At 38.5% G+C, this 230,686-nt stretch carries 214 protein-coding genes, 1 tRNA gene, 13 pseudogenes and 1 other annotated feature (1 of these 229 running past the window's edge); of the genes and pseudogenes, 109 read left to right on the top strand and 119 right to left on the bottom strand.

Annotation, left to right across the window (positions count from 1 at the left end; all coding sequences use genetic code 11):
- Nucleotides 1-174 precede the first annotated feature (174 nt).
- The 13 genes from paaA (at nt 175) to F985_RS15255 (ending at nt 11,543) form a co-directional block, all read left to right on the top strand.
- Entirely contained in the window at nt 175-1,113 is a 939-nt protein-coding gene (gene paaA, locus F985_RS15315; protein WP_004702421.1) for a 1,2-phenylacetyl-CoA epoxidase subunit PaaA, read from the top strand.
- Between the two features lie 32 nt (nt 1,114-1,145).
- Nucleotides 1,146-1,436 (top strand): 1,2-phenylacetyl-CoA epoxidase subunit PaaB, encoded by a 291-nt coding sequence (paaB, locus tag F985_RS15310; protein WP_000389648.1) that lies wholly within the window; start codon nt 1,146-1,148, stop codon nt 1,434-1,436.
- A 12-nt stretch (nt 1,437-1,448) separates the two neighbouring features.
- The gene (paaC, locus tag F985_RS15305; protein WP_004702419.1) at nt 1,449-2,204 is read left to right on the top strand and encodes a 1,2-phenylacetyl-CoA epoxidase subunit PaaC; all 756 of its coding nucleotides are present in this window, start codon (nt 1,449-1,451) and stop codon (nt 2,202-2,204) included.
- 16 nt (nt 2,205-2,220) lie between these two features.
- Complete coding sequence (gene paaD / locus F985_RS15300) at nt 2,221-2,721, top strand: 1,2-phenylacetyl-CoA epoxidase subunit PaaD (RefSeq protein ID WP_004702418.1); 501 nt, start codon at nt 2,221-2,223, stop codon at nt 2,719-2,721.
- Nucleotides 2,722-2,744: 23 nt separating this feature from the next.
- Nucleotides 2,745-3,806 carry a 1,2-phenylacetyl-CoA epoxidase subunit PaaE gene (paaE, locus tag F985_RS15295; protein WP_004702417.1) on the top strand — a complete coding sequence of 354 codons (1,062 nt, stop codon included), beginning with the start codon at nt 2,745-2,747 and terminating at the stop codon, nt 3,804-3,806.
- A gap of 8 nt (nt 3,807-3,814) precedes the next feature.
- Nucleotides 3,815-4,588, top strand: a complete 774-nt coding sequence (locus F985_RS15290) for an enoyl-CoA hydratase-related protein (protein WP_004702416.1) — start codon at nt 3,815-3,817, stop codon at nt 4,586-4,588.
- The gene (gene paaG, locus F985_RS15285) at nt 4,588-5,379 is read left to right on the top strand and encodes a 2-(1,2-epoxy-1,2-dihydrophenyl)acetyl-CoA isomerase PaaG (RefSeq protein ID WP_004702414.1); all 792 of its coding nucleotides are present in this window, start codon (nt 4,588-4,590) and stop codon (nt 5,377-5,379) included. The genes F985_RS15290 and paaG overlap by 1 nt, the downstream gene beginning before the upstream one ends.
- 2 nt (nt 5,380-5,381) lie before the next feature.
- Nucleotides 5,382-6,920 carry a 3-hydroxyacyl-CoA dehydrogenase gene (locus F985_RS15280; RefSeq protein WP_004702412.1) on the top strand — a complete coding sequence of 513 codons (1,539 nt, stop codon included), beginning with the start codon at nt 5,382-5,384 and terminating at the stop codon, nt 6,918-6,920.
- Nucleotides 6,921-6,932: 12 nt separating this feature from the next.
- The gene (gene pcaF / locus F985_RS15275) at nt 6,933-8,141 is read left to right on the top strand and encodes a 3-oxoadipyl-CoA thiolase (RefSeq protein WP_004702410.1); all 1,209 of its coding nucleotides are present in this window, start codon (nt 6,933-6,935) and stop codon (nt 8,139-8,141) included.
- 40 nt (nt 8,142-8,181) lie between these two features.
- Nucleotides 8,182-9,471: a phenylacetate--CoA ligase PaaK gene (gene paaK / locus F985_RS15270; protein WP_004702409.1), complete on the top strand. Its 1,290-nt coding sequence runs from the start codon at nt 8,182-8,184 to the stop codon at nt 9,469-9,471.
- A gap of 53 nt (nt 9,472-9,524) precedes the next feature.
- On the top strand, nt 9,525-10,490 hold the full coding sequence (gene paaX / locus F985_RS15265; protein ID WP_000062822.1) for a phenylacetic acid degradation operon negative regulatory protein PaaX: 966 nt from the start codon (nt 9,525-9,527) through the stop codon (nt 10,488-10,490).
- Nucleotides 10,477-11,082 (top strand): DapH/DapD/GlmU-related protein, encoded by a 606-nt coding sequence (locus F985_RS15260; protein WP_004702406.1) that lies wholly within the window; start codon nt 10,477-10,479, stop codon nt 11,080-11,082. Before paaX ends, F985_RS15260 begins: the two co-directional genes overlap by 14 nt.
- A 77-nt stretch (nt 11,083-11,159) precedes the next feature.
- Nucleotides 11,160-11,543, top strand: a complete 384-nt coding sequence (locus tag F985_RS15255) for a PaaI family thioesterase (RefSeq protein WP_002156372.1) — start codon at nt 11,160-11,162, stop codon at nt 11,541-11,543.
- 118 nt (nt 11,544-11,661) lie between these two features.
- Here F985_RS15255 and F985_RS15250 read toward each other — a convergent pair whose 3' ends face one another.
- The 5 genes from F985_RS15250 to F985_RS15230 form a co-directional block, all read right to left on the bottom strand.
- Nucleotides 11,662-12,243 (bottom strand): histidine phosphatase family protein, encoded by a 582-nt coding sequence (locus tag F985_RS15250; protein ID WP_004702403.1) that lies wholly within the window; start codon nt 12,241-12,243, stop codon nt 11,662-11,664.
- Between the two features lies 1 nt (nt 12,244).
- On the bottom strand, nt 12,245-12,685 hold the full coding sequence (locus F985_RS26285) for a hypothetical protein (protein WP_004702402.1): 441 nt from the start codon (nt 12,683-12,685) through the stop codon (nt 12,245-12,247).
- A 69-nt stretch (nt 12,686-12,754) separates the two neighbouring features.
- Nucleotides 12,755-13,228 carry a hypothetical protein gene (locus tag F985_RS15240; RefSeq protein WP_004702400.1) on the bottom strand — a complete coding sequence of 158 codons (474 nt, stop codon included), beginning with the start codon at nt 13,226-13,228 and terminating at the stop codon, nt 12,755-12,757.
- Between the two features lie 94 nt (nt 13,229-13,322).
- Nucleotides 13,323-13,649: a hypothetical protein gene (locus tag F985_RS15235; RefSeq protein WP_004702398.1), complete on the bottom strand. Its 327-nt coding sequence runs from the start codon at nt 13,647-13,649 to the stop codon at nt 13,323-13,325.
- Between the two features lie 16 nt (nt 13,650-13,665).
- Nucleotides 13,666-14,589, bottom strand: a complete 924-nt coding sequence (locus tag F985_RS15230; protein ID WP_004702396.1) for a hypothetical protein — start codon at nt 14,587-14,589, stop codon at nt 13,666-13,668.
- A gap of 746 nt (nt 14,590-15,335) precedes the next feature.
- Between F985_RS15230 and F985_RS15225 the strand changes: the two genes are divergently transcribed.
- Both F985_RS15225 and F985_RS15220 read left to right on the top strand, forming a co-directional pair.
- Nucleotides 15,336-15,920: a TetR/AcrR family transcriptional regulator gene (locus F985_RS15225; RefSeq protein ID WP_004702392.1), complete on the top strand. Its 585-nt coding sequence runs from the start codon at nt 15,336-15,338 to the stop codon at nt 15,918-15,920.
- A gap of 235 nt (nt 15,921-16,155) precedes the next feature.
- A complete protein-coding gene (locus tag F985_RS15220; protein ID WP_004702391.1) occupies nt 16,156-17,496 on the top strand; it encodes an aspartate aminotransferase family protein in 1,341 nt (446 codons plus the stop codon).
- Nucleotides 17,497-17,644: 148 nt separating this feature from the next.
- Here F985_RS15220 and qhpR read toward each other — a convergent pair whose 3' ends face one another.
- From qhpR to F985_RS15205, 3 genes are all read right to left on the bottom strand, one after another.
- Nucleotides 17,645-18,679, bottom strand: a complete 1,035-nt coding sequence (gene qhpR / locus F985_RS15215; protein WP_031944505.1) for an AraC-like transcriptional regulator QhpR — start codon at nt 18,677-18,679, stop codon at nt 17,645-17,647.
- 308 nt (nt 18,680-18,987) lie between these two features.
- Nucleotides 18,988-20,313: an HAD family hydrolase gene (locus F985_RS15210; RefSeq protein ID WP_004702388.1), complete on the bottom strand. Its 1,326-nt coding sequence runs from the start codon at nt 20,311-20,313 to the stop codon at nt 18,988-18,990.
- Between the two features lie 74 nt (nt 20,314-20,387).
- The gene (locus F985_RS15205) at nt 20,388-21,389 is read right to left on the bottom strand and encodes a phosphotransferase enzyme family protein (protein WP_004702387.1); all 1,002 of its coding nucleotides are present in this window, start codon (nt 21,387-21,389) and stop codon (nt 20,388-20,390) included.
- A gap of 181 nt (nt 21,390-21,570) precedes the next feature.
- On the opposite strand from F985_RS15205, the gene eat reads away from it, so the two are divergent.
- From eat to F985_RS15190, 3 genes are all read left to right on the top strand, one after another.
- Complete coding sequence (gene eat / locus F985_RS15200) at nt 21,571-22,986, top strand: ethanolamine permease (RefSeq protein WP_004702385.1); 1,416 nt, start codon at nt 21,571-21,573, stop codon at nt 22,984-22,986.
- Nucleotides 22,987-23,376: 390 nt separating this feature from the next.
- Nucleotides 23,377-24,441, top strand: coding sequence for a catalase family peroxidase (locus tag F985_RS15195; protein ID WP_004702384.1), 1,065 nt, complete (start codon nt 23,377-23,379; stop codon nt 24,439-24,441).
- Nucleotides 24,442-24,453: 12 nt separating this feature from the next.
- Nucleotides 24,454-25,026, top strand: coding sequence for a cytochrome b (locus F985_RS15190; protein WP_004702382.1), 573 nt, complete (start codon nt 24,454-24,456; stop codon nt 25,024-25,026).
- 244 nt (nt 25,027-25,270) lie between these two features.
- Here the strand turns inward: F985_RS15190 and F985_RS15185 are convergent, their stop codons facing one another.
- The 3 genes from F985_RS15185 to F985_RS15175 all read right to left on the bottom strand — a co-directional run bounded on the left by F985_RS15185 (nt 25,271) and on the right by F985_RS15175 (nt 27,098).
- Nucleotides 25,271-25,624, bottom strand: coding sequence for a hypothetical protein (locus F985_RS15185; RefSeq protein ID WP_004702381.1), 354 nt, complete (start codon nt 25,622-25,624; stop codon nt 25,271-25,273).
- The gene (locus tag F985_RS15180) at nt 25,621-25,971 is read right to left on the bottom strand and encodes a hypothetical protein (protein ID WP_004702380.1); all 351 of its coding nucleotides are present in this window, start codon (nt 25,969-25,971) and stop codon (nt 25,621-25,623) included. The genes F985_RS15185 and F985_RS15180 overlap by 4 nt, the downstream gene beginning before the upstream one ends.
- Before the next feature lie 221 nt (nt 25,972-26,192).
- Nucleotides 26,193-27,098 carry a LysR family transcriptional regulator gene (locus F985_RS15175; protein WP_004702376.1) on the bottom strand — a complete coding sequence of 302 codons (906 nt, stop codon included), beginning with the start codon at nt 27,096-27,098 and terminating at the stop codon, nt 26,193-26,195.
- A gap of 98 nt (nt 27,099-27,196) precedes the next feature.
- Here F985_RS15175 and F985_RS15170 point away from each other — a divergent pair, with 98 nt between their 5' ends.
- Nucleotides 27,197-27,793 carry an NAD(P)H-dependent oxidoreductase gene (locus tag F985_RS15170; RefSeq protein ID WP_004702375.1) on the top strand — a complete coding sequence of 199 codons (597 nt, stop codon included), beginning with the start codon at nt 27,197-27,199 and terminating at the stop codon, nt 27,791-27,793.
- A 55-nt stretch (nt 27,794-27,848) separates the two neighbouring features.
- On the opposite strand, the gene pobR is transcribed toward F985_RS15170, so the two are convergent.
- Nucleotides 27,849-28,664 (bottom strand): IclR family transcriptional regulator PobR, encoded by an 816-nt coding sequence (pobR, locus tag F985_RS15165; RefSeq protein WP_004702372.1) that lies wholly within the window; start codon nt 28,662-28,664, stop codon nt 27,849-27,851.
- 141 nt (nt 28,665-28,805) lie between these two features.
- Between pobR and pobA the strand changes: the two genes are divergently transcribed.
- A complete protein-coding gene (pobA, locus tag F985_RS15160; RefSeq protein WP_004702370.1) occupies nt 28,806-30,020 on the top strand; it encodes a 4-hydroxybenzoate 3-monooxygenase in 1,215 nt (404 codons plus the stop codon).
- Nucleotides 30,021-30,178: 158 nt separating this feature from the next.
- Here the strand turns inward: pobA and alr are convergent, their stop codons facing one another.
- Nucleotides 30,179-31,471, bottom strand: a complete 1,293-nt coding sequence (gene alr / locus F985_RS15155) for an alanine racemase (protein ID WP_004702368.1) — start codon at nt 31,469-31,471, stop codon at nt 30,179-30,181.
- 1,245 nt (nt 31,472-32,716) lie between these two features.
- Between alr and F985_RS15150 the strand changes: the two genes are divergently transcribed.
- From F985_RS15150 to F985_RS15130, 5 genes and pseudogenes are all read left to right on the top strand, one after another.
- Entirely contained in the window at nt 32,717-33,439 is a 723-nt protein-coding gene (locus F985_RS15150; protein ID WP_004702366.1) for a UTRA domain-containing protein, read from the top strand.
- Between the two features lie 91 nt (nt 33,440-33,530).
- A complete protein-coding gene (locus F985_RS15145) occupies nt 33,531-34,568 on the top strand; it encodes a putative 2-aminoethylphosphonate ABC transporter substrate-binding protein (protein WP_004702364.1) in 1,038 nt (345 codons plus the stop codon).
- A gap of 22 nt (nt 34,569-34,590) precedes the next feature.
- The gene (locus F985_RS15140; protein ID WP_004702363.1) at nt 34,591-35,793 is read left to right on the top strand and encodes an ABC transporter ATP-binding protein; all 1,203 of its coding nucleotides are present in this window, start codon (nt 34,591-34,593) and stop codon (nt 35,791-35,793) included.
- The gene (locus F985_RS15135; RefSeq protein ID WP_004702361.1) at nt 35,787-37,496 is read left to right on the top strand and encodes a putative 2-aminoethylphosphonate ABC transporter permease subunit; all 1,710 of its coding nucleotides are present in this window, start codon (nt 35,787-35,789) and stop codon (nt 37,494-37,496) included. The genes F985_RS15140 and F985_RS15135 overlap by 7 nt, the downstream gene beginning before the upstream one ends.
- 101 nt (nt 37,497-37,597) lie before the next feature.
- A pseudogene (locus F985_RS15130) lies at nt 37,598-38,203 on the top strand (NAD(P)/FAD-dependent oxidoreductase); the annotation flags it as partial.
- A 27-nt stretch (nt 38,204-38,230) separates the two neighbouring features.
- Here the strand turns inward: F985_RS15130 and F985_RS15125 are convergent.
- Nucleotides 38,231-38,932 carry an IS1-like element ISPa14 family transposase gene (locus F985_RS15125; protein WP_001223318.1) on the bottom strand — a complete coding sequence of 234 codons (702 nt, stop codon included), beginning with the start codon at nt 38,930-38,932 and terminating at the stop codon, nt 38,231-38,233.
- Between the two features lie 58 nt (nt 38,933-38,990).
- Here F985_RS15125 and F985_RS15120 point away from each other — a divergent pair.
- From F985_RS15120 to F985_RS15105, 4 genes and pseudogenes are all read left to right on the top strand, one after another.
- Nucleotides 38,991-39,548: pseudogene (locus tag F985_RS15120) on the top strand (FAD-dependent oxidoreductase); the annotation flags it as partial.
- 26 nt (nt 39,549-39,574) lie between these two features.
- The gene (phnW, locus tag F985_RS15115) at nt 39,575-40,762 is read left to right on the top strand and encodes a 2-aminoethylphosphonate--pyruvate transaminase (protein ID WP_025469158.1); all 1,188 of its coding nucleotides are present in this window, start codon (nt 39,575-39,577) and stop codon (nt 40,760-40,762) included.
- A gap of 36 nt (nt 40,763-40,798) precedes the next feature.
- Nucleotides 40,799-41,614, top strand: coding sequence for a phosphonoacetaldehyde hydrolase (gene phnX / locus F985_RS15110; protein WP_004702351.1), 816 nt, complete (start codon nt 40,799-40,801; stop codon nt 41,612-41,614).
- A gap of 248 nt (nt 41,615-41,862) precedes the next feature.
- Nucleotides 41,863-42,666: a thioesterase family protein gene (locus F985_RS15105; protein WP_004702350.1), complete on the top strand. Its 804-nt coding sequence runs from the start codon at nt 41,863-41,865 to the stop codon at nt 42,664-42,666.
- A 73-nt stretch (nt 42,667-42,739) separates the two neighbouring features.
- Here F985_RS15105 and F985_RS15100 read toward each other — a convergent pair whose 3' ends face one another.
- On the bottom strand, nt 42,740-46,222 hold the full coding sequence (locus F985_RS15100) for an indolepyruvate ferredoxin oxidoreductase family protein (protein WP_004702349.1): 3,483 nt from the start codon (nt 46,220-46,222) through the stop codon (nt 42,740-42,742).
- Between the two features lie 204 nt (nt 46,223-46,426).
- On the opposite strand from F985_RS15100, the gene F985_RS15095 reads away from it, so the two are divergent.
- Entirely contained in the window at nt 46,427-47,368 is a 942-nt protein-coding gene (locus tag F985_RS15095; protein ID WP_004702347.1) for a LysR family transcriptional regulator, read from the top strand.
- Between the two features lie 252 nt (nt 47,369-47,620).
- On the opposite strand, the gene F985_RS15090 is transcribed toward F985_RS15095, so the two are convergent.
- From F985_RS15090 to F985_RS15075, 4 genes and pseudogenes are all read right to left on the bottom strand, one after another.
- The gene (locus F985_RS15090) at nt 47,621-48,523 is read right to left on the bottom strand and encodes a hydroxymethylglutaryl-CoA lyase (RefSeq protein ID WP_004702346.1); all 903 of its coding nucleotides are present in this window, start codon (nt 48,521-48,523) and stop codon (nt 47,621-47,623) included.
- Entirely contained in the window at nt 48,520-50,511 is a 1,992-nt protein-coding gene (locus F985_RS15085) for an acetyl/propionyl/methylcrotonyl-CoA carboxylase subunit alpha (RefSeq protein WP_004702345.1), read from the bottom strand. Before F985_RS15085 ends, F985_RS15090 begins: the two co-directional genes overlap by 4 nt.
- A gap of 11 nt (nt 50,512-50,522) precedes the next feature.
- Entirely contained in the window at nt 50,523-51,326 is an 804-nt protein-coding gene (locus tag F985_RS15080) for an enoyl-CoA hydratase/isomerase family protein (RefSeq protein WP_004702344.1), read from the bottom strand.
- A gap of 9 nt (nt 51,327-51,335) precedes the next feature.
- Nucleotides 51,336-52,805: pseudogene (locus F985_RS15075) on the bottom strand (carboxyl transferase domain-containing protein); the annotation flags it as partial.
- Between F985_RS15075 and F985_RS25770 the strand changes: the two are divergent.
- Nucleotides 52,798-52,920: pseudogene (locus F985_RS25770) on the top strand (LysR family transcriptional regulator); the annotation flags it as partial. The pseudogenes F985_RS15075 and F985_RS25770 overlap by 8 nt on opposite strands.
- 4 nt (nt 52,921-52,924) lie before the next feature.
- On the opposite strand, the gene F985_RS15070 reads toward F985_RS25770, so the two are convergent.
- Nucleotides 52,925-53,212 (bottom strand): hypothetical protein, encoded by a 288-nt coding sequence (locus F985_RS15070; RefSeq protein WP_025469156.1) that lies wholly within the window; start codon nt 53,210-53,212, stop codon nt 52,925-52,927.
- A gap of 964 nt (nt 53,213-54,176) precedes the next feature.
- Between F985_RS15070 and F985_RS25910 the strand changes: the two genes are divergently transcribed.
- Nucleotides 54,177-54,323, top strand: coding sequence for a hypothetical protein (locus F985_RS25910; protein ID WP_004702338.1), 147 nt, complete (start codon nt 54,177-54,179; stop codon nt 54,321-54,323).
- Between the two features lie 266 nt (nt 54,324-54,589).
- The gene (locus tag F985_RS15060) at nt 54,590-55,018 is read left to right on the top strand and encodes a hypothetical protein (RefSeq protein ID WP_004702333.1); all 429 of its coding nucleotides are present in this window, start codon (nt 54,590-54,592) and stop codon (nt 55,016-55,018) included.
- 233 nt (nt 55,019-55,251) lie between these two features.
- Here F985_RS15060 and surA1 read toward each other — a convergent pair whose 3' ends face one another.
- The 3 genes and pseudogenes from surA1 to F985_RS15045 all read right to left on the bottom strand — a co-directional run bounded on the left by surA1 (nt 55,252) and on the right by F985_RS15045 (nt 56,654).
- A complete protein-coding gene (surA1, locus tag F985_RS15055; RefSeq protein WP_004702331.1) occupies nt 55,252-55,569 on the bottom strand; it encodes a surface antigen protein 1 in 318 nt (105 codons plus the stop codon).
- Between the two features lie 104 nt (nt 55,570-55,673).
- The gene (locus F985_RS15050; RefSeq protein ID WP_004702330.1) at nt 55,674-55,889 is read right to left on the bottom strand and encodes a hypothetical protein; all 216 of its coding nucleotides are present in this window, start codon (nt 55,887-55,889) and stop codon (nt 55,674-55,676) included.
- A gap of 285 nt (nt 55,890-56,174) precedes the next feature.
- A pseudogene (locus F985_RS15045) lies at nt 56,175-56,654 on the bottom strand (CinA family protein).
- 313 nt (nt 56,655-56,967) lie between these two features.
- Between F985_RS15045 and F985_RS15040 the strand changes: the two are divergent.
- Entirely contained in the window at nt 56,968-58,377 is a 1,410-nt protein-coding gene (locus F985_RS15040; RefSeq protein ID WP_004702327.1) for an iron-containing redox enzyme family protein, read from the top strand.
- Between the two features lie 53 nt (nt 58,378-58,430).
- Complete coding sequence (katE, locus tag F985_RS15035; RefSeq protein ID WP_081401304.1) at nt 58,431-60,575, top strand: catalase HPII; 2,145 nt, start codon at nt 58,431-58,433, stop codon at nt 60,573-60,575.
- Between the two features lie 172 nt (nt 60,576-60,747).
- Here katE and F985_RS15030 read toward each other — a convergent pair whose 3' ends face one another.
- A complete protein-coding gene (locus F985_RS15030; protein ID WP_004702323.1) occupies nt 60,748-60,984 on the bottom strand; it encodes a hypothetical protein in 237 nt (78 codons plus the stop codon).
- A 283-nt stretch (nt 60,985-61,267) separates the two neighbouring features.
- Here F985_RS15030 and F985_RS15025 point away from each other — a divergent pair, with 283 nt between their 5' ends.
- On the top strand, nt 61,268-61,879 hold the full coding sequence (locus tag F985_RS15025; protein ID WP_004702322.1) for a LexA family protein: 612 nt from the start codon (nt 61,268-61,270) through the stop codon (nt 61,877-61,879).
- A gap of 71 nt (nt 61,880-61,950) precedes the next feature.
- On the opposite strand, the gene F985_RS15020 is transcribed toward F985_RS15025, so the two are convergent.
- Nucleotides 61,951-62,562, bottom strand: coding sequence for a LysE family translocator (locus F985_RS15020; RefSeq protein ID WP_004702320.1), 612 nt, complete (start codon nt 62,560-62,562; stop codon nt 61,951-61,953).
- A 156-nt stretch (nt 62,563-62,718) separates the two neighbouring features.
- On the opposite strand from F985_RS15020, the gene F985_RS15015 reads away from it, so the two are divergent.
- Nucleotides 62,719-63,174, top strand: a complete 456-nt coding sequence (locus tag F985_RS15015) for an Lrp/AsnC family transcriptional regulator (protein WP_000376211.1) — start codon at nt 62,719-62,721, stop codon at nt 63,172-63,174.
- 57 nt (nt 63,175-63,231) lie between these two features.
- Here the strand turns inward: F985_RS15015 and F985_RS15010 are convergent, their stop codons facing one another.
- Entirely contained in the window at nt 63,232-64,848 is a 1,617-nt protein-coding gene (locus F985_RS15010) for a purine-cytosine permease family protein (RefSeq protein ID WP_004702319.1), read from the bottom strand.
- 195 nt (nt 64,849-65,043) lie between these two features.
- On the opposite strand from F985_RS15010, the gene F985_RS15005 reads away from it, so the two are divergent.
- Complete coding sequence (locus tag F985_RS15005) at nt 65,044-68,508, top strand: hybrid sensor histidine kinase/response regulator (RefSeq protein ID WP_004702318.1); 3,465 nt, start codon at nt 65,044-65,046, stop codon at nt 68,506-68,508.
- Entirely contained in the window at nt 68,505-69,464 is a 960-nt protein-coding gene (locus F985_RS15000; protein ID WP_004702317.1) for a response regulator transcription factor, read from the top strand. Before F985_RS15005 ends, F985_RS15000 begins: the two co-directional genes overlap by 4 nt.
- Nucleotides 69,465-69,509: 45 nt before the next feature.
- Here the strand turns inward: F985_RS15000 and F985_RS14995 are convergent, their stop codons facing one another.
- Both F985_RS14995 and F985_RS14990 read right to left on the bottom strand, forming a co-directional pair.
- Nucleotides 69,510-70,580, bottom strand: a complete 1,071-nt coding sequence (locus tag F985_RS14995; protein WP_004702316.1) for an alpha/beta hydrolase — start codon at nt 70,578-70,580, stop codon at nt 69,510-69,512.
- Nucleotides 70,581-70,625: 45 nt separating this feature from the next.
- The gene (locus F985_RS14990; protein ID WP_004702315.1) at nt 70,626-71,102 is read right to left on the bottom strand and encodes a cyclophilin-like fold protein; all 477 of its coding nucleotides are present in this window, start codon (nt 71,100-71,102) and stop codon (nt 70,626-70,628) included.
- Nucleotides 71,103-71,387: 285 nt separating this feature from the next.
- On the opposite strand from F985_RS14990, the gene F985_RS14985 reads away from it, so the two are divergent.
- The gene (locus tag F985_RS14985; protein ID WP_004702314.1) at nt 71,388-72,278 is read left to right on the top strand and encodes a LysR family transcriptional regulator; all 891 of its coding nucleotides are present in this window, start codon (nt 71,388-71,390) and stop codon (nt 72,276-72,278) included.
- Here the strand turns inward: F985_RS14985 and F985_RS14980 are convergent.
- Nucleotides 72,256-73,461, bottom strand: a complete 1,206-nt coding sequence (locus tag F985_RS14980) for an MFS transporter (RefSeq protein WP_004702313.1) — start codon at nt 73,459-73,461, stop codon at nt 72,256-72,258. The two genes, F985_RS14985 and F985_RS14980, sit on opposite strands and share 23 nt — an antisense overlap.
- 263 nt (nt 73,462-73,724) lie before the next feature.
- Here F985_RS14980 and F985_RS14975 point away from each other — a divergent pair, with 263 nt between their 5' ends.
- Nucleotides 73,725-74,009 (top strand): GNAT family N-acetyltransferase, encoded by a 285-nt coding sequence (locus tag F985_RS14975; RefSeq protein ID WP_001025680.1) that lies wholly within the window; start codon nt 73,725-73,727, stop codon nt 74,007-74,009.
- Between the two features lie 106 nt (nt 74,010-74,115).
- On the opposite strand, the gene F985_RS25260 is transcribed toward F985_RS14975, so the two are convergent.
- Entirely contained in the window at nt 74,116-74,229 is a 114-nt protein-coding gene (locus F985_RS25260; RefSeq protein ID WP_081401303.1) for a hypothetical protein, read from the bottom strand.
- Between the two features lie 64 nt (nt 74,230-74,293).
- On the opposite strand from F985_RS25260, the gene F985_RS14970 reads away from it, so the two are divergent.
- From F985_RS14970 to F985_RS14950, 5 genes are all read left to right on the top strand, one after another.
- Complete coding sequence (locus F985_RS14970) at nt 74,294-74,953, top strand: amino acid ABC transporter permease (RefSeq protein ID WP_004702311.1); 660 nt, start codon at nt 74,294-74,296, stop codon at nt 74,951-74,953.
- Nucleotides 74,943-75,608: an amino acid ABC transporter permease gene (locus F985_RS14965; protein WP_004702309.1), complete on the top strand. Its 666-nt coding sequence runs from the start codon at nt 74,943-74,945 to the stop codon at nt 75,606-75,608. Before F985_RS14970 ends, F985_RS14965 begins: the two co-directional genes overlap by 11 nt.
- A gap of 2 nt (nt 75,609-75,610) precedes the next feature.
- Nucleotides 75,611-76,342 (top strand): amino acid ABC transporter ATP-binding protein, encoded by a 732-nt coding sequence (locus F985_RS14960; protein ID WP_001130360.1) that lies wholly within the window; start codon nt 75,611-75,613, stop codon nt 76,340-76,342.
- A 30-nt stretch (nt 76,343-76,372) separates the two neighbouring features.
- Complete coding sequence (locus tag F985_RS14955; protein WP_004702307.1) at nt 76,373-77,233, top strand: transporter substrate-binding domain-containing protein; 861 nt, start codon at nt 76,373-76,375, stop codon at nt 77,231-77,233.
- An 83-nt stretch (nt 77,234-77,316) separates the two neighbouring features.
- The gene (locus F985_RS14950) at nt 77,317-78,183 is read left to right on the top strand and encodes a cysteine ABC transporter substrate-binding protein (protein ID WP_004702305.1); all 867 of its coding nucleotides are present in this window, start codon (nt 77,317-77,319) and stop codon (nt 78,181-78,183) included.
- A 248-nt stretch (nt 78,184-78,431) separates the two neighbouring features.
- Here F985_RS14950 and F985_RS14945 read toward each other — a convergent pair whose 3' ends face one another.
- The gene (locus F985_RS14945) at nt 78,432-79,367 is read right to left on the bottom strand and encodes a LysR family transcriptional regulator (RefSeq protein ID WP_004702303.1); all 936 of its coding nucleotides are present in this window, start codon (nt 79,365-79,367) and stop codon (nt 78,432-78,434) included.
- A gap of 91 nt (nt 79,368-79,458) precedes the next feature.
- On the opposite strand from F985_RS14945, the gene F985_RS14940 reads away from it, so the two are divergent.
- Nucleotides 79,459-80,097 carry a LysE family translocator gene (locus F985_RS14940; RefSeq protein ID WP_004702301.1) on the top strand — a complete coding sequence of 213 codons (639 nt, stop codon included), beginning with the start codon at nt 79,459-79,461 and terminating at the stop codon, nt 80,095-80,097.
- A 376-nt stretch (nt 80,098-80,473) separates the two neighbouring features.
- Here F985_RS14940 and F985_RS14935 read toward each other — a convergent pair whose 3' ends face one another.
- From F985_RS14935 to F985_RS14915, 5 genes are all read right to left on the bottom strand, one after another.
- Nucleotides 80,474-82,435 carry a family 2A encapsulin nanocompartment cargo protein cysteine desulfurase gene (locus tag F985_RS14935; protein ID WP_004702299.1) on the bottom strand — a complete coding sequence of 654 codons (1,962 nt, stop codon included), beginning with the start codon at nt 82,433-82,435 and terminating at the stop codon, nt 80,474-80,476.
- The gene (locus tag F985_RS14930; RefSeq protein WP_001107594.1) at nt 82,410-83,342 is read right to left on the bottom strand and encodes a family 2A encapsulin nanocompartment shell protein; all 933 of its coding nucleotides are present in this window, start codon (nt 83,340-83,342) and stop codon (nt 82,410-82,412) included. The genes F985_RS14935 and F985_RS14930 overlap by 26 nt, the downstream gene beginning before the upstream one ends.
- 236 nt (nt 83,343-83,578) lie before the next feature.
- Entirely contained in the window at nt 83,579-84,520 is a 942-nt protein-coding gene (gene epsC / locus F985_RS14925; protein WP_081401300.1) for a serine O-acetyltransferase EpsC, read from the bottom strand.
- An 18-nt stretch (nt 84,521-84,538) separates the two neighbouring features.
- The gene (locus F985_RS14920; RefSeq protein WP_000992242.1) at nt 84,539-85,048 is read right to left on the bottom strand and encodes a rhodanese-like domain-containing protein; all 510 of its coding nucleotides are present in this window, start codon (nt 85,046-85,048) and stop codon (nt 84,539-84,541) included.
- A gap of 237 nt (nt 85,049-85,285) precedes the next feature.
- Nucleotides 85,286-86,023: an SDR family oxidoreductase gene (locus F985_RS14915; protein ID WP_004702295.1), complete on the bottom strand. Its 738-nt coding sequence runs from the start codon at nt 86,021-86,023 to the stop codon at nt 85,286-85,288.
- Between the two features lie 125 nt (nt 86,024-86,148).
- Between F985_RS14915 and F985_RS14910 the strand changes: the two genes are divergently transcribed.
- A complete protein-coding gene (locus F985_RS14910; protein ID WP_004702294.1) occupies nt 86,149-87,069 on the top strand; it encodes a LysR family transcriptional regulator in 921 nt (306 codons plus the stop codon).
- A gap of 37 nt (nt 87,070-87,106) precedes the next feature.
- Here F985_RS14910 and yghU read toward each other — a convergent pair whose 3' ends face one another.
- The 3 genes from yghU to F985_RS14895 form a co-directional block, all read right to left on the bottom strand.
- Complete coding sequence (gene yghU / locus F985_RS14905; protein ID WP_004702291.1) at nt 87,107-87,967, bottom strand: glutathione-dependent disulfide-bond oxidoreductase; 861 nt, start codon at nt 87,965-87,967, stop codon at nt 87,107-87,109.
- A gap of 33 nt (nt 87,968-88,000) precedes the next feature.
- Nucleotides 88,001-88,627 carry a glutathione transferase gene (gene yfcF, locus F985_RS14900; protein WP_004702289.1) on the bottom strand — a complete coding sequence of 209 codons (627 nt, stop codon included), beginning with the start codon at nt 88,625-88,627 and terminating at the stop codon, nt 88,001-88,003.
- Between the two features lie 120 nt (nt 88,628-88,747).
- Nucleotides 88,748-89,653, bottom strand: coding sequence for a LysR family transcriptional regulator (locus F985_RS14895; RefSeq protein ID WP_004702287.1), 906 nt, complete (start codon nt 89,651-89,653; stop codon nt 88,748-88,750).
- A 110-nt stretch (nt 89,654-89,763) separates the two neighbouring features.
- Here F985_RS14895 and F985_RS14890 point away from each other — a divergent pair, with 110 nt between their 5' ends.
- Both F985_RS14890 and F985_RS14885 read left to right on the top strand, forming a co-directional pair.
- Complete coding sequence (locus tag F985_RS14890) at nt 89,764-90,195, top strand: CidA/LrgA family protein (protein WP_004702285.1); 432 nt, start codon at nt 89,764-89,766, stop codon at nt 90,193-90,195.
- 13 nt (nt 90,196-90,208) lie between these two features.
- Nucleotides 90,209-90,898, top strand: coding sequence for an LrgB family protein (locus F985_RS14885; protein WP_004702283.1), 690 nt, complete (start codon nt 90,209-90,211; stop codon nt 90,896-90,898).
- A gap of 7 nt (nt 90,899-90,905) precedes the next feature.
- Here the strand turns inward: F985_RS14885 and pdxR are convergent, their stop codons facing one another.
- A complete protein-coding gene (gene pdxR, locus F985_RS14880; RefSeq protein WP_004702281.1) occupies nt 90,906-92,399 on the bottom strand; it encodes a MocR-like pyridoxine biosynthesis transcription factor PdxR in 1,494 nt (497 codons plus the stop codon).
- Between the two features lie 115 nt (nt 92,400-92,514).
- Between pdxR and F985_RS14875 the strand changes: the two genes are divergently transcribed.
- The 11 genes from F985_RS14875 (at nt 92,515) to madM (ending at nt 101,292) form a co-directional block, all read left to right on the top strand.
- Nucleotides 92,515-93,150 (top strand): FMN-binding negative transcriptional regulator, encoded by a 636-nt coding sequence (locus F985_RS14875; protein WP_004702279.1) that lies wholly within the window; start codon nt 92,515-92,517, stop codon nt 93,148-93,150.
- Nucleotides 93,151-93,192: 42 nt separating this feature from the next.
- The gene (locus F985_RS14870) at nt 93,193-93,786 is read left to right on the top strand and encodes a GNAT family N-acetyltransferase (protein ID WP_004702277.1); all 594 of its coding nucleotides are present in this window, start codon (nt 93,193-93,195) and stop codon (nt 93,784-93,786) included.
- Nucleotides 93,787-93,952: 166 nt separating this feature from the next.
- Nucleotides 93,953-95,632, top strand: a complete 1,680-nt coding sequence (gene mdcA / locus F985_RS14865; protein WP_004702275.1) for a malonate decarboxylase subunit alpha — start codon at nt 93,953-93,955, stop codon at nt 95,630-95,632.
- A complete protein-coding gene (locus F985_RS14860; RefSeq protein ID WP_004702273.1) occupies nt 95,632-96,516 on the top strand; it encodes a triphosphoribosyl-dephospho-CoA synthase in 885 nt (294 codons plus the stop codon). Before mdcA ends, F985_RS14860 begins: the two co-directional genes overlap by 1 nt.
- 2 nt (nt 96,517-96,518) lie before the next feature.
- Nucleotides 96,519-96,818, top strand: coding sequence for a malonate decarboxylase subunit delta (locus F985_RS14855; protein ID WP_004702271.1), 300 nt, complete (start codon nt 96,519-96,521; stop codon nt 96,816-96,818).
- Nucleotides 96,811-97,662: a biotin-independent malonate decarboxylase subunit beta gene (locus F985_RS14850; protein WP_004702269.1), complete on the top strand. Its 852-nt coding sequence runs from the start codon at nt 96,811-96,813 to the stop codon at nt 97,660-97,662. Before F985_RS14855 ends, F985_RS14850 begins: the two co-directional genes overlap by 8 nt.
- The gene (gene mdcE / locus F985_RS14845; RefSeq protein WP_004702268.1) at nt 97,659-98,486 is read left to right on the top strand and encodes a biotin-independent malonate decarboxylase subunit gamma; all 828 of its coding nucleotides are present in this window, start codon (nt 97,659-97,661) and stop codon (nt 98,484-98,486) included. The genes F985_RS14850 and mdcE overlap by 4 nt, the downstream gene beginning before the upstream one ends.
- Nucleotides 98,477-99,085: a malonate decarboxylase holo-ACP synthase gene (locus tag F985_RS14840; protein WP_081401299.1), complete on the top strand. Its 609-nt coding sequence runs from the start codon at nt 98,477-98,479 to the stop codon at nt 99,083-99,085. Before mdcE ends, F985_RS14840 begins: the two co-directional genes overlap by 10 nt.
- A 12-nt stretch (nt 99,086-99,097) precedes the next feature.
- Nucleotides 99,098-100,030 carry a malonate decarboxylase subunit epsilon gene (gene mdcH / locus F985_RS14835; RefSeq protein WP_004702264.1) on the top strand — a complete coding sequence of 311 codons (933 nt, stop codon included), beginning with the start codon at nt 99,098-99,100 and terminating at the stop codon, nt 100,028-100,030.
- A 53-nt stretch (nt 100,031-100,083) separates the two neighbouring features.
- Complete coding sequence (gene madL, locus F985_RS14830) at nt 100,084-100,485, top strand: malonate transporter subunit MadL (protein ID WP_004702262.1); 402 nt, start codon at nt 100,084-100,086, stop codon at nt 100,483-100,485.
- 45 nt (nt 100,486-100,530) lie between these two features.
- The gene (gene madM / locus F985_RS14825; protein ID WP_031944499.1) at nt 100,531-101,292 is read left to right on the top strand and encodes a malonate transporter subunit MadM; all 762 of its coding nucleotides are present in this window, start codon (nt 100,531-100,533) and stop codon (nt 101,290-101,292) included.
- 53 nt (nt 101,293-101,345) lie between these two features.
- Here madM and F985_RS14820 read toward each other — a convergent pair whose 3' ends face one another.
- From F985_RS14820 to F985_RS14800, 5 genes are all read right to left on the bottom strand, one after another.
- Nucleotides 101,346-102,263, bottom strand: a complete 918-nt coding sequence (locus F985_RS14820; RefSeq protein WP_004702257.1) for a LysR family transcriptional regulator — start codon at nt 102,261-102,263, stop codon at nt 101,346-101,348.
- Nucleotides 102,264-102,363: 100 nt separating this feature from the next.
- The gene (locus tag F985_RS14815; protein ID WP_004702255.1) at nt 102,364-103,782 is read right to left on the bottom strand and encodes an aminotransferase-like domain-containing protein; all 1,419 of its coding nucleotides are present in this window, start codon (nt 103,780-103,782) and stop codon (nt 102,364-102,366) included.
- 93 nt (nt 103,783-103,875) lie between these two features.
- On the bottom strand, nt 103,876-104,010 hold the full coding sequence (locus F985_RS14810) for a hypothetical protein (RefSeq protein ID WP_000749813.1): 135 nt from the start codon (nt 104,008-104,010) through the stop codon (nt 103,876-103,878).
- Between the two features lie 14 nt (nt 104,011-104,024).
- A complete protein-coding gene (gene cydB, locus F985_RS14805; RefSeq protein ID WP_004702253.1) occupies nt 104,025-105,032 on the bottom strand; it encodes a cytochrome d ubiquinol oxidase subunit II in 1,008 nt (335 codons plus the stop codon).
- A complete protein-coding gene (locus F985_RS14800) occupies nt 105,025-106,470 on the bottom strand; it encodes a cytochrome ubiquinol oxidase subunit I (protein WP_004702251.1) in 1,446 nt (481 codons plus the stop codon). The genes cydB and F985_RS14800 overlap by 8 nt, the downstream gene beginning before the upstream one ends.
- Nucleotides 106,471-107,124: 654 nt before the next feature.
- On the opposite strand from F985_RS14800, the gene F985_RS14795 reads away from it, so the two are divergent.
- The 4 genes from F985_RS14795 to F985_RS14780 all read left to right on the top strand — a co-directional run bounded on the left by F985_RS14795 (nt 107,125) and on the right by F985_RS14780 (nt 112,589).
- Nucleotides 107,125-107,943, top strand: a complete 819-nt coding sequence (locus tag F985_RS14795; RefSeq protein ID WP_004702249.1) for a hypothetical protein — start codon at nt 107,125-107,127, stop codon at nt 107,941-107,943.
- 118 nt (nt 107,944-108,061) lie between these two features.
- Entirely contained in the window at nt 108,062-109,357 is a 1,296-nt protein-coding gene (locus tag F985_RS14790) for an acyl-CoA dehydrogenase family protein (RefSeq protein WP_004702247.1), read from the top strand.
- Nucleotides 109,358-109,535: 178 nt separating this feature from the next.
- Complete coding sequence (locus F985_RS14785; RefSeq protein WP_004702245.1) at nt 109,536-110,927, top strand: LLM class flavin-dependent oxidoreductase; 1,392 nt, start codon at nt 109,536-109,538, stop codon at nt 110,925-110,927.
- A gap of 195 nt (nt 110,928-111,122) precedes the next feature.
- Nucleotides 111,123-112,589 (top strand): MFS transporter, encoded by a 1,467-nt coding sequence (locus F985_RS14780; RefSeq protein WP_004702244.1) that lies wholly within the window; start codon nt 111,123-111,125, stop codon nt 112,587-112,589.
- 61 nt (nt 112,590-112,650) lie between these two features.
- Here the strand turns inward: F985_RS14780 and F985_RS14775 are convergent, their stop codons facing one another.
- Nucleotides 112,651-113,835: a hypothetical protein gene (locus F985_RS14775; RefSeq protein ID WP_004702242.1), complete on the bottom strand. Its 1,185-nt coding sequence runs from the start codon at nt 113,833-113,835 to the stop codon at nt 112,651-112,653.
- 443 nt (nt 113,836-114,278) lie between these two features.
- On the opposite strand from F985_RS14775, the gene tauA reads away from it, so the two are divergent.
- Genes tauA through tauD form a run of 4 tightly spaced genes read left to right on the top strand, consistent with a single transcriptional unit; the run spans nt 114,279 to nt 117,879 of the window.
- Entirely contained in the window at nt 114,279-115,319 is a 1,041-nt protein-coding gene (gene tauA / locus F985_RS14770) for a taurine ABC transporter substrate-binding protein (RefSeq protein WP_004702240.1), read from the top strand.
- A gap of 9 nt (nt 115,320-115,328) precedes the next feature.
- Entirely contained in the window at nt 115,329-116,123 is a 795-nt protein-coding gene (locus F985_RS14765; RefSeq protein ID WP_004702238.1) for a taurine ABC transporter ATP-binding protein, read from the top strand.
- The gene (gene tauC, locus F985_RS14760) at nt 116,120-116,989 is read left to right on the top strand and encodes a taurine ABC transporter permease TauC (protein ID WP_004702236.1); all 870 of its coding nucleotides are present in this window, start codon (nt 116,120-116,122) and stop codon (nt 116,987-116,989) included. Before F985_RS14765 ends, tauC begins: the two co-directional genes overlap by 4 nt.
- A gap of 8 nt (nt 116,990-116,997) precedes the next feature.
- Nucleotides 116,998-117,879 carry a taurine dioxygenase gene (gene tauD / locus F985_RS14755; protein ID WP_004702234.1) on the top strand — a complete coding sequence of 294 codons (882 nt, stop codon included), beginning with the start codon at nt 116,998-117,000 and terminating at the stop codon, nt 117,877-117,879.
- 69 nt (nt 117,880-117,948) lie between these two features.
- Here the strand turns inward: tauD and F985_RS14750 are convergent, their stop codons facing one another.
- Together F985_RS14750 and F985_RS14745 are read right to left on the bottom strand one after the other, a co-directional pair.
- Complete coding sequence (locus F985_RS14750; RefSeq protein WP_004702232.1) at nt 117,949-118,683, bottom strand: aspartate/glutamate racemase family protein; 735 nt, start codon at nt 118,681-118,683, stop codon at nt 117,949-117,951.
- On the bottom strand, nt 118,680-120,149 hold the full coding sequence (locus tag F985_RS14745; RefSeq protein ID WP_004702230.1) for an NCS1 family nucleobase:cation symporter-1: 1,470 nt from the start codon (nt 120,147-120,149) through the stop codon (nt 118,680-118,682). Before F985_RS14745 ends, F985_RS14750 begins: the two co-directional genes overlap by 4 nt.
- A 396-nt stretch (nt 120,150-120,545) precedes the next feature.
- Here F985_RS14745 and F985_RS14740 point away from each other — a divergent pair, with 396 nt between their 5' ends.
- The gene (locus tag F985_RS14740) at nt 120,546-121,286 is read left to right on the top strand and encodes a GntR family transcriptional regulator (protein ID WP_081401298.1); all 741 of its coding nucleotides are present in this window, start codon (nt 120,546-120,548) and stop codon (nt 121,284-121,286) included.
- Nucleotides 121,287-121,335: 49 nt separating this feature from the next.
- Here the strand turns inward: F985_RS14740 and F985_RS14735 are convergent, their stop codons facing one another.
- Nucleotides 121,336-122,226 (bottom strand): LysR family transcriptional regulator, encoded by an 891-nt coding sequence (locus tag F985_RS14735; protein WP_004702226.1) that lies wholly within the window; start codon nt 122,224-122,226, stop codon nt 121,336-121,338.
- Nucleotides 122,227-122,426: 200 nt separating this feature from the next.
- On the opposite strand from F985_RS14735, the gene F985_RS14730 reads away from it, so the two are divergent.
- From F985_RS14730 to F985_RS14720, 3 genes are all read left to right on the top strand, one after another.
- Nucleotides 122,427-123,113, top strand: a complete 687-nt coding sequence (locus F985_RS14730) for a hydrolase (RefSeq protein WP_003651277.1) — start codon at nt 122,427-122,429, stop codon at nt 123,111-123,113.
- Between the two features lie 109 nt (nt 123,114-123,222).
- Nucleotides 123,223-125,097, top strand: a complete 1,875-nt coding sequence (locus F985_RS14725; protein ID WP_004702221.1) for an amidohydrolase — start codon at nt 123,223-123,225, stop codon at nt 125,095-125,097.
- 56 nt (nt 125,098-125,153) lie between these two features.
- Entirely contained in the window at nt 125,154-125,315 is a 162-nt protein-coding gene (locus F985_RS14720) for a DUF1427 family protein (RefSeq protein ID WP_000784879.1), read from the top strand.
- 68 nt (nt 125,316-125,383) lie between these two features.
- Here F985_RS14720 and arsC read toward each other — a convergent pair whose 3' ends face one another.
- Complete coding sequence (gene arsC, locus F985_RS14715) at nt 125,384-125,812, bottom strand: arsenate reductase (glutaredoxin) (protein WP_004702219.1); 429 nt, start codon at nt 125,810-125,812, stop codon at nt 125,384-125,386.
- Between the two features lie 84 nt (nt 125,813-125,896).
- On the opposite strand from arsC, the gene F985_RS14710 reads away from it, so the two are divergent.
- The 3 genes from F985_RS14710 to arsH all read left to right on the top strand — a co-directional run bounded on the left by F985_RS14710 (nt 125,897) and on the right by arsH (nt 128,073).
- Nucleotides 125,897-126,226 carry an ArsR/SmtB family transcription factor gene (locus F985_RS14710; protein WP_004702217.1) on the top strand — a complete coding sequence of 110 codons (330 nt, stop codon included), beginning with the start codon at nt 125,897-125,899 and terminating at the stop codon, nt 126,224-126,226.
- A gap of 100 nt (nt 126,227-126,326) precedes the next feature.
- Nucleotides 126,327-127,373 (top strand): ACR3 family arsenite efflux transporter, encoded by a 1,047-nt coding sequence (arsB, locus tag F985_RS14705; protein WP_004702214.1) that lies wholly within the window; start codon nt 126,327-126,329, stop codon nt 127,371-127,373.
- Complete coding sequence (gene arsH / locus F985_RS14700) at nt 127,360-128,073, top strand: arsenical resistance protein ArsH (RefSeq protein ID WP_004702212.1); 714 nt, start codon at nt 127,360-127,362, stop codon at nt 128,071-128,073. The genes arsB and arsH overlap by 14 nt, the downstream gene beginning before the upstream one ends.
- Before the next feature lie 57 nt (nt 128,074-128,130).
- Here the strand turns inward: arsH and F985_RS14695 are convergent, their stop codons facing one another.
- Complete coding sequence (locus tag F985_RS14695; RefSeq protein WP_004702210.1) at nt 128,131-129,033, bottom strand: LysR family transcriptional regulator; 903 nt, start codon at nt 129,031-129,033, stop codon at nt 128,131-128,133.
- A gap of 101 nt (nt 129,034-129,134) precedes the next feature.
- Here F985_RS14695 and F985_RS14690 point away from each other — a divergent pair, with 101 nt between their 5' ends.
- From F985_RS14690 to ahpF, 3 genes are all read left to right on the top strand, one after another.
- Nucleotides 129,135-129,695, top strand: coding sequence for a chromate transporter (locus F985_RS14690; protein WP_004702209.1), 561 nt, complete (start codon nt 129,135-129,137; stop codon nt 129,693-129,695).
- Entirely contained in the window at nt 129,695-130,216 is a 522-nt protein-coding gene (locus F985_RS14685; protein ID WP_004702206.1) for a chromate transporter, read from the top strand. The genes F985_RS14690 and F985_RS14685 overlap by 1 nt, the downstream gene beginning before the upstream one ends.
- 174 nt (nt 130,217-130,390) lie before the next feature.
- Nucleotides 130,391-131,956, top strand: coding sequence for an alkyl hydroperoxide reductase subunit F (ahpF, locus tag F985_RS14680; protein WP_004702204.1), 1,566 nt, complete (start codon nt 130,391-130,393; stop codon nt 131,954-131,956).
- A gap of 54 nt (nt 131,957-132,010) precedes the next feature.
- On the opposite strand, the gene F985_RS14675 is transcribed toward ahpF, so the two are convergent.
- The 6 genes and pseudogenes from F985_RS14675 to F985_RS14650 all read right to left on the bottom strand — a co-directional run.
- Nucleotides 132,011-134,017: an esterase/lipase family protein gene (locus tag F985_RS14675; protein ID WP_004702202.1), complete on the bottom strand. Its 2,007-nt coding sequence runs from the start codon at nt 134,015-134,017 to the stop codon at nt 132,011-132,013.
- Between the two features lie 113 nt (nt 134,018-134,130).
- A complete protein-coding gene (locus tag F985_RS14670) occupies nt 134,131-135,072 on the bottom strand; it encodes an ABUW_2363 family tetratricopeptide repeat lipoprotein (RefSeq protein WP_004702201.1) in 942 nt (313 codons plus the stop codon).
- A 105-nt stretch (nt 135,073-135,177) separates the two neighbouring features.
- Nucleotides 135,178-135,993 (bottom strand): serine O-acetyltransferase, encoded by an 816-nt coding sequence (gene cysE, locus F985_RS14665; RefSeq protein ID WP_004702199.1) that lies wholly within the window; start codon nt 135,991-135,993, stop codon nt 135,178-135,180.
- Nucleotides 135,986-136,825 (bottom strand): RNA methyltransferase, encoded by an 840-nt coding sequence (locus F985_RS14660; RefSeq protein WP_004702197.1) that lies wholly within the window; start codon nt 136,823-136,825, stop codon nt 135,986-135,988. The genes cysE and F985_RS14660 overlap by 8 nt, the downstream gene beginning before the upstream one ends.
- A 14-nt stretch (nt 136,826-136,839) precedes the next feature.
- Complete coding sequence (gene dnaE / locus F985_RS14655; protein WP_004702195.1) at nt 136,840-140,403, bottom strand: DNA polymerase III subunit alpha; 3,564 nt, start codon at nt 140,401-140,403, stop codon at nt 136,840-136,842.
- Nucleotides 140,404-140,616: 213 nt separating this feature from the next.
- Nucleotides 140,617-141,003: pseudogene (locus tag F985_RS14650) on the bottom strand (L-asparaginase); the annotation flags it as partial.
- Nucleotides 141,004-141,064: 61 nt separating this feature from the next.
- Between F985_RS14650 and F985_RS14645 the strand changes: the two are divergent.
- On the top strand, nt 141,065-141,766 hold the full coding sequence (locus F985_RS14645) for an IS1-like element ISPa14 family transposase (RefSeq protein ID WP_001223318.1): 702 nt from the start codon (nt 141,065-141,067) through the stop codon (nt 141,764-141,766).
- A 27-nt stretch (nt 141,767-141,793) separates the two neighbouring features.
- Here the strand turns inward: F985_RS14645 and F985_RS14640 are convergent.
- The 3 genes and pseudogenes from F985_RS14640 to F985_RS14630 form a co-directional block, all read right to left on the bottom strand.
- Nucleotides 141,794-142,480 (bottom strand): annotated as a pseudogene (locus F985_RS14640) (L-asparaginase); the annotation flags it as partial.
- A 684-nt stretch (nt 142,481-143,164) separates the two neighbouring features.
- Nucleotides 143,165-144,472, bottom strand: coding sequence for a dicarboxylate/amino acid:cation symporter (locus F985_RS14635; RefSeq protein WP_004702190.1), 1,308 nt, complete (start codon nt 144,470-144,472; stop codon nt 143,165-143,167).
- A 466-nt stretch (nt 144,473-144,938) separates the two neighbouring features.
- Complete coding sequence (locus tag F985_RS14630; RefSeq protein ID WP_004702188.1) at nt 144,939-146,369, bottom strand: pyridoxal phosphate-dependent aminotransferase; 1,431 nt, start codon at nt 146,367-146,369, stop codon at nt 144,939-144,941.
- Between the two features lie 240 nt (nt 146,370-146,609).
- On the opposite strand from F985_RS14630, the gene msrB reads away from it, so the two are divergent.
- From msrB to F985_RS14610, 4 genes are all read left to right on the top strand, one after another.
- The gene (msrB, locus tag F985_RS14625) at nt 146,610-147,029 is read left to right on the top strand and encodes a peptide-methionine (R)-S-oxide reductase MsrB (RefSeq protein ID WP_004702186.1); all 420 of its coding nucleotides are present in this window, start codon (nt 146,610-146,612) and stop codon (nt 147,027-147,029) included.
- Nucleotides 147,026-147,511 carry a glutathione peroxidase gene (locus F985_RS14620; RefSeq protein WP_004702185.1) on the top strand — a complete coding sequence of 162 codons (486 nt, stop codon included), beginning with the start codon at nt 147,026-147,028 and terminating at the stop codon, nt 147,509-147,511. Before msrB ends, F985_RS14620 begins: the two co-directional genes overlap by 4 nt.
- Nucleotides 147,511-148,356: an AraC family transcriptional regulator gene (locus tag F985_RS14615; RefSeq protein WP_025469152.1), complete on the top strand. Its 846-nt coding sequence runs from the start codon at nt 147,511-147,513 to the stop codon at nt 148,354-148,356. The genes F985_RS14620 and F985_RS14615 overlap by 1 nt, the downstream gene beginning before the upstream one ends.
- Before the next feature lie 64 nt (nt 148,357-148,420).
- Nucleotides 148,421-149,053 (top strand): LysE family translocator, encoded by a 633-nt coding sequence (locus F985_RS14610; RefSeq protein WP_004702181.1) that lies wholly within the window; start codon nt 148,421-148,423, stop codon nt 149,051-149,053.
- 57 nt (nt 149,054-149,110) lie between these two features.
- On the opposite strand, the gene dapC is transcribed toward F985_RS14610, so the two are convergent.
- From dapC to F985_RS14565, 9 genes are all read right to left on the bottom strand, one after another.
- Nucleotides 149,111-150,280, bottom strand: a complete 1,170-nt coding sequence (dapC, locus tag F985_RS14605; protein WP_025469151.1) for a succinyldiaminopimelate transaminase — start codon at nt 150,278-150,280, stop codon at nt 149,111-149,113.
- Between the two features lie 25 nt (nt 150,281-150,305).
- Complete coding sequence (glnD, locus tag F985_RS14600; protein ID WP_004702176.1) at nt 150,306-152,969, bottom strand: [protein-PII] uridylyltransferase; 2,664 nt, start codon at nt 152,967-152,969, stop codon at nt 150,306-150,308.
- A 27-nt stretch (nt 152,970-152,996) separates the two neighbouring features.
- Complete coding sequence (purT, locus tag F985_RS14595) at nt 152,997-154,214, bottom strand: formate-dependent phosphoribosylglycinamide formyltransferase (RefSeq protein ID WP_077168466.1); 1,218 nt, start codon at nt 154,212-154,214, stop codon at nt 152,997-152,999.
- Between the two features lie 102 nt (nt 154,215-154,316).
- Nucleotides 154,317-154,706, bottom strand: a complete 390-nt coding sequence (locus F985_RS14590; RefSeq protein ID WP_004702172.1) for a tautomerase family protein — start codon at nt 154,704-154,706, stop codon at nt 154,317-154,319.
- A gap of 130 nt (nt 154,707-154,836) precedes the next feature.
- Nucleotides 154,837-155,178: an L-valine transporter subunit YgaH gene (gene ygaH / locus F985_RS14585; RefSeq protein ID WP_004702171.1), complete on the bottom strand. Its 342-nt coding sequence runs from the start codon at nt 155,176-155,178 to the stop codon at nt 154,837-154,839.
- A gap of 77 nt (nt 155,179-155,255) precedes the next feature.
- A complete protein-coding gene (locus tag F985_RS0104460) occupies nt 155,256-156,251 on the bottom strand; it encodes an ISL3 family transposase (protein ID WP_409360313.1) in 996 nt (331 codons plus the stop codon).
- A 5-nt stretch (nt 156,252-156,256) separates the two neighbouring features.
- Nucleotides 156,257-157,476 (bottom strand): IS3 family transposase gene (locus F985_RS14580; protein WP_085945696.1). Its coding sequence is split into 2 segments (ribosomal slippage): nt 156,257-157,200 and nt 157,200-157,476, totalling 1,221 coding nucleotides; the frame shifts between segments, so codons are not numbered across the junction.
- Nucleotides 157,085-157,201 (bottom strand) — a sequence feature (AL1L pseudoknot). (Overlaps the previous gene by 117 nt.)
- A gap of 12 nt (nt 157,477-157,488) precedes the next feature.
- Complete coding sequence (locus tag F985_RS14570) at nt 157,489-157,989, bottom strand: transposase family protein (protein ID WP_004702164.1); 501 nt, start codon at nt 157,987-157,989, stop codon at nt 157,489-157,491.
- Nucleotides 157,990-157,997: 8 nt separating this feature from the next.
- Nucleotides 157,998-158,234 carry a hypothetical protein gene (locus tag F985_RS14565; protein ID WP_004702163.1) on the bottom strand — a complete coding sequence of 79 codons (237 nt, stop codon included), beginning with the start codon at nt 158,232-158,234 and terminating at the stop codon, nt 157,998-158,000.
- Between the two features lie 207 nt (nt 158,235-158,441).
- Here F985_RS14565 and F985_RS14560 point away from each other — a divergent pair, with 207 nt between their 5' ends.
- Nucleotides 158,442-159,230, top strand: a complete 789-nt coding sequence (locus tag F985_RS14560) for a BRO family protein (RefSeq protein ID WP_004702161.1) — start codon at nt 158,442-158,444, stop codon at nt 159,228-159,230.
- A gap of 84 nt (nt 159,231-159,314) precedes the next feature.
- On the opposite strand, the gene F985_RS14555 is transcribed toward F985_RS14560, so the two are convergent.
- Nucleotides 159,315-160,028 (bottom strand): AzlC family ABC transporter permease, encoded by a 714-nt coding sequence (locus F985_RS14555; RefSeq protein ID WP_081401297.1) that lies wholly within the window; start codon nt 160,026-160,028, stop codon nt 159,315-159,317.
- 119 nt (nt 160,029-160,147) lie between these two features.
- On the opposite strand from F985_RS14555, the gene F985_RS14550 reads away from it, so the two are divergent.
- The gene (locus F985_RS14550) at nt 160,148-160,615 is read left to right on the top strand and encodes a hypothetical protein (RefSeq protein WP_004702159.1); all 468 of its coding nucleotides are present in this window, start codon (nt 160,148-160,150) and stop codon (nt 160,613-160,615) included.
- A gap of 61 nt (nt 160,616-160,676) precedes the next feature.
- On the opposite strand, the gene F985_RS14545 is transcribed toward F985_RS14550, so the two are convergent.
- Together F985_RS14545 and F985_RS14540 are read right to left on the bottom strand one after the other, a co-directional pair.
- A complete protein-coding gene (locus tag F985_RS14545; protein WP_004702158.1) occupies nt 160,677-160,973 on the bottom strand; it encodes a hypothetical protein in 297 nt (98 codons plus the stop codon).
- A 171-nt stretch (nt 160,974-161,144) separates the two neighbouring features.
- Nucleotides 161,145-161,852 carry a Crp/Fnr family transcriptional regulator gene (locus F985_RS14540; protein ID WP_004702157.1) on the bottom strand — a complete coding sequence of 236 codons (708 nt, stop codon included), beginning with the start codon at nt 161,850-161,852 and terminating at the stop codon, nt 161,145-161,147.
- A gap of 91 nt (nt 161,853-161,943) precedes the next feature.
- Between F985_RS14540 and F985_RS14535 the strand changes: the two genes are divergently transcribed.
- Complete coding sequence (locus F985_RS14535) at nt 161,944-162,465, top strand: Mpo1 family 2-hydroxy fatty acid dioxygenase (protein WP_004702156.1); 522 nt, start codon at nt 161,944-161,946, stop codon at nt 162,463-162,465.
- A 43-nt stretch (nt 162,466-162,508) separates the two neighbouring features.
- Here the strand turns inward: F985_RS14535 and ychF are convergent, their stop codons facing one another.
- The 8 genes from ychF to F985_RS14495 form a co-directional block, all read right to left on the bottom strand.
- Entirely contained in the window at nt 162,509-163,600 is a 1,092-nt protein-coding gene (ychF, locus tag F985_RS14530; RefSeq protein ID WP_004642544.1) for a redox-regulated ATPase YchF, read from the bottom strand.
- Nucleotides 163,601-163,693: 93 nt separating this feature from the next.
- The gene (locus F985_RS14525; protein ID WP_004702153.1) at nt 163,694-164,353 is read right to left on the bottom strand and encodes a methionine ABC transporter permease; all 660 of its coding nucleotides are present in this window, start codon (nt 164,351-164,353) and stop codon (nt 163,694-163,696) included.
- Nucleotides 164,334-165,410 (bottom strand): methionine ABC transporter ATP-binding protein, encoded by a 1,077-nt coding sequence (locus F985_RS14520; RefSeq protein ID WP_081401296.1) that lies wholly within the window; start codon nt 165,408-165,410, stop codon nt 164,334-164,336. Before F985_RS14520 ends, F985_RS14525 begins: the two co-directional genes overlap by 20 nt.
- Before the next feature lie 5 nt (nt 165,411-165,415).
- The gene (locus tag F985_RS14515; protein WP_004702150.1) at nt 165,416-166,249 is read right to left on the bottom strand and encodes a MetQ/NlpA family ABC transporter substrate-binding protein; all 834 of its coding nucleotides are present in this window, start codon (nt 166,247-166,249) and stop codon (nt 165,416-165,418) included.
- A 13-nt stretch (nt 166,250-166,262) separates the two neighbouring features.
- Nucleotides 166,263-167,093, bottom strand: coding sequence for a MetQ/NlpA family ABC transporter substrate-binding protein (locus tag F985_RS14510; RefSeq protein ID WP_004702148.1), 831 nt, complete (start codon nt 167,091-167,093; stop codon nt 166,263-166,265).
- Between the two features lie 14 nt (nt 167,094-167,107).
- Complete coding sequence (locus tag F985_RS14505; protein ID WP_004702147.1) at nt 167,108-168,520, bottom strand: LLM class flavin-dependent oxidoreductase; 1,413 nt, start codon at nt 168,518-168,520, stop codon at nt 167,108-167,110.
- Entirely contained in the window at nt 168,520-169,743 is a 1,224-nt protein-coding gene (locus F985_RS14500) for an SfnB family sulfur acquisition oxidoreductase (protein ID WP_004702145.1), read from the bottom strand. Before F985_RS14500 ends, F985_RS14505 begins: the two co-directional genes overlap by 1 nt.
- A gap of 12 nt (nt 169,744-169,755) precedes the next feature.
- The gene (locus tag F985_RS14495; protein ID WP_081401295.1) at nt 169,756-170,991 is read right to left on the bottom strand and encodes an SfnB family sulfur acquisition oxidoreductase; all 1,236 of its coding nucleotides are present in this window, start codon (nt 170,989-170,991) and stop codon (nt 169,756-169,758) included.
- Between the two features lie 345 nt (nt 170,992-171,336).
- Between F985_RS14495 and F985_RS14490 the strand changes: the two genes are divergently transcribed.
- The 5 genes from F985_RS14490 (at nt 171,337) to F985_RS14470 (ending at nt 175,907) form a co-directional block, all read left to right on the top strand.
- Nucleotides 171,337-172,101: a glutathione S-transferase family protein gene (locus F985_RS14490; protein ID WP_004702140.1), complete on the top strand. Its 765-nt coding sequence runs from the start codon at nt 171,337-171,339 to the stop codon at nt 172,099-172,101.
- 539 nt (nt 172,102-172,640) lie between these two features.
- A complete protein-coding gene (locus F985_RS14485) occupies nt 172,641-173,534 on the top strand; it encodes an amino acid ABC transporter substrate-binding protein (RefSeq protein WP_004702139.1) in 894 nt (297 codons plus the stop codon).
- A 93-nt stretch (nt 173,535-173,627) separates the two neighbouring features.
- Nucleotides 173,628-174,470, top strand: coding sequence for an amino acid ABC transporter permease (locus F985_RS14480; protein ID WP_004702137.1), 843 nt, complete (start codon nt 173,628-173,630; stop codon nt 174,468-174,470).
- 2 nt (nt 174,471-174,472) lie between these two features.
- On the top strand, nt 174,473-175,150 hold the full coding sequence (locus F985_RS14475; RefSeq protein WP_004702135.1) for an amino acid ABC transporter permease: 678 nt from the start codon (nt 174,473-174,475) through the stop codon (nt 175,148-175,150).
- Between the two features lie 13 nt (nt 175,151-175,163).
- A complete protein-coding gene (locus tag F985_RS14470) occupies nt 175,164-175,907 on the top strand; it encodes an amino acid ABC transporter ATP-binding protein (protein WP_004702133.1) in 744 nt (247 codons plus the stop codon).
- 52 nt (nt 175,908-175,959) lie between these two features.
- Here F985_RS14470 and F985_RS14465 read toward each other — a convergent pair whose 3' ends face one another.
- On the bottom strand, nt 175,960-177,276 hold the full coding sequence (locus F985_RS14465) for a DcaP family trimeric outer membrane transporter (protein WP_212749718.1): 1,317 nt from the start codon (nt 177,274-177,276) through the stop codon (nt 175,960-175,962).
- A gap of 439 nt (nt 177,277-177,715) precedes the next feature.
- Between F985_RS14465 and F985_RS14460 the strand changes: the two genes are divergently transcribed.
- A complete protein-coding gene (locus tag F985_RS14460) occupies nt 177,716-178,186 on the top strand; it encodes an Lrp/AsnC family transcriptional regulator (protein WP_002050132.1) in 471 nt (156 codons plus the stop codon).
- 43 nt (nt 178,187-178,229) lie between these two features.
- On the opposite strand, the gene F985_RS14455 is transcribed toward F985_RS14460, so the two are convergent.
- The 5 genes and pseudogenes from F985_RS14455 to F985_RS14435 all read right to left on the bottom strand — a co-directional run.
- A complete protein-coding gene (locus F985_RS14455) occupies nt 178,230-178,979 on the bottom strand; it encodes a YebC/PmpR family DNA-binding transcriptional regulator (protein WP_004702129.1) in 750 nt (249 codons plus the stop codon).
- A 162-nt stretch (nt 178,980-179,141) separates the two neighbouring features.
- Nucleotides 179,142-179,687, bottom strand: coding sequence for a 1-acyl-sn-glycerol-3-phosphate acyltransferase (locus F985_RS14450; RefSeq protein ID WP_004702127.1), 546 nt, complete (start codon nt 179,685-179,687; stop codon nt 179,142-179,144).
- Nucleotides 179,688-179,879: 192 nt separating this feature from the next.
- Nucleotides 179,880-180,047, bottom strand: a pseudogene (locus F985_RS25610) (TetR/AcrR family transcriptional regulator); the annotation flags it as partial.
- A gap of 8 nt (nt 180,048-180,055) precedes the next feature.
- Nucleotides 180,056-181,081, bottom strand: coding sequence for an IS30-like element ISAba125 family transposase (locus tag F985_RS14440; RefSeq protein WP_001988464.1), 1,026 nt, complete (start codon nt 181,079-181,081; stop codon nt 180,056-180,058).
- Nucleotides 181,082-181,137: 56 nt separating this feature from the next.
- Nucleotides 181,138-181,533, bottom strand: a pseudogene (locus F985_RS14435) (TetR/AcrR family transcriptional regulator); the annotation flags it as partial.
- 276 nt (nt 181,534-181,809) lie between these two features.
- Here F985_RS14435 and F985_RS14430 point away from each other — a divergent pair.
- Nucleotides 181,810-182,673 carry a heme oxygenase-like domain-containing protein gene (locus F985_RS14430; protein WP_004702120.1) on the top strand — a complete coding sequence of 288 codons (864 nt, stop codon included), beginning with the start codon at nt 181,810-181,812 and terminating at the stop codon, nt 182,671-182,673.
- A 506-nt stretch (nt 182,674-183,179) separates the two neighbouring features.
- Here F985_RS14430 and F985_RS14425 read toward each other — a convergent pair.
- The 3 genes from F985_RS14425 to F985_RS14415 form a co-directional block, all read right to left on the bottom strand.
- Nucleotides 183,180-183,896 carry a LuxR family transcriptional regulator gene (locus tag F985_RS14425; protein WP_004702118.1) on the bottom strand — a complete coding sequence of 239 codons (717 nt, stop codon included), beginning with the start codon at nt 183,894-183,896 and terminating at the stop codon, nt 183,180-183,182.
- 418 nt (nt 183,897-184,314) lie between these two features.
- Nucleotides 184,315-184,722: a hypothetical protein gene (locus F985_RS14420; RefSeq protein ID WP_031944489.1), complete on the bottom strand. Its 408-nt coding sequence runs from the start codon at nt 184,720-184,722 to the stop codon at nt 184,315-184,317.
- An 867-nt stretch (nt 184,723-185,589) separates the two neighbouring features.
- Nucleotides 185,590-185,666 (bottom strand) — tRNA-Ile (locus F985_RS14415).
- A 160-nt stretch (nt 185,667-185,826) separates the two neighbouring features.
- On the opposite strand from F985_RS14415, the gene F985_RS14410 reads away from it, so the two are divergent.
- Nucleotides 185,827-187,053: an integrase family protein gene (locus F985_RS14410; RefSeq protein WP_004702115.1), complete on the top strand. Its 1,227-nt coding sequence runs from the start codon at nt 185,827-185,829 to the stop codon at nt 187,051-187,053.
- 253 nt (nt 187,054-187,306) lie between these two features.
- Here F985_RS14410 and F985_RS14405 read toward each other — a convergent pair whose 3' ends face one another.
- Complete coding sequence (locus F985_RS14405) at nt 187,307-188,206, bottom strand: LysR family transcriptional regulator (protein WP_004702113.1); 900 nt, start codon at nt 188,204-188,206, stop codon at nt 187,307-187,309.
- A gap of 89 nt (nt 188,207-188,295) precedes the next feature.
- Between F985_RS14405 and F985_RS14400 the strand changes: the two genes are divergently transcribed.
- Nucleotides 188,296-188,733 carry a PACE efflux transporter gene (locus tag F985_RS14400; protein WP_004702112.1) on the top strand — a complete coding sequence of 146 codons (438 nt, stop codon included), beginning with the start codon at nt 188,296-188,298 and terminating at the stop codon, nt 188,731-188,733.
- A gap of 59 nt (nt 188,734-188,792) precedes the next feature.
- Here the strand turns inward: F985_RS14400 and F985_RS14395 are convergent, their stop codons facing one another.
- From F985_RS14395 to F985_RS14385, 3 genes are all read right to left on the bottom strand, one after another.
- Nucleotides 188,793-190,208 (bottom strand): purine-cytosine permease family protein, encoded by a 1,416-nt coding sequence (locus F985_RS14395; protein ID WP_004702109.1) that lies wholly within the window; start codon nt 190,206-190,208, stop codon nt 188,793-188,795.
- Nucleotides 190,209-190,460: 252 nt separating this feature from the next.
- Nucleotides 190,461-190,925, bottom strand: a complete 465-nt coding sequence (locus F985_RS14390) for a hypothetical protein (RefSeq protein ID WP_004702108.1) — start codon at nt 190,923-190,925, stop codon at nt 190,461-190,463.
- A gap of 114 nt (nt 190,926-191,039) precedes the next feature.
- Nucleotides 191,040-191,969, bottom strand: a complete 930-nt coding sequence (locus F985_RS14385; RefSeq protein WP_004702105.1) for a DMT family transporter — start codon at nt 191,967-191,969, stop codon at nt 191,040-191,042.
- 94 nt (nt 191,970-192,063) lie between these two features.
- On the opposite strand from F985_RS14385, the gene F985_RS14380 reads away from it, so the two are divergent.
- Nucleotides 192,064-192,915, top strand: coding sequence for a LysR family transcriptional regulator (locus tag F985_RS14380; protein WP_004702104.1), 852 nt, complete (start codon nt 192,064-192,066; stop codon nt 192,913-192,915).
- 953 nt (nt 192,916-193,868) lie between these two features.
- On the opposite strand, the pseudogene F985_RS25705 reads toward F985_RS14380, so the two are convergent.
- The 6 genes and pseudogenes from F985_RS25705 to F985_RS14345 all read right to left on the bottom strand — a co-directional run bounded on the left by F985_RS25705 (nt 193,869) and on the right by F985_RS14345 (nt 200,066).
- A pseudogene (locus F985_RS25705) lies at nt 193,869-194,887 on the bottom strand (fimbrial protein).
- Nucleotides 194,884-195,657, bottom strand: a pseudogene (locus tag F985_RS14370) (fimbria/pilus outer membrane usher protein); the annotation flags it as partial. The pseudogenes F985_RS14370 and F985_RS25705, both read right to left, overlap by 4 nt.
- A gap of 3 nt (nt 195,658-195,660) precedes the next feature.
- Nucleotides 195,661-196,820, bottom strand: a protein-coding gene (locus F985_RS14365; RefSeq protein ID WP_085945698.1) for an IS3 family transposase whose coding sequence is annotated in 2 segments (ribosomal slippage) — nt 195,661-196,586 and nt 196,586-196,820 — 1,161 coding nt in all. Because the reading frame shifts where the segments join, the coding sequence is not laid out codon by codon here.
- A gap of 53 nt (nt 196,821-196,873) precedes the next feature.
- A pseudogene (locus tag F985_RS14355) lies at nt 196,874-198,661 on the bottom strand (fimbria/pilus outer membrane usher protein); the annotation flags it as partial.
- Between the two features lie 54 nt (nt 198,662-198,715).
- A complete protein-coding gene (locus tag F985_RS14350; RefSeq protein WP_004702091.1) occupies nt 198,716-199,456 on the bottom strand; it encodes a fimbrial biogenesis chaperone in 741 nt (246 codons plus the stop codon).
- 73 nt (nt 199,457-199,529) lie between these two features.
- Entirely contained in the window at nt 199,530-200,066 is a 537-nt protein-coding gene (locus F985_RS14345; RefSeq protein WP_004702089.1) for a fimbrial protein, read from the bottom strand.
- Nucleotides 200,067-200,510: 444 nt separating this feature from the next.
- On the opposite strand from F985_RS14345, the gene F985_RS14340 reads away from it, so the two are divergent.
- Together F985_RS14340 and F985_RS14335 are read left to right on the top strand one after the other, a co-directional pair.
- Nucleotides 200,511-200,861, top strand: coding sequence for a hypothetical protein (locus F985_RS14340; RefSeq protein WP_004702088.1), 351 nt, complete (start codon nt 200,511-200,513; stop codon nt 200,859-200,861).
- 64 nt (nt 200,862-200,925) lie between these two features.
- A complete protein-coding gene (locus tag F985_RS14335) occupies nt 200,926-201,138 on the top strand; it encodes a hypothetical protein (RefSeq protein WP_004702086.1) in 213 nt (70 codons plus the stop codon).
- A gap of 42 nt (nt 201,139-201,180) precedes the next feature.
- Here F985_RS14335 and bioB read toward each other — a convergent pair whose 3' ends face one another.
- A complete protein-coding gene (gene bioB, locus F985_RS14330; protein ID WP_004702085.1) occupies nt 201,181-202,170 on the bottom strand; it encodes a biotin synthase BioB in 990 nt (329 codons plus the stop codon).
- 87 nt (nt 202,171-202,257) lie between these two features.
- Complete coding sequence (gene queG, locus F985_RS14325) at nt 202,258-203,358, bottom strand: tRNA epoxyqueuosine(34) reductase QueG (protein ID WP_004702082.1); 1,101 nt, start codon at nt 203,356-203,358, stop codon at nt 202,258-202,260.
- Between the two features lie 26 nt (nt 203,359-203,384).
- On the opposite strand from queG, the gene F985_RS14320 reads away from it, so the two are divergent.
- Nucleotides 203,385-204,845: a bifunctional ADP-dependent NAD(P)H-hydrate dehydratase/NAD(P)H-hydrate epimerase gene (locus F985_RS14320; protein ID WP_004702081.1), complete on the top strand. Its 1,461-nt coding sequence runs from the start codon at nt 203,385-203,387 to the stop codon at nt 204,843-204,845.
- A 4-nt stretch (nt 204,846-204,849) separates the two neighbouring features.
- Here the strand turns inward: F985_RS14320 and ruvC are convergent, their stop codons facing one another.
- Nucleotides 204,850-205,395, bottom strand: a complete 546-nt coding sequence (gene ruvC / locus F985_RS14315; protein WP_002121356.1) for a crossover junction endodeoxyribonuclease RuvC — start codon at nt 205,393-205,395, stop codon at nt 204,850-204,852.
- 227 nt (nt 205,396-205,622) lie between these two features.
- Between ruvC and F985_RS14310 the strand changes: the two genes are divergently transcribed.
- The 3 genes from F985_RS14310 (at nt 205,623) to F985_RS14300 (ending at nt 207,747) form a co-directional block, all read left to right on the top strand.
- The gene (locus tag F985_RS14310) at nt 205,623-206,216 is read left to right on the top strand and encodes a helix-turn-helix domain-containing protein (protein ID WP_004702079.1); all 594 of its coding nucleotides are present in this window, start codon (nt 205,623-205,625) and stop codon (nt 206,214-206,216) included.
- Nucleotides 206,213-206,758 (top strand): GNAT family N-acetyltransferase, encoded by a 546-nt coding sequence (locus F985_RS14305; protein WP_004702076.1) that lies wholly within the window; start codon nt 206,213-206,215, stop codon nt 206,756-206,758. The genes F985_RS14310 and F985_RS14305 overlap by 4 nt, the downstream gene beginning before the upstream one ends.
- Before the next feature lie 428 nt (nt 206,759-207,186).
- Nucleotides 207,187-207,747, top strand: coding sequence for an FxsA family protein (locus F985_RS14300; RefSeq protein WP_004702075.1), 561 nt, complete (start codon nt 207,187-207,189; stop codon nt 207,745-207,747).
- A gap of 68 nt (nt 207,748-207,815) precedes the next feature.
- Here the strand turns inward: F985_RS14300 and F985_RS14295 are convergent, their stop codons facing one another.
- On the bottom strand, nt 207,816-208,007 hold the full coding sequence (locus F985_RS14295) for a hypothetical protein (protein WP_004702073.1): 192 nt from the start codon (nt 208,005-208,007) through the stop codon (nt 207,816-207,818).
- Between the two features lie 258 nt (nt 208,008-208,265).
- On the opposite strand from F985_RS14295, the gene F985_RS26005 reads away from it, so the two are divergent.
- Complete coding sequence (locus F985_RS26005; RefSeq protein WP_004702072.1) at nt 208,266-208,514, top strand: hypothetical protein; 249 nt, start codon at nt 208,266-208,268, stop codon at nt 208,512-208,514.
- Between the two features lie 123 nt (nt 208,515-208,637).
- Here the strand turns inward: F985_RS26005 and metK are convergent, their stop codons facing one another.
- Nucleotides 208,638-209,804: a methionine adenosyltransferase gene (gene metK, locus F985_RS14285; protein ID WP_004702069.1), complete on the bottom strand. Its 1,167-nt coding sequence runs from the start codon at nt 209,802-209,804 to the stop codon at nt 208,638-208,640.
- 525 nt (nt 209,805-210,329) lie between these two features.
- Between metK and tkt the strand changes: the two genes are divergently transcribed.
- Entirely contained in the window at nt 210,330-212,318 is a 1,989-nt protein-coding gene (tkt, locus tag F985_RS14280) for a transketolase (RefSeq protein WP_004702068.1), read from the top strand.
- Between the two features lie 101 nt (nt 212,319-212,419).
- The gene (locus tag F985_RS14275) at nt 212,420-212,920 is read left to right on the top strand and encodes a hypothetical protein (protein WP_004702066.1); all 501 of its coding nucleotides are present in this window, start codon (nt 212,420-212,422) and stop codon (nt 212,918-212,920) included.
- A gap of 16 nt (nt 212,921-212,936) precedes the next feature.
- Here the strand turns inward: F985_RS14275 and F985_RS14270 are convergent, their stop codons facing one another.
- Nucleotides 212,937-213,347 (bottom strand): OsmC family protein, encoded by a 411-nt coding sequence (locus F985_RS14270; protein ID WP_004702064.1) that lies wholly within the window; start codon nt 213,345-213,347, stop codon nt 212,937-212,939.
- Between the two features lie 213 nt (nt 213,348-213,560).
- Here F985_RS14270 and F985_RS14265 point away from each other — a divergent pair, with 213 nt between their 5' ends.
- Nucleotides 213,561-214,142, top strand: a complete 582-nt coding sequence (locus tag F985_RS14265) for a YceI family protein (RefSeq protein WP_004702063.1) — start codon at nt 213,561-213,563, stop codon at nt 214,140-214,142.
- A 45-nt stretch (nt 214,143-214,187) separates the two neighbouring features.
- Here F985_RS14265 and F985_RS14260 read toward each other — a convergent pair whose 3' ends face one another.
- The gene (locus F985_RS14260) at nt 214,188-214,778 is read right to left on the bottom strand and encodes a lecithin retinol acyltransferase family protein (protein ID WP_004702061.1); all 591 of its coding nucleotides are present in this window, start codon (nt 214,776-214,778) and stop codon (nt 214,188-214,190) included.
- 189 nt (nt 214,779-214,967) lie between these two features.
- On the opposite strand from F985_RS14260, the gene F985_RS14255 reads away from it, so the two are divergent.
- Nucleotides 214,968-215,714 (top strand): phosphodiester glycosidase family protein, encoded by a 747-nt coding sequence (locus tag F985_RS14255; RefSeq protein WP_004702059.1) that lies wholly within the window; start codon nt 214,968-214,970, stop codon nt 215,712-215,714.
- A gap of 35 nt (nt 215,715-215,749) precedes the next feature.
- On the opposite strand, the gene F985_RS14250 is transcribed toward F985_RS14255, so the two are convergent.
- The 4 genes from F985_RS14250 to putA all read right to left on the bottom strand — a co-directional run bounded on the left by F985_RS14250 (nt 215,750) and on the right by putA (nt 221,752).
- A complete protein-coding gene (locus tag F985_RS14250; protein WP_002050077.1) occupies nt 215,750-215,980 on the bottom strand; it encodes a hypothetical protein in 231 nt (76 codons plus the stop codon).
- A 248-nt stretch (nt 215,981-216,228) separates the two neighbouring features.
- Nucleotides 216,229-217,314 carry a tRNA (uridine(54)-C5)-methyltransferase TrmA gene (trmA, locus tag F985_RS14245; protein WP_004702056.1) on the bottom strand — a complete coding sequence of 362 codons (1,086 nt, stop codon included), beginning with the start codon at nt 217,312-217,314 and terminating at the stop codon, nt 216,229-216,231.
- Between the two features lie 106 nt (nt 217,315-217,420).
- The gene (locus F985_RS14240) at nt 217,421-217,894 is read right to left on the bottom strand and encodes a GrpB family protein (protein WP_004702054.1); all 474 of its coding nucleotides are present in this window, start codon (nt 217,892-217,894) and stop codon (nt 217,421-217,423) included.
- A 105-nt stretch (nt 217,895-217,999) separates the two neighbouring features.
- A complete protein-coding gene (putA, locus tag F985_RS14235) occupies nt 218,000-221,752 on the bottom strand; it encodes a trifunctional transcriptional regulator/proline dehydrogenase/L-glutamate gamma-semialdehyde dehydrogenase (protein ID WP_004702052.1) in 3,753 nt (1,250 codons plus the stop codon).
- Nucleotides 221,753-221,876: 124 nt separating this feature from the next.
- Between putA and F985_RS14230 the strand changes: the two genes are divergently transcribed.
- On the top strand, nt 221,877-222,365 hold the full coding sequence (locus tag F985_RS14230; RefSeq protein WP_004702048.1) for an AsnC family transcriptional regulator: 489 nt from the start codon (nt 221,877-221,879) through the stop codon (nt 222,363-222,365).
- Between the two features lie 35 nt (nt 222,366-222,400).
- On the opposite strand, the gene putP is transcribed toward F985_RS14230, so the two are convergent.
- The 9 genes and pseudogenes from putP to sstT form a co-directional block, all read right to left on the bottom strand.
- Entirely contained in the window at nt 222,401-223,891 is a 1,491-nt protein-coding gene (gene putP, locus F985_RS14225; protein ID WP_004702046.1) for a sodium/proline symporter PutP, read from the bottom strand.
- A gap of 409 nt (nt 223,892-224,300) precedes the next feature.
- Nucleotides 224,301-224,999, bottom strand: a complete 699-nt coding sequence (locus F985_RS14220) for an SIR2 family NAD-dependent protein deacylase (RefSeq protein ID WP_004702044.1) — start codon at nt 224,997-224,999, stop codon at nt 224,301-224,303.
- Nucleotides 225,000-225,105: 106 nt separating this feature from the next.
- Nucleotides 225,106-225,480: a glycine cleavage system protein GcvH gene (gcvH, locus tag F985_RS14215; protein WP_004702042.1), complete on the bottom strand. Its 375-nt coding sequence runs from the start codon at nt 225,478-225,480 to the stop codon at nt 225,106-225,108.
- A 38-nt stretch (nt 225,481-225,518) separates the two neighbouring features.
- Nucleotides 225,519-226,544, bottom strand: coding sequence for an AraC family transcriptional regulator (locus F985_RS14210; RefSeq protein WP_004702040.1), 1,026 nt, complete (start codon nt 226,542-226,544; stop codon nt 225,519-225,521).
- A gap of 108 nt (nt 226,545-226,652) precedes the next feature.
- The gene (locus tag F985_RS14205) at nt 226,653-227,093 is read right to left on the bottom strand and encodes a MaoC family dehydratase (protein ID WP_004702038.1); all 441 of its coding nucleotides are present in this window, start codon (nt 227,091-227,093) and stop codon (nt 226,653-226,655) included.
- A complete protein-coding gene (locus tag F985_RS14200) occupies nt 227,093-228,940 on the bottom strand; it encodes an ABC transporter ATP-binding protein (protein ID WP_004702035.1) in 1,848 nt (615 codons plus the stop codon). The genes F985_RS14205 and F985_RS14200 overlap by 1 nt, the downstream gene beginning before the upstream one ends.
- A 374-nt stretch (nt 228,941-229,314) precedes the next feature.
- A complete protein-coding gene (locus tag F985_RS14195; protein ID WP_004702033.1) occupies nt 229,315-229,851 on the bottom strand; it encodes a DUF2058 domain-containing protein in 537 nt (178 codons plus the stop codon).
- A 3-nt stretch (nt 229,852-229,854) separates the two neighbouring features.
- A pseudogene (locus tag F985_RS0104450) lies at nt 229,855-230,533 on the bottom strand (YoaK family protein).
- Between the two features lie 5 nt (nt 230,534-230,538).
- A protein-coding gene (sstT, locus tag F985_RS14190) for a serine/threonine transporter SstT (protein WP_004702029.1) crosses the window boundary here: on the bottom strand, nt 230,539-230,686 show its 3' portion. Its footprint extends 1,055 nt past the window's final position; the window shows 148 of its 1,203 coding nt (coding positions 1,056-1,203); the start codon falls outside the window, past its right edge; its stop codon occupies nt 230,539-230,541.

Raw genomic sequence — 230,686 nt, 5'->3', positions numbered from 1 at the left:
TATTTTGATTTATAAAAGTAAAAAGGTTTTTTATAATTAGTTTAAAATTAATAATTTCAATGATTTGATGTATTTTATTGTGGTAGATTTAATTTGATACTAAAAAAGTGATTGACTTTGTTTTTGGTGTATCGAAAAATAGATTTAAGGGTAATACCTACAGGGAATGAGAGAATGGAAAACAACTACCAGAAATTTGAACAAAATATTGCCAATGAAATTACGATCGAGGCTAAGGATCAAATGCCCGATGCCTACCGCAAAACATTGATTCGTCAAATCGGGCAGCATGGCCATTCTGAAATTGTAGGTATGTTGCCTGAAGGGAACTGGATTACGCGTGCGCCGACTTTAAAACGTAAAGCGGTTTTGCTCGCGAAAGTACAAGATGAAGCAGGTCATGGTTTATATCTGTATAGCGCAGCAGAAACCTTAGGTGCTGACCGTGATGACATGATGGAAAAGTTGATTAATGGGAAAATGAAATACTCATCAATCTTTAACTATCCAACTTTGACTTGGGCAGATGTCGCTGCAATTGGTTGGCTTGTCGATGGGGCAGCCATTGTGAACCAAGTTGCGCTTTGCCGTACCTCTTACGGACCATATGCACGTGCAATGGTACGTATTTGTAAAGAAGAAAGTTTCCACCAGCGCCAAGGTTTTGAAGCCATGATGGCTTTGGCAGGCGGTACACCAGAACAAAAACAGATGGCGCAAGATGCGGTAAATCGTTATTGGTGGCCAGCACTCATGATGTTTGGTCCAAGTGATGAACACTCTCCAAACAGCGCACAAAGCATGGCGTGGAAAATCAAACGCTTTAGTAACGATGAATTACGTCAAAAGTTTGTCGATAACACCGTACCACAAGTGTTGCAACTTGGCTTGGAAGTACCAGACCCAGATTTAAAGTTCAATGAAGAAACAGGTCACTACGAGTTTGGCGAGATTGACTGGCATGAATTTAATGAAGTGATTGCTGGACGTGGACCATGTAATCACGAGCGTATCGAAGCACGCCGTAAAGCATGGGAAAACGGCAAATGGGTTCGTGATGCAGCAGTGGTCTACGCGAAAAAACAGCAGCTTGAAGCGAACAAAGTGGCTTAACAAGATTTATGGAAAAATTTGAGGAAATCAAAATGGAAGATAAAAACAACTGGTCGCTCTACGAAGTATTTGTACGTAGTAAACAAGGCTTAAGCCACCGTCACGTAGGCAGCTTAAGAGCACCTGATGATGAAATCGCACTGCAACATGCGCGTGATGTTTATACACGCCGCAATGAAGGAATTAGCATTTGGGTGGTTCGTTCAGAACTGATTAAGTCATCACAGCCAGATGAAAAAGCTGAATTTTTCGATCCTTCTTTAGACAAGGTTTATCGTCACCCGACTTTTTACCATATCCCAGACGGCATTGAGCACATGTAAGGGAGATGACACATGAATCATTCAGTTTTATCTAAATTCTTATTACATATTGGCGACAGTCAACTGGTTTTATCTCAGCGTTTGGCTGAATGGTGCGGGCATGCACCTGAGCTAGAAATTGATATTGCTTTGGCGAATATCGGTTTGGACTTGTTAGGTCAGGCAAGAAACTTTCTGACTTTGGCTGGTCAATATGATGAAGCTAAGCGTGATGAAGACCAACTTGCGTATTTCCGTACAGAACGTGAGTTTTTAAACCTCTTGTTGTGCGAACAACCTAATGGTGACTTTGCACAAACGATTGTACGCCAGTGGTTGATGGACCATTACCATCTCCATTTATTTACTACTTTAGCGCAAAGCTCACTTCCTGAACTAAGCGCGCTTGCCGTGAAATCTTTAAAAGAAGTGAAGTATCACATCCGTTTTTCAACAAGCTGGATGGAACGTTTAAGTTTAAGTACAGATGAAGCGCATCAACGTGTGCAAGATGGATTAAATAATTTATGGCGTTTTACCGCTGAATTATTTGAACTAAATGCAGATGAACAAGCATTAGTCGCACAAGGCGTAATTCCAGATTTTTCAAATAAAAAAGAACAATGGAACCAAACCATTGCAGATGAGCTTAAGCGCTTTGAATTAAATGTTGCTGTGAACGGTGCTTATCGCCGTGGTGCAAAACAAGGATTGCATACTGAGCATTTAGGTTATTTGTTGGCTGAAATGCAATGTATTCAAAGAACTTATCCGGGAATGACCTGGTAAGACAAGGAGGTGAGCCATGCAAATGATTCGTCATTGCATCGACCAATGTTGGGATGTTCTACAAACGGTCAGTGACCCTGAAATTCCGGTTTTATCGGTTGTCGATTTAGGCATGATTCGTGGTGTAGAAATTAACGATCATCAAGAAATTATTGTTCGTCTAACTCCGACATATAGCGGATGCCCAGCAACAGATATGTTGAAAGCGCAAATTGCTGAAGCCTTTACCGCAGAAGCTTTGACACCGGTCAAAGTCATGGTTGATTTGTCAGAAGCATGGACCACGGACTGGATGTCTGAAGCGGGTAAAAAGAAACTGCAAGTTTATGGCATTGCACCACCTGAAGGGTTGGCGCATCAGTGTGGTACTCACGTTCATTTAAATGATGGTGTTGAGTGCCCACGTTGCAAAAGCCGACATACCCGACTGTTAACAGAGTTTAGTTCTACCGCCTGTAAAGCACTTTATAAATGTCAGGACTGTCTTGAGCCTTTTGATTACTTCAAATGTATTTAAGTCTTTAGATAAGGAAATCAGCCATGAGCCAATTTGTACCATTAAAAGTAAAAAGTATTACGCCTCAAACCGATCAGGCAATTTGCATTGCATTTGACGTTGTACCTGAACAACAAGAACAATTCCAATTTCAACCGGGTCAACATTTAACCATTCGCCACTTAACTGAAGCTGGTGAAATCCGCCGTTGTTACTCAATTTGTAGCTATGCGGGCAAAGAAGACATCAGTATTGCGGTTAAAAAAATTGATCAGGGTCAATTTTCAAACTGGGCAAATGACCATTTGAAAGTAGGCGATGTGCTGGAAGTGATGCCACCACAAGGTGTGTTTTTTCAAAAAGCAGCCAAGATCGGCGGTCAAAATTATTTAGGCGTTGCTGCGGGCAGTGGTATTACCCCAATTTTATCCATTGTTAAGCAAGTTTTGTTTGAACAACCTGAAGCTAAATTTACCTTGCTCTATGGCAACCGCTCATGGAAACAAACCATGTTTGCCGAGCAAATTATGGATTTGAAAGATCAGTTTAAAGAACGCTTTCAACTCATCAATATCTTTTCTCGTGAGTTCAACGATAGTGAACTGATGAACGGTCGTATTGATGAAGAAAAGCTTAAACAACTTTTTGATTTTGATGTGCTTGAAACGAGTTTTGACCATGTGTTTGCCTGCGGCCCAGACGAAATGATGAATGCCGTAGAAAGTACTTTGCCAAACTATGGTATTGCAAAAGAAAAAATTCACACCGAACGTTTCCATACGGGGCAGGCTCGTAAACGTAGCGCTGAAGCGGATGCGAACCGTAAAGAAGAAAAAGTAAACATCATTTTAGATGGTCGTGAACTGATTGTTTCTGTGGCTCAAGATGATGAAAGTATTCTTGATGCGGCTTTACGTGCGGGTGCTGACTTGCCGTATGCCTGTAAAGGTGGGGTGTGTGCGACTTGCCGTTGTAAAGTTGTTTCTGGTGAAGTTGATATGTTCCTTAACTATAGCCTTGAACAAGACGAAGTTGAAAAGGGCTATGTACTGAGCTGTCAAACCTTACCGAAAGGCCCAAATGTACGTTTGAGTTTTGATGAGTAGAGGCTGTCATGCAAGAGTTGATCAAAGCCAGTACAGCTGCTGACGGTGTTTTGTTATTAACCCTAAACCGTCCAGAAAAAAGAAATGCTTTAAACAATGCAACATTGCAGTGTTTGTGCGAGTTGCTCGAAGAAGCTGAACATAATGCTCAAGTTAAAGCAGTGGTTTTAACGGGTAACTCACAATGTTTTGCTGCTGGAGCAGATCTTAGCGAGCTGGCTGCAATGGATGCCGTGTCTTTGCAACTCGATATTCGCCCGAAGCCTTGGCAAAAAATTGATGCATTTAGTAAGCCACTGATTAGTGCAGTCAATGGTTATGCCTTAGGCGCTGGGTTTGAGCTGGTTTTACATTCAGATATGGTGATTTGCGGTGAAAATGCCCGTTTTGCTTTACCTGAAATTGGCCTTGGAATGTTGCCGGGTGCAGGTGGAACACAGCGTTTAGCGCGCTTGGTGGGGCAACAACTCACTATGCGCTGGGCCATGACGGGTGAGATGATTTCGGCAAAACAGGCAGAGCAACATGGCATTTGCAGTCAAGTGGTGCCGACTGAATTAACCGTTGAATATGCGGTTCAACTTGCTGCCAAAATTGCCAAACAAGCGCCTTTAGCGATTCGCGTGATTAAACAATCAATTAAAAGTATTCATGAAACGACTTTAAGTCAGGGACTCAAGTTTGAACGTCAAAACTTTGTCTGGCTGGCGGCTACAAAAGATCGAAACGAAGGGATTAATGCTTTCTTTGAGAAAAGAAAGCCAGTGTTTAGAGGTGAGTGATGGACTATCAAAATATTATTGCTGAAGAAAAAAATGGTGTTGGCTACCTAACATTTAACCGCCCAAAAGCACTGAATAGCTTTAACGTTGATATGCACCGTGAAGTGGCTGAGGTGTTAAACCTATGGACTAAAAATCCGGATGTTCGTTGTGTTGTGATTAGTGGCGAAGGCCGAGGCTTTTGTGCAGGACAAGATTTAGGCGACCGTGTAGTAGACCCAAACGCTGAAGCTCCAGATTTAGGATATTCGATTGAAACTTACTATAACCCACTCATTAAAACGATTGTAAATATGCCAAAGCCTGTCATTTGCGCGGTAAATGGTGTGGCAGCAGGTGCAGGGGCAAATATTGCACTGGCATGTGATTTGGTGATTGCAGCTAAATCGGCAAACTTCGTACAAGCATTTTGTCGCTTAGGTTTGGTTCCAGACTCGGCGGGTACATGGTTTTTACTACGTGCTGTAGGCCATGCGCGTGCGATGGGCTTAACTTTGTTAGGTGACAAGCTCCCAGCAGAAACCGCAAAAGAATGGGGCATGATTTGGGATGTCGTTGAAGACGCAGAGCTTAAAACAAAAGTCACTGAACTCGCGGAACGTTTAGCGAAACAGCCTACTTTTGGTTTATCTCTCATTAAAAAAGCCATTCATCAATCAAGCAATAACACCTTTGAAGAGCAAATGCTGTTAGAGCGTGACTTACAACGTATTGCGGGTCGTTCAGAAGATTATCGTGAAGGTGTACAAGCCTTTATGAATAAACGTGAACCAAATTTTAAAGGGCGCTAAGCATGACAGATTTAGACTTATCTCGTGCCCGAATTGCCGTTATTGGTTCTGGCACCATGGGCATCGGCATTGCCCAGTTAGCGATCGTCAATGGGCACTCGACCGTTTTATATGATCTGGACGCTCAAAAAGCGCAACAAGCCGTTCACGGCTTAGGGCAGACATTTAAAAAGCTGGTTGAAAAGAGCAAGCTTACCCAACAGCAAGCGGATGAAGCCTTAGCGCGTTTAACGGTAGTGAATCAAGTTGATGCACTACGTGATGCTGACTTGGTCATTGAAGCAGTTGTTGAGAAAAAAGAAGTTAAACAGTCTTTATTTAAGCAACTCGCTGAAATTTGTAGTGCGCAAACTATTTTTGCAAGTAACACATCTTCAATTTCAGTGACTGCAATTTCGGCGGGCATTGCTCACCCTGAGCGTGTGGTGGGTTTACACTTCTTTAACCCTGCGCCAGTCATGAAACTGGTTGAAATTGTACAAGGCTTAAAAACACCAAACAGCTTATGTTTGGCTTTAAAAAACTTAATGCTTGGCTGGAAAAAAATTCCTGTACTCACCAAGTCGACTCCTGGTTTTATTGTTAACCGAATTGCACGTCCGTTTTATGCAGAGGGCTTTAGAACACTGCAAGAACAAGTTACCAGCTATGACCAGCTAGACTATGCCTTAAAGCAATGCGGCGGTTTTGCGATGGGGCCGTGTGAACTTACCGACCTCATTGGGCAAGATGTTAACTTTTCGGTAACCCAAAGTGTTTACCAAGAGTTCTTTTACGAACCACGCTACCGTCCAAGCCTCATTCAAAAAGAATTGGTCGATGCGGGAGCTTGGGGCCGCAAGTCAAAACAGGGCTTTTATCGCTATAACGAAAAAAATCAATACGAGACATTTCAGCCTCAAGTTGTAATTGCCAAGCCAGTTGATGCTCATATTCAGCTAAAAGGGACTTGGTCTCAGCTACCTGCATTTTTAACGCGGTTAGGTTTAAAAAGCGGATCTGCGAGCGACGACAATATCCTCCAAATTGATGATATCGACTTGCGTTTAAGCCAAGGTGAGTCAGCCAATATTCATTACCTGAGCCGTAAAGTGGTTTTAATGGATTGGCACCATGATTTTGAGCAGGCGGAAGCTTTAGTACTCAGTCATAACGAGCTTTGTGAAGCAAGTGACCTCGCTAAAGTTGAGGCTTACTTTGCGCAGTTTGGTATGAGCGTGATGTGGATTAAAGACCATCCGGCACTATTAACCTTACGCACTATCGCTTTACTCATTAATGAAGCCTGTGAAGCAAGTTTACATGGTGTTGCGAGTCTGGAAGATATTGATAATGCCATGAAATATGGAGTGAATTATCCTAAGGGGCCTTATCAGTGGTTGACACAAATGGGCGGTGCTTATGTGCTCCAAACCTTAAATAACTTATATGCACTGTATGGAGAGGAAAAATATCGCGCGAGTATCTACCTCAAGCAATACGTAGCGAAAACTCAAAACATTGCTACTCAATATTCACGTGATATGACCGAATTTGCATAATCAGGAGTCAACATGGAAGACGTTTTAATTTGCGATTTTATTCGTACCCCAATTGGACGATATGCAGGTGCCTTAAGTGCTGTACGTGCAGATGATTTAGCTGCATTGCCCATCAAATATTTAAAAGATAAACACCCGAACTTACCGTGGAATACGGTAGACGAAGTGTTTTTAGGGTGTGCTAACCAAGCAGGTGAAGACAACCGTAACGTTGCACGTATGGCAACACTCTTGGCAGGCTTACCTGATACAGTACCAGCGATGACCGTCAATCGTTTGTGTGCTTCTGGTTTAGACGCAGTAGGACTTGCTGCACGCTCAATTAAAGCAGGTGAAGCACAATTCGTTTTGGCAGGTGGTGTTGAGTCAATGAGCCGAGCGCCATTTGTACAAGCTAAACCAACCGAAGCGTTTAGCCGTACACCTGAAATTTATGACACCACCATTGGCTGGCGCTTTGTAAACAAGCAGCTTAAAGCGCAATACGGCACCGACAGCATGCCGGAAACTGCCGAAAATGTAGCTGAAAAATATCAGATCAGTCGTGAAGACCAAGATGCGTTTGCATTGCGTAGTCAACAAAAAACGGCTGCTGCTCAACAAAACGGTTTTTTTACCGACGAGATTTTGCCTGTCGAGATTGTAGATCGTAAGAAAAACGTGAACGTTGTTAATCGCGATGAACATCCGCGTGAAACAACACTTGAAGCACTCGCAAAACTAAAAGCGCCATTTAAAAAAGAAGGTGGTTCGGTGACTGCTGGAAATGCCTCTGGTGTAAATGATGGTGCCGCGTGTGTGTTAATTACCAACCGTGAATTTGCAGATACACATGGTTTAAAACCTTTAGCACGTGTGATTGGCATTGCAAGTGCAGGGGTTGAACCCAAATATATGGGTATAGGTCCTGTTCCGGCTGTACAGAAAATTTTAAAGCAAACAGGTTTAACGCTAGATCAGATGGACGTGATTGAACTGAATGAAGCATTCGCAGCCCAATCTTTGGCTTGTATGCGTGAACTTGGTCTAAAAGATGACGATGAACGCGTGAACCCAAATGGTGGTGCGATTGCATTAGGCCATCCGCTAGGTATGAGCGGTACACGTTTAGTGATTACGGCAACACGTGAGCTTAAAAAACGCGGTGGACGTTATGCACTTTGCACGATGTGTGTGGGTGTTGGGCAAGGTGTTGCACTGATTTTGGAAAACTTAAATTAATTCAGACGGTTTTAAAAATTACATAATGAGGAGATAGGCGATGGACAGCCTTACAACGGATAATGTTGAACAATTAACACTTGCAGAGCTTAGAGAGCTGCAAACTAAACGGTTAAAACAAACCCTGACTTTTGTATATGAAAATAGTCCGGTCTATAAGAAAAAGTTCGATGAAGCAGGTGTACATCCTGATGACTTCGTGACTTTAGACGATCTGGCAAAGTTTCCATTTACCACCAAACAGGATTTAAGAGACAACTATCCGTTTGGAATGTTTGCTGTACCGCAAGAGCAAATTGTGCGTTTACATGCATCATCGGGCACAACGGGTAAACCGACCGTGGTGGGTTATACCCAAAAAGATATTAATACTTGGTCGGACATTGTTGCACGTTGCTTACGCATGGCAGGTTTAACCGCGAAAGATATGGTTCAGGTTGCTTATGGCTATGGACTATTTACAGGTGGTCTAGGTGCACATTATGGTGCCGAGCGCTTAGGTGCAACGGTTATTCCAATGTCTGGCGGCCAAACTGAAAAGCAAGTTCAGCTTATTCAAGACTTTAAGCCTACTGCAATTATGGTTACGCCATCGTATTGCGTGAGCATTATTGAAAAGCTCGAGCAACAATTTGGTACTGCGCGTAATACGTCTTTAAAAGTGGGTATTTTTGGTGCTGAGCCATGGACCAACGAACTGCGCCGTGAAATTGAAGAGCGCCTAAATATTAAAGCACTCGATATTTATGGTTTGTCTGAAGTAATGGGGCCGGGCGTTGCGATGCAGTGCCTAGGTGAGGGTGAAGGACTAACTATTTGGGAAGATCATTTCTACCCAGAAATTATTAACCCTGAAACAGGTGAAGTTTGTAAAGATGGTGAACTTGGCGAGCTAGTCTTTACCACCATTACCAAAGAAGGCTTACCAATTATTCGTTACCGTACCCGTGATTTAACCCGTTTACTCGCTGGAGAAAATCTGGCAATGCGTAAAATGGATAAAATTGTGGGCCGTAGTGACGACATGCTGATTATTCGCGGCGTGAACGTTTTCCCGACTCAAATTGAAGAGCAAATTTTGCAAGTTCCACATTTAGTTCCAAATTATGAAATTTTGGTGACTAAAAAAGGCCATATGGATACTTTGCATATTCGTACAGAGATGTGTCATAACTGTAATATACAGGCCAATCAACTTGCTCAGGAGTTGATGAAACGCATTAAAACCATGATTGGGATTAGCGTTACTGTAGAAGTTGTTACAGAAGCGACCTTACCTCGTTCGGAAGGAAAGGCAAAGCGGGTAATCGATATGCGTCAGATTGCTTAACATCAAGATCATTCAGGGTATAGAATCTATACCCTGAAACTAAACGCCAAGACATGAGTATGAGTGCAAAAATACAGCAAATAATTGATTCTGTTGTAAAGAATGAAACCTTAAGTGGAACTTCGCTTATTTCGACAATTTTTGGAGATTCAGTACTTCATCGGGGTGGAAACATTAGTCTTGCAAGCCTGATTCAGTTATTAGAGCTATTTGGTTTTAATGACCGTGCTGTAAGAACCTCTGTTTTTCGTTTAGTTAAAAATGATTGGTTATGTTCGGACAAAATTGGCAGAACCAGTTTTTATCGAATTACCGATTCAAGCCGTTCGACTTATTTGCAGGCCGAGCAACGTATTTATAACGACCAGATGAAAGAGTGGGACCATTATTGGGATCTTATTCTGATGTCTAGCCTCGATACTGAAAATAAAGCGTTGTTAAAGAAAGAACTCGAATGGTTAGGGTTTGCCAATATTTCGACAAACTTAATGGCTTATCCGGGTTGTAACCGTATTGAACTGCAACGGTTGTTGGTTGACTTAAATATGAGTGAGCAAGTGGTGGTGTTTAAAGCCGAAACCTTGCAGCTCTTTAATAATTCGGTCGATACCATTGGTCGTATGCTCAGAACCAACTGGCCAATTGATGAATTACGCCAAAGATATTTACAGTTTCTCGATATTTTTAGAGAAATTGGCGTGTTGCTGATGCAGGAAAACGAACAACTCGAACCTGTTCAGGCCTTTCAAATTCGAACTTTGCTCATTCATTATTATCGACGGATTTTATTGAAAGACCCTGCATTGCCGCTTGAGTTATTGCCAACTGACTGGCCTGCGATTAGTGCACGAACTTTATCAATGAATATTTATAAAAAAGTATTTGAACCTGCGGATGAATACTTCTTGTCTGTTGCCGCAACAGCAGAAGGACCAATGCCAAATGCCACAGCACATTATTGGCGCCGTTTCGGAGGTTTGGTGGCGACAAATGAGAGGTTAAATCATGCCTTGTTATAGTATTGACGGTGTTATTCCAGTGGTTAGCCCAGAAGCTTTTGTACACCCAACTGCTGTTTTAATTGGTGATGTGATTATTGAAGCGGGTGTATATGTAGGGCCATTTGCCTCATTGCGTGCCGATTTTGGTCGTATTCATATTAAGCAAAATGCCAATATACAAGATAGCTGCACCGTACATGGTTTTCCGCAAAGCGTGACTTTAGTTGAGGAAATGGGGCACATTGGGCATGGCACAACTTTACATGGTTGCCGTATTGGAAAAAATGTTTTGGTCGGCATGAACAGTGTAATTTTGGACTATGCCGAAATTGGTGAAAACACCATTATTGGCGCAAATAGCCTGGTTAAAACCAAAGATATTATTCCGGCAAATGTATTGGCAATGGGTAGTCCTGCCAAGGTTGCACGTGATTTATCAGAACAAGAAAAAAAATGGAAAACCAGAGGCACACAAGAATACATTGAGCTTGCACAGCGCTGCTTAAATTCAATGCAAGAAGTTCAGCCTTTAAGCTCAGAGTCAGATGACCGCCTGACCTATAAGGACTTTAACTCTTCAAATTATCAGATTAAACAAGATAGCGTTTAACGGCTTTTAAACAGTCGATTTCAATACACATGAGTTCATAACACTTAAGGAATACTCGCACGAGTAGGGAGACGTTTGTGCAAAATATGGAAACTACCGCGGTTGATCAATTCGCAGAGCTATTGGGTGTTCAAGTGCTGCATCGCAGTTTTGATGAAGCGCGTTGCAAGCTTAATGTAAAAGACGAACACATGAATGCCTTGGGCGGTGTGCATGGTGGTGTCATATTTTCTTTAGCCGATATCGCTTTTGCGATGGCTTGTAATGCAGGGGATGCGCCATATACTGGCCTACAGGCGGATATTCGCTATATGAGTGGAGCGAAAGATAAGGTGTTATTTGCAACGGCAACCAAGGTTGGCAGTAGTAAAAAATTTGCGCACTATGAAGTTGTGATAACAGACGGTTTGAATAATAGAGTCGCTTTATTTACATCTACTTGTTATAGACTTGCGCCGTGATAGGCGTTAGATCTAGGGCAAAACTTATCAGGTACTAAAATTATAACCAAAATGATTAAGGCATAGGTTAATTCCGTTAAGTGAGTAGTCCGTATAGGCTTTATGAATGCGCTTTAGTTCAATAAGTAAAAACCTGAGTGTTTCTAATTGGCTGATAAACCAGATTGTATCTAAATTGCCGCATTAAATCTTTTGAAATTGGTTGAGGTTGTTGTATTTGCATCATCAAAAGTTGTAAAAACTGTCCGTGACTAAACACAGCCAAATTCTTTTGGACATAACTATCAGTCAATGCCTTTAACTTCTCATGGAAAGCTTGAACCCGCATATATAGATCTTCAAAAGATTCTGCATCATCGGCATCTTTATGCTGATAATCCATTTTCTCCCAATATGCATTTACCCAAGCTTTACGGTCATCCATATTGGTATTTGCACATTTACGCTCAGACAAATAGCTAAACTCATGCAAATGCTCATCTACTTCAAAATTGAGATTATATTTTTCTAATAGTGGGGCGGCGGTTTGATGTGTACGCAAATATTGAGACACAATCACATGATCAATTTTAGGCAGTTTTGAACATAGTGCTTGAGCTTGTTTATGCCCATTTTCACTTAAAGCAATTGAAGCATGTGACAGGGTTTTTCCATTAATGTTGGCTTCACTTTCAGCATGTCGGATCAGAAAAATACTCATGTTAATTCCGTTTTGATAAAACCAATTTCCGACTTTCATTGTAAAAAGTTAAGGTATAGCTTTTTAAAGTTTTCCCATTCGAACTTATACAAAACTTTCCTGAGACTGGTACTTTCCATTCTGAACCAACATTGCTTGCCAAGCCAATCCACGCGTGTCCATTGAAAGTAAATACTCGTTCATTTTCTATATGAAAGTCTTCGAAATAAATGGCATCACACCAAAATTTGTCAGTGTTATCAAAGTCCTTTTTAGAGAATTTCCAACAACTTAAAATTGAAAAATTACTTTCAAACCATTCATCCTTGTAGTTGAGGTGAATATAGTTATGAATAGCCTCGGCCGTAAGTTTCTCTAATTGTAGAACTCTTCGCTGAATGCGTCTTTTACTCGAATAAATGAACTTTGTGTGTTTTTCTTCTTGGTATTCATTTCTTTCCATAGTTGTAAATATTACTTAGTCGTTTGTCTAAAGTTAGTTAGCGTATTCATAAAATTTGAATAGAGGCTGTTAGGGGAGTGTTGCTATATATTTCATTAATTCACTTAGAGCCGATTCAACTGAATTAATTGGAACATGTTCAGCATATATCATTTCTTCTCTTAAGTTTGGATATATAAAAAATGGATTTCTATGTAGCTTAAATAAGAAAAAAATTGATTCTTGGTTTCGAACGCCAATTTTTGAAAAATCGTCAAAAGTTTCTTCTAAGGTTAATCTGTAATGCTCAATCAGCTCTTGATTTATGCAGAGATTTTCTAAAAAGTTTTCAATAGTTAAATTATAGTTTTTATGGAAGGGTCCTTGCACTAATGCTTTTAAATCTCCAATAAAGCTAGGCATGTATGTTGGTGAATCTAATGTACCAAATGAAAGTCCATTAATATTGATTGTAAGAGGTAAAAGATTCTTTTGAGGATTGATATTCAGAATAGTAAAAGAAAATTCTTTCGTACCAATTTCAATGTAATTTGATTCTATCATTTCATCATTAAGTTTTTTAAATAAATATTATACGCATTAAAAAAATGGGAGCAATCAGCTCCCATTTTTTAATTTTTGTTCATGGTCTTTGATATTAGCTGTAATTTCCCCAATCTCTCGGAAGATGCCAAGAGTTTGGTTTGAAATTCCAGTTAATAATATTTGAAGGTTCAAACTTTTCATCCAATATTTTTATATCAATAACTTGTTCATCGACAAGAGGTAATGTATGTGAACCAGTGTCGCTATCATAATCCCAAAGGTGATAACGATCTGTTTTATCTTTAAATCTATTGCTAGGACCTATATCAAAAGGAGCACATAAGCGAGTTAAAGACGTATTATCCTCTTTAGAAAAGAAGGTAACTTGTATTTTGCTTTTAGTATTAATAGCTTGAGTAAATATTTCTTTAAATTTCATTATATAAGCCCTTTGTTTATCTTAAAAGATTATCTATTTTTTGATCCCAATCAGGATCGTGAATAATTCTCTTGATTGCTAGATTATTGTTAATAATTTCAGTCTTAGTTTTTTTAGATAGTTGTTCCCAGTCAGAGTGATTAAATACATACGTAGCATTATTAGGGCTATCAGACTCTAAAACAGAGATACTTTTTTGGGGGAAGTGATAAATAACATATCCTTTATATCCACCTACTCCAATAACAATACCGCTGTGTTGATAAGATCCTATTTTATCTAATCTTTTTTCAATTACTGGTTTGACTGTTTTACTTAATTTAGGTGATATCGTTTGTTTAACTTTATCTTTTAATTCTTCTTGGCTATATGAGCCTGCTGGAAGAATTAACCAATTTACGATGTTGAATGTTTGAGGTAATGCTACGAAACCATCTTTAGCAGCTACGTGAAACTCCAAATCCGAGCCAAAAATTTCTAAAGCTAAGTTAAGCTTATGTAAGAATAAAGCTGGATCTTCTTGGCTATCACATTCTATTAATAAAAATTTCTCATTTTGGCTTTCAATGCAATTAACATGAATATTTTGAGCAGGAATAGTTTCTCTAGGATAGCGTTGATATGTTCTCCATGCTGTATCTTCAATTTCAACTCTATTATCTCTTCCATGAAACTCATAGCGAGTGTAGTAAAATGCTCTCGTAATAGTTTCTTTAGGTTGGTCTCTCCTAACAATTTCTTTGCCATCTGCATTTATTCTGGAAAATTTTCCGATTTTATTTGGAAGAAATGAATCCCCATCTTCCCATGTATCTTTATCAGATATTTTTTTTAGATGATCTGAAGTTAAATCTGATAATTTTTTACCAAGTAAAAATTTCCCTGGGATATTAGCTAAAGAATCAGGAATCTTTCTGAAGGATTTTTGTTTAAATCTCATTTTTTGCTCATATAAAGTTGATATCTAACTTATTTATAGGTGAATTTTTTTTATTCAATGGTTAGATCAAAATTTTATTAATTATTTAAAAATTAATTTTATATTGTTTATCTAATCTTTAAAAATAGCTCAATTTGACTGTTTTTTTATCACTTCTTTATAACCCCCACTTAACAATAACTCCTTCATTATTTAGCCTTACTTTTCTAATGATTTAATTTAAAACAAATGGCATGTTGCGTGCTTGACTGTAAAAGGGTTGGGCACTATTCTTTGCCTGCTGGCCTACATTGCCAGTCGATCGTCGCGGATCGTCCCTTAAGAGCATTAAAGGTTTTATACTTTTAGTGTGTACACCCTCGTGCCCCCTCTGCGGCGGAACGGGAGGGGGACACCTTTGGGTGTGCTGGAATCTTAAGGCCAGTCCGCGAACCCCCTTTCGTTCTGCCACCATAATTTCTATTCATGTCGGCAGAACTCCCAATAAAAAAGGAGTTGGCTTTGCACATCCATTATTTCTTGGCTCTCAATGCCAAAAGCTATAACGACACAGCTTAAAAATTAAAGCAGCTTGAACGCCTCAAGGTTTTCAGGCTTAAAGTCATTTTTACTTAAAACTTAGTAACAACAAAACTTGAGATGTGCCAAGCACAGTCTTTACGGCTTTGCTGTGCCTTTTTTTCTCCCAAAAAGGCACAGGCTTTTTATCTCATTTAGAAACAACAAGAATTTATAACGGAAAAATTATGCGAAATTTAGAAATCTCTTCCAAAAAACTACAGGTTGTTCAAACCGCAATTCAACTCTTTACCACCCGTGGCTTTCACACCGTAGGTGTAGACCTGATTGCTAAACAATCCCAAATCACCAAATCTACGTTTTATAAATATTTTGGCTCAAAAGAACGCTTAGTTGAAATGTGCATCGCCTTTCAAAAAAGCCTGCTCAGAGAGAAAGTGCTCGCTATTATTTACTCAAGCTGTTATTACGCGTCAAAAGATAAACTCAAAGAAATTATTATCTTACATACCAATTTAAACAGCCTCTATAACCTTTTACTAAAAGCTATTTTTGAAATAAAACTACTTCACCCGCAGGCTTACCGAATGGCAGTTGAATATCGAAAGTGGCTGCGCCATGAAATTTTTGATCTGATTTTTAGCGGAGAAATCCGTGAGCCACAATTCGATGCCAACATGGTGGTAAACCTGATAGATGGTTTACTACTACAGGTTTTAGGCTCGCAAGGTTTGGAGGAAAGAGATGTAGTGTTGGATTATTTTCTAAATTCTTTTGTTAGAAACTTTAGCCCACGATTAGGGGAAGTATAAGCCCTAATGATAAATAGCGATTAGATGAGCTTTGAGCATTGCAATAACAGAGCAATAAGTTGACTTCAAATTGTGGCTTAAGTGGTCTGAGGTCAAGTTTTTTTAAAGATACTTAAGCAATATGGTTTGCGTAACTTCAATCAAATACTGAAATATTTCGAATCAGCGTATGAGTTGCCTACGTCAGTCATCGTCTCGTGCAAAAGTATGCTGAATATAAATAGAGGAGTCATTCATGGGTACGCGTTCAACCATTATGGATACCAATAGCTTTCGTCCAGAACATGCTGCTGAGCTGGACCATGCTACCCGCAAACTGACCGATAAAAGAAATAAAATTTTAGGTGAATCCTATCGCTTGTTTTATCGTAATCCTGTGCATCTGGTGAAAGGACAGGGACAATATTTATGGGATGCAGCAGGTCATCAATATCTAGATGTTTACAACAATGTTGCCAGCATTGGTCATTGTCATCCTGCGGTGATTGAAGCGGTAAATGAGCAAATGAAAATGCTCAATACCCATACCCGTTATTTACATGAAAATATTTTGGATTATACCGAAGAACTTTTACAAACCACTCCCGATGAAATTGACCGTGCCATGTATATGTGTACGGGTTCAGAAGCGAATGATTTAGCGATTCGTATTGCCCGTGAATATAGCGGCGGTACAGGAATTATTGTGTCTCAAGAGTCGTATCATGGAACCAGTAGCTTAACATCAGGATGCTCTCCAGCGCTTGGAACTGAGCAGCCTTTAGATGCTACAACTCGTCTAGTTCCGGCACCTGATTATTATCGAATTCAAACTGATGATTTAGGCACATGGTTCGCGCAGCAAATCCAGCAACAAATTGATGATATGAATGCAAAAGGTATTAAGTTTGCAGGTTTTTTAGCGGACTCAATATTTTCTTCTGACGGTGTGATGCCTAATCCTGTTGGGTTCTTACAAAAAGCGGTTGATGTTGTACATGCCAATGGCGGTATCTTTATTGCTGATGAAGTACAACCGGGTTTCGCGCGCACTGGCGATTCGTTCTGGGGCTTTGGTCGTCACAATGTTGTGCCTGATATCATTACCACAGGTAAACCAATGGGTAATGGCGTGCCAGTGTCAGGGCTTTTAGCCAAGAGTGACGTTCTTGCTGCTTTTAGCGATAAAATTCCATATTTTAATACCTTTGGTGGTAATCCTGTTTCTATGGCAGCGGCACAGGCTGTACTTAAAGTCATTCAGGAAGAAGAATTGCAAACCCATAGCAAATATGTGGGAGGGCTACTTCTTAAGGAACTCACTAAACTTATGGATAAACATGAGATGGTGGGTGACGTACGTGGCGCTGGTCTGTTTATAGGGTTTGAACTGGTTAAAGATAGAGCGACAAAAGAGCCGAATAAAGCATTGGCTTTGAACCTTATTGAAGAACTCAGAAATACTCATCGAGTTTTAACCTCAGTTGCAGGTCCTTATGGCAATGTATTGAAATTGCGCCCACCTTTGGCTTTCCAAATAAAAGATATCGATTGGTTAGTTGGTGCTTTGGATCAAGCATTAACAAAATTAAAGTAAGACCTTCTATAAAAATACCCTTCAAGTTGGATGTTAAATCTAATTTGAGGGGTATTTTGTTGTTCAATTATCTTATGTGTCTTTAGAATTTATCTCGATTACTTAAATAATAAAAAGGCCTTTATTCAAGGCCTGTATTTGCAATGCTTTAGTGTCTTAATTGACGTGGTGTAACACCAAACCAGCGTTTAAATGCACGCGATAAAGCACTTACTTCTGAGTAACCTAATAAGAATGCCATTTCTGAAATGGGAATATTTTTCTGCTTAATATAATGTTCGGCCAACTCACAACGAACCTGATCGACTAAATGGGTAAAGGTGAGTCCTTCATTTTTTAAACGGCGGGTAAGGGTGCAACTCGTTAAACCAATATCATGAGCGATTTTTTCAAGGTTGGGTTCACCTTCACTCAGTTCAAGTTGAATGTGGGAACGCACCTGATCTGCAAGACTTTGACTTGGTGAAGCACGATTGAGTAGGTGCAACGTATCTAGAATCACTGTTAGCAAAATAGAATCACGGCCCGGCATAGTATGCTGGACGTCTTTTTTTGAAATGATGATGGAGTTAAAAGGTTGATCAAAATAAACAGGCGCGTTAAATAATTTACTGTGTTCTTGCCAAAATTCAGGTCGAGTATGCTCAAAGTGAATCGCACGTGGTGAATAATGAGGGCCCATCACTTCACGAATCACATTCATAAACATGCCCATGGTCAGTTCTGCATCTTGGCGGCGTGTTAAAATCGCACCATGTTGAACTTGATAATCTATACGCCAGCTATCTCCCAAATCGACCATTCGATTGAGGGTATCTTTCTGATGCAAATAAAAATTATTGGTCATGTTCATGAGTGCAGACTCTAGTGTATTTGAGCAAAGACCAATGTAACCAATGAGCCCTAATGATTTCGGTTGAAACTGTTGACCATAATGCAGACCAAAATTATCACAACCAGAAACCAGTGCTGCCTGTTCTAGTACTTTGCAATAATTGGGGAGTTGTAAGCTCAACGTTGGGCTAATTAAAAGTTCAGGATTAATACCACTAATACCTAAAACGCGATCAACATCTGCACCTTTTTGACGAATAAACTCGCTTAATCCAGAGGCAGCTGCAGACAATACACCTTGATTACACATATTTGAGTCGACAAGATGAGCTGGGTTGAGATGTAACATGTCAAGTCTCATGATATTTATTCCTAACTATTCTTATATTAAGCAAAAGCCATACCAGTTTTTGCTTACATCCTTGATTTTGTGTTGTTAAAAGTTTTTATAAAATAATGACTTATGTGTTGATGTTTTAAGTTTCAGGCTCTCTTCTTTAAGAAGAGATCAAGAGTTGCATTTAACGTTGGGTTGCGAACTAAAAGAAGGCAGAAAATGCATTAGAGATAGGCAAAAAGGGCAGAACTAAAACAAGAAATTAAGCGGCTTCTCATGCATACAACATGTATTGTAGGCATGAGAAAATAAGTGAAATACTAATTTTTTGTAGTTTTCGCCGTTTGCGCACCATAACTTAAACTAGCCATTGAGGGTCTAAATTGACCTGTATTGGCATCGCGCCCCTGTAGTAAGAACTTAGTATTGGCTTGACCATAGCTCTGCACAGCCTGCTGAGAAAACTTTCCAATATCAGAACTCGGACTGCGCAATCGGTTGATAATTAAAACTTTCTGAGTCGCCGCAAAATCTTGCATCATATTTTGATCGCCTTCACTGTCACCCGCGATAAAAATTGGCCCGTAACCATATTTAGAGACTAAAAAACGCTGGATGGTTGCGGTTTTGCCTTTACCTTGAGTTTGCGCATAGCCATGACGAAACTCAGGTAAAATTCGATTTTGTGCATCTCGTTCTAACTCCATGGCGTAGGCATTTTTTTCATTAATGTTATAGCCGATCTCTGGATTAGAAATAATTTCCTTAATCACATCAATAAAAGATGCCGAGCATACATAGACATCAATGCCATTGTCTTGAAAGGCCTTAAATAGATTTTGCATTTCACGGTATGGTCTTAAACCATTTTCCCAAGTGGTTTTCACAACGCCTGCTTGGCCTGAAAGCGCTGCGGGGGAAGTCCATGTCACGGGTCCAATCGGTTGCTGCATTTGCCAAGCCACCGTTGCTTTCACCAAATTACGGACCTCTTGTTCGGTAAGCCCAGTAAATAAATAAGTGACCCACGGATATGCAACTTCATGATCAAACGTGTCTCCAATTGCCGCATATAGATATCTCATTTTAGTAATGAAATCGAGATAATGCGGATCTTGTTTAATTTGATCCAGACTTTGCTTGCCTTTTAGACCGCTATAGTGGTGATAAAGCCATGTGTAGCTAGCAATAATATCTGGAGCGATTTTATCTATATTGACGGCTTGGCCTTGCTGGTTATTGTAGGCCGCTTCAAAGTTTTGCGAGCTAATTCCTTTACGAATAATCTGATTAAGCTGCTCAGGCGTGACATTAAACGCTAAGTGTTCAAGTTGATATATTAAAGTTGCTTCTTCGATGTCTAAAAATACCGAGGTATTGTCAAAGTCAGTGACAATATACGGGCGCTTTTCAGGGTTATAGTTCGGGCTATCTTTTCCATAAGTAGCAATCAATTGATTAAGTTGGTCAAAGTTAAAAGCATCCCATTGACCTTTTTGGATATATTCCTTTTTTTGAATAGTAACTGGGGGAGATGTGTTTTGTACAGGGTTGTAGTTACATGCGCTTAGGGCAATCATGCTTGCCAGACTACTGATGAGTAATAGTGCTTTGGCAACTTTGCTCAGTTGATGGGTAGCTTGCATAAACCCTTCCTTTAAATTCTATAAAAATTAAAAACTAAAAAGTGAAAATGAAGAAAAGCGATCTAAATCACTTTTCAAATTCCGACAGGCATTTGTCCGTTTAGATATTTTTTACAGAGACGCACAGTTTCATTGGACCATTGGTCTCCAAGACTTTGAGCCATTTCTGTTTGTGCGTGAGAACCATTCCAAGCCATCATTTGAATGCGGCGTTGCATGATAAAAGTCGGGATCATTTCATATTCTTCAGACTGAATATGACCTACGCGCTCGTAGCCTTTTAACCAGTAATCAACCCATTGTGGTGCATTTGCATAATGTTCATTGAAGCTAATTGCAGCAGCGAGGTCATGCATAAACCAGCTCATGCCGCAGTCATCAAAATCGATCACGCCGATACGTTCTTGTTGTAGTAAGAGATTAGTTAAACGCAAATCAGCATGAATCAGGCCATAGCGTTCTTGGGTTTTGCCAAAGAAATTTAAATCTTTCGAAATCTGTGCAATGGCTTCTTCAATTACGCCGTGATCTTGTGGTCTTAAATGAGGTGCATTTTTCCAATTTCCCCAGTGTCCATCTGCACCGACCATGGTTTCATGGTTCCACACAATACGTTGGAAGTTTTCAGGTGCTTGCCATGTCTTACTATGTACGTGCAACTTTGCGGTAATTTGCCCTAATTGTTCAAATGCAGTGGGGTCGACTTCAACAGTCGGCATGTCGCCCTCAACCCAGTTAAAAAGAACTGCATACCGATAAATATCATTCGATAGTTTCAAGGTAATGACGCGTTCACCCGATTGATCTGCAATCGCAACAGGAACTTGAATACCGCTGGCATTTAAAGCATCTAACCATTCAAGCTCACTTTGTATATCGAGTTTGCTGTGATAGTTCGGACGGTGAATTCGAAGTGCATATCGGGCAGATCCAGTCGAAACTTGATAGGTTGCATTTTCAGACTGACACAGTAGTTTGACCTGTCCTTGATAGTCTGATGGATATTGCTTAATTGCTTGTTCTGCCAGTATTTGTAATTGAACTTGGCTTAAAAATTCATTTTGTTCTACAGACATAACCCATCTCCTCAATTTAATTTTTAAACACGTTTCGTGTTGAGATGCCGTCGATCTTATAAAAGAAAAAATGAATCAACTTGACTTCAAGTGGTCGGGGAGATGTTTTGCTGTCAAGTTTTATGAATATCTTTTGCGCAACTATTGGTGGTGTAAATTTGGTCGATAAGGCAATACGACAATGAAAGAGTCTGAATTAAGCGTAGATGTTGGTGCTTTACAACAGGACGCAGAGTATTTTGCAAAACGTCAGTTAAAAAAGGGGGCAGTAGGTTGGTTACTTTTAGTGGGGTTGGGTGTCTCTTACGTCATTTCGGGTGACTTTGCGGGTTGGAATTTTGGGCTGGCACAAGGTGGCTGGGGAGGACTCTTTATTGCAACAGTCATCGTCGCGTTTATGTATCTCTGCATGAGCTTTGTAATGTCTGAGATGTCAACCATGTTACCTACCGCTGGCGGTGGCTATAGTTTTGCCCGTGTTGCATTTGGTCCTTTTGGCGGATACCTCACAGGGACTGCGATTTTAATTGAATACGCAATTGCACCTGCCGCCATTGCCGTATTTATCGGTTCATATTGCCAATCACTCTTTGGCATTGGCGGCTGGGCTGTTTATTTAATTTGCTATTTAGTTTTTATGGGCATTCATCTCAAAGGTGCAGGTGAAGCGCTTAAAATCATGTTTGGAATTACCGCCGTTGCTTGTATTGCACTGGTCGTATTTATTGTCGCGATGCTTCCACATTTTGACAGCGCACGTTTGTTTGATATTCCAGTCAGCGCTCATGCAGGTGCAAGTCAATTTTTACCATTTGGCTATATGGGAATATGGGCCGCAGTACCTTATGCCATCTGGTTTTTCCTTGCCGTTGAAGGGGTGCCACTGGCAGCCGAAGAAGCAAAAGATCCAGTACGTTCTTTACCACGTGGCTTGATTGGTTCAATGTTGATATTGGCATCGTTTGCACTTTTAATTTTATTTTTGGGAGCAGGCGCAGCGGGTTCAAATGCTTTAAAAAATTCAGGGGCACCTTTAGTTGATGCGCTTATTGCGGTGTATGGTCAGCACACATGGTTGGCAAGTTTTGTTAACTTTGTAGGTCTTGCTGGGCTTGTCGCAAGTTTCTTCTCAATTATTTATGCCTATTCACGCCAGATTTTTGCATTGTCACGTGCAGGATATTTACCAAAAAACTTATCGCTCACCAATGAAAATAAAGCGCCATATTGGGCCATTATCATTCCGGGCATTATCGGCTTCTTACTCTCTTTAACAGGTGAGGGGGACTTACTCATTTTAATGGCAGTATTCGGTGCAACCATTTCTTATGTGTTGATGATGCTTTCACATATTAAGTTGCGTTTGTCTCGCCCCGAATTATCACGCCCTTATAAAACCCCTGGTGGAATGTGGACGTCTTGCATTGCTTTAATTCTTGCTGCTGTTGCTGTAGTGGCAGGGTTAATGGTAAATCCAAAAGTTTGGTTATTAGCCGCACTCATTTATGTCGGATTTATACTCTATTACTTGTTATATAGCCGTCATCATTTGGTGAAAGGTACGCCTGAGCAAGAGTTCGCCATGATTGATGACTGATTTTGAGTGCAGTAAAAATAAAGAGGCTTCGGCCTCTTTTTTAGCGCTTATAAGTTATATCTGGCTCATGGAATGAAATATTTTCGCCAGTAAAAAAAGATCACCTCTTCGGACTCTCTCTGTCAATGTGGGAACTTTTACATTTTTTGTTCCCATGCTTTATTTATATGCATTCAAATGTTAATAAACTTAATACTAACCTCACGGTACGTAACTTATATGGCCCAGAAATAAATATTATATTAAGGCTTATCACTATTAGATCCAGAAATTCTGGGATTTTATTTACTCAGCTAATTTTGAACATAATTTCATCAAATCAAGTAATGCTCTTTTTATAGGATCAAACTTTTTTATAAATGCAGCTATATAATTTACACAGGATGAAGAATGAATAATTTGAATTTTAAAACTCTAAAGAAGTACTGGCTGCGATTCGTGGGTATTGCTGTAATCGCAGTTTTTTTAGTATTGGCATTTGCTTGGACTGCTGGTCTATTTGGACATCGAACAACATCCAAAACTTTTTTGGGTGACACATTAAAAAACTTTGATCCCGGATATCGACGTGCACATGGTAAAGGTATCTGTTTTGATGGTACTTACCACAGTAATGGTGCAGCAGCAGCACTCTCGAAAGGCACTGTATTTGCCAAGTCTGATATACCGGCAATTGGCCGATTTTCTATTGGAAGCGGTAACCCGCATGCGGCAGATAATTCTACCGCAACAGTGAGTATGGCTTTATTACTTTCTCCAGCCGATCATTCGCAGTGGCGTATGAAATTAAACAACTTTCCTTATTTCCCGACGCGAAATGCTGAAGGTTTTTTGGCGCAGCAAAAAGCATTTAAACCGGTTCCGTCTACTGGTAAACCTGATCCAGCCCTTGTTGAGGCTTTCTTAAAAGAATATCCCGAAGCGCGTAAGTCTATTGAGCAAAAGGCAAAAATGCCATTAACTGGTAGTTTTAGCGGCGCAGAATTTTATGTCGTAAATGCCTTTATATTGCGGGCAGCCAATGGACAAGAACAGCCAGTCCGTTGGTCTATGCGTCCTCATTCAAAATTTACTAGTCTGACCAAAGAACAACGTGATCAAGCTAACCATGATTTCTTATTTAAAGACATCAAAAAGCGTTTGGCTGAAGGGCCGCTCTATTGGGACTTAGTTTTGCAACTTGCCGAGCCAGGAGACCCAGTGAATGACCCATCTCAGCCTTGGCCAAAAGACCGTAAAGAAGTTATAGCCGGAACATTAGAAGTCAAAAATGTGACTGATCAGGTAAATGGCGCATGTCGTGATATTAACTTTGACCCAACTTTGGTGCCACCCGGAATTGAGTTATCAGATGATCCCGTACTCGCAGCACGAGCGGCGATCTATTCACAGTCTTACAATGCTCGATTACGTGAAATTGGATTTGGCAAAGCAACCGATGCCGTGGGCAAATAGGAGAGCTGAACAATGCAAAATAAATCTAACGTTAATGCTCCACGTCATTTTAATTTGACTGCTCGAATACTGCATTGGCTTATGGCGGCAGCAATTCTGGCTATGCTATTTATTGGGGTAGGAATGACCACCTCAATTACGTGGCGTCCGTGGTTAATTGATATTCACCGTCCTTTAGGAATCGCAATCTTACTATTGGTCTTCATCAGATTAATAAATCGACTTTATTACCCAATTCCACCATTGCCACCGACTCTACCGCGTTGGCAGGCGTTTATTGCTCATGCATCACATTGGCTGCTTTATATTTTGATGTTTAGTTTGCCATTGCTCGGATGGGCAATGCTATCGGCAGGTAATTGGCCTGTCACTTTATTTCCGGGTTGGGACCTTCCGCCTATAGCCCCCACCAACTCGACACTTTACGCTTGGTTCCGTACATTACATGGAATTTTGGCTTGGCTATTATTTGCTGTCGTTATTGGTCATCTTTCTGCTGCGTTATTACATGCATGGATTTATCGCGATGGCGTATTTTCGAGTATGGCTTTGGGGCCTTCTTCTAAAAAAGAGGACGCTGACTAGTTTGCTTGAAAGTTTTTGATTGAACGATGAGTTAATACTGAGGTTTTTATAGAGTTTATTTAAAACATATAAATAAGCTCCCCGATATAACAACTTAAAATAGAATTGATTTCTTAAGTTGAGAAATCAATTCAGCTATTTAGATACCTTCAAAAAAATTCATCATGACATCACAGCAGTCTTAGCGTTTACTTTTACCAATCCGACAGATCGTGAGGAGAGGGCTGAGAAGATGATAGAGGGCTTAAGGGTTGATCTTTCCACGCCGTGCATCGACGACATAGTTACCATCCACACAATTAATTGATATCAGATTACCACTCTCATCAACATAGTCAGCATTCAAAACCGAACTACATGGATGTTGTTGCAGTCTCAGCGCACTAGCCACAGCCTCTAATATTTCGGTCTGAGTTGCAGCACGCTCGGTTGTCATCTTTGGCATTTCAGCTATTTGATTAGCATTAAAATAAACATTTTGCGTAAAACCGAGTAATTGACCAAGTAAGGCTTGAGACAATTCTTGTTGTGTTTGTGCATTCACATTGCTAATCAGCATTGCTGAAATAAACCCAAATAGGCAAATGCGCGATTTCATTTACCTTTAACCTCACCTGTTAGAGGCAACACTTGATAGCTTTCCCCACCAGCACACTTCACTGATATTTTTGAACCATTGGCATCTAGTGCACGAGCATCAACCACACTATTGCAGTTTTTACCACGAACTCGAACACCCGCGGCCACACCATTATAAAGTTCAGCTTTCGTCAACGGATGCCCTTTAGGAAATTGAGGCATATCCTCTGTTCTTTTTATACCTACAAATGCATTGTATACAAAAGCTCTCAAGCCCAAGTGAGTTGCATCCATAGGGGCTTCCTCGGCGTGAGCAGTAGAGACCAATAACAAACCTGTAAGCAATGCGATAACGTTATATTTCATATAAGTAATTCTTGTAAAGTTAGTCTGGCTAATGCTCACATAAACGCTTTTTATAGTCAAGAAAGTTGACCGTCGCTTTATTATTTTTCTTCTAATAAAATAATAACTTAAGGGGTGTTTTGAGCGCGGCGCGCAGTGTGAATATAGAGTAGAGAAGTTAATTGGCGGCTAGGGATTGTTAAAGCTTGATTCCCCATGTTCAGGCCTTATGTATTTAAAGCTTATGTGTTTAGTTTAGACGGTAAATGCTGCGCTAAATAATCAATCGCAAGACGGGTTTTCAGCGGCATAAACGGCAGCGCAGGCCATACCAAATGAATCGGAAAGGCAGTGCTCGACATGTTTTCTAACACTTGCATAAGCTTTCCTTCACGTAATTCATTCTGAATGAGCCAATCGGGCAACCACGCAATACCAGCATCGGCAAGCGCGGCATCTTTAATAGCTTGTAAGTCATTTAAAAGAAGTTTTGCTTTGGGTTTAAAAAATACAGGCTCGCTGTTTTCCTCTTGAAGTTGCCATTTTTTTATTTGACCAAAATGCGGATCGGCAATCGTGGCGTGATGGTCTAAGTCTTCAATATTTTCTACGGAACCTGCTTCATTTAAATAGTCGGGTGAGGCACAAAGTAGCATTCGATGCTCACCAATCGGTTTGGCAACGAGCTGAGTGGTATCAGGCAATGCCCCGATTCTTATACATAAATCAAAACCTTCTTCGACCAAGTCTACAGTCCGATCATTAAATGAAATTTCTAACTGTAAGTCCGCATGCTGTTGAGCAAATTTAACCATAAACGGGGCAGCAAAAACTTGTCCGAACAGCACTGGCACAGACATTCGTAAACGACCTGTTGCGTTGATTTTTCTTTGGTCTAATAGAGCCGCTGCGTTTTGTATTTCACTTAACGCTCGGCGGCTATGTTCATAAAACAAAGCACCTTCGTCAGTCATACTGAGTGTACGTGTTGTTCTTTTAAATAGAACCACACCAAGCTGCTCTTCAAGTCGAGCAATATTTTTACTTATGGCTGAGCGAGTTAAATGCAATTGCTCGGCAGCTTTTACAAAACTTCCAGCTTCAACTACCGTCACAAATATAGAAATCGCACTTAGCTCATGTTGCATGATTGTTGCCTAAAAGGAACCAATGATAAGAAATAATATCACCACTGTTGAATTTATTGTGGAGTTAATATGGCTTGATCAAAAACGTGGAGATGGTCATGGCTAAAATATTGGTATTAAAATCCAGTATTATGGGTGAGGGTTCACAAACCAATCGCTTAATTGATGTAATGCTTGAACACCGTAAAGATCAAGGTTTGCAAGATGACATTACCATATGCAATTTAGCTGAAATGAACCTGCCTGTATTAGATCTGGAAATTTTTCAGGCGCTTCGTGGGGCTGAAAATATAAATCAAGACATTCAACGAATCGTTGCTTTATCTGATGAATTGATTGCTGAGTTAAAAAGTGCTGATTTACTCGTGATTGGCGCACCCATGTACAATTTAAATGTACCGACTCAACTCAAAAACTGGTTTGATTTAGTGGCACGCGCAAGACAAACATTCCGCTATACCGAAACTTACCCTCAAGGTTTGGTTGAGGGAGTAAAAGCGGTAGTGGTAAGTAGTCGGGGTGGTATTCATGTTGGCCAAGAAACTGAGGCAGTCACGCCTTATCTCAAAGCTGTGTTAGGGCTAATGGGCATTCATGAGGTTGATTTTATTTATGCAGAAGGCTTAGACATGCAGGCCTATCGAAGTAAAGCATTAGATCTGGCAAGCCAGCAAGTCAAAGAATTCGCTATTTAAATTATGGGTTGAAACTCTTGTAGCTCTAATTGATCACAAGAGTTTCTAAGTTTATTTAAATCACATTTCTAAGTTCATTTGCCGTGTTGCGTAGCAATGGCAAAATTTGTTGAACCAAATAGTCTTCTTGTACACGATTGGTTTGAGACATGCAGTTAAGCGCTGCTATGGCTTGACCTTGTGCATTAAATACGGGCACTGCAATCGCAATTACGCCAAGCTCATGTTCTTCTTTAGAAAGACAATAATCTGATAACGAAATACCCTTAAGTACTTCAAAAAACTTTGACTCATCTACAATGGTAAAAGGGGTTAAGCGCTTTAAACCATAAGTTTTTACCCACGTATGTTGTGCTTCTTCGGATAGTGCTGCCAGCAATACTTTACCTGTGGAAGTGGCATGGGCAGGGAGTCGGTTTCCTAAATGCATGCCATAAGGACTAACGCGTAAGTTATCTTGCTGCGGTAAATAACTACGAGTAATCGGCACCACTTCGTTATCGTCTAACACCACAATTGAAAAAGTAAGTGATGTCTGCGCACACAAAAGATTTAAAAATGATTGAGCAACTTTAGGCAGGTGGGCCGAGCTTAGATAAGAACTCGAAAAGCGCAGTACGCGATGAGTGAGCCAAAAGTAATGTTCATCTGTTTCTAAATAGCCTAAGTATTTTAAAGTCTTCAGATAACGCCTTGCCGCTGTACGACTAATGCCGGTTCGCTCAGCCACTTGAGTAACATTGAGCCGTTGTCGGTCTGTTCCAAAAGCTTCGAGTAAAGCTAAGCCTTTTGCTAACCCTGCAATGTAGTCATCTTGACGAATTTTCTCATGCGAGTTCGGGTGCTCTAGAAAAGCATCGAGAGAAGGCATCCTTTCATTCCTGTTATTTTGATTGTTTCTGTCCGCTATTCGGACAAACTAAATGATAAACGGTTATTTTCGTCTTGCATACATAGTGAACAAAACTTAAAGCCAGTAATTTAAAAGTCAGGATGAAACAAGGATGAAGTTATGGATATTTTAAAGACACAGGTTGCAATTATTGGTTCTGGACCAGCAGGGTTATTGCTTGGGCAGCTTCTATATAAAGCTGGCATTGATCATATTATTGTTGAGCAACGTAGTGCTGAATATGTGGCTTCACGGATTCGTGCAGGAATTTTAGAGCAAGTTTCAGTCGACTTACTGAAACAAGCAGGCGTTGACCAAAACTTAAAAGAAAAAGGATTACCACATTCGGGCATCGAAATCTTAACCAATGGTGAGTTACATCGGGTTGATCTGGCCGCACTAACAGGTGGTAAACAAGTGACCGTATATGGTCAGACCGAAGTCACCAAAGATTTAATGACTGCGCGTGAAGCAGAGCAGCTCACTTCATTTTATGAAGCTCAAAATGTACAAGTAAAAGATTTCTACACTGCACCAAAAGTTGAGTTTGAGTACCAAGGTAAAGCCTTTCAAATTCAGTGTGACTTTATAGCAGGGTGTGATGGTTACCACGGTGTCTGCCGTGCCAGCGTACCAGAAGACAAAATTAAAACCTTTGAAAAAGTTTATCCGTTTGGCTGGTTAGGGGTGTTGGCAGATGTCCCACCTGTAGCCGATGAACTCATTTACGTACAATCAGAACGTGGATTTGCTTTATGCAGTATGCGTTCAGAGACACGTAGCCGTTATTATTTACAAGTCCCTTTAACAGATCACGTCGAAGATTGGTCAGATGAAAAGTTCTGGGATGAGTTAAAAAACCGCCTAGACCCTGAAAGCCGTGAAAAGTTAGTAACAGGACCTTCTATTGAAAAAAGTATCGCGCCGTTACGTAGCTTTGTGACTGAACCAATGCGTTTCGGAAAACTATTTTTAGCAGGTGATGCTGCGCATATTGTTCCACCGACTGGAGCAAAAGGCTTAAATCTCGCGGCTTCTGATATTGCTTATTTATCAAGTGCACTCATTGAATATTATGCCGAAGGTTCAGAGCAAGGTATAAATCAATACTCTGAAAAATGCCTGCAACGTGTATGGAAAGCAGAGCGTTTTTCTTGGTGGATGACTCATTTGTTGCATCGCTTTGAAACTGAGAGCGAGTTTGATCATAAGATTAAACAGGCCGAGTTAAGTTATGTACTTGGCTCGATTGCGGGTAAAACCACATTGGCTGAAAACTATGTCGGTTTACCTTATGAGATTAAGCAAATTGATAGTTTTAAGCATGCAAGCTAAAGGCTAGATAAAAATAAAAAGGGCATGAAAATGCTCTTTTTTTATATAAAAAACTGGATAGGACAAAATAGTTTAAGAGATATGGTCATACTAAAAGTAGCCCCGATATTTTGAAAATTATTCTAAATAAAGGAGCTACTTATCAATTCACCTAAAGTTTACTCAGCGGTTGCTGCAACTTGATGATTACTGATTTGCGTTGATTGCTGAGATTGAATAGGTTTAATCACTTGTGGATTAGAGTTACTCCATGGAGTATAGGCCTCTGTCAAAATATGGCCTGTAAGACTCGTTAAATCACTAGATTGAACCTCAGCATTGCCTTGACGTCCAAATAATACAACTTCATCGCCCGCTTTGGCTTCTGGAATATCTGTTACATCAACCATAACAGTATTCATGGATACTCGACCAACCACTGGCGCTTTTTGTCCATTGACTAAGACAAAAGCTTTATTACTAAAACTACGACGGTAGCCATCCGAATAACCTACAGGCAAATTTGCAAGTTTGGAGTCACGTGTCAACGTATAAGTTTGGTCATAACCTACAGTTGAACCTTTAAGGTAATTATTAACTGCAGCAATTTGTGTTTTAAATGCCATCATGCGTTTAAATTCAGGGTGATTAGGAAAATCTCCATAAATAATTGCGCCTGCACGGACCATATCTAAATGTGATTCAGGAACATTTACAGTAGCAAATGAATTTGCTGTATGTAATGTTAATTCTTTACGATTCAGTTTGGCTTTTTTAATCAACCATGCTGTTTGTTCATTAAATTGAGCTAGGCGCTCACGAACATATTTTTCATCTTCTACAGCATAATGGGTCATAATACCGTCAATTTTAAGATTTGGAAGCTTAGTGATTGCAACAGCTTGTTCTTTACCTTGAGCTGTAGACATTTCAAGTCCATTACGATCCATACCACCCGAATTTAAAGCCAAGCTATAATGAACAGTTGTATTGTTCGCTTCTGCCCATTTAGAGATACGGGCAGCCTGATCATAATTACCCAAAAGCTCTTCAATATTTAACGCATGTGCATTGATGATTTCACTATTAGTTGCTGTACGTAAACGTGTAATTTTGCCTTTATAGCCATGCTTACGCACCATCGCTGCTTCTGCATTACTGGTGATGCCAATACAAGACACATTTAATTTCATAACACTCGGCATAAGTAGGTCAATACTATGCCCATATGCATTTGCTTTCATGACTACACAAAGTTGTGTTTTGCCATTAAGTAATTGATTTGTCTTTTTAATATTATCTTCAAAAGCTTGAGTATCAACTTCAATCCATGCATTTGCTGTAGGTGCAGGGCTGACTTCATTTGTGATATGAGACGTGAGTAAAGGTGCAGCATGGGCAAATTGTATGGAACCGAATAATACCAATGCACAGCTATAAGCGAGATGCGAAAAATTTGTTTTAAGTTTCATGAGTTTTTTAATCTTTCCTGGCTGAATATGATTTAACGCTGGGTGGATTTTTATGGTTAAGTACAGAGATATAATTAATTTAAAATGTCACACGATTTGATCAAAATAATACTTTCTCCTTAAAATATTATAGTCAGTGTTAAGTAAAATTTAATTTTGCTTAAACTGTGTTCATAAAATAAAAATGTGATTTTAAATAATCTTAATTAAATCTAAATATACATTTGTGAAAAAACAAGAAGAAAAATCATTATATTTTTTTGAACGTTATTTTTTTAATCTAATTATTGGTGATATTTTTAATAACAAATTTTAAAATATAACATTTGGTAAATAATTAACTTTATTATTAAAAGAGGTTTTTTTATTTTTATCATTTATTGATTGTGATTTTTTATCATTCGGTAAAATATAAAAAATATATGGAGGTAAACATCCGAAACTTTGTTTTATGGCATGTGAAATATTAAAATTATGATACTTATCATATGTTTGTATTTTTTATTAAAATTATTTAGAAATTTTTGGTTATACCGTGACAAATTTTTAAGCATCAAATGTCATATTTAATAGTTTTTAATTAATTAATTTAAATTTTATAAATGAAATATTAATTAGATTGAATAAATAGTTGAGTGGTATTTAACCTTGGAGGTGTAGCTATGGTTTTGTATAATAAATCGACGAATTGGCCTTATCTTGTTTTTTTAATTAAATTTGTTGTTTGAAATTTTGATTAAATTAAAATTTTATGTTTATTTTTAAATCAGGAAATTTTCTTAATATTTTAGTTTGATTAAATGGGTGGTTTTATATTGAGAGTTTTTAAATATAAGATGATGGGTTTATTTTTTAAATTACTCAAGAAGTTTTGGGGTTTTATTGACCATACTATTCTAATTCTACAAGGCAGTAATATAGGAGAGTGGATATTGAGTGTTAGGGCAAATCCTCAATTCCTGTGTAAGAGTCAGTACAAAATATGAATTTTTATCTTAAATAAGTGTCTCAATAAATATGATGTAATGATTAAGCTATGCCGTTTTCCTTGATAAACAGATGAGTCAAGGAAAGTTTTCCGAAGCCAGAGTATGCGTGCACACACGATTTTTTATGGAAAAGTTGAATTGAAAAAAGCGGGGAATAGGACGCGTTTTGCTTAAAAGATCAGCATTAATAAAAGCTTTTGTCACATTTTTTCAGTATATTGCTATTAATTTCTTTATTTATAAATTCTAAGTTTGTATGGAACAGGACCAAGCACGCATACCTAAATATATTCCTATCCGCGATGCAATTGCCCATGATATTGAATCTGGCGTATTAGAAGCCCACGCAAAACTCCCATCAGAAAGAGTGCTGTCTGAACAGTTCCAAACCACTCGTGTGGCTGCACGTGAAGCTTTACTGGCTTTGGAAACCGATGGTTTGATTTATCGATTAGATCGCCGTGGTTGGTATGTTCGTTCTCCTCGTATTATTTATCATCCGCAATCGACAAAAAACTTTAATCAGTTTGTGATTGAACAAGGCTATGAACCTTCTACAGAAGTAATTTCGAGTGAACTTACGCAAGCTACTTCTTGGGATGCCAAGCATTTAAAAGTTGAAAAAGGGCATCCGATTTATTCAGTTTGGCGACGTCGTTGTATTAATGGACGACCTGTTTTGGTTGAACATTTACGTGTGAACGCCGAGCTTTTTCCTGAGTTTTTAACTCATGATCTCAAGCAATCCATTACTTTACTGATGGCAAATCAATATAACTGCCATATCACCAGAGCCGACATTAACCTCTATCCAACAGCTTTATCGGAACAACAGGCCAAAGCGCTTCATGTCAATGTTGGCGCGCTCGGTTTATATATTTGCCGTAGTAACAGAAATGAAAAGGGCGTGATTACCGATGTTGACCAAGAATATTGGCTACACGATGTCTTAGATTTACATTTCGAAGCACGAGCATAAAAATACAATCTGGTTTAAACCAGATTAATCAAACTGTCATATAAACCTGTTGAAATAAGATCATCAAATAATTGCATTCGATGGTTTGCAGATGAAACAGTATGTTCAACAGACAATTAAACTTGGCACTGCATCAGTTTTAGGTGTAGTGGTCGCTTTTCAAATGGGATGTTCATCAGCAACATCAAAAAACTCAGAAGAAATTACAGTCTATACGGCAGTGGAAGCCGACCAGCTTAAACAATACCAAGAAGAATTACACAAAGCCTATCCAGAACTCAAAGTAAAATGGGTACGTGATTCAACAGGTGTAATCACCGCTAAACTTTTGGCAGAGCAGAAAAACCCACAAGCGGATGTGGTTTTTGGTGTGGCTTTAACCAGTTTGCTGGTCATGGAAAAGAAAGACATGCTTGAGCCTTTTAAACCAGAAGGCATCCAAAATTTAAAACCAGAATTTGTCAGCCAAAAACCTGTACCGACTTGGACGGGTATGGATGCATGGGAATCTGCAATTTGTGTCAATAAAGTCGAATTAGAAAAACGTAAGCTACCGATTCCAAAAACTTGGAAAGATTTAACCAACCCGATTTATAAAAACTTAATTGTGATGCCAAATCCAGCCTCAAGTGGTACAGGTTATTTAGATGTCACAGCTTGGATGCAAATTTGGGGTGAAAAGCAGGCATGGGACTATATGCAGGCTTTGGATAAAAACATTTCACAATATCCTCACTCGGGTTCAAAACCTTGCAAGATGGCAGCGCAAGGTGAAATCCCAATTGGTGTTTCTTTCGGTTATCCGGCATTTAAATTAAAAGCAGAGGGTGCACCTTTAGAAGTGGTTTATCCAACAGAAGGTTTAGGCTGGGAAATGGAAGCCTTAGCAATTGTGAAAGGAACCAAGAAATTAAGTAGCGCACAAAAATTTATAAATTGGTCGGTAAGCAAAGCGGCAAACGAAGCTTATGCACATAACTTTTCAATGGTGGCTTATAAAGGCATTGAAAATACCACTATGGACTTCCCGAAAAATCTTCCTCAAATGCTCGTAAAAAATGATTTTTATTGGGCGGCCGAGCAGCGTGAACGTATTTTGGCTGAATGGTCAAAGCGTTTTGAAAAGTGATCTTTTGGATAAGGGCCTCATTATGCAAATTCCTTCGTCATTGCAATCATCGCTGCTAGGTCAAAACCAGAAGGGTGAGTTAGCAGGGCATTTATTGTCAACATTAACGACTTATAAATATCCTGAACATGGCCCTTCGGTTTTAGAAGTGGTGGATATCCAAAAAAAGTTCCAACTCTTTCAGGCTCTAACACATATTAATTTAGACCTTAAAGCAGGTGAGTTCGTAAGCTTTTTGGGACCTTCTGGATGCGGTAAAACCACTTTACTACGCATCATTGCGGGTCTAGAAAAACCTGATTATGGAAAGGTTATAAAAAAGGGCGCGGACATTACGTTGCTCAGTGCTGAAAAGCGTCACTGCGGTATTGTGTTTCAGAACTATGCATTATTTCCAAACTTAAACGTTGAAGAAAATATTGCTTTCGGCTTAGACAAAAAAAAGTGGGATAAGGCACAACGTAGCCAACGGGTTCAACAGTTATTAGAACTAATTGAGTTACCTGATATTGCAAAAAAGTATCCCAACCAATTATCAGGCGGGCAGCAGCAACGTGTTGCGCTTGCTCGGGCAATTGCACCGAATCCAGATATTTTACTGTTGGATGAACCATTGTCTGCACTCGATGCACAAGTGCGTCTAAACCTAAGACAAAAGATCCGTTCGATTCAAACGCAGCTTAATTTACCAACCATTATGGTCACACACGATCAAGAAGAAGCTTTAAGCATTTCTGACCGTGTGGTTGTCATGAATCATGGCGTTATTGAACAAATTGATACGCCGCACAATATTTACTACAAGCCACAAACCCAATTCGTTGCAAAGTTTATTGGCACCATGAACTTTTTGATAGCCACTTGTTCAGGCGCCAATCAGCTCGAAGTTTTAGGTTTTATTCCTTTAAATTTGGAGCAACAAAAACTTAAAGCAGGGCAAAGCTACAGGATTGGTTTTAGACCCGAAGCTGTCGAGTTAGTTGATGATTTTGGTAGTGATAAAGAATCTTTGTATTTGCCAGTTAAAGTATTAAGCACCGAATTTTTAGGCGCAAAACGTCGTTTGTTTTGCACTATTCATATCGATGGAATTGAGCAGGCAAAACACCTGTTGCAAATTGAAATTGAAAATACCAAGTTCAAAACTTTGCAAGAACTCATGTTTATAAAAGTGCCTAATCAGCTCATTCATATCTTTGACGAACAAGGGTATGCACTATGTTAAATGAAACTGCTTCAGCGGTTTTAAAAACACAGCCGCGTCAAAAAACTGAATACTCATTAAGATCGAACATCGCTTTGTTTGTTGTGGCGATTGCTTTGACCTTAGCCATTGTCGCACCATTAATTATGTTGTTTGAAAGTGCATTTTTTGATGAAAATCAAAATTTTGTTGGCCTTGATAACTTCTATAATTACTTTGGTAGTCCAGCTTTACTCAGCTCCGTATTTAACTCTGTGTGGATCGCTTGTACTGCTACTGTCATTACGGTATTTCTTGCCAGTATTTATGCGTTTGCGCTGACCAATGTCAATATTAAAGGAAAAGGCTTCTTTAAATTGGTGGCTTTTTTACCGATCTTGGCACCGTCACTTTTGCCTTCTTTGGCATTGGTTTATTTGTTTGGCAAGCAAGGTGTATTCAAGTCTTTATTGGGTGATGTACAGATTTATGGCCCAATCGGTATTTTAATCAGTTATTGCTTTTGGTTATTTCCGGCCATTTTGATGTTAATGATGGTCTCTTTTAGAAGTGTTGATCAGCGTTTAATTGAAGCATCTTTATCACTCGGAAAAAATGTTTGGAAGACACATTATCATGTGACTTTACCTGCAATTCGTTATGGACTGATCAGTGCAAGTCTGGTGGCTTTTATTTATGTCCTAACAGATTTTGGTATTCCGAAAGTCATTGGTGGTTCATTTAACATGATGGCGCTTGATGTCTATAAGCAGATTATTGGTCAGCAAAATATGAACATGGGTGCGGTCATTTCCATCTTGTTATTGTTACCGGCTGTGTTTGTATTCATTTTTGATCGTATACAAAGCAAACGCCATGCACGCTTTCAAGCCTTTCAGACTAAACCTTATATTTCTGCGCGGAATAAAAAGCTTGAAACGGTTTTGACTCTATTTTGTGGCTTGGTTTCGGGTTCGATTTTACTGATTATCTTTACGGCTGTGCTGGCGTCATTTATCCAGTCTTGGCCTTATGATTTGTCTTTGACCCTAGTACATTACAGTTTTGAATATGTCGATGGCGGTGGTTGGTCAGCATATTTTAATTCGATTCGAATGGCACTCTTTAGTACAGTTTTTGGAACAGCACTTATTTTTATGGTGGCGCTATTAACCGAACGTTTTAAGGCACATTCACTCATTAAAAATTATGTGCAAGCTTTGGTTTTATTACCACTTGCGGTGCCGGGGCTGGTTCTAGGTATTGCCTACATTTTGTTTTTTAACCAGCAAAGCAACCCGTTAAATGTGCTGTATGGAACCATGACCATTTTGGTGATTTCAACCATCGTGCATTATTACACCGTGCCACATCTTACTTTAACCAATGCCATTAAACAGATTCCGCTACAACTCGATCAGGCAGCACAAACACTAGGAACATCGAAGTGGAAAACTTTTTGGAAAGTGTATTTGCCTATGTGCTTTCCAGCGCTATGCGATGTGTCGGTCTATGTTTTTGTCAATGCCATGACCACTGTATCGGCTGCCATTTTCCTCTATTCACCAGACACAAGTTTAGCTGCGGTGGCGGTTTTAAATATGGATGATGCGGGAGACACGGTTGCTGCTGTTGCCATGAGTATTTTGATTTTGACCACTTCATGTGTTGTAAAACTCATTCATTGGTTATTTACCCGAAAAATTATGGCAAGAAGTCAGCAATGGCGTGAAAGTTCTCATTAAGTTTTAGCTAAACACAATTTTTATTTAACCGACTGAAACGAAATGCTTTGTTCAACAAGGCAAGGGTTTGTTCATCCTAAATTTCGCAAATTGGAAGTCTTATGAATAACGCACAGTTTGATTTAATTGTTGTCGGTGCCGGTATTTTAGGTTTGTCCGCTGCCATACAAGCGCAAGAACAAGGCTTAAAAGTTTGTATCTTCGAGAAAAATGCTCAACCAGTGGGGGCAACTAGTCGTAATTTCGGCATGGTTGGAACATCAACCTTAACCCATCCTGAACAGCAGTGGCGAAAATACGCTCTTGAAACGCGTTCTTTTTATCAGCGTATTCAGGCTGAAACCGATATTTCGTTTGCTCAACGCCAAGGTATTTATCTCGCAAACACTGCACTTGAATGGCAGGTTTTAAAAGAGTTTGCCGAGCGTGCAAATCATTACCAAATTCCAGTTCATTTGCTAAAGCATGATGAACTGGTCACCCAATTTTCTTATTTAAATCCCGAACAGCAGTTTCAAGGCGGCTTGGTTTTTGAAGAAGATTATTCGGTCGAACCACATGTGATTGGGAAGCGACTGTTGGCATATGCCGAAAGTAAAGGCGTAAAGATTTATACCAATGCTTGTGTTGTTCAAACTCAATATCAACATAGAAGCTGTCACGTTCGTTTAGCAAATGGCGAGGTATATCAGGCAAATAAAGTTTTGGGTGGTGTTTCAAAAAGTATGCTGACATTAAATGAAGCCATTATTGATGTAAAAAAAGGTTAAGTCGAAAGCTTTAAAATGGTTTTCAATCTTTTTTGAAAAATTACAACTCCTTCTAAAACCACGCCTAATTCGATGCCTTATTTTGCAATTATTACCTTCAATACCTACAGTAAAAAATTTACCAATACTTTGCTTGCAGTTTTTAAAAGCAGTTATGAAACTGTCCCAATGATCACTTGCAATTCGGGTGTAGTGAATACCTAATTGTTTAAGCTTTGTTTTCAATCGTTGAACTGTAGCTAAGTCTCTTTTACCCCAAACATAAGCAACAATCTCACCTGTTTCTCGATGGTAGGCGTAAATAAGCCATTGTTTATTATTTTTATTTCCCACAAAAGTCCAAAACTCATCAACTTCAAGAGACTCATAATGACTTTGTTTAGGCTGAATTTGGTAGGTCGATTCGGTTAAAGTACGTAAAACTTTACCGATACTGATTCGCTCAACTTCAGCGATATCTCGTATACCACTACCTCTGACCATCAACTGTAATATTTTTCGAGTAATGCCTGAATTACATCCTAGATAGCTCAGAGCATGGTCACCAATAAACTGACGTTTACAGTCTTTGCACTGATAGTTTTGTTTCCCATCTACTTTGATGCCATTTTTCTTTATACTGTCACTGAGGCAGGTTGGACATTTGATTTCTAGAGTTATTCGCATTTCTCTATTTTATCAAAATTCAACCTGCTTTGTTTCAGCATACTTTTTGAAACACCACCAAGTTTTGATCTGTCACGGTGAAGTGATTGATGTTTTATATCCAGAGTTGCTGCAAAGTTTGAACCTGAAACGTTGTGGTTTACAAATGGCACTGACTCAACCATTTCAACAAAAATTAAATGCTTCTCTTTATTCAGGCTTATCTATCTCACGTTACCCAGCCTTTGAAATTTGTCCGAGTCATCATGAGCTGGTCCAAGCATCTCAGCAGGGGCTGATCAAAGAATTTGGTATTCATATTTTAATTAAACAAAACGAATTTGGTGAACTCATCGTAGGTGATAGTCACGAATACCATCCGCTTGATGAAGCACCTCAGTTTGAGCAACGCGAAGATATTAATGAGTTTATTCAAGCGTACTGCCATGAAAAATTAGGGCTGACTTTACCTCCGATTCAAAAACGTTGGAATGGTTATTACCTAACCCATGAACACGAGCTGGCCTGTGTCACTGAAGCGGAGAAAAACATCTTTTTGGTGAGTGCGATTGCGGGTAAAGGCATGACCACAGGCGCGGGTTTTATCAAAGAAGTGTTAGAACAAAATATTTTTTAGTTTGTCATCTGGTTTAAACCAGTTTGTTGTATATTGAAATTAACGTGAACGAAATGAGCAATCTTATGAACATGCAACCACAAATCGATATGGATTTAGAAAACAAATATCTGCTTTTGACACCAGGTCCATTATCAACTTCTGCAACGGTCCGCCGTGCCATGCAAAAAGACTGGTGTACTTGGGACCAAGAATATAATTCGCTTGTACAAGATATCCGCTCTCGATTGGTCAATTTGGCAACCAATCAACCTGAAAAATATACGGCTGTGTTAATGCAAGGCAGTGGTAGTTTTGCGGTGGAGTCTGTGCTTGGTTCAGCTATTGCGCGTGATGGCAAAATCTTGATTATCAATAATGGCGCTTATGGTGCACGTATGGTGCAAATGGCACGTTGCTTAAATATTGAAGTTGTAGAGCTGAACTATTTAGAAACTCAAACACCAGATTTACAAGAGATTGAGCGCGTTTTACAAGATAAAACCATTAGCCATGTTGCGTGTGTACACTGTGAAACCACCACAGGAATTTTAAACCCGATTCAAGACATTGGCCGTTTGGTGAAAGCAGCAGGAAAAATCTGGATTGTGGACGCCATGAGTTCATTTGGCGGTGTGCCAATGGATATGGCTGAACTTGAAATTGATTTTCTAATTTCAAGTGCGAATAAATGTATTCAAGGTGTTCCGGGTTTTGGCTTTATTTTGGCTAAGCGTGATTGCCTAGAAGCATGTAAAGGCTTGGCACGTTCGGTCAGCCTCGATTTGTTTGATCAGTGGCATACGATGGAGCAGCATAACGGTAAATGGCGTTTTACCTCGCCAACCCATGTGGTGCGTGCTTTTTATCAAGCATTACTTGAGCTTGAGGCAGAGGGCGGTGTTGCTGCACGTTATCAACGTTATTTACAAAACCAACAAACCTTATCTAAAGGTATGCAACAACTGGGTTTTGAGTTGGTACTCGGTAAAGAGTGCCCACAATCGCCCATCATTACCACTTTTCTTTGCCCAACAGCCGAGACAATTAGCTTCCAATCATTTTATGAAACGCTAAAAAAATCAGGCTATGTAATTTATCCGGGCAAAGTTACCGATCTTAACTGTTTCCGTATTGGCAATATTGGCGAAGTTTATGTTCATGACATTGAAGGGCTTCTTGCTGCAATTGCCAGCTATTGCAAAAGCCATCTAAATCAAGCTGTAACAGCATAATTTTTATTAAATTATTTAAATTAAAGGAAATACACCATGACGACCAACAATACACAAATTCAGGCTGTTGTTTTTGACTGGGCTGGCACAACAGTAGATTTTGGCTCACGCGCACCAATTTTGGCTTTTATGGCTTTATTTAAAGACAACAAAGTTGAAATTACGGTTGAAGAAGCGCGTGTGCCAATGGGTTTAGAAAAACGTGATCATATTGCTGCTGTTTTAAAAATGCCACGAGTAGCAGCTGCATGGCAGGAAGTTTATGGTCAAGCGGCAACAGAAGCAGATATTGATCGTTTATATAAGGACTTTATTCCTTATCAATTAGATTCGATTCCGACATGCTCGGCTTTAATACCGGGTGCATTGGCGACTTTTGAAAATATTAAAAATCGCGGTGCAAAAATTGGTAGTAACACGGGCTATGCATCCATGATGATTGGAGAATTGGTCAAAGATGCTGCCAATCAGGGCTACCATCCAGACTGTATCGTTACTGCTAGCGACGTGAAATATGGCCGTCCATATCCTGAAATGCTATGGAAGAACTTAATTCAACTCGATGTATCTGACATCAAAACAGTTGTAAAAGTGGATGATACCGTGGTGGGGATTGATGAAGGTTTAAATGCCGGATGTTGGACAGTAGGACTTGCGATTAGTGGTAACGAAGTCGGTTTAAGCTATGAAGAGTGGAGTGCGCTATCGGCAGATGAACAAATTGTGCTAAAAAATAAGGCCTATCAAAAAATGAATGCATCGGGTGCTCACTATGTGATTGATAGTGTCGCGGATTTGCCAAATGTACTAAATGATATTGAACGCCGTTTGGGGCAGGGTGAACGACCTTAAACAAATAGTTGCGTAAAAAGAACCTGCTATAAAGCGGGTTTTTTATAAGTAAAAATTACTTTTGGTTTTAATATTTTATTCATATTTAACAATAAAAAAATTTTTGTTCAGTGAATTTGTAATTTTAGACTCATCAGTTTTTGGTAGGAAAAACCAGTTGAGCTAAAGAAATAGAGGGTTAACATAAGCACTAAAACGTGAATTTTCATCAAATATTGATGTTAGATAAGGATTACGGAAAGAAAATCATGAATGCTTATTATCAATTACTGAATAGAACAATCGGTCCTCAAGGTGAAGTCATTGCTCATTATTGCTCAACTGTCCATACACAAGGGGCTTGGAACCCTCATGAACAGCACATGGCACCTGCAAGTGGTGTCATCGCAGCAGAGTTAGAGCAATTTTCACCACGACAAGATATGCGAATTGGTCGAATTAGTTTTGATATTTTTGGATTGATTGCATTTGGTGAATTTACGATTAAGACACATGTGATTCGTGCTGGTAAAACCATTGAATTGATTGAAGCTGAAATGCAAGCGCAAGGTAAAACCTGCATTGTGGCTAGAGCGTGGCGAATGTGCACTCAAGACAGTTCCGATATTGCTGGGCTTGAAGATCAACCCGTTCATCATCCAGATACCTTTACAGAATGGACGGGTATGAAAAGATGGCCGGGTGGCTTTATTCAAACGCTAGTCACTAAAACAGATGATCAGCACCGTGCCGGCAAAGGTATTGTTTGGCTCAATAATGATAAAGAAATGGTTGAAGGGCAGCCGACCACAGATTTTGCACATTTGATTGGTATGATCGATACTGCAAACGGAATAGTACCAAGACAAGAGGGCGAATTTACGTGGGGCTTTCCAAATCTAGATTTGCAAATTCACATGCACCGTTATCCGAAAGGTAAATGGTTGGGGCTAGAAACCGTTCAGCAATATGGCTCGGATGGTATTGGCTTAACCAGCGCGGTTTTACATGATGTGTATGGCCCATTTGGACGCAGCGAGCAGATTTTGACGTTACGTAAAATGGCTAAATAAATATTTGAGCCAATAAAAAAGTCATCCCTAAGGATGACTTTTTTATTTTGAGATTTAAATTCTAAGCAATTTCTTAGCTACGAACTTTAACAAGTGTTGGGGTAAGTTCGTCCCAACGCTGTTTTGCACTATCCATTGCTTTCATTTTAATATGCCCATAACCACGCACTTCTGCTGGTAATTTCGCAATTTGTTCAGCGACAGCCAAGTTATGATTGTCTGGCGCTTCAACGAGTGCTTCAACAAATGCGATGTAACGGTCACGCCATGCTTGTTCGTGTTGACGTTCTTCTTGACGTGCAAATGGGTCAAGGAAAGTTTCACGAAGCCATTGTAAGCGAGCAAGCATCATCATTGGGAAGCGCATCCAGTAACCGAACGCACGTTTACGGACATTTTTCAGACCACCGAGTAAAGCTGGAGGAGCAAGATGATATGTTAAACGTAAGCCTTTACCGAACTGGGTCTCAATCGATTCTTTGAAGCTCTTACCTGTTAAAAGACGTGCAACTTCATATTCATCTTTATAAGCCATGACTCTATAAAGCTGAGTTGCAATCGTACCTGTTAACTCTTCTGGTAACTTTTTAGCTGCCAGTTCTACAAGCGTACGGTATTTAGCTGCATAAGCTTCATTCCAATAGTCTGTTAGACGAGCAGAACGGTCTTCAACAAGTTCAGCCAAAGTTTGCGGAGTTTTAGTTTTTGGCATTGCCGCAACTAGACGTGCAGCTAAAGTTGAGTCGCTTGCAAGATGACAACCCACGCGGAAAGCTTCAAGGTTCTTTTCAACAGCAGTACCATTTAAGCGAATTGCTTTTTCAATGCTTTCACGCAGTAATGGAATACGACCAGATTGCCAAGCCATACCGAGTAATAACTGGTTGGTATAAATTGAATCACCTAACAGTTGTGTTGCAATTCGAGCTGCTGGCAGAGAAACAAGTTGACCTTGACGAACACGACCACGGAGGCGATCAATTAAATCGCTAATAGGCGCATACCAGTCACGAGATTTAATAAACTCAGAAGTAGGGGTACTGTCTTCATTCACAATAACCAAAGCATCATCTTTTAAGCGAGAGAGAGCAGCGCTACCACCAGCCACTACAGCATCTGCACCAATGAGTAATTCACATTGACCTGCCGGAATTTTGGTAGAAGAAATTTGCTCATCAGTTGCTGCAAGTTGAACGTATGAATAAACCGTACCACCTTTTTGAGCAAGACCAGCCATGTCCATAACACGTGTTGCTTTACCTTCGAGGTGAGCTGCCATACCAAGAAGTGCACCAATAGTCACAACACCTGTACCGCCAATACCACCAACCATAATACGACTTGGAACATCATATAACTGAGGAATAACTGGTGATGTTGGCCAACCTGCGCTAATTCCTTCAAATTTAGCCGGACGTTTCATATCACGGGTATGAACAGTCACAAAACTAGGGCAGAACCCTTCTGCACAAGTGAAGTCTTTATTACAGCTACTTTGGTTAATTTGACGTTTAGTCCCTAAAGCTGTTTCTACAGGTTCAATAGATAGGCAGTTTGATTTTTTCGAACAGTCGCCACAGCCTTCGCAAATATCACTGTTAATGTATAAACGCTCAGCTGGGTCAGGGTAGACATCACGTTTACGGCGACGGCGTTTTTCACTGGCACAAGTTTGTACATAAATTAAAGCGGTTACGCCTGAAACTTCACGAAGCTCACGTTGAACTGTATCGAGTTCATTACGGTGACGAATTTCTACGCCCGGTGCAATGCCGTCTTCTTCATTTAATAGTTTAACTTCATCAGTGACAATAACTTGTTTTTTAATACCTTCTGCAGCAAGCTGACGAGTTAATTGAGCAACGCTCAAATGACCATCTACATGTTGCCCACCTGTCATAGCGACGGCATCGTTATAGAGGATTTTGTAGGTAATATTAATTTTTGCAGCGATAGACTGACGAATTGCTAAGTAACCTGAGTGGAAATAGGTTCCATCACCAAGGTTAGCAAAAATGTGTTTTTCATTGGTAAATGGTGATGCACCAACCCAGCTTACACCTTCACCGCCCATTTGAGAGAACGTTTCGGTACCACGGTCCAGTGAAACAGCAATATAGTGACAACCGATACCGCCTAATGCACGGCTACCTTCAGGAACGACTGTTGATGAGTTATGTGGGCAACCACTACAGAAATACGGTTTACGTTCTGCAAGATCAATAACACGTTTTGATTCTTGCTCTGCTTTTAGCAGTAAGTCGATTCTGCTTTGGATTTGTGTTTTTAGGCTTTCTGGAATATCGAGTTTTAAGAAGCGAGCAGCCAGCATTTTTGCAATCGGTTCAGGCTGGTACTCATAGTGACCGATAAGCGGTGCTTCTTCAATAGAGGTACTCCATTCACCTTTGCCATCAGTTGCTTTACCAATCACATGTGGACGTTTGCCATCAGGAAGTGAATACAGCTCATCTTTAATTTGTGTTTCAATAATTGGACGTTTTTCTTCAATAACGATCAGTTCTTGTAAACCTTCGGCAAATTCACGAACACCTTGAGGTTCTAAAGGCCAAATCAATCCAACTTGATAAACACGTAGCCCAAGCTGCTGAGCAGTTTCATCTTCAATACCTAAAATGCGTAGGGCTTCAATGGTATCTAAATAACCTTTACCACTTGCGGCAATACCAATACGGGCATTTTCACAAGGCCATGTTACAGTATTGATTTTGTTGGCGCGGGCATAAGCCAAAACAGCAGGTAAGCGATATTTATAAAGACGTTCTTCTTGCTGAATGCCGTGATCTGGCCAACGAATGTTAACGCCGCCCTGTGGGAAATTCACATCTTCCGGTATAACCGGAGTAACACGGTCTAGATCGACATGAACAGAAGCAGAAGTTTCTACAATTTCACTAACCAGCTTCATTGAAGACCACAGGCCAGAAAAACGTGAAACAGCAATGGCGTGAACACCAAAGTCTAAAATCTGTTGAACGGATGTTGGGTAGAAAATTGGAATACCGCAACCAATCATGACATGTTCAGATTGGTGAGGGATTGTAGAAGATTTACATGAGTGGTCATCACCAAATAAAGCAACGACACCACCACGTTCAGAGGTACCAGCTAAATTCGCATGGCGGAGTACGTCGCCTGAACGGTCAACACCCGGGCCTTTACCATACCACCATGAAGACACTCCATCATATTTGCCTTGGCCTGAAAGATTAACTTGTTGAGTACCCCAAATTGCGGTAGCAGCCAAGTCTTCATTTACGCCAGGTTGAAATACAACATTATGGGATTTAAGTAATCCTTGAACTTGCCAAAGGAAACTATCATAGTTACCAACAGGAGAACCGCGATAACCAGAAATAAAACCAGCAGTATGATAACCATTGATCGCGTCACGGCGAGTTTGGGCAAGAGGCAACCGAACAAGTGCCTGAATGCCGGTCATATATGCTGTACCGTTATCACTTACATATTTATCTTCAAGTGACACATCCTTTGTTGCAATAATATTTGGAGTGACTTTTGTAGCTATATTCATTTATATCTCCTTAGAATTTTTAGTAGCTCGGACTACTTTCTTTTTTCAACATCCAGTTGAATATTTGGAGCAAGTGACATACGAAATAAAAAAAGATCGGTTCCTCTTCTTAAAAAGAATTAGTGCCAATGTATGTACATTTAGTCATTGTGGTTGAACTAAACTGGTGCAACAATCCGTAATTTAGGAAAACATATTTACGTTATGCGCAAAAATCTCGATGGTGGACTATTGCATGCAATGCATGCATTCCTGAAAGTGATTGATAGCGGGAGTTTCACAGCAGCAGCTGAGCAGATGGATCTGACCACAGCACAGGTTTCACGTCTTATCAGCGAGCTAGAAACACGCTTAGGTACAAAATTAATACAACGCTCCACGCGCCAGCAGGCACTGACCGATATTGGTGCGACTTATGCAGAGCGCTGTCGCCAAGTCATTTCAATGGTAGATGAAGCAGAATCAGAAGTCACAGGAACGGCATCTAAACCCAAAGGCCGTTTACGTGTATTAAGCATGGGAAGCTTTGGGCATCATTATGTTTTTCCAGTAATGGCCGAATTTTGTAAGCATTATCCCGAATTAACTGTGGAATATACGACCTCACAGTACGTTCCAGACTTGTTGGCAAAAGGGGTGGATGTCAGTCTTTATCTCACTGAATCATTAACAGATTCTCGGTTTGTTGCACGCAGAATTGGCACTATTTTTTCTGTTTTATGTGCTTCACCTGCATATTTAGAAAAACATGGGGTACCTGAGTCCCCAGAAGACTTAAAAAAACATGCCTGTTTACGCTTGGTAAACCCATCTATTACACCAGATTGGCATTTATTAAATGCAAAGGGTGAGTCTTACCAAATTGATACTGGCGGGCAACTCATTGCAGATAACCCTGAGTTATTGTTAGATGTAGTGCAACAAGATATGGGCATCGCATTATTGCCGATGTTTTCAGCTTTAGATGCGGTTCAAAATGGAAGATTATGTCATATCTTGCCAGAGTGGCGTTCTCCAGATATAGGGGTGTATACCTTATTGCCTTCACGTCATTTTATTGATGCCAAAACACGTGCATGGTTAGATTGGGTAGAAGAATATATTTCGCCAAGAATTGAAATGGATGCATCTTATTTTTATAAATAATCAGATAAATTTTTTAAGGACTACAATTGAAAAAGGATGAAGAATAATACGGATTTAGAACAAAAATAGGGTAGAGAATGCTTCTGTTGAGAGAGGCATTTAATACAAAGATAAATAATAGATTTTAAAAAAATTGCATGAGGAATTCAGTCCCAATTCCTGAACGAAATGAGATAAAGATGAGATAGGATGATCTGGTACTCCGCCTAATATTAAGCTTTATACCAGATGCTGAGCTATTTTAATTTATGATTAGGCACACTTGGTTTGCCAATAAGCATTTGCATAATTCGACAAGCTTTTTCGGTTTAATACATTGCTAATATTTTGACTGGCTTGCATTAGCTTTTCTAAATCAATACCAGTTTCAAACCCCATATGTGACAGCAAATAAAACAGATCTTCGGTCGATACATTACCCGAAGCTCCTTTGGCATAAGGGCAACCACCGAGTCCTGCAAGGGAAGAATCAAAAACACGAATGCCTTGTTGTAAAGACTGATAAATATTGGCAATCGCCATGCCATAGGTGTTATGGAAATGCCCAGCCAAAACCTTGCTGTCGAGTTCAGCGAGGCATGCTTGCCAAACCTTTTGAACCCGATCTGGTGTCGCCGTGCCAATGGTTTCACCTAAAGACACTTCATAGCAGCCCATGTCATAGAGTCGTTTAACAACTTTTACCACTTGTTCAGGAGCAATTGCACCTTCATAAGGGCAATCGACAATACAAGAGACATAACCGCGCACACGGATGTTATGTGCTTTTGCTGCGCTCAGGACATCACTAAATTTTTCAAAGCTCTCGTCGATTGAGCAGTTGATATTTTTACGAGTAAAACTCTCAGAAGCTGCGGTAAACACCGCAACTTCTTTGCACCCTACCGCTTGAGCAGTCTCAAAACCTTTGATATTGGGGGTGAGCAAGCTAAATTGCACATCGGCTGTTTGGGGTAATTGCTTAAATAGCTCGTTACTTTGAGCCATTTGCGGTACCCATTTTGCCGAAACGCATGAACCGACTTCAATCGATTTCAGACCTGCATTAATCAGGTCATTAATAAAGTTTAAGCGTTGTTCGACGGTTAAAGCCTGTTTTTCGTTTTGGAGGCCATCTCTGGGACCGACCTCCACGATTTTGACAAACTCACTCATGCAACTTCCTCCTGCGCAGGCTGAAATTCCACAAGCTCGTCGCCAGCTTTGACTTGATCACCGACTTGGAAATAGGAGTCTACAATTAAGCCGTCTTTAGGGGCACGAATGGTATATTCCATTTTCATCGCTTCAAGCGTCATTAAAATATCGTCTTTCTTCACGCTATGATTTGCACTTACTAGCACTTGTGTGACCACACCTGGCATTGGTGCTTTTAGGTGGCCTTCATCGGCTTGGCTATCTGCTTGATTAAAGTCTTGGCGAATATAAGCAAACTTATAGCTTTGTCCATTTTGGAATAAGGTAATGCCTTGCTGACTTTGGTTAAAAGACAGTTTTTGCTTAGTCCCAGCAATTTGAACAGAGGCCGTATGCGCATCAATCAATTGTCCAGAAATCGGGTAGCTTTGACCGTTATATTCTGCAGTGAAACCATCTTCATTTGAGGCAAATTTAATTTGGATATCTTGGTTTAAATAGTTCAGTTTAATGCTGTGCTGATAAGCAATATTTAAACGCCAAAGTGGTTGAGCCTGCCAAAGCTGTTTTTGGCTTGAGCTGTTGTTATTAAGTTTACTGAGGAACTCAATAAATGCCGCTGCCACCACAAGTTCAGGTTTGATCTCTTCAGGACTAAACAAGAAGTTTTGTTCACGTTGAATCAGGTTGGTATCAAGCTTGGCTTTTTTAAACGATTCGCTACGAACAATTTTTTCAAGGAAAGCAATGTTGTTGCCTAAACCATCAACATGGAATTGGCTTAAAGCGTGTTGCATTTGAATGAGCGCAGCTTCACGGTTTTTACCCCATACAATCAGTTTGGCTATCATTGGATCGTAATAGGTCGTGATTTCATCGCCTTCAACAATACCGCTATCTACACGCACATATTGGTTTTGCGTTGGGTAATGCAGATAGTCAATTTTTCCGATTGCAGGTAAAAAGCCTTTTTCTGGTTCTTCGGCGTAAATACGTGCTTCGAGCGCATGCCCGTGAATTTGCAATTCGTTCTGTAGTTTAGGTAAAGGTTCGCCATAAGCGACACGAAGTTGCCATTCAACCAAGTCTTCACCTGTAATCATTTCGGTGACAGGGTGCTCGACTTGTAAACGGGTATTCATTTCCATGAAATACGCTGTACCGTCTTGTTCCACAATAAACTCAACCGTACCTGCGCCAACGTAATTTACCGCACGTGCAGCATCAATTGCAGCTTGGCGCATTGCATCGAGCTTCTCGCTTGGCATTTGTGGAGCAGGGGCTTCTTCTAGTACTTTTTGATGACGGCGTTGTACAGAACAGTCGCGTTCAAACAAATGTACATAGTTGCCATGTGTATCGCCAAACACTTGAACTTCAATATGGCGTGGTTGAATCACATAACGTTCAATTAAGACGTCATCATTGCCAAAGCTTGATTTTGCTTCACGTTTACAAGAGGCTAAGGCATGCAGAAAATCTTCACTGCGTTCAACCAGACTCATGCCTTTACCACCGCCGCCCGCACTGGCTTTAATTAAAACAGGATAGCCAATTCGGTCTGCCTGTTGTTTTAAAAAGTCGGCATCTTGGTTGGTTCCGTGATAACCCGGTGTTAAAGGGACACCAGCTTTTTCCATTAAAGCTTTCGAGGTCGCTTTTAAGCCCATCGTTAAAATGGCATCCACTGGTGGGCCAATAAAGCAAATGTTGTGTTGTTGGCAAGCGAGTGCAAACTGGTCATTTTCAGAAAGGAAGCCGTAGCCTGGGTGAACCGCTTGGCTGCCTGTATCAATCGCTGCTTGAATAATACGATCAACCTGTAAATAACTTTGCGTTGCAGGGGACTGACCAATATAAACCGCTTCATCTGCAAGTTTGACATGTTGTGCATTTGCGTCTGCATCTGAGTAAACGGCAACCGTTGCAATACCTAATTTTTTAGCTGTACGAATCACACGGCAGGCAATTTCGCCACGGTTCGCAATTAAAATCTTTTCAAACATGATGATCGTCCTTAATTGTTGTTATTCGAGTTAGAAACCCAAGCAGGCTGCTGTTTATTTAAAAAGGCACTCAGACCTTCTTTTGCTTCACTGCCTTGACGAACTTGAGCAATATGATGTGCTGTCTGTTGCAGCAAGTCATTGCTTATGGTCTGGTTGCTCACCATTTGAATGAGTTGTTTTGATGCCGCTTGAGCATGCGGGCCACCGAGTAAGAGCGCATCAATGATTTCTTGAACTTTTCTGTCTAAGTCTTCTGCATCTGCCACTTCGTGTGCCAAGCCAATATGTTTAGCATCACGTGCTGAAATTCGCTCGGCAGTTAAGAAGTAACGAGAGGCTTGTCTTGCGCCAATTGCACGAATCACGTAGGGACTAATGGTAGATGGAGCAAGTCCTAAACGAACCTCGGATGTCGCAAACTTGGCATCAGTGCTGGCAATGCAAATATCACATGCCGATGCCAAACCCATACCACCACCGAAAGCAATACCATGTACACGGGCAATGGTCGGTTGTTTAAGGGTTGCAAGTGCATCTAACATTTGCGCAAGCTTTAGAGCATCTGCTTCATTTTCTGCTGAAGATGCCTGACCTGCCTGTTTCATCCAGTTGAGGTCGGCACCTGCTGAAAAGCTTTTGCCGCGACCCGCTAGAACTACTACACGAATATCATCACGTGTATTGATTTGCTTAAAACAGGTATGCAATTCTTCAATGACGGTGGTATTAAAAGCATTGTGTAGTTCAGGGCGGTTCAGCCAAACATAGGCAACCTGACCTTGTTGTTCGAGTTGTAAAAATTGATAGCTCATATACACCTCTTACATGCGGAACACGCCAAATTTGGTTGGCTGGATTGGAGCATTCATAGCAGCAGCAAGACTTAAACCAAGTACCTGACGAGTTTGAGCTGGGTCGATTACGCCGTCATCCCAAAGACGAGCAGAAGCATAGTACGGATGGCCTTGACGCTCATATTGTTCTCGAATTGGTTGTTTAAATTCGTCTTCTTCTTGCGCTGACCACTCGGCACCTTTTTGCTCAATCTGGTCACGTTTTAAAGTCGAAAGTACGCTTGCAGCTTGTTCGCCGCCCATCACTGAAATACGAGAGTTCGGCCAAGTCCATAAAAAGCGTGGTGAATAAGCACGGCCGCACATACCGTAGTTACCTGCACCAAACGAACCACCAATAATCAGGGTCAGTTTTGGTACATTTGCGGTTGCAACTGCCATAACCAATTTTGCGCCATTTTTTGCAATTCCTTCATTTTCATACTGGCGGCCAACCATAAAGCCCGTAATGTTTTGTAGGAATAACAATGGAATATTGCGCTGAGTACATAGCTCAATAAAGTGCGCACCTTTTTGTGCAGACTCTGAAAATAAAATCCCGTTATTGGCAATAATCCCAACTGGCATACCGTAAAGTGAAGCGAAACCCGTAATTAGGGTTGAGCCAAAGCGTGCTTTAAACTCATCAAAACGCGAGCCATCTACAATACGAGCAATCACTTCACGGACATCAAAAGGTTTACGTGCATCACTTGGCACTACGCCATAGAGCTCAGATGCATCAAATAGTGGTTCATCAACTTGTTTATTTAAGTCGTTTGGTTTTTTATTTAAATTCGCAACAATGTTCCGTGCAATCGCAATGGCATGTTCATCATTTTCAGCTAAATGATCAGCTACACCCGAAAGACGTGTGTGTACATCACCGCCACCTAAATCTTCACTACTCACCACTTCACCAGTTGCAGCTTTTACAAGAGGAGGGCCACCTAAGAAAATCGTACCTTGGTTACGTACAATAATGGTTTCATCAGACATGGCAGGTACATAAGCACCACCTGCGGTACAGCTACCCATCACCACAGCAATTTGAGCAATACCTAGGCTCGACATACGTGCCTGATTATAGAAAATACGCCCGAAGTGATCGCGGTCTGGGAAAACCTCATCTTGCATTGGTAAATAGGCACCGCCTGAATCTACTAAATAAATACAAGGCAGGTGATTTTGTTCGGCAATTTCTTGTGCGCGTAAATGCTTTTTAACCGTAAGGGGATAATACGTACCGCCTTTAACCGTTGCATCGTTGGCAACGATCATGCAAGTGATGCCGTTGACTTGACCAATACCTGCAATCACGCCCGCAGCAGGAACATCATCTTGATAAACGTTGTGCGCTGCCAACTGACCAATTTCTAAAAATGCCGTGCCGACATCAATCAGTTGATCAATACGTTCACGGGGTAAAAGTTTACCTCGAGCCAAATGTGAAGACTGGAATATCAAAGCTTTTGAAGAGTTTCATGCTGTTTGGATTGGTCATGATAAATATGTTCCTAAACGTGTACGTGTATTTTTAGATTTTCTGGTAGAACATGCCCTTATAAGGTAGATAGCTATTTTCTAGCACTAAATTGGCACTGTTGCATTGTTGTATTCATGGTGTCTACAAAGTTCATTTTGGCATCAATATTCTGCAAACTCATTTTTGGTAAGTTTTCAACAAATTGTGGTGAATAGTGTTGTTCTAAAGAGTTATAAATACAATTACACTGTGAAAGGTCATGTCCTGCCCAAACACAATGTGCATTAAATTCTTTTTTGCTCAATGGTCTGCATCCTATTAAATTTAAAACACTTATCGCAAGCAGGCTCACCAGAACAAAACGACGGAGAAAAAACATTATTGTTACTCTGCATAGGTTGTTGTTATCGCTAAGTGATGTTGATAGAAGTTCTTATCTTTATGCGGTTTTTTTGAATACATAAAACTCTTACCTAAACTTATATAGATGGGTAGGTAAAAGGATTAAATAAACAATTTTTGAACTCTATATAAGGTTTTTATTTTAGAGAGAGGTGAGGGGCGATCTCTAAAAAATGTCTGAATAAGTAAAAGATGTCGAATATAAATATCATTAATAAAAGAATTTAAAAAATATAAAATAATAGTCATGAGTGACTCCTTGATTAAAGAAGTTACGCCCATTCATTGCTAATCATTATGGTGGTGAAACGAAAGAGGGTTAGCAGACTGATACCTAAGAAACCAGCACACCCGAAGGTGTCCCACTCTCGTTCCTCCATCAAAGGCACGAGGGGCTTCACACCAAAAAACGTGTTTTTAGTGCACTTAGGTAGACGGTCTGCTAAAACCGACTGACAAAATTGGTCAGCGCGAGCATCATAAGCTGAGCATTAGAGTGGGTCAATTGCAAAAATAAAAGATTGATTTATATAATTTCATATAAATATTTGCCTGTTTTTATTTAGAAAATAGAAAAACTAAAACGCATAACATTAATGTAACTCATTTTTATTTTACGTGAGGTGTTATTTTTTAATCATATATATCAATTATTTATTAATTGTTTATTTATATAGTATATGAGTGTCATTAATTGGATGTATCGTTTTGCTAAACTATTTAATAATTCTATTTTTATAAGTTGGACTAAGGAGTGTATACACTGCATGCCAAAAAATAATCAGAATTTCAATTGCAATAAATATAATTTTACTCATCATATTTTAGGTTTTTACATAAGCTTGCATAATCTACAAAAGTTAAGAGAACCACAGCAGTAGGCCAACATAAGATAATGCTATTCATAAACCTACATTTTAATATTTATAAAGGTGATTTAAATGGTTAGAATCTTTTGTGCAGTGAGTATGGTACTTGTAATAGCTATGGGCGTGAGCGCATGCCAAGACCGCAATTCAAGAAATGATGGAATGCATGGAGCAAGTGATCCAGTAGCACCTCATGATATGAATAGAAATTCACAATAATTAGTTTTACTTAACAAAGCCTACTCATTAAGTGGGCTTTTTTTATTGTTATTTTATCTAAAAAATATAGCATAATAAAAATTAAATATATTAAAATATAATATTTATCAATTGTTTATTATCTTTTTACTGCTTGGGAATCTAAGTGTTACTGAATTGTTGTAAAATGAATATATCTTTTCAAAAAGTTAATAAAACAAACACAATAGCTTACTTATATTCATCCAAAATTCATTTTAGTAATAATGAACTATAAAGGTAAGGATATGCCCCAATATTTAAAAATAGCTGAGAAAATATATCAAAATGTCAAAGAAAAAAAAGGGTTTACGGATGAGCCGATGGAAGATCTTAACAACTTGATGATCGAACTCAGACATGAAATAAAAGGGACACAGCTAAAGCTTTTATATAATTATATTGATTTCGCTGAGCTGCTAATTAAGCCTTTGCAAGAGTCAAAAATTAAATTGGATTTAAGTCTTATTCCTAAAAGTAAAAATACACAGGAGTTTGTACTCTGGCTTGCTGGTTTTATTGAGCGGATTACTACGGGTGGACAAGAGAAATTACCTCCAATTCGGGCCAAAATTACATTACCAGCTTATGCATATGAGGAAACTTATCCTTCACAGAAAAAGCCGGTAAATAATGGCGAAGAAATAATTGAATATTTTAAGAAAAATCAAAATTGATTTTTAGCGAAAACCTGACTTGATTATCTAAGTCAGGTTTTTATTTTGATAAGCCATTAATTATAGATATTGAAGATGACATGTATGTTTGTACATTTTACAGAAGGAACTTGCATTAGCGATTCGGAAATTTATGGTGTAAAAGCAAAAAGTGAGTAAAACAAAACAATAAAAAAGCCTATTTCCCAGGGCCAATGGGAAATAAGCTTATAGCTTTGGACCGTTTGAGGATGTTAAATATCATCCCATGCATCTTTAATGGCTTGTTTCGCATGTTCCCATTTTAAGCGAGACTCAGCTTTGAGTTCTTCCCATTTCTTCTGCAAACTACTTTCCATATCTTCAAACTGAGTTCCTTCCTTAGATTCAGAACGAGCCCGATGACCAAGTTCATAAGCTGTAGAAAAGTCACGATCATAATCTAGATCTGGTGTTGTTAATTGCGCTTCTTGGTAATAAGGTCGGGTAAGATAGCTTTCACGCCAGCGCGAGTCAGAATAGTTATGATCGCCAGCTACTAGTTGAGCATGATCTGTATTTTGATCTGTCATTAGAATTCCCTCATATTTTATTAAATTTTATGCTTATATTAAATTTAGGAAGGTGAGTTCACCTTCCTAAATGATTGACCGAATCAAAGAACAACTACAAAGACTTAACGTTGTTGGTTGTTATTTGAATTTTGTTGGCCAGAATCTTTTTGGTTAGATCCTTGTTGTTGGCCGCGGTTATCATTTTGCTGTTGCTGCTGATTATTGCGTTGTTGATCGTTTTGCTGTTGGTTACCATGTTGTTGATTGCGGTTGTCATTTTGCTGTTGTTGCTGTTGCTGATTATTGCGTTGATTTGCTTGATTATTAGTAGTGCTCATTTTTTAATACCTCATATCAATTATGACGATGTGTTTTATCTGAGAGCTTCAGATAGGGTTATTAAAACATGTAGCTTTTAAATGTGTAGGGTAGGGGTGTTACCCCATATTTAAATGTAAATTTAAAAGTTATCAATTTTAAATAACTTGCTGATTTTTAGTGAATGTGATTTTTAGTCATAAACATTATTAATATGAATGTTTAAAAAATTACATTTCAGCACATAATATTTAAGAAAGATAATAAATATTTCCAAATGTATATTTGTTAACTTTTTATATAACTTAAGAGGCTTTTTCATCTAATATAATAAGTTTTATATCTTGAGTAATATAGTGCGTCAAATTTCTAAGTTTTAAAAAGGCTGGTCCTTTTAAAACACGTCTAAAATTATAAAAATTATTTTTATAATATATTGAATAAAAGAACGTTCCTACAGGTTTTTCCTCTGTTTCAGAACCCCCTTTTTTTAAGAGACCTGTGCAGGCAACATACAGGTCAGCATGCAAAAGTTCCTTTCCTTTATTAATCATTTCAACAGTCACTTGCATTGATTCGGCAGTATATTTTTCAATAAGTTGCTCTGAAATATGCAGGGTGTTTTCCTTTACTCGAAGATCATAACTTACCAGACTACCTATAAGGATATCTCCTGAATAAGGACTCAAAGAAAAACGATAAGCAAGATAGCCAGCAGAAGCGCTTTCAAAAAAAGCAATTTTGATTTTCTTATCTGCTAATAATTAACAACATGAATTAAACATTCTAATTCTCCCTTTAATTATTTTTTTAAATGTTATAGAACTATTTGAAATTTTGATTCGTTATTTTTTAACGTTTTACTTTTGATGGTTAAATTAATGTAAATTTAGATTAATTTTTGCAAATTTTATATAAAAACAGTGGCTTAAATAATTCTAAAAGTTTAAATGTAATCTTACGTTAATTTGTATATCTTTGAATTTTTTGATTTATGTGGTTTATCTTAATTTTTAATAACGCAAAATAACAAACTTAATACTTGATTATAATTCGGGTGACGTATGGTAATTGATATCTCACAAACGGAGAATGAAAATGCCTGTTGTAGTGAAAGAAAGATTATTAGACTTATTACAAGATAATCAAAAAAATTATTATGAATTGTTTGTTTTTTTTCTTGATCCTGATGTTTCAAGTTTTGAGAAAGAGAAAAAGGCAAGAGATTTTCTGATTAAAGAGATTGAAAAATTAGAGATAGAGGAAATAGATTTTCCTTCAGATATCAATTCGATTAAAACATGGTGTGAGAACGATAATAAAAAAAATTGTCAGGAATTTCAGGCATATTTAAACCGTAGACAAGCTGGTCAAGATAGAGAGTATTTTCAGAATGTTGCTCAGGCGTTTGAATTTCTCATAAAAGTATCGCCGACTAAAAAGGTCGATGGTGCATGGTTATATAGCTCAGTGCATTATTGGAATGATCCAGTCTTTCATGAGCTCATTATTACTTATTTGGAAGAACTTGGTTTAGGTGAACCGAAAGCGAACCATGTCTGTATTTATGATGACCTTTTACGCAGTCTCGGACTCGACAGCTTCGATTTGCTTTTAGAAGACGAATACTATCATCAAGCAGTCGTTCAGCTAGCACTAGGGTATGCACCGCCTGAGTTTATTCCAGAGATGGTCGGTTTTAATTTAGGATATGAACAGCTTCCACTGCATCTTTTAATTTCAAATTATGAGCTTGCTGAATTAGGCATTGATTCTAAATATTTTAATCTACATATCACCATTGATAACATTGACAATGGCCATGCCCATAAAGCCATTAAAGTTATTGAAGATATTTACAACAAATACAGAGATAAAGAGCTTTTCTTTACCAAGTTAAAACAGGGTTTTGCCTTGAATAGCAGTGGTGAATCTTCCTCAAATATTATCAAGAATTTAAGTCTTGAAGACTTTGTTCATAAAATTTTGAAAAGAAAGGCACTTGTCGGGCAGCTCATTCATAACGAAACCAGACAGTTTGGCTGTAAAACCATTAATCAATGGTTATCAAACCCTGATGATATTGCAGGTTTAATCACTCATTTAACTGAACAGAAATGGATTAAGTTTAATACCGGCCCTGAACAGAGCGTGTTCTGGCGGATGATTAATGAAGAAAATGGAAAAATGTTTGGGGTGTTTAACCCTGTAGAGCGCCAAATTATTCATGACTGGATTGCTGGTAGTGATCATTCTTCTAACTTCTTGGCATACAGCAGAGAACTAAAAAATAGCCAGCGTATTCAGGACTATTTATTTAGCTATATCTCTGATGGTGAGCTTGATGCACTGCAAGAGCGCGTGCTGCAATCAAGCGATCTTGCAATAAAAATATGCAAACTTACCCCATTTCTAGCCCCCGATTCTCATCATAAAAGTATTGGTCTTTGGAGTACTCGTAAATACGTAGAACTTCTTTTTCCTTATTTAGGTACGTTTAAAAACTAGTTTGATAAACGTTTTCAACTTCAACCCCAAGTTTAACTTTCAAAACATAGGTAATGGACATGAACGACAAAACTAAATTAACTAATAAAACAAGTGAAATGGCTGGCCCCGATGCAGCAAATAAAGCCAATACTACCCAGAAAACTGAACAGTTAGACACCGTAAGAGATGATGCAACCAATGAGGCATTAACCACCAATCAGGGGGTTAAAATAGCGGATAACCAAAATAGCTTAAGAGCGGGTATTCGTGGCTCAACTTTATTGGAAGATTTCATTTTAAGAGAAAAAATCACCCACTTTGACCATGAGCGTATACCTGAGCGTATTGTGCATGCACGTGGTGTAGGGGCACATGGTTATTTTCAGGCATATGAAGGAAATGAACGTTTGACCAAAGCTGGGTTCTTAACAGACCCAACCATTCAGACGCCTATTTTTGTACGCTTTTCAACAGTGCAAGGGCCGCGTGGTTCAGCTGACACTGTCCGTGATATTCGCGGTTTTGCCATTAAGTTTTATACCCAAGAAGGTAACTTTGACTTAGTGGGTAATAACGCACCTGTCTTTTTTGTGCAAGATGGTATTAAGTTTCCGGACTTTGTCCATGCAGTAAAACCTGAACCCGATACAGAAATGCCAACAGGGGCAACTGCGCATGATACTTTCTGGGATTTTGTGTCCTTGGTTCCTGAGTCAGCACATGCGGTAATTTGGGCAATGTCAGACCGTGCGATTCCACGTAATTTACGTTCAATTCAAGGGTTTGGTGTGCATACCTTCCGTCTAATTAATGCCGAAGGTAAATCACATTTCGTGAAATTTCACTGGACACCAAAACAAGGTTTGAGTGCATTGGTATGGGATGAAGCTCAGAAACTTGCGGGTAAAGACCCTGATTTCCACCGTCGTGATCTTTATGAAGCAATTGAGCAAGGTTTTTATCCAGAATGGGAACTCGGCGTGCAGATTGTTGAAGAAGATGATGAAATGAACTTTGACTTCGATTTATTGGACCCAACCAAAATTATTCCTGAAGAATTAGTTCCTGTTACGCCAATTGGCCGATTTGTTTTAAATAGAAATGTCGATAACTTCTTTGCTGAAACAGAGCAGGTGGCTTTCTGTCCGGGCCATGTAGTACCTGGTATCGATTTTACGGATGACCCACTTTTACAAGCACGTTTATTTTCATATACAGATACCCAATTAAGCCGTTTAGGTGGACCAAACTTCCACCAAATTCCGATTAATAAACCAGTGTGCCCATTCCATAACAATCAACGTGATGGCATTCATCAACATACCATCCATAAAGGCCAAGCCTCATATCAACCAAACTCAATTGATGGAAATTGGCCAGTTGAGACACCGCCAGCAGCATCAAATGGTGGTTTTGAAAGTTATCCTGAAAAAATTAGTGGACATAAACTTCGTCAAAGAAGTGAGACATTCTCTGACTATTTTTCACAGCCTCGACTTTATTACAAAAGCCTTGCACCGCATGAGCAAAAACACGTGGTCGATGCCTATACTTTTGAGTTAAGTAAAGTTCAAAGAAAGTATATTCGTGAGCGCCAAGTTCAACAAATTTTGGCAAATATTGACCTCGATTTGGCACGTCAAGTCGGTGCGAACCTAGGTATTGAAGTGCCTGACTTAACCTTAGATTATAAGAAAACAGCAATTGAAAAATCCGCCAAGTTATCTCTTTTAGCTTTCCCACCTGAGGATATTCAAGGTAGAAAAGTTGCTGTACTTATTCATAATCTTGTGAAGTCAGATACACTTGAAGCTATTAAAAATTGGGCAATTAAAGAAGGTGTGGTTGTTCATTTACTAGCGCCGAGTTTGGCTCCGGTAAAAGACCATAAAGATAACGTTATTGTGGCTGATGGCATGCAAATGGCTGAACCTTCAATTGCTTATGATGCGGTGATTGTTCCAGATGGCGATAATTTAAATGCAGTGATGCAAGATGGGGTAGCACGCCATTATGTACTCGAAGCTTATAAGCATTTAAAACCAATTGCATTTTTAGGTAATAAATCTGATTTGCTTGAGCCACTTGGTTTAGTTGCAGATGAAGGAACTTTAATAGAAGATGAATTCCAGCATATTGCTGAAAAATTTAAAAATCTGATTAAAGCTCATCGTGTTTGGTCACGAGAACAAATAGCCGCACACGTACCGGCTTAAATAAAAAAGCCCTGAAAGTTAATTTTTTAACTAAATGAAATTGCGGCCTTAACTACGACAATAATGTGGTAATCAAAAACGCGATGCCTCTGGACGTTTTACGTCTTAAGCAGATAGTTTTTGAGAATAGAGGAGGCATTATGCCTCCTCTATTTTTATAATTTTTATAAACTTATGAGTGAGTAAGAGGGTGTAGGCCTTTTACAATATCTGTAAATTCTGAGCCATTTAACCAAAAAGATTTCTTTAAAAATAGTGTCGTCATAATACTTTCGGCTGCTTCACTTTCCGGATTTTCACAGAAAATTCCATAGCTTTCACCTAATACCGCATCATTTTCAATAAGACGGATAAAGTAAGCATGTTGCTCATTTGCATAACCTAAAACTGCATCACGTTGATTTTTCATTTCGCATGTCTCCATACCAAAAACTGAATCTAACTCATATTTAAGTATCCAGAATTTCATTTGATAAAAATCAAAACAGTCAGTAATAAGGACTATTTCACAATAGGTTTTGATTTTCTTCAAATTGCCATTTTCGTTTTAGCATCCCTGTTAAAAGAAAAATGGATTAAAATCTGATCATGAGATTTATTGTTATGCAAAAAAAATATTTCGTCAACTTGAAAATGTAACTTTTTCAAGTTACATTGTTTGTGTAGGATTTGAACGGTGAGATGGAGGCGGTATGCCAAAGAAAAAAGAATTCGAGCATGGCGGTGCACGGGAAAATGCTGGTCGTAAAGCACAGTTCAATGAACCCACCAAAGTGATTCGTGTTCCTGAATCTCAAGTCAACTTTATCAAAAATTGGTTACTGAATAATGTCAAAACTGATAACCAGACAGATTTTAGTTCAAAACTAAAAATACAACAGGTTCATCCAAACAACGATAGAATTTATCAGATTCCTTTGGCAACAGAGCGTGTTGCTGCGGGTTTCCCATCACCAGCACAAGATGATATTGAGCAAGCGCTCGATTTAAATGAATATTTAATTAGAAATGAAAATGCCACCTTTATTGTCAAAGCCAATTCGTTGTCTATGTTAGATGCTGGAATTGATATTAATGATCCGCTTATTGTGGACCGTAGTATTCCTGCTAAATCGGGTGATATTGTGATTGCACTCATCGACAATGATTTCACCGTTAAGCGCTTAATGATTGATAGTCAATTTAAGCCGCCTAAAGTTTGGCTAAAAGCAGAAAACCCTGATTATCAAAATATTTATATTGAAGAGGGGCAAGAACTGGTTATTTGGGGAGTGGTGACTTATAACCTCAAACGAATGAGATAAATTTTTCTTATATTTTACTATTCAAGTTGCTGACCCGAAAAGTGAGTCAGTAACTTTTCGTTGAATGACTTTTAAATTTGCCCGATCAATAAGCACGTTGCGATAACGACCATCAAACCACCTGAAAAACGGCCGACTAACTGTGCTGCCTGTGGTCTGGTTTTCAAAATAGCTTCTGAACCATAACCTACCATTAAGTAAATAATCGCGCAGCTAATCATGTGGACAACACCAAAGGCAAGAATTTGTGTTGTCACTGACCATGAAGCAGTAGTGTCAATAAATTGAGGAAGCAGCGCTAAAAAAAGTAAAAAAACTTTCGGGTTTAAGCCACTCACATAAACGCCTTTGGTAGCCCAGCTCAACCATGACTGAGCCTTTTCAGAACCAGACTGATTTGGAGTAGGAGGGGTAAGTAATAAGTTTATTCCCATCCATAACAAATAAGCAGAACCTGCAATTGTTAGGATCATGAGTGCAGTTGGATTATTTGCTACAAGCAGCCCAACACCAGCCGCTACTAATAAAATTGTAATAAAGTGCCCAAATAGCATACCTGCAACAGCTGGTACAACGACTTTACCTTTAATGCCTGCCGAAATGGCATAGGCCCAGTCTGCCCCTGGCGTAATAATAAAAAGAATGGAGACACTCCAAAATGCAATAAAAATGTTAAAAGCCATATGCTTATCTCGGCAAACTATTTTCCAAAGGTTTCGCTCGTGGTTTAGAAAAAATCCCTATTTATTCGAGCTTGTTGAAAATAATATGCTCATGTATTTAGAATGTGCTTTTAAATGTTTGCTCATATCACACTCATTTGGGGTAAATTTTTCTAAATGGATCGCACAGATAAAAAGATTCTTGCTGAATTGCAATTAAATGGCCGATTATCTATCACCGAATTGGCAGAAAAAGTCGGTTTGAGCATTTCACCTTGTCACAGACGAGTGAAGGCTTTAGAGGAGTCGGGAGCTATTAAAGGCTATCGGGCAGAGCTCGATCCGAATTTAGTCGGTTTTGAATTTTCAGCGATTGTTTTTATTACGCTTAAAGAAGGCGATAAACAGGCCGTCGAGAAGTTTGAAAATGCTGTGATAGACATCCCGCAAATTATTCAGGCTCAGCGTTTGTTTGGTGAGCCAGATTACTTGTTGCATGTGGTGGCTAAAGATTTACCGGCTTTTCAGCGTTTGTACGATGAAAAATTATCAGCTATTCCAAGTGTGCAACGACTCATCTCAACCATTGTGATGAAAGATGTAGTACCTGAACGTTTATTTCCGATTGGCTAAGAATCATCAGATATAAAAAAAGAAGCTTTAAAGCTTCTTTTTTAGTTTCGAGAGTATTTAAGCATCGAGTGTTTTACACAAAGAACAGATCGTGCCGTTATGTTTGTGAGAGAACATAATATCTGGACGCTCATAACCTTGCTCACATACACGGCAGTGATAAACAGTTGCTACAGGTGTACCTTCAGCATCGTAACGTGGTTCTTTAATGCCGTCATCGTGTGACTTGATGTAGTATTTTCCTTTGGTTAATAAGCCCATGATTGGTGTTAATACAAAGGCAAGTACAAGTGCGATAAGCGGTGAGTAAGGCGCCAAGAAACTACCAAGCAAGCCAAAGAATGCTGCAATTGATAGGCCAGCTGATACAAGGAACGCAACCATACCGACAGGGTTTACGTTGTAGAGCATGTCACGGCGATATTCTGGTTCTTTCGGTGAAAGTTTTAAAACATATTTGTTGATTGAAATGTCTGTTGCAACAACTACAACCCATGCAATCGCAAAGTTTGAATAGAACCCTAAGATTTTACCTAGTACCGCAAACATGTTGCCTTCCATTAAAGCAAGCGCAATTGCTAAGTTCACCATCACAAAGACAATACGACCCGGATAATGTTTGCTAATACGTGTGTAGGCACTTGTCCATGCAAGGGAACCAGAGTAAGCATTGGTCACATTAATTTTAATTTGAGAAATAACCACCAAAATCACTGCAAGTGTTAAAGCAGCCCAACCCGGAAGCATGTCATGAAACGCTGCATTAAACTGTTGAACAGGTTCAGTGCTGTTTACGCCCGGTATTTTAGTAAGTAAATAGAATCCTAAAAATGCCCCAATAATTTGTTTGATTGCCCCTAAAATTACCCAACCCGGACCTGCTGAAATAACGGCTGCCCACCATGCTTTGCTGTTTTCTTTTGTTTTTGCAGGCATGAAACGTAAGTAATCAATTTGTTCACCAATTTGCATGATTAACGATAAACAAATACCAGCACCTAACATGATTGCTGCCATGTCTACAGTTGCAAAACCTTCTTTACCTGTAAAAGTAGCAAATTGGCTAACTAAGGTTGGTTCTTGATAAATCAAGTAGGCCACAGGACCAATCATCAGAATGAGCCAAAGTGGGGTAGTCCAAACTTGTAATTTACTCAAGGCTTTCATGCCGTAAATCACCAGTGGAATCACCATAATGGTTGAGATGAGGTAACCAGCCCAAAGCGGAATGCCTAAACCGAGCAATAACCCTTGCGCCATGATTGAACCTTCAAGGGCAAAGAAAATAAATGTGAAACTGGCAAAAATGATACTAGTAAGAACTGATCCGATATAACCAAAACCTGCACCGCGGGTAATCAAGTCAAGGTCGATGTTATAGCGTGCTGCGTAGTAGGCTAAAGGAATGCCGGTTAAGAAGATAATAATCGCTGCAAATAAAATGGAGAAAACAGCATTGGTTGTTCCGTAAGACATACCAATACTGGCGCCAATAGAAAAGTCAGCAAGATAGGCAATACCACCAAGTGCAGTAATAGCGACAACTTTGGGGCTCCAGCGCCGAAAGCTGTGTGGAGCATAACGTAAAGTATAATCTTCTAAGGTTTCATTCACGGCTTTTTGTGAATCTGTACCTTGCACAGTGTCCAGATTTGGATGTTCAGATACACTCATAACATCAATCTCCCAATCATTTTCGGTCAATCAACACAAATATTGATCATTGTTTTTTGATGGTTTTGAGTGTGTGATTTTTGGGAAAAATTGAAAATACGTTATTTTGCGTATATGTGCGTATTCGAGAAAATCGCCATGATAAATAACTTTTGGCATAAGGATTGCTGGATTTAATGCAGCCCCATCCAAAACATGAGTGTTATGCCAGATTCTTCACGCCCCCAACAAGCGCCACAACGTGTGATCAAAACACGCCGTGAATATAATATTTGGGTGGCAGATGAAAGTATCGAAGATTATGCGCTCCGCTATGCACCTACCTCAGTAAGAAAATGGTCACCTTGGACGGTTACCAACACCGCAATTTCGACCGTTAGCTTTTTGGCTATGGAAGCCATTGGGGCGACCATGCTTTGGCAGTATGGCTTTAGCAATGCAGTATGGGCAGCAATTGTCGTATGTACCATCATATTCTTAACCAGTTGGCCGATTAGTTACTACGCCGCAAAATATAATGTAGACGTCGATTTGCTTACTCGTGGTGCAGGTTTTGGCTACATTGGCTCGACCATTACATCTCTAATTTATGCCAGCTTTACCTTTATTTTGCTTGCGTTTGAAGCTGCCATTATGGCGATGGCACTTGAGCTTGCTTTAGGTATCCCGCAAGTTATCGGGTACTTAATTTCTGCCTTAGTCATTTTACCTTTGGTGGTCAAAGGCATTGGTTTTATTAATAAAGTTCAGGCAATCACTCAGCCAATCTGGCTCTTATTGCTGTTATTACCGTGGTTTTTTGTACTTTGGAAACAACCACAAATTTTAAGTAGTAGCCTGCATTTTGTTGGTGCGGTTTCAAACTCAACCGATTTCAATCTGTATTACTTTGGTGCGGCGTGCACTCTTATTTTTTCATTTGTGATCCAAATTGGTGAGCAAGCCGACTATTTACGTTTCTTACCCCAACAAGAAAAGAACAGAACCGCATGGCGTTTTGCCGTTTTTTTAGGTGGTCCATCTTGGATTATTTTTGGATTTCTAAAAGTTTTGATGGGCATGCTGCTGATGGTGTTGGCTTTTCAGCTGTTTATTCCTGTCTCTGAACTAGACAATCCAACTTATCTGTATTGGGCTGCCTATCAACAATTTATTCCAAACCCTCAGCTAGCGTTAATATTGACTCTAGCACTGGTTTGCTTGGCGCAAATTAAAATTAATATGACCAATGCCTATGCTGGCTCATTGGCATGGTCCAATTTTTTTGCCCGTTTAACTCATAGCCATCCGGGGCGAATTGTCTGGCTTCTTTTTAACGTGTTTATTGCTATTGTTTTGATGGAAATGGGCATTAGCCATGCGGTTGAACGCATTTTGGGACTATATAGCAATATCGCTTTGGCATGGATTGGCGCCGTTGTTGCCGATTTAATTATCTGTAAGCCTTTAGGCCTAAGCCCAAAGGGAATTGAATTTCGCCGTGCTTATTTATATGACATTAACCCCGTAGGTGTGGGTGCTTTACTGATTGCCTCAGTGTTATCGATGCTTAGCTATTTGGGCTTTTTTGGACTCATGGCGAAAGGTTTAGCAAGTTTCATTGCTTTGGGGAGTGCGGTGTTATGTGTGCCTGTTATTGCTTACTTAACCAAAGGCAAATATTACATTGCACGCCAACCTGAAAAAATTCAGGCGACTTCGGTTGCTAACTGTGTCGTGTGCGAACGGGACTATGAACTTGCCGATATGGCGGGTTGTCCAGCCTATAACGGTACGATTTGCTCTCTATGCTGTTCACTTGAAGCACGCTGCCACGATTTATGTAAACCTGATGCACGCTGGTCAGTACAACTCAAAAAAGCCATTTGGCAGTATTTACCTGAACGTTGGGCGAGTCGTTTAAATAGCAGGGTCAGTTTGTATCTATTGCTGACTCTGGGGCTGTCTATTGTTTTGGCGGTGAGTTTAAGTCTGGTTTATATCCAAGAAAAAACGTATTTAGAAACAATTAATGCGGCAGGCGTTCCTCAGTTATTTACGCTGTTTGTGAAAATTTATACCATTTTATTTTTATTGATGAGTGTTGCTGCATGGTGGTTAGTACTAAACGATGAAAGTCGTCGTAATGCTGAAATTGAAACACGCCAACAAACAGCATTATTGATTGATGAAATTGCTGCCCATGAAGTCACTTCAAAAGACCTGCAAGATGCCAGAATTTCAGCAGAGCGAGCAAATGATGCAAAAAGCCGTTATGTCATTGGCATTAGCCACGAACTAAGAACACCTCTAAATAGTATTTTGGGCTATAGCCAATTACTTCAAAAACAAGAGCAGCTTTCAGAACAAGGCAAAATGGCGCTCGGGGTGATTAGCCGTAGTGGGCAGCATTTGACTTCACTGATTGATGGTTTATTAGATTTAGCACGAATTGAAACAGGTAAAATTTCTTTAAATGTAGTGGACGTTCATTTCCCGAATTTTATAGAACAGATTATTCAAATGTTTCAGCCACAGTTTGAACAGAAGAATTTACAGTTTGTTTATGAAATTGGGGAGAACCTACCGCACTATGTTCGTACTGACAAAAAACGCTTAGAGCAAGTACTCATCAATTTACTGGGTAATGCTTTAAAATTTACGACGAACGGCACAATTACCTTGAAGGTCGAGTATCGTTTTCAAACGGCTTATTTTGAAATTAGAGATACGGGCTGTGGTATTGCCGAGGCAGATTTAGAGCGAATCTTTAACCCGTTTGAACGGGGCAGTAATGTGGTTCAAGGCGGCTTTACCGGAACAGGACTAGGCCTACCTATTGTCAAATTGTTGGTCGATTTACTCGGCGGCCAACTATCTGTGACTAGTCAGCTCAATCAGGGTTCACAGTTTAAGATTAAGTTTTATTTACCTTCAAAAGAAGTAGTTCATCCAATTTCTAATGTTTACTCCAACCAAATCACAGGCTATCAAGGCGAACGAAAACGAATTTTGGTTGTCGATAATGAAGCGGTGGACCGAGGCTTAGTTGCTAATTTTCTCAAACCTTTGGGATTTATGATTGAAGAAGCAGAGTCGGGCATTGACTGTTTAAGACGTGTACCTATTTTTCAGCCTAATCTGATTTTGATGGATTTAAATATGCCTTTGATGGGTGGATGGGAAACAGCGCGATTATTACGTCAGAATAATATTACCAATGTGCCGATCTTAATTATTTCAGCCAATGCAGGCGAGCGTGAAGTCAATCCACAAGATGCAGTCTTAAGTGAAGACTTTATGCTAAAACCAATCGATCTTAATTTGTTGCTGAGTAAAATTGGAGACAAGTTAGGTTTGATATGGATCGATTCCAAATCAGATGCAAACCTTGAAAATAATGAAGTTCAAGCACTTGATGTAAAGGTGTTTAAGCAAGAGCAAGCTACTGTTCATACATCAATTACACAACCTGAAAATAATGATCTGCTTGATTTACCGCAAAGCTTGCAGCAATTAAATGATTTAATTGGACAAGGCTACATTCGTGGAATTCAACAGACTTTAACGCAATGTCGTCAAAATTTTCCAGAGCATGATGAGTTATGGGAACAGCTTGAACAGGCTATTCAAAAGTTTGATTTAAAACACGCGCAACGATTGATTCAGGATAAGCAATGAGTACGCAACATGTTTCTTTTCAGCAAGCTTCGCCAAACGAGCAGGCTGTTATTCTGATTGTGGATGATGTGCCAGAAAATTTAGGCTTGCTACATGAAAGTCTGGATCAGGCCGGTTATCGCGTACTTGTCACAACCGATGGGTTAAGTGCAATTGAAATAGCTCATCGATGCTTACCAGATATGATTTTGCTCGATGGCAATATGCCACATATGGACGGTTTTGAAAGTTGCATACAGCTTAAAGCAAGTCCAATTACGCAGTTTATTCCCGTCATTTTTATGACAGGTTTGTCTGAGACAGAGCATATTGTGCGTGGTTTTCAAGTTGGAGGAGTGGACTATGTAACCAAGCCTCTGAATATTGAAGAAGTATTAGCAAGGGTAAAAACACATTTGGCACATGCCAAACTATTGCAGCAACAAAAACAGGTGATTGATGCAACGGAAACAGCCATTCTTGCGCTAGATGTTCAAGGTAAAATTGTGTGGAAAACTCAAAAAGCCAGTGATTTACTGAATCAATATTTACCTGAGTTAGAGGGCTTTGAAGCAGGCTTAAAAGCTTGGTTTTCAGACTTAGAGCAAGAAAAAGACCCCAAAAAATTAACCAGCTGTTCTTATTCAACGCCATCTCAGCAATTACAGCTTTTATTACTTACGCCGTGGGAGACCGAGCCAAGTGTGGCTAAAAATTATCTTATTCAGATCAAGACATCTACGCCAGCTTTGGAAATGAATGATATTTTGAAATATTGTCCGCAGTTGACTCAGCGTGAAGCAGAAGTCATGCACTGGTTGTTGTTAGGGAAAACCAATAAAGATATTGCAGAAATCTTGGAGCTTAGTCCACGGACGGTAAACAAGCATTTAGAGCATGTTTTTGAAAAACTTTGTGTTGAAAATCGAACTGCTGCCGTAGCGCATATTAATAGTCTGGTACAAGAGTTTCATTAAGTTCATTTAAAAATAGAGGCCCGTGTTGAGCCTCTATCATCTGTATTACTTCAAGTTTTGATTAAAGAAACTGGTTAATTTATTAAATGGAATGAGATCGCCCCGATCATATAAATCAACATGTCCAGCACCTTTAACGTAGTAAAGTTCTTTAGGTTGGCCTGCGAGTTTATAAGCTTCTTCACTAAACTCCTTTGAATGAGCCTGATCACCTGTAATAAACAACATCGGACGTGGTGAAATCGTTTCAATATCGTTAAATGGATAGAAGTTTAAAAATTTGATATTACTTGTGAGCGTTGGGTGAGTTGTAAGCTCTCTCGATGAGCCTTTAGGCGTGTATTCTCCACGTGGAGTACGATAAAAGTCGTAAAATTCACGTTGAATAGGGTGTGTATCTGCTGTTAGCTCATGCGTAGTTCCGCTGGTATATTTGGTTTCACCACCTTTAAACTCAACATAACGCTGTGCAGCGGCTTCTGCAATAATTTGCTTTCTCTGCTCTAGGGTTTGTGAGTGACGTAAGCCATTGCGGTTTGCTGCGCCCATATCATACATGCTGACAGTTGCTATCGCTTTCATACGCGGATCAATTTTTGCTGCACTAATGACAAAACTCCCACTTCCACAAATACCTAATACACCAATATTATTAGGATCAATGAAAGATTGTGTTCCCAAATAATCTACAGCGGCACTAAACGCTTCTGCATAAATGTCTGGTGCCACCACATTTCTTGGTTGGCCCGCGCTTTCACCCCAAAATGATTGATCAATTGCTAAGGTCACAAAACCTTGTTCAGCCAGTTTTTGTGCATAAAGCATAGAGCTTTGTTCTTTTACAGCCCCCATAGGGTGGCCAATTATAATTGCAGAGGCTTTGGTCTTTTTATTCAAATTTTTGGGAATAACTAGATTGCCAACAATATCCATATTGTATTGATTTTTAAAAGTCACTTTTTGAATAGTCACTTGCTGACTTTGATAAAAGTTATTTGCACCATTAGACATATCGGCCGCCATAGCTGAAGTTGAAGAAAATAGACCAATAGTTACTGCACAAATTGCAGCCGCCGTATGGGTTTTAAGCTTTTTAAATAAGGGAGATGTACTCATAAATACCTCAATTTAAACAATGTGAATAGGTGAGTAGGTGCATGCTTATTTGATTTGTGAAATTGAAATTTTGATCTGTTGTTTTTGCTTGAATGCTTGGGGAATAGCATCTAGTTTTCCGAGAAAAATGAGGCCATTGGCATAACCAACATGAGAATCTTTATAGAAAAAAGCCAGATTACCCCAAGGAGCATAATAGGTAAGATCACCCGCGTTTCCGGTATATCCATGAGGCGCGTTTTGTGTAGTTAGCTTGGTGGGTAGATCAGCTATTTTTTCAGTAGAGTCATAATCTTTAAGCATTAATGTCAGTGGAAGCTGCTTGGCAAAATCTTCAACAGTAGGTGACATGGCTAATGTGGCAAATAGCGGTTGCTGTGTTCCATCAATATCAATACGGATTTTCATCATCGATCCCCTTTGTTGATTCTTACCTTGAGGCTTTATTGCATAAGAAGCGGAAGTTACTGAGAACAAAACATATAGGCTGACTAAGCCTTTGAAAAACTTATAACTAGCCACATCAATTCACCTCGCTTCTTTAAGAAAAAGCACATAAAAGCAATGAAGCTATTTATTCTTTAACGTAAAGATATGAGTGGAATTTATTAATTTTTTACAATAATAAAATGACTCATAATAATCGCCTCAGTTTATTTAAATCTTCAGATTTACTGCTTGATATGGATTTTAACGAATCTTCTTTTTAATAATTAGTCTAAAAAACAAACATGGACTTATGAGTAATATTCATGAATAGTTTTATCCTTTATAATGAGGTTGACTCCCCAATAAGAGATAAAGCAGATGATAAATAAAGAAAACTATAATGATCTTTATGCTTTTTTAATGGTGGCAAGGGAGGGTAGTTTTACTAAGGCTGCTGGGAAAATGGGAATTTCACAATCTGCGCTAAGCCATACGATTCGGGGTTTAGAAGAACGTTTGGGAATGTTGCTCCTGACCAGAACCACACGTAGTGTTTCACCTACAGCAGCAGGCGAAAGGTTGAAACAAACAATTAGTGCTAGCTTCGATCAGATTGATAATGAATTATCCCTTTTAACTTCATTTCGAGACCAACCCGCTGGTACAGTTCGGATTAATGCTAGCAGCCATGCGATACGGGAAGTGCTGATTCCAAAACTTAAAAAGATTGCTGGTGATTACCCAGATGTACAAGTTGAACTAACTGCCAATAGTGGGATGGTCGATATTGTGGCAGAGCGCTTTGATGCTGGCGTTCGTTTCGGAAGCCGCGTAGCTGATGGCATGATTGCAGTACGTATTAGTCCAGATGTCAAAATGGCGGTAATAGCAACACCAGCATATTTTGAACAATATGGAATTCCTAATACCCCTAAAGATTTAATCAATCATCAATGTATTGGCTATCGTTTAACGACCCAAGGCAGCGTGTATGCGTGGGAATTTGTGAAAGATGGTCAAGAAACAAAAGTTAAAATTCAGGGGCAATGGATATTTAATGAAAGCTACGATATCGTCGATGCGGTTAGAGCTGGATTTGGACTGGCTTATATTCCCGAAGATTTGATTCGAGAAGATTTAAAAGAGGGGAAGCTGATTCAAGTTTTAGCAGAGTACAGTATCCAGTTTCCTGGATACCATTTGTACTATCCACATCGCAGACAACTTTCACCTGCATTACGGTTGGTTATTGATGTGTTACGTGAGTAGCATTCCGCCATGTGAGAAAAGCAGTAATCGCGCCTAATAGCAAAATAGTTGCACTCATATAGAACGTGGCGCTATAGCCATGTGAGTCATATAACAATCCACCTAAAGTTGCGCCTAGAGTAATTGCAAATTGAATAATCGCGACCATCAAACCACCACCAATTTCGGCATCTTGATGTAGTGTTTGGGCAAGCCACGTGTTCCATGCAACTGGTGCCGACGTTCCAATAAAGCCCCATAAACCCATCAATATAGCAACAAACCATAAATGCTCACCACCAAATATAAAAGCTCCAGCAATCACTGCCATGATGAATGGAATAAGAATCAGATAACGATAAACATGTTGGTGGAGGATTAAACTAATTACAAATGTACCCACTAAACCTGCTAAACCCAATATTAATAATAAAATGGATAGCATTGTCGCATCGACATGAGTAACAGTTTCTAGAAATGGGCGTAGATAGGTAAATAGCGCAAATTGACCCATAAAGAGTAATAAAATTCCTATCATTCCATAAAGTACAATTGGGCGTTTTAGTAAACCAAATGGATTTTTAGATTTCTCGGCCGACAATATTGCAGGAAGAAAAGGCATACTTTTAAATTGCCAAATAAGTGCAACAATCGCGATGGGGACAATACAGAAAAAAGCACCACGCCAGCCAATAATTGAACCCAAAAAACTTCCTAATGGTGCTGCAATTGTGGTGGCTAGAGCATTTCCGCCATTTAATAAACCGAGTGCTTTAGGTACTGAAAGCGGAGGAACGAGTCGCATGACAATTGATGTCGACATTGCCCAAAAACCACCAATCACTACGCCTAAGATTGCACGGCCCAACATAAACAAAGCCGCAGAATGGGCAAATGTAATGATTATGCCCGAGGCAATCATCAGTAGGGTGAGTAATAAAATGATATGACGTCGGTCCCATGCCTTAAATACACGACTAATAGACAGGCTGGTCATCACAGCAAAAATACCAGAAATTGCGATTGCTTGACCCACTTGACCTTCACTCATATTTAAATCTGAAGAGATGGGGGTGAGTAAACTTACGGGCATGAACTCAGATGCAATTAATACTGCGCAGCAGAGCGACATTACAAAGACGCCACCCCAAGCAGGTGTTGAATGTTCATATGTGCTTTGCTCAATTTGATGAAAAGAAGACATAAAAGTTCCAATCTCAAAACCATTGAATTTTCATAAATGAAATGAATAAAATCTGGTCGCAGAGCTTAACAGTAACGATTTGAGAGGATTAGACACTGAATTACGAATAGAATTATGAGTTTTATGCATGAATTGTATTTAAAAAACATACAGACTCGCTGCTAAAAACAGGCTATTTTTTTACACTTAGATTTGTTCTTATAGATAAAGATTATACAAAGTCATTTCTAAATAAATATGAGTCGTAATACGAGGAATTCATTGTGAATATTCAACAAAAAGATGATACAAAACACGGCAGCTTTAGCTTACTTGATGGTGAAACCGTTGCAGGTGAAATGACTTATACATGGGCAGGCGAAAGCATGCTAATTATTGATGCCACAGATGTGAACGAAAATTATCGCGGACAAGGCGTAGGCCGCCAATTACTTGATGCTTTGGTGGCTTTTGTTCGTGAAAAAGACGTAAAAGTAATTCCGCTTTGCCCATATGCTAAATCGGTTTTTGATAAAGACCCAAGCATTGGTGATGTACTTAGAAAGTAAAAAATAAATTGAAGATTATTTAATAGAAATCGGGCCTTGGTGTCCGATTTTTTATTGGCTATATCATTCATATTTATTTGAGTGAATATGTTTTGAGCGGTTGTATTCAACTGATTCGAAGGTTTCCGATTGTCAGATCGAATTTATCAAACTTATAGAAAAGCTTATCTAATAAAAATAGTTTTAGACCAATTGGGAAAAAAATAAACTCGTTGCACAAATATTTAATAGCTGACGAAAGCTAAATATTTATAACGTTTTAATATTATTTTTTGGAATTTTCCTTGAACTGGCAGTATATCCATAGTGTGTTGCCGCAATTTTTCTCTGCAATTTTGACCACGCTGAAGATTTCAATTATCAGCATTATTTTGGCAATTATTGTAGGGCTAATTTGCAGCATTCTAATCACATATCGCGTGCGGGTGCTAAATAGAATTGCCCAGTTCTATATTGAGTTATCTCGAAATACCCCTTTATTAATTCAACTGTTCTTTTTGTATTACGGTTTGCCAAAGCTTGGCATCAAAATCGATGGTTTCACTTGCGGTGTGATCGGACTGACCTTTTTAGGCGGAAGCTATATGGCCGAAGCCTTCCGAGCAGGCTTGCAGTCTGTGGCAAAAGGGCAGATTGACTCTGCAAAAAGTATTGGTCTACAACCGATTCAAATTTTTAGATATGTCATTTTTCCTCAAGCACTAGCTATTTCAATTCCGGCAATAGGGGCAAATTGCCTATTTCTAATTAAAGAAAGTTCTGTGGTTAGTGCCATTGCTGTCGTTGAACTGCTTTTTGTCACTAAAGACTTAATTGGCATGGACTATAAAACTACCGAAGCTTTATTTTTGCTCATCATGGCTTATCTAATCATTTTATTGCCCGTGTCTATTTTAACCAGCTATCTGGAGCACAGAAGTCGGAAGGTGAGTCATGGAACTTGATTATCTATTTCAAGCAAGTCACCTCGAACGTTTAATGTGGGGACTTTGGGTAACTGCAAAAATTGCATTTATTTCAGTGTTTTTCTCTGCAATTCTCGGCACAGTTTTCGGCGTCATTATGACCTCTAAAAACATAGTCGTTAAAGCGCTATGCCGTCTGTATTTAGAAGCCATTCGAATCATTCCGATTTTAGTTTTGCTATTCGTGTTTTATTTCGGCTTTGCGACATGGTTTAACTGGCAGTTTTCAGCAATGTGGGTGTGCGTTGTTGTGTTTGTTTTATGGGGTACTGCTGAAATGGGCGATTTGGTTCGTGCTGCTATTACTTCAATTGATCAGCATCAACGCGATTCGGCCTATGCGCTCGGACTTACCCATGTTCAAGCCTTGGTCTATGTCATTTTTCCGCAAAGTCTAAAACGAGTAACACCAGGCGCGATTAATTTATTTACCCGAATGGTGAAAACCAGCTCTTTGGCAGTCCTGATTGGAGTGGTTGAGGTCATTAAAGTCGGCCAGCAAATTATTGAAAATTCGCTGTTGACCGTGCCGAGCGCTTCTCTTTGGATTTATGGCTTTATTTTTATTTTGTACTTTCTGATTTGCTATCCCTTATCTCGTTTGGCGGCACATTTAGAAAAGGTCTGGGAGTAATTATGCCTTTGTTATCGATACAACAATTACAGAAATCATTTGCACAAAGTCATATTTTACAGGGTATTGATCTGGATGTAGAACAAGGAGAGGTAGTTGTTATTTTAGGTCCATCGGGCTGCGGTAAAAGTACTTTATTGCGCTGTATTAACGGCTTAGAACCCATTCAGGGTGGTGAGATTCGTTTAACCGGTTCAGGCGTGCTCGGTAAAGATGTGGACTGGACTAATGCTCGTCAAAAAATTGGCATGGTTTTTCAGAACTATGAGCTGTTTGGGCATATGAACGTCATTGACAACATCTTGCTTGGACCACTCAAAGTACAAAAACGTCACCGTGATGAAGCTGAACAAGTAGCAGATGAATTGTTAAAGCGAGTGGGGCTTTTTGAGCGAAAACTCGATTATCCACGACAACTTTCTGGTGGACAAAAACAACGTATAGCCATTGTTCGTTCACTGGTCATGCAACCTAAAGTTATTTTGCTTGATGAAATTACCGCTGCACTTGATCCGGAAATGGTTAGGGAAGTACTCGATGTGGTACTCAAGTTAGCGAATGAAGGAATGACGATGCTGATTGTGACACATGAGATGTCCTTTGCACGCAAGGTTGCCGACCGCATTATTTTTATGGATAAAGGCAAAATTATTGAACAGGCTTCACCAGAAGAATTTTTTGAACAGCCGAAAACAGAACGAGCCAAAGCCTTTTTAAATATTTTGTCGTACTAAATTTTTATTATTCGAATCATGAGGAAGTGAATGTTTAAACGTAATTCAATAAAAATATTAAGCAGTCTTGCTGTTGCTGGAGTGTTGTTATCTGCATGTAGTAAAACGCCATCAACTGAACAGGCAAGTAATGCTCAAGCAGACCATTCTTTAGAGCAAATCAAAAAAAATGGGGTGCTACGAGTTGCCGTTTTTGCAGATGATCCGCCGTTTGGTTTTGTAGACAGTGCTGGCAATAATCAGGGCTTTGATGTTGCTTTAGCAAAAAGGGTGACTAAAGACTTGCTTGGTGATGAAAAGAAAGTTGAATTTATTGTGACTGAAGCTTCAAATCGGGTGGAGTTTTTAAAATCAAATCGAGCTGATGTTGTATTCGCGACATTTACAGTAACGCCTGAACGTAAAGAGGTTGTCGATTTTGCCGAGCCCTATCTAAAAGGTGCTTTTGGCATTGTCTCACCTAAAGCGAAGCCTATTACCGACATTGCTCAATTAGAAGGTAAAACTTTAATTGTCAATAAAGGCACAAGTTCAGATACCTACTTTACCAAGCATTATCCAAAAGTAAATTTACTTAAGTTTGAAAGAAATTCGGATGCCTTTAAAGCCTTAACCGACGGTCGTGGTGACGCGATTTCACAAGATAGTACTTATGCATTAGCGTGGGCCGCGAAGAACCCAAGTTATGTGGCTGGTATTCAGTCTATTGGTGATCAAGAGTTTATTGCACCAGCAGTTAAAAAGGGCAATACCCAATTATTGAATTGGCTCAATACTGAAATCAAACAGCTCAGAACAAGTGGTGAAATTAAGAAAATTTATGATGAAACCTTGAAACCAATTTACGGTGACTCGGTCAATCCGAATGTGTTTTTAGATGTAGGCCAATAATTTTTAATATCGCTAGAGCAGTGTCTGTAAGTAGGCGCTGCTATTTTTAAATAAGACTTTTACAAGAACGATAGGGTGAAATAATGACAACATTAACATTTCAAAACGTGAAGCATATTTTGGCGGCATCTTTACTAAGCTTAGGTTTAGTTGCTTGTGATAAAGGAAGTCAGTCTACTGAAAAAACGGCTGATACCACGCAAAAGGCGTCAAGTATTGAACAGATCAAAAAGAATGGCGTGGTACGAATTGGTGTATTTAGTGATAAACCGCCGTTTGGATATTTAGATGCTCAAGGTAAAAATCAGGGCTTCGATGTAGAGATTGCCAAGCATGTTGCTAAAGATCTGCTCGGTGATGAAAACAAAGTTGAGTTTGTTTTAACTGAAGCGGCTAACCGTGTCGAATACTTAAAAGCCAATAAAGTGGATATTATTTTTGCCAACTTTACCGTTACACCAGAACGCAAAGAAGTGGTCGATTTTGCTAAGCCTTACCTAAAAGTGGCACTAGGTGTGGTTTCTCCTAAAAGTCATCCGATTACTGATGTGGCTCAACTTAAAGATAAAACTTTGTTGGTGAATAAGGGTACAACGGCTGATTCATTCTTCACCAAGACTCATCCTGAAATTAAACTACAAAAGTATGAGCAAAACACAGAAACTTTTGATGCTTTAAAAGATGGTCGTGGCGCTGCGCTAGCACATGATAACTTGCTGGTTTTAGCTTGGGCTAAAGAAAATCCAAATTACACTGTTGGCATTACCAATTTAGGTGAGCAGGACTTAATTGCACCAGCAGTGAAAAAAGGTGATAAAGAGTTGCTGGACTGGTTGAACCAAGATTTAGAGAAACTGGCTAAGGAAGGCGTGATTCATCAGGCTTATGAAAAAACCTTAAAACCAGTCTATGGCGATACCATTAATCCAAAAGATCTATTGGTTGAATAATCATACTCATAACTTCTAAAGATTAAGAACCTTCTAAATAGTATTTGCTCGAGCAAGGGTCATCTACAGCCTGTCCATAATTTATAAAGATAATGTTTTTGCAATATTTTTTATAGATGTAAACAGTGGTCAGGTTCTGTAGATGAGAAAGTTTTTTGGTTACTTTTTCCAAAAAAAGTAACAGAATTAGCTGGTGGCTTTAGAGGTTAAAAGGTAGGATTCCATCGTGCTAATTCTTTGACTTTATATTACTTTAACTTAAATAAAGTCGGCTCTGCTGCTAATTTATCAGCTAAATATTGAATAAACACACTCAATTTAGGCGGGACATGCCGTGTTGGTGGATAAAGTAACCACAGTCCGCCACTATAATAGGTTTTAAAATACCAATCTGGTAGAACCTGAACTAAAGTACCTTGTTGTAGAGCATGGTGTGCAACGAAGTACGGCAAGCTCGCAATACCTAAATGCTGTAATGCAGCACTCAAACGCACACCCGTATGATTTGCAGCATAACGCCCACGCACAGCCACACTTATCGATTTATTTCCTTGTTGAAATTTCCATTTTGAGTCGCTGGCTTGTTCGCCCAAGTAAATACATTCATGCTGTTTTAAATCATGAGGATGGTTCGGTGTACCATGCTTGGCCAAATATTCAGGTGTGGCACAAACCAAGTGATCAATATCAATCAGCTTTCGACCCATCAGCCCACCCGGTGGTTGCTCTGTAATTCGAAGTGCTAGATCAACTCCATCATCAATGAGGTCTACATAACGATCTTCTAAAAGCATTTGAATATCAATTTTTGGGTAGCGCTCTAAAAATTCGGGTAAATGCGGATGAATCATAAAATGCCCTACAGCTTTCGGAACACTCATACGAATAATACCTTCTGGCTCGACATGAAATTGGCCTGAACTTTCCATGACTGCTTGAGCAGCATTCACCATATCTAAACAACGTTGATAGACCTGTTGTCCACTTTCACTTAAACGAAGTTTCCGTGTAGTCCGATAGAGTAAGCGGGTACCTAAAGCACGTTCTAAACGGGCAATCGCACGGCTCACAGCAGAAGGTGTTGTACCAAGCTGGCGTGCAGTTTCAGAAAAGCTTTCCGACTCGACAACCTTAACGAAAGTCGCCATTTCATTTAATAGAACCAGACTTTGATTTGTGCTCATGAGGCAAAAGTTATTTGGATTTTGATTGGATTATCGCGTCTAAAAAATCGCAATACAATCTTTTAGGTGATTTTCAGGAAACTAAATTGTTATGTGGCAGTTGTATGGACATGAGTTTTTAACGCTAGCTCTTATTCACTTTATGGCGGTGATTTTACCGGGGCCTGATTTTGTGATTACGGTCAGACAAAGTGTGCGTTATGGCTATTTGATTGGATGTTTAACCGCGATTGGTATTGGTGTTGGGATTTCAGTACATGTTTTTTATACCTTGGTTGGTATTGGTTTTTTGATTCAACAAAGCGAATGGCTCATGTCACTTATCAGAACAGCGGGAGCAGCTTATTTGATTTATTTAGGATGGCAGTGTTTACGTAGCCAGCCGAATACCAATATTGAGATTAATGGCCAAGCAGACAGTGACACGCCGAGTTTAGTTAAAGCGTTTACAATGGGTTTTCTTACTAATGCATTGAACCCAAAAGCTACCATCTTTTTTCTAGCAATTTTTACGACGATTGTAAGTACTGCCACACCAATGAAAGTTCAGGTTTTTTATGGGGTCTGGATGTGTATGGTTAATGCCATCTGGTTTATGGTGGTGAGTATACTGTTTGCTCAGCCTATTGTACGTAAACGATTTTTGGAGTTTGGGGTTTATTTTGAGCGGGTAATGGGAGTTTTATTAATTGGAATTGCATTGAGATTGATTTGGGGATTGTTTGTTTAAGTTAGTTTTCTTTATAAGTGGATGGACTGTCGCGACGGAGTCTTACTGTTTATACATAGGAAGAAAGTAGCTAATTCTGTTACTTTTTTTGGAAAAAGTAACCAAAAAAACTTTGTCATCTACAAAATCTGTTCACTGTTTCCATCTATCAGAAAATGTTGCAAAAACATTATTTTTATAAATTATGGGCAGGCTGTAGATGACTCTTAGCTCGAGCCGAAGGCTAACCTAGAAATCGAATTTTAAATAATAAGACTCCGCCGTGATAACTGCTTTGACTTGTTACTTCTAGATATAACTTTTGAGCTCAAGTAGTTAATAAATAATCCATAAAAAAGACCGCCCAAAAGCAGTCTTTTCTAGTCTAGAAATAGATTTAATTGCTACGTCTATTACGCGTTAGTTGATGTAACACCGAAACCAATAAATCAATTTCTTCCGTTGTATTATAAAAAGCCAAAGACGGACGCACGGTTTGTTCTACACCAAAACGACGTAAAATTGGCTGTGCACAGTGATGGCCAGAACGTACAGCAATACCATGTTGATTTAAAGCTTTACCGACTTGTTCAGTTGAATAGCCTTGTAAGGTAAAGGACATAACACTGGCTTTGTGATGTGCCGTTCCGATCAAGCGTAAACCAGACACACTGCTCAGTGCATTTTGACCATATTCGAGTAGATCATGTTCATAGCGAGCAATGTTATGAATGCCTAGACTTTCGACATATTCAAGCGCAGCACCTAAACCAACAGCATCGGCAATGTTTCCAGTTCCAGCTTCAAACTTGTTTGGTGCAGGTTGGTAAACCACTTGTTCGAAGGTCACATCCTGAATCATATTGCCGCCGCCTTCCCAAACAGGCATGCTTTCTAGCAATTCTGGTTTTGCATAGACCGCACCAATACCCGTTGGCCCAAACACTTTATGTCCAGAAAACACAAAAAAGTCTGCATCGAGAGCTTGTACATCGGTAGGGATGTGCGAAACAGATTGAGCACCATCAACTAAAACACGTACACCTTTGGCATGCGCAATTTTAATGACTTCAGCAACAGGTGTGACTGTTCCTAAAGCATTCGAAACTTGAGTAATCGACAGCAGTTTAGTGCGCTCATTAATCAGTTTTGGCAATTCTTCTAAAATAATCTGGCCCGTGTCATCCACAGGAATGACTCGTAATTTCGCTCCAGTTTTTTTAGTGAGTTGATACCAAGGCACAATATTGGCATGGTGTTCTAAGTGAGAAACGATGATTTCATCACCTTCGCCAATATTTTGTTCACCCCATGTTTTTGCAATCAGGTTAATGCCTTCGGTTGTTCCTCGAACAAAGATAATTTCTTTAGAAGAGGGTGCACCAATGAATCGGGCAACTACATTTCTTGCATGCTCATAGGCATCGGTTGCACGAGCCGCTAACTCATGTGCAGCACGGTGAATGTTCGAGTTTTCATGCTGATAAAAATAAGCAATCCGGTCAATCACACGCTGCGGTTTTTGTGTGGTCGCTGCATTATCAAACCAGACCAAAGGTCGACCATTGACGCGTTCCTGTAAAATTGGGAAATCACGACGTATGGCATGTACATCAAGTGGTTGAGAACTACTTGCTACAAAAGTGGGTTGTGATGGTTGATAGTGACTATAACTTTGTCCAGTTTGAGGCAAGTCTAAAAAATAAAATGCAGAGCTTGCAGAACTTTGGGTTGGCGTATTCGTTGCAAAACGATCTTCCATCAGCAATGATTTCAGCTGGTCACCATGTGGTAACTGAAAAGACTGCGCAATTGAATAATTATCTTCAACACCTTTAACAGACGGTTCTGCTGTATTGGGAGCAGAAAAATCATTTAAAAAATAATAAGGTGATTCACCTGCACCAGTGGGTAAGTTTGGTTCAATGCGTGGCACATTGGGTTCACTATGAGCAGCTTGTGGTAAATGTGGCTCAAATGGTGGGCGCGGCAAATTAGCTCCACCAACTACAGGCGCAGACGCTACAATTCGACGTTCAGGGTAGTCTGGCAAATTTGGAATATGTTCAGGATATTCCGGATTGAGACTTTTCTGAAAGGCGATATTGGGCGCACGACCACTGAGAGCAGAGAATGGTTCACCCGGTTGCGGTGGGTGAGGTGGCGCTCCGACAGGTAAGTCCAAGTTAAGGCCCGATGGAGAAGCTGAACTGCTTGAGCTTGGTAATGCTGAAAAAAACTCATTAGCAAGTCGAGCAATGGTGGACTCATCAGGGAAGTTAGCTGGTGGGTTAACACCAGTCACATCAGGCCCTGTTGGACTACCTTGCAGATTACTTGTAGTTAACTGGGTAGTCATGATATTTGTCCACCTCCACATCATCTAATACTGCCAACGCATCATCAGTGAGTACTGCAAGTGAGCAATATAACGAGATTAGATATGACGCAATCGCGTTACGGTTAATTCCCATAAAGCGTACTGAAAGCCCCGGTGACTGTTCACCCGCAAGACCCGGTTGGAACAAACCAACAATCCCTTGACGCTTTTCACCAACACGAAGCAGCAAGATTTTAGTTTTACCATCTTCTACAGGAATTTTATTTGATGGAATAAGTGGAATTCCGCGCCATGTAATAAACTGCGAACCAAATAAGCTAACCGTTGGAGGTGGTACACCACGGCGTGTACATTCACGGCCAAATGCTGCAATCGCATCCGGGTGTGCTAGGAAAAATCCCGGTTCTTTCCAGACTTTACGTAATAAGTCATCAAGATCATCGGGGGTAGGTGGGCCATTTAAGGTCGAAATACGTTGGTCATCTGTCACACTAGCCAATAAACCGTATTCAGGGTTATTGATCAGCTCACTTTCTTGACGTTCTTTAATAGTTTCAATAGTTAAACGAAGCTGTTCTTTAATTTGGTCATGTGGGCTGCTGTAAAGGTCAGCAACGCGTGTATGCACATCTAAAACAGTAGATACACCATTTAAAAAGTATTCACGTGGTTCTGGATCATAATCGACGAAAGTTTGAGGTAAAGTTGCTTCATCACGTTGTGTGCAAGCTACTTGAATATCATCGGTATTATTGACACGGTTTAGGCGATAAATACCTGCTTCAACAGGAATCCATTGAAGTAAGTGAGTCAGCCAGCGGGGAGTAATTGTAGAAAGCTGGGGAGCTGTCTTGGTTGCATTGGCCAGTTGACGGGCCGCATGGTCCCCAAGTGCAAGTTGGGCTTTGTCTGTATTTTTCGCCATGAATCATTTTTCCTTATTACATTGGCTTTTTGAAAATAAAAATTCTAGGATGCATATAAACTAGAATTAGTTCTGGTTTTAAAATTAAAATAGCGTTGTAATTTAAATACTGAGCTTATTAATGAGTTATCTATTTTCTAAATAAAAATATATTTAAACTAGAAATAAGCATTTTATTAATCTGCACGTTCTTTGTTTATTTATCTCCTTATCTATTTATTTCACATCTATAGTTTTTAACCGGCAATATGATTTTTTTGATAAGACTCATTCGGTGACTGTAAAATCTGGCTACCTGCAGCAACACTATGGGTTAGCCAAACATTCCCCCCAATAATTGAACCTCGACCAATGGTAATACGGCCTAAAATAGTGGCACCTGCATAAATCACGACATCATCTTCAACAATCGGATGGCGTATATAATCTTTTTTCAAACCACCATCATCATTGGTTTCAAAGCGTTTTGCTCCAAGGGTCACGGCCTGATAAATACGAACGCGTTCCCCAATCACACAAGTCTCGCCAATCACCACACCCGTACCATGATCAATGAAAAATCCTTTGCCGATTTGCGCACCCGGATGAATATCAATACCCGTAGCAGAGTGAGCTAACTCGGAAATAATGCGAGACAATAAAGACACTTGAGCATAGAGCTGATGCGCAATTCGGTGATAAATAATCGCAAATATGCCCGGATAGCAGAGTAATACCTCATCTACACTATGTGCTGCTGGATCACCTTCATAAGCCGCCCGTACATCACCATCTAAAAGGCGCCGTATAGAGGGCAAAGTGTTGGCAAAATCCTGCACAATAGTTTGGGCAAGTTCTTGTGGTTGCTGGTCTGGGCTTGAATGGCCCAAATGACGTTTTGCTTCATAATTTAAAGCCAGTTGTACTTGCGCATGTAAGGCTGTGAGTACCCGATTTAAAGTATAGGCAATATAAGAATCTTCAGTTTCTTGGCGTAAGTCAGCCGGGCCTAAACGCATTGGAAATAAAATGCCGCACAGGTCATCTAAAATGGCCTTTAAAGCTTCTTTAGATGGAAGTTCGCGGCCCCCAAATTCTTTTGTTCTGTGCTGTTGCTGACGCCAGTCATGCCTTGCTTGTTGTAAACCTTGTACAACCGCATTAATGTTCCATTGAGTCACAGGCTTTCCTTGATTCACTGAAAATTGATTGAAGTATTAGTCTTGTTGCCAAGGAAGTTGGTGGATGCGCCAGCCATTTTTCTGGTTACGCTGTTGCTGATCATTTAGATCACCTTCGAAGCCTTCAAGAACGTTATAAATGTGCTCAAAACCTGCATTAAATGCGGCTTCGGCAGCTTGTGCTGAACGGTTGCCACTACGACATAACAAAAGAATGGTTTTGTCTTTGCCAACTTTTGATTCAAGTTCTTTTAAAAAGCGTGGATTACGGTTAAACGATGTGCCTGTTGCCCATGCAACATGGATACTTTCAGGGACATAACCCACAAATTTGCGTTCTTCATTGGTACGCACATCAACTAAAACCGCTTCTCCTTGTTGTACGAGTTGCCATGCATCAACAGGTGATAAACTGCCACTAAAATTTAGTTCGTGTTCTTGTGCATATTGCTGTGCTTTAGCAAGAATATCTTCGGCCGAAAAGGATGTATTTGAACCATTTGAGATAAAACTTTGTGGAGTTTCAGTATTTAATTTAGCGTTCATTGAATATATCCTTATCTTTGATTCAGATTGTTAAGGATCAATTTACGCGGTTTTAAATATAAGCAAAAATAAGGAATATCTATTTATATATATTATTTTGATAAATAAGAGCGGTGAGTATTTTATATAAAACAGTATTAGTTAATCTTATAAAGTTATTAAAGTAAAATAGATTTAATAAATTTTATTATTTAGTAAAAACCGTGCAGATTAAAATAATCCGCACAGTTTTTAAAATTAAGCAAATCCACCATTTACTCGAATGACTTGTGAGTTTACCCAACGTCCATCTGGACCAGCTAGCATGGCAACTACGCTAGCAATTTCGTCAGGTGTTCCGATTCGTTCCAATGGAGCAAGTTTTGCAATAGCCGCCACTTGCTCTTCAGTTTTTCCATTATAAAAAAGGTCAGTGCCTGTCGGGCCGGGAGCAACGGCGTTTACAGTGATATTGCGCCCACGTAACTCATTTGCTAACACATGTACTAAACCTTCGACACCAGCTTTTGAAGCAATATAAGGACCATAGGCCGGAAAAGATTTGGCAATTACACTGGTTGAAAGCGTAATAATCCGGCCACCATCTGGCACTGTTTCGGCTGCATGCGCCAATATTAAAAATGCACCACGTAAATTGGTATGAATTACTTTATCGAAATCTGGCAGACCTTCAGGTGTAATTTTTGCCATAGGCATAATACCGGCACTATGAACTACCACATCTAATTGACCGTTAATGGCCTTTGCCTCTTGAAACAAACGGCTCACTTCATGTTCATTTGCAACGTCCGCTTGAATAGCTGAAGCTTGACCACCTTGCTCAATAATGTGTTCTACAGTGGCTTGGGCATGCACCTTATTGCCTGCATAGTTAATAATCACATAAAAGCCATCTTGAGCTAAACGTTCTGCAATAGCACGGCCAATACCACGTGATGCGCCAGTAACCAGAGCTGTTTTTCTTGAAATATTCATTTTTAGATTGCCTGTTTGAGTAAGTATGGCTTATTTTAATAATATAGAAATATGGGATAAATCGTTAGAATTGGATAAGATAATTCCATATGCATTAATAATGGATAGGGTTAAAAGATAGCATTATGGATAAATTTGACACTTTGCAACTTTTTACCCGCATCGTAGAGCTGGGGAGCTTTAGTCAGGCAGCCGATCAACTGAATATCCCACGCGCTACAGCAAGTAATGCCATTAAAGAGTTAGAGAATAACTTACAGTGTCGTTTGCTAGAGCGGACGACTCGGCATGTAAGACCATCACTTGATGGACAAGCATTTTATGAACGCTGTACACAAATATTATCGGAACTCGATGATGCCGAATCATCTTTACGCAATGTAATTGCTCAGCCCCGTGGTTTATTACGTGTCGATTTATCAGGCGCACATGCAACTAAAATTGTTTTACCCAATATCGACCAATTTCACGAGTTGTACCCCGACATTGAACTGGTAATTAGTACGGCTGATCGCTTGGTTGATCTGATTCGGGAAGGGATAGACTGTGTGGTGAGAGCGGGCCGTTTAGATGATTCCACTTTAATTGCTAGACATTTGGTGGATATGCCACAAGTGATTTGTGCGAGTCCTGACTATTTAAATAAACATGGAATGCCAGAGCAACCAGAAGAGTTGTTATCACATTATTGTGTCAATTTCTTTTCGACATCAGGCGGGCGGAATTATCCATTTGAATTGATAGTGAATGGCAAAAAACAAGATTATTTTTTGAAAAGCTGGATCGCGGTAAATGATGCTGAAAACTATGTATTATCTGCCTTACAAGGGGCTGGCTTAATTCAAGTACCGCGCTACCATGTGGCAAATGAATTAAAAAATGGGCGACTGGTTCAGGTTTTATCTGAGTGGGAAATCCCGAAGATGTCAGTTTCTGCTTTATATCCGCAGCATCGGCAGCTCTCGCCACGCGTACGAGTTTTTGTCGCTTGGCTGAGTGAGTTATATACGAGTTATTTTGCCAACTTTGAATACCCGCAAAAATGAAATATCTTGCGGGTGAGTCAAAAACTGAATGATATTTTTAAGACTGATTCTGCAATTTATCTTGAGTCTTGGTCTCAAAATCACTTACATCATGGCGTTCATGCAACTGCGTAGCTAAATCACCAAAGGTACGGTTGACCATACGGCCACGTTGAACCGCAGGGCGCGCTAAAATCGCATCTGCCCAACGCTGAACATTTTTATATTGATCGACTCCTAAAAACTCCGCGCCGTTATACACCCAGTTTTTAACAAGACCGCCATACCAAGGGAACGCCGCAATATCAGCGATGCTATATTCAGAACCAGCCAAATATTCATGCTTTGCTAGATGCTGATCTAATACATCAAGTAAGCGTTTTGTTTCCAAGGCAAAGCGGTTAATTGCATATTCAACTTTAACGGGTGCATAAGCATAAAAATGTCCAAAACCACCACCTAAGTAAGGTGCACTGCCCATTTGCCAGAATAACCAATTAAGACATTCAGTACGTGCAGCAATATCAGTTGGAATGAAAGCTTTAAATTTTTCAGCCAAGTAAAGCAAAATTGAGCCAGATTCAAACACTCTTAATGGCGGGTTTTGGCTATGGTCAACCAATGCTGGAATTTTAGAGTTTGGATTAACTTCGACAAAGCCACTGCCAAATTGCTGACCTTCACCGATTTTAATCAGCCAAGCATCATATTCAGCATCTTGATTTCCTAATGCTAAAAGTTCTTCTAGCAAAATAGTGACTTTTTGACCATTAGGCGTTGCTAAAGAATAGAGCTGGAGCGGATGTTTCCCTACTGGAAGTGTATGCTCGTAACGCGCACCTGAGGTAGGTTGGTTTAAATCGGTTTTTTCTCCAGTCCATTGCCAAACTTGTGGAGGAATATAGTTTGAATCACTCATTTTTTATCTCGTGTTTGGTGTAAATATAAGCGTTTAGTTATGTCGCAAGGCAAGCCATTTTTGTAAGGTCGGTCGTTGCCATTGCTGTAATGCATAGTTTTTTAAAGGTTCTGGTACAGCATCATCATTTTGAATAAGGCGTTGCAACATTAGAGCAAGTTCAGCATCCACAATGCTCCATGAACCAAAAAGAAATTCGGCATCAGACGCTAGAAGTTTTTCTGCAACAAAGAAAAGTTTCTCGGCTGCTTTTTTGCCTTCTTCTGAAAGTGGAGTGGACGTGGGCTGAATAAAAACAACATCGGTTGGACGTTCAGTTCTTAGTGCTACTAAGTCTGATCTGAGCCATGCCTGAATTTGTCTTGCTCTTGTGCGTGCTTGAATATCTTTTGGATAAATAGATGTGTTTGGATAAAGTTCTTCAAGATATTCCAAAATGGCAGAAGATTCTGATAAGGCAAAATCGTTATGCTCAAGTACAGGCACTTTGGCAGTTAATGACTTTGCTACATAAGATTTTTCAAACTGGCCTTGCTGCCCTAAGTTGATGGTCGCTATTTCAAATGGAATTTGTTTTTCATGTAGCCCTACAAAAACTGTAAACGCATAGGGGCTTAGAAATTGTGAATCTGTGTATAGCTTAAAATGTTCATTATTCATTGTTATTGTCCATGTCATAAAACAATCGGATCTAGTCTAAGTGAGCTGATCCAAGATTGGGTAGCTTTTTTGTGGAAAAGCTTTATCGGTTTTTGAATTAAGCCATTTCAGTGTTCAACGTTAGGGCTTAATGTGCTGAAAATGCTGACGAACAATACTAAGCCATGCCTGTACCGCTGGTGAGACAGGAAGATTCTTTTTCCAAGCCATCACTAAGTGCCACTGAATATTTGGTTTTTCAAGTGGTACTGCTGCAAATAAACTAGGGTCAAGCATGTCAGTATAATACTTCGGGAGAAGCGCGATTCCCATACGTTGTAGCACCATGTCTGCCAAGAGATGCCATTGGCTGGTCCGGCAAGCAATGGTCGGGTAGAAACCATGCTGCTTACAGGCATCGAGAATAATACTGTTTAAAGAGAAATTTTCTGGAAACATCAAAAATGATTGGTGTTGTAGCTCTTCTAGATTTATTTTTTTGCGGGTTGCCCAACTCGCATCCCGACGTAAAAGAACCATTAAAGGGTAGTTGCATAGCTCAATGCTATTAAAGATTTGCTTATCAAAAGGCTGCAATAAAACGCCAACGTCTAGTTCATTGTTAAGCAAAGCTTGTTCAATACCACGTGAACCCACTTCCATAAAAGCTAATTCAATATCTGGCAATTGCTGATGATAATCAAACAGGGCAGTCGTTAAGAGCTGTGAACCTAAGGGGGGAACGCCAAGTTTTAAAGTCCCAGTTTTTAATTGTTGGTAGTTTTCAATTTCAAGAAAAATGTTTTGTTCTGCCTGAAGAAGCTCGATCGCATGTTCATAAATACGTTCTCCAATTTCAGTCAACTCGATTTGCCTTTTACGGCCGTGATCGGGTTTAACCAAAAGTTGTACCTGAAGCTGCTCTTCAAGCTGCTGTAATATTTTACTAATGGTGGGTTGGGTCAGATACAGCTCTTCAGCGGTACGAGTAAAGCTTTTAGTTTTAACTAGTGTAACGAAGCATTGTAAGGATTTTAGAGAAAGCATAATAAAGAATAGATTATTCCATTTTGGAATAATATTAACATGAATAATTCATATTTAGCAGGTTTAACCAAGATAGCATAATGGTGTAGTTAACCATCTAATTTCGCAAAATGAGTACTGAATCTGCTTCTGGAACACCCACACAACCTTCACTTTTAGTTTTAGTTAAACAAATTTTGATTTTGGCTGGATTTTGGTGGGTCGGATATCTCTTACATCAAAAACTCGGCGTGCCTGTCTCGGCAGGTATTTTAGGTATGTTTTTATTGCTTTTATGCCTGTTTTTTAAAGTGATCAAAATGGATCAGGTGGCAATGGGAGCAACTGTGGTTTTAGGTGAGCTGTTGCTGTTTTTCGTGCCAGTGGTGGTTGCTGTAGTTCAGTATAAAATCTTGTTTATGACCGAAGGCTGGCAAATTGTTTTGAGCATTGCGGTTGGGACCATTTCGGTCATGCTCAGTACGTGTCTGACCATTCATTATTACAATCGTTTGAAAGCTTATTTACAGGCTCGAAAGCGTCTTCAACATAAGCATATTTAAAGAGCAAAACGACATGAATATTTGGTCAATCCTTTGTCTCATCTGGACTTTGGCAGCTTATGTTGTGGCAAAGCGGATCTATCAGAAAAATCCAAAACTTTGGCTATCACCTGCGATTAGTGTGCCAGTACTCACCATTATTTTGATGACGATTTTTGGAATTTCATATCAAACTTATGCAGAAGATACCCAGTGGATTGTGAATTTGTTAGGTCCTGCAACGGTTGCTTTCGCTGTACCAATTTATCGCTATCGGGAAACGATTCGTAAAAATCTCGGGGTTCTTTCGATTGCGATTATTGTCGGCATGAGTGTAGGTGTGATGTCTGCCTATGAAATGGCGCAGTGGTTCCACTTTAGTCCTGAAGTGACCAACAGTTTGATGGCACGTTCTATTTCGACACCATTTGCCATGATTTTAGCGCAAGATATTCACGGGTCGGCAGCATTGGTTTCTCTATTTACTGTCATTACGGGTTTGGTCGGTATGATTTGTGGCGATGCGATTTTAGCGATTACTAAAATCCGTTCTAATGTGGCAAATGGGGCAGCCTTTGGCAATGCTGCCCACGGTTTTGGTACAGTCAGAGCCCAACAACGCAATAGCGAAGAAGGTGTGATTGCCAGTTTAACCATGGTTATTGCCGGTATTTTAATGGTTCTTGTTGGACCATTTGCCATTCATTTATGGTTGCTGTTGTAAGTTTTGCCTATATTGACTTGGCGTGTTGTTGAATAATTATTGATAGCTTTTTTATAGCTTGTTGCAGAAGTTCGGGTTCAAAATCGCTTAACCCAACAATTAAACCCGAACGTTGTCGTTCTTTTGAAAATGTAGGTGAAATGGCTTTAATTGCAATACCTGCATTGATTGCAGTGCTTGCAACTTCAATGTCATTTATTTGAGGCGCAAGCCATAATACCATGTGCATGCCTTGATCACCCGGCTGTAACCAAGCCAGCTCTTGAGGGATGTATTTTTCAATTAAATCAATAATGTGTTCTCGGACTTCGGCGTAAACATTTCGAATACGTCGAATATGTCTCTCTAAATAACCCTCTTGAATAAAAGCAGCCAAAACATGCTGATCGGCAGCGGGTGGGTGCCGATCAATTAAGACTCTAAGCCCACAAAAAGGTGCTACGAGTTCTTTAGGCAATACGGCATAACCCAGTCTTAGTGACGGGAATAAGACTTTGCTAAACGTACCGAGATAAATCACTTGATCGGGTGCCATACCTTGTAAAGATGGGAAGGGCTGGCCGTTATAACGAAGTTCACTGTCATAATCATCTTCAATGATCCACGCGTTTTGCTGTTTTGCCCAAGCCAATAAACTCGTACGTCTTGCTAGACTCATCGGCATGCCAAGTGGATATTGGTGGGATGGTGTTACAAAAGCCGCGCGGGCATGTTTAGAAAGTTTAATACCAGCTTCAACTTGAATACCTTCTTCATCGACAGGAACACGAACCATATGAATGTTTTGTACAGCATGTTCAAAAATCGCTGTGGTCCCTCGATATGCTGGATCTTCAACCCAGACTTCATCTTTTGCTTCAAATAAAATTTGGCTGCAAATATAGAGCGCTTGTTGAATTCCAGGGGTAATCATAATTTGATCAGGTTCACAGTGTACAGAGCGTGATCGGCGTACATAGTCTGCTATAGCAACTCTCAGTGACAACACACCTTGAGGTTCTCCATAGCCTGAAGGAGAGCCTGCTCCTCGAGATCTAAATTTATTGCCAAACTTACGCCACACATCACTTGGTTTGGCTCGCCCAACGGGTACAGATACGGCAAATGGAACATGAGGAAGCGGTTTAAATTCTTCGAGCACTTTGGCATAAGAATGTGCAGATTTGGTCAAAGATATAGCGGGAGGAATATCAGAATCTTTTTTGGTACTTTGTTTAGGACTCGGTTTAACTAAAGCATGAGATACATAAGTTCCAGTCCGTGCTTGAGAGTCAAAAACACCTTCGGCCAGAAGCTGATCATAAGCGTCAATAATGGTTCCGCGAGCGACTCCAAGTGTTTGGGCCAGTTCTCGAGAAGAAGGCAATGGATCTCCTGACTGCAAATCGCCATTTTGTACGGCTTCGCGTAAGGCTTGAGTCAATTGAGCACTAATCTTTCCTTGTCTTTTATCAATCTTTGCAATAGACGGAAGTTCAACAACTTTTGCCATTCTTGCCATAATTCTGGTCTACTTAAAAAAACACAAAGTGGTTCTTTTTAATAATCCACATAAACCAGAAAATTTACAACACAAAATATAAATAACCCTGATATTTACAGTGAGGTTTTTAGCCATGTATATCCCCGACGATTTTGCAGAAAACCGATTAGAGGAATTACATGCTCTTATTCAAGAGTATCCGTTTGCTGTGCTTTTTACTCATGGAAGCAATGGTTTAGATGCAAATCATCTTCCATTTGAGTTACAGGCAAATGAAGGGGAGTTCGGTGTGTTGCATGCGCATGTGTCTAGAAGTAACCCTGTTTGGCAGGACATTAAAAATGGAGATGAGGTGCTGGTCGTGTTTCAAGCTGGCGATGCTTATATCTCACCAAATTGGTACCCATCCAAACATGAACAGCACAAACAAGTACCGACATGGAACTATAGGGTTGTGCATGCTTATGGCAAAGTGATGATTCGAGATGATGAACGCTATGTTCGTGGTGTAGTAGCTCGATTAACCCGTACTCATGAAGCATCTCAGCCTGAACCATGGAAAATGTCAGATGCTCCAAAAGACTATCTTGAACCGATGTTAAAAGCCATTGTAGGTATTGAGATTGAAATTACCAAGCTGCAAGGCAAATCAAAACTTGGGCAAAACAAAGAACATCGAGACATTTTAGGTGCGGCAGATAGTCTATCGAAATCCGGTCATCAAACCATAGCAGACGCTATGTACAGTGTGGCTGAGTTAAATAAATAATTTTGAAAATATAAAAGTTTAGTACTTATTGAGGAGATTAAGATGTCTTTGACTACACCTGTTGAGTTGGTTGGCGAACACGTTATTTTAAAGCCACTAAGTTTAACTCAGGCTGAAGCGCTTAAAGAGGCTGTTTGTGATGGGGAACTTTATAATCTTTGGTATACCCGTGTGCCAAGACCTGAACAAATGACTGCGGAAATTGAAAGACGTCTAGGTTTGCAACATGCTGGTTCTATGTTGCCATTTTATATTGAAGACCGAAAAACGGGGCGGGCGTTGGGCATGACGACTCTCATGCATATTGAAGAAGCTCATCGCCGTGTAGAAATTGGCTCAACTTGGTATCGCAAGTCTGCACAGCGAACCCCAGTTAATACTGAATGTAAAAAGCTATTGTTGGCCCATGCATTTGAGACTTTAAACTGTATTGCAGTTGAGTTACGTACTTCTTCTTTAAATGTTCAAAGCCAAACTGCAATTGTACGTTTAGGTGCAAAGCTTGATGGTGTACTAAGAAGCCATCAAATTGTGAAAGATGATATTTTACGGGACACTCATGTTTATAGCATTTTGAAACATGAGTGGCCTGCGGTACGCCAGAATCTGGAATGGATGTTGAATAAACCGCGTTAAAAAGAATTTAAACAAACTGCTTTTCTCTTTTTTGGCTTAGCCAGAAAAGAGAGGCTGCTGCAATCGTTAACCTGAGGTTAATAACGACTCATCTAGGTTGATTGATCGAAAGTCCATAAAGCGTTTTTATAGATTCAGAACAAAACTGCGATCTATAGGTAAACACATGGAAGGCTCAGTTCAGAATAAAGAACGGTTATGGATAAAGCGGCGTCATGCCAAACAACTAAAACTAGAGATGGCAAACCAATATACCGATGGTGTGGTGATTCCAACTCAAGACATTATTAAAGTTTTAGAAACCCTGATTACACCGGGTGACCGAGTTGTACTCGAAGGGAATAACCAAAAGCAGGCAGATTTTTTATCGCGCTCTTTGGCTCAAACCAATCCTGATATTTTGCATGATTTACATATGATCATGCCGAGCGTGGGACGTTCGGAACATCTCGATCTATTTGAAAAAGGCATTGCGCGTAAGCTCGATTTTTCTTTTGCTGGACCACAAAGTTTACGCATTAGCCAGTTAATTGAAGATGGACTGCTAGAGATTGGTGCGATTCATACCTATATCGAGTTGTATTCGCGTTTAGTAGTCGACCTTATTCCAAATGTGGTGCTTTCGGCGGGCTTTATGGCAGACCGCCAAGGCAATATTTATACAGGCCCAAGTACCGAAGATTCTCCTGCACTTATTGAACCAGCGGCTTTTAGTGACGGTATTGTGATTGTTCAGGTCAATGAACTGGTCGATGACGTCTCTGATTTACCACGTGTCGATATCCCCGCATCTTGGGTGGATTATGTGGTTGTAGCAGACCAACCTTTTTATATCGAACCGTTATTTACCCGTGACCCAAAACATATCAAGCCTGTGCATATACTTATGGCGATGATGGCAATTCGCGGCATCTATGAAAAACATAATGTGCAATCGTTAAACCATGGTATTGGTTTTAACACCGCAGCAATTGAACTGATTTTACCGACCTATGGTGAGTCTTTAGGGTTAAAAGGCAAAATCTGCCGAAACTGGACACTGAATCCGCATCCAACCTTAATTCCTGCCATTGAAACGGGTTGGGTAGAAAGCGTGCATTGCTTTGGTACCGAACTCGGTATGGAAAAATATGTCGCTGCTCGTCCTGATGTTTTCTTTACAGGTCGTGATGGTGCACTACGTTCTAACCGCATGATGTGTCAGCTTGCAGGTCAATATGCCGTTGATTTATTTATTGGCGCAACTTTGCAAGTGGATGGCATGGGGCATTCTTCGACTGTCACCAAAGGACGTTTGGCAGGTTTTGGTGGTGCGCCGAACATGGGGCATGATCCGCGCGGACGTCGTCACGATACACCTGCATGGCTTGATATGCGTTTGCAAGGTGCCAATGAAACAGAAACCTATTTGGCACGTGGTAAAAAACTGGTTGTACAAATGGTGGAAACCTTCCAAGAGGGAGGCAAGCCAACTTTTGTGGATCGTCTCGATGCGATTGATGTAGCTAAAACAGCAGGTCTACCTTTAGCACCGATCATGATTTATGGCGATGATGTTACCCATTTGCTCACCGAAGAAGGCATTGCTTATTTATATAAAGCAAGGAGCCAAGAAGAGCGTCAAGCTATGATTGCTGCGGTGGCAGGTGTAACCAGTATTGGTTTAAGCCAAGATCCAAAAACAACAGCACGTTTAAGAAGTGAAGGTTTAGTCGTATTCCCAGAAGATTTAGGCATTCGCCGTACCGACGCAACACGTGAACTTTTAGCTGCAAAAAATATTGCTGATTTGGTGACATGGTCAGATGGCCTATATCAACCCCCTGCAAAATTCAGGAGTTGGTAATGATGGCACAAGTTCAATATCAAACGCTTAGCGATAGTCAGCTTTTGGCAGATTTGGCGGTAGAGGCTTTGATTGATGAAGTTAATCTGACGCCAAAGCCAGCTTTAGTTGATCGCCGTGGCAGTGGTGCGCATGATGACCTGACTTTGGAATTAATGGAGCGCTCTGCGAAAAGTTTAGGCCCAATGTTTGAAGCAATGGCCCAAGCAGCCATGCATCATGGTGAAGTTTGTTTGGCCTTGCGTGAAGACATTGGTGAAATTGGTCGCCAAGGTGAAAAGGTCATGATGTTGGCGACAGATGGTGTCAACACACACCGTGGCGCAATTTGGGCATTAGGATTAATGGTTACGGCAGCAGCATTGGCACGTACAAATCAACAATATTTATCGGCTGTTGAGCTATGCCAGTTAGCAGGTCAGATTGCTCAGCTTGAAGATCGCTTTATTCCAATGCAGGCTTTAAGTCATGGTCAGCAGGTACAGAAAAAATTAGGTGTCTTAGGAGCAAAAGAACAAGCTCAGCAAGGTTTTCCAACCATCGTAAATTTTGGCTTAAAGCAGCTTTATCAAAGTCGTAGTAAACCTATGAAAGAAGAGTTTGCTCGTTTAGATGCTTTACTTGCCATGATGACTGATCTGACAGATACCTGTGTGCTTTATCGTTCAGGAACATCGGGTTTAAAGCGTATGCAACAAGGTGCTCAGCAAGTACTCGATTTAGGGGGCAGCTCAAGCTTGGAAGGTCGTCGTGCATTGCATCTTTTAGAGATTGATTTACTTCGGATGAAAGCCTCTGCTGGTGGCGCCGCAGATTTGTTGGCAGCAACATTGTTTATAGATCGTGTTGAGCAGTCATCTTTAAAAAATAAAGAGGGATTTTGATTATGGAAACACTTCATTTTGAATTTGTGGCGACAGAGCCGCCTGTAAAAAAAGCGTTGGTGGGGTGTGTTGGCTCGGGTGATCTCGAAATTTTGATGGAACCTGGCGAAATGGGGAAAACCTCTATTCAGGTGGTGACTTCGGTAGATGGTAGTGCTGCACGTTGGAAAAATCTATTTGAGCGAATTTTTACTGCGCAAATACCGCCAGCCGTCAATATTGATATTCATGACTTTGGTGCAACCCCTGGTGTTGTTCGCTTACGTCTGGAACAAGCTTTAGAGGAGATCGCTCATGACTGATATCGAGAGCTTGTTAAATAAACAAGATTTTATTGAGCTCAGCGCAAGAGAGCGTGCCAAAGCGTTATTAGATGTAGGGACTTTTCGAGAGTTACTTGACCCATTTGTCCGTGTTATGTCGCCTTGGCTCGTTAAGCAAAATATTGTGCCGCAAGCAGATGACGGTGTTGTGATTGCCAAAGGGTCTATTCAAGAACGCCCAGTAGTTCTAATTTCAATTGAAGGTTTATTTCAAGGTGGAAGCTTAGGTGAGGTGGGTGGTGCCAAAATCGCAGGTGCATTAGAGCTTGCGGTTGAAGACAACCTTAATGGTATTCCAACTGCTGCAATTTTATTGCTAGAGACAGGTGGCGTTCGTTTACAAGAAGCAAATCTGGGTTTGGCTGCCATTGCTGAGATTCAGGCCGCAATTGTGAATTTGCGTCAGTATCAACCCGTGATTGCCGTAGTTGCAGGCAGTGTAGGTTGCTTCGGTGGTATGTCAATTGCGGCTGGTTTGTGTAGCTATATTGTAATGACACAAGAGGGCCGTTTAGGCTTAAATGGCCCACAAGTGATCGAACAAGAAGCTGGCGTAGAAGAATATAACGCCAAAGATCGTCCATTTATATGGAGTATTACTGGCGGGAACCAACGTTTTGCTAGTGGTTTGGCAGATGCTTATGTAGAAGATGATCGTCAGAAAGTTCGTCAGCAAGTGATCGATTATTTAGTACAGGGTGTACCTGATCAGCATCGTAGTTCAAATTACTCATTCTATTTAGGACAGCTACAACACGTCGATACTGCTGAGCAGATTACCTCAGCACAGGTTCAGGCTTTGTATCAAGGAGAGCAAGCATGAATATCGCCGTTGATACATTAAAAGCATCTACTCGTGGTGCACAGTGGTTTAAAGCGCTCACGCAGGGATTTAAGGCAGTTGAAGGTTTTCCAGCTTCGGTTTGGGTAGCTGATGGTCAGATTGATCAGCAAACTGTGCGTGTGATTGCAGTTGTTCAAGACAGTAATAATCTGTTCCCTCGGGCAAGACAGGGTGAAGTTGGATTGTTAGAAGGCTGGAACTTGGCAAAAGCAGTTGATGAAGTGATTCAGGCCGATGCACAGACTGAAAATAAACGTGGCATTTTATGCTTGGTTGATGTGCCAAGTCAGGCCTATGGGCGTCGTGAAGAATTATTAGGCATTCACCAAGCTTTAGCGGGTGCAGTAGATAGCTATGCTAGAGCCAGATTGGCAGACCATCCTATTGTCAGTTTATTGGTTGGTAAGTCAATGTCGGGGGCTTTCTTGGCGCATGGATACCAAGCCAATCGTATTATTGCCTTAAAAGATTCAGGTGTTATGGTGCATGCAATGGGTAAGGAATCTGCTGCACGGGTTACCTTACGGTCGGTTGATGAGTTAGAGCAATTGGCTTCTAGCATTCCGCCAATGGCTTATGACATTGAAAGTTATGCAACGCTTGGTTTGTTATCTGAACTGTTATCTGTTGAAAACCCTGAACAACCGACAAACGATGATCTTTTGTTAGCGAAGCAGACAATTGCTCAAGCATTTAAAGAAATTAATGCTGATCAATCGAGAGGATTAGAACAAAGACTTCACGGCCAAAACCGTCAGATGTCTAAAAGGGTCCGTGAATTATTGCGTGAGCAATGGTCATGAAACTTAAGCTCGAAGCCCATGATTTACTGTGGGGCATGACGGTCGACTGCTTAGCCGATGATGCTCCGCATTGGGTGAAAGAGGTGTTACTACGAGGCGATCCTGTTGTGGTTCGACGGGCAATTACTCCTGAAGATCAGGTGGCGGTAGGTGTAAGGGGGCAATTTCGCTATCAACGATATGCAGCTCAAATGCCAAGAAATGCTATTAACAGACAGCTTAAACCCGAAGCACTGACTTATGTAGATATGCAGCAGTTTGCACATTTGGCAGAACGTTTACAGACCATTTCCAGCATTATGAAAAACTTTTCGGGATGTTGGGGATATACAGGAAGTTTCGGGTTTGAACTGGCAACCAGCATTAAAACAGTTACTCAGCAAAGTGACATAGATTTGTTGATTCGAGCTGAACAACCTTTTGCCAAAAAGCAGGCGATTGAGCTACTCGAAAATTTTCAGCACGCAGGCCTCAATGTGGATATACAGCTTCAACTTCCACAAGGTGGTTTGGCTTTAAAAGAATGGGCTGGGAACAGTGGAAAAGTTCTATTAAAACGTGCTGATGGTGCTGTTTTAGTAGAAAACCCATGGAATTAGGGAATAGATATCATGGCTTCAATTTGGGTATATCCGGGACAAGGTGTGCAACGAAGCAATATGTTGCACGACTTACCTCAAATCGCTCTAGTTAAAGAGTACCTTGAGCGGGCATCAGATGCACTCAAAGAAGATGTCTTGATGTTAGATAGTCCGGCTGCATTGCAATCGACACGTGCAGTACAGCTTTGTTTACTGATTTCAGGTGTGGTGAGTTCAGCTTTATTAACAGCGGAAAACTTAACACCAGATTATGTTGCGGGTTTATCAATTGGCGCATGGTCGGCTGCGGTTGTAGCAGGAGTTCTAAACTATGAAGATGCTATTCGTTTAGTTGCCTATCGAGGTGAACTCATGCAAAACGCTTATCCCACTGGATATGGCATGACGGCACTAATTGGTACAGATCGTGCAGCTGTCGAAACATGGGTCAAACAAATTTATGAAATAACGCCAGAGGTGTTTGTTGCAAATATTAATGCACATAACCAGATCGTTATTTCAGGAAGTTTTGAAGCCATGAACCAAGTTGCTGTTTTGGCAAGGCAACAAGGCGTGGTGGCAAAAAAATTAGATGTATCGGTGCCATCGCACTGTGAATTATTAAGTCAGCAAGCAACGCAACTTGCAGCGTCTATGGAGGGAGTGACTTTAAAGCAGCCTAAAATACGTTATTTAAGTGGTACAACGGCTCGTACGCTTGGCAGGCCAGAACAGATTGGTGATGACTTGGCTTTTAATATGAGTCGAACTGTAGATTGGGAAAGTACCATCCAAGCTGCATGGGAGCGAGGTGTGAGGTTGCAGATTGAAGCTTTACCGGGAACGGTACTTACTACACTTGCACGTCGAACATTTAAAGATGGAACTGTATTGTCATTTCAAGGAACACGTTTAGACAGCATTCAGTTGGCAATGCAAAACGGAAATAATGCTTCTTTGTAATTGCAATACAAATTAAAAACTGAGTAATAACTCAAGGATATGAGGGATTTACAATGATTATTTATGGAACGGCAATATTAGCGATTTGTCATTTATTAGGCGATTATTTTGGTAATACGCTAGGAATGTTATTGGGCGTAAAAGCAAATGTTGGTGGCGTAGCTATTTCAATGATTCTATTGATTTTGACTAAAGAATTGCTTGCGCGAAAAGGTTACTTACCACAAGTTACCCAATTTGGAGTTTTGTACTGGTCAGGAATGTATATTCCGATTGTTGTAGCGATGTCTGCTGGACAAAACGTAGTAGCGGCTTTATCGGGTGGCATGTTAGGTCTGATTGTCTCTATTGCATCGTTAATTGGTACGGTTTTAGTCATCCGCTATTTAAATAGAATTAGTGGCGATTATGAAACATATGAATGGACGATAGAAACAAAACAAAAAGTAGCTTAAGCACTCATAAACTATAAAAAAGTTCAATCAAAAAGGATTTAAATGATGGACGCTATAATTGCTGTGTTATCTAAAAATGCATTCGTCACTGCACTCGCAGTAACGGGTTTAATGATGTTCGTTTCCCATCTACTCTCAAAATATTTGACGAAGGGAAAATTACAAAGCTCTGCAATTGCGATCACCCTAGGTTTGGTCGTTGCATATTTTGCAGGAGTTTATACGCAAGGAACTAAGGGCATTTCTGATATCGCTATTTTTTCTGGTTTTGCGCTGTTGGGCGGAGCCATGATTCGTGATTTAGCGATTGCTTCAACTGCATTTGAAGTTGATGTGAAAGAGGTGAAGAAAGCAGGAAAAATTGGTCTAATTGCATTAATGCTTGGTTGTGTTGTGCCTTTTGCAATTGGGGTTATGGTTGCATGGGTCATGGGGTATAGAGATCCCATTTCTATGACAACGATTGGTGCAGGCGCAATGACTTATATTGTTGGTCCGATTACAGGAACCGCAATTGGCGCAAGCTCTGATGTCATCGCACTTTCTATTGCAATTGGTTTAATCAAGTCAGTTTTCTTTATGGTCGGTACGCCGCTACTTGCGAAATTTATGTATCTAAAAAGTCCACGCTCTGCCATGGTATTTGGTGGTTTAGCAGGAACAACTAGCGGCACTGCTGCAGGCCTAGCTGGCACGGATGTACGATTGGTACCTTATGGAGCTTTGGTTGCAACCTTCTATACAGGACTTGGTTGTTTACTTGGACCTTCTGTATTTTTCTTAACGGTTAATGCAATTTTTGGATAAATTTTGAAAAACGCACAACGGCAACTCATTATTCTTTAATAAGTTGCCGATATTTATCTTTTAAAATTAGAGGCAAACATTCGACATTCAGCAATCAGAGCAAGTAAGTTTGGGTCTCGTTCCTTACTTTTTAAAAAGACCAGACCGATTTCTTGTTGCATATGATATTGCTGTTTTAGCGGAATAAGTTTTACTGAACTTTCATAAACTGCAGAAATACGGCCGGGTAGTAGAGCAAAACCGACACCTGAGCTGACCATACTAATTAAGGTAAAAATATCATTGACCTGTAAAGCAACTTTAGGTGAAAAACCTGCTTTTTTAAAAATAATGTCGCTGTCGTTATGAGTTGCAAAACCCTTAGTTAAGGTTAAAAAAGTTTCTTCTTTTAAAAGGCTTAAATCAATGTCTTTAAAATCGGCATATTTTGAATCTTTATTGACTGCGAGAAAAATGTCATCTGAAAACATCGGCAAAATTTCAAAGTCATCATCTTGAGTGGTTTCATTTAAAGCTACGATAGTGGCATCAAGCTCTGTCGCTTTAAGCTTTTTCACCAAATCCTGATTTGAACTGAGTAATAATTGAATATCAAGCTCACTACGTCTGAGTTTAAGACCGCTAATCACATTTGGAATCGTATTTACCGTCAAAGAATAAAGAGACCCCAAATGTAAAACCTTGGCTGCGAAACCTGCGGCTTCTCTGGTTTTATTTACGGTGATAAAAATGTCTTGTACGATTTTTTGCGCCCGTTCTTCAAAGACATAAGCACTTTTTAAAGGGATGAGATTACGGCCTTCATTTTTAAAAAGAGGACAACGTAAAGCGCTTTCTAAGGAGTGCAGTGCTTTGTGAACACTGACATTACTCAGCTGCATTTCTGTGGCTGTTTTAGATAAATTTCCACAGCGCATGAAAGCTAAAAAAATCTGTATTTTTTTTAGGGTGAGTTCTTCATCAATTTCCATATTAATTCCTTGAACCTGTTTCCCTTAAAACTATAGATTTGAACTATCAAGTTACCACAAAATAAAGTCTATAAAATTGTGCTTAGGTCGAAGCATGTCTTTAGAGATTTGCTTCAACTCTTTGTTGAATGGTTTTGATAACCTGATCTAATGCATTTTGAATTTTAGTGTTCCATTCAAAAGAACAGTTAATTCTCAAATAATGCTGCTGTGCAGGTAAAACACTAAAGAGAGGGCTTGGCGCAACGCCAATATCTTGCTGAATCAACGCTTCATAAACTTGCATACTGTCTAGCGTACTAGGAAGTTTGACCCATAGAAAATAGCCACTTGGGTAATAATACACTTCGCAAGAGCTCGGTAAATGCTGCTTTAAGTAGTGATAAAACTGTTTTTTATAACGCTCAAGTGAAAGTCTAAGTGTACGCAAGTGCTTTTCATAATGATGATGAGATAAAAACTCAACCAATGCATTTTGAATGAGTGCATTTACTGAAATAGTACTCATAAGCTGTAAATGTTGAATATGGTCTGAAAACTTACCCGCATAGACCCAACCAACCCGAAAACCAGCACCTAATGTTTTAGAAAAAGACGAGCAGTGAAGCACCAGATTTTGTTGGTCAAAATACTTCATTGAAAGTGGTTTTTGGCCGCCATAAAAAAGCTCTTCATAGACATCATCTTCAATCAAATAAATTTGGTGTTCATGAAGCAATTTGGCAATTTTATATTTAATGTCATCACTAACAGTAAAACCAATCGGGTTCTGGGCATTCAGCATGAGCCAACATACCTTGATAGGATATGTTTGAATAACGTGTTCAAAAGCTTCTAGGTCAAAACCATGTTGAGGATGTTCAGGAATGGTAATGACTTTAAGTCCTAAGCGCTCTGCAGCTTGCCAAGCGCCGTAAAATACGGTTTGTTGCAATAGAATATAGTCGCCAGGTTGAGCAACAGCTTGTAGGGAAAGGTTCAGTGCATCTAAACCTCCTGATGTAATGACAATGTCATCTGGGTCAGTTTGTATCCCTTGCATACAATAGCGCTGAGCAATCAGTTTTCTTAAGGCTAAATTACCGGGAGGTAGACTTGCTGTTTGATCATAGCTTTGTCTTTGACGCGCAAGTTGCCCCATAATTTGAATGAGTTTGGGTGCTGTTAAAAGCTGACTGTCCGGAAAAGCTGAACCAAAAGGTACGACAGACTCATGTTGAATTGACTTAAGATATTTAAAAACTAAGGAATTAATTTCAATTTTAGAATTGAGCGAAACAACTGAATATTGCTCGAGTGGCTTTAGTGCAATTTGCTCGGCAACAAAGTATCCAGACTTTTCTTTTGAATAGATCAGACCTTGTGATTCAAGCTCCTGATAAGCATTCATTACGGTCATTAAACTAAAGCCAGAGCGTTGTACCTGATCTCTTAATGAAGGTAATTTTTCATGCGCACTTAAAGTACCGCTCTCAATGAGTTGGCGAATGCTATGAGCGAGTTGTTCTGATTTATACATGTAGGGGCTGCACGAAATAAAAAAAGATGCACTGAATCAATAATAAATGCCGTTTGCAGAATCTACAAACGGCATTTGTTTAGAAAGCTGGAATTACTTTAAGTAAGGGGCTGCATAAATCAATATCACTTTAAACAATCCAGCAATCACAGCTAAGGCTAAAAAACCACCGAGCCATAGCAGAATAAACCATTGGGTTTGATTGAGTTTAACGGATGACTTTTTCATAAAACCCTCCCAACTTAATGATAGCCTTCATCACCTACACGGACTTTGTCTCTAAATACCCAGTAAGACACAATGGTGTAAGCAATAATGATTGGAATCAAAATAAGTGCGCCGACCAAAGCAAACATTTGGCTTGAATGTGGTGCTGCGGCCTGCCAAATTGTGACTGATGGCGGAATAATATATGGCCATAAACTAATCACGAATCCAGTAAATGCAAGGAAAACGAGGGCCAATGTATATGCAAATGGTTTGAGGTCATGATCCTGTTTTTTACATGCCGATAAAATCAGGCCAACAAACAATAAGACCAAAATAGGCACAGGGCTAAAATAGAACAGATTTGGTAAAGAGAACCAGCGATCTGCAATTTCAGGATGAGTCAGAGGTGTATATAAACTTACGCCACCAAAAATAATGAGCAACGCAATAATCAGCTTTGGCATAAGCTCATACATACGTTGCTGTAAGCCTTTTTCAGTTTTTAAGATAAGCCAGCCACAACCCAAAGTTGCATACATCGCAACTACGCCAATACCTGTAAAGATCGTAAATGGAGATAACCAGTCAAATGGACCACCCGCATAAATACCATTTTCGGTTTTAATCCCTTGAATATAAGCACCTAAAATAATCCCTTGGAGAAAACTGGTTAAAATTGAACCCCAGATAAAGGCTAAATCCCACAGATGCTTAGTTCGATGGGCCTTAAAACGGAATTCAAACGCCACGCCACGGAAAATCAGGGCAATCACCATAAAAATAATAGGTAGGTATAGTGCTGATAAAACTGTTGAATAGACCAGTGGAAATGCTGCATATAGACCAGCGCCGCCGAGCACCATCCACGTTTCATTACCATCCCAGACAGGAGCCACGGTATTCATCATCACGTCACGTTCTTGGCTGTTCTTAATGAAGGGGAACATAATCCCGATTCCTAAGTCGAAGCCATCCATGACCACATAAATCATGACACCTAAACCGATAATACCGACCCATATTAAAGAAAGATCAATCATGACGGTTCTCCCCAGAGTTTTGTTTGCTGTCAATATTTTCATCGACTGCACTAAGTGGACGCATTGGTGTTTTAAAGTGTCCTACGCCACCAGTTTCAACATTTGGTGAATCAATGAATGATGGACCTTTGTTAATTAGTTTTAAGGTGTAGTAGATACCACTACCAAAAACGATGGTATAGACCACCACAAAAATAAACAGGCTCAGTCCGACCTGATCTGCGGAAACCGTATGTGAAAGTCCATCTTTAGTTCGCATAATGCCGTATACAACCCACGGCTGACGGCCAACCTCAGTAGTTACCCAACCTGCAAGCATAGCGACATAACCAGATGGTCCCATCACCAATGCAAATTTATGGAACCACGAAGTTTCATAGAGTTTTCCACGCTTACGTAACCAAAGTGCAATGAGTGACAAAGTGACCATGAGTACACCAAGACCCACCATCACACGGAAGCTCCAGAAAACAATCGTTGAATTTGGACGATCTTCAGGTGCGAAATCTTTTAAGCCTGTCACTTGGCCATCTAAGCTATGCGTTAAAATTAAGCTACCCAAATAAGGAACGCCCACTTCGAAGTGGTTACGTTCTTCTTTCATATCTGGAATTGCAAATAGCAGTAATGGCATTGGTTCGTTATGATTGGTTTCCCAGTGACCTTCCATTGCGGCAAGTTTGGCAGGTTGATGTTCACGAGTGTTTAAACCATGGTTATCACCAATCACCACTTGTAAACATGAAGTTACAAGTACCATCCAAAGACCCATCGAGAATGATTTTTTCACCAGTTCATCACGACGGCCTTTTACTAAATGCCATGCAGATGTTCCTACGACCAATAAAGATGAAACCAAGAAGGCAGCAGCACCCATATGGGCAAAACGGTAAGGGAACGATGGGTTAAAAACGATAGCTAGCCAGTCTTTAGGCACAATAATGCCATTTTCGATCGCAAAACCTTGCGGGGTTTGCATCCAACTATTGGAAGATAAAATCCAGAACATGGAAATACATGTTCCGATAGCAACCATAAGCGTCGCAAAGAAATGGGCTCGAGGGCCAACACGTCCCCAGCCAAACAACATAATGCCTAAGAAACCTGCTTCTAAGAAGAAGGCACTTAACACTTCATAGGTAAGTAAAGGACCAGTAATACTTCCGGCGACTCGTGAAAATTCACTCCAGTTGGTACCAAACTGGTAGCTCATTACGACACCGGAAACAACTCCCATACCAAACGCAACGGCGAAGATCTTAATCCAGTATTTAAATAGATCTTTATAAATTGGATTTTGCGTTCTTAACCATTTCCATTCTAAAACTGCCAAAAAGCAGGCAAGTCCGATGGATGTGGCCGGAAAAATAATATGGAAGGATACTGTGAAAGCAAATTGTATTCGCGCTAATTCTAGAGCGGTTAGACCGAGGCTCATAAACTTTCCCCCTGTGAACTAGCTGATGATGATTGAATGAGTTAAATACTTATTTTCAGGCAAAAAAGTACTCTGGCGATTAAACTTACTTCTGTGATAAATGTTCTTAGCAAGTAAAATGCCAACAGGGTAAAGCAATATAATTGCTTGATATTTCAATAGAATAGTGCGATTGATTGTTTTCAATCTGTTAGCAAAGTTTATGCTTGATGTTGCATTTGTAAAAATGCATGTTGCATTGAAACATTGATGAAATATCTGGCGATATGCAATAGATCGTCTCATGAAAACTACCTACCTTAAGAAGTTTTCTTAATCATGCACTCGCTCTATTTGTATATGTAGATACAGAAATTTTTTATAAAACTATAACAGTTCAGTGTTGTTTCGAGGGGGTGCTATAGTTTTTTTTCGATCATCTGTAGCTATATATTCAGTCCTCTAAAGTTCACAATAAAAATGAACAGGATTTACCGTCGACCTAAACCAACCTTCAAGACTCAATGTGAACGCTGCTTTAGATTTTTTTTAAGCACATGATTATGTTCTTCTTTTCTATTTCCATTGTTGTTTTGTGTAGGGTCCGGTTGCTGCGTGTTTCTTAAAGACCTGAGTATAAGTGTAGCGCTTCTAAAATAGCTTGGATGTTAAAAAATGTTTATTACTTCTCAACTCAATGTTCTACATAAAATTATTAAAAATCAGTCTATTTCTACCTTGGTAATAGATCAGTTAGAACAGACTTATGTGAACCTTGAAGCAACTTTACTTAGAGCGAAAGTACTCAGAGACTTTTCTAAAACTCAAACGGTTTATTTAATTCAGTCGCATATTGAGCCACAGCAAAGTAGTTTAGCTTATCTATTCTCACCATTTATTTTTGCGAACTTAAACAAAGCTGCTATTTATACAACACCTGCAACACCACCTGTGCTTACTATCCTGAATAAATACTATCAAGCTGACAAGAAGGTTGTGTTTAAGGTAGATGAGGTTTTAGAGAGCCTAAAAATATATCTAGATTTAGAATTAATAGAGATGGGAGAAGCTGACTTTATTTATTTAAAATTAATCAAAGCATTGTGTAGAAGTGATATCTCTACAATTTTTTTGATCACCCATTTAGAGCTTGATTTAGAAGCTTTAAAACAACTTGAACAGTTCTTAAAAATAAAAATTCATTGGGTCAAAGTCGTAAAAGATGAAAGTCTAAAAGGCTTAGATCAGCTAGATATGCGTAAATTATTATTTAAAAATAAAGATGAAGCATATGTACAGTTATGTGCTCATTTTGCGCAAATGAATGCAGCACTGGTCGGGTTATGCGATACGTTTACTGCTAGTCAAATGACGCATTTAATTGATGATATGTTTTATTCAGAGCATATTTTTGAAAAGTTATCTGTCTATTCAGAATATATGCAAACCTTATTGCAAAGTCAGCATAGTCTTACCAAGAAAGAGATCGCTTAGGGCGGTCAGGCTTTTGATTGGTGTTATATCAAGATTGAATACTGTTATAAAAAAATAATCGTTTTCATGTGAAATAAATATTTTATGGTAAAAGCAAAGCAATATTGGTTTTACTTACATGACAAATTTAAATTTTGAGCATCATCTCGGTTCCTTAACACACGCTGCACTAAGCCAGGCCTCAATTATTTCTCGCGTGTGGGGTGAAGGGCCAACTGAGCGTTATGATGAATTGGCAAAAAATTTCAGACCAACTTTTGCCCGTATTAAAGAAGGGGCTTTAATCCGTGAGCAACAGCATATTTTGCCTTATGAACAACTTCAGTGGCTCAAAGATATTGGTTTTACACGGCTAAGACTTCCCAAAGCTCATGGTGGCTTTGATGCAACCATTCCTGAATTATTTGCATTGCTCATTGAACTTGCAGAAGCTGATTCAAACTTACCCCAAGCTTTACGTGTGCATTTTGGTTTTACTGAAGATGTCTTGGTAAGTAAAGATAAGTCGTTTCAACAGCGCTGGCTAAGCCGAATTGCAAATGGGGAAACAATCGGTAGTGCATGGTCTGAAGGCGGGAAAGAGTCAATTGATCAGTTTGAAACACACTTATATCGAGATAGTGACGGAAAAATTCGCATTAAAGGCAAAAAATACTACACCACAGGGAGCCTATATGCAGATTGGGTTGATGTTGGTGTAACAGATTTAAAAGGAGAGTCTGGCTCAGTTGTTGTTCGCCGTGAAGATGAAGGTGTCGAAATTGTCGATGACTGGAATGGCTTTGGACAGCAGCTTACTGCAAGTGGTACGGCATATTTCCATGACGTATTGGTCGATGAAGCTGAAATTTTACCTGATGATGACCGTTTTAAGTATTCTGCGGCTTATTATCAACTGGTCCAACTGGCAATCATTACAGGTCTAGGGCGTGCTGCAAGCTATGATGTTTCTCAAGCTGTCGCAAAACGTACCCGAAACTACACGCATGCAAATGCTCCATTTGTAAAACAGGATCCGCAAATTTTACAAGTAGTAGGTCAAATCCGTGGTGCAGCTTACAGTGCAGGGGCGATTGTTGAAAAAGTCGCACAAAGCTTACAACGTGCTTACTTAGCTGCATTTCAAAATAATGAGCAGCTTGAAGAGGAGCAAAATGCACTTGCCGAGCTTGAAAGTGCACAGTCTCAAACGGTCATTACCGATCTAATTTTAAATGCTTCTACGATTTTATTTGATGCTTTAGGTGCTTCCGCAACAGACAAAGATTTAGGCCTAGATCGATACTGGCGTAATGTACGAACTTTATCTTCACATAACCCGAGAGTATTTAAAAATCGTATTATCGGTGATTTTAGTGTAAACGGCACATTACCTCCGTATCAATGGCGAATAGGGAATGTTGATAAACAATAAATTATAGTTTTAGATATTAAGCTGCTATTCTTAGCGGCTTAATATTATTTATGTTTTTTAGAAATAAATTATATAAACCTATTAGAATAAAATCATATTTTGTTTGGGGTTTATATTATAAAGAAAACCTAAAAATTGCTTTAGTATAAAAAATAAATAAAATGCTGGCGAATATTTTATGACTAAGAAAATTAGTTTTAATGCTTTTGAAATGAATTGTATTGCCCACCAATCTCCTGGATTATGGCGACATCCTCAAGATCGATCTATTGAATATAAAGATTTAGAATATTGGACAGATTTAGCACAAATTCTTGAGCGTGGTTTTTTTGACGGTATTTTTATTGCAGATGTGCTTGGTATTTATGACGTTTATCATCAAAGTGCTGAACATGCCTTAACAGGTGCAGTACAAGTTCCAGTCAATGATCCGCTACAGATTGTGCCAGCAATGGCAGCAGTCACAAAGCACTTGGGTTTTGGTGTCACAACTTCTATTTCCTTTGAACACCCTTATCCTTTTGCTAGACGTATTAGCACGTTAGACCATTTAACCAAAGGGCGAGTTGGATGGAATATCGTGACGTCTTATTTGGAAAGTGGTTCGAAAAACTTGGGTCTAAAAACTCAGGTTAATCATGACAATCGTTATGATATTGCTGATGAATATTTAGAAGTCCTTTACAAACTTTGGGAAGGGTCTTGGGAAGAAGGTTCGGTACTTCGTGATCGTGAAAGCGGTATCTTTGCTGACCATAAAAAAGTGCATCCAATTCAGCACGAAGGTAAATACTTTACAGTACCGGGCATCCATATTTGTGAACCATCACCGCAACGAACGCCAGTACTCTACCAAGCAGGCGCATCTTCACGCGGGCAGAAGTTTGCTAGTCAAAATGCCGAGTGTGTATTCATAGCAGCGCCGTCTAAAATTGCCACTAAAAAAGTGGTACAAGGTATTCGCCAAAAATTGGCTCAAGAAGGCCGCGACCCGTACTCTGTCAAAATTTATGCACTTTTGTCGATTGTCACTGATGAAACCGATGCAAAAGCACAGGCTAAGTTTAAAGAATATCAAAGCTATGGAAGCTATGACGGCGCTTTAACCTTGCTATCTGGCTGGTCTGGTGTCGATTTTTCACAATATCAACCAACTGACAAAGTTGAATATATTCAAACCAACGCGATTCAATCTTTATTAGATTCTTATGTGAATGCGGACCCAGAACGTGTTTGGACCATTGAAGAAATTGCAAACTGGAACAGCTTAGGTGGGAATGGACCTGTGTTAGTGGGTTCGGCAGAAACCGTTTCAGATGCTTTACAGCAATGGGTTGAAGATACCGATATTGATGGCTTTAACCTTGCCTATATTTTGGCTCATCAAACCTTTGCCGATGTGGTTGAGTTCATTGTGCCAGAGTTACAAAAACGTGGGGTATATCAAACCTCTTATGCACAAGGAACATTAAGAGAAAAATTATTTGGTGCTGGGCCATATTTGCCTGAAAATCACCGCGGTGCAAAATATCGTAATCTAAAAGAGTTAAAACTTGCTGAGGCGAGTTAATATTTTGCAAACCCGTTAAATAAATAGCTGGTTAAATACCAGCTTTTATTTTTCCTTTTTTATATCGGTTTTACTGCTGAGTTAATAATGAAAAAATAATTCTATAATTTAGATTAAAACATCAGATTAATTTGTTTTTGTATTGTGTGAATAATCATTATTTTGTTCCTGTTATTAAAGTTTAGGAATTATTAAGTGAGCACACAAGAACTCGATCATAACCATCGTTATGAAATTAAATCTCCCGATGATGTTTCACAATTAATTTCAAAATTTGCAGGGAAGGGTAAATCGAATAAAGTTATTTGGTTGGCACTAATTGGGGTGTTTATTGATGCCTATGATTTAACAACGCTGTCCTTTGGTATTGAGCAAGTTATCTCAGAGTTTTCTTTAAGCCCTGTCATGACTGGTGTGGTGGCTTCAGCAATTGTCTGCGGAACCATTGTTGGTAACCTAATTGGTGGTTGGCTGACAGATAAAATTGGCCGTTATCGGGTCTTCATGGCGGACATGGTGCTCTTCGTTATTGCTGCAATTGTCGCTGGTTTTGCACCGAATGTATGGGTTTTGATTTTAGCCCGATTTATTATGGGCATTAGTGTTGGTATTGATCTGCCTGTGGCAATGTCATACTTATCTGAGTTTTCCAAGTTTAATGGAAGTAGCAACAAGGCCGCGCGTTTAGCGGCATGGTGCCCAATGTGGTATGCCGCTTCTTCGGTCTGTTTTGGTCTAGTTCTGGCGCTTTATTTTCTTTTACCCCCTGAGCATAGTAATTGGTTATGGCGAGCATCTTTAATTTTTGGAGCAGTGCCAGCGTTACTCATCATTTTTATTCGCGGTAAATATTTAACTGAATCACCCATTTGGCTTGCAAACCAAGGCGATTTAAAAGGTGCAGCTAAAGTTCTACAAGAGTCCTATGCAATTAATGCAGTCGCTACAGTTGAAAAAGTAGAAAGAACTGCTGAAAAGAAAAAGCGCGAGGGTTTTGCAGTTTTATTTAATAAAACTTATTTGCCAAGAACGATTGTGGCCATTGTGATTCACATTTCGGTGGCATTTCAGTACACGACCATTGCCTTTTTTTTACCTTCTATTTTAACGCGTTTCTTTCATACCGATGTCTTGACGACCATTACTACAACACTCGGACTCAATTTGCTGTTTGCATTTACGGGCGGGCTGTTAGGTGTATTTGTTGCTAGTAGATTTAAATCTCGGCATGTGCTGCTTACAGGCTTTTTACTCCAGTTTATAGCCCTCATTGCTTTGGCATTAATTGGTGAACCCGGTAATAGTTTTTTACTCTACACCGCAATTGTAATGCTCGGTTTGTGGCTTTTTGCCGAAGGCTTTGGGCCTGGGGCACAAATGATGGTTTATCCAACCATGGCTTATCCAGCTTCGATTCGTGGCGTTGGGGTCGGCTTTAACCGTGCAGTAACTGGTGTTGCTCAAGCAATTGCTTTGTTTGTTTTACCGATCTGGATGGCGGGATATAAAACTGATGTTTACCTGATTATTTCTATCTTTGCGTTTATTCCTTTAATTGTGATTGGGCTACTGATTAAGTTTGAGCCTACCGCTCAAGATGTCGATGTCATCGATGAAGAGAAAGCAGAACTTCCTCTCAATAATTCACCAGTAATCGACTAGAGTAAAAATAAATATCTAGATAAAAACAAAGCCCAACATCTGTTGGCCTTTGTTTTTGGAGTTAGAAGTAATAAGCAAAAATTACAAATGCTTTTTTATTCCATTTATCATTGCTTCCACCAGCCGCAAGTCCTTCACTGTCTCCTAGATATGGATCGTGTTTACCCACCAGCAACTCGGCTTGTACTGTCAATTTTTGATAGTTAAACGCAATACCCGGAATAAAACGGGTGGAGTCTTTAAAACCATCTTGCTCTTTTCGATAAGAGCTGTAGTTTAAATACGGCCGAACAGAGGTAATTGGGCCAAATTGCTGAGGGAACAAATAGCTGAGTTCGGCTGAATAAATCTGACCTTTAGTTGCCGAGTTAAATGAATAATCGAAACCACCTAAAGTCAGGTGGTCTTTATATTGATTGTCGGCATTATCAATGTCTTGATAACCAGCCAAAAGCTGTAAATTCCATTGGTTATAATTGGTGTTGCTAAAAACCGAATAGACTTGGCGATTCCCATTTTGCCCTGAGCGTTTGTTTTCAATGGTGGAATACCATGCAGAAGCACCCAGTTGGGTAGAGAAATTTTCTTGGCCTAAGACATTTTTAAAGGTATGAGCACCACGAACAACAATGGAGTTCTTTTCTTTGGTATTGGTGCCTTCTGGTACAGAGTCATCTGCATTGACAGGGTTGATACTAAATCGACTCGAGTCTTTGCTTTTACCTCTATAGGTGCCACCATCGGTAGGATAAAAGGCAAATTGTGCCTCATTGATTCCATCATTGAAATCATATTTCACGCCAAGGTTGTGTACATCCTCCCAACCCGCACTATTGGCAATGCCTAAATAATAAGTATTTCCCCAAAAGCGACCCAAGCCAAAAGGAACGGGGTTTAAGCCAGCAATAATTTTATTATTGTCATTAATTTTATAACCCAACCATGCATCGGTGAGCCAATTTGCATCACCTAAACGCCCGTAATATTCATAAACCCGATAATCTAAGCGGCCAATCCATTTCGGGGAGTTGTAGTCCAGCCATAATACGGCGTCATTAAAAGAAAATTTACTGGTAGAGGGTTCAGAGTCAAAATCATAAACATATTTAGCCCGAACAGTACCACTTACTTTAAGTTCACCTTCTTCAGCATTACCAAAGGTAAGCGCTGCATGGCTTGAAAGACTAAAGGTAGTCAAAGTCGTAGCGATGAATATTTTTTTTAAATTTTGGGGATGTTTAAACAAAATATATTTTCTCCTCTTAAAAATAAAAAATTAAACTTGCGTCATGTATAAACCAGAAAAAGATTTGTCTAAATCTCAATATTTGCAGAGGTTTTAAGATAAAAAGATAATAAAATCTGATCTTTATAAAAAATGGCGAAAATTGATTAGACGTAAAACATCTAATGCGATAGACCAAAAGAAAAAATGATTAAAGGTGAGTAGGATAAAATACTAGAGAGCTTATGTCAGGCTTTTCCAATCATATGATTTGGGAATAACGTTTTTAATTATTGATATATAAGTATTTTAATTTTGTATCTATTCTATAAGATTACTTAAAATTTGCTTTTTACCAAAAGATAAAAACTTATGAAGAAAAGTTATTTATAAAAACTAGATAAGCAACTCATATTTTTTTATTTTTCATTATAAAGCCGGCTGCATACCATAGGCTTATATTATTGAAAGATCATGAAATTATGAGCACGAAGACCAAACCGCTGATTGTCACGGCAATTGTGATCGTCGCAATTGTTGCATTTATCGTATGGCAAAATAAAAAAGACAATAATACAAGTGCTTCAGTTCGTGACAACAAACCTGTCGTGATTGCCTATCAAACTGGAGTGGACCCAAGTAAAGTTGCACAGGCGAATGGTGACTACGAAAAACAAAGTCAACGTAACATTCAATGGAAAAAATTTGATGCAGGCTCAGACGTTGTCAATGCACTTGCTTCAGGCGATGTCGTACTTGGCAATATTGGCTCAAGTCCACTTGCTGCTGCGGCAAGCCGTGATTTACCGATTGAAGTATTCTTAATTACATCAAAACTTGGTGGATCTGAAGCATTAGTGGTAAGTAATAAATCAGGCATTAAAACTCCTCAAGATTTAATTGGCAAAACCATTGCTGTACCGTTTGTTTCAACCACGCATTACAGCCTTTTGTCGGCACTTAAACATTGGAACATTCCAGAAGACAAAGTAAAAATTATTAACTTGCGTCCACCTGAAATTTCAGCTGCTTGGGAACGTGGTGATATTGATGCAGCATATGTGTGGGAACCTGCTTTAAGTAAAGCCAAAGCATCTGGTACGGTTTTAACCGACTCAAAACAAGTGGGTGAATGGGGCGCTCCAACTTATGACTTATGGGTTGTGCGTAAAGATTTTGCAGAGAAAAATCCTGATTTCTTAAAAGCTTTTGTTAAAACTACGCTTGAGCAGCTTGAAAAATATAATCAAGATCCAGCCGCTTACGTTAAAGATGCCGATAACGTGCAAAAAATTGCGCAGCTTACTGGTTCTGATCCAAAAGATATCCCGCTTTTATTAAGTGGAAATATTTACCTAGATCGTGCTCAGCAAAAACAAACGTTAGATGGTGAATTTGCGCAAAATATTTTTGATACAGCGAAGTTCTTAAAAGGTCAGGGCAAGGTCGATCAACTGAAAGCCGATTATAAAGGCAATGTGAACTCTTCATTTTTGCAGCCTTAAGGAGTTGTCATGAGTGTACTTGAAGCCAAACATATTCATCTGACTTTTCCTAAACAGCAAAAGCCAGTTTTACAAGACATTAACCTAACTATTGAAGAAGGTTCTTTAACCGTGATTTTAGGTGAGTCGGGTTGCGGCAAAACAACTTTGCTTAATATCTTGGCAGGGTTTCAAAAGCCAAGTTCTGGTGATGTGCTGGTAAATCATGAAGTGGTAACTGGTCCAGATGTAACTCGTGCTGTTGTTTTTCAAGATCACGCCTTACTTCCTTGGTTGAATGTTGCAGATAATGTTGGCTTCGCTTTGCAGTTAAAAGGTTTAAAACGTGCAGAGATTGAGAAACAGGTGAGTGCAATTTTAAAAATTGTGGGTTTAAGTCACGTTGAAAAAGCCAATATCTGGGAACTTTCCGGTGGTATGAAACAACGTGTTGGTATTGCCAGAGCTTTGATTAGTCACGCGCCGTTTATTTTATTAGATGAACCTTTTGCGGCATTAGATGCTTTTACGCGTGAAAACATGCAGCAGTTAGTGCTCGATTTATGGATTCAACAAAATAAAAGTTTCTTTTTAATTACTCATGACATTGAAGAAGCATTATTGCTCAGCAATCAGCTGGTACTAATGACAGCGCATCCAGGCAAAATTGTAGAAACTCTACATCTCGATTTTGCTAATCGATATCGTCAGGGCGAGTCTATTCGTGCAATTAAATCTGACCCTCAATTCATTCAGCTCAGAGAGCAGTTATTTGAAAGTTTGAGGGCACAAAAGCAAAGCGGTAAGGAGGCGTTACCTACATGAACACTAAAGATAACGTCTATGAGTATGACAAAGCAGAGCTAAAACTTAAGTCAGATGTGCAAACAGAAAATACTTCATTTCTCTCGTCATTTTTTGAGAAGCATCGCACTTTGGCAGTCAGCATAATTAGTGTGGGAAGTGTGGTTGCACTCTGGTTCCTTATTACTGCTTTGCATGTTGTACCTGAACTATTTCTACCGAGTCCACAGGCAGTATGGCAAAAATTTATATCGGTTAGCCAAGAAGGCTTTATGAAGGCTACTTTGTGGCAACACTTGGCAGCCAGTATCTCTCGTGTGTTTTTAGCTTTGATTGCTGCTGTAGTCATTGGTGTACCACTGGGTTTATGGATGGGCCTGAACAAATGGGTTCGCGCAGTTCTAGATCCATTGGTTGAATTATTACGTCCAATTCCACCGTTAGCTTATTTGCCGTTACTTGTTATTTGGTTCGGTATTGGCGAAACCACAAAAGTACTTTTGATTTTCTTCTCGATTTTGGCGCCTGTCATCATTAGTAGTGCGCATGGTGTGTTAAGCCATCAACTTAATCGTGAGCGTGCGGCATTGTCGCTAGGGGCAAGTCAGTCACAAGTCTTTTGGCATGTCATTTTACCAACGGCTTTACCTCATATTATTACCGGAATTCGTATTGGTCTTGGGGTGGGTTGGTCAACCTTAGTTGCAGCAGAGTTGGTTGCAGCGGACCGTGGTATTGGTTTTATGGTGCAATCGGCAGCGCAGTTTTTAATTACCGATACGGTGATTTTGGGCATTATTGTGATTGCGATTGTCGCAGTTAGTTTTGAGCTGTTTTTACGTTGGTTACAAAAACAGTTTTCTCCTTGGTATGGTCAGCAGTTGTAGTAAAGAAGATGAATACAGTAGTAGCAAACTTAAATATTGAAGTGATCAAGCCTACCATTGGCGCAATTATTCACGATATCGATTTGAATGCGTTAAATGAACAGACAACGCAACAAATCCAGCAGGCTTTGCTTGATCATCAAGTCATTTTTTTTCGAAAGCAACAATTAGCGCCGCAAGCACAAGCAGACTTAGCACGTAGTTTTGGCAGCTTACATGTGCACCCGATTTATCCTTCAATTGAAGATGTACCTGAAGTGATGGTACTCGATAGCTGGAAACAAGATTTGCGTGACAATGAACTTTGGCACACAGATGTGACTTTTAGTAAAACTCCACCTTTAGGTTGTGTGTTGCAAGCCATTAAAATTCCACCTGTAGGTGGTGATACGTTGTGGTCGAGCAACACAGCAGCTTTTAAAGGGCTTCCGCTTGAGTTGCAGCAAAAATTACGTGGCTTAACTGCAACACACGATATTCGTAAGTCTTTTCCGCTGGAGCGTTTTGCCCATAATGAAGAAGAGCGTGAAAAGCTTTTACAAACCTTTAAGCGTAACCCGCCAGTGGTTCACCCAGTGGTGCGTACCCATCCGGTTACAGGTGAGCCTTTGTTGTTCGTAAGTGAAGGCTTTACCACTCGCATTAATGAGTTACCTGAACAAGAAAGTGAGCAATTACTTAATTTCTTGTTTGAACATGCGACCCAAGAGCAATTTCATTTGCGTTGGAAGTGGCAAGATGGTGATATCGCGATTTGGGATAACCGTTGTACGCAACATAAAGCATTATTTGATTATGGCGATGCTCATCGCATCATGCACCGTGCAACCATTAACGGTGATGTGCCATTTTATAAAAATGAACAACAGCCAGAGTTAGCCGAAGTTTAATTTTTTGGTTTTTAGCCGTTTCAATTCCAACGCAGCGTTTTGAGTTGGAATTGAAACAGTAATTTATTTCTAATGTGCTCCAAATCCTGACAATATGCCTGTGTAACTCTTTACAGGAGGTGAGGCCCAATCACCAACTTTGCTGGTTTTTAAATTTAACTGGACTAACATTTCAGCTTGTTTAACGGCTGCTGCAATGCCGTCAATAACAATTACTCCCAACTCGTTTTGTAGCTTTAGACATAAATCACTCATACCTGCACAGCCCAAAACAATCGTATCGCTTTTATCTTCTACTAGTGCTTTTTTGCACTCATCTCGTATGGTTCGATAAGCATCTGAGTCAGGAAGCTCCAACTCTTCAACTGCAATGTCACAAGCTCGAACATTTTTGCAAAATGGCGTAGCCCCATAGCGATGAGCCAGATGCCAGCTCATATTCACTGTGCGTTGTAAGGTTGTGACTACACTAAACCCAGTACTTACATAACTTGCAGTTCGCATAGCTGCTTCGGCAATCCCAATTACAGGTGCTGAAGTGATTTCACGGGCGGCATAAAGGGCAGGATCACCAAAGCAGGCAATGATATAGGCATCTACATTTAGCTGTTCACCTTGGCGAATTTCCTCTAGCACACCTATTGCACTTAGGGCTTCATCATAATAACTTTCAATTGTTGCAGGTCCCATTTGAGGACTCACTGCAATAATTTGAGTATCAGAATTTGCGACTATCTTTGCTGATGCAGCAATTTTGTCTGTCATGCTTTGAGTGGTATTGGGGTTAATAATTTTAATTTTCATTGTACTTTTACCTTCGTCATTGCCGATTTAGCATGGGCAAGCAGTTGGTTAAGAAATCGGTAAATGACAAAACCGAATCCCATCCCAATAAACCATGTGAAATTAGCAAGAGCAGATAATTGTGGTAACAGCACGCAGAGAATAGGAATTAATGAAGCTGGAATTAAGGCATAAAAGGCAGAGTGGTTATAACCATTTTTGTACCAATACAAACCTTTGGTATCTAAGGTATATAAATCATCTACTTCGATTTTCTGTTTTTTAACGAGGTAAAAATCGGCTAGCAATACACCAAAAAGTGGACCAATAAATGCACCTAAAATATCAATGGTGTAATGGATTACTTGGGGATTATTAAACAAATTCCATGGGGTAATGAAAATCGAACCAACTGCTGCAATCATTCCACCCATGCGCCAGCTAATTTTGCTCGGTGAAACGTTGGAAAAATCAAAGGCAGGTGAAACAAAGTTAGCGACAATATTAATCCCGATGGTGGCAATCATTAAGGTTAAACTGCCTAAAATCACCACAAAGGTATTATCAAGTTTGCCGACCATCTCGACAGGGTCTGTAATGAGCTTGCCGTAGACTGGAAGCGTTGCCGCAATACAAACTACAGTAAGTAAGGAAAAGCCTAAGAAGTTAATCGGTAGCCCAAGAAAGTTCCCCATTTTAATGGCATTAAAACTTTTGCCATAACGAGAAAAGTCACCAAAGTTCAGCATAGGCCCTGAAAAATATGAGACAACAAGTGCAATAGCACTAATCATGACTGGTACAACTGCAAAACCGTCATATTGAACACCGCTCAAGTTTAAATCAATATTTTGCCAGCCAGCTTTCCAGATGAGCCATACTGCCATCGCAAACATCACAACGTAGACAGCCGGACCCGCCCAGTCAATGAACTTACGAATGCTGTCCATGCCAGACCAAAAAACAATCGCTTGAAGTAGCCAAAGCAGCATGAAGCCAACCCAACCTAGATAGGAAAGTCCAAGAAAGCCATAAGTTGAAACATCGGCATATACCGACCATTCTGGAAAGAACTTTAAAATGACTAATAAGAAAGCACTTGAGGCTAAATAGGTTTGAATACCATACCACGCGACAGCAATAAGACCACGAATAACAGCAGGAATATTTGCACCAAGTACACCGAAGGTTGCGCGGCAAATAACAGGATAGGGCGTGCCAGTTTGTTGGCTAGACTTGGCAATGAGGTTTGTAAAAAACTGAACTACGGCAATGCCGATGAGTAAAGATAAAAGTACCTGCCAGCTATTGAGCCCGAGTGCAAAAAGGCTCCCAGCCATGACATAACCGCCGACACTATGAACATCAGACATCCAGAAAGCAAAAATATTATAAGCGCCCCATGTTTTGTTTTTTAAAGGAGCTAAGTCTTGATTTGTCAGTTTTGCATCATAAGAAGGTTTAATTATTGCTTCGGTATTATTCATCTTGAACACTCACTTCCTTAAGATGGAGGCACTTTCAGCAGCATTGTTTTTCTGTCTAAAAGAATGAAATTAAAATTGTGTACAATGTGATATTTAAATTGTGCACAATTTCAATTGAGCAAAAGTTATGCCAAATTTAGGAAGTAGCATTTATGAGTCATTAAAACTGGTATGGATTTTGGATATGAAGAGATAAATTTAGAAAATGAGAAGTGCTTAATTTTTTATAAAAAGTAAGTAAATTTAGGTGTATAAGTGGATATTTAGAGATTTAATATCGAATTGTTCAGCTCAGTATAGATGTTGTGAAAGTTAGAGAAATATTTCCAAATGCTTAAGTTAAACTTACACTATTCAAAATAGATAAAGTTCTAAAAAAAGGGGGCATCAATAAAAATGGAGAAATCAATGCCATCGAATGCACCAAAAAAAGCCGTAGAAATGAGTAATGATGAAATTGATGACCATATATATAACGCTATTGTAGATGCTATTTTAAATCGACAACTTGCCCCTGGCGCACGTTTAGTTGAAGCACCTTTGTGTGAAGCATTTGGTGTAACGCGAGGAGTGTTAAGACGTGTTTTTGTCAAACTTGCCCATGATAAGGTCATCGAAATTCAGCCCAATCGTGGAGCACTCATCGCAAAACATAGTGCTCATGAAACAAAAGAGGTCTTTGAAGCACGCAGCATGCTTGAAATCGCTACTGTAAAAAAGCTAGCTCAAAAGTCGCATAGCCTAGATTTTAGTGAGCTTCGAGGTTTAGTAGATCAAGAGTCTCATGAGCGTTTAGCTGGCAATTGGGCTGAGTGGATTAAGCTATCAGGGCAATTTCATTTAAAACTGATTGAAGCAAATCAAAATACAATTATGAGCAGTTATTTGCAGACGCTTATTGCAAGGACTTCGTTATTAATTGGGTTATATGAAATTTCCAAACATAATAATTGTTCAGCAGATGAACATCGTGCAATTTTAGATGCGATTGAACAAGGCGATGAAAAGCGAGCAACTCAATTGATGGAAGAGCATTTAGAACACTACGCGACGGCATTTGTTGAAGAAGACCACACAGCAACAGCAGATCAAAATTTATTAAATTTATTTAAAAATAAAAAAATTGAAACTATTTAAAATAACTAAAAAATAACGGGCCAATTCCTATGGAAAAGGCCCAGATTGGTTATTTTACAGGAACGATTTGACGCGTTAGAAAATCAATAAATAGTTTGACCTTCTTCGATAAAATCTTACGGTTTGGCCATGTGGCATATAAGTGAAGCGGCTGACTGGTGTAGTCCTCCAAACATTTCTGTAATTTGCCTTCTTTGTAATAAGGCTCTGCAATAAACTCTGGAAGAAAAACGATACCGTGATCTTTCAAGCACATATCTAATAATAATTCCCCATTATTACAGGTCATCACAGGGAAGCAATTAAAGGACACTTCTTTTTGATCTTTTTGGAAAATCAATTTTTTATGTCGGCTATCTTGATAGTAAATCAGAAATTTATGTTCTTTAAGTTCTTCTAAAGAGGTTGGCAGGCCATGCTGATTAAAATATTCAGGTGTTGCATATAAATATCGTTGATAGGTATTTAATATTTTACTATTTGCTAAGTTTGGAGGCGAGCCATCTACACGAATGGTTAAATCAAATTTATTATTATTCGTGTCTAATAGCTGATCAGTCATGAATAAATCAATTTTGATACTGGGATATTTCTCTATAAAGTCTGAAATAATATGTTGAAGAAAAATATTGCTAAAAGACATGGGGGTATTGAGCTTAAGTTCGCCTTCAGGGTACTGTTGATTGTAACTAATTTCATAAGCAGCCCATTCAAACTCACTTAAAATGACTTTACTATGTTGATAAAATTTTTCCCCACAAGAGGTGAGATTCATCTGTCTTGTTGTTCTGGTTAACAGTGTGGTTTTCAGGTCATTTTCGAGGTAGCAAACACGTTTGGCTACTAAGTCACGAGAGATGTCGAGTGCTCTGGCTGCGCTACTAAAATTCCCATGCTCTACGACACTTACAAAAGTGGAAATACAGTCTAATCGATCCATGGATAAGCAAAAGTTAAAAAAATATATATCAATGATTAAACTATAAAAATTAAAAAGCAATCATTGATTTTATTGTATTCGTACAGCATACAGATTCGAGCTGATTTACTGTCTATTTTTTTACATTTTTATCTGTTTTGATAATAAACATTAGATTTTTTACTTAAACACAAAACTTATCAGTAATAACGGAGTTATTCATGAATAAATCACTTTTAGAACAATTATCACCAACGAATTGTCAGGTTATTTTTATTGATCATCAGCCACAGATGGCTTTTGGGGTACAGTCAATAGATCGCCAAGTATTAAAGAATAATACTGTAGGGTTAGCCAAAGCAGCTAAAACATTCAATATTCCTGTCACCATTACTACGGTTGAAACTGAAAGCTTCTCTGGTCATACCTATCCAGAACTTTTAGATGTATTTCCAGATGCTCCATTACTAGAACGTACTTCTATGAACTCATGGGATGATCAAAAAGTACGTGATTCTCTTGCAAAAAATAATCGTAAAAAAGTGATTGTTTCAGGCTTATGGACTGAGGTGTGCAATAACACTTTTGCTTTTGGTGCCATGCTTGAAGGCGATTATGAAATTTATATGGTCGCGGATGCTTCGGGTGGCACATCGAAAGAAGCACACGATTATTCTATGCAACGCATGATTCAAGCAGGTGTTGTTCCGGTAACTTGGCAGCAAGTCTTACTTGAATGGCAACGTGATTGGGCACACCGTGATACGTATGATGCAGTTATGGCAATTGTACGCGAGCATTCTGGTGCTTATGGTATGGGCGTTGATTATGCTTATACAATGGTACATAAGGCACCTGAACGTACAACTTCAAAACACGAAGTACTTGCACCAGTTCCTGCAAAATAAAACAGTACTGATTTAGGTAAAGGTATGTCTAGTATTCAATATTTAAGTGATATTAATACAGACATGCCTTTATTTTTTAGAACGATAATTCACAAGAATGGAGTTCAGAATGACCGAAATAAACCTCATACTCATAAACGGTAAAATCACAACACTAGATCCTCAGAATCCCGAAGTACAAGCAATTGCGATTGCAGATGGTAAAGTCGTACGTACGGGTACAAATGATGAGGTTATGAAGCTCGCAACTCCTACAAGCAAAGTCGTAGACTTAAATGGTCGTCGCGTTATACCGGGTCTAAATGACAGTCATCTGCATATTATTCGTGGTGGCCTAAATTACAATATGGAATTGCGCTGGGAAGGTGTGCCATCCGTTGCGGATGCTCTACGATTACTTAAAGAACAAGCAGATAATACGCCAGCTCCACAATGGGTACGTGTGGTTGGTGGTTGGACTGAGTTCCAGTTTGCCGAAAAGCGGTTACCAACTTTAGAAGAAATTAATAAAGCTGCACCAGATACTCCTGTCTTTGTTTTACATTTATATGCCAGTGCTTTGTTGAACCGGGCAGCGCTTGATGTATTAGGCTTTAATAAAGACACTCCAGATCCACCTGGAGGCAAAATTGTACGAGATGCAAAGGGTGAACCAACAGGTCTGTTGCTCGCAACTCCATCCGCTATGATTTTGTATTCAACCTTAGGGAAAGCACCAAAATTGCCAGTTGAAGATCAAGTCAATTCAACTCGTCATTTCATGCGCGAACTAAATCGATTAGGCATTACTTCGGCAATTGATGCAGGTGGTGGTGGTCAAAACTACCCTGAAGATTATGATGTGATTAAGCAATTACACGATCAAAATCAAATGACAGTGCGAATTGCTTATAATCTATTTGCTCAGAAGGCAGGCCAAGAGCTTGATGACTATCGCCGTTGGACAGAAATGACATTTCCGGGTGATGGTGATGAGTTATTTAGAATGAATGGAGCAGGTGAGAACCTGACTTGGTCAGCGGGTGACTTCGAAGATTTCTATGAACCACGTCCAGATTTACCAGAAAAAATGGAAGGTGAACTCGAAGCCATCGTAGAACACTTGGCTGAAAAGAAATGGCCATTCCGTATTCATGCAACTTACGATGAAAGCATTAATCGTTTGCTCAATGTATTTGAGCGCGTCAATTCAAAACAGCCATTCGCAACTCGATTTATTATTGATCACGCCGAAACCGTATCTGAGCGTAATATTGAACGTATTGGTGCGTTGGGTGGTGGTATCGCCATTCAGCACCGTATGGCATATCAAGGTGAGATTTTCGTAAAACGTTATGGTGCCGAAGCCGCTCAGGCAACGCCACCAGTTAAGAAAATGTTAGAACTTGGTGTTCCTGTCGGTGCGGGGACAGATGCGACTCGAGTTGCATCCTATAACCCTTGGGTGTGTTTGTATTGGCTGACTACAGGTAAAACAGTGGGTGGTTTGCCACTCTATGATGAAAAAAATCTATTAGACCGTCAGACTGCACTCAAACTCTGGACTAAAGGTTCGGCTTGGTTCTCAGGTGAAAAAGATGTCAAAGGTTCACTCACGGCAGGAGAACTTGCCGACTTAGTTGTGTTGTCTGATGACTACTTCAAAGTTGAAGCAGAAGATATCCAGTGGATTGAGTCTGTACTCACTGTTTTAGGTGGAAAAGTGGTATATGCAGGGGCTGAGTTTAAGCAAGACGATCCGCCGTTGCCGCCAGCATCTCCAACATGGTCGCCGGTAAAACGCTTTGGTGGTCAGTGGCGTTTATCTGAAAATCGTAATGCACCGTCGAATCAATCATTACAGTCACAAAGTGCATTGTGTGCATGTACTAGCAGCTGTGGCATGCATGGACACAGCCACGCTTGGATGCTTGATGTTCCTGTAAATGATAAGGACAAAAAATCTTTCTGGGGCGCACTAGGGTGCTCGTGTTTCGCATTTTAAATAAAACAGTATGGGAACCTGCTGATTAAATGGCTGGATTCTCTAAGGTATGTACGATGAAAATGTACTTGTTATCTTTGGCTGTAGGGTTGCTTGTTGGTGTCTTATATTACGTTTTAAATGTTAAGTCACCAGCTCCACCTCTTGTTGCATTAGTCGGATTATTGGGCATGGTGATAGGAGAGCAACTTCTTCCTTTTATTAAGTCCTATTTTTAATCCGTTTCATTCAAAAAAGCTAAATGGTGTCGTGCCATTTAGCTTTTTATATTAATAAGTATCTTCAATTATTTTATACGACGACCTTGTTCATCAATAATCACTTCACCATCTTCTTTTGCAAAATAGCCTAAGTTTTTTGAATCTAAAATGTCGAGCACGATTTCAGAAGGACGGCAAAGTCGTGTGCCTTTTGGTGTAACCACAAATGGGCGATTAATTAAAATTGGATGCTGAACCATAAAAGCAATTAACTGCTCCTCGGTCCAATGGTTTTGTTCTAATTCTAAATCTTTGTAGGGATCGACATTTTTACGAATTGCTTCACGTACAGTTAAGTTTGAATCCTTAATGAGTTGAATCAATTGATCTTTACTTGGTGGTGTTTGCAAATATTCAATAACAATAGGCTCAAGTCCTGCATGACGAATAAGCGCCAATGTATTGCGTGAGGTTCCGCAAGCAGGGTTATGATAGATTTTTACTTTATCGCTCATGATAAATTGATCTTCAAATTAAGATATTGCATTTATATATGGATATCCGTATATTTGCAATAACGAATATATTTTGTTGTAGATATGATCAACCAAGTCGATTTCTTTAAATGTCTATCTGACCAAACTCGGTTAAATATTCTTAAATTAGTTCTAAATAAACAAAATATTTGTGTTTGTGAGCTAACAGAGCAGCTTGAGTTGAGCCAACCCAAAATTTCTCGGCACTTGGCCTTATTAAGAACTCATGGCGTATTACTGGATGAAAGAAAAGGTCAGTGGGTCTATTACAGCTTAAATCCTGATTTACCTGTATGGGCTTTAGATATTTTAAAGGTGATAGAAAATGACGAGAGTGAGACAAGAATAAAACAACAAGATCAGCTTTTCATCACTACAACGTGCTGCGATTAATCTTTCTAGATTTCTGTCTTAAAAATTCGGATTTCTAGCATAGGTGTATCAATCATTTGTGTATTGAACAAAATTAATCAATTCTTTCTTCGAGTAGAACATGACCAGACAAGGGCTTTCATTTTTAGATCGAAACCTGACGCTATGGATTTTCATTGCAATGGCTTTAGGTTTAGCCATTGGAGTTTTCTTTCCTCAGGCATCTGTGTCTTTGAATGAATTAAGTGTAGATAACGTTAATATCCCGATCGCAATCGGCTTAATTTTGATGATGTATCCACCGTTGGCGAAGGTTGATTACGCTGCGTTACCAGAAGTATTTAAAGATAAGAAAACTTTAACTCTATCATTGGTACAAAACTGGATTATTGCTCCAGTTTTAATGTTTATCCTTGCCATTATTTTCTTACATAACTATCCAGAGTATATGACGGGCCTTATTTTGATAGGCTTAGCACGTTGTATTGCAATGGTTCTGGTTTGGAATGGCTTGGCTTGTGGAGATAACCAATATGTTGCAGCGTTGGTTGCTTTTAACAGTATTTTCCAAATCTTATTTTTCAGTACGTATGCTTGGCTATTTTTGACCTTTTTGCCGCCGTATTTTGGTGTGGCAGGGCAAGTCATTGATGTGAATTTCTGGACGATTACACACGCGGTTTTGGTGTACTTAGGTATTCCATTTTTAATGGGATTCTTGACGCGTTTGATTTTAGTCAAGTCGAAAGGGTTGGAATGGTATCAAAGTAAATTTTTACCAAAGATCAGCCCGTTTAGTTTAATTGCTTTACTTTTTACTATTGTGGCGATGTTTAGTCTAAAAGGTGGGGATGTAGTGAGCTTACCTTTAGATGTATTACGTATTGCGATTCCACTTACAATTTACTTTGTCGTAATGTTCTTCATTAGCTTCTTTATGAGTAAACGGATGGGGAATAACTACCCACGTACTACTGCTATTTCATTTACCGCGGCAGGTAATAACTTTGAGTTGGCATTGGCTGTAGCTATTGCAACCTTTGGTTTGGCATCACCTGTGGCATTTACCACAGTGATTGGGCCGTTGGTTGAAGTGCCAGTTTTAATTTCACTCGTTACCGTTTCTCTTTGGCTCAAGAAAAAGTATTTCTTACATGAACAGTCCTAATAATGATTTATCAAATGTAGCATTAGATCTTCTAGATAAGCCTGCATTTGAGCAAGTTCAAGCGCAGCAGCTTGAGCATCCACCTCGCATTTTATTGCTATATGGTTCTAATCGTGAACGCTCTTATAGCCGTTTTGCTGTGCTGACCGCTGGCCAAATCCTTGAATATTTAGGTGCTGAAGTCAAAATCTTTCATCCTAAAGGTTTACCTTTGCCTGAGGATGCAGGAACAGATCATCCTAAAGTCCAAGAATTACATACACTATTAGCTTGGGCAGAAGGCATGGTGTGGTGTTCGCCTGAACGTCATGGTGCGATGAGTTCAATTTTAAAAGCTCAAATTGACTGGATTCCTTTAGCAGCTGGAGCAATCCGTGCAACTCAGGGTAAAACCCTAGCAGTCATGCAAGTCAGTGGTGGTTCGCAATCTTTTAATGCAGTCAATCAAATGCGTATTTTAGGTCGTTGGATGCGTATGATTACCATCCCAAATCAGTCATCTGTCGCAAAAGCATTTTTGGAGTTTGAGGAAGATGGCAGTATGAAACCCTCTTCTTACTATGATCGAATTGTTGATGTAATGGAGGAACTGTATAAGTTCACATTATTAACGCGTGGGCAAAAAGAATATTTGACAGATCGCTATTCTGAGCGCAAAGAATCGGCAGAAGAGCTGTCAAAACGAGTAAATCAAAAATAAACAGTTTCATGAAAAAGTGCTTCATTTGGAGCACTTTTTATTGCTTAGTTTTTACACTCAGGTGATTGTGGGCAAAAGTTTTTGCATAAGTTCAATAAAGTTTGAAACTTTAGCCGAGTTTTCATTTTCTCGTGTAATCAAGTAAATAGGCGCATTCAGTTTTATTGAATCATCAAATTCTCGATATACAATTCCATGTTCCCAAAAGTTATGCATTGAAGCTGGCACAATCGTTATACCAATTCCAGCAGCGACTAAATTTAATGTTGCGGTAGGTCGAGGTGCTTCCTGAACAATGCGCGGACTAAAACCTGCTTGATAGCAACTATATAAAATCTTGTCATATAAGCCTTGTCCTGAAGAACGACGGTATAAAACAAAATTCTCATCACATAAGTCAACTAAACTAATTTTCTCTCTTTTTGTAAGTGGATGATCTATAGGCAATGCTACTACCATTGATTCATCTAATATATGCAGATGTTTCAAACCAATATCACGACTAATCGGCGCTCTTAAAAAAGCAATATCAAGCTTTTCCGAAATTAACCAATCTAATTGCTTTTGGCTGCCTGCTTCTTCAAGTTTAGTCTGTACAGCTGGGTACATTTCACGATATGAGCGCAATACCAGCGAAATAAGCGGATGTAAACCTGCGGAACTTGTAAAACCAATATTGAGTTGTCCAGTTTTGCCTTGGCTAACATCTTGGACGAGTTGGGGTATATGTTTAGCATGCTCTAATAAAAGCTGTGCTTCTTTAAATAAAGCTAGACCTGCCTCAGTTGGTTCAATCCCGCGCGGTTGACGAATAAATAATTGTGTACCAAGTTCTTCTTCAAGTTTTTTGAGTAAACGCGTTAGAGGCGGCTGTTGAATAAACAATCGATTTGCTGCATGCGTAATATTTCTTTCTTCAACCACTACTACAAAGGCGTGAAGCTTATGTAAATCGAGCATAGAAATACCTTTAGGGTATGCTTAGTGAAAATAAAAGCATTTGTAGATATATCACAAAAGTATCATTCTATCTTGGTCAGATAAAGTGAAAAGTAACGAAAATGAACCATGTTGAGATTGCCGTGCGGAAGGAGAGTGTACCCACCTGCACAGAGTTATTTTTAGGTTTTTTAACATTAGGTTTAATTGGATTTGGTGGTGTTTTACCTTTAGCAAGAAAAGTCATTGTAGAGCAGAGACAATGGTTAAGTCCTGAAAAATTCACTGAGTTACTTGGTCTGTGTCAATTCTTACCAGGGGGCAACATCATTAATCTCTCGGTTGCGATTGGTATGGAATTTCGGGGTGTTCGTGGTGCAGTGAGCTCGCTCATTGGTCTGATCCTTGCACCTACTGTTATTGTTGTACTTTTACATTATGTTTATGAGCAGTTCCAAGACAACCTTATGGTTAAGCATCTTTTTGAAGGGTTAGGAGCAGCAGCAGCAGGGCTTCTGGTAGCAACTGGCTTAAAAATGTTGAAACCATTATTACGTAACCCGATAGCGATGTGTGTTGTCGTGGCTGCAATTATCAGTATTGCTTTTCTAAAAATTTCTTTGCTTTTGACTATGTTGATTTTATTGGCACTTTATTCATCTATTATTTGGAGACGTGTGTAATGGGCGCAGTTCTACTTGCTTTAGCGATCATTTTTACTCAGTTGTCTCTTATAGCTTTTGGTGGCGGAAACACGATTTTGCCCGAAATGCAGCGTCAAGTGGTTGATATTCATCATTGGATGACTGCACAAGAATTTAGTGCTTTGTTTGCTATGGCTCAAGCAGCTCCCGGTCCGAACATGATGATTGTACCATTGGTGGGATGGCATGTAGCAGGGCTGTCAGGTTTACTTGTGGCCTCTACCGCTAAATTTCTACCTTCATCTCTTATTACGGTATTTGTAATGAGAGGCTGGTCTAAGTTCAAAGACAAAAAATGGCGCCGTGTTTTACAGCTTGCTCTACAACCTGTCACTGTGGGAACTGTACTTGCCAGTGCGTGGATTATTTCTGAGGCAGCTGCCATAAATACTTTACTTATTATTATGGTAGTTATTGCAACTTTATTATCTTTAATTAAAAAAGTGCATCCCTTGCATGTCTTAATTGCTGGGGCTGTATTTGGTGTGGTGTTACTTTAGTTTAACCAGTTTGCCGATCTGCGCTGGGATAAGTTCAGGTTGGTTTTTTTTGAATGAAAATAATAAAATCTAAAAAACCGATTAAATCTATAAAAACATACTGTTTTACCTATTTTGTGTTTTCACGTACTATGCATCTATTGAAAGAATTTGGATGCATTGGAGTAAAAACAGATGTTAGATCAAAATATTAAAACTCAATTAAAAGCTTACTTAGAACGTTTAGAAAGTCCAATCGAATTAGTGGCTGCTTTAGATGAATCAGATAAAGCTGCTCAAATTAAAGAGTTAGTGACAGAAATCGCTGAGCTTTCTGACAACGTAACTGCCCGTTTTGATGGCAACAATACACGCCGTCCAAGCTTTGGTGTGGCTAAAGCAGGTGAACAGCCTCGCGTGTTCTTTGCAGGCTTACCAATGGGCCATGAGTTTACGTCTTTGATCTTGGCACTGTTACAGGTGTCTGGTTATGCACCGAAGGTTTCTGATGAAGTGCTGAACCAGATTAAAGGTTTAAACCTCAAAGCTAACTTTGATGTGTTTGTATCCTTAAGCTGTCATAACTGTCCGGACGTGGTACAGGCGCTCAACCTGATTGCCATTTACAATCCGAACACTACAGCAACCATGATTGACGGTTCATTCTTCCAAGATGAAGTTGAACAACGCAGAATCATGGCTGTACCAATGGTGTTCCAAGACAATGAGCACATTGGCCAAGGTCGTATGACCCTTGAAGAAATTGTGGCAAAACTTGACACCAACTCAGCTGAAAAAGATGCAGCAACACTCAATGCTAAAGATGCTTTTGATGTATTGGTGATTGGTGGTGGGCCTGCGGGTGCAACAGCAGCCATCTATGCAGCACGTAAAGGTATTAACACTGGTATCGTAGCTGAACGCTTTGGTGGTCAGGTGATGGATACCATGGACATTGAAAACTTCACGTCTGTGCAAAAGACTCAAGGTCCTAAGTTTGCTGCCGAGATGGAAGCACACGTTCGTGAATACGATGTCGATATCATGAACCTACAACGTGTTAGCAAAATCACGGGTGCCAACCAAACAGCAAATGGCTTGGTTGAAGTTGAACTTGAAAACGGTGCCAAACTTGAATCGAAAACCGTCATCCTTTCAACAGGTGCACGTTGGAGAGAAATGAATGTACCGGGTGAAGCTGAATACCGTACCCGTGGTGTCGCATACTGTCCACACTGTGATGGTCCATTGTTCAAAGGCAAACGTGTTGCGGTGATTGGTGGCGGTAACTCAGGTGTTGAAGCTGCAATTGACCTTGCTGGGATTGTTGAACATGTGACTTTAGTTGAGTTCGATACCAAACTTCGTGCTGACCAAGTTTTGCAAAACAAACTTCATAGCTTGCCGAACACCACTGTAATTATGAATGCCTTAAGTACAGAAGTGTTAGGTGACGGCTCACAAGTGACTGGTCTTAAATATAAAGACCGTGCCACTGATGAAGAGCATGTAGTCGAGCTTGCAGGGATCTTTGTACAGATTGGTTTATTACCAAACACTGACTTCTTGAAAGACAGTGAGGTTGAGTTAACCAACCGTGGTGAGATCATTGTGAATGACCGCAACGAAACCAATGTACAAGGTGTATTTGCTGCGGGTGACTGTACCACTGTGCCTTACAAGCAAATTATTATTGCTACAGGTGATGGTGCTAAAGCATCACTCTCTGCGTTTGATTACATCATTCGCTCTGGGCAGTAAAATTTAGTTCCCAAACGAAAGAGCCAAAGGATTACCTTTGGCTCTTTTTTATTTTCATGGTTTATATAAACCGTGTTCAACTAAATGCTCTCGTAAAATCCGACGTAGCTCTAATACAGCTTGTGGTGTTAACTGAATAGAGTGTCCACCCGGAAGTACTTTCTCAGACTTTGCACCCTCTAAGTGAGCACTCTTATAAGGAACAATACCATCGGTAATCACATTTGGATCATCACTCTTGGTAATGTTACCCATAATTGAGTGGAAGACTAATCCTTGATGTGGATTAATATTTTCCGTGAGTTCCATAAATTTAGATTGATGGCTTAAGTCACTTGGTCCATTTTGAATCAGACCATTATCAATGTTATTCAAGAAATCTTTAACATCTAAATTTTCAGTGGTTAGCGATGTTGTTACAGCAGATAAAAAAGCTCCCGGCAAACGAATAATTTTACGAGCAGCTAACGTAAACCATCGATCAGCGTAATCTGTACCTCTGTGAGGTGATGCTAAGAAAATTGCGCGATCAAAGTTAGCAATTGAATGCATTTGCAATCGTTCAGTCACCATAGGATGTTTTTTGAAGCGGTTCTGTTGACGTACAGTCATTAGCTTCAAAGCTGGTTGAGTAATATCACCATCACTGACCAGTAAACGGCTAATAATACCTCCCATACTATGTCCCACAAGCACGGCATCATGTGCAGCAGGGTCACTTGGGTTTAACGAACCGAACGCTTGTTTTAATAGTGCATAAATTTGGAATCGACTTTCTAAGATTGGCATATTGGTCGAGTAGAAAACTTGCCAAACCTGATAGTTATCTCTTAAAACTGTATCGCCCATCACATCGTTAGTAAGAGCAATCCATGCCTCGGGGCTACTTGCTAAACCATGTACCAACACAATAATTTTTTTGTTTGGATTATAAGGTTCGAGCATATATAAATGCGGCATGGTTAAATGCTGATCACGATCAATCAGGCTTAAATAAGCCGCTACGCCTAAGTTATTTTCAGCTAACCATAAACCATAAGGTGCAGAGAAGTTCGCAGCTAGAGGGTATTGCTTACCTGCGACATTAATATTATCGGTGCGATAAGGATCATAAACTCGAATTACAAATTCTGGGTTATTTATAATGTCTTGAACAGTTTTGGCATTTTTAGGCTCAGCCACGATCGTTGCAGCTAAATAACGTGCATGGTGAATATTCGGATTCACACCATTTTTATAGCTGTAATTAAGTGGATCTAAAATATATTCATTAATATCTTCTTTTCCTGAGCTCGGAAAAACGGCGACAAACTCAGAACCGAAACCATCACGACGGTTAATTGTTCTTAAACCCGAGAAATTTAAGTTATAGCTTGAAATTAATTTCTCTAATTTTTGACCTGATAATTGTCTATGAAACTCAAAGTCAATTGAATAAACACTCTTGCCAATATGAATTTGCGGCTCTACCACATTTTTTTGTGGGTATCTCAAATCATAAACACTGACCATTTTGGCAATGGCTTGATTATAAAAGTCGCGTATTTGAACTTGTCTGTTATCAAAAATACGATCGGTCGGCTGACGTTTTGTTGAAAACAGATAGGCATAGCTATAACGAATGCTCTTATCGAGAAAGGTTAATTGTTGGTCTAAGCAATCGTCATATTTATTCTGAATCGCTTTTTGTTCATCAGTCGCTTTGTGTTTAGTGAATCGACTAATTTTACACTCGGAAGAATCTGATAAAGCCATCGCTTTTGCGAGATACATTTCGCTCGCAGTAGATAAAAGCTGTTCGTCTAAAATTTGAGGAAGGTTTTTGAGTTGATTTACACAGGTGTCAGGGGAGTCTGTACAGGTTTTGGCTTCTTGCCCTGACATAGACAAAACGTTAAGACTTGCTTCACTCAGTTTATCTTGCGTAAGAATACTATTACGTTCATTTGCAATAGTAACGTTGAGAGCTTGCTGCTTAACATTGACGACCTGACATCCACCGAGAATTGAACCGAGGATTATGACCGTGAAGAGCGCTGAATTTCTTTTTCTAACAAACATTATGGTCAAATATGTGGATCAGTAATATGCCGATCATACAAATTTTAAAGTTTTTTTCAATTGATCAAATATAAAAAAGGGCTGTCAAATCAGCCCTTTTTTAAAGTTTAAACTTATTTTTTTGCAGGTTGAGCTGGGGTAGCTGGTGTCATAGCTGGGTTTGTTAAAACTTGCCATACATTCCAACGACCTTGTTTTTCAATTTCTTGAATTAAACGGTCAGCTACTTCAGCTTCATCAGGGTATTTAACCTTATAATTTTTTAAAGTCTGAATCGCATTTTTCTTTTGTTCCATTGCAATATAGTTATTTGCAGCGGCTAAATATGCTTCTTGAACATTGCCTTTAATGGCTTTGTCTAAATATGGAATGGCTTCACGCTGACCACCACCTTCAGATAAACCAAAACCAAACCAGAAATTCGTTTCCGGATCGTCTGGGCTAATTTTTAAAAGTCTTTGAGCATATTCTAAAGATTTAGTAGTGTGGACAGTACCTAAATCTAAATTACGTGCAAGTACGCTTGCTTTGAATGCTCGAATTAAAATATCAAATGAAGCATTTGGATTAGCAGCTAAAGTATCTAAGCGCTGTGTCACTTCTTTAAGTTTGCTTTCAAAACCTTTACGTTCTTGACGGTCTGTAAAGCGAGGCGGGTAATGACGAGCTTTACCTTCTACAAGCTGTAAGAAGTCGTCAATTTCTGTCACATCAATTTCGTTATCGCCAGCTAAAACTGCGTACTTCACTGAACGTTGTGAACTATTAATTGTAGGTACAATCAGTTTATTTGTATCTAAAGTAAGCGATTTAGTTGGATCATCCTGACGAGTGACCACCATTTTCGTTACAGGCTGAGCAGCAGCATCTTTTAAAGCAACTTCAAATGCTGGCGGAGCATCATAATTGAATGGGTTTAAAGCATAAAATGGAGGAGTAAGGTCAGGTTCCTTGAAAACAAAAGGTTCATTTTTTTGTTCTTTTACAGGCGCCATTGTACACGCTGTTAAACTAGAAGTTGCAAGGAGTAAATACGCCAATGGCTTTAAATTCATAGGATCTTCCGTTCATTTTAGTAAAGTCAGATTTGGTACAGCTAAGTCTAGGAAAACCTAAACCGACATGCAAGGGTAAGCGTGTTACATTATGAATCAAGAATATTACGTTTTTGATGTCTTGTTTTGCGCACCGCATTCACGACGAACTTCTTCAAGAATTTTTAGCTCTTCATCGCTAAAAGGTTGTTCATCTTGGCTTTCTTTTTTGAAAGTTGGGTCAAGTTCGGATAAGCGTTGACACAAATTATTCATACGTGTTTCGTTGTGTTGAATACGATCAAGTAAAACTCGCATCCCTTCTAAAATCGGATCAGATTGATCAGCAGTGGTCGCATACGGGGCAAAACCAATACTCTGAGCATAATCACGGCGGCGTGCTTCATCTTGATCTTTGGTTTTATCGGCATCTTTATAAATATAGCGCGCAGGATTACCAACGGCTGTTACACCAGCTGGAACAGCTTTTGTCACCACAGCATTTGAACCCACTTTAGCGCCTTTACCAACTGTAAAAGGTCCTAAAATTTTTGCACCAGCACCAACGACTACACCATCTTCTAGAGTTGGGTGACGTTTACCTTTTTTCCATGTCGTACCGCCTAGGGTAACTCCATGATATAGCGTAACGTCATCACCAATTTCGGCAGTTTCACCAATCACAACACCCATACCATGATCGATAAAAAAACGTTTGCCGATCTTTGCACCAGGGTGAATCTCAATTCCTGTTGCAAAACGACTAAATGTTGATACAAAGCGGGCAGTCCCTTTGCAATCTTTTTTCCAAAGTTCATGTGCAAGTCTATGCAACACTAGGGCATGAATACCGGGATAATTGGTAAGTACTTCGAGCGTATTTCGTGCAGCAGGATCTCGCGCGAAGACAGCCTGTATATCTTCTTTAAGCTGTTTAAGCATTGGATTGATCCTCCTTGTCCGATGATGCTTTTTTCCATTTGCCGCTTGTGAGGGCTTGAACTCGACTAAAAATACCGCGAAGTAAATGATATTCCATACGATCTAATTGTATACGACCAAATAAACGACGCAAGCGTAAAGGTAATAAACGTGGATTTTCTGGATCTAAAAATTCAATTTCAGTCAGCATTTTTTCCAAATGAGGATAAAACTCTTCCATTTGCTGCTGAGTGACTAAAGGCTCATCCCACTGCATGCTTTGACCTTGTGCAAGTGGCATTTGTCCGTCATCAGAAACAAGTTCTTTTTGTTCTAATACCGACATGCGAAGTTCATAACATACAACTTGAATCGCTTGGGCAACGTTCAGTACACCATAATCCGAATTTACAGGAATAGTAAGGTGATAGTTTGCCAAAGCTAATTCTTCATTGGTTAAGCCGCGGTCTTCACGTCCAAAAACAATTGCAATTTGTTGGCCTTGCGAAGCAGCCTTAATTGCTTCTTTTGACGCAGGGCGTACATCAAGCAATGGCCATGGAATAGTACGACTTCGGGCACTTGTTCCAAAAACTAAATGGCAGTCTTTAATGGCGTCTTCGAGCGTTTCAACAATTTCGACTTGTTCTAATAAATCTTGTGCACCAGCAGCAAGCGCTTGAATATCTGGATGTGGATAGGTCTTTGGTGAAACAAGAACCAACTTACTCAAGCCCATTGTTTTCATTGCGCGTAAAGCACTGCCAATATTAGCAGGTAAAGTGGTATTGACCATCACAATACGCATTTGTGCTAATTGTTTTGACACAGCGGTGTCGTCAAACAAACTCATAAGATTTCCAGAAATTACGAATATTGAGAAACTTCGCTTTGGTATGAATCCAATGCATCATCAATAGTCATGTCCACAGGAGGTGAGGCAACAGGTTGCGGACGAACAGGGTCTGCTGCTTTAGCTGCCTTAGATTTTACCTGATATTCAACATGAATATTATCTTTACCAAAGTAATCTCTTAGCTTGGCTAGAAGTTCATCTAAAGGAGCGACTTTCCATTGTGGGCCAAGTTGAAGCTCAGCCTGAGCATATGGTTGGTCAAGGTGTAAATTTAGTGCAATATGCTGATGCATATCAACATTGCAATAAGGCAATAAGATATTTTGTAGATCTTTTGCCAAACTTGGTTGCATTAAATCATTGGTTAACTTAATTTGAATGCTATTGGCACGTTTTTGTCTAATTTCATTTAAGTTAAAGGCTTTATTTAAACGGCCCATTGGACGATCAAAGCCTTCACGCTCATAAATCTCGCCTTCAAAGACAACTACATGTTCAACTTGTATGATATCTTTAAAGCGTTGGAAGCGTTCATGATTACAACTGACTTCAATACGTGCTGTACCATCGTCGAGCACAATAACCACGCGATTTGGGAAGTTGGCTACATCCAGAACCAGACCCGCATAAACAGTTGTTACACCACGACGAGTCGCAGTAATTTCATTAAGTTTTGCTGGAATAAACGCTTTGAGTTCTTGACGGTAAACATCAATAGGGTGACCTGTTAAATACAAACCAAGCGTATCTTTTTCGCCTTTAAGACGAACTTCATCACTCCATGGTTTAACTGGCTTAGCGGGTTTACGCTGAACTTCTTCAACTTCACCAAATAAGTCCATAATGCCGCTTTCACGGTTACTACGTGCTTGTTCGGCTGCTTGTACTGCTTCTGGCAGTTGAGCCATTAAACTAGAACGTTCAATACCTAAACAATCTAGTGCACCAGCACGGATAAGCGCTTCTAAGGTTCGTTTATTGATTTTTTTCAAATCAATACGGTGGCAGAAGTCGAATAGGTCTGTATACGGCCCTTGTTGACGGCGTGAGTCAATAACAGACTGCATTGCCTGTTCACCAACACCTTTAATTGCACCTAAACCATAAACGATGGTTTTATCATCACTGGCATGGAAATGATAAGTCGACATGTTAACTGACGGAGGTAGAACTTCGAGTCCATTATTTCGACAGTCATCAATCAAAAATACGACGCTGTCAGTGTTCTGCATTTCCGATGACATTACCGCTGCCATAAATTCGGCAGGGTAATGAGCTTTTAACCATGCTGTATGGTATGCAACAAGAGCATAAGCAGCCGCATGTGATTTGTTGAAACCATAGCCCGCGAACTTTTCCATATAGTCAAAGATATGGTTGGCGGTGCTTTCATCAATACCTTTTTGTCCAGCACCTTCAAGGAAGATTTGGCGTTGTTTTACCATTTCTTCAGGTTTCTTTTTACCCATTGCACGGCGAAGTAAGTCAGCGCCACCGAGCGTATAACCCGCACAAATCTGTGCAGTTTGCATTACCTGTTCCTGATAAACCATAATCCCGTAGGTTGGCTCTAGTACACCTTCAAGCAAAGGATGAAGATATTCAAAATCTCCACCATGCATACGGTGAATAAAGTCAGGAATCAGATCCATTGGGCCCGGACGATACAAAGATACGAACGCAATAATTTCTTCGAATTTGCTTGGACGTGCCTCTTTAAGCATCCGTTTCATGCCGACGGATTCAAACTGGAATACCGCTGTTGTATTTGCATCAGCAAACACAGAATATGCTTTAGCGTCGTCGAGTGGGACGTGAGATATATTTAGAGGGTCATTGCTATCGCGATTTTTATTAATATTTTGAATAGCATCTTCAATAACGGTTAAGTTACGTAAACCCAAGAAGTCAAATTTTACCAGACCAGCAGCTTCTACATCGTCTTTATCGTATTGTGCGACACGGCTGGTTCCATCTTCATCACATAGTACAGCAGAGAAATCGGTAATCTTACCGGGTGCAATAACAACACCACCGGCATGTTTACCGGTATTTCGAGTGATACCTTCTAATTTTAATGCCATTTCCCAGATTTCACTGGCATCATCATTATCTGGGTTAGATGGGTTAGTGACAATATCTTTAAGCTGAGGTTCCATCTCAATAGCAGTTGCCAAATCTACACCAAGTGGCTTAGTCGGCACCATTTTTGAAATACGATCAGCTAAACCGTAAGATTTACCTAAAACACGTGCAACGTCACGAATCGCACCTTTTGCAGCCATTGTACCGAAAGTTGCAATTTGCGAAACTGCTTCACGACCATAGGTACGTGATACATAATCGATAACACGGTCACGACCAGCAATACAGAAATCGACGTCAAAGTCGGGCATCGATACACGTTCTGGGTTTAAGAAACGTTCGAAGAGCAAGTCATAACGAAGTGGGTCTAGGTCAGTAATTTTTAAGCTATAGGCTACTAATGAACCTGCACCTGAACCACGGCCAGGCCCAACAGGAACGCCATTATTTTTAGCCCACTGAATGAAGTCCATTACGATCAAGAAGTAACCAGGGAATCCCATCTTAAGGATAATTCCAACTTCATAATCAATTCGTTCATCATAAGGTTTACGAATTTCTGGCCAGTCTTCACCACGTTTTTCAACAGGATACAGATAATCTAAGCGTTCTTCTAAACCTACTTTTGACAAATGCTCAAAGTAAGTGTCGATGGTAAATCCATCTGGAATTGGGTAATCAGGTAAAAAGTAGGTACCAAGTTGTAGGCTAACATTACAGCGTTTTGCAATATTGTAGGTGTTTTCGATAGCACTTGGGATATCAGAAAACAATTCGATCATTTCATCGGAAGTTTTAAAATGCTGTTCAGGACTATATAAGCGTGGACGACGATCATCTGCTAATACATAACCATCAGCAATACAAACACGTGCTTCATGTGCCTCAAAATCTTCTTTTTCTACAAAGTGCACATCATTATGTGCCACTACACCAACATTATATTTGGCAGCAAGTTTTGCTGCTTCTTGAATAAAGTCTTCTTCACCAGGACGATCCGTACGTGTTAAAGCAAGATAAACACGATTACCAAACTTTTCAATCCACTCTTCAAGTAAAGGTTCAGCTTTTTGTGGGTTAGATGAGCAAAGCATTTGACCAACATCACTGTGTTGACCTAACAGAACAATAATATCTTGATGCTGTTCAAGTACCCATTCTTTTTGTACACAAGGGATACTGAGTTGTTGACCTTCAATAAAACCGCGTGAAACGATTTCGGTCAGGCTTTTCCAGCCAACATTACTCATTGCAAGTAAAGTTACACGATGCTGAGCATCATTAAGACGTATGGTACTACCTAAAATAGGTTTAATACCTTTTTTAAGGCAAGAGTTATAAAACTTTACGGCAGCGTGAAGGTTAGATAAGTCTGTAAGAGCCAGTGCAGGCATTTCATCCTTTACAGCAGCCTTGACCAAGTCGGGTATGCGAACAATCGACTCTGTAATCGAAAATTCTGTATAAATACCGAGATGAACAAACTGCATAAACCAATCCTTAATACGACCGCAGCATAGTTTAGCATGCAAAGTTCAAAGGAAATGCTTAATATTTTGGCAAACTGTTTAGGATTTTAGTATTTAAGCAAATGTTTAGAATATTAAAATGAAAGATTGATCAAAGATTTTAGTTATTTTATCGAGTGAAAATACAAGATAAGAAAAGAACCAGCCCAAACTGATTTGGACTGGTTGAAAAACTTAGTACTGCCAGAACATACGTTGAATTTCTTTAGCATCATTCGTCTTAGTAAGAGCTAAAGCTGCAAGAAGACGTGCTTTTTGTGGGTTTAAGTCATGAGCAGCTACCCAACCATATTTATCGTCAGGTTGTTCAGCATTACGTAATACGAAACCTTGTGGTACACGTGATGAACGGATAATTTGAATACCGTCTTTATCATGAAGTTTTTGTAAAGTTGGAACGATATAGTTCGCAACAGAACCGTTACCTGTACCCGCATGGATAATCGCTTTAGCGCCAGCTTTTGCATATGCTTCATAAGCATCAGGAAGCATAGAGTCTGAACCGTAAACGATTTGTACCATTGGAAGTGCATCACCTTTAATATTTTCAATATTAAATTCTGGGTGGTGTTTCAAAAAGTATGCTGAAACAAAGCAGGTTGAATTTTGATAAAATAGAGAAATGCGAATAACTCTAGAAATCAAATGTCCAACCTGCCTCAGTGACAGTATAAAGAAAAATGGCATCAAAGTAGATGGGAAACAAAACTATCAGTGCAAAGACTGTAAACGTCAGTTTATTGGTGACCATGCTCTGAGCTATCTAGGATGTAATTCAGGCATTACTCGAAAAATATTACAGTTGATGGTCAGAGGTAGTGGTATACGAGATATCGCTGAAGTTGAGCGAATCAGTATCGGTAAAGTTTTACGTACTTTAACCGAATCGACCTACCAAATTCAGCCTAAACAAAGTCATTATGAGTCTCTTGAAGTTGATGAGTTTTGGACTTTTGTGGGAAATAAAAATAATAAACAATGGCTTATTTACGCCTACCATCGAGAAACAGGTGAGATTGTTGCTTATGTTTGGGGTAAAAGAGACTTAGCTACAGTTCAACGATTGAAAACAAAGCTTAAACAATTAGGTATTCACTACACCCGAATTGCAAGTGATCATTGGGACAGTTTCATAACTGCTTTTAAAAACTGCAAGCAAAGTATTGGTAAATTTTTTACTGTAGGTATTGAAGGTAATAATTGCAAAATAAGGCATCGAATTAGGCGTGGTTTTAGAAGGAGTTGTAATTTTTCAAAAAAGATTGAAAACCATTTTAAAGCTTTCGACTTAACCTTTTTTTACATCAATAATGGCTTCATTTAATGTCAGCATACTTTTTGAAACACCACCAAATTCTGAAGCATTTGTAAAACGTTTAACAGACTGTCTGAACCAGTATGGTTTACCTTCAACTAATGTACCTAAAGCGCCCCATTGGCTAACAAAAGCATTTGTATGAATGTTAATGCCTTTAGTTACATCACGTGCAGCAAAAATAGAGTCGTTCATAAGAACCATAACGCCTTTATTTTTTGCTTCGTCAGAAGCTGCTAAAGCAACTGCGCTATAAAGGTTAAGTGGTCCATCTGCTGAAAGTGCAGTTGAAGGTCGCATTGAACCAACAACAACGATTGGTTTGTCAGTATGAACAACAAGATTTAAGAAAAATGCTGTTTCTTCTAAAGTATCTGTACCATGAGTAATTACGACACCATTCACAGATGGCTTCTTAACAAGTTCATTTACTTGACGAGCAATTTGTAATAATTCCTTGTCAGTAATACTTTCAGAAGCGATCTGTAATGCTTGAATACCGCTTACATTTGCCAAATCTTTGATTTGTGGAACTGCATTGATTAGAGCATCAACTGGAACTTTTGCTGCTGTGTAAGTTGCACTATTTGCTGAGCTAGCACCAGCACCAGCGATTGTACCGCCAGTAGCAACGACAACAACATTGTTTTTTGCGTAAAGTGGGAGAGAGCAGGCCAATAAGCCCATAGCTAAACCGAAAGATTTAACAGTTTTAGTCAACATCGAAAATATCCTTATGAAGTGACGAAGTAGAAGTTTGCCGAATACGCCTGCTTGTCCTAAGCAAAATACATACCATATAAAACATATTCGTAACTTGTCTGAATAAAAAGCATCCCTGAATATCATTTTGTTTCGACAACAATCATTTAGTCATTGCTTTTATTCAGTGCTAATAAATATCATGAAAAAAATAAAAAATCTATTAAGTTTTTCTAATTTATCTCTATTTTTTTAATTTTTATATAAAGAATACAAATGAAATTTTTGATGATATAAAAATAGGAAATAATAGAATAATTCAAAGACTTATTTAACAAATGATAATTTTATATTGTTGTTTTTTATTGATAAATTTAATTGTTTTAATGGTGTTGAAAGTTATATAGGTAAACTCAATAATAAATTCAGTTGTTTAATGAAAATAATGAATTTAAAAGTGAACTAAAAAATAATCATTTGATCTGTGTTTTTTAAAAAATAAAAGTTGATTGATTGGTTTGTATTCTATTTTTAAGGTTTGTTCTTAATAAATTTAATAGTGATTGGAATCTAATTTTTCTACCTTTATTTAATATGAAAATACTCGTAAGTTTCTACTGTTAAATTTTAGAGCAAAAAAAAGAGCAATTTTATAAGGTCATATAAAATTGCTCTGAAATTGGGAGAGTGGGAGAAAATATAGACTTAAGCAGTCGTTTGTTCTTGAGTTGATTTAATTAATACTGTCTCTGGTAATTCTTCAGTATCAGCTACTTTTTCACCTTCAAGTTTAGCCACTACAGCTGTTGCAATACTATTACCGACTACATTTGTTGCAGTACGGCCCATATCAAGGAATTGGTCAATTCCGAGCAGTAATAAAATGCCGGCTTCAGGTAAATGGAACATGGTTAGTGTTGCAGAAATTACGACAATAGAAGCTCTTGAAACACCAGCAATACCTTTACTTGTCACCATAAGAGTTAACAAAATCAAGATTTGTTGAGTAAAGCTAAGGTCAATATGGTAGGCCTGTGCAATAAAGAGTACTGCAAAGGTGGTGTACATCATTGAACCATCTAGGTTAAATGAATAACCCAAAGGTAAAACGAAGCTTGTGACTTTCTTTGGTACACCAAATTTATTTAGGGCATCCATAACTTTTGGATAAGCTGATTCGCTCGAAGCTGTAGCAAAAGCAAGGGTTACAGGTTCACGAATTAATTTGCCTAAGCGGAAGATATCCTTTTTGAGTACGATCGCACCTACCGAGAATAAAATAACCCACAGTAATAAAAGGCCGAAGTAGAACTCTGCAATTAAAATACCGTAGTCAACAATTAAGCCTAAGCCTTGTACAGTAATTGCAGATGCAATTGCTGCAAAAACTGCGACAGGTGCAAATTTCATGACGTAATCAGTGATACGGAACATGATTTTGCTAAGTTCTTCGGTCAAGCGAATAATAACCGAGTCTTGTTCTTTGCCTTGATTAACAAAAGCTAAAGCTGAGCCAAAGAAAATTGCAAAAACTAGGACTTGTAAAATGTCATTATTAGCCATCGCCTCAGCAATACTGCGCGGGAATACGTGGCTTATAAATGACTGCAGTGTAAAGCCAGTAGTCGCTGGGAGAGAAGCGCTACTGAGTTCTTGAGCTGTCGGTAATACTAAATTTAGAGCTGCGCCAGGTTGGAAAAAATTGGCTAAGCCCATACCGATGGCTAGTGAGACAAAGGAAGCAGTAATGAACCAAGTCATTGACTTGAGTGTAATGCTACCAATTGAAGTCGATTTACCCATTGAAACAATGCCAGAAACAATTGTGGCAAATACCAATGGAGCAATAATCATTTTGATAAGACGTAAAAATATATCTGTGATGATATTAAAATAAGAAGCGATTTGCTTCAGTTGATCACCTTCATTAAAGAAGTGGTGACAGATCCAACCCGTCAATACTCCGAATAAAATGGCAACCACAATATACTTGAGCAATTTCTTTTGCTTCATATGAACCTCTATCCTTTGGGTTCAATCATCTTTTAGATGGGCTAGAGATGATTGAAAAGCTTTCCTTGTAAGTTCAGTTCGATCCTTTAACTGATTTCATCTTCCTAAATCTGCATCAGTGTTAACCGAATCGAATATGATGATGTTGTTATGGAAAGGGATTGTTGCTCTATTTTGAAGTAGTGTGAAATGCAAAAAAATATCAACTCATGCATTTTTTGCATAATAGCTAAAATGGAAAATGAGGAAAATTATAATAATTTAATCGAATGGTAAAAAATATGAGTTTATTTTTAATTGGGAACTAATATAAATTAAATTTATTAAAAATTAATGAAAATCAAAATATTGTGTCAGTTTTTAATAATATTTAAATTGGGTCTTATGTATTTTTAAATATATGCATGGATTATATAAAAATGAAAAAGGCATCTAATTTAAGATGCCTTTTTGATTATGCATTTTTTTAACGGCGATTGGCTAAGAAACGACCTAAACGACCAATTGCTTCACGTAATTCATTTTCTGCTGGTAAGAAAACAACACGGAAATGGTCTGGAGTTGGCCAGTTAAAGCCTGTTCCTTGCACTAAAAGTACTTTTTCGGCACGAAGTAAATCTAACATTAACTTTTCATCGTCTTCGATTGGGTAAATATTAGGATCAAGTCGTGGGAAGCAATACATTGCACCTTCTGGTTTAACACAGCTTACACCTGGGATTTCATTTAACATTTCCCAAGCGATATTGCGCTGTTCATAGAGGCGGCCACCCGGGCGGATTAAGTCATTAATAGACTGATAACCACCAAGCGCAGTTTGGATTGCATATTGAGCTTGTACGTTTGCGCATAGACGCATAGACGCCAACATATCTAAGCCTTCAATATAATCTGCTGCACGGCTTTTATCACCTGTAATTGCCATCCATCCTGAACGGAAACCCGCAATACGATAAGCTTTTGATAAACCATTGAATGAAATACATAGCTGATCGCCAGCTAAAGAGGCAACTGAAACGTGCTCAATTCCGTCATAAACAATTTTGTCGTAAATTTCGTCAGCAAATAAAATCAAATCGTATTTCTTGGCAAGAGCCACAATTTGTTCAAGCACGTGACGTGGATATACTGAACCAGTTGGATTATTTGGGTTAATAATCACAATACCACGTGTATTTGAAGTAATTTTACTTTCAATGTCAGCAATATCTGGATACCAGCTATTTTCTTCATCACATTTATAGTGAATGGCAGTACCACCCGAAAGATTAACGGCTGCTGTCCAAAGCGGATAATCTGGCATTGGAATTAGCATTTCATCGCCATCATCAAGTAAGCCTTGCATCGCCATGACAATCAGTTCAGATACGCCGTTACCAATATACACGTCATTTACGTGCATATTTAGGATACCTTTTTGTTGGTAGTACTGACAGATCGCTTTACGTGCTGGAAAGATACCTTTCGAATCAACATAGCCAATTGCATTTGGTAGGTTTAAAGCAACGTCATTAATAATTTCTTGTGGTGCTTCAAAACCAAATGGAGCAGGGTTGCCGATATTTAGCTTAATGATTTTATGTCCTTGCTCTTCCATTTCATTGGCGGCTCGTAATACAGGCCCGCGAATGTCATAGCAAACATGCTCAAGCTTCGATGATTTCTTAATTTCCCGAGAAGTTGGCATGGATTGGAGAGTAGCAGTATTTTTAGACATAGCTGGATTCACTTTTGCATATCGGTATAAATAACTTTTAAATGTTTTAACTGTTACCAAATTTAGATCATGTTGATCTTTTAGTAATTCAACAATTCTTTCGTGGGTAAAACCCGATTGCTGATACTGTTTGATAACTGGTAATAGTTGCTGGAAAAGCACACTTTTTTTCTGAGACATGTTTTGTCCTATACAACCGTGCCAAACAAGAATAGCACCATCTTTGCTTCCTTGAAAGGAAATAAAACATAATTTTGCTTACTTTTGTTTTTGTTATTTGCTTGCTTTTTGCTTACTGTTACTTAGATGATTAAATTCCAACAAATTTTACGTTCAGAGACTAGTGTTTTTTTGACGAATGGCGTAAATATAAAACACGATTATCAATTTATGTTTACATCAGAATAAAAGGTGCATGTCATGGGAAAAGTTAATAAAACAGACCGGGAATGGCAAAGAGAGTTATCACCAGAAGAATATCGGATAACACGACAAAAGGGCACTGAACCAGCTTTTACGGGGCAATACTGGAACACTAAGCAACATGGTACCTATGTTTGTCGTTGCTGTGGCGCTGAATTGTTCTCGTCAGATGCAAAATATGATAGTGGTTGCGGTTGGCCAAGTTTCTTTCGTCCAGTGAATGGAACAGTAATTGAAGAACATGAAGATTTAACGCATGGTATGGTCAGAACAGAAATTGTTTGTCATGATTGCGAAGCTCATCTTGGGCATGTTTTTGAAGATGGACCACAGCCGACAGGTTTGCGCTATTGTGTGAACTCGGCATCATTACAACTTAAAACACAAGAAAAAAATGACGAGGAAACTTATCCATGAGTAACATTTATCAGTTTGAAGCTGAATTGTTAGAAGGTGATATTAAGCAATTTGCTGATTACAAAGGTAAAGTTTTATTAATTGTAAATACCGCCAGTAAATGTGGTTTTACTCCACAGTTTGCTGGCCTCGAAAAACTTTATGAAAAATATAAAGATCAAGGTTTAGAAGTTTTAGGTTTTCCCTGCAACCAGTTTGGTGGGCAAGATCCAGGTAATAATAAAGAGATTGGGGCTTTCTGCCAGCGAAACTATGGGGTTAAGTTCCCTATGTTTGCGAAAGTCGATGTAAAAGGGCCTGAAGCGCATGTAATTTTTAGATATTTAACACGTGAAGCTAAAGGGATTTTAGGCAGTAGTACGATTAAATGGAACTTTACCAAGTTTCTGGTCGGTAAAGATGGTTCAGTTTTGAATCGTTATGCACCTACGACTAAACCTGAAGCTTTAGAAGCTGATATTGAAAAAGCATTAGCAGGCTAATTAATTTAATGAATGCTATTCCTCAAACTTTCGAGTTTTGGCAAGATCGGCGAATGCCTTATGTTGAAACTCGAAAGTCGTGTCGTAGCCGGACATGTTATAAGTCTCATAGCCATCCAACATTTTCAATTGGTGTGGTAGACGAAGGGAATAGCATTTTTCAAAGTTCTTTTGGCACTGCTCAAGAGATATCGGCGGGTACTTTAGTTATTGTACCTGCCCATATTGAACATTCTTGTAACCCTAAACCAAATGAGGCTTGGAGTTATCAAATGCTGCATCTGGATATAATGTGGTTAAGTCAGTTGTATTCTGAATTTCAACAGCAAGGCTTTGATTTGCATCTACCTCAACATAAGCCTCTCATCATAAGGGATGAAACTTTCTATAAAGCTTTTACTGAAATGAATGATGCGCTTTTTGATGATCAAAAGCTAATTCTTGAAAAGGAACAATCACTTCTTGATTGTCTTATGGGCTTGTTGTTGCCGCATTTTATTTTAGAAGAAATAGAAAAACCGCAGTACTTATATAAAGATTTTCTAGATTTAGTTGAGGCCGTTACTTCTTCTGAGAGTTTTATTTCCCTTGAAGAACTTGCACAGCAGGTTGGCCTGAGTCGTTATGCAATCATTCGGCTATTTAAAGCAAATGTCGGTCTAACTCCGCATGCATTTCAAATTAATTTAAAGATTAACCAAGCTCGGGAACTCCTTAAACAGGGGATTTCACTCGTAGAGCTGGCTGTTAATTTAGGCTTTAGTGATCAAAGTCATTTTCATAAAGCATTTAAAGCCCATACTGGAGTTACTCCTCGACAGTTTCAACTTGCAGTCGCGCAATAATTTACAAGAAATAATAAGTTCCTATTTTTAAGATTTTCCATACTGTTTTATAGATGAAGCTGTTATGGACGTTTTTTTAGTTATTGCATTTACTCATTTTTTAGCACTGTTATCACCGGGACCAGATTTCTTTCTTATTCTCACGAGCCTTTTGCAAAAAGGACGCCATTATACTTATGGTGTTGTTCTAGGAATCACTTTAGGGAATGCATTAATTTTAGTCGTATGTTTGTTTGGTTTTATGTTGCTTGGAGATTTGAGTAGTGGCCTCCTTACACTTTTTAAATGGCTTGGTGCGGCTTATTTAGCTTATTTGAGTTTTCTTTGCTTTAACGCTGCTAGATCAAGTGATTTATCATTCTCAACTGAAGAAAACAATTTAATTGATCAAGCCAATATTAAGCACAACAAAATTAAAAGTTTAATGTTAGGTGTGCAGTCTAGTCTTCTAAATCCAAAAAACATTATGTTTTATAGTAGTTTGATGCTGCTAATTCAATATAAGTTCAGCTTAATTCAAAAACTGCTCATGAGTACATGGATGGTTGGTGTTGTTCTTGCTTGGAATATTTTGCTGGTTGGATTACTTGCTCAGGGGCGGGTTTTAGACAAAATTAAGCGTTCTGCGACAGGTTTATATTATTGTTCTAGTGTTGCTTTTATTATTTTTGCCGCGCTTTTGATTACATATAAATAGTGTATAACCCAGTTGTATAGTCTTAATCGTTAAAAGACTATACAACTAAGAAGAGACTTAAAGAATCGCTTTTAAGCGTTTAACCACTTCTTCACATTGTGCTAAATCTGCTACTAAAGCCATGCGTACATGGTTGGCGCCAGGGTTACCTTGCTCAGTATCACGAGATAAATAGCGACCCGGTAAAACTTTAATGTGTGCTTTTTCCATCAGCATTTTGGCAAAATTTTCATCATTATCTACTTTTAGCCAGTAGTAAAAACCAGCATCCGGTTTTTGTAATGGTAGTAAATGGCCTAGCTCAGATTGGAATAAGTCAAATTTTGCACGATACTGCTTACGGTTTTCTTCAACATGGTCTTCATCATTCCATGCTGCAATTGAAGCAAGCTGGTGTTGTACTGGCATTGCCGCACCGTGATAGGTACGATATTGCAAATATGGTTTTAATAAATCAGCATCACCAGCTACAAAACCTGAACGTAGACCCGGTAAGTTAGAACGCTTTGAAAGTGAGTGGAATACGATACAGTTTTTGTAGTCATCTCGTCCAAGTTCAGCACAAACTTCTAATAAACCTGTAGGTGCTTGGTCGAACCAAAGTTCTGAATAGCATTCATCAGAAGCAATCACAAAATTATATTGATCTGATAAAGCAATCAGCTTTTTAAATTGCTCTTTAGAAAGCACCGTACCTGTTGGATTACCCGGAGTACATACAAAAAGAAGGGCTGTCTTTTCCCACACTTCGGCTGGCACAGCATCAAAATCGCCTAAGTAACCGTTTTCTTCTGTGCAATTAATGAAATATGGCTTTGCACCTGCAAGTAACGCTGCACCTTCATAAATTTGATAAAACGGGTTAGGCATTACCACATATGGTGCATCTTCACGATTAATCAAAGCTTGAACAAAAGAGAAAATCCCTTCACGCGTACCAGACACTGGCAAAATGTGGTTTTCAGCGCTAATACTGTTAAGTTTAAAACGCTGAGTTAACCAGTTTGCAATGCTTTGGCGAAGTTCAGGTAAACCTTTGCTGTTTGGATAAGTTGATAGATGGTTGAAGTTATCAATAATAGCCTGTTTAACAAACTCTGGTGCTGGGTGCTTAGGTTCACCAATTGATAGAGGAATCAAAGGGAGATTAGCAGGAGTAGTATCCTTAAAAAGTTGGTTTAACTTTTCAAACGGATACGGATGTAATAACGACAAGCTAGAGTTCATTAAACAGTTACCAAGTAGTTGAGTTTCAGTGCTGACAAATTTGATTAGATGCTTCATCTAATGCAGCTTTCAGTTTTTCCGAGAAGAGTTTGACCTCTTCATGATTTAGCGGTTTTCCATCTTTTTTGGTGACAAAGAAAATATCTTCTGCACGTTCACCTAAAGTTGCAATTCGAGCTGAATGGATGTCTAAACCTTGCATCATAAATAAACCACCTACACGTGCAAGTAGGCCAGGATGGTCAAGTGTTGAAATTTCGACCATGTTCTGCTGTAAAGCTTCATTTAATGTTACGTCGACTGTATTTTCAATATCAAAGTGACGCAATTGACGCGGGATACGGCGTTGCATGAGTCCCGGATATTGATCTGGTTGGCTAAGTGCCTTCACTAATGCTGTTTTAACGGTTTCTTCACGTTCAGGATCAGTCAGCAATGTGCCAAAACGATCAAGTACAACATAGGTATCTAAGCTAAATGCGGTAATTGCTGTGATAATTTTTGCATCTTGAACATCTAAATTCATGCGATCTAACACTGCAACTGTAGTCGCAAACAGGTTTGGCTGATCACGTGTATAAATAAAGATTTGAACGGCATCTTGGGCAGCTTTACGATGAGCACGTAAAAGTACTAATGGTTCAGGATTATCGCCGTGTTTTAAGATTGCTTGCGTATGCCATGCAATTTCATCGGCAGATTCTTTAATGAAGTATTCATCACCAAGTTCTTGCCATACCTTTTCGACATCTGCCAATGCGAAGTTATTTACCAGTAATTCACTTGCTGCAAATTTCGTATCTTCAATCAGCATTTGGTAGTCAACAGGGCGGCCTAAGCCAGTACGAATTACATCACGAGCATGCGTATAAAGTTGACGCATGAGGGATGCGCGCCATGTGTTCCAAAGTTTTGGATTTGTCGCATTAATATCCGCCACCGTTAAAGTGTACAGATAATCGAGATGTTCCATATCACCAAGTTTTTCTGCAAAATCTTTTACGACATCAGGATCAGAAATATCTTTTTTCTGCGCTGTCAAAGACATGAGTAAATGGTTTTGAATAAGCCATGCGATTAATTTACATTCACGCTCTGTAAATCCGTGTGCACGGCCAAACTCAATCGCATCTTCGGCTCCAAGTTCACTATGGTCACCACCACGACCTTTGGCGATGTCATGGAATAATGCCGCTATAAAGACGATATCTTGGCGAGCAAGACGCTGAAAAACTGAACTGACCACAGGGAACTCTTTGGCGAATTCAGGTTCTCTAAATCGGTTTAAGTTACGTAGTAATAATAATGTGTGGGCATCGACTGTATAGATATGGAACAGGTCATATTGCATAAGCCCCATAATTTGCCCAAAAGCAGGAATATAGTTTCCTAAAACACCATAACGCTTCATCGCAACCAATGTATCGTATAAGCGATATGGTGAGCGAATAATTGACATAAACAGCGCTTGGTTTTCTGGGTTATTACGGTAACTTTGGTTAATTCTTTTCGCTGCAAGAATCAGTAAACGCAAAGTACGAGCACGAATACCTTCGATATCTGGTCGATTCGCTAAAATATAGAACAACTCTAAAATAGCGCTTGGATGTTCTGCGAATATTTTATGATGTTGTACGGCAAGTTTGTTATCGACAATTTTAAAATGATCATTAATCACTTCAATTTTGCGTTCATAGTTTGGTAGTCGAGGTGTAATGACAGACTCACTAAAATACGCGAGTAACATTTCATTGAGTGTCGAAACCTGTTGTGCAGTACGGTAGTAGCGCTTCATGAACTGCTCAACACCATAATTGACAGGTTGGCCTTCTTGACGTACATATCCAAACTTTGCGGCAATTTCCCTTTGGTGGTCAAAGAGTAGACGGTTTTCATCACGTTTGGCTAAACGGTGCAAATGGTGACGAATTTCCCAAAGGAAACTTTCAGCTTCTTCTAGAACGGCTAATTCAAATTCTGAAATGAATCCTAAATGTACTAAATCATAGATACGGTTTACGCGGAAATGACGTTTAGCAATCCAACCGATCTGATTAATATCACGAATACCACCCGGAGCATTTTTTATATCAGGCTCTAAGTTACTTTCTGTGTTGTTATGTTGATGGTAGCGCTTGGCTTGTTCTGCCATTTTCGCGTCATAAAAGGTTTTATCTGTCCAAGTCTGAGAGACGATACGACGAGGCCATTTTGCAAGCTGAGTATTACCCGTAATTAAACGGGCTTCAATGAGTGTTGTTGCAACCGTTAAATCAGTAGCGGCCTGCTCAACACAGCTTTGAATAGTTCGAACACTAATACCAGGTTTAAAGTTTCCGACATCCCATAATGAAGAAATAAAGGTAGAAATTCGCTTTTCGTTTTCTTCAGTAATTTCATGTTCTGACAAAATCATGATATCGACGTCGGAATAGGGCAACATTTCACGGCGTCCATAACCACCTACAGCGAAAAGGCCTAGACCTGTCTGATCCAGTTCAGCATGTTTCCATAAAAAGATCAGCGCTTCATCAACTAAATCTGAACGTGCTTTAATGATGTCACGAATAGATTGCCCATTTTCATATGAATCCTGCAACTGCTTTTCTACATCCGTTCGCCATTGATTAATGGCTTTAATATCATGATGACTTGAGACGTAGTTCAACAGTGGCGATGTATTGATCATGAAAATGGGTCTACCAATAAATAAAAATTAAGAGTTTGTTTGAACGATTACTTGATCAGCGGTTTCTTTCGCTAAAGTACGGGCAAGATCAGTATTTTCAGCACGAGCAGTTGCAACACCCATGCGACGTCGTTTGAAGCCTTCTGGTTTACCAAACAAACGTAAGTCTGTGTCTGGATGAGCTAAAGCTACATTCAGATTGCTATAACTTAAATTGTTGGCATCTACTCCAGCATAAATTACGGCACTTGCAGCAACACTGTGGCGTGCTGTGTTTACAGGTAAACCTAAGATTGCACGTGCATGTAATTCAAATTCACTTTGATACTGAGATGCTAAAGTCACAAGACCAGTATCGTGTGGGCGAGGTGAGACTTCACTGAACCAAACTTTGTCACCTTTAATAAATAGTTCTACACCAAAAATACCACAGCCACCAAGTGCTGTTGTCACTTTATTTGCAATACGTTTTGCTTCTTCAAGGGCTGCAGGAGTCATGGGTTGAGGCTGCCAGCTTTCTACATAATCGCCTGCATCTTGACGGTGACCAATCGGGTCACAGTAGTGAGTTTCAATTTCACCAGTTTCAGGGTTTTTAGCACGCACCGTGAGTAACGTAATTTCAAAATCAAAATCAATTTGAGATTCAATAATGACTGTGCCTTGGTTAACACGGCCGCCTTGCATCGCATATTCCCAAGCCGCATCAACTTCATCAAAACTTTTTACACGAGACTGGCCTTTGCCAGAAGAAGACATGACTGGTTTTACAAAATTAGGATAACCAATGTCATCACAAGCAGCACGGAAGCTTTCTAAAGAGTCAGCAAAGCGATAAGCAGAAGTAGGCAAACCAAGCTCTTCAGCCGCAAGACGGCGAATACCTTCACGGTTCATGGTCAGGTTTACTGCTTTAGCAGAAGGAATGACAGTAGCGGTTTGATTTGCTTCAATTTCAAGCAGAACCTCGGTTGCAATTGCTTCAATTTCTGGAACAATTAAATTCGGTTTAACTTTTTCAATGAGTTGTTTTAATTGAGTTGGATCAGCCATGTTTAACACATAAGAAAAATGTGCAACTTGCATAGCTGGTGCGTGATCATAACGGTCGGCTGCATGTACTTCTACGCCAAGGCGTTGTAAGGAAATTACAACTTCTTTGCCAAGCTCTCCTGAACCTAACAATAAAACTTTAAATGCAGAAGATTGAAGTGGGGTACCGAGTGTCACGCTCATGCGAATCATCCTGACAAAATTATTTTTTTAAGCATAGCAGAACTTATGGTGGAGTTAAGCCTTATCACACATAAAAAAATGAATTTTGTCAGACAATGATGCAGATAATTTTTAAACGTTAACCTGATAGTTTAGACGCATTTCATCTGCATTTTGACCACGGATGCCCCAATTCTCTTTAGGTGTTTCAAAAATAGTGATTTCAATATCTTGTGGGGTAATTTTGCAATACTGTTCAATATTACGAAATAAAGTTTGAATGAGTCTTTTCTTCGCTTCAGTACTTCTGCCAGCAAACATTGAAAGTTCAATAATGATGTAGTGTTGGCTTCGATCTGAAGGATAGATAAAGTTTTCCGGTTTGAGACTCATAAAGCGTTGAAATCTTTTCTCGACAGGATATTTCAACTCTTCAATAAGAGCCTGATGAATAGCATGAGAAAGCAATTCTCGATACTGCATGATGGTTTGTTCATTTGCATAAATTTTAACTTGTGACATTTTTATCTCTAATCGCTAGATGGTGTTATCTTTTAATAAATTTAAAAAAATGAGTTTTTCATGCTAGAAGCTATTACTATTAATCACTTCTAGCCTTTATATATTATATAAGGATGATCAGTTTATCTATTTATAAAGGTAAATATGTGTAGATCAAACCATAAACGAGTGCAGCAGTTAAAGTCGCTGGAACAATTTTCTTAAATTTAAAATAAAGAGCTGCTAAAACTATAAAACCCATAAACATTGCGAAGCTCTTGTTGGGAGTTTCAAGTAAAGGGGGGAGAGTTGCAACTACAAGCATGGCGCTAATGGCAGAGATACCAATACTCCCTAAAGCAATTTTTATCCAGACAGAGCCGCGTTTTTGATGAGTACCTTGTAGTTTTTGTATAACGAAGAACGGGCCAAAACGTGAAGCAAAATTGGCAATACCGACAATAATGCCGACCAATATAATTTCTAAGTTCATATTAGGCTTCAACCTCTTCATGCTGTTTCAGCACATAGTGTTTAAATAAAGGCTCTACGGAATAAGTGGTGGAAAGCTTAATTACTTTCCACTGGTAAATATTCATCATCTGAGTTGAAAGCATATTCAGACTCTCGATGCATATCTTCTATTGCCTTGTGAAAACAAGAGGTGCAATATCCATCTATTCCGTAGACACCATCAAATTCTAAATCCATAAATAAGTAGCTTGAGCATTCTTTACATGTTCCTTCAGATTCAAGAATTTCTATAATTTCTTCTTCAGAGAGAACATCCTCATATTGAGGCTGTTCATCATAGAAATACCGTAGAACTTCTTTATGATTATCTTTGAAAAGTAATTTAGCTCTCAGCATATCAAAACTATAGCCACGACCATGACGATTGATCACCTTTGCAATACCATTCATTGCTTCGGTATAACCATTGGTAAGTCGCTTGTCGAAGTAAGCGAGTATTTCTTCTCGCCAGTTCTTGATAGCAGTTAATAATGGCTTGAAATCTTTCTGTGATTTCTTCATCTCAGGTGGAACAATATCAATCCATTCATCAAGTAATTGTTCTGCATCATTGCGATCTTCTTGGTCATAGATACAGTAAAACAATTCTTTAAGATTGTGGGCTATTGCAACTTGTGGCTCATTTGCAAGCCACATATCGACATTGTATTTACCTTGCTCATCAAGGTCTTTATAGCGCATACGAAGCAGTGATTTGCGACGCATCCAGTCCCTACCAACAGCTTTAGTCTTATCTTTAGCCAATTGGATACGAACACCATCCATTGCCTGATTTGCCATCCTAACCACATGAAACTTATCAACTACAATGGGAGTATCGGGGAATACAACACGGATAGCATCCTTATATGGCTTCCACATATCCATAACAAAGCCTTCGATTGGAGCATCTCTGTTGGCTTGTAGCCAATTTGAGACAGCAGACTTATCACGGGTTTCAAACATATCAATGTATCGACGCTGCTCAACATTGGTAACAACGAAGCGAAGTTTTCCATTGAACCGTACCGGGTTTGTCGGAGACTTTTTTATTTAAGTTAGGCCACCTGACCTAACGGGTTAATCTTATCATAGTACATTGCTTCAAACTCAAAAGGCGATACATAACCCAGTGCACTGTGTACACGCTTTTTATTGAACCAATCTACCCAGTTTAGTGTCGCAAGTTGTACATCTGCTAAACCTTGCCAATCTGCTTTTAAATATTCAATCACCTCTGTTTTGTATAAGCCATTCACCGTTTCAGCCAAAGCATTATCGTATGAATCACCAGTTGTACCGACTGATGCTCGTAAATTTGCTGCTTCCAAACGATGGGTGTAACGAATAGAAAGGTATTGCACGCCTCTGTCGGAATGATGAATTACATTCTTTGGCATACCGCGAGCATGTAACGCTTGTTCCAGTGCATCAAGGACCATGTCTGTATTCATCCGTGTTGATACTTTCCAGCCAACAATTGCCCGTGAGAAAACATCAATCATAAAGGCGGTATACACCCAGCCTGAATGGGTTTGAATATATGTGAAGTCTGCGACCCACAGCTGATCTGGATGATCAGCACTAAAATTCCGTTTCACCAAGTCGGCTGCTCGTTTTTGATCATCTCTGCTACGTGTCGTTTGTTTGTTCTTACCACGCCAAACACCTTGTATTCCTAGCTGTTGCATCAATCGAGCAACTGTACAGCGCGCAACAATATAACCTTCCCGTTTCAGTTTTTGCCAGACTTTACGTACACCATACCGACCTGAACTTTCCTGCCAAATTCGTTTAATTTGTTCAGCATGATGCAGGTCATGTAGATCTCTTTTCGCTCGATGTTCTGGATTGTCCGCAAGATCTAAAGTTCGATAATAGGTTGAAGTTGCGATTGGTAGAATTCTACAAATCGCCTCAACACCGTATAGGTCTTTATGGTTATGAATGAAATCCACCATTATTTGTGTGGGCGGTCGAGCTCCGCCTGGGCGAAAAAAGCAGCTGCTTTACGTAGAATTTCATTGGCTCGCTGCAGTTCTTTATTTTCGCGTTCAAGTTGTTTAATGCGTTCTTGGTCTGAAAGCTGCTGTACTTTAATTGGATTCTGTTGATTCAAATGCTTCTGATGCCAGGAACGTAGTGTTTCAGGAGTACAGCCAATCTTGGGAGCAATTGCTGTGATTGCAGCCCAAGTAGAAGGATAATCTTTTTCGGATTCAATCAATAATTGAACCGCTCTATCTCTGATTTCAGGGGTGTATTTTACTTTTTTCATCGGGACATTCTCTCAAGAAAAGTGGTCTCCGACAAACCCGGTACGGTTCACATCGATAGTCGTTTCATCTATACCAATCCAACCTTCTAGATCGGGCTTATATGCTTTGTTTAAGCATTCGATGTAATTATTGGCAATTGTGCGAATGGTTTTATCGTCACAGCCTATGTAGTGTCCGACATTAACGAATGTGTCACGTAAACAGTAATCTTGAATATGCTCAACACAGCGCCATGTCATGCGCATTTCTGGATGCATTGCATTGGTAGGTTGAGTAAAGGTGAAACGACAATCACGACATCTAAAACGCCTTAAAATGGCGTGGATGACAACTGGTTTACCTCGAACTGGGGCATCACGGTATGCAACTGTTTTAGTTCCATGCTTATAGATTGAGCTATTACATTTTGGGCAAGCATCAGGATACCGTGTGTATTCAGCCTCAATAATCAGTTCATCACCATGCTTGGCATCTAATACTGTCCAGTTTGAAAGATCTAGGATGTCGGTCATGAATAGAGCTATCCTTCGTCAGAAAGCCAAAAGACATCTTCAAACTTCTCACATACACCCGCATTTTTAAGTTCGGTGTATATAGATAACGCTGTATCAACTTTGACAGAATGTCCCTGCTCAGCTCTTGTCACATAGTTTGATAGAACTCTGCTACCGCTAACAAAACCACACCGCTTTGATAGCTCATAAACCGTTAAGCCTGCCTTTACACGTAAACAGGCAACATTATTCTTTACTTCCATTGCTGCACCACAAGTTGAATTTTAGAACATTGTAGCACAATAAAAGATAATTACTATTTTTTGTGATAGCACAATAAAAAGAATTGACACAACAAAAGATATTAAATAAGATGACTCCATCAGGGCAAAAAGCCCTGAAAAAGAAAACCCCTTGCAGACGTCGAAATCAGGCAAGGGGCTTGTGTCTAAACCAAAGGAGATAAAGACATGACAAGTTTAACACAATTCACTTTCCACAATGAATACAACGTCCGCATCATTGATCTAAATGGTGAGCTTTGGTTTGTAGCTTCCGATGTTGCAAGCGCATTAGATTACCGTATGGCAAGTGACATGACTCGCTTTTTAGATGACGATGAAAAGGGTACGCACAATCTGCGTACCCCCTCTGGAAGTCAGGATTTAACGATTATCAATGAATCTGGACTTTACTCAGCAATCCTTAAAAGCCGTAAGCCAGAAGCGAAGAAATTCAAGAAATGGGTGACTTCTGAGGTTCTTCCATCAATCCGTAAAACAGGTAAATACGAAGCACCTAAGCCTATTACCCCACGCAACTACATCAACAATAATGACATGTTAAACATTAAGCGTTTAATTTGGTGCTGTGCAGGTCATTTAGATCAGAAGCAATCTGTCAGTAGTGCTATTTGGTATTCACTTCGTAATGTGACTGGTGTGCCGAGTCCTGCGAAATTTGAAGTTGAGCACTTACCAGTACTGGCACAAGAGTTTAATCGTATTCTTAGTATCATTGAGCCGTATCTAAAAGCTCGTTACGCATGTGAGGAAGCGTTAATTAAACGTCTACTTCGAGACCGTGAAGATGCTCAATCATTATTGACCAAATTGCTTGATGAAATGAAAGAATCTACATCGGAATTCAATACAGCTTTACAGAAACAATTACCAATGGTTTTTCAGGGTGATTGTTTAAATCTGGTTGAACGTAAACCATGTGGTATTGATCACCACGAATTTAATCGTTGGGCTTAAATTGAGTGAGAGCAAAGCTGTCTAAATGATGGCTTTGCTTTTTTAGTTTCCACCACTTATTCCGTTTTACAGGTTATCTATGAATTATTGAATTCCACCAGATAATCCGTAGAGCCTAAATAAACCAGCTAAAATGCCTGAAAAAATACCAATAAAAATAGCTGCTGATAAGTTAATCCAATAACATGCCAAGGCTGAAACGACCAAAGATACTGCAACGACTAAAGTATGTTTGCGCTCAAAAGCTGCGAGCAAAAAGCTTAAAAATAAAGCGGGTAGTAAAAAGTCTAAAGCTGCTTGTAAAAATTTTGGAAGATGGGCGACTTGATCTGCAAATAAGCCACCTAACAATGAACCAGTTGCCCAAGACATCCAGCTGAACAGACTTAAGCCTAACATCCAAGATTCAGACCACTGCTGTTTACGTTGCGAAAGTTGAATCATTCCACTGGCAAAAACTTCATCTGTAAGCCCCCAAGCCCAAACAGCCGTCTTTTTTAGATTTAATTTATTGGGAATTAAGTTATACAGTGCTGGGCCATAGAGTACATGGCGAATATCTAGTGCAATGACTGTTAGCGCCGTTAACCAAATAGATGAACCACTAGCCAAAAGCGCAACCACAAGAAATTGGCTTGCACCAGCATACATTGAACAAGAAAGAAAAAATGCTTCCCAAGGACTGAAACCAAATTGAGATGCAGAAACGCCAAAGGCAAAAGAAACAGGTAAATAGGTGAGTACGATGGCTTGGCTATCTTTGGCACCTTGCCAAAAAGTTGCTTTTTGAGCAGCCATCTGTTGTTGATTCGACACGATACACCTTGGCTGTAAAACAATTATAAAAACTTGAAAGATTGAGTATTGTAGCCGAATTTAATAGCATAGTGCCGAAATGTTTAATTCGGCAGTTTGATATGTTCAAATCAAAGACTCATTTAGTTTATATCGCCATCCTGAGTGCAAGCGCATTTATATTGCAGGGTTGTGATGATGGACATAACCCAGATAAAAAAGTTGAAATTAAACCAGCGCCGAAATTAACTAATGATGCAACGGTCTATGCGAAAAAGGCATGGACATTAATTAACTCTGTTGACCCTTTAGTTTATGGAAAACAGCTTAATCAGATAAATGATAAGGTTCGCAAACCACTACGTCAGCTGAGTACGGACTGGCGTATTAACGTAAAAATGACAGATTCGGTAACTGAAGGAAAATATGCACTTTGCCGAAAAGCCTTAACTAGTCTAGATGTATGGGCACGAGAAACACTGGAAAATGAAAAAACAGTTGCTCAAAAACAAACAGACTACGAACGTGATAAACAGCAGTGTAAGGAAGCAATTGATAACCCAAATTTAGGAAATACATCTCCGAAATAATGGTAGTAATAAAAAAGCGAGATTTAAAATCTCGCTTTTTTAACACATAAATTAATATTAATTATGGTTTCTTAGCAGTGTTTGCAGTTTTTACAGCATCTTGTTTCATTTGATGAGTAGCTTGATTTGCTTCTTGTTTAGCGTTAGTCGCGCTAGTCATAGCAGCATGTTTCTTCTCATTCATATCTTTCTTAGCTTCTTTTTTAGCAGTCGTTTTGCCGCTCATAGCAACACATTTACCGCCTTTATGATGTGGTCCAGTTCCTCCTTGGAGTTGAGTTCCTTTTGGACATGCAAATGCCGAAACACTTAACATTGCCAATACGCCAGCTGTAAGAATTGTTGATAATTTTTTCATGTTAATCAGCGCCTTGTTGAGTATTATTGCTCAGTTCGAGTGTAAGATGAAAAATTCTGTTTTGGAATATTTATTTTGTGAAATAGAGTTTGAACAATGTTTTATTTTGCAGTGTTATCTAATTTTTTAATTTAATTTTAAGTTTTTATTATATAGATTTTTTTAATCTATTTAACTAGTAGATTTTGCGATTAAATTTAACTTTTCTATGTCTAAAATTTCAATTTTTCTGAACGCAATTTTAATAATATTCTGCTTTTCTAATAAGTTTAACTCATGATTAACAGTCTGTCTTGAGGTAGTGAGCATATTTGCTAATTGTTCTTGAGAAATATGAATTTGTCTTTCTTGTATAAGAATGTGATTACCATAACCTTCCAAAATAAACAAAAGACGTTGAGCAAGTCTTTGAGAAATACTGCGTGTTTGTATAGCAATCTGTTCTAAAAAAACATATCTGAGTTTTTGACTGGTTAAACGAGCAAAGTAGTACCAATAATACGGATTGTCTTTGAGTAATTGATTTAATGGTTTGGCAGGAATATGTAGAACGGTACTTTTTTTCAAGGCAATGGCATCATGTGAACGTGGTTCATGGTCAATCAGGGATATTTCACCAAACCACATAATTGGCTCAGCAATTGCAGAAAGAGCTTCATTACCATTTACATCGACATAACCCAAGCTAATTGAGCCTTCAAGCACAGTGTAAATGCCATCAAAGATATCTTGAGCGCGGAACACATAACTATTTTTTTCAAAAGTAATTTGCTTACCATGCTCTAGAATAAAGTTTTGGAATGCTTCCGGAAGCAAACTAAACCATGTATTTTCTCTTAGTCGATTAATATAAATAAGATCCAATATCAGCCCATCCATGAAAAAATCATTACTTTGTCAAATAGCTGACAACTTTAAGTTTTCCTTATTTGTACAGTATGACTATAGATAGATGAATAGGGAATCACTCATGACAAATCTGGAGCAACAGCTTAGCAAATATGCGGCTTATCATTTAAACCATCAAAATATTTTGACGCATTTTGTTGGTATTCCACTTATTGTATTTTCAATTTTATGTTTAACAGTGAGAGCTGGAGTTGATATTGGCAGTTTTAAACTGACTTTAGCTATGGTGCTGATTGCAGTTAGTACGATCTATTACTTTATTTTAGATAAAGTATTTGGTTTACTCATGCTAATTATTTTAGTTGCTGTGTATCCACTGGCGAGTCAAATTGCTGAGCTTTCTTTAGGACAATGGTTGGCTGCAAGTATTGGTTTCTTTGTGGTGGGATGGGTGTTTCAGTTTGTAGGACATTATTTTGAAAAGAAAAAACCTGCTTTTGTTGATGATGTGATTGGACTCGCGATAGGGCCGTTATTTGTATTGGCAGAATTTATATTTATGCTGGGTTTTAGAAAGCCTTTGCATGAGCGTATTTTACAAGAGGCACGCAGTAAACGAGAGACGATGGATTTAAGTCATTAACAATAAAAAAGCCCCAATATATTGGGGCTTTTTTAGCTTTAACTTAAACGTTAAAACGGAAGTGCATTACATCGCCGTCTTGAACAACGTAAGTTTTACCTTCTAAACGCCATTTACCAGCTTCTTTAGCGCCGTTTTCACCGTTGTATTGTACAAAGTCATCGTATGCAACAACTTCAGCACGGATAAAGCCTTTTTCGAAGTCGGTATGAATCACACCAGCTGCTTGAGGAGCGGTTGCACCAACTTTTACTGTCCAAGCACGTACTTCTTGTACACCAGCAGTGAAATAAGTTTGTAAACCTAAAAGCGCATAACCGGCACGAATAACCACGTTTAAGCCTGGTTCTTCCATACCCATTGCTTCTAAGAATTCAGCACGATCTTCATCTTCTAATAATGAAATTTCAGCTTCAATCTGGTTGCAAAGAGGAACAACGATAGCGTTTTCTTCAGCCGCAAGTTTTTTAACTGCGTCTAAGTGTGGGTTGTTTTCAAAACCATCTTCTGCAACGTTTGCAATATACATGGTTGGTTTTAAAGTCATTAAACCAAAACCACGAACTAATTTACGCTCGTCATCAGATAAATCAGCTGCACGAGCTGGTTTACCTTCGTCAAGTAAAGGTTGGATTTTTTCTAAAACTGCTTTAGTTGCTACAGCTTCTTTGTCACCGCCTTTAGCAACTTTAGTTAAACGTAAAATTGCTTTGGCAACAGTTTCAAGATCGGCAAGCGCAAGTTCAGTATTGATGGTTGCGATGTCGTCTAATGGATCAATTTTACCATTTACGTGAATTACGTTTTCATCTTCGAAACAACGTACAACATGAGCAATCGCATCAGTTTCACGGATGTTAGCAAGGAACTGGTTACCCAAGCCTTCACCTTTTGATGCACCAGCAACAAGACCTGCAATGTCCACAAATTCCATTGTAGTTGGCAAAATACGCTGTGGTTTAACAATCGCAGCAAGTTTGTCTAAACGTGGATCTGGTACAGGAACAATACCTGTGTTTGGTTCAATGGTACAGAAAGGGAAGTTTTCCGCTGCAATCGCTGCTTTCGTTAATGCATTGAAAAGGGTAGATTTCCCTACGTTTGGCAGACCAACAATACCGCAATTAAAACCCATGAAAACCACTCACAAATGTGTAAATTAAAAATTGTCGCTGATTTTACATGAAAGCCATGACAAAGTCATGGCTAGAGCGGGGTTGTATTGCTTTTAAACTTTACGTTTATCAAGTTGCTGGGCTAATGCATCACCAGTCGCTTGTACCAGCATGACTAAAATAATGAGCACTAAAATTACAGCTAACATAATTTGCATATCAAAACGTTGATAACCATAACGATATGCGATGTCTCCTAAGCCACCTGCACCAATAGCACCTGCAATTGCTGATGAGTTAATCATAGTCACAATAGTCACGGTAAAGCCCGCCACAATACCCGGCAAAGCCTCTGGTAAAAGCACATGCCAAATAATTTGTTTACGGTTACAACCCATGGCTTGTGCAGCTTCAATTAAACCTTGATCGACTTCGCGTAAGCTGACTTCTGCAATACGCGCAAAGAAGGGAATCGCCGCAATACTTAAGGGAACAACGGCTGCCCAAACGCCATAACTTGTACCTACAATCCAGCGAGTAAGCGGAATAAGTGCAACCATTAAAATAAGAAAGGGCACAGAACGAGTAATATTAATGACCCAACCCAAAGCCTGATTAATCTTTTGTGAAGGATGAATGCCGTGCTCAGAAGTGCTGACTAAAACAACAGCAATCGGTAAGCCAATTAAAAAAGCAATAAACGCAGATGCACCTACCATGAGTAAGGTATCTACAGTTCCAGTAATTAATAAATCAATGAGCTGGTCGTGCATAGCCAAGTACCTCAAATTGTGCAATTGTAGTTGATGCATCTTGTCGTATAGATGAAAGATCAATTTCTACGTTAGGAATACCGACTAAAAGTGAACCAATAATATGGCCTTGAATGGTATCGACCTGACTTTGATATAAATTGACGGGTGCTTTAAATCTGGCAAGTAGTTCTTGAATATCTGGAACCTGATGTGCTTCAGCTTCATATTTCAGTTTTACAATAATATGAGTTGAATCTTCATCGGGTAGAGGACTGATTTTAAAAGGCAGAGTGATCTGCTCAAGGTTTAACAATTCTTGAGTAATTTGTTGCTCTGGTCGTGAAAATACAGACCAGACTTGGCCAGCCTCTACAATTTCACCTTGGTCAATCACAACGACCTGATCACAAATTTCTCGAATGACCTGCATTTCGTGTGTGATGAGTACAATCGTTAGACCAAGTTCCTGATTAATCTTTTTAAGTAAAGCCAAAATAGTAGCGGTACTTTCTGGATCAAGTGCTGAGGTGGCTTCATCACACAGTAAAATTTCTGGGTGGTGAACAAGTGCACGTGCAATACCGACACGTTGCTTTTGTCCGCCTGAAAGTTGTGATGGATAATGACCAGACTTATCTGCAAGACCTACGAGTGCCAGAACTTCATTTACACGTTGATCGATATCTGCTTTGTTGTAGTTGGAAACTTTTAAGGGCAATGCCACATTTTCCCAGACTGTTTTTGCAGACATTAAATTGAAATGTTGAAAAATCATTCCAATGCGTTGGCGAGTTTGAATAAGCTCGGAATGACTCAATTCAGCAATGTTTTGTTGATGAATATGAATACTGCCTGTATCTACTTGTTCTAAGCCATTTAACGTGCGGAGTAGGGATGATTTTCCGGCACCACTTTTACCAATAATGCCTAAAATCTTACCTTGAGGAATATCAAGGTTAATCTCTTTTAAAGCATGCAGTTTTTGACCCTGCGATTGGTAAAACTTATTTAAACTACGAATTTTGATATGAGGTAGAGAAAAATCAACTTGTGATCCAAAACTCACCATTGCCATTCTCCTTATTTCCAGCCTTGAAACCACATACCTTTACCAAAGTCTTTATCCAGAATATCTTGTGCTTGTTTTGAGTTCTGGAATGCTTTAACAAAGGTTGCAAGTTTTTGGTTTTTATCTTGGTAATCGCGACGAGTCACAAACAAAATTGCATATTTTTTATCGATTGGATCTAAAAATAATGCGCTATGTGGGTCGGTTACCTTTGCCATTTTTAAGTAGTGCGGGAAGCCGAAAATTAAATCGACATCGTTATAGGCATGTGCTGTCTGTGGTCCTTCAACTTCAACGAAGCTCAGCTGTTTCGGATTATCAATAATGTCTTGAGTAGTTGAAAGTTCATTATTAATATCTTTAAGCTGAATTAAGCCAGCACGATGCAATAAAATTAAAGCACGGGCTAAATTAACCGGATCATTTGGAATAGCAACACGTGCATTTAAAGGTAAATCTTCAAGTGATTTATATTTTTTTGAATATAAACCCACATGACTTCCTGAACCCACACCAAATGCATGTAAGTCATAACCCGTTTCTTTAACAGCATTACGTAGAAATACGCTTTGCTGGAAAAAGTTTGTATCAATATCACCGTTTTGTACGGCAACATTGGGTGCTCGCCAATCAGAAAATTCAACGAGTTTGACATGAACGCCTTGCTTTTCTACTTCATTGGCAACGCTTTGTAATAGCTCAGCATAAGGCGGGCTAATGCCAATCGTTAAAACATCATCGGCTTGTTTATTTTTAATATAACGGTAACCGACAAGGCTCAGAACTACGATTAAAATCGTAATTCCGAGTAACCAAGGCTTATGCTGTTTGAACTGAATCGCCATAATCTTTCCGTTATTACTTCCAGCCAGGGAACCAAAGTTTTGGGCCAATCTCAGCATCTAACACAGCTTTAACTTTTGGCGAGTTTTGATAGATCTCAACAAATTTCTTTAATTTTTCGCCCTTATCCTGATAGTCATCACGCACTACAAACAAAATTGCATAACGTTTATTGGTATTGTCATCAAGTAAAAGCGCACTATTAGGGTCAGCTGTTTTTGCTAAACGTAAGTAATGTGGATAGCCAAAAGCCAAGTCAACATCATCAATTGCACGAGCAGTCTGTGGCCCCTCAACTTCAATGAATTGCAAGTTTTTAGGATTTGAAACAACATCTTTGAGTGCAGATAAATGGTTGTTTGAATCTTTAAGCGTAATTAATTTAGCTTGCTGTAAAAGTAGTAGTGCACGACCTTGATTCACCGGATCATTTGGGATGACTACGCGTGCGTTTTGTGGCAATTCATCTAAGCTTTTATACTTTTTTGAGTAAAGTCCCACATGTGAGGCTGCACCTACTGCAAATGCCTTTAATTTAAAGCCTGTTTCTTTAATTGCATTGTCTAAGAAAGGTTGATGCTGGAAAAAGTTCGCATCAATATCCCCATGATTTAAGGTAATGTTTGGTGTGTTCCAGTCAGAAAACTCAACCAGTTTTACATTTAAACCTTGTTTCTTTGCTTCATCTGCAGCAGCTTGTAAAGGTTTTGCAAATGGTGGACTAATACCAATCACAAGTTCATTTGAGCCACTTTGACGATGTTTATTCCATAAGAATAAAGCAACAAAAAGGACTACAACGACTAGGCCTACGCCTAGCCATTTTTTTGAGGCTGTTTGAGCCATGTCTATCTCCAAATTTAAGCGATTATTTCTTCAATTTTTGTTAAGTTTTTGCTGTTGTTATAGGGACTACATCGGAACGCTTGAACAGGGTGTTGTTCTGGTAATTGATCACCCCGATTAAATATTTTGTTCCGTAGTGAACCCATTTTATATGCAGTTTTATAGCGACCACGTTGCTGTAGTTCAGGAATAACCAAGCGAATAAAGTCGTGGTGAGACTCAGGTGCAACTGTACGTGTCAAATTAAAACCATCAATATCGGTCTCATCTAAAAGATGAATTAAGTATTCAGCAACTTCTTCGCCACTGCCCACGATGAGGGGATAACGACCACCTAAAACATGTTGAGCTTTTAAGTCATTTTTCGTGATTTGTTGTTCTTTAAATTTTTCGGTAATCGAAACAATACTGTTACTTTTTTGGTAAGGAATCGCTTCATCGTCGGCAAATTTACTTAAGTCGATGCCAGTTGAACTCGCATAATGCGCTAGGCCTGCTTCAGGACTTGCATACTGACGATATTCATTAAGTTTCTGTACAGCGAGATCATGTGTGTCGGCAACAACAACAGTTATACCGACAAAGACTTTAATGTCATCCGCTAAACGGCCTTGCTGTTCGGCAAACGCACGAATCTTTTTCACTTGTTCGCGTATTTTTTCGGGTTTGTCGCCACCAATAAATACACACTCAGCATGACGCGTCGCAAACTGCATACCTTTTGGTGAAGCACCTGCTTGAAACAGTGTCGGGGTGCGTTGCACAGAAGGAGACACCTGAAAAACACCTTCACTTTGGTAATATTTTCCGTGGTGGTGAATGGTGTGAACTTTAGAAGGGTCTGTAAAAACACGCTGTACTTTATCTTTTTTTACGGCGTCGTTTTCCCATGAACCTTCCCAATATTTATAGCAAAGCTCTAAAAATTCTTCAGCTTGTTCATAGCGAGCATCGTGGTCTTTTAAACCTTTTTGACCAATTAAGCGTTCGGCACTATCTAGATAACCTGTCACGATATTCCAGCCAATACGACCTTGAGTTAAATGGTCAAGACTCGCAAAACGGCGGGCAAATTGATACGGATGTTCATAGCTCAAGTTCACAGTGACCCCAAAACTCAAGTTTTGAGTAACTGCCGCCATAGCTGAAATAAGTGTAGATGGGTCATGGCTCGGAAGCTGAATGGACTCTTTTAAAGTCAGATCAATACCATTTTGATAGACGTCATACACACCTGTAATGTCCGCAATAAACAAACCATCAAATAAACCACTTTCTAAGGTTTTGGCTTGTTCTGTCCAGTAGCTCAGTTCATTAAAACGATGTGATTCATCACGTGGATGTGTCCATAAGCCATGATTGATATGTCCAACACAGTTCATATCGAATGCATTGAGTAAAATTTCTTTCGCTTTAAAATCTGCCATTATAATGTCCCCCGACGAGGCGGTAGAACACCGTTAAGAACATAGTTCCCAATAAAGTAATATTTCCATCGTGCAGCATCATGCAACGTATGTACGCGCGCATTGCGCCAGAAACGGTCTAGACCATCCTGTGACTGACTGCCACGACTTCCTGCAAGTTCAATGAGCTTAGAGGATGCTTTGAGTGCAATATCGCTACTATGAGCACGCACTTTGGCCACATCAATTGAAGCTTTTGCAATGCTTTCAGGTGTGGTTTCAATTTTTGCGGCATCAATTGATTGAGCAGCTTGTTTTAATAACACTTCACTTGCCCGTACATCTACGGCAATGCGTCCTAATTCATAAATCGTTAAAGGATCTTGGTTAGCCGTTTCTACATTTGAATCAATCCATGGGCGAGCTTGATGTACTCTTTGCAAGCTTTCTTCAAAGGCCGCCCGAGCAATGCCTACCTCAATTGATGCATGCATAATTTGGGCAAAAGGGCCCACTAAGGTTGGTTGTAAAAATGCATTATCAAAAGGAATAACATCATCTGCATCTACAAAAACCTGATCAAATTTAACTGTGCCGCTGCCTGTGGTTTTCTGCCCAAAGCCAGACCAGTCATCAACAAGTTTCAATCCTTGTGAACCACTTTTTACAAAGGCTAGGTATTCTCGACCCGCATCATCTAAAACTAAGGTTGGAATACGGTGAGCAAATAAACTTCCTGTGCAGTAAAACTTTTCACCCTGAATGAGATATCCATTTTCGTGAGGACGGATATTCGTTTGTTTATGAGTTGAAGTTTTAGTTTTAAACTCGGCAAGTGCATTACCAAAGCGAGTGCCATTTAAAACTTCGCCGTATAAACGTTGTTTTTGAGCTTCTGTACCAGTATTGCGCAATACTTCTAAAGCATAAAAATGATTTTGTGGAATTTGTCCGATTGAACCATCTGCACCGCTTAAAAGAGCAATCACTTTAGCAACGGTATGACTTGAAACTTCAGCACCGCCATATTGCTTTGGCACTGTAATTGCCCAAAGACCAGATTGGCTCAAAGCATCAATTTCGGTATACGGTAAAATTCGTTTAGAGTCTCGCTCAACTGCGGTTTTTTTAAATTGCTCAGCAAACTGTTTGGCAACTTCTAATGCTTCAGCATCATTTTGAATAATGTGTGCTTGGCCAGATGCCGATGTTTGCTTTGTTTGAACCGATTGATATGAAGTCATGACAATTTCTCCTTAAATCCAGGCATGGCGGGCAGGGAAATGACCATTAAGGTAATAATTGCCAATGGCATGTATTTTCCAGCGAACAGGGTCGTGTAAGGTATGTACACGGGCATTTCGCCAATGTTGGTCTAAATTGTGTTGGCTTAAGCTTGAACGACTACCGCCTAGTTCTAGTAGTTTTTCAGAGATTTGTAGAGCCGCATCATTGGCATAGACTTTTGCTTCAGCAACCAAAATTGAAGCTTTTGCTACCTGTTCATCAGTCACAGTCTGAAGTTGGTCAAGTTCATCTAAATATTCAGCAGCTTCATCAAGTAGTAAAATTGCAGCGTCGAGTAAAATATTTAACTTACCTACTTCTTGCAGGGTGTAATGTTCAAAGCTGGCTTTTTCAACATTTGCATCAATAATTGGACGTGCTTTATGAATAGTCGATAACGTATCTTCAAATGCAGCTTCCGCAATCCCAACATCAATGGCTACTTGTAATAACTGAGAATAGGCACCGCGATAAGTAGGGGCTTTAGTTAATAAGCGTTCATCAAGAATAAGTTCAGGATTAACTTCAACATGATTTAATTTAACCGTACCACTCGCTGTCGTACGCTGACCAAAACCATTCCAGTCATTAATGACTTCAATACCTTGAGCATCTCGATTCACAATCACTAAAACCACATGACCTTCGGGATGAACCGCTTTAATTGCGAGCCAATGCGCAAAACTTGTACCTGTCGAATAAAATTTTTCACCGTTTAATATGTATTTACCGTTTTCAATGGTAAGTGTGGTTTTTAGTGTTTTTGAGTCATGTGTATTACGTTCTGGTCCACCATTAGCAAGACGTTTGCCTGCCAATATTTCTGAAAAAATAAATTGTTTTTGTTGTTCTGTACCCAAGATTTCGACGAGGTTTAACAGACTAATTTGATTTTGTGGAATTTGACCAACATTGGCATCGCCTTTACTTAAAATACGAAAGACTTGAGCCAAAGTTTTATTGGACACAAAAGCACCGCCATATTTTTTTGCAATGCGAATTCCACCTAAACCTTTTTGACTAAAGCTTTCGATTTGCTCAAAAGGAAGTTGGCGTTGTTGATCACGTGTATTACGACCCTCTAAAGCAAAATCAGCCACTTGATAAGCAGCATTAATGGCTTGTTGATCATTTTGAATGACTTGGACGTATGCCGTCGTTTTAGATAGAGAATTAGACATAATGACACCTTGTATTGCTGTCATTACCTTACAAAAGAAATATTTTTCCACTAAACGAGGACTTATGCTCAGCTTATGAATAAAAATGCAAAGCACTTTTTTTGATTTTTAATAGATAAATATAGATATAGAAATTCATTATAAATCAATTAATTATAAAATTTATTGGTTGGGAAAATTACTAAACTGGTTTTAATATGAAAAAGAGCTATAAGTACGGTAAAAAAAGATATAAAAAATATAGACCTAACTGTCAGTGAAAAATGAGCACAATATCCATTGTTTTCATTAAAAATAGCTTCTAAAGTATCTATTTACCTAAGACGATTTTTGTACGAATAGTCAAATAAAAATAAACGTGGAGATTTTATGCGGGTTTTGTATCAGTTTCCTTTGTCTCATTATTGTGAAAAAGCTCGCTGGTTGTTAGACCATAAAGAACTTGATTACGTTGCACATAATTTGATTCCAGGCTTCCATCGTGCATTTGCACAACTCAAAACCGGGCAAAATTTATTGCCAATTTTGAAAGATGACCAACGTTGGATTGCTGAATCAACTAAAATTGCACTTTATCTGGATGATACTTATCCAGAGCATGTACTTTTGCGCCGTGATGAACAACTTCGTCAACAAACGCTCAAGATAGATAGCTTGGCAGATGAACTTGGTGTACATGTACGTCGTTGGGCACTTGCTCATACTTTAGCCCATGGCGACCATGCTTTAGAAATTATGATGGGTGAGCAAGGTTACTTACGCCAGTTTGAAAAAATATCAAAACCTTTCCTCAAAACTTTAGTAAAGAAGAACTATAAGCTTGAAGAGGAGCTAGTAAGTCAGTCAAAAGAGCGTATGGATGAACTTATAAATGAGTTGAATCAGTACCTCATCGAAAACCAAGCACGTTATATGGTTGGAGACCGCTTAAGTCTCGCCGATATCTCAGTATGTTCTATGCTTGCACCTTTACTTGAAATAAAAGGTACACCATGGGAATCCGAAGAGGATGAAGAGGTGTCGCCAGAGTGGAGCAATTATCAGAAAGCTTTACTTGATTTGCCCCTTGGACAATATGTTTTAAGAATATATCAAACAGAAAGAAATGCACGTGTTGATTGGCGAGGCATTTAATCTATAGGTTTTCTAAAAAAGCTCGAAATAAATCGGGCTTTTTTTATATTTGTAGAAATATTTTAATTGTAAAAAACATGACTATAAATTTTATAAATGAATTTTATTAAAACATTTTTATTTATTATTTTGAGGTTGGTTTTGTTTTTAAATTACAAACTTAGACTTTTAGTCTAAATGCCTAATAAAATTAATTTTTCTTTTTATTAATAAAATAGTTTTTCTAAAAACAGTTTTTAGAAAAAATTAAGCCACTTTATTGTGCATGTGTTTACAATGTAATCAAAAATTGCCACATTTAAGTGTAATTAGATGAGCTTAATAATAGACAGAAGATTAAAATATAGATTAAAGTAGAAACATGTGAGCAGTTTTAAAGGTATTAACTCTGCGAAACAGATAAATAATAAGTGAAGCAAATGGATGAAGTCCTACTTGGAAAAGTTGGCTCGATAATTGCAATTTAATAATAAATCACTTTATTTCTCTATAAGAATGATTCTGTAGACAAATAGAGGAATGATCATCAAGGAGTTCTTATGAAACGTTCTGCAACCTCTCTCATTGTTTCAACAATTATGCTTTGTACGGTTGGTGCTACTTCTCAAATACAGGCAGCAGACACATTAGCAAAAATCAAAAGTACTGGAAAAATCGTTATTGGTCACCGAGAATCATCCGACCCAATTTCATACGTTGTTGGAGGTAAACCAGTAGGTTATGCAGTCGACATTTGTAACCAGTTCGCAAATGATATTAAGAAAGAATTGAAAATGCCTGGTTTAAAAGTTGAATACAAGGCAGTCACTTCATCAACACGTATTCCTGAGCTTTTAGCAGGAAATATTGATATGGAATGTGGTACGACTACAAACTCTAAACAGCGTCAGCAACAAGTTGGTTTTTCAACGAACTACTATGCAACAGAAGTGCGCATGGCTGTTAAAGCAAACTCTGGTATTAAGAGTCTAGCTGATTTAAATGGTAAAGCAGTTGTTACGACTCAAGGTACAACATCTGACAAGTACATTAAAATGAATGAAAAAGGTCAGTCACTTAATGTACAAAACATTTATGGTAAAGACCATTCTGACTCATTTGCCATGATGGCATCTGGCCGTGCCGCAGCATTTGTAATGGATGACAATATCTTAGCTGGTCTAATTGCTAAGTCATCTACACCAAAAGCATTCGCAATTGTAGGGCCAGTACTTTCGTCAGAACCTTATGGCATCATGATTGCTAAAGATGATCCAAAATTTAAAGCAGTTGCCGACCGTACCGTAAATAATTTATGGAAAACTGGTCAAATGGACGCTTTATATAAGAAATGGTTCTTATCTCCAATTCCACCAAAAAATACTAATTTAAATATGCAGCCAAGTGCATCTTACAAAAAGCTTAAAGCCCACCCAACAGATGCAGGGATCTAACACGTTCCTTTTGTCCTAAATTTACTTGTGCAAGTGTAAAATCTCATTTGCACAAGTGGTCTATTTTCTAAGATATTCATTTAAGGGGCAAACATGTCAGTCGGCTCGCTAAACTGGACTATATTCTGTGCGGAGTCTAATGAATATGGTGTCGATAAAGCCGCATGGGCAGAATCAGTTTGTAAAGTCATTGGTAGCTCTAGCTACAATGCTTATTCTGAGGCGCCCACATGGTTACAAATGTTAGGTTCTGGTGTCTTTACTATGGTATGGACTGCTGTTGTAGCCTTTCTTATCGCATTTTTATTAGGTTCTCTCCTCGGGGTAATTCGTACTTTACCCAACAAACCGCTTGCATTTATCGGCAACTGTTATGTCGAAATATTCCGTAATATTCCTTTAATTGTACAGTTATTCTTCTGGGCTTTTGTATTCCCAGAGTTCTTACCAGATAGTTTAAGTGCCGGAAGTGGAGACGTTGTAGCAGGTGGATGGTGGAAAAACCTTCTAAATCATCATCCTGCTGTTATTGGTGTTTTTGCTTTGGGACTATATACCGCAGCACGTGTTTCTGAGCATGTAAGAGCGGGGATTAACACAGTTTCTCGCGGACAAAAGTTCGCAGCTTCTGCAATGGGTTTTACAACGGCGCAAAGTTATCGTTATGTGATTTTACCAGTTGCATACCGTACTGTATGGCCAACCATTACTTCAGAAGCAATGAACGTTTTTAAGAACTCAGCGGTTCTATATGCGTTAAGTGTTTTGAACTTCTTCGCTTATACCAAAACCATGCGAGAAGAGACTTCTCAGGACATTATCATTCTTATTCTGTCTACACCGGTTTATTTAATCATTACCTACACCATTAAATTTGTGATGGCATGGATTGAAAAACGTATGGCTGTACCAGGTTTAGGTTCGGGAGGAAAATAATTATGGATTTTTCTCTATTACATAATCCTGATGTTATTGCTGCACTCAAAGAAGGTTTTATCTTCACGCTTACGGTAACGGTACTTGCGATGATGGGAGGGATCCTGATAGGAACTCCATTGGCAATGATGCGTTTATCTAACAGCGCAATCGCAAGTAACTTTGCGAAGTTCTATGTCGATCTATTTCGTGGTATTCCATTAATTCAGGTCATCTTTATTTTCTATTTTTTGTTGCCGAAAATATTTGAGTTTCAATCAGATACTTATTGGGGGCCATTATTTTCGAGTGTTGTGACCTTTGCGATTTTTGAAGCTGCATTTTTCTCGGAAATTGTACGTTCCGGTATTCAGTCTATTTCAAAAGGTCAGGTCAATGCAGGCTACGCTTTAGGTTTCACCTATGGTCAATCTATGCGTTATGTGGTGTTACCGCAGGCCTTCCGTAATATGCTCCCAGTATTACTTACTCAAACCATTATTCTCTTTCAGGATGTGTCATTAGTCTATGTGATTAGTGCACCAGACTTCTTAGGTCGTGCAGATACACTGGCTAATACCTATGGTCCTGAAACAAAAGCAACATTCTACTTAATCGTCGCTGTGGTGTATTTCTGTAGCTCGTTTGTACTATCGCAATTAGTCAAACGCTTACAGAAAAAAATTGCCATCATTCGCTAATTGGAGATTTTAAATGCCAATGATAGACATCCAACATATCTCTAAATGGTATGGTGATTTTCAGGTTTTAACAGATTGCACGACGAGTATTGAAAAAGGTGATGTCGTTGTTGTTTGCGGGCCATCTGGTTCAGGAAAATCAACGCTCATTAAAACCGTAAATGCTTTAGAACCATTTCAGCAAGGTGACATTATTGTTGATGGGGTTTCATTAAAAGATCCAAAAACTGATCTTGCAAAATTCCGTTCTCGCGTAGGAATGGTGTTTCAGCACTTTGAACTTTTTCCGCACATGACAGTTTTGGAAAATTTAACGATTGCTCAAGTGAAGGTATTAAAACGCTCAGTTGCTGAAGCTCGTGAAAAGGGACTTAAGTATCTGGAACGAGTTGGGTTACTTGCGCATAAAGATAAATTTCCAGGACAACTTTCTGGTGGACAACAACAACGTGTTGCAATTGCTCGCGGGTTATCTATGGACCCAATCTGTATGTTGTTTGATGAACCTACTTCGGCACTCGACCCTGAAATGGTAGGAGAAGTGCTTGAAGTGATGGTACAACTTGCAAATGAAGGTATGACCATGATGTGTGTTACTCATGAAATGGGTTTTGCTAAACGAGTATCGAACCGTTTAATTTTCATGGATGAAGGCAAAATTCTTGAAGATTGTCCAACCAATGAATTTTTTGATAATTTAGAGGCTCGTCACGAGCGCGCTAAACTTTTCTTAGAGAAAATTCAGGCAATGCATTAATTGTGACAATAAAAAAAAGAGCCTTTAAAGGCTCTTTTTTTATATCTAGCTTTTAGAAATTATATTTAGCAAGTAAATTTATACGTGAGTAATCGCCTTTATCACCTGCAAATGTTTCACGCTGGCCGTAAGTGTATTCTGCACCTAAGTCAATGTTCTTAACTGGGTTCCAGATTAAATTAACCAGCGCATTATAAATTTCTTTGTTATAGCTGGTGTTATTTAAATTAGTATTAGCGTATGTGCTGTTATCTTTATACTGAACTCCACCAATTGCGAAAGTAGAACGTAATATTGGATTCCATTTGCGTTGATAACCAATAACAGCGCTATCAAATTCTCCTAAGTTGATATCTTGACTAACTGTGTCGTATGCATAAGCAGAGTTGCTATAAGATAAATATCGACCATCGCCTTTAACATGGTAGTAATTCGCCATAACACTATCTTGAGGGGTAATATCATACTTTCCGCCTATGCCGACACCCCAACCAAATTTTTCTTCAGATGAACTATCTTTAGGTGCGACACGGTTTTCGTGAGCAAGCCCATGAAGTTGTAATAAGCCTTTATTATCGGCAGTTTTAAAATCATAACGCGTTGTTAGAGCAGGGAAACGGCTTCCACCCGCAACATTTCCTACTTTTTCAACATCGCCACCTTCTAAAGCAAATAAGATTTTTTGTTGCGCATCAATCGGCTGGGTATAGCGGACTTGGACGGTACGGGTTGTTCCTGTGCCCACTGCACCTGTAAAGTCTAATGTTTCTGGAGATGTATCGGTATTTACGAAAGGTGAAGTCGTTTGACCTGCTAACCATTTACCTAAAGACATATAAGCATGGCGTACACGGAAAGTTCCACTGCCATTGTCGCCATTACCCCCCATAAAGTCGGCTTCAATTTTTCCGGTTAAATCACCATATTGGGTAGGTCGAAGAATATCTAGACCAATACGTGTAGTTGCAGCAGATACATTTAAAGAATCTTGTCTTGGATCATCTTTATTTAATGGGTAATTGGCTGCATTTGAAATGCTTCCATTTGAACCTTTAAAGTCATAAGTTGCATCTACTCGTACGTTTCCATAGAGCTTAACTTGAGTTTGCCCATCAGGCATTTGCATCCATCCAGGTTTGCCTTGTGGAGCAGGTGGATTTGCCACAGTTGCAGTTTGTGGAGCTGCTGGAGTATTAGCTGCAAGTGCTATTTTTTGCTGACTTGATAATTGCTGAACCAGTTGTTTTAATTCACCGACCTCTTTGCGTAAAGCATCTACTTCTGCATCAGTAGCAGCATGGGCTGGCACCATTATACCTGTTAGGCTAACAGCACTCATGGCAAGAACTAAAGTTTTGATTTTTTTCACAGGTATTCCCCACATCGGATATAAAATTTTTCCAATATCTGCATATCAAAAACAGTGCCAACTTTTTTAAATTATGAAAAGTAACTGATTTTATTTAGAAAATACTTATTATTCTTAAATAACATATTGTTTTACTAATGTGTTAAATGAAAAGTTGAATGGATATAAGGCTATAAACTATTGCAAGTGCGCTATAAACGTCATACCACTGCACAGTTAGCAGGCACAGTTAGCAGGCACAGTTAGCAGGCACAGTTAGCAGGCACAGTTAGCAGGCACAGTTAGCAGGCACAGTTAGCAGGCACAGTTAACAGGCACAGATTTGAGTCAACATATTGAAGTAAAGCTTAATTCTTTTTTTAATCGTGTTTGATTTTTAACGTAGACTTGGCTTTAGGATATACTGTTCACTTATAAAGAGTACTGATTGGAGAAAAGAATGGAGTTAGACCGTTTTGATAAACAAATTCTGGAAATTTTGTCTCATGAAGACCTGAATTTGAATGAGCTCTCAGAACGGATTAATCTTTCAGTTAGCTCTGTTCATCGCCGCATTAAGCACTTAATTGAAGCTAATATCATGGGACAGCTTAAAAGAGAAATTAACTTTAGCAAATTGGGTTTTACCTTGCATATTTTGCTACAAGTCTCTTTAAGTAAACATGATAGCGAGACCTTCGATAAATTCCTTTCTGAAATTGAAGCTATTCCTGAAGTTACAAATGCATTTTTAGTCACTGGTCAAAGTGCCGATTTTATTCTTGAATTGGTCGCACGTAATATGGATGACTACAGCGAAATTTTATTAAGACGGATTGGTAAAATTGACAATGTCGTCGCTCTACATTCGAGCTTTGTGATTAAAGAGTACAATGTGTTTAACTGTTATAACTTATTAAATAAGCTATAAAAAAACGCACCAATCGGTGCGTTTTTTAATTTCAATGTTTGGTTTAAGCATCTAATTGAGCTAAAACTTCATCTGAGAATTCAACGTTTGTATAAACGTTTTGTACATCATCAAGATCTTCAAACATATCGATCATTTTGAGAATTTGTTTTGCTTGGTCAACATCTGTAATTTCAGCTTTGGTTGAAGGGCTCATTACAACTTCAGCATTATCAGATTTTAAGCCTGCAGCAGCAAGAGCATCTTGAACATCACCAAAAGTTTCTGGTGAAGTAATGACTAAAATTTCATCTTCTGAAACTTCAATATCTTCTGCACCTGCTTCTAGAGCAACTTCCATGATTTTATCTTCTAAAGAGACATCTTCAAAAGTAATTTCACCACGCTTAGTAAATAGATAAGATACAGAACCCGCAGTTCCTAAATTACCATTTGTTTTACTAAAACAGTGACGTACATCTGGTACTGTACGGTTTAGGTTATCTGTCATTGTTTCAATAAGAACAGCAACACCACCAACGCCATAACCTTCGTAAGTTACTTCTTTTAAATCATCATTATCTTCACCACCCACACCGCGTTGAATTGCACGGTTAATGGTGTCACGTGTCATATTGACAGAAAGTGCTTTTTCGACAACAGCACGAAGGCGAGGGTTACTAGCAGCATCTCCACCACCAAGTCTGGCAGCAGTCACAATTTCACGAATATATTTAGTAAAAACTTTACCGCGACTTGCATCTTGTTTAGCTTTACGATGCTTAATATTGGCCCATTTAGAATGACCCGCCATGGAAGTGAACTCCAAAAATTAAAAAATGCAAAAGTGCCAGAATATTATCATAGGCATGGTTTTCTTGAAAACTGTTGTCCTATGTTTTGTTAACCAATTAAGCACGCTTTGAGATTCTAAATTTAGCTAAAAAAATAGACTCGAAGTTTGTGACTAAATTGGTTAGCTAATCTTTACATCAATATTATATTGCGCATAGAGTTCTTTAATTGTTTCAAGATCCTTTTGCAAATCTGAAGGGTAAATTTTGCCTAAAATACCGCCTTTTTTTGTTCTTGCATTTGCGTACATCAGTACGATTGGCACATTAGCAGCTTTAGCAATATGCCAGAATCCAGTACGGATAGGTCTGCGTTCAGATCCATCTTTTGCACGTGTTGCTTCAGGTGCAATGACTAGATTAAATGTATCGTGACTTTGAAATTTTTCGACCATTTGGGAGACAATATCTTTACTCGCTTTTCGATCTACAGGTATTCCACCTAGTTTCTCAAGAATAGGCTTCATTGGACCTTTGAAAAGTTCCTTTTTTATTAAAGTATGAATTTTTAGGTCTAACACTTGAAACAGAGCAATAGATAAGATTGCATCCAAATTGGAAGTATGCTCAAAACCAATAATAACTTGTTTTTTCTCAAGAATTGTAGGATCTACATCATAGGTCCAACCAACTGCTTTAAAGATAGAATTGCCTAAAAACTTTTTCATAGAGATATGGGAGACAATAAGGATGCGGAATTCTAATATGAGTTTGTCCAAAAAGGTAGAAAATTATCACTGCAGTAAATTTCATTTATTTTAATATTAATACTCAATAAACTTTATATTTATTAGTGCTATATTTTAACTAGTCAATATAAAAATATATAATATATTGGTTTGAGATTAACTTTTATCAGTTCAACTAAGATTTTCAGTTTTAATTAAATACTCGATATATTGCCATTTTTTGTTAGGATCAATCAAATCTTTATCAATCGTTCCATCAATGATAATCCCATCAATAACTGAGATAAGCATATGGGTAAGCGGAGTAGGGTTTTCAATACCAAGCTCTACTAATAAACTAGGCGAATTCAAACATGAGGTGCGACAGTTTCAAAAGCCATATGATAATCAACAAGCTGAGCAAATTTCTCTAATGGTGTAAGCCAATCTAACGCCTTTCTAGGACGAGTATTCAGTGACATGGCAACTTGATTTAAATAATGCTGATCTGCCTGATTTAAATCAATCCCTTTAGGTAAATATTGCCTAATTAAACCATTCATATTTTCGCATGTGCCTTTTTGCCAGGGTGAATGTGGGTCACAGAAATATACATCTATGCCTAAATCTTCTTCGAGTATTTTATGTTCTGACATCTCACGTCCACGGTCATAGGTCAACGTTTTACGCAGTTCTGCAGGTAAATATTTCAGAGCTTCAGTTAAAGCCTTGCGCACTGATTCTGCCTTTGCATCAGGTAATGTTGCCAAGATACAGAGCCGTGTATTTCGTTCAATAAGTGTTGCTATCGAACTTTTATTGTCTTTACCTTTAATTAAATCAGCTTCCCAATGACCCGGTATTTTTCTTTCTTGAACTTCGGCTGGGCGCTCATGAATAGTTTTAATATCCTGTAATATAGAATCTTTTTTAGGTTCACCGTTAGCTTTTCGCTTTTTATTTTCATGACGTAGACAGGATAATAAGTCTTTTTTCAACTCACCCTTGGGTAATGCTCGTATCGTTGAATAAATCGTTGTATGGCTTACATTCATTGTTTGATCCAAATCAGGAAATGTCTTTAAACGCTTTGCTATTTGCTGAGGAGACCATAAACAACGGATCGCTTCAACAATAAATTTCCAGAGGATTGAATCGATTTTGAGTTTTCTGTGACCACGTCTACGTCTAGCAAAAGTGTTATCAGAAGCATATTGAGCTTGATAAACGTCATTGATGCTATTTCTTTTAAGCTCACGATAGATCGTACTAGGATGTCTTTTAATAAGTTCAGCAAATTTTCTGGCTGAAAAGCCTTCTTTTCTTGACTCAAGCATTAATGCAGTACGATCTTCAAAGTTAAGATGATGGTATGACAATTTTATATACTCCATAAACCCTTTAAATTAATTAGGTGGTTTATGTCGCACTTCAAGTTTTACTCTGCCCTATTTAATAAATTGATTAACCAATTTGTATATTCTTGAAATGGTTCTCGAATTGAAGTGTATTGTTTAGATACTTCAATAAATGCCTTCTTAAATAGGCAGCCGTTAAAGTTTTCACTGTTAATCCAGTCGATATACCAATTAAAAATCAGATGTATTTTTTCAAGTGGCTCTGCATCTGGATGTGCATTCAACCTTTCATAAATAGAATTTTGTATATTAATGTTTCTATGCTCTAGGCATTCCATGATTAAACTTTCTTTAGAGGGAAAGTATTTATAAAAAGTCATCTTGGCGACATTTGATTCAGCAATAATTCTATCTACACCCGTAGCATTATAACCTATTTTATTAAAAAGGTTTAAAGCAGTATTTATAATATCTTCTTTTTTTGACATTATTTTTCCATATAGTTAGAACTAATTATGAGTTGGCATAGCTTTTGATTTTTTAATCAATTTGATCATAATCAAAAACATAATTTGATTCAAGTTAATATTATAAAAATAATCTTTATTATTTTTAAATTTTTTTAAATATTCTATTTGATTTAATATAATTTTAATTCTAAGATGGATTTTTAACAAAAGGAGTTTGGATTTTAGCGTAATTCTTTGTTTTTAAAATAAAATATGGAAATCAGATAACTTTAATAAGTTTAACGAGAGTGAATTATGCCAAAAAAATTTGAGAACTTTAATAATCCTAGGAAAAAGGCACTCGCAGGGATGAAACAAAGCATTTCAGCTGAGCTTTGGGATAAAAATCTAAATTTTTTAAACCAATTAAGAGTTAAGATTTCAAAACATCCTGTTTCTCATCATCCCGCAATAGAAATTTTAAACAATGGAGAAATCAGTAAACAAAATTTAAAGCGTATTCATTTAGAGTATCGCCATGCAATTGTACAAACTTTTACAGATGCTTTATTAATGGCTCAATATCAGACAAAGCAATTAGAACCTAAATTGCATGCTGGAGCCAAAATGTTCCCGCGTTTTCTTTTAAGTCTGAATATATTTGATGAGTTCGGATTCAGGCCTGGTGCTGACCGAGATGGTTATTATCAAGGAAACCCTGAATATGCTCATTATCCATTATTTGAAGATGTTTTGAATGATTTTGGAGTAACTGAAGAGGAGCGTCGCAACTATAAGCCAACAGAAATCGCGCATCAGGTGAGAGATTTTTTAGAGAATTCTTATAATGACTATAAAGCTGTTTCTGCTTTATTAGCTGTGGCTGAAGAAGAGGTGATTTTGTATAGTCCACCTTTGCGTAAAGCAACCAGTGCTGTCGGTATAGATGTCGAGGGTGGTGGTTATTACCATGTTCATGGCATTTCTGAAGATGAAACTGCCGAGGCTGCAGATGATGATCATGAAGAAGATTTATGGTTCATTTTGATGCAGGCTTGTACTGAAGAAGACTATATTTATTTAGAAAATCTATGCCTTGAATATTGTAATTTGTGGGAAAAATTTTGGGATGTTCAAATGGAGATATCAAAATCAATGCCTAAACAAAATTTGGCTTAAGAATATCTCAAATATTGAACTCATAATTTATAATAAACATAAATACTAAAAGGAATATTGAAAATATGGAAATAGCAAAACTCTTTTAGTCTTTAAGTGAGCAATCTTTGAATCGTGTGTGCTATTCATTTGTATTTTAAGATATTCAGAATTATAAAACCCCCAAAATTAAATTTTTAGGGGGTTAAATTTGGCTAGCCAATAAATTAGAGAACTTAAATGTTTTTATTTAAACTTAGATTAATCAGTTGCTTATGATTTTTTCTATGCCATTAGTAATTGGGTTTAGTACTATTTAGGGGTAGATGTATTCTGGTCATTGTAAAATCGGAATATCCTTACAATGAGATTGTATTTGCATAATATTGTTGGTCAATTCAATCAATAAATATGAGTTTATCCCTAATATATTAATAATTTATAAGAGTTTACGATTGGCGGTGGATCTACATTATTTTTTTAAATGTTGATTTATATTAGCTTGCTAAATTGATTTCGATGCAAATTTATAGCAATCCTAGCATTATTGCTCGAATAACTGCTGAAATTTTATTGTTTACATTGAGTTTTTGCATTGCATTCACCACATGAAAAGTTACGGTTCTCTCACTAATAGATAGAATTAGCGCGATTTCTGAAGCAGTTTTTCCTTCTGCACTCCAACGCAATACCTCTTTTTCTCGGTTAGATAACTTAAGATTTAAATCACGGAACTCTTTGTCATTCACGATTTTGGCAAGACTACTATGCAGCATTTGAGCAAGCCAAAACATTTTTGAGGATTGCGATTTTTGTTCTTGTTCAGAAATTGGATCGGCTGATCTGGCAAGTGTGAGCATGCCTTGCGTACCAATTAAATCTCGACATGATTGTGACCAACCAACGCTCAAGCCAAATGATTGTGCTTCTTCCCAAAAATCTTTTAGTGATTGTTTGTTTGCTTTTCGGCTAGACCAAATAAGTGGTTTTAATGAGCTTAGACAATGGCGCACTGTTGGATCAATAACAATATACCGATGCTGAGCATAACGTTGCTGCCATTCTTCGGGATAATTATTTAATAAGATTAACTTAGGTTGAGTAATAGAGAGTGGGATATGCATGCCATAAGCACAATAATTATATCCCAGTTGCAAGCTAATGGACTTGGCTGTATCAAACAGCTGATCCGTATCTTTTGCATTTAAAGATGCAGAAAGCAGATCTTCTTGCCAATTTTCCATGTTTTCCCCTTGTCCTTAATACATAAAATTTTATTAAAAGTATTTGATTTTTATGGTCAAGTATTCCCTTGATAAGATTTTTATAACTGCAAATTATTGGTATTAATTGGTTAATAAACAAACTGCATGAGTGGTCCTTGCTGCTTTGACTTCGGTCTCACCAATTCACCATTAATAATATAATAGGTTTTAAATTGTATATTAATTATACATTATATTTAATCTTTAATTAAAGCTAAGTTTTTACCTACGAACAAAAGCTAATCATGAATAAGAAGTAAAAGCTCCTGTCTTTTAATTATAAATGATGCGTTTATTTTGATTGCCCTTAAATATGAAAATTCGTGTAGATGACAAAAAGTATGAATCTGCTGCACTATAAAATTATAGTGCAGCAGATTGATGTGATTGGTTAGATTTAACAAGAACCCCAAACAACACCAGACCAAACAGGATTGTTGTTAAGATAGAGTGTAATTTTTAAACCTTTAGGGATACCCCATGTTGTACAAACATCACCACAGACTTTTAGTGTGGCGCCAATTGGAATATTAATAGGAGATGGGAAGCAAATTTGCCCAATGATTGGAAAGTTGAAGCATATTTTGTTTGTTTTTGGATCATAAGAAGCTGAAACACAAGCTTGGAGGTTTAATGCTTGAACTCCAGCTGAATCTAGTTGGCTTTTGAGGCCTTCTACAGTTATATTATTTTCAGCTGTTAAGTTATTATTGTCACTTGCTAAATTAGCGTTTGCAGGTTGATTTTCAAATCCGACTTTTGTGTAGTCAGGGATCACGTCTTTTTCACATTGACATTTGCTCATTTTAATACTTCCTTTTAAATCTTCGTACTCATCTGGCTTTTCCGAAATTCGCCCCATTTATTTTTTGTGGTTTCTGGAATCCACAGTCACTCCGGTATGGAATGATTTCTTGTAGGTAGATGCATTTATAAGATTCCGTGATATCAATACATCTGCTTATTCTTTGATCAAAATTTAATGGTTTTTTTGAAAGGAAATAACTGTAATTTTTTACGGTTTTTAAGCAAAAAATGATGTTTTTGAGCTTTGAAAGGGGCAAGTTCAATCAGTTGAACTTTTTAACGATGATAAGAAGGTGTAATGGTTTAATGATGTAATTTTCACTGTTGTTTTTTCACAATCATTTATATTCGGAACTAAGAAAAATTCTTTAAAAACAAATATTTTTTGTTTTAAGCTACAAAGTATGGCTTTATTAAATAATGAAATAGACTAGCGTACTCATGATGGGTAATTGTCATAAGTGAAAATTTTTAACTACAGTCTGACGTGTTATTAGTAGGAAGTTGAGAACATTCATAGGGAGATGAATATAAATACTTTTATTGTCTATCATGCACAGTTCAAGAAAACATTATGAAACCGCTTGTGCTAATAGGAAAAGGGGTAAGTAGCTGAAATTTTAAATTTTCCGAAGATAGATCGTTTTACTTTCTTTTTTAGTAATGAGGTATTGAATGATAGGACAGATATTTAATACTGATAAGAAAGACAAGATATTTAAAAATTAAATAGTGTGAAGTTTGACCTATAAACCAACGGATTATTAAAATTATGAACCACTGAAAAGATATAAAGATCCAGATGTTCTGAAAAATAGAAGACATTAAAAAACCTCATAACCTAAAAGATTATGAGGTTCGAATTTGGTGGGCCCACCGTGACTTGAACACGGGACCAACGGATTATGAGTCCGCTGCTCTAACCAACTGAGCTATAGGCCCTATAAGAAAGAAAAGCTTTTATTCTCAAGGCTTTTCAGTGCCTGCAATACTAATCAATTTTTTGTTTAAACACAAGTATTTTTCAAAACTAGATATGCAGTAGACCTGAAAAATATTTTGATATATTGTTAATTATCACAAGCGATACGGATTTTAGCTTATGAGCACTTCACGAGTAAAGCTAACCAAGTCATTTATTGATCAACTTAAACTCATTCCAGCAATTTATCGCGACAGTGAGATTATCGGCTTTGCTATTCGTGTGAATAATTCTTATAAAACATATATTATAGAGAAGAAAATAAAGGGTAAATCTATACGTTGCAAAATAGCTGACTATGAAAAAATTACTCTTGAAGACGCACGTGTACTTGCACGGCAAAAGTTAAGAGATTTATCTGATACCAGTCTTGCTTGTATTAAAAATGGTGAAATATTAAAAAATAATTTAAATAAGGAATATTATCAGCCCACTCTAGCAGAGTCTTTCCAAGCATATATCGATCATCATAAACTGAAAGAAAGAACACTTGCTGATTATAAAGAAGTTATAGAAAAATACTTAATAGACTTGAAGGAACTTAAATTAATTTATATTACTGAACAAATGGTTATAGATAAGTATACTCAGCTATCTAAAAGTAGTTATGCAAAAGCCAATTTGTCTATGCGTGTTCTGCGAGCTATTTATCATTTTTCAGTAAAATATTATAAAAATACGCAAACAACAATCCCAATCATGAACCCGATTGCTTTGCTGAATTCAAGAGAAGTATGGCGAGAAATTCCAGTTCGAAATGATCATATTGATATAGATAATTTGAAAAAATGGGTTCATACAATAGTTGAATATAAAAATAGGGGGAAGGAGAATGAAACAAATAAAGATTTTTTATTCACGCTTGTCCTAACGGGACTTTTTAGAAATGAGTGTGAGTGTTTACGTTGGGAAGATCTAGATTTACATGAAGGAACACTTTCTTTTATAAATACTTATAATAATGAGATTTATAAACTTTATATGGGTGATTTTTTATGGCTTTTAATGAAAAAACGTAAAATGCAAATGGGGGGAGAGTGGGTTTTCCCATCTGCAAAATCTAAAACTGGTCATATTGTTAATATTTCTAAATTCCGAAAAAAGATAAATGAACAAAGTAATATTTCTTTTACTTTTCAAGATTTACGTAGAACATTTAATTTTATTGCAAGTAATTTAAGTAATGAACCTATATTTATAAAAAACACAAATGAAAAGAAAATAATATTAGAATCTGACCATGTTGTTCATGATCAAGATATGCGTCACAAAATGAATAGAATTGAACAAATCGTTTTAAGTTCATATAGAGATGAACTTATTGCATTAATGAACATCAATTCATAAGAACTTTTATTCTCAAAAATAAAAAAACAAAGAACCTACACCCCTTATCAAATAAGTCTAAGTTTTGTCTGTAAAACGCAGAATGAATATTTCTTCACATTTTTCACAACTATTTGTAATTGATGAATTTTATACTTGACTAAATCACTTGGAATTTATACAGTACCAGAGTATTTTCTCATAATTATTAATATTGCTTAGTCCTGAAATACAGTAAGAAGCCTATTCACTATGAATAGGCTTTTTGCTTTTTTTAATGGGTAAGCTTAGATAGGCTTGATTGAATAGTTTGAACCAGTTCTCTTGCAGCTTTTGATAAGGGTTTATCTTGGAGCCAAATAAGATAAATAGAGAGCGGCAAATAATTTTTTGTATTTTTAAAATCTAGTTGAACTAAATGCCCCTGTTCAATTTTTTCTTTTACTAAAGATAAAGGAAAATTTCCCCAGCCTAAACCTGCCTCAACCATATTAATAGCGGTTTGTAAATTATTGGTTTTCCAATACATTGCTCCAACGATTGAACGTGAGTCCTGCATATTTAATTCAGTACTTGCGACCACAATTTGTCGGATATTAATTAATTCTTCAATAGAAATGAGCTTGTTCTTTTGTTTTAAAAATGGATGATCAACAGAAATTGTGGCGACTAAAGTTTCATTCATAACTAATTGTAAGCTTTCACGCATTTTTATATTGAGATCTGAACCTGCAAGGCAAAGACTAATATTTTCTGTATAGAGCAAATTGAGTATATCGTCTTGTGGAGCTGTAATAATTTCTATATTGAGTAACGGAAATTTATCAGCCAATTGTTTTATCGCTTTAAGAAGTAAATCGGTGTTGGCATCTGAAACAACACCAATTTTCAGTTTACTTTCTAGTCCTAGAGAGAGCTCATACGCATGGGTACCTAATAATCTAAGTTGTTCAGCAATAATTCGTGCTTGAGGTTCTAATGCTAAAGCCGCAGAAGTAGGAATCACTTTACGGTGAGTACGTTCAAATAGATGATAACCAAGCTCTGCTTCGATATTGGCAATAGCCATACTCACTGCTGACGGTACTCGACTTAATTTGCGGGCCGCAGCGGAAAAAGATCCGGTATCTAACACAGTTAAGAAAAGCTCGATATTTTCGCTATTAAAATTCATTTTGATATCAGTACAACTGAAAGCTGTTAACTTTAATTGTGATTTTAACTGAAACTAAAATAAAAGTAAGTTAGAAAAGTTGATTGGTTATGCAAGGTTTAAAGCGTCGTATTGTTTATGTTTCTTCATATGAAGTTATTGGAATGGTAATTTCATCGGTAGGTTTAGCACTTTTGGCTGGAGACAGTGTAGAGCATACTGGCCCACTTTCAGTGATGATTACGACCATCGCGGTAACATGGAACTTTATTTACAACATTCTTTACGAAAAGTGGGAAGCTCGGCAAGACAGTAAGTCACGTACTGTTAAACGTAGAATCGTACACGCGATCGGATTTCAAATCACTTTAGTGATATTCTTAATTCCGCTTATTGCATGGTGGATGGATATTTCTCTCGTTGCAGCATTCTGGCTAGATGTTGCCTTTATTATCATCATTCCAATTTATACATTTATATTTAACTGGACGTTCGATAAATTATTCGGATTACCTGTTTCTGCACAGATTAAGCCTATTCAAGAATAGATAAAATTTCAAAGAGATATCAAAGTATTGATCTATTAACTTTGATATCTCAACTGAAATTATTTGATTTGTTCAAGCTCAAGATTTTTTGAAACTTTTATTTGAGCTCTTTTTGCTAGTACATAATATAAAATTGCAGTCGATAACAATCCAACTAACCATGATAAATCAATACCGCCTAACATCTCAGCAATTTGTCCTTTGTAGAATTTACTATCAATAAAGGGAAGCTGAAGTAATATGCCAAGAAAATAGCAACTAATACCAATGGTGTTCCAGCGGCCATATTTTTCATTTGGGTCATATAGTGCGTCTACATCACATTCTTCTTTAGAAATAAAATAATAATCAACTAAATTAATTGCACTCCAAGGAATGAAGAATGTCAGAAGAAATAAAATAAAAGCTTTGAATGCACTTAAGAAGGTATGTTCACCTACAACTGCAATGAACGTCGAGATTAAAACCATTGCAAGAACAATGATAAGTCGGGTTAGTTTTGAAATTTGTCCAGTTGGTTTAAAGCTATTCCAAATGGTCGCTATACACATAAAACTGCCATAAGCATTGAGTGTCGATAAAGTGACCTTCCCAAAAGCAATACTAAAATATAAGAAAGTAATGATGAGAGCGATGGGATTCATACCTACAACATACTGAACTTCATTACTAACAAAATTACCATTTGAGACCTGAGCAATTAATACGCCAAGTGTCATGGAAATTTGTGAACCGATCAAAGAGCCAAGACCAACTGCCCAAAATACCGGAGTTGAAGATGTTTTTGTTGGTAAATAACGCGAGTAGTCGGCAACATAAGGCCCGAATGAAATTTGCCAAGAAGCCGAAAGAGAAACTGCTAATAGAAATGATGACCAGCTAAAGTGGCGTACAGCAAGCAATTCTGAAAAATTCGAGAGGGCCAAAATTTGAGTAAGAATAATAACAAAAGCAATTAAACCGATAATGCTTGCGACTTTTCCTACCCAATGAATCAACCGATAGCCAATCGTTGCAAATGCAATAATGAAACAAGCATAAATTAAAATACCTGTTGTATTACTGACTTGTGTAAGGTGTGCAAGTGCTTTGCCTGCGAGTACTTCACCAGTTGCGGTAAAGCCAATATACATCAGGCAAACCAGAATAATAGGAATACATGCACCATAGACCCCAAATTGCACCCGACTCGAAATCATTTGGGGAAGGCCAAGTTTTGGTCCCTGAGCTGCATGCAAAGCCATAACAGCCGCACCAAAGCACTGTCCAATAAATAGTCCAATGATTGACCAAAGCACATCACCGCCTAATACGACGGCTAAAGCACCCGTGACAATCGCTGTAATCTGTAAATTAGCACCAAACCAAAGGGTAAATTGGGCGAATATACTGCCGTGCCTTTCATTTTCAGGAATAAAGTCAATACTGCGGTTTTCAACAAACCCATTTTTAGATGTTCCTGTTGCTGAATCCATATAACACTCTCCTTATCCTTTAAGAGCTTTTCTTTTATTTGAGTCTATTTTGTACAAACAAATACAAACATGTATATACAAGTAATTCTAAAAAGAAGCAATGGGTCAGTGAAATCACATTTATAAAATTTTTACGTCTATAAGTTTAAATACGATGGAAAATTCAACGGGGCTATAATCATTTTTATAAGTATGAAAATGTTTAATCAAAAAGTTAATTTTATAAAAAAGCCCTCCAATGAGGGCAGATAGTCAGACTTCAGCATCAAGAATGGTCTGAAAAAATTCAGGTAGTTCTGAAAATTGAACTAATTGAGTTTTATCATCATGCTTATAATAGTATTGATAATGTGGTGTTTCAAAAGCACTATCGAGATATTGAGTTGCATCGGAAAATTGGGCTTTGGCAACAGGTTTGTCTTTTTTAAATTTAACAATGATAGGATTTACAGAGTTTAATTTAACGGGTACACCATTTTCAAACTTGGCAGTTTCAATGAGTAAAGAGATTTTAAAGTCACCAAATACAGCACAAAATTGGCCTCCTTTTTCTGTTTTAATTTCACGATCGTGAAACAGTTCTTTAAATAAATCTTTTAACGATTCTCTGTGCTTGTCTAAGGCTAATTGAAAATCATGATCTTGCTGTTCTAGTTTCTCTTGCTCTTCTTTTAGCAATTTGGCCTGTTTTTCGATTGTTGTAAAATCCAAATTCATCTTAATTTCTCCTTGTTGTATTTTTAAAACTATATATGGCAGCCATTTGTTAAGTTTTAAAGAAACATACAATCTTTGTTACAACGCAATAATTAAGATGAATTTGTGTGACTACTATTTCGTACAAGGTTTAGCCATAAGTGTCGGACGCTTAATGTGAATAAATCCTCCACTACTTAGAACACCGAGCATGACCAAAACAGTACCTATAAGCTGCCAGATATTAAGTGCCTGACCAGCCAATAGTGCCACCAACATGCTAAAAACTGGAACAAAGTTAAAAAAGATTGATGCTCGACCTGCGCCTAGTTTTTGAATGCCATTAAACCAAAATAAATAAGCAATCATGGTAGAGCAAATAATGACGTAACCCATTGCCAAGTGTGCAGTAATTGGTGCCATAACTACTGCTTTGATTGGATGTTCGAAAATTAGGCTTAATGTGATTAAAGTCAAAGCACCGAACAACATAGAAAAAGTTGTAGTTTCTAGAGATGTAGCATTTTTTACATAGCGACGTGATAACACATTGGCTAAACAAAAACTGATACCACCGAGTAAGATAAATAAGTCACCGATTGCTATTTTTAAATGAAGTAGCGTTGATAGATGACCATGACTAATAACAAAAAGCACTCCACTTAAACCAAATACAACACCAATAGATTTAGCAAGTGTTAATTTTTCTCCATCAAGCAAAATTGCTAACAGTAGAGTAATCAGTGGAGTAGTTGCCATGATTAAAGCACCATTGACTGCCGATGTTGTTTGTAAACCGTAGAAACAGCCTATATTAAAACCAGCAATACCTATAATTCCAATAAGCAGATAGATAAGTAAATTCTGCCGTAAAGCATCCCAACGCAATTTACCCGTAGCCGAAAAAATAATAAATAGCCCAAGGCTTGCAAGTGTAAAGCGCTCAGCTGCTGCTGAAAGTGGAGGCATATGTTGGATGATATAAGACATTGCATTAAATGCTGAGCCCCAAAACAGCATTGTGATTACAACGCCTGTATAGGCATAAACCATTGTTTTATTCATGATGGGACTCCGAAAAAGAATGTCTCTATTCTGAGTAATCACTTAAAGGTGTACAATTCCATATTAATTCATCTTTGATGTGAAAATTTGCACAATGATTGATTGGGAAAATTTACATTACTTTTCAGTTTTTTCAGAAGAGAAATCACTTTCAGCTGCCGCAAGAAAGTTGGGAGTCGACCATGCTACTGTTGCAAGAAGAATCGCACAGTTAGAGCAGAACTTAAAATTAAAGCTAGTTGATCGTAGGCCACGTACATACGTACTTACTTCAGATGGAGAGCGGCTTGCTAAAGTTGTAGCTCGTATGATGGAAGAAACTTTTTCTATTGAGAGACTTGCTCAGGCTGGACAGCAGGAAGTTACAGGTACTGTTTCTATTAGTATGCCTCCGTTAACTGCTGCTCACCTCATCATGCCTCAGCTTGGAAAGTTTTATCGCCATTATCCGCAGTTAAAATTACGTGTACTTGGTGATGTTCACTATGTATCTTTGCTGCATAGCGAAGCGGATATAGCTGTGCGATTTGGACGACCTAAAGATGATTATTTAGTTGCTCGTAAAGTTGGGGAAATCCCTTTTGGAATATATGCTGCTCCAAATTACTTAGCTGCTACGAGTGAAGAAAATTATGAATGGATTAGTGTGGAGGTCGGTGGTGTACATGGACAAAAACAACAAAAATTAAAAGAAAGATTAAATAATAAAGAGCCGATTATGATGACTAATCATCCTGAGTTGCAATGGAGAGCCGCATGTGGGGAAGTGGGTTTAGCTGTTTTACCTGATTTTTTAGGTGGTCTTGGTAACTTAGAGAAACTTCCAGATGACCAGCCGATGAGTGCAGAAATCTGGTTGGTGACTCATGAGGATTTAAGGCATAGCCCAGCTGTGCGAGTAGCAATTGATTTTCTTGTGAGTTGTTTTGAGTCTTTTAAAGTCTAGATTTCGTTAATTAAAAATGAGTTTATATTAATCAATTTAAAAGCTGCTGTAGTTCAGCAGCTCCTTCAATTTGACAGATCTTCCAAAGCTCACTTTTATTGCTCTACGTAAATTAGATTGGTCCCGATCAGAGTTAAAATTAATGTTTTAGTGCTTCTGGTTGCGACGTTACTTAAACTATTCAGGGAAGTGACCTGCATCTTCTCGCCCTTGTTTTAAAGCTAGAAAAAAACATAGTAGAAAAAGTAAACCAATAAAAAATAAGAAAAAATCTAGATTGCTAATACCAAAACCAATTGCCGAAGCCCCTAAGCTTAATAATAAAATGCAAAATATTTTCCAAAAAATGAGCATGCTGTTTTGTTGTAAACACTTGAAGTTAGACTGTAATTGAAGAATATTTAAAGATTTTTTTATGTTTTTTTTCTTATAGGTTGTGTAAAACTTTATAATTTTTAGACTTTAAATACAGTGAAATGACATTCAACATTAAAAAAGACGATGTAATAGATTTTTTAGCTATATTGAACATTAATCTTTGTAAATTTCAAATTTTCTTAATTAATAGAATGGTAATTCTTTAGAAAGTCTGTAGAATAGTGATATTGAATTTTATTTTTAATTTAATTGTATTTAAAATTAAACAGTTAGGTGTGTTTATCAAACCTTTGTTAAAAAAAAGGCTTGATATTTAAGTTAAATTTTGGAATTATAGTGATGCAAATTGTGATCTATTTCCCACAATTTGTATTTCAGGTTAAGTGGTTATCACTAATGCTCATTGGCTTTATTCGCTTATGAGCATTTTTTTAATTTATTAGTTAGTAAAATTTAAAAATTGTCATTATTTAAAATCCTTTTTGTTTAGTGTTAATTAAAAATAATAGTTTATATAGCTTGATTCACACTACAAATAGAGACGTAATAAAACTCAGTTTTGTATAAGTTTACTGCTAATCATATTGAATGGTTACAGTTGCATTAGCTTTGACTTCACCCGCTGTAACAGTAGTTGCTGTTTGATAGTAAAGTGCTGTTAAAGGCACATCATATTCTACAGTTTGATTAGAACTTACAGTACCAATATCTAGTGGGTTCCCTTTTTGAATAGGGCTGTTCGCACCATTCATATTCCATAAAAGCTCTACACCAACGCCGTTCGCTTTTGTTGAATCAGCAGCACTATTATTAATAACCTGATTATTTGAGCTATCCGAATTATAGTCAAAGCTTAAGCTCAATGAATTGCTGGTAGGTACTCCTGAGTTATTCTCGCCTCCATTACAAAGAATAGATAGGTTAAAGTTTTTTTCACCTTGCGTTGAACCAATAGCTCTAAAACCTGATTTTGTTACTGTGGGAAGTTGCACAACAGTATTTGGACCATTTTGAATTTCACAAGATGATGATGCAATTAGAATAGGGGAGCTACCTAGTACTGTGGTTGTTAAGAACGGACGGTTTTGTTGTCCTGTCACATAGTAGGTACTGTATCGACCCGCCACCAATGCACCAGAACCTGTAGTGGCAGCAGTTTTAATAATTTCCAGAACAATGTAGCCTGGTGAAAGTGTATAGGTTGTGTGAGGCGTCAATGTAAGTTTATAAGGGTAATAGCCAGAAGCGTTTGAAGAGTCTGTTACTTCACGATAAATTCGAATGCCTATACCAGGAATGTTTGTAGCATATACATTGTTGCCTATTGAGCTAATTGGATAATTTAGTGGTAATGCTGCTGTAATTTGGTCACCTGGACGGTTACACGTTGCCGTAGAATTATTTGGCGAAATCGTAAAAGTATTTTTTGTAGAACTGTGCCTATTGGATCAGTCGGACGAACGATAATCGTACCAATTGTTATAGGAATATCTACTGTAGTAAAACCTTTGCTTAAAGTGCAGTTTGCATAAGCTTGGTTATAAATAAATAGACTAGTTACTAATAAGCCACTTTTCATTAGTACTTTTTTCATTTGCAGATTGCCTCTGTCATAATAATTGATTGTTTTTCCTGAGAGATTTTTGATTGAATGTCATATTCAAGTTGACATTCCTCATTATTCCTTTCACCCCACCTCACATACAGATGATCGTGGATTAGAGGTGTACGTAAATAAATTCGACTACCTTGGGCGACCATCCCAACTAATTCTTTGTTTTGGTTAAAAACTTGTGCTGCAAAAGGAAGATGAGTACCCGTTGAAGTTTGGGTATTAATGAAAAGTGCATATCCAGTTTTTGTCGAGAAATTTACCTTGGTGATGGATCCAGCATAAGGTGCTATACGATGACTTGTTTCTGAAAGCTCCACATTTGAAGGCATGCCTTGAGGATCTAAACTAATGTCATTTAAGCGATAAGGCGTAACATAGGGAATAACAGCATATCCTTGCTTATTAATACTTAAACCTGTTGTATTACCTACTCGTGCACCAGTAGCCTCAGGAGCATAGATCAATACCATCGTTTGGGCCTGGTCTGGTCCAAATAAAATACCTTGAGAGTGGGCAACAATGTTTCCATTTAAATTGATAATTTCTTGTTGATATGTATCGGATTGACTATAAGAAGCCCCTACGGTGGTGTAGTTAGTACGATAGTTGCCATTAATATTTATGTTTGTCTGAGCTTGATCTTGATAGGTAACGGATGAACCATAGTCGAAGCGGTTGCCGATATAACCACTCATTCCTAAAGTTTTACTATCTTCTGAAATAGAGCTATTAAAATTAACTGTATTCTGATCCTAGACAGTATCGTGGACAACAAATCCCTCTAAATTCTTAAAATATTTCTTCTCAAAGGCTTCAGGGCTTAACCAGCCATTTGCAGAATGTCTTCTGACCCGATTGTAATAAATCTCAATATAGTCAAACAAGACAGCATTCGCTTCTTTTCGAGTGGCAAACACACTGCCATGGACCACATGACCTTTCAATGTATGAAAGAAGCTTTCAGTCACTGCATTATCCCAACAGTTTCCACGTCTAGACATACTCTGAGTACAATCATTTGTCAGTAACAGCGCTCTAAAATCACGACTACAGTACTGTGAACCTTGGTCCGAATGAACCATAACACCAGTTGGATAACCCTGACGAGCCATTGCATAGTTAAACGTATCACACACCAACTGGCGGTCTATTCGATGGCTGGTTTGCCACCCCACGATACGACGACTAAATAGATCCAGCATCACACATAAATACAGCCAACCTTGCTTGGTACGGATATAGGTAATATCCGTTGTCCAAACCTTGTTAGGCTGAATGACTGTAAATTGACGCTCTAACAGATTGGGTGCTGTAGGCAAACGATGGTTTGAATCAGTCGTATGCTTGTATTTACGCGCAATCCTGCTGCGTAAACCCAGATTTTTCAGCATTCTTCCAACAGTGCGTTCACTCATGCTGTAACCTAAATCATGCATGTCATGTACCAATGAAGGTGCACCCAATCGTGCATGATGCTGCCAATATACGGCTTTTAAATCATTATATTTCTCTACCGTATTGGCCTGACGTTTTCGCCAGGCATAATAGCCTGAAGTGCTGACACCTAGGTATTTACAGGCAGAAGATACCGTGACTTCATTCATATCTAGATCTTGAATTACCGTGTACTTTTCTTGGCATGATCTGTTAGAAAGTACACATGCGCTTTTTTTAAGATGTCATTGGCTTCCTTGAGCTGTTTGACTTCTTTCTCTAATTCCAAGATCCGCTGTTGTTCTGGTGAAAGTTGACGTTTGCTTGAACCCACTGGATTGGTTTCACGAATCCATTTGTCTAAAGTTGAATAACCCACACCTAATTTCTGGGCGATTGCAGCTATAGGCTCGTGTGAGTTTGAAAGTGCATAATCAATTGCTTGCTGTTTAAATTCAGCACTAAAACGTTTGGCCATTTCTTGGATCTCCAAAGTTAACGTTACGTTATCTTTAGAGGGAAGTACTGTCCATTATTTTGGCTAGGATCATTCTTCTTAAATTTGAGTGGAAAGGATAATGACAATAAATATTGTGTTTCATGTCCTGAATCCTGTTTTTCTAAGTCAAGTTCATGCCTAACTGCAGAAATACTGTAAGTTAAATCTTTAAACTGATTACTGTATCCAAATTGAAATTGTTGATTACGATTAGGTTGATTCCAGTAATTAATCCAAGAACCCACTAAGTAAAAATTACCCCATTGGTTCGGAAGACCTTGGTTTAATGTGATCTGAAATTCACTTTTTTGTTTCCCTACTGAAAAACTATCTATATTTCGTTGGTGTAAATCTTGGATTAATATTGAATCTCTTAACTTTAAATAATTTTCTGTTGAATATCTGTATGTTGCTACAGTTAGGTTAGTGCGAGTTGGGGTAAATAATCGATTGTAACTTAGACGATAACTTTGCCCTTTGAGGGTAGGACTTTGGTCAAAATCAGCTTTTGATTGAGTTACATCAAATGCAATTGCACCAATTGGTGTCGCAAAAGCGCTACCTATTAAAAATGACTGATAATGTTCAGCAGATTGAAAACCTGCATAGCTTGTTAAATAGTTGTTTATACCTCTTTGGTATTTACCTTGTATCAACCACGGTTTTAAATCGATATTCGCATCTCTAAACTGCCCTAAGGTAAAAGAATATCGACTCATTTTGGGACGAAGCATTTCTACTACAGATGCATAGGGAATAGAGAACTTTTGAATCTCTCCATTTGTTTCGTGTACAGAAACTTGGAGTTCACCACCAAAACCAGTGGGATAAAGATCGTTGATTTCAAAACTTCCTGGGGTAACGGTAGTTTGATAAATTAAATTTCCCTGTTGGCGTACCTCTACTTTTGCATTGGTTTTTGCATAACCTCGAATTTGAGGAGCATATCCAAGCATACTGTTCGGAAGCATGCGGTCATCACTTGATAGGTTAATACCCCGATAAGGAAGAGCCTCAAGAAAATTACTATTTGTAAAATAATCTCCTACAGTTACGACGCTATTTAATTGAGGAAAGGCTTTTTGGGCGTAGGTATTATTTGATGTATAAGAAGAATTCTTATTCTGTATTTCATTATGATCTTGCCATTTCCATTGTCCAGTATGGCGTAATTGCCAGTCGTACAAATTTATCCCAACATTTGTACTCATAAAAGCATGATTTGTTTCATGATCATTATTTACAATGCGATAAGCAGAGGCATTGTATGAAAAAAAAGCGGCGTTTATGCCACGATCCCATAAGCGTGGATCGACATATCCTTGAGCATTTTTCTGCAAAGCGACCTGTGGGATTGAAATATCAAGCCTAAGACGAGCCGTATCAAATTGATAAAAGGCATCTTTAATCCATTTTTCTAAATCATTACAAATAGGTAAATTATTTGCTTCTCTATCAAGAATTTCTGATTTAACCCCATATTCTAAAAGCATATCTGCCGTAAAACAGGTTTTTGCATTTTCATTGGAATTTATGGTCTTAAAGAGAAACTTTCGTTTACCGAACCATTGTCCATTAATATATACATCAAGACTATATTCGCCAGGTAAAATAGGGTTGCCGTATTTAAATCGACCAATATCAATTTTCTGCGCATTTCCTACTAAAAAATTAGTATCAAAGTCAGCTTTTAACGCATTTTCGTTATTCATATTGTCAGAAGCATATACAGCCAAAGGCACATTAATTGCGATGCTTAACACTAAATAATATGTACTTCGCTTTTTTAAGCAAATATGGGGTATGAACCACTCTGACATCATCTTTATGCCTATTCATGGATAGGTGTTTAAATTTAAAAATTTTAAATAAAATTAGAACTTGATTACTTGTTCAACTCGGCCACCGTAATCATTTATGTAAACAAAACGCATATTTGTTATATTGCTATTTTTAAGTTTTATGTGATCTTCTGAAAAAGGAGAAAGCATTAAACCTTGCTTTAACAAATCTATTTTTTGATGATTTACTTCTTGAAAAATCGAACTTAATGTAACGTGAAAAGGTGTTGGGTTTTTAATAAGCAAATTATCTTCATTTTTTATCCATTGAATTTTTTCACCCACTGTATCAATATTTTCTTTTAAATTTACAGGTCGATAAAAGAATTTAATTCGAGAGCGTATAGCTAATTGAAGGAAATTATTAGTTAATATTTCACTATTTTCTTGTTTTTTCCCTTCTGGTCTTGGGGGAATATCTAATACATTAAGCCAAAATATACTTTCCTTATTTTGATTTAATTGTGATGCATTGGGTAATGCCGTAATTCTTAAAGTTTGCCATTTAGACGGTTCGACTCTTGAAATAGGAGGTGTAATAATAAAAGGTACATTCGACTCATCTGGCGTAGATTTTGGATTTCCATCATCAATCCAAGCTTGAATCAGTGAAGGTGTTGTTCCGTTATTGCTTAGCTGTAAGCTAACTTCTCGAGCATCCGATGGATATACTACACGCGTGCCATGTAGTACTACTTCAGCATGTGCTGTAATAGCAATAGCTGCTTGAAGACAAATCATTCCCCAAAAAAATTGACGACCACTAAAAAGCATGAGTCATATTCTCAATAAAATAAATAATAGATGAGATATAGCTTCTATTTGATAATAGAAGCTGATTTTTAGTTTATTGATAAATAATGGTGTATTTAACTTGTGAAGTTACGGTACCAGCAGTCGATACACCCGTCGCATAATATTCAGCATAGTAATTAAGGTCAGCGTTACCACCAGCTGAAACATCTACCCACTGTGAGTTATCTTGTGCACCTGAAGCACCTTTAGCAAGTACAGGAATTACTGCATTATTACTTCCTAATAACTGAATATTGACATTAGTAGCCGCACCAGTTGTTGCTTGGTTTAATAAGCGTCCACTATTAAAATCGACTGTTGCACCCGGTTCAAAATAAGTTGCAACTTTACCAGCTGAAGCGCAATTCGTTAAATTGATTTGGAAGGGAGTACGTCCAGCAATATCACCAACATTTTTTAAAGATTGAGATGATACTGTAGGTAAATTTACGGTTAGATTTTTATCACCTGTATCGATCGTACAAGTATTATCGGTTACTAAGCCATTAATAGTAATTGTGCCATCAGCAGCCTGTGCAGTGGCAATATTAAAAATAGAAGTTGCTGCTATAAAAATAAGCTTTTTCATAAATTCCCCAGAATATTTTATAAAGTAGATTTATTACTCTTCAGTGCTTTTATTCTGATCAAGTAACGCCGTGGAAATATAGCACCTTTCAAGTAAAAAACAAGAATTACATTATATTTTTATGTATTTTGATTGATTGTTTTTTATGTGAAATTTTGTTTTAAAATTTAATTTATACCAGATGGTAAAATAATTAAATTTTATTTTATTAAAATAAAATTGATAATAATTTTCATTTAAGTTGTTGAATTTAAGAAATTTAAGTTTTTCTTTAGAAAACAATATAAATTATTTATAAAATGTTTTTTTAAGTATATGTTTTTTATTAATAAAAATAATTTGTTTATGTTGTATGAAGATATTTGTTTTTTTAAGAATTTTTTAAGGTTTAATTCCTAGTGTTTTAGTTGTGATTCAATAAAAGATCGTCTGGAGTTTATTTCCATGAACAGCATGAAATACAGTTATAAACCAAATTATTTTTTCTTTGCCCATAAATTAGTCTTATTCTTAAAGGACTATTTACTTAAACATCCCACAGAACAGAATACGACGTTTAATTTACAAACAATTTATGACATCTTTAGTCATGATTTAGCGTCTAGTACAACGAATCTTGAGGGTATTCTAAATATTGCGGATGAATACGTGTTTGAAACTGAAGAAGGCTTACTTCCATTGATTAGTAAGCATTCAATCAATCTTAAGAATCATGTGCTATCTTTAGAGTTTTCTCCTCAGGCTTTAGCAAGTTTGTTATCGGGACATTCGCTTGTGAATCCTAAAGCTGCTTAGACTCTCTTTTAAGGTAGGGTTAACTCATATAGAATTCATAAATATTTATTTTTAAGAGTGATTTATGAGTAAAGACTTTAAAGCCTTAACTTATATTGCGGATGAGAACGTAGCAGATACAGTGACTTGGCTCATGCATCACCAAGATGTTTTTGAAACTTTCCACTTTGATGTGCTGAGCCAAGAGTTATCGGTTACACATGCAGCAGGTAGGGATATTATTCGAGTTGGAACTTTTCTGAATGCGACTTATGGAATACTAGTAACATCTATATAAAAAAAGCCCTGAATGATCAGGGCTTTTAAATTCTTGATGCTATTAAGCACTCATCGCATCTACTGATAGATCAGCAACAGTTGGTTTTGGCTTTTCAGCAGTTAAACCAAGTTTGTTAAATAATGCTTGGTCTTTACCTTCACCAGCATTTGGAGTGGTAAGCAATTTATCACCCGAGAACAGAGAGTTCGCACCTGCCATAAATGCTAAAGCTTGATCTGAATCACTTAAAGATTCACGGCCTGCAGAGAGACGGATATAACTATGTGGCATAATGATACGAGCAACTGCAATAGTACGGATCCATTCAATTACATCAAGCTTTTCAACATCAGCTAAAGGTGTTCCTTCAATTGGAACGAGCATGTTAATTGGCACAGATTCAGGATGAATCGGTAAAGTAGCTAGTTCATGCAATAGACCAATACGATCTTCACGACTTTCACCTAAACCCACAATACCGCCGCTACAAACTTTCATACCAGCTTGACGAACATAATCAAGTGTATTCAAACGATCATCAAAAGTACGAGTACTGATAATGTGAGAATAGTATTCACGAGAGGTATCTAAGTTATGGTTGTAATAATCTAAACCAGCAACTTTTAGGCGCTCAGCTTGAGATTGATTAAGCATACCTAAAGTCATACAGGTTTCCATACCTAATGCTTTAACTTCGCGTACCATTTCTAAAACATAAGGCATATCGCGTTCATGTGGGTTACGCCAAGCAGCGCCCATACAAAAACGTGAAGAACCTGAATCTTTTGCAGCTTTCGCTTCACTAATTACTTTTTCTACAGCAATACGCTTTTCTGCTTCTAGTTTTGATTCGTAATGTGCCGATTGTGAGCAGTATTTGCAATCTTCAGGACATTTACCCGTTTTAATAGATAACAGGGTACTGACCTGAATTGTATTGGCAGTGAAGTGCTCGCGGTGTACTTGTTGAGCCTTGAAAACTAAATCCAAAAAAGGTTGTTCATATAAAGCTTGGATTTCTTCACGATTCCAATCATTACGTAGAGTCATTGTCATATCCATGATGATGGCATTAATTCACTGTACATAATCATACAGAATTCGTATTAAAGCTATAGGGCAAAAAACATCATTTTTTTAATTTGATCGCTGAAGTTGATTAAGTTGCTGCTCAATTGCCCAATCAATATGCACATTAACGATTTCGTCATGTAGATTTTTGCCTTTGTGTAGCTGATCTACAATTTCTTCTGAATATAGCGCATTACCCATTCCAATAGCGATATTGCGTTTAAATGATTGATAACCTGTACGACGTATAGGGCTACCTTCGGTATTGGATAAAAAAGTAGCTTCATCCCACTGCCAAATCTCGAGCAGACTAATGTTATCTAAACCATGTCTAGGGTTAAAATCGGTAATTGAAGCTTTTTTTGCAAAGCTATTCCAAGGGCAGATTAACTGACAGTCATCACAACCAAAAATTCGGTTACCAATACCTGCACGCAGTTCTTCAGCAATAATTCCTTTGTATTCGATAGTTAAGTAAGCAATACATCGTCTTGCATCTAGCATATAAGGCTCGACAATCGCTTGCGTTGGGCAAATGTCGATACACGCGCTACAAGAACCACAATGTGCTGTTGCTGGCTCATCAAAAGGTAGGTCGAGTGATGTAAATAGCTCTCCTAGAACGAAAAATGAACCTGACTTTTTATGAATGAGCAAAGTATGTTTACCTGTCCAGCCCATTCCAGCACTTTCAGCCAGTGATTTTTCAAATATAGGTGCCGAATCTGCAAAAGGGCGTGATTCAAAATCTCCGACTTTTTCACGAATTCGTGTTGCTAAAGTTTTTAATCTACCACGCATCACCTTATGGTAATCACGGCCACGTGCATAACGCGCGATAATCGCTGAGTTCGGTTCAAATGGGACATATCGTGGTTTTGGAGATTCCACCAAATAGTTCATGCGTACGCAAATAATACTTTTTGTGCCCGGAACTAATAAGGTCGGATCAGCTCGCTTTTCTAGGTTTTCTTCTAAATAGCTCATATCTGCATGATAACCACGTTCAAGATACTCTAAAAAACGTGGCATTTGCTCTTGAGCATCTGGTTTAGCAATGACACAATCAGCAAAACCCAAGTCTAATGCTTGAGCTTTGATCCATGCTTTTAGTTCATAAGGATCAATTTGTTGCACTGCAATGCGTGATGTGTCGGAAGATGTCATAAACCAAAATGCAAGAGGATAATAATATGCAGGCGGTAGTTTACCATAGCGATGATATTCGAGCATGGGAGCAGCGCTGGTTTGCTGCGCAAAACTCATCATTAGGCTTAATGCAGCAGGCAGCTTGGTCAATCAGTCAACAGCTCATGGTACTTTTTGAAAATCATGCCACTAAGAATATTACGGTCTGGTGCGGACAGGGTAATAACGCAGGTGATGGCTATTTTATAGCAAGTTATTTAAAACAAGCTGGATTTCATGTAGAGATATTTGCGGCTGAGTTGGGCGACTCAACTGATTTACAATATGCTGTCGATTTTGCGAAAGAAAATAATGTTCAGGTTCACCAAGATTTTGAGGTGAGTAAAACCTTTGATTGCCATATTGATGCATTATTTGGGATTGGTTTAAACCGAGAGTTAAATGATTATTGGCAACATGCTATTCAACAATTTAATGAGCAGGCTGGCTTAAAAATTTCAATTGATATACCAAGTGGTTTGCAAGCAAATACAGGGTGTATTTTACCTTCAGCTGTAAAGGCGGATCATACATTTACTGTTTTAGGTCTTAAGGCAGGACTGTTTACGGGTCAAGGTAAAGAGTACACGGGACAAGTTCATTTAGTTAATTTAATTCCAATAGACCAAGAGCTGAAACCTTTAGCTTATTTGACACCAACACATATCAGACTTCCTAAACGTTTGGCTTTTGGGCATAAAGGAAGTTATGGGCATGTTTTGGTGATTGGTGGGCATGAGCAAATGGGTGGAGCTGTCATTATGGCTGCGGAAGCTACGTTTCATGCAGGTGCAGGTAAAGTGACAGTGATTTGTCATCGCAACCATCATCAGGCTATTTTGTCACGAGCACCTAATATTATGCTTCGTGATATTAATGGACTTGATGAAAATGACATCAAAGATATTTTATCTCAAGTTGATGCAGTATGTTTTGGGATGGGATTGGGCCGTGATGACTGGTCACAGCAAATTTATCAACAATGGTTTAATTTCTTAAATCAGGCTTCACACTTGGAAGTTGTATTAGATGCGGATGCATTATGGTTCCTTGCGAAGCAGCCTGAGAAATTGGGTCTGCATGTTTATGCGACGCCTCATCCAGGAGAAGCTGCTACCTTACTGGGTTCTTCTACAGCGGAAATTGAAAATGACCGAATTGCTGCAATTTATGCGTTGCAACAAAAATATATGGGTCAATGGGTGCTTAAAGGGGCTGGTAGCTTAATTTTAGAGAATAACTTGTACATTTGTACCCAAGGTAATGCAGGTATGGGTACTGGTGGCATGGGAGATATATTGGCAGGTATGATCGCGAGTTTAAAAGCTCAGTTCCACAAAGATATTGCATTACATGAGATAGTGACTTTACATGCTCAAGCAGGTGATGAACTTGCAAAACAGGGCATGCGTGGTTTACAGGCTTATGAAATGAATCAGGCAATTACTCAAGTCGTGAATCAATAAAGTTTTAACGTCTACGGCTACTCGAGCGACTTCGTCCACGTGCCATACCACCTAAAGCATTTAAGACCGAAAGTTTACTCATACTTCCTGATGCATGAGCATGGCAAATGGCAGCCGCAAGCGCATCGGCTGCATCGGATTGCGGTTTAATGGTTAAATTAAGTAATCGCATAACCATCATTTGTACTTGTTCTTTATCGGCAGCGCCATAACCCACTACAGATTGTTTGATTTGACGGGCAGTATATTCTGCAACTTGTAAATCTAAATTAACTAAAGCAGCTATGGCAGCACCACGGGCTTGTCCTAGTTTTAAGGCAGAGTCTGGGTTTTGAGCCATAAAAACTTGTTCAACCGCAGCTTCAGTAGGGCCGTGAAATTTCACAATTCGCTCAACGCCAGCGAAAATACGCTTTAAGCGCTCTGGCATTTCTTGAGTTTCTGTTCGGATTGTACCAGCATCGACAAAACGCAGTTTACTACCATCTTTTTCAATGATTCCATAACCTGTTAAGCGTGAACCTGGGTCAATTCCAATAATCAATGCCATGTGAAGACTTATATAATTAGTTTAGAGAGTATTGTTACATAGCCAAAACGGTTCTGCATGCGTAATTTATAGAATGCTGCTGTAAATGGTTATTTTTCGGGTTTAACTGGTCTAATTTATAACTGTTTAAAACTCTACAAATACATTATAAACCATAATGTGAAATGATTTGATGTAATTCTATTTTAATGGAATACTTATCTATAAATATGGAATGAGTTTGCTCGATGGATGATATCAATATCAGGATTGCACATCGAATACGAGAGTTACGTTTGGCGCGTGGATATACATTAGAGATGCTTGCCACTCGATGCCAGGTTAGCCGTTCAGCTATTTCTTTAATTGAAAGAGGTGAAACAAGTCCTACAGCAGTTGTGCTTGAAAAACTAGCAAATGGACTTGAAGTACCTTTAACCCAAATTTTTATCAATGAAACAAGTAGTTCATCTCCTCAACCGCTTATTCACCGAAATGAACAAGCTGAATGGCGAGATCCGGAAACTGGCTATATTCGCCGTACCGTTTCACCACCCAATTTAAGGCTACCATTTCAGATTGTTGAAATTGAGTTCCCGCCTCATTCTCGAGTTACTTATGAAATTAGTGAAAGCTCTAAAGTGGTACAACAGCAACTTTGGGTAGTTGAAGGGCAAATTGATATTCAATTAGGAAAAAATTCTTATGCATTAGGCCAAGGCGATTGCTTGGCTATGCAACTAGATCAACCTGTTATATACAGCAACAATTCATCACAAGTCGCACGTTATATTTTAGTTGTCTCTAATCAACTCGTGTCTGCTCCTAAGGAATCTTTATGAACTATTCCCTCGATTCTAGTTTTCGTTTAATTGACTGTAATGAAGCAGAACATGCTGTGGCTATTTTAGAGATTTTGAATGATGCGATTATTAACTCAACAGCACTATATGACTATGTGCCGCGTTCGCTTGATTCAATGAAAACATGGTTTTCTGTAAAAAGAGAAAATGGTTTCCCTATTATTGGTGTGGTAGATGAATCAGGTAAATTATTAGGATTTGCTAGTTGGGGAACTTTCAGAGCTTTTCCAGCTTATAAGTATACAGTTGAACATAGTATCTATATACATTATGAACATCGTGGTGCTGGTTTGAGTAAAGTTTTAATGCAAGTATTAATTCAGCGAGCTCAAGAAGCCCAGCTTCATGTATTGATTGGGTGTATTGATGCGACAAATCAAGCGAGTATCGGCCTCCATGAAAAACTTGGATTCACACATGCTGGTACTTTTAAACAGGTAGGTTTTAAATTTGGACAATGGTTAGACGCTGCTTTTTATCAGTTAGTTTTAAATACGCCATTTGAACCTATTGATGGCTAAATTATAAAAGTCTTAGGTACACAATGACTCATATCAATTTTTAGATAATTGATCTGGGTCATATGGTAGATATATAGAATACTTAATTTTTCTAAACTTTTACAAAGTAATCTCTTTCCGTATAAAACTAAGTATTTAATCTGACAAAAGGGGTTAATTTAAGAAAAAATTGCAATCTTGTAGAAAAAACACTTGATAAAGTTGTTATAGCACTCATTAATAATGAAGTATGGCTATTTTATTAATTTGAAATCAGTCTTATTGATAGTATTGCAGAGTTTGGGCTTAGCGACGATTTTAGTTAAGTTACAAGAAAATATTGTCTAAGCTTTACAACCTATTCAACCTTTTTTTCAATTGAAAAGGGTTCATAGGTTAGATAGTGAAATCTGCAATGAATTTTCTTTTTGAGATAGATAAAGTTTTACATGAATTTACTTCTTATTGTGGTTCTGGGCGCGATTGTTGAAATTGCCGTATGGATTGGCGTAGCACAGTTCATCAGTGGATGGTATGTGTTCTTCTGGTTCATTATTGCTTTCTTTATTGGTCTAACGCTTATTCGTAAGAGTACGGCTGGTATTATGCCGCAATTACAACAAATGCAGATGACTGGACAATTAGGTAGCGATCCGACCGTGACTAAAAAACTAGCATATGCTTTTGCAGGTTTTTTATTGATGGTACCTGGGTTGGTATCAGATGTTTTAGCGCTTCTAATTCTAATTCCGGGCGTGCAAACTGCGTTCCGTAATATCGCAATGAGAACACTTGCGAAGCGTCAGCAAGCCATGATGGAAAAAATGATGGGTGGCATGGGCGGTGCAGGTGGTGGTCAAAATCCATTTGCTGATTTAATGCGTCAAATGCAGGATATGCAGAACCCACAAGGTGGTAGCCCATACCGTGGAGATTCAAGCATTATTGATGGTGAAGCACGAGAAGTTACTCCAGACCATAAGAAAATTGAACATAAAAATAAGGATTAATTAATTCCTTATATAAAAGATAAAAGGCCTAAATCTTAAATGTTTAGGCCTTTTTTATATTCTATCGATTATGAATTTGAAGAATCAGTATTATCTGTTCCAGCTTGAGCTATTGCAGTTGGATTTTCTTCTAACTTCGTCTGAGGCTGATATTTATTTGAAGGTAGGGCTGTTTGTTTGTTTTCAGATTGTTGATATTTTCGGCTTCTATTGGCTCTTTCACGAAAGCCACCTTTATTAATGAGCTGTGTGTGTGACATAGACTGGCCTAGAAAATAAACTATTTATGCATTTTAGCAAATTCAGCAAAATATCAAAATAAGAAAAATAGTACATAAAAAATAATATTTAATTTATCTCATTGTATAAATTAAATATTTTTAAAATGAACGCATTGTTCATTCAGATTGAATTCTCTTTTCATTTCACATAGGATAAATATAAAGGATGTATAAAGTAAAAATTGTAGCAAACCTATTAAAACAACAACGGTTGAAGTGAGGGAAGGAGGGTTACCTATGCTATATCAATATCATTGTGCATGTTGTGACAAAGTCGTGGCATCAACTGACAAATCATGTCCATATTGTGGTTCACACCATATTCGAAGCCCGTATGGGTTATGGATGTTCTGTGTGATGGCATGTCTGGCTGTGGTTGTTGTATTTAAAGTTGTTCATATTTATATTCAAAATCATCAAGATACACCTACGCAGTCAACTTTGTTGGACGTGCTAAATGAAGGTGATAAGACCACTAAACAGTAGTATGACTTAACTTGTTGCTAAATACCTTTAAACAAAGTGTATCGAAAAGCTTATTGTTTAATTTTAACAGCATATAAAAATAATAAAAAAGCCCGCATTAAGCGGGCTTTTAATATATGAGGCTTATAGGCCCGCAGCATCTTTAAGTACTTCAACTTTATCAGTTTTTTCCCATGTAAATGCAGAATCTGAACCTTCACGACCAAAGTGGCCATAAGCAGCTGTTTGTTTATACATTGGCTGAATCAAGTTAAGCATACGAGTAATACCAAATGGACGTAAATCAAAATGTTCACGTACTAATTGGATAATTAACTCATCAGAAACTTTTGCAGTACCAAAAGTATTGATTGAAATAGAAGTAGGCTCTGCAACACCGATTGCATAACTCACCTGAATTTCACATTTGTCAGCAAGACCAGCGGCAACAATATTTTTAGCTACATAACGGCCAGCATATGCAGCTGAACGGTCTACTTTAGATGGATCTTTACCAGAGAATGCACCACCGCCGTGACGAGCCATACCACCGTAAGTATCAACGATGATTTTACGACCTGTTAAACCACAGTCACCTACAGGACCACCAATAACGAACATACCAGTCGGGTTAATGTGGAATTTAGTGGCTGCATGGAACATTTCAGCAGGAATAATTGGCTTGATAATTTCTTCAATTACAGCTTCTTTAAGCTGAGCTTGAGTAATTTCAGGGTCATGTTGAGTAGAAAGCACTACTGCATCTAAACGTACAGGTTTGCCATTTTCATATGCGAAAGTAACCTGACTTTTTGCATCTGGACGTAACCATGGTAATGCGCCTGAACGACGAAGTTCAGCTTGGCGTTCCATTAAGCGATGTGCATAAGAAATAGGAGCTGGCATAAGCACGTCAGTTTCACGACTTGCGTAACCAAACATTAAACCTTGGTCACCGGCACCTTGATCTTCAGGTTTTTGACGGTCTACACCTTGAGCAATCTCTGGTGATTGTTTACCAATCATATTGATCACTGCACAAGTTGAACCATCAAAGCCTAAATCTGAGTGGTGATAGCCGATACCGTTAACAGTTTGGCGAACAACAGCTTCTACATCAATATTCGCAGTTGTTGTGATTTCACCTGCAAGTACAACAGCGCCTGTTTTTACCAGTGTTTCACAAGCAACACGTGCGTATGGGTCTTCTTTTAAGATTGCATCCAAAATAGCGTCGCTAATTTGGTCGGCCATTTTATCGGGATGACCTTCGCTTACAGATTCCGAGGTAAAAACAGCGTACTCGCGCATGAAAGTCCTATCTTGGTTATTTCAAAAAGACATAATATGTTACATCGACTTGAGCTTGAGGACTAGTTCATACTGACTAAAAAGCATGAATTTATTTCATTTCTACTATGTTTTAATTGATAAGTGTATCAGCGAAATTGATATAGTAGGTTGAAAATTAATTGTTTTTAAACAAGAGCTGCTTATAGTCGTTTAAATTTTAAACATTTGATTTTGCGAAATATTAATCAATAAGATTTGTACTGTGAAGTGGAAAAGTATAAATAGCATACGCAAATTCATCTTTATATGCTCTTTATAGTCATCAAACGTCTACAATTGTTGATTAAAGAGGAACTATAAAATGCATTGTTTTATGCAACTTAAGAATCTAAATGTTTTTTGAGTAACCAAGAAACGGTTAAAAATAAAGAAATATACAGTGTTGGGGTTTACCCATAGGCGTTTTTTTAAGACAATATAGCGGCACTGAATGGTTATTCATCTTCTTCTTTTCATCAATCTATTAAAATTGGATTCTGATCTATGACGACCCCTTTAAACGAACGTCGTATTGCAAACGCAATTCGTGTATTGGCAATGGATGCTGTGCAACAGGCAAACTCAGGGCATCCAGGTGCTCCAATGGGGATGGCAGATATTGCTGATGTCGTCTGGCGCGAGTTTTTAAATCACAACCCAACTAATCCACAATGGGCAAACCGTGACCGTTTTGTTTTATCAAATGGCCATGGCTCAATGTTGCAATATGCTTTGCTTCATTTAACAGGTTATGATCTTTCAATTGAAGATTTAAAACAATTCCGTCAATTACACTCAAAAACTCCTGGTCACCCTGAATATGGTTATGCACCAGGCATTGAAACAACGACTGGTCCTTTAGGTCAAGGTATTGCAAATGCTGTTGGCTTTGCATTGGCTGAAAAAACTTTAGCTGCTCAGTTCAATAAAGATGATTTAAAAGTAGTTGATCACTTCACTTATTGTTTCTTGGGTGACGGCTGTTTAATGGAAGGTATTTCTCACGAAGTATGTTCATTAGCAGGTACTTTACAACTTGGTAAATTGATTGCTTATTATGATGACAACGGCATTTCGATTGATGGTGAAGTAGAAGGTTGGTTCAGTGATGACACTGAAGAACGTTTCAAAGCTTATGGCTGGCAAGTTCTTCGTGTAGATGGCCATGATGCTGATGCTATTCGTCAAGCAACAGTTGAAGCTAAAGCAGAAACTCAAAAACCAACGATCATTATTTGTAAAACAATTATTGGTTTAGGTTCTCCAAACAAACAAGGCAAAGAAGACTGTCACGGCGCGCCATTAGGTAAAGATGAAATTACCTTGACTCGTGAAGCTTTAGGCTGGACAGAAGAAGCATTTGTTATTCCTGCTGATGTATATGCTGCATGGGATGCTAAAGCAAAAGGTAATGAAGCTGAAGCAGCTTGGAATGAAGTATTCGCTCAATACCAAGCAAAATATCCTACAGAAGCAGCTGAGTTACTTCGTCGTATTAGCGGTGATTTACCAGCAGAGTTTTCAGCTCAAGCAGATGCCTTTATTCGTGAAACAAATGCTAAAGCTGAGACTGTAGCAACTCGTAAAGCAAGCCAAAATACATTACAAGCATTTGGTCCTTTATTACCTGAATTGTTAGGTGGTTCTGCGGACTTGGCTGGTTCTAACTTAACACTTTGGAAAGGTTGCCAAGGTATTCAAGAAAACCCAGCGGGTAACTACGTGTACTATGGTGTACGTGAGTTCGGTATGACTGCAATTGCAAATGGTGTTGCATTACATGGCGGTTTCATTCCTTACGTGGCAACTTTTTTAATGTTTATGGAATATGCACGTAACGCAGTGCGTATGTCTGCATTGATGAAACAACGTGTAATTCATGTTTATACACATGACTCAATTGGTTTAGGTGAAGATGGTCCTACACACCAACCAATTGAACAAATTGCTTCTTTACGTGGTACACCAAACCTAAATACTTGGCGTCCTGCCGATACTGTTGAAACAGCAATTGCATGGAAATCTGCTTTAGAGCGTAAAGATGGCCCTACAGCACTTATTTTCTCTCGTCAAAACTTGCCATTCCAAACGCGTAATGAAGAGCAAATTCAGAATGCAGCAAAAGGTGGTTATGTTCTTGCTCAAGAAAAAGGTGAGCTGAAAGCAATTATTATTGCGACTGGTTCAGAAGTTTCTTTAGCAATGGAAGCTTATGCTCAACTTGATGGTGTGCGTGTAGTTTCTATGCCATGTGCAGAAGAGTTTATGAAACAAGACGCTGCATATCGTGAAGCTGTATTACCAGCTCATATCCGTGCACGTGTTGCAGTTGAAGCAGCTCATGTTGACTACTGGTGGAAGTTTGTTGGTCTTGATGGCAAAGTAATTGGTATGTCAACTTATGGTGAGTCAGCACCAGCGAAAGACTTGTTCCAATTCTTTGGTATTACAACTGAAGCTGTAGTAGCTGCGGTTAAAGAATTAACTGCTTAATCGAATTAAGTAGTATAAAAAAGCGCTCTGATTGGGGCGCTTTTTTTATGATAATTAAATCACTGCTACTTCATTGAAACTTGAAAGATTAAGATATTGTGATGAGAAAAGAATTTGAACTTCGTTTTTTTGAAGAAATCTTAAATGATATTAAATATGACTATTTGAAAAATTTAAATAAAAAAGAAATGCTTTGGCAGTGTGCACAATATAATTTTTTATTTCGCGCATTACAGGAAAGTTTCAAACATGAAAATGGTGACTCAGCATTTGGTGGCGATTATGCTTATCGTGTGCAGACCTATTTTGAAGAGACTATTCAAGCTCGGGTTAAATATCATTACATGCCAAGTTGCGCAAAGTTAAAGGGCAAAATATTAGCATTTGATGTGTACTCATCAATGTTTGACTGTTTAGGTGAAAAAGAAACAGGTGGTTTTATAGATAGCTCTGATACACCACCTCCTGAATTTTGGATTCATTTCGATGGGGAAAATTTATATTCATTTATTCCAAATGAGCTCACAAATATTGTCGACCTAGCAATAGATATTTCAATGAGTGGCTCATTGGAATGGCACACGGATGTGATTGAAATTTAGTGTAAGCAAGGACCACTTACTCAATACTTAATTCACTTTGAATCGAAATATTCGAAGTCAATAACTTATGAATGGGGCAGCTTTCAGCAACTTTTAGTAGTCGTTTATGTTGGTCTTCGGTGAAATCACCCTTTAGTGTGATTTTACGCTCAATGTTATTTGTGCCTGCTTCCGGATCACCATTTGGATTTAAGGCTAAATCGACTTGTACATGCTCAAGCTTAATTCCTTTGTGACTTGCATACATTTCTAAAGTAATGGTGGTACAGGCACCTAAAGCCGATAGTAAAAGCTGAACTGGATTTGGAGCTGTATCTTGTCCACCTTTATCAGTTGGTTCATCTCCAAACCATTGATGACCAGAAGGGTCGGTAAGTGTTACTCGGTAAGGAGTAGAAGTGCTTTGTGCTTGGACTGTGTTAACCATGTTTTACCTTGTTATTTATCAATAAAATTGAAGTAAAAACCAATAAATCTGAAGGTTTCGGATAGAAAAATATCTATACTTTATAATATGGGTTTTGAATAACAACTGTAACGCTTTTATTGTTGCATGGATGAAACATATCGTTTTATAAAGAATAGTGAATTAAATTACTTGATGTATACACTAACGACTATATCAATAAAGGATACGAAAATGCATCTTAAAACATTAAGCTTCGGTTTAGCAGTGGCATTGGCAAGTACGATTACTTTGGCTGCTCCAGTGGACTATAAAATTGATCCAACACACACAGCTACTGTTTTTTCATGGAATCACTTTGGTTTTTCAACACCAAGTGCTAACTTCTCAGATATTCAAGGTGTAATCAAAGTTGATAATGCTAAACCAGCAAATTCTTCTGTAGATGTTACAATCCCTTTAAGCAGCGTAAATACAAACGTACCTGCTTTAGATAAAGAATTCCAACAAGAAGCTTGGTTTAATGCAGCTAAATATCCAAACATTACTTTCAAAAGTACGAAAGTAGAAACTAAAGACAAAAAGCATTTCAAAATTACTGGTGACTTAACTGTTAAAGGTGTAACTAAGCCAGTTGTGCTTGATGCTGTTTTAAATAAACAGGGCGAACATCCAATGGCAAAAGTTCCCGCGATTGGTTTCAACGCGACAACTTCATTCAATCGTTCTGAATTTGGTCTAGGCAGCTATGTACCGAATGTAGGTGATAAGATCACTGTAAACATTACGACTGAAGCAACTGCAGCTAAAAAATAAGTTGTGAGTTTTCTAAAAAGTCCTCAATTGTGAGGACTTTTTTAATTAGATGGGTTCTTTTTTATCTGATTCTATAAAAACTAAAGGTTGAGCAGGATCAATCTTTCTTTTCTCTGCTTTTTCTCTTAAAAATTGATATGTCGGGACTTTCATTTTTGCCTGATCACGTAATTTCTTTTTAATATAGAGAACAAGAGCAAAGCAGGTCGTTGCTAACGTCAGCATCATGCCATTCATATAACTCATAATTGAACTTACATAGCCTATTGTAGTTAGACGATGCATCATACGTTCAACTTGAGTACTACTCTCTATACCTGTAATTGCCCAGCTACATAAATGTTCGCAATTATTAATAATCAAATGATAATGATTTTCGTGCATGCGTGAGCGCATACGTCGTACAACAACCTTGCCTTTGTAGCGTGGAGCATCATAAGAACGTACATGAATTTTTTTGCCGTGAGAAAAGGCATCTATTGAAGTGATTTCAATGGGACGCTTTTTTATAAAATGTGCTAGGCCTGAATAATGAATAACTCGACCTCTCCCAGCATAAATACCATGATGGCTATAACCGAGATGTTTTACAATAAGATGAGCCCCTAAAGGGTAGCGTTTATTTGTTTGTTGCATATTCACGCTGATCCGATAAAGTTTTAATCACTTTTATTAAAAGCTTTGAGCATTATAGCGAATATGATTGTGTCCTAGTGTATTGATTAGGTGGAATAAGCGACTTTCGGGTATACATCTTATGAAACCTTTTTTAATTTAATAAAGTGTATTTTATAAACATAAAATGACTTATGAGATTCATCGTTAATGAAAATAGTAATACTGTGTATTATGAACTTTTTTGTCTTTGTGCAGTCTGCTTTAGCATTAGAGCCTCGACAAATTGAAAATGATACGGATGATCAATTTGAAGTTATTGAAATTTCTAATTTAAATCAATTACGTCTATTTCTGAAAAAGCCACAAACGAATGAGTATTATAAAAGTTTCGATAATATTCAGTACCAGCTCAAGTCATGTGAACAACTTACTTTTGCCATGAACGGAGGGATGTTCCATTCAGGTTTTTCACCTGTAGGCCTATATATCGAAGAAGGGCAAGAGATCCAACCTTTAAATCAGGATAAAGGGTGGGGGAACTTCTTCTTACAGCCTAACGGAGTTTTTGCATGGAATAAAAGACAAGCTGTTATATGGACAACTGAACAATATGAAGCAAAGGCTTTTCAACCGGATTATGCGACACAATCTGGTCCAATGCTGGTGATTAATGGAAAACTCAATCCCTTGTTTCTAGCAAATAGCGATTCAAAGAAAATACGAAATGGGGTGGGTATAAAAAATAATAAGCTTTATTTTGTAATTTCTAAAAATAGAGTGAATTTTTATAATTTCGCTGAATTTTTCCAAAAGAATTTAAAAGTAGAACAAGCTCTTTATCTTGATGGTTCTATATCTAGTCTTTATTTGAAAAAAAATAACCGTAATGATAGAAAATTTTATATGGGGCCAATTATTGGTGTGGTTAGTCGCAAAAATTGTACAGTCAAATAAAATGCAAAAAAGCCAGTACAAGACTGGCTTTATCATTAATGAATAGATGGTTTTTGAATGAGTTCATTTAACTCTTTTCGGCTATACCCACGGGAAATAAGAACTTTTTTTATTCCCATAATGACATCTTCATCTGTTGCTTGTGCAAGCGCACTTAGAAGTTGTTCATTAGTTTTACATGAGCAGTCATTTTCAACACAAGCAGTTTGATTCTTATGCTCGTTATGCTGTTGATCTGCTAAGAACAGCTTTTGCCAAAAACTCATAGAGCCTTCATATACAACCTAACATAGCTCGAAATATAGCCAATTTAAATTAAAATACAAGACTCTATATGTGATAAATCCACCAGTTGAACTCAAGAATTTTCGATAGTAATGGTTGAGTTAAACGAAATTATGACGAATAGATGACTTGATATTTTTTAAAAATTTAAGTGCTTATATGAAATGCATTGAAAAATAAGGAGATATTTAATCTCCTTATAAAATTTGGTTACATTGAAAGATTTTGTTTAAATCTTCTCAAGTAATACACCTGATTCGACATGATGTGTATAAGGAAACTGATCGAACAAAGCAAACTTAGTCACTTGATGAGTTTTTGTGAGTGTTTTTAAGTTTTCATATAAAGTGTCAGGGTTACATGAAATGTAGATGATACGCTCAAAACCTTGTAAAAGTTTTAAAGTTTCAACATCAATTCCGGCACGCGGAGGGTCTACGAATACCGTGTCAAAGTCATAGCTCTGAATATCAATATTTGCTTCTTGTAGACGGCGGAACTCACGCTCACCTTGATATGCTTGAGTAAACTCTTCAGCCGACAGACGAGCTACCTGAATATTATCGATCTGGTTTTGTTCAATATTCCATTGAGCGGCATAGACTGATGATTTAGCAAGTTCTGTAGCAAGTACGCGTTCGAATTTTAGTGATAAAGGAAGGGTAAAGTTACCATTACCACAATAAAGTTCTAATAAATGTTTTTTCGAACCTTCCGCTGCATCACATGCCCATTGCAGCATTTTTTTGCAAACTTGAGCATTAGGTTGGGTAAAGCTGCTTTCAATTTGCTTATATTTGAATGTACGATTTAAAAGCTCAAATTCTTCTACAACAAAGTCGTCGCCAATCACAATTTTTTGGCCACGGCTACGACCCATAATTTTAATATTTAGCTTTTCAGCAAGTGTTTTGGCTGCTTGTTCCCATTCCTGATCTAATTTACGGTGATAAATTAGAGTAACTAGCATTTGCCCACTTAGTGTTGCGAGGAAATCCACTTCAAATATACGGTTAGAAAGCTTATCTTCTGCTTTAAGTTCTTCCAAAAGTTTCGGCATTAAATCATTAATGCTTTTATCAGCAATAGGAAACTCGTCTATGCGAACAACTGTTTTTTGCTTGTCTTCATCGTTACGTTCAAACATGGCATAAAACATATCATTTTCTGTATGCCAGATCCGAAACTCAGCACGCATACGGAAATGTTGTTCAGGTGATTCAAACACTTCTAATGTAGGCGGTGTAAATTCAGAAAATTGAGTAGTAATGCGATCAATTTTAGCTTGAAGTTGTTGACGATAAGAAGAGGTCATAGACAAAGAAAATTTAAACAGAATCAAATAGTGAATGGTACCAAAAAAAACGCGCTTGCAGGAGCCAATTTTACTCAGATATTCATAAACAAATAGGGTACTTAAATTAGAGATGATTTAAGACATTTTGAATAAAATCTGATTTTACTTTTCTATATTGATCATGGTCTAAATGACTACACTCTAATTTTAGTTGATTATATTCGTTCACGAGCTTTGGTGAGTCTATAAGCTTATTTCTAAATATTAAGAAAAACGTAAATACTGAATCGGCTACTACAACTTGAAATGCAGCATCATCGTTGTTCAGTGATTCGAGCATGCAAAGCTCGTGTGTTCTAAGCGTATTTTGTTTCTCTATAAAATTAAGTGTTTTCAACTGATTTATTGCGAATTCAAATTGCTCAGGCATAACTTCGATATAAATATCTAGATCACCTTTGGAAATTGCATGAGGTATTGCAGAAGAACCTATATGCTCAACTTTGGCAAATGGGAGAAGTGTGGAAATATCTTTTTTATACGAATTAAAAAGTTGAATACATTTTTGTTGATATTGCTCTGATTCTAAAAAGATCACTACGAAACTCTCTAATCTATAAAATTTATATATTTAAAAATAGATTACTTCATTAAATAAAAAAGCCCAAATACTGAGATTTGGGCTTTTTAAATAAATTATGCGTTAGTCAGACATAGTCATTAAGCTTGCATTACCACCAGCAGCGGCTGTATTCACACTAATTGCACGTTCAATTACTAAACGTTCAAGTGGAATCGATTCATTGGATTCAACATGTGTAATGCCAACAATTGCGCCTGAGCGGCTAGCAATTTCTTGCTGTAATGAAAGAACCTCTTCACGATTGCCATGATGTAAAACAGCATCAAAATTATCTGACGTAATGTTTTTAACTGTAGTAATTGCATCAAGTACCTCTTTTGGCAACGTTTGTTTATGTTTTACCAGCAATGGACTATTTGGCATTACAGCAGCTTGGCTACCCACTGCAAAAATTGCGAGCAATTGATGTAATTGATTTTCTTCAGTGTCAGCAATTGAAAGCACACGGTGACGCGGCAAAATAATATATTGGTTACTTTCCCCAGTAGGGCCTTGTAACTCATAAAACTTGCCTACACCAAATGGTTCAATATCACGATTTGCTTGAGGTAAATGCTGTTTCGCCCAGTTTTGTAAGCTCTGATAAACCTCTCGGTTAAAACCTTCATATACAGTTTGTTCATTTTTCATAGCAAATGGTGTTGCTAATACTTTATTTGAACAATTTTGCATTAAGCGATACATATAAAGCGGGCCACCAGCTTTCGGACCTGTACCAGATAAACCTTCACCACCAAATGGTTGAACACCAACAACAGCACCAACAATATTACGGTTGATATAAAGGTTACCAACTTCAGCATGTTGAATAACGGTTTGGATGGTTTCATCAATACGAGTATGCAGACCCATTGTTAAACCATAACCTTTGGCATTAATACGAGAGATAAGTTGTTCAAGCTCGCCGTACTTATAGGTAATTATGTGTAAAACAGGACCAAAAACTTCGCGTTGTAAGTCATCGAGGTTAGGTAACTCAATTGCTGTCGGTACAACAAAAGTTCCTTTGCTCAATTCATTTTGGTTAGTCGCACCAAACATCAGTTGATGTACTGGATAGCCCTTAGACTTCATTTTTTGGATATGTTGATCAATTGTCTGTTTTGCTTCTTCATCAATAACAGGGCCAATATCTGTTTTTAAAATAGCAGGGTTACCTACGATTAACTGCTGCATTGCACCTTTAAGCATTTTAATAACGGTTGCAGCACTATCTTCTTGTACACATAAAATACGCAAAGCAGAGCAACGTTGACCTGCGCTATCAAATGCAGAACTTACAACATCAAGTACAACTTGTTCCGTTAAAGCAGATGAGTCCACAATCATCGCATTCTGACCACCAGTCTCTGCAATGAGAGGAATAGATTGACCATTAGCAGCCAAACGTTTTGCTACTGTTTTCTGCAAAATTTTTGCAACTTCAGTTGAGCCAGTAAACATGATGCCATCAATGCGTCGATCTTGGCTAAGCTGAGCACCTACTGTTTCACCACGGCCAGGTAATAACTGTACAGCACCATGTGGAATACCAGCTTCCCATAAAATTTGCACTGCTTGAGCCGCGATTAATGGTGTTTGTTCAGCAGGTTTTGCAATAACACAGTTACCACTGACTAATGCTGCAGCAATTTGACCAGAGAAAATTGCAAGAGGGAAGTTCCATGGACTAATGCAAAGTACAGTACCAAGCGGCTGAATCGTTGTATTTGAAGGAAGATTCTCGACTTGAGTTGCGTAGTAACGTAAAAAATCTACAGCTTCACGAACTTCTGCAATGGCATTGGCATAAGTTTTACCACTTTCACGGCAAAGTAATACCATTAGCTCTTGAATACGGCTTTCCATAAGGTCAGCTGCACATTTTAAATATTGTGCGCGTTGAACTTTGGGTGTATTTGCCCATTCAATTTGTATTTGTTCAGCTGCATTCAATGCAATTTCTACATCATTAAGATCAGCTTCTTGTACATACCCAACAATTTCATCATTTTGTGCTGGGTTTGTGATTGCAACAGAATGGCGTTGTTCTGTTGAAGCGTTATTTCCTAGTAAAGGATGGCTTTGCCAAACACGGTTACGAAGTTGTTGAGCTGTGTTATCTAAAGCTGCAAGTGGAGTATCATTTGCTAAATCATAGCCTTTAGAGTTTTTACGAAGTGACCCATACATATCTAAAGGAAGAGGAATTGATGGATGTTTTAAACCAACTGAACCCTCAAGTTTAGCGGTATTGCGTATATCGTAAATTGGAGATTGAATGAGATCTTCAACTTTAAGTGTTTTATCGGCAATACGGTTAACAAATGAAGTGTTTGCACCATTTTCGAGTAAACGACGAACTAAATAAGCTAACAAAGTTTCATGGTTACCAACCGGAGCATAAATACGGCATGGTACGCCTAATTTATTTTGCTCACGAGGACCCACAACTTGTTCATAAAGTGGTTCACCCATACCGTGTAAGCATTGGAACTCATATTGACCAGCATAATATTTGCTTGGATCAGCTAAATGATAAATCGTTGCCAATGTTTGAGCATTATGAGTTGCAAATTGTGGATAGATGAACTCAGGGGCTGCAAGTAATTTTTTAGCACAAGCAATATAAGATAAATCTGTATGTACTTTACGCGTGAAGACAGGGTAGTCATCCATACCTTCGATTTGAGCTTTCTTAATTTCGCTATCCCAATATGCGCCTTTTACAAGACGAATCATGAGGCGTTTTTGGCTGCGTTTAGCAAGATCAATAATATAATCAACTACAAAGAAGCAGCGTTTTTGGTAAGCTTGAATAACGAATCCAATACCTTTCCAGTTGGCTAGTTCTGGCTCGAAGCAAAGACGTTCAAGTAACTCAAGCGAAATTTCTAAACGCTCTGATTCTTCAGCATCGATATTTAAACCAATGTTGTAGTGTTTGGCTAAACGAGCGAGTTCAAATACTTTGCCGTAAAGTTCTTGATGAACACGTTCAATTTGCGCACGTTGATAACGAGGATGTAAAGCAGAAAGCTTGATTGAAATACCTGGGCCATCATAAACACCTTTACCATTAGACGCTTTACCAATTGCATGGATAGCTTGCGTATAATCGTTAAAGTAGCGTTCAGCGTCATGGTCAGTTAAAGCTGCTTCACCTAGCATGTCGTACGAATAACGGAAGCCTTTATCTTCAAGCACTTTTGCGTGGTCTACAGCTTCTTCAATAGTTTCCCCAGTTACAAACTGTTCACCCATCATACGCATTGCAACATCAACTGCTTTACGAATAATGCCACGTCCACTACGGGCTAAAAGGCCAGTAAGTACACTTGAAAGACTGGTTTGCTTTGGGGTTTCCATAAGCTTACCAGTTAACATAAGGCCCCATGCAGCAGCATTTACAAACATTAAGCTACTTTGACCAACGTGTTCTTTCCAGTTACCTTGATTGATTTTATCTCGGATAAGCAAATCACGTGTTGCAGAGTCTGGAATACGAAGCAAAGCTTCAGCGAGGCACATAAGCGCCACGCCTTCTTGAGAAGAAAGAGAGAATTCTTGTAATAACCCTTGAACAATACCAGCTTTACCTGAAGAGGTTTTACGTTCACGTAAGTTATGGGCAAGATTAAATGCAAGTTCATAAATTTTATGATCTAAATCATCAGATACCGCAGCAGCTTGTAATAGCTCTTCTACAGCTTCCGGTTCAGCACGACGCCAAGCTGTATTAATGCGTTGTTCAAACTCACTTTTATCATTGAATTCGGTGATATAGCCTTGGTGAGATTTATCCATTTGATGAAAAGTATCCATTGTGTTCATATCTATTTCCGACAACCGACTCTCATAAACTCATCTTGAGTAGAGAGGTTTAGATAATTTATGATTACAGAAGAAACACCGAATAACTCACTATATTTAGCCTATTTTTTAGAGGAAAATTCAGATGAATGGCCCATTATTAAGCCTTGATCGCACTGATTTAAAAATTTTGGATATTCTTCAAACAGATGGGCGAATTTCTAATAGTAAATTAGCCGAAATGGTGAACTTATCTCCAACCGCTGTTATGGCTCGGGTGCAGAAGTTAACAAAAGATGAATTCATCTTGGGCTATGAAGCAAAATTGAATCCAATCAAACTGAATGCAAATTTTTTAGTGTTTGTAGAGGTCTTGCTTGATAAAACAACACCTAACGTTTTAGACGAGTTTATTGATGCTGTCGTGCATTATCCAGAAATCGTTGAATGCCATATGGTGAGTGGCGGATTTGATTTCTTAATTAAGTTAAGAAGTGGCAGCATGGAGGAGTTTAGACGTATTGCTGGGCAGGTACTATGGCAATTACCAGGGGTAAAAGAAACCCGTAGTTACCCTGTAATGCAAGTAGTCAAAGATACTTCAAAAATTAAAATCAAAACTAAAAGCAAATAAAAAGGGGCCTAAGCCCCTTTTTATTTTACTCATTTTTATACACTTTCTTTGTAGAGTTCATCTGCTTCTTCAAAGCGTCCAGTTACTGTTGTGTTTGGCGCTTTAGTTAAAAGACTCACTACAATAATGCTGATAAATGCAAGAATAAAACCAGGAATAATTTCGTAAACACCAGTACTTGCGAAAAGATTCTTCCAGCCAATCACTACAACAGCACCAACGATCATACCCGCTAAAGCACCTTGTAAATTCATACGTTTCCAGAACAATGACAAGATAATAAGCGGACCAAATGCAGCGCCGAAACCAGCCCATGCATAGGCAACAAGACCAAGAACTTTACTGTCTGGATTACCTGCAAGCACAATTGCAAGAACTGCAATCGCAAGAACCATAACTCGACCAACCCACACAAGCTCTTTTTGAGATGCATTTTTACGAAGGAAACCTTTGTATAAATCTTCAGTTAAAGCACTTGAACATACTAAAAGTTGACAGCTTAGCGTGCTCATAACAGCAGCTAAAATTGCAGCCAAAATGATACCCACAATCCAAGGATTGAATAAAATTTTAGTCAATTCCATGAATACAGTTTCAGGGTTTTTGCTTACAACAGCTGCTAATTCAGGGTGTTGCTCAAAATATGCGATACCGAAGAAACCAGCACCAACAGCACCAATTAAGCATAAAATCATCCAAGTCATGCCGATACGACGAGCAGCAGGAATTGATTTTACAGAATCAGCAGCCATGAAACGAACTAGGATATGCGGTTGACCAAAATAGCCTAAACCCCATGCCATGGAAGATAAAACAGCCACCACACTTAAATCTGAAACAATATTAAATGCATGTGGACGAGCAGTTTCAATGAGCGTTACAAAGTGAGTCGTATCACCAATTGCAAGGTAAGTTACGATTGGGGTGAGTAAAAGAGCAAAAATCATTAAGCCAGCTTGGAAAGTATCGGTCCAGCTAATGGCTAAGAACCCACCAATACAAACATAACTGATTGTTGCAATAGCACTTAACCAGACTGCGGTGGTATATGACATACCAAATAAATTTTCAAATAAACGTGCGCCAGCTACCATACCTGAGGCACAGTAAATTGCGAAGAAAACCAAGATAATAACGGCAGAGAAAATGCGAAGAATCTTTTTCTGGTCATCAAATCGACTTGTAAAATAGTCGGGCAGAGTGAGTGCATTATTTTGGATTTCAGTATGAACGCGTAATCGACCAGCAACCAGTAACCAGTTAAGCCAAGCACCGATAATTAGGCCAATTGCAATCCACGCCTCAGATAAACCAGAAAGATAAATCGCTCCTGGTAAGCCCATGAGTAACCAACCACTCATGTCTGATGCGCCTGCGGATAATGCAGTAACGAAACTGCCTAAACTACGACCACCAAGAATATAATCAGAGAAGTCGCTTGTAGCACGGTAGGCGAATAAGCCAATAAGTACCATTGCTACGATGTACACCATAAACATGATGAGGGTGGGATCAAAATAACTCATAATGGATGTGTGTCCTTATATCCATAATCCGTGATTGTAACCTAATCCAGGTCGCTGTTTTCTTGTACGGCATTTCAAGAGGTTGAGATTCAACCACAAAAGAATTTTTTTGCTCTGTTATCTTTGTGATGTATTTTATGTATTTTTATGTAAACCAATGTAATTTTAGTTACATTATAAATTAAATTAATCTTAATCAATATCTTATAGGGCATGCATAATTCTTATAAACTTTCAAAAATTATAGAAATGGTAAATTTTGAGAATAAAATAGCATTTTTGGTTACAAAATTAGCAATGACAATATATTCACTACAAGCAAAATTGATATGAGTTGAGTATTTTTAAATCAATTTTAGATGAAGAGACTACTCTAAAGACGAAATCTGCAGTAAAAACTATGAAAATATCAGTTCGTCAACTGATGAAATAGCTCTTTCATACCTTCTGTGGCTGTCATATTTAATAGTTTATATTGAGATGGAACACGAGAATGATCTGCTTGGGGATCTATATAGTAGGCTTCAGTGTAATTAGGAATTTCATGAACTAAAGCAGCAACAGGATAAACACTTAAGGTTGAACCAATAACAATGAAAATATCTGCTTCCTGTACTTGCTTGATGGCTTCTTCAAATGCTGGAACTGCTTCACCAAACCAAACTACATGAGGACGAAGTGGATAACCATTCGGGCAAAAGTCATGTTCTAAATCTAACTTCCAACCATTAATCTCATAAAACTGAGTTGTATATTGTGCATCTGGTCCCGAGCTTTTTGCTAGTCGAATATTACCATGTAGATGCAAGACGCTGTGGCTACCAGCACGCTCATGTAAATCATCAATATTTTGAGTAATAACCTGTACATCAAAATGAGCTTGTAGTTTGGCAATGTACTGATGAGCTTCATTTGGCTGAGCTTCTAAAATATTTTTACGGCGTTCGTTATAAAACCGTTGGACTAAAGCCGGGTTTTTGTTCCAAGCTTCTGGAGTGGCTACTTGTTGTATATCATAATTTTCCCATAGGCCATTACTGTCGCGAAAAGTACTAATTCCACTTTCTGCACTCATACCTGCACCAGAAAATACAACAAGTCTTGTCATGTCAGTGCTCCTATTCATCAGGCTTTATAGCTAATTTATACATATATAAAAAAACCAGTTTAAAAGTAAACTGGTTTTTATCAAATACTGAAAGCGTTGTTAACTTTTATAGACCAGCTTCATATTCTGCATTTGTTAACAGTTTTTCAACGTCTGCCATGTTGTTTGGCTTGATTTTATAAATCCAGCCCTTGCCGTATGGATCTTCATTTACGAAATCCGGATCATCTTCAAGGTCTGTATTTACTTCTACTACAGTCCCAGATACAGGGGCGTGTATATCAGAGGCCGTTTTAACTGATTCAACTACTCCAGCTTGTTCGCCAGCTGTTACTTTGCTGCCAACTTCCGGAGTTTCAACATACACCAAGTCTCCAAGTTCATCTTGTGCATGGTCAGTAATCCCTGTAATAACAAGATCACCTTCAATTTTTACCCACTCATGTGTACGTGCATACTTCAATTCTGAAGGGTGGTTCATGACAACTCCTTAAGCTTGTGTCCAATATTTTAATAACATTATAAATAGGGGTCTTTGCGCCAGTTGCTTGGACTACGGCCACTCCAGCGTTTAAAAGCACGGCTGAAATTTGCGACATCGGAGTAACCAAGTTCATCCGCAATTTGTTCAAGACTATAATCTGTACGTGAAAGTAATGAAGTCGCATGACGATATCTGACTTCATCTACTAATGTTGAAAATGATGTTCCTTCAGCAGCCAACTGTCGTTTTAAAGTACGATCCGACATATGTAGGTATTCTGCTACATTTTCTATGCTTAAGTAATGTTGTTCAGAATTACTTAAAATATCACGTACGCGCATTGCCAAACGGCGACGTTCGCCTAAAGCTGATAGTTCCGCTTCACATTGATTAATGGCGATTTGACTGGCGATTGGATCTGAATTAATTAATTTAAGACCTAAATATTTTTTATCAAAGCTAGAAATTAAATGAGGTTGATTAAAACGAATAGTGCTGCTTAATTTACTTTTATATTTATCAAAGCCTGCTGGTTCAGGAAAGTCTAAATCAACATCACCTGCTAAATCTTCGATACCTGTCATTGCTTTTGCCATCGTCATGATGCCAATCGTTAAGCCTAAAACAATTTCGGTGCGAAGTGGCTCTAATTCAATATCACATTGCAACTGTAATGTGGCTTTGGGGCCAAATGTAGAAAAATAGAGTTGTAGGAAGGGTAAGCGTAACTGGATAAAACGAGCAGCAAGAGCAATCGCTTCTGTAATATCCTTTGCTGTCATTATTGCGTAACCAATAAATCCATGAATCGAAATACGCATTTGGGTGCCAATATGATACCCCAATGTACTTTCACCAGTGAGATTTAAGGCATGTTTAACCAGTTCATTTGCTACAGGTGTTGAAATACGATACTCAGGATCTGCCAATTGCTCACTAGTAAGATAAAAAGGAGCAAATAAAGTCTCATCGTTGTATCCCCAACGTGAAACAACATCTAAAAGCAATAAGCCATAGACTCCTGGAATACCTTGATCTTGACGAGCTGAGGTAATTTTCATATGCGTTCCGTTGCTCTCATCAATTCTCTACGTGCATTTCTTACACATCTTGTCATGAAATATAATTTGAGTTTATAAAAACTGTTAGACAATCATATCAACGATTCATTAAACATTCTTTTTAAAGACAACGATTTTTGTCGTCGAAATAAGTAAAACATCCCCATGTTGATTTAAGGCTTGTGTAACGTAACTTACAATACCACGATCCAATTTTGTTTTGGATGGTGTATTGGCGGAAATTTCAGCTTCAACATGAATACGATCACCTGGTCGTGTTGGACGTGGCCACCGCAGACTAGACTCTGAACCCACTAGTCCGCCATGAATTGGCATACACTCTGTCCATAAGCGCATCGTAATTGCAGAAGTATGCCACCCACTAGCGGCAATACCTTTAAAGATAGGGTCTTCTTTGGCTAGCTCTTCATTTGTATGAAAAGGTTGGGGGTCATACTGGCTTGCAAACTGTTTAATTTCATCTAGTGTAATTTCATATTCACGACTAATAAAACGATCACCAACTTTTAAATCTTCTAAATAAAGCATTAATCTTGACCCTGTACTACTTTTTGCTCAATAAGAAAGCCACCAGTTTGACGTTTCCATAATTGTGCGTATATACCATTTTTGGCAATTAATTCTTCATGTGTACCTTGCTCTGCAATTTTACCTTCATCAAGAACAATTAAACGGTCCATTTGAGCAATGGTAGACAAACGGTGAGCAATAGCAATAACCGTTTTATCAACCATCAGGTCATTTAAACTAGACTGAATGGCTGCTTCAACTTCAGAGTCTAGTGCACTTGTTGCTTCATCTAATATTAAAATTGGTGCATCTTTTAGGAAAACACGTGCAATAGCGATACGTTGTCTTTGACCGCCTGAAAGTTTGACACCACGTTCACCAACTTGTGCTTCATAACCAGAACGACCCTTTAGGTCTACAAGCTGGGGAATAAACTCGGCTGCTTTAGCTTTATGAACAGCACTTTGCATATCGTGATCAGTTGCATCTGGACGACCATATTTAATGTTCTCGGCAACTGAGCGATGTAGGAGGGACGTGTCTTGAGTAACTAAAGCAATATTCGCTCTCAAACTATCTTGTGTAACATCTTCAATATTTTGTCCATCAATTAAAATTGCACCTTCTTTAAGATGATAGAAGTGTAAAAGTAATTGGATGAGAGTAGACTTACCTGCACCTGAGCGCCCAACAATACCGATCTTTTCACCTGCTTTAATATGTAGATTAAAGTGATCAATGACATTTTTATTGTTGTAGGCAAAAGTGACATCTTTAAATACGATTTCACCTTGTTTTACTGCAAGTGGTTTTGCTTCTGCTTTGTCTTGAATATTGATTTTTTTGCCGAGTGTTTGCATACCATCTTGAATGGTTCCAACATTTTCAAATAACGCGGACATATGCCACATCATAAACTCAGCCATACTATTAAGTTTTAAAATCATGGCTGTGGTTGCAGCAATAACACCTAAAGCCGCTAAACCTTGAGTCCATAACCAAACTGCTGTACCAATCACGCCTACAAATAAAACAGCAGAAAGCATATTAATACTAACTTCAAAAAGAGTACCTAAACGCATTTGCGCATAGACCGTTGTCATAAACTCTTTCATTGAGGCTTTTGCGTATTGGCTTTCACGGCCCGCATGGGCAAATAGTTTAACTGTTTGAATATTTGTATAGGCGTCAGTTACGCGGCCAGTCATTACGGCACGTGCATCGGCTTGTTGTTGTGACACTTTACTTAAACGCGGAATAAAGAACCAAGCACTTAATAAAAATAAGCCCAACCAAACCATAAGTGGAATAAGTAAAGTCGGTGAAATTGCACCAAGAACAATACTAACAGTAATAAAGTAAATGCTGACGTAAGCCAACATATCGCCCAGAATAATCCAGAATTCGCGAATGGCTAAAGCTGTTTGCATAACCTTTGCTGAAAGGCGACCTGCAAAATCATTATGGAAAAAATCTAGGCTTTGTTTTAATAAAAGATTGTGAAAGCGCCAACGTAAGCGCATTGGAAAAGTGCTATATAAAATCTGATGTTTTATAATAGATTGAATATTAACAAATAAAATATTAGCAAATAAGACACTTATTAAAATAAGGATATTTGAAGCATGTTGGCTTAAAAAACTTTCAGGTTGACTTTTACTTAACCAATCTACAAGTTGTCCAATTTTTGAAAAGAGTAATGCTTCAAATGTAGCTGCACCCGCTGTACAGATAACAAGAAGCAGTAAGTATGGACGTACGCCTTCAGTAGCTTGCCAAACAAATGGGAAAAAGCGTGTTGGTAAGGGCTCATCCAGACCTTTGGTTGGATAAGGATCGACAAGTTTTTCAAACCACTTCAGCATGAATGACTACCTTTATACATCAGCTAGTTTATTAAAATTCCGCAATTTAATTTTGCAATAAAGTCAGTTAGATCAAGCTCGACAAAGATGTTGATCTTTCGGATATGTGTGAAAACACATCAAAGTTTATGTTTTATATCTTTGGCTAAAACTGACATGATTTAGACAAGACATAAAGTTGGAATCGGGAAAAGCCTAAAAGGCATGGTAAAGACAAAATGTTTTATTCATTATATCGATAATAATAGATGAAGTGGTGAATGAATTTGACCAGAATGTAATTTTTATAGTTTTTTTTAATAATTGATAAAATATTAATAATTAATTTAAAAAGTATAAGCCTTTATCGCATAATTGATAAAGGCTTGAGAAAATTACCACATTAAGTCATCTGGAATAACATACGCTGCGTATGGATCTTCTTCGTCGGTGGTTTGTTCATTTTTCTCTGCATTATTAATCAAAATAAAGCCTTGCATCTTTTGATCAATCTTTTCAGCTAAAGCCTTTGGAAGGTAAGCATACTGATCTTGATCTTTAGCAATCACTAAGCTTCCTGTTACAAGGGCATTATAGACTTGCTGAGATAGGTAGACTTTTTTAACTTTATTTTCATCAATAAATTGATAAGCGACATCGCCAGCAAAATCAGTAATTTTATGTTGCTTAATCATTTGAATGATTGAAGCTTTCAATGCTTTTTCTTCAAGTTGTTGCTGTTTTTCTAAATTTAGAGCTTGATCTTTTGCTAGTTTCTCTTTTTGAGCTTTTTCAATATTTGCCTTAATTTCTGCCTCATTACTTTGGCCTGTACGTTGCTCGTGTTGAGCTTGTTTGGTTAGCTTTTTCGCTTTTTTATTATCAACTAAACCAGCTTTGAGTAACTGAGCTTGTAAGGCATTTTTAACCATGACTTAATCCGAATTTGAAGAAGAACTGTGAAAATAAACAACCCAATACGAGATACTGAGAGTTAAACTCAAAATTGCTGGAAGCAAAAATGCTTGCAATTTCAAGTAGGGGTGAACTAAAGCAGCAATTATACCACCAAGCAGAAAACCTGAAAAAATAAGTAGATGCAAAATTATACGACGGTTTTCAACTTTTAAACCACGTGCCATGTAACCAAGAGCAAGACCAAGGTCTGTCAAAACACCTGATAAATGAGTGGTCCGGATAATAGTACCTTTGTAATGGCTGACCATGGCATTTTTGTAATCCCATGGCGACACAAGCCCATAATAATCCATATTTGGGAAAATAAGGGAGTAATAGCCAACATAGAAAAATAAAGAGAGCAACTAAGCTTAAAGGAAGGCCATATCGACGGCCTAATTTAAAATGACTGTTACCTAAAATAAAGCCACTATAAAATGATCCACATACATAACACAGTATAACAAGTACTAAATATATGATGTGTTCAAATTGCCAGTTTACCAAACTCATCGCTAGCATACTGACATTACCTGTCATATGCGAAACTGACTGATGTAAAAGGGTGATTAGCCCTAATACATTAATCATTCCGGCATTTATTGCCAGTAAGAAGGCACCAATTTGGAACCAGTTTGGTAAACGTTGAAATGGCATGTTCTCTAAGAGGTTTGTTTGGAGCGAATATCAACTGCGGCTGTAAATAAAACATCAGTAGATGAGTTAAGAGCCGTTTCCGTTGAATCTTGTAATACACTAATAATCATACCTACCGCAACAACTTGCATTGCAATTTCTGATGAAATACCA

It is taken from the genome of Acinetobacter seifertii, from assembly GCF_000368065.1.
Lineage (GTDB): Bacteria > Pseudomonadota > Gammaproteobacteria > Pseudomonadales > Moraxellaceae > Acinetobacter > Acinetobacter seifertii.
Note: the sequence above shows the minus strand (reverse complement) of the source record. Positions and strands in the feature narration are given on the sequence as shown.

Coding starts and splice junctions, on each gene's coding strand:
- paaA (WP_004702421.1), top strand. CDS start 175: ATGGAAAACAACTACCAGAAATTTGAACAAAATATTGCCAATGAAATT.
- paaB (WP_000389648.1), top strand. CDS start 1,146: ATGGAAGATAAAAACAACTGGTCGCTCTACGAAGTATTTGTACGTAGT.
- paaC (WP_004702419.1), top strand. CDS start 1,449: ATGAATCATTCAGTTTTATCTAAATTCTTATTACATATTGGCGACAGT.
- paaD (WP_004702418.1), top strand. CDS start 2,221: ATGCAAATGATTCGTCATTGCATCGACCAATGTTGGGATGTTCTACAA.
- paaE (WP_004702417.1), top strand. CDS start 2,745: ATGAGCCAATTTGTACCATTAAAAGTAAAAAGTATTACGCCTCAAACC.
- F985_RS15290 (WP_004702416.1), top strand. CDS start 3,815: ATGCAAGAGTTGATCAAAGCCAGTACAGCTGCTGACGGTGTTTTGTTA.
- paaG (WP_004702414.1), top strand. CDS start 4,588: ATGGACTATCAAAATATTATTGCTGAAGAAAAAAATGGTGTTGGCTAC.
- F985_RS15280 (WP_004702412.1), top strand. CDS start 5,382: ATGACAGATTTAGACTTATCTCGTGCCCGAATTGCCGTTATTGGTTCT.
- pcaF (WP_004702410.1), top strand. CDS start 6,933: ATGGAAGACGTTTTAATTTGCGATTTTATTCGTACCCCAATTGGACGA.
- paaK (WP_004702409.1), top strand. CDS start 8,182: ATGGACAGCCTTACAACGGATAATGTTGAACAATTAACACTTGCAGAG.
- paaX (WP_000062822.1), top strand. CDS start 9,525: ATGAGTATGAGTGCAAAAATACAGCAAATAATTGATTCTGTTGTAAAG.
- F985_RS15260 (WP_004702406.1), top strand. CDS start 10,477: ATGCCTTGTTATAGTATTGACGGTGTTATTCCAGTGGTTAGCCCAGAA.
- F985_RS15250 (WP_004702403.1), bottom strand. CDS start 12,243: ATGAGTATTTTTCTGATCCGACATGCTGAAAGTGAAGCCAACATTAAT.
- F985_RS26285 (WP_004702402.1), bottom strand. CDS start 12,685: ATGGAAAGAAATGAATACCAAGAAGAAAAACACACAAAGTTCATTTAT.
- F985_RS15240 (WP_004702400.1), bottom strand. CDS start 13,228: ATGATAGAATCAAATTACATTGAAATTGGTACGAAAGAATTTTCTTTT.
- F985_RS15235 (WP_004702398.1), bottom strand. CDS start 13,649: ATGAAATTTAAAGAAATATTTACTCAAGCTATTAATACTAAAAGCAAA.
- F985_RS15230 (WP_004702396.1), bottom strand. CDS start 14,589: ATGAGATTTAAACAAAAATCCTTCAGAAAGATTCCTGATTCTTTAGCT.
- F985_RS15225 (WP_004702392.1), top strand. CDS start 15,336: ATGCGAAATTTAGAAATCTCTTCCAAAAAACTACAGGTTGTTCAAACC.
- F985_RS15220 (WP_004702391.1), top strand. CDS start 16,156: ATGGGTACGCGTTCAACCATTATGGATACCAATAGCTTTCGTCCAGAA.
- qhpR (WP_031944505.1), bottom strand. CDS start 18,679: ATGTTACATCTCAACCCAGCTCATCTTGTCGACTCAAATATGTGTAAT.
- F985_RS15210 (WP_004702388.1), bottom strand. CDS start 20,313: ATGCAAGCTACCCATCAACTGAGCAAAGTTGCCAAAGCACTATTACTC.
- F985_RS15205 (WP_004702387.1), bottom strand. CDS start 21,389: ATGTCTGTAGAACAAAATGAATTTTTAAGCCAAGTTCAATTACAAATA.
- eat (WP_004702385.1), top strand. CDS start 21,571: ATGAAAGAGTCTGAATTAAGCGTAGATGTTGGTGCTTTACAACAGGAC.
- F985_RS15195 (WP_004702384.1), top strand. CDS start 23,377: ATGAATAATTTGAATTTTAAAACTCTAAAGAAGTACTGGCTGCGATTC.
- F985_RS15190 (WP_004702382.1), top strand. CDS start 24,454: ATGCAAAATAAATCTAACGTTAATGCTCCACGTCATTTTAATTTGACT.
- F985_RS15185 (WP_004702381.1), bottom strand. CDS start 25,624: ATGAAATCGCGCATTTGCCTATTTGGGTTTATTTCAGCAATGCTGATT.
- F985_RS15180 (WP_004702380.1), bottom strand. CDS start 25,971: ATGAAATATAACGTTATCGCATTGCTTACAGGTTTGTTATTGGTCTCT.
- F985_RS15175 (WP_004702376.1), bottom strand. CDS start 27,098: ATGCAACATGAGCTAAGTGCGATTTCTATATTTGTGACGGTAGTTGAA.
- F985_RS15170 (WP_004702375.1), top strand. CDS start 27,197: ATGGCTAAAATATTGGTATTAAAATCCAGTATTATGGGTGAGGGTTCA.
- pobR (WP_004702372.1), bottom strand. CDS start 28,664: ATGCCTTCTCTCGATGCTTTTCTAGAGCACCCGAACTCGCATGAGAAA.
- pobA (WP_004702370.1), top strand. CDS start 28,806: ATGGATATTTTAAAGACACAGGTTGCAATTATTGGTTCTGGACCAGCA.
- alr (WP_004702368.1), bottom strand. CDS start 31,471: ATGAAACTTAAAACAAATTTTTCGCATCTCGCTTATAGCTGTGCATTG.
- F985_RS15150 (WP_004702366.1), top strand. CDS start 32,717: ATGGAACAGGACCAAGCACGCATACCTAAATATATTCCTATCCGCGAT.
- F985_RS15145 (WP_004702364.1), top strand. CDS start 33,531: ATGAAACAGTATGTTCAACAGACAATTAAACTTGGCACTGCATCAGTT.
- F985_RS15140 (WP_004702363.1), top strand. CDS start 34,591: ATGCAAATTCCTTCGTCATTGCAATCATCGCTGCTAGGTCAAAACCAG.
- F985_RS15135 (WP_004702361.1), top strand. CDS start 35,787: ATGTTAAATGAAACTGCTTCAGCGGTTTTAAAAACACAGCCGCGTCAA.
- F985_RS15125 (WP_001223318.1), bottom strand. CDS start 38,932: ATGCGAATAACTCTAGAAATCAAATGTCCAACCTGCCTCAGTGACAGT.
- phnX (WP_004702351.1), top strand. CDS start 40,799: ATGACGACCAACAATACACAAATTCAGGCTGTTGTTTTTGACTGGGCT.
- F985_RS15105 (WP_004702350.1), top strand. CDS start 41,863: ATGAATGCTTATTATCAATTACTGAATAGAACAATCGGTCCTCAAGGT.
- F985_RS15100 (WP_004702349.1), bottom strand. CDS start 46,222: ATGAATATAGCTACAAAAGTCACTCCAAATATTATTGCAACAAAGGAT.
- F985_RS15095 (WP_004702347.1), top strand. CDS start 46,427: ATGCGCAAAAATCTCGATGGTGGACTATTGCATGCAATGCATGCATTC.
- F985_RS15090 (WP_004702346.1), bottom strand. CDS start 48,523: ATGAGTGAGTTTGTCAAAATCGTGGAGGTCGGTCCCAGAGATGGCCTC.
- F985_RS15085 (WP_004702345.1), bottom strand. CDS start 50,511: ATGTTTGAAAAGATTTTAATTGCGAACCGTGGCGAAATTGCCTGCCGT.
- F985_RS15080 (WP_004702344.1), bottom strand. CDS start 51,326: ATGAGCTATCAATTTTTACAACTCGAACAACAAGGTCAGGTTGCCTAT.
- F985_RS15070 (WP_025469156.1), bottom strand. CDS start 53,212: ATGTTTTTTCTCCGTCGTTTTGTTCTGGTGAGCCTGCTTGCGATAAGT.
- F985_RS25910 (WP_004702338.1), top strand. CDS start 54,177: ATGGTTAGAATCTTTTGTGCAGTGAGTATGGTACTTGTAATAGCTATG.
- F985_RS15060 (WP_004702333.1), top strand. CDS start 54,590: ATGCCCCAATATTTAAAAATAGCTGAGAAAATATATCAAAATGTCAAA.
- surA1 (WP_004702331.1), bottom strand. CDS start 55,569: ATGACAGATCAAAATACAGATCATGCTCAACTAGTAGCTGGCGATCAT.
- F985_RS15050 (WP_004702330.1), bottom strand. CDS start 55,889: ATGAGCACTACTAATAATCAAGCAAATCAACGCAATAATCAGCAACAG.
- F985_RS15040 (WP_004702327.1), top strand. CDS start 56,968: ATGCCTGTTGTAGTGAAAGAAAGATTATTAGACTTATTACAAGATAAT.
- katE (WP_081401304.1), top strand. CDS start 58,431: ATGGACATGAACGACAAAACTAAATTAACTAATAAAACAAGTGAAATG.
- F985_RS15030 (WP_004702323.1), bottom strand. CDS start 60,984: ATGAAAAATCAACGTGATGCAGTTTTAGGTTATGCAAATGAGCAACAT.
- F985_RS15025 (WP_004702322.1), top strand. CDS start 61,268: ATGCCAAAGAAAAAAGAATTCGAGCATGGCGGTGCACGGGAAAATGCT.
- F985_RS15020 (WP_004702320.1), bottom strand. CDS start 62,562: ATGGCTTTTAACATTTTTATTGCATTTTGGAGTGTCTCCATTCTTTTT.
- F985_RS15015 (WP_000376211.1), top strand. CDS start 62,719: ATGGATCGCACAGATAAAAAGATTCTTGCTGAATTGCAATTAAATGGC.
- F985_RS15010 (WP_004702319.1), bottom strand. CDS start 64,848: ATGAGTGTATCTGAACATCCAAATCTGGACACTGTGCAAGGTACAGAT.
- F985_RS15005 (WP_004702318.1), top strand. CDS start 65,044: ATGAGTGTTATGCCAGATTCTTCACGCCCCCAACAAGCGCCACAACGT.
- F985_RS15000 (WP_004702317.1), top strand. CDS start 68,505: ATGAGTACGCAACATGTTTCTTTTCAGCAAGCTTCGCCAAACGAGCAG.
- F985_RS14995 (WP_004702316.1), bottom strand. CDS start 70,580: ATGAGTACATCTCCCTTATTTAAAAAGCTTAAAACCCATACGGCGGCT.
- F985_RS14985 (WP_004702314.1), top strand. CDS start 71,388: ATGATAAATAAAGAAAACTATAATGATCTTTATGCTTTTTTAATGGTG.
- F985_RS14980 (WP_004702313.1), bottom strand. CDS start 73,461: ATGTCTTCTTTTCATCAAATTGAGCAAAGCACATATGAACATTCAACA.
- F985_RS14965 (WP_004702309.1), top strand. CDS start 74,943: ATGGAACTTGATTATCTATTTCAAGCAAGTCACCTCGAACGTTTAATG.
- F985_RS14960 (WP_001130360.1), top strand. CDS start 75,611: ATGCCTTTGTTATCGATACAACAATTACAGAAATCATTTGCACAAAGT.
- F985_RS14955 (WP_004702307.1), top strand. CDS start 76,373: ATGTTTAAACGTAATTCAATAAAAATATTAAGCAGTCTTGCTGTTGCT.
- F985_RS14950 (WP_004702305.1), top strand. CDS start 77,317: ATGACAACATTAACATTTCAAAACGTGAAGCATATTTTGGCGGCATCT.
- F985_RS14945 (WP_004702303.1), bottom strand. CDS start 79,367: ATGAGCACAAATCAAAGTCTGGTTCTATTAAATGAAATGGCGACTTTC.
- F985_RS14940 (WP_004702301.1), top strand. CDS start 79,459: ATGTGGCAGTTGTATGGACATGAGTTTTTAACGCTAGCTCTTATTCAC.
- F985_RS14935 (WP_004702299.1), bottom strand. CDS start 82,435: ATGACTACCCAGTTAACTACAAGTAATCTGCAAGGTAGTCCAACAGGG.
- F985_RS14930 (WP_001107594.1), bottom strand. CDS start 83,342: ATGGCGAAAAATACAGACAAAGCCCAACTTGCACTTGGGGACCATGCG.
- F985_RS14920 (WP_000992242.1), bottom strand. CDS start 85,048: ATGAACGCTAAATTAAATACTGAAACTCCACAAAGTTTTATCTCAAAT.
- F985_RS14915 (WP_004702295.1), bottom strand. CDS start 86,023: ATGAATATTTCAAGAAAAACAGCTCTGGTTACTGGCGCATCACGTGGT.
- F985_RS14910 (WP_004702294.1), top strand. CDS start 86,149: ATGGATAAATTTGACACTTTGCAACTTTTTACCCGCATCGTAGAGCTG.
- yghU (WP_004702291.1), bottom strand. CDS start 87,967: ATGAGTGATTCAAACTATATTCCTCCACAAGTTTGGCAATGGACTGGA.
- yfcF (WP_004702289.1), bottom strand. CDS start 88,627: ATGAATAATGAACATTTTAAGCTATACACAGATTCACAATTTCTAAGC.
- F985_RS14895 (WP_004702287.1), bottom strand. CDS start 89,653: ATGCTTTCTCTAAAATCCTTACAATGCTTCGTTACACTAGTTAAAACT.
- F985_RS14890 (WP_004702285.1), top strand. CDS start 89,764: ATGAGTACTGAATCTGCTTCTGGAACACCCACACAACCTTCACTTTTA.
- F985_RS14885 (WP_004702283.1), top strand. CDS start 90,209: ATGAATATTTGGTCAATCCTTTGTCTCATCTGGACTTTGGCAGCTTAT.
- pdxR (WP_004702281.1), bottom strand. CDS start 92,399: ATGGCAAGAATGGCAAAAGTTGTTGAACTTCCGTCTATTGCAAAGATT.
- F985_RS14875 (WP_004702279.1), top strand. CDS start 92,515: ATGTATATCCCCGACGATTTTGCAGAAAACCGATTAGAGGAATTACAT.
- F985_RS14870 (WP_004702277.1), top strand. CDS start 93,193: ATGTCTTTGACTACACCTGTTGAGTTGGTTGGCGAACACGTTATTTTA.
- mdcA (WP_004702275.1), top strand. CDS start 93,953: ATGGAAGGCTCAGTTCAGAATAAAGAACGGTTATGGATAAAGCGGCGT.
- F985_RS14860 (WP_004702273.1), top strand. CDS start 95,632: ATGATGGCACAAGTTCAATATCAAACGCTTAGCGATAGTCAGCTTTTG.
- F985_RS14855 (WP_004702271.1), top strand. CDS start 96,519: ATGGAAACACTTCATTTTGAATTTGTGGCGACAGAGCCGCCTGTAAAA.
- F985_RS14850 (WP_004702269.1), top strand. CDS start 96,811: ATGACTGATATCGAGAGCTTGTTAAATAAACAAGATTTTATTGAGCTC.
- mdcE (WP_004702268.1), top strand. CDS start 97,659: ATGAATATCGCCGTTGATACATTAAAAGCATCTACTCGTGGTGCACAG.
- F985_RS14840 (WP_081401299.1), top strand. CDS start 98,477: ATGGTCATGAAACTTAAGCTCGAAGCCCATGATTTACTGTGGGGCATG.
- mdcH (WP_004702264.1), top strand. CDS start 99,098: ATGGCTTCAATTTGGGTATATCCGGGACAAGGTGTGCAACGAAGCAAT.
- madL (WP_004702262.1), top strand. CDS start 100,084: ATGATTATTTATGGAACGGCAATATTAGCGATTTGTCATTTATTAGGC.
- madM (WP_031944499.1), top strand. CDS start 100,531: ATGGACGCTATAATTGCTGTGTTATCTAAAAATGCATTCGTCACTGCA.
- F985_RS14820 (WP_004702257.1), bottom strand. CDS start 102,263: ATGGAAATTGATGAAGAACTCACCCTAAAAAAAATACAGATTTTTTTA.
- F985_RS14815 (WP_004702255.1), bottom strand. CDS start 103,782: ATGTATAAATCAGAACAACTCGCTCATAGCATTCGCCAACTCATTGAG.
- F985_RS14810 (WP_000749813.1), bottom strand. CDS start 104,010: ATGAAAAAGTCATCCGTTAAACTCAATCAAACCCAATGGTTTATTCTG.
- cydB (WP_004702253.1), bottom strand. CDS start 105,032: ATGATTGATCTTTCTTTAATATGGGTCGGTATTATCGGTTTAGGTGTC.
- F985_RS14800 (WP_004702251.1), bottom strand. CDS start 106,470: ATGAGCCTCGGTCTAACCGCTCTAGAATTAGCGCGAATACAATTTGCT.
- F985_RS14795 (WP_004702249.1), top strand. CDS start 107,125: ATGTTTATTACTTCTCAACTCAATGTTCTACATAAAATTATTAAAAAT.
- F985_RS14790 (WP_004702247.1), top strand. CDS start 108,062: ATGACAAATTTAAATTTTGAGCATCATCTCGGTTCCTTAACACACGCT.
- F985_RS14785 (WP_004702245.1), top strand. CDS start 109,536: ATGACTAAGAAAATTAGTTTTAATGCTTTTGAAATGAATTGTATTGCC.
- F985_RS14765 (WP_004702238.1), top strand. CDS start 115,329: ATGAGTGTACTTGAAGCCAAACATATTCATCTGACTTTTCCTAAACAG.
- tauC (WP_004702236.1), top strand. CDS start 116,120: ATGAACACTAAAGATAACGTCTATGAGTATGACAAAGCAGAGCTAAAA.
- tauD (WP_004702234.1), top strand. CDS start 116,998: ATGAATACAGTAGTAGCAAACTTAAATATTGAAGTGATCAAGCCTACC.
- F985_RS14750 (WP_004702232.1), bottom strand. CDS start 118,683: ATGAAAATTAAAATTATTAACCCCAATACCACTCAAAGCATGACAGAC.
- F985_RS14745 (WP_004702230.1), bottom strand. CDS start 120,149: ATGAATAATACCGAAGCAATAATTAAACCTTCTTATGATGCAAAACTG.
- F985_RS14740 (WP_081401298.1), top strand. CDS start 120,546: ATGGAGAAATCAATGCCATCGAATGCACCAAAAAAAGCCGTAGAAATG.
- F985_RS14735 (WP_004702226.1), bottom strand. CDS start 122,226: ATGGATCGATTAGACTGTATTTCCACTTTTGTAAGTGTCGTAGAGCAT.
- F985_RS14730 (WP_003651277.1), top strand. CDS start 122,427: ATGAATAAATCACTTTTAGAACAATTATCACCAACGAATTGTCAGGTT.
- F985_RS14725 (WP_004702221.1), top strand. CDS start 123,223: ATGACCGAAATAAACCTCATACTCATAAACGGTAAAATCACAACACTA.
- F985_RS14720 (WP_000784879.1), top strand. CDS start 125,154: ATGAAAATGTACTTGTTATCTTTGGCTGTAGGGTTGCTTGTTGGTGTC.
- arsC (WP_004702219.1), bottom strand. CDS start 125,812: ATGAGCGATAAAGTAAAAATCTATCATAACCCTGCTTGCGGAACCTCA.
- F985_RS14710 (WP_004702217.1), top strand. CDS start 125,897: ATGATCAACCAAGTCGATTTCTTTAAATGTCTATCTGACCAAACTCGG.
- arsB (WP_004702214.1), top strand. CDS start 126,327: ATGACCAGACAAGGGCTTTCATTTTTAGATCGAAACCTGACGCTATGG.
- arsH (WP_004702212.1), top strand. CDS start 127,360: ATGAACAGTCCTAATAATGATTTATCAAATGTAGCATTAGATCTTCTA.
- F985_RS14695 (WP_004702210.1), bottom strand. CDS start 129,033: ATGCTCGATTTACATAAGCTTCACGCCTTTGTAGTAGTGGTTGAAGAA.
- F985_RS14690 (WP_004702209.1), top strand. CDS start 129,135: ATGAACCATGTTGAGATTGCCGTGCGGAAGGAGAGTGTACCCACCTGC.
- F985_RS14685 (WP_004702206.1), top strand. CDS start 129,695: ATGGGCGCAGTTCTACTTGCTTTAGCGATCATTTTTACTCAGTTGTCT.
- ahpF (WP_004702204.1), top strand. CDS start 130,391: ATGTTAGATCAAAATATTAAAACTCAATTAAAAGCTTACTTAGAACGT.
- F985_RS14675 (WP_004702202.1), bottom strand. CDS start 134,017: ATGTTTGTTAGAAAAAGAAATTCAGCGCTCTTCACGGTCATAATCCTC.
- F985_RS14670 (WP_004702201.1), bottom strand. CDS start 135,072: ATGAATTTAAAGCCATTGGCGTATTTACTCCTTGCAACTTCTAGTTTA.
- cysE (WP_004702199.1), bottom strand. CDS start 135,993: ATGCTTAAACAGCTTAAAGAAGATATACAGGCTGTCTTCGCGCGAGAT.
- F985_RS14660 (WP_004702197.1), bottom strand. CDS start 136,825: ATGAGTTTGTTTGACGACACCGCTGTGTCAAAACAATTAGCACAAATG.
- dnaE (WP_004702195.1), bottom strand. CDS start 140,403: ATGCAGTTTGTTCATCTCGGTATTTATACAGAATTTTCGATTACAGAG.
- F985_RS14645 (WP_001223318.1), top strand. CDS start 141,065: ATGCGAATAACTCTAGAAATCAAATGTCCAACCTGCCTCAGTGACAGT.
- F985_RS14635 (WP_004702190.1), bottom strand. CDS start 144,472: ATGAAGCAAAAGAAATTGCTCAAGTATATTGTGGTTGCCATTTTATTC.
- F985_RS14630 (WP_004702188.1), bottom strand. CDS start 146,369: ATGTCTCAGAAAAAAAGTGTGCTTTTCCAGCAACTATTACCAGTTATC.
- msrB (WP_004702186.1), top strand. CDS start 146,610: ATGGGAAAAGTTAATAAAACAGACCGGGAATGGCAAAGAGAGTTATCA.
- F985_RS14620 (WP_004702185.1), top strand. CDS start 147,026: ATGAGTAACATTTATCAGTTTGAAGCTGAATTGTTAGAAGGTGATATT.
- F985_RS14610 (WP_004702181.1), top strand. CDS start 148,421: ATGGACGTTTTTTTAGTTATTGCATTTACTCATTTTTTAGCACTGTTA.
- dapC (WP_025469151.1), bottom strand. CDS start 150,280: ATGAACTCTAGCTTGTCGTTATTACATCCGTATCCGTTTGAAAAGTTA.
- glnD (WP_004702176.1), bottom strand. CDS start 152,969: ATGATCAATACATCGCCACTGTTGAACTACGTCTCAAGTCATCATGAT.
- purT (WP_077168466.1), bottom strand. CDS start 154,214: ATGATTCGCATGAGCGTGACACTCGGTACCCCACTTCAATCTTCTGCA.
- F985_RS14590 (WP_004702172.1), bottom strand. CDS start 154,706: ATGTCACAAGTTAAAATTTATGCAAATGAACAAACCATCATGCAGTAT.
- ygaH (WP_004702171.1), bottom strand. CDS start 155,178: ATGAACTTAGAAATTATATTGGTCGGCATTATTGTCGGTATTGCCAAT.
- F985_RS14570 (WP_004702164.1), bottom strand. CDS start 157,989: ATGACCGACATCCTAGATCTTTCAAACTGGACAGTATTAGATGCCAAG.
- F985_RS14565 (WP_004702163.1), bottom strand. CDS start 158,234: ATGGAAGTAAAGAATAATGTTGCCTGTTTACGTGTAAAGGCAGGCTTA.
- F985_RS14560 (WP_004702161.1), top strand. CDS start 158,442: ATGACAAGTTTAACACAATTCACTTTCCACAATGAATACAACGTCCGC.
- F985_RS14555 (WP_081401297.1), bottom strand. CDS start 160,028: ATGGCTGCTCAAAAAGCAACTTTTTGGCAAGGTGCCAAAGATAGCCAA.
- F985_RS14550 (WP_004702159.1), top strand. CDS start 160,148: ATGTTCAAATCAAAGACTCATTTAGTTTATATCGCCATCCTGAGTGCA.
- F985_RS14545 (WP_004702158.1), bottom strand. CDS start 160,973: ATGAAAAAATTATCAACAATTCTTACAGCTGGCGTATTGGCAATGTTA.
- F985_RS14540 (WP_004702157.1), bottom strand. CDS start 161,852: ATGGATGGGCTGATATTGGATCTTATTTATATTAATCGACTAAGAGAA.
- F985_RS14535 (WP_004702156.1), top strand. CDS start 161,944: ATGACAAATCTGGAGCAACAGCTTAGCAAATATGCGGCTTATCATTTA.
- ychF (WP_004642544.1), bottom strand. CDS start 163,600: ATGGGTTTTAATTGCGGTATTGTTGGTCTGCCAAACGTAGGGAAATCT.
- F985_RS14525 (WP_004702153.1), bottom strand. CDS start 164,353: ATGCACGACCAGCTCATTGATTTATTAATTACTGGAACTGTAGATACC.
- F985_RS14520 (WP_081401296.1), bottom strand. CDS start 165,410: ATGGCAATGGTGAGTTTTGGATCACAAGTTGATTTTTCTCTACCTCAT.
- F985_RS14515 (WP_004702150.1), bottom strand. CDS start 166,249: ATGGCGATTCAGTTCAAACAGCATAAGCCTTGGTTACTCGGAATTACG.
- F985_RS14510 (WP_004702148.1), bottom strand. CDS start 167,093: ATGGCTCAAACAGCCTCAAAAAAATGGCTAGGCGTAGGCCTAGTCGTT.
- F985_RS14505 (WP_004702147.1), bottom strand. CDS start 168,520: ATGGCAGATTTTAAAGCGAAAGAAATTTTACTCAATGCATTCGATATG.
- F985_RS14500 (WP_004702145.1), bottom strand. CDS start 169,743: ATGACTTCATATCAATCGGTTCAAACAAAGCAAACATCGGCATCTGGC.
- F985_RS14495 (WP_081401295.1), bottom strand. CDS start 170,991: ATGACAGCAATACAAGGTGTCATTATGTCTAATTCTCTATCTAAAACG.
- F985_RS14490 (WP_004702140.1), top strand. CDS start 171,337: ATGCGGGTTTTGTATCAGTTTCCTTTGTCTCATTATTGTGAAAAAGCT.
- F985_RS14485 (WP_004702139.1), top strand. CDS start 172,641: ATGAAACGTTCTGCAACCTCTCTCATTGTTTCAACAATTATGCTTTGT.
- F985_RS14480 (WP_004702137.1), top strand. CDS start 173,628: ATGTCAGTCGGCTCGCTAAACTGGACTATATTCTGTGCGGAGTCTAAT.
- F985_RS14475 (WP_004702135.1), top strand. CDS start 174,473: ATGGATTTTTCTCTATTACATAATCCTGATGTTATTGCTGCACTCAAA.
- F985_RS14470 (WP_004702133.1), top strand. CDS start 175,164: ATGCCAATGATAGACATCCAACATATCTCTAAATGGTATGGTGATTTT.
- F985_RS14460 (WP_002050132.1), top strand. CDS start 177,716: ATGGAGTTAGACCGTTTTGATAAACAAATTCTGGAAATTTTGTCTCAT.
- F985_RS14455 (WP_004702129.1), bottom strand. CDS start 178,979: ATGGCGGGTCATTCTAAATGGGCCAATATTAAGCATCGTAAAGCTAAA.
- F985_RS14450 (WP_004702127.1), bottom strand. CDS start 179,687: ATGAAAAAGTTTTTAGGCAATTCTATCTTTAAAGCAGTTGGTTGGACC.
- F985_RS14440 (WP_001988464.1), bottom strand. CDS start 181,081: ATGGAGTATATAAAATTGTCATACCATCATCTTAACTTTGAAGATCGT.
- F985_RS14430 (WP_004702120.1), top strand. CDS start 181,810: ATGCCAAAAAAATTTGAGAACTTTAATAATCCTAGGAAAAAGGCACTC.
- F985_RS14425 (WP_004702118.1), bottom strand. CDS start 183,896: ATGGAAAATTGGCAAGAAGATCTGCTTTCTGCATCTTTAAATGCAAAA.
- F985_RS14420 (WP_031944489.1), bottom strand. CDS start 184,722: ATGAGCAAATGTCAATGTGAAAAAGACGTGATCCCTGACTACACAAAA.
- F985_RS14410 (WP_004702115.1), top strand. CDS start 185,827: ATGAGCACTTCACGAGTAAAGCTAACCAAGTCATTTATTGATCAACTT.
- F985_RS14405 (WP_004702113.1), bottom strand. CDS start 188,206: ATGAATTTTAATAGCGAAAATATCGAGCTTTTCTTAACTGTGTTAGAT.
- F985_RS14400 (WP_004702112.1), top strand. CDS start 188,296: ATGCAAGGTTTAAAGCGTCGTATTGTTTATGTTTCTTCATATGAAGTT.
- F985_RS14395 (WP_004702109.1), bottom strand. CDS start 190,208: ATGGATTCAGCAACAGGAACATCTAAAAATGGGTTTGTTGAAAACCGC.
- F985_RS14390 (WP_004702108.1), bottom strand. CDS start 190,925: ATGAATTTGGATTTTACAACAATCGAAAAACAGGCCAAATTGCTAAAA.
- F985_RS14385 (WP_004702105.1), bottom strand. CDS start 191,969: ATGAATAAAACAATGGTTTATGCCTATACAGGCGTTGTAATCACAATG.
- F985_RS14380 (WP_004702104.1), top strand. CDS start 192,064: ATGATTGATTGGGAAAATTTACATTACTTTTCAGTTTTTTCAGAAGAG.
- F985_RS14350 (WP_004702091.1), bottom strand. CDS start 199,456: ATGCTTTTTAGTGGTCGTCAATTTTTTTGGGGAATGATTTGTCTTCAA.
- F985_RS14345 (WP_004702089.1), bottom strand. CDS start 200,066: ATGAAAAAGCTTATTTTTATAGCAGCAACTTCTATTTTTAATATTGCC.
- F985_RS14340 (WP_004702088.1), top strand. CDS start 200,511: ATGAACAGCATGAAATACAGTTATAAACCAAATTATTTTTTCTTTGCC.
- F985_RS14335 (WP_004702086.1), top strand. CDS start 200,926: ATGAGTAAAGACTTTAAAGCCTTAACTTATATTGCGGATGAGAACGTA.
- bioB (WP_004702085.1), bottom strand. CDS start 202,170: ATGACTCTACGTAATGATTGGAATCGTGAAGAAATCCAAGCTTTATAT.
- queG (WP_004702082.1), bottom strand. CDS start 203,358: ATGACATCTTCCGACACATCACGCATTGCAGTGCAACAAATTGATCCT.
- F985_RS14320 (WP_004702081.1), top strand. CDS start 203,385: ATGCAGGCGGTAGTTTACCATAGCGATGATATTCGAGCATGGGAGCAG.
- ruvC (WP_002121356.1), bottom strand. CDS start 205,395: ATGGCATTGATTATTGGAATTGACCCAGGTTCACGCTTAACAGGTTAT.
- F985_RS14310 (WP_004702079.1), top strand. CDS start 205,623: ATGGATGATATCAATATCAGGATTGCACATCGAATACGAGAGTTACGT.
- F985_RS14305 (WP_004702076.1), top strand. CDS start 206,213: ATGAACTATTCCCTCGATTCTAGTTTTCGTTTAATTGACTGTAATGAA.
- F985_RS14300 (WP_004702075.1), top strand. CDS start 207,187: ATGAATTTACTTCTTATTGTGGTTCTGGGCGCGATTGTTGAAATTGCC.
- F985_RS14295 (WP_004702073.1), bottom strand. CDS start 208,007: ATGTCACACACACAGCTCATTAATAAAGGTGGCTTTCGTGAAAGAGCC.
- F985_RS26005 (WP_004702072.1), top strand. CDS start 208,266: ATGCTATATCAATATCATTGTGCATGTTGTGACAAAGTCGTGGCATCA.
- metK (WP_004702069.1), bottom strand. CDS start 209,804: ATGCGCGAGTACGCTGTTTTTACCTCGGAATCTGTAAGCGAAGGTCAT.
- tkt (WP_004702068.1), top strand. CDS start 210,330: ATGACGACCCCTTTAAACGAACGTCGTATTGCAAACGCAATTCGTGTA.
- F985_RS14275 (WP_004702066.1), top strand. CDS start 212,420: ATGAGAAAAGAATTTGAACTTCGTTTTTTTGAAGAAATCTTAAATGAT.
- F985_RS14270 (WP_004702064.1), bottom strand. CDS start 213,347: ATGGTTAACACAGTCCAAGCACAAAGCACTTCTACTCCTTACCGAGTA.
- F985_RS14265 (WP_004702063.1), top strand. CDS start 213,561: ATGCATCTTAAAACATTAAGCTTCGGTTTAGCAGTGGCATTGGCAAGT.
- F985_RS14260 (WP_004702061.1), bottom strand. CDS start 214,778: ATGCAACAAACAAATAAACGCTACCCTTTAGGGGCTCATCTTATTGTA.
- F985_RS14255 (WP_004702059.1), top strand. CDS start 214,968: ATGAAAATAGTAATACTGTGTATTATGAACTTTTTTGTCTTTGTGCAG.
- F985_RS14250 (WP_002050077.1), bottom strand. CDS start 215,980: ATGAGTTTTTGGCAAAAGCTGTTCTTAGCAGATCAACAGCATAACGAG.
- trmA (WP_004702056.1), bottom strand. CDS start 217,314: ATGACCTCTTCTTATCGTCAACAACTTCAAGCTAAAATTGATCGCATT.
- putA (WP_004702052.1), bottom strand. CDS start 221,752: ATGAACACAATGGATACTTTTCATCAAATGGATAAATCTCACCAAGGC.
- F985_RS14230 (WP_004702048.1), top strand. CDS start 221,877: ATGAATGGCCCATTATTAAGCCTTGATCGCACTGATTTAAAAATTTTG.
- putP (WP_004702046.1), bottom strand. CDS start 223,891: ATGAGTTATTTTGATCCCACCCTCATCATGTTTATGGTGTACATCGTA.
- F985_RS14220 (WP_004702044.1), bottom strand. CDS start 224,999: ATGACAAGACTTGTTGTATTTTCTGGTGCAGGTATGAGTGCAGAAAGT.
- gcvH (WP_004702042.1), bottom strand. CDS start 225,480: ATGAACCACCCTTCAGAATTGAAGTATGCACGTACACATGAGTGGGTA.
- F985_RS14210 (WP_004702040.1), bottom strand. CDS start 226,544: ATGAAAATTACCTCAGCTCGTCAAGATCAAGGTATTCCAGGAGTCTAT.
- F985_RS14205 (WP_004702038.1), bottom strand. CDS start 227,093: ATGCTTTATTTAGAAGATTTAAAAGTTGGTGATCGTTTTATTAGTCGT.
- F985_RS14200 (WP_004702035.1), bottom strand. CDS start 228,940: ATGCTGAAGTGGTTTGAAAAACTTGTCGATCCTTATCCAACCAAAGGT.
- F985_RS14195 (WP_004702033.1), bottom strand. CDS start 229,851: ATGGTTAAAAATGCCTTACAAGCTCAGTTACTCAAAGCTGGTTTAGTT.